Annotated in this window: 200 protein-coding genes and 36 pseudogenes (1 of these 236 running past the window's edge); 123 read left to right on the plus strand and 113 right to left on the minus strand. The window is 61.5% G+C overall.

Annotation, left to right across the window (positions count from 1 at the left end; translation table 11 throughout):
- Positions 1-1095: 1095 nt before the first annotated feature.
- On the plus strand, positions 1096-1386 hold the full coding sequence (locus ACFXS9_RS22475) for a hypothetical protein (RefSeq protein WP_392692140.1): 291 nt from the start codon (positions 1096-1098) through the stop codon (positions 1384-1386).
- Between the two features lie 350 nt (positions 1387-1736).
- On the opposite strand, the gene ACFXS9_RS22480 is transcribed toward ACFXS9_RS22475, so the two are convergent.
- Positions 1737-1898, minus strand: a complete 162-nt coding sequence (locus ACFXS9_RS22480) for a hypothetical protein (RefSeq protein WP_392692143.1) — start codon at positions 1896-1898, stop codon at positions 1737-1739.
- Positions 1899-3335: 1437 nt separating this feature from the next.
- On the opposite strand from ACFXS9_RS22480, the gene ACFXS9_RS22485 reads away from it, so the two are divergent.
- A complete protein-coding gene (locus tag ACFXS9_RS22485) occupies positions 3336-3647 on the plus strand; it encodes a hypothetical protein (RefSeq protein WP_392692146.1) in 312 nt (103 codons plus the stop codon).
- 347 nt (positions 3648-3994) lie between these two features.
- Positions 3995-4357 (plus strand): hypothetical protein, encoded by a 363-nt coding sequence (locus ACFXS9_RS22490; RefSeq protein ID WP_392692148.1) that lies wholly within the window; start codon positions 3995-3997, stop codon positions 4355-4357.
- Positions 4358-4723: 366 nt separating this feature from the next.
- On the opposite strand, the gene ACFXS9_RS22495 is transcribed toward ACFXS9_RS22490, so the two are convergent.
- From ACFXS9_RS22495 to ACFXS9_RS22505, 3 genes and pseudogenes are all read right to left on the minus strand, one after another.
- Positions 4724-6097 (minus strand): dicarboxylate/amino acid:cation symporter, encoded by a 1374-nt coding sequence (locus ACFXS9_RS22495; protein WP_392692150.1) that lies wholly within the window; start codon positions 6095-6097, stop codon positions 4724-4726.
- 350 nt (positions 6098-6447) lie between these two features.
- Positions 6448-6652: pseudogene (locus ACFXS9_RS22500) on the minus strand (beta-ACP synthase); the annotation flags it as partial.
- Positions 6653-6898 carry an acyl carrier protein gene (locus ACFXS9_RS22505; RefSeq protein ID WP_392692153.1) on the minus strand — a complete coding sequence of 82 codons (246 nt, stop codon included), beginning with the start codon at positions 6896-6898 and terminating at the stop codon, positions 6653-6655.
- A gap of 106 nt (positions 6899-7004) precedes the next feature.
- On the opposite strand from ACFXS9_RS22505, the gene ACFXS9_RS22510 reads away from it, so the two are divergent.
- Both ACFXS9_RS22510 and ACFXS9_RS22515 read left to right on the plus strand, forming a co-directional pair.
- On the plus strand, positions 7005-7286 hold the full coding sequence (locus tag ACFXS9_RS22510; protein WP_197427531.1) for a hypothetical protein: 282 nt from the start codon (positions 7005-7007) through the stop codon (positions 7284-7286).
- Between the two features lie 312 nt (positions 7287-7598).
- The gene (locus ACFXS9_RS22515; protein WP_392692156.1) at positions 7599-7967 is read left to right on the plus strand and encodes a site-specific integrase; all 369 of its coding nucleotides are present in this window, start codon (positions 7599-7601) and stop codon (positions 7965-7967) included.
- Positions 7968-7986: 19 nt separating this feature from the next.
- Here the strand turns inward: ACFXS9_RS22515 and ACFXS9_RS22520 are convergent, their stop codons facing one another.
- Complete coding sequence (locus ACFXS9_RS22520) at positions 7987-8199, minus strand: hypothetical protein (protein WP_392692158.1); 213 nt, start codon at positions 8197-8199, stop codon at positions 7987-7989.
- Between the two features lie 48 nt (positions 8200-8247).
- On the opposite strand from ACFXS9_RS22520, the gene ACFXS9_RS22525 reads away from it, so the two are divergent.
- From ACFXS9_RS22525 to ACFXS9_RS22555, 7 genes and pseudogenes are all read left to right on the plus strand, one after another.
- Entirely contained in the window at positions 8248-8601 is a 354-nt protein-coding gene (locus ACFXS9_RS22525; RefSeq protein ID WP_392692161.1) for a hypothetical protein, read from the plus strand.
- A gap of 31 nt (positions 8602-8632) precedes the next feature.
- Positions 8633-9838, plus strand: a complete 1206-nt coding sequence (locus ACFXS9_RS22530) for an MFS transporter (protein WP_392692164.1) — start codon at positions 8633-8635, stop codon at positions 9836-9838.
- Between the two features lie 1002 nt (positions 9839-10840).
- On the plus strand, positions 10841-11089 hold the full coding sequence (locus ACFXS9_RS22535) for a hypothetical protein (protein ID WP_392692167.1): 249 nt from the start codon (positions 10841-10843) through the stop codon (positions 11087-11089).
- Between the two features lie 165 nt (positions 11090-11254).
- Positions 11255-11461, plus strand: coding sequence for an IS3 family transposase (locus tag ACFXS9_RS22540; RefSeq protein ID WP_392699956.1), 207 nt, complete (start codon positions 11255-11257; stop codon positions 11459-11461).
- 234 nt (positions 11462-11695) lie between these two features.
- Positions 11696-12724 carry an IS110 family transposase gene (locus ACFXS9_RS22545; RefSeq protein ID WP_392692170.1) on the plus strand — a complete coding sequence of 343 codons (1029 nt, stop codon included), beginning with the start codon at positions 11696-11698 and terminating at the stop codon, positions 12722-12724.
- Between the two features lie 356 nt (positions 12725-13080).
- A pseudogene (locus tag ACFXS9_RS22550) lies at positions 13081-13366 on the plus strand (DUF736 domain-containing protein); the annotation flags it as partial.
- 166 nt (positions 13367-13532) lie between these two features.
- Complete coding sequence (locus ACFXS9_RS22555; protein WP_392692173.1) at positions 13533-13841, plus strand: type II toxin-antitoxin system RelE/ParE family toxin; 309 nt, start codon at positions 13533-13535, stop codon at positions 13839-13841.
- Between the two features lie 513 nt (positions 13842-14354).
- Here ACFXS9_RS22555 and speD read toward each other — a convergent pair.
- From speD to ACFXS9_RS22570, 3 genes and pseudogenes are all read right to left on the minus strand, one after another.
- Positions 14355-14747, minus strand: a complete 393-nt coding sequence (gene speD, locus ACFXS9_RS22560) for an adenosylmethionine decarboxylase (protein WP_057902803.1) — start codon at positions 14745-14747, stop codon at positions 14355-14357.
- 50 nt (positions 14748-14797) lie between these two features.
- Positions 14798-15375 (minus strand): annotated as a pseudogene (locus tag ACFXS9_RS22565) (transposase); the annotation flags it as partial.
- 138 nt (positions 15376-15513) lie between these two features.
- Entirely contained in the window at positions 15514-15861 is a 348-nt protein-coding gene (locus tag ACFXS9_RS22570) for a hypothetical protein (RefSeq protein WP_392700348.1), read from the minus strand.
- Between the two features lie 1443 nt (positions 15862-17304).
- Between ACFXS9_RS22570 and ACFXS9_RS22575 the strand changes: the two are divergent.
- Positions 17305-23682 (plus strand): annotated as a pseudogene (locus ACFXS9_RS22575) (amino acid adenylation domain-containing protein); the annotation flags it as partial.
- The gene (locus tag ACFXS9_RS22580) at positions 23678-25111 is read left to right on the plus strand and encodes an MATE family efflux transporter (RefSeq protein WP_392699958.1); all 1434 of its coding nucleotides are present in this window, start codon (positions 23678-23680) and stop codon (positions 25109-25111) included. The pseudogene ACFXS9_RS22575 and the gene ACFXS9_RS22580, both read left to right, overlap by 5 nt.
- Before the next feature lie 31 nt (positions 25112-25142).
- On the opposite strand, the pseudogene ACFXS9_RS22585 reads toward ACFXS9_RS22580, so the two are convergent.
- A pseudogene (locus ACFXS9_RS22585) lies at positions 25143-25666 on the minus strand (TauD/TfdA dioxygenase family protein); the annotation flags it as partial.
- Positions 25667-25761: 95 nt separating this feature from the next.
- On the opposite strand from ACFXS9_RS22585, the gene ACFXS9_RS22590 reads away from it, so the two are divergent.
- On the plus strand, positions 25762-27087 hold the full coding sequence (locus ACFXS9_RS22590; protein WP_392692176.1) for an MFS transporter: 1326 nt from the start codon (positions 25762-25764) through the stop codon (positions 27085-27087).
- Positions 27088-27675: 588 nt separating this feature from the next.
- On the opposite strand, the gene ACFXS9_RS22595 is transcribed toward ACFXS9_RS22590, so the two are convergent.
- Together ACFXS9_RS22595 and ACFXS9_RS22600 are read right to left on the minus strand one after the other, a co-directional pair.
- Positions 27676-27804, minus strand: a complete 129-nt coding sequence (locus tag ACFXS9_RS22595; RefSeq protein ID WP_082637901.1) for a DUF433 domain-containing protein — start codon at positions 27802-27804, stop codon at positions 27676-27678.
- Positions 27805-28270: 466 nt separating this feature from the next.
- Positions 28271-28643, minus strand: a pseudogene (locus ACFXS9_RS22600) (cation:dicarboxylate symporter family transporter); the annotation flags it as partial.
- A 585-nt stretch (positions 28644-29228) separates the two neighbouring features.
- Between ACFXS9_RS22600 and modB the strand changes: the two are divergent.
- From modB to ACFXS9_RS22625, 5 genes and pseudogenes are all read left to right on the plus strand, one after another.
- Complete coding sequence (modB, locus tag ACFXS9_RS22605) at positions 29229-29915, plus strand: molybdate ABC transporter permease subunit (RefSeq protein ID WP_057847946.1); 687 nt, start codon at positions 29229-29231, stop codon at positions 29913-29915.
- On the plus strand, positions 29912-31159 hold the full coding sequence (gene modC, locus ACFXS9_RS22610; protein WP_392692179.1) for a molybdenum ABC transporter ATP-binding protein: 1248 nt from the start codon (positions 29912-29914) through the stop codon (positions 31157-31159). The genes modB and modC overlap by 4 nt, the downstream gene beginning before the upstream one ends.
- A gap of 264 nt (positions 31160-31423) precedes the next feature.
- Positions 31424-31999: a molybdate ABC transporter substrate-binding protein gene (gene modA / locus ACFXS9_RS22615; RefSeq protein ID WP_392692182.1), complete on the plus strand. Its 576-nt coding sequence runs from the start codon at positions 31424-31426 to the stop codon at positions 31997-31999.
- Positions 32000-32323: 324 nt separating this feature from the next.
- Positions 32324-32810 (plus strand): annotated as a pseudogene (locus tag ACFXS9_RS22620) (DUF2478 domain-containing protein).
- Between the two features lie 175 nt (positions 32811-32985).
- On the plus strand, positions 32986-33384 hold the full coding sequence (locus ACFXS9_RS22625) for a hypothetical protein (RefSeq protein WP_392692185.1): 399 nt from the start codon (positions 32986-32988) through the stop codon (positions 33382-33384).
- A gap of 115 nt (positions 33385-33499) precedes the next feature.
- On the opposite strand, the gene ACFXS9_RS22630 is transcribed toward ACFXS9_RS22625, so the two are convergent.
- The gene (locus tag ACFXS9_RS22630; RefSeq protein ID WP_392692187.1) at positions 33500-33715 is read right to left on the minus strand and encodes a hypothetical protein; all 216 of its coding nucleotides are present in this window, start codon (positions 33713-33715) and stop codon (positions 33500-33502) included.
- A gap of 506 nt (positions 33716-34221) precedes the next feature.
- Here ACFXS9_RS22630 and ACFXS9_RS22635 point away from each other — a divergent pair.
- Together ACFXS9_RS22635 and ACFXS9_RS22640 are read left to right on the plus strand one after the other, a co-directional pair.
- The gene (locus ACFXS9_RS22635) at positions 34222-34776 is read left to right on the plus strand and encodes a peroxiredoxin (protein WP_057847949.1); all 555 of its coding nucleotides are present in this window, start codon (positions 34222-34224) and stop codon (positions 34774-34776) included.
- Positions 34777-34779: 3 nt separating this feature from the next.
- Positions 34780-35352, plus strand: a complete 573-nt coding sequence (locus ACFXS9_RS22640; protein WP_197427581.1) for a carboxymuconolactone decarboxylase family protein — start codon at positions 34780-34782, stop codon at positions 35350-35352.
- Between the two features lie 451 nt (positions 35353-35803).
- Here ACFXS9_RS22640 and ACFXS9_RS22645 read toward each other — a convergent pair whose 3' ends face one another.
- Positions 35804-36403 carry a ThiF family adenylyltransferase gene (locus ACFXS9_RS22645; protein WP_392692191.1) on the minus strand — a complete coding sequence of 200 codons (600 nt, stop codon included), beginning with the start codon at positions 36401-36403 and terminating at the stop codon, positions 35804-35806.
- A 230-nt stretch (positions 36404-36633) separates the two neighbouring features.
- Positions 36634-36972 (minus strand): annotated as a pseudogene (locus tag ACFXS9_RS22650) (E2 ligase fold family C protein); the annotation flags it as partial.
- Here ACFXS9_RS22650 and ACFXS9_RS22655 point away from each other — a divergent pair.
- Positions 36902-37165, plus strand: coding sequence for a hypothetical protein (locus tag ACFXS9_RS22655; protein WP_392700350.1), 264 nt, complete (start codon positions 36902-36904; stop codon positions 37163-37165). The pseudogene ACFXS9_RS22650 and the gene ACFXS9_RS22655 overlap by 71 nt on opposite strands.
- On the opposite strand, the gene ACFXS9_RS22660 is transcribed toward ACFXS9_RS22655, so the two are convergent.
- Genes ACFXS9_RS22660 through ACFXS9_RS22670 form a run of 3 tightly spaced genes read right to left on the minus strand, consistent with a single transcriptional unit; the run spans position 37092 to position 38462 of the window.
- A complete protein-coding gene (locus tag ACFXS9_RS22660) occupies positions 37092-37559 on the minus strand; it encodes a Mov34/MPN/PAD-1 family protein (protein ID WP_392692194.1) in 468 nt (155 codons plus the stop codon). The two genes, ACFXS9_RS22655 and ACFXS9_RS22660, sit on opposite strands and share 74 nt — an antisense overlap.
- Positions 37556-38179, minus strand: coding sequence for a putative metal-binding protein (locus tag ACFXS9_RS22665; RefSeq protein ID WP_392692197.1), 624 nt, complete (start codon positions 38177-38179; stop codon positions 37556-37558). Before ACFXS9_RS22665 ends, ACFXS9_RS22660 begins: the two co-directional genes overlap by 4 nt.
- Positions 38172-38462: a DUF2604 domain-containing protein gene (locus ACFXS9_RS22670; RefSeq protein ID WP_057847953.1), complete on the minus strand. Its 291-nt coding sequence runs from the start codon at positions 38460-38462 to the stop codon at positions 38172-38174. Before ACFXS9_RS22670 ends, ACFXS9_RS22665 begins: the two co-directional genes overlap by 8 nt.
- Positions 38463-38655: 193 nt before the next feature.
- On the opposite strand from ACFXS9_RS22670, the pseudogene ACFXS9_RS22675 reads away from it, so the two are divergent.
- A pseudogene (locus ACFXS9_RS22675) lies at positions 38656-38855 on the plus strand (SOS response-associated peptidase); the annotation flags it as partial.
- Between the two features lie 1161 nt (positions 38856-40016).
- On the opposite strand, the gene ACFXS9_RS22680 reads toward ACFXS9_RS22675, so the two are convergent.
- Complete coding sequence (locus ACFXS9_RS22680; RefSeq protein WP_392692200.1) at positions 40017-40358, minus strand: hypothetical protein; 342 nt, start codon at positions 40356-40358, stop codon at positions 40017-40019.
- Positions 40359-40440: 82 nt separating this feature from the next.
- Between ACFXS9_RS22680 and ACFXS9_RS22685 the strand changes: the two genes are divergently transcribed.
- Positions 40441-40926 carry a hypothetical protein gene (locus tag ACFXS9_RS22685; protein ID WP_392700351.1) on the plus strand — a complete coding sequence of 162 codons (486 nt, stop codon included), beginning with the start codon at positions 40441-40443 and terminating at the stop codon, positions 40924-40926.
- Positions 40820-41107, plus strand: coding sequence for a hypothetical protein (locus tag ACFXS9_RS22690; protein WP_392692203.1), 288 nt, complete (start codon positions 40820-40822; stop codon positions 41105-41107). The genes ACFXS9_RS22685 and ACFXS9_RS22690 overlap by 107 nt, the downstream gene beginning before the upstream one ends.
- A gap of 115 nt (positions 41108-41222) precedes the next feature.
- Here the strand turns inward: ACFXS9_RS22690 and ACFXS9_RS22695 are convergent, their stop codons facing one another.
- From ACFXS9_RS22695 to ACFXS9_RS22710, 4 genes and pseudogenes are all read right to left on the minus strand, one after another.
- The gene (locus tag ACFXS9_RS22695) at positions 41223-41732 is read right to left on the minus strand and encodes a hypothetical protein (RefSeq protein ID WP_156434172.1); all 510 of its coding nucleotides are present in this window, start codon (positions 41730-41732) and stop codon (positions 41223-41225) included.
- 69 nt (positions 41733-41801) lie between these two features.
- Entirely contained in the window at positions 41802-42440 is a 639-nt protein-coding gene (locus ACFXS9_RS22700; RefSeq protein ID WP_392692206.1) for an acyl-homoserine-lactone synthase, read from the minus strand.
- Positions 42441-42631: 191 nt separating this feature from the next.
- Entirely contained in the window at positions 42632-42877 is a 246-nt protein-coding gene (locus ACFXS9_RS22705) for a response regulator transcription factor (protein ID WP_392699960.1), read from the minus strand.
- Positions 42837-43473 (minus strand): annotated as a pseudogene (locus ACFXS9_RS22710) (zincin-like metallopeptidase domain-containing protein); the annotation flags it as partial. The pseudogene ACFXS9_RS22710 and the gene ACFXS9_RS22705, both read right to left, overlap by 41 nt.
- 299 nt (positions 43474-43772) lie before the next feature.
- On the opposite strand from ACFXS9_RS22710, the gene modA (ACFXS9_RS22715) reads away from it, so the two are divergent.
- Entirely contained in the window at positions 43773-44366 is a 594-nt protein-coding gene (gene modA, locus ACFXS9_RS22715; protein ID WP_392699962.1) for a molybdate ABC transporter substrate-binding protein, read from the plus strand.
- 841 nt (positions 44367-45207) lie between these two features.
- Here modA (ACFXS9_RS22715) and ACFXS9_RS22720 read toward each other — a convergent pair.
- Positions 45208-45379 (minus strand): annotated as a pseudogene (locus ACFXS9_RS22720) (IS3 family transposase); the annotation flags it as partial.
- 465 nt (positions 45380-45844) lie between these two features.
- Between ACFXS9_RS22720 and ACFXS9_RS22725 the strand changes: the two are divergent.
- From ACFXS9_RS22725 to ACFXS9_RS22735, 3 genes are all read left to right on the plus strand, one after another.
- On the plus strand, positions 45845-46018 hold the full coding sequence (locus ACFXS9_RS22725) for a hypothetical protein (protein ID WP_156434030.1): 174 nt from the start codon (positions 45845-45847) through the stop codon (positions 46016-46018).
- A gap of 336 nt (positions 46019-46354) precedes the next feature.
- Positions 46355-47707 (plus strand): oxygen-independent coproporphyrinogen III oxidase, encoded by a 1353-nt coding sequence (hemN, locus tag ACFXS9_RS22730; RefSeq protein ID WP_057846781.1) that lies wholly within the window; start codon positions 46355-46357, stop codon positions 47705-47707.
- Positions 47708-47775: 68 nt separating this feature from the next.
- On the plus strand, positions 47776-48144 hold the full coding sequence (locus tag ACFXS9_RS22735) for a DUF6544 family protein (protein WP_057846780.1): 369 nt from the start codon (positions 47776-47778) through the stop codon (positions 48142-48144).
- 399 nt (positions 48145-48543) lie between these two features.
- Here the strand turns inward: ACFXS9_RS22735 and ACFXS9_RS22740 are convergent, their stop codons facing one another.
- The gene (locus ACFXS9_RS22740; RefSeq protein WP_392692211.1) at positions 48544-50247 is read right to left on the minus strand and encodes a hypothetical protein; all 1704 of its coding nucleotides are present in this window, start codon (positions 50245-50247) and stop codon (positions 48544-48546) included.
- A gap of 29 nt (positions 50248-50276) precedes the next feature.
- On the opposite strand from ACFXS9_RS22740, the pseudogene ACFXS9_RS22745 reads away from it, so the two are divergent.
- The 3 genes and pseudogenes from ACFXS9_RS22745 to ACFXS9_RS22755 all read left to right on the plus strand — a co-directional run.
- Positions 50277-50417, plus strand: a pseudogene (locus tag ACFXS9_RS22745) (IS5/IS1182 family transposase); the annotation flags it as partial.
- Positions 50418-50517: 100 nt separating this feature from the next.
- On the plus strand, positions 50518-51531 hold the full coding sequence (locus ACFXS9_RS22750) for an IS110 family transposase (RefSeq protein WP_057846779.1): 1014 nt from the start codon (positions 50518-50520) through the stop codon (positions 51529-51531).
- Between the two features lie 292 nt (positions 51532-51823).
- Positions 51824-52302, plus strand: a pseudogene (locus ACFXS9_RS22755) (IS5/IS1182 family transposase); the annotation flags it as partial.
- Positions 52303-52548: 246 nt separating this feature from the next.
- On the opposite strand, the gene ACFXS9_RS22760 reads toward ACFXS9_RS22755, so the two are convergent.
- The 11 genes and pseudogenes from ACFXS9_RS22760 to nifH all read right to left on the minus strand — a co-directional run bounded on the left by ACFXS9_RS22760 (position 52549) and on the right by nifH (position 61947).
- On the minus strand, positions 52549-53307 hold the full coding sequence (locus ACFXS9_RS22760) for a glucose 1-dehydrogenase (protein WP_057846778.1): 759 nt from the start codon (positions 53305-53307) through the stop codon (positions 52549-52551).
- Positions 53308-54021: 714 nt separating this feature from the next.
- Positions 54022-54318, minus strand: a complete 297-nt coding sequence (locus ACFXS9_RS22765) for a ferredoxin family protein (RefSeq protein WP_057846777.1) — start codon at positions 54316-54318, stop codon at positions 54022-54024.
- Positions 54319-54350: 32 nt separating this feature from the next.
- Positions 54351-55658, minus strand: coding sequence for an FAD-dependent oxidoreductase (locus tag ACFXS9_RS22770; RefSeq protein WP_057846776.1), 1308 nt, complete (start codon positions 55656-55658; stop codon positions 54351-54353).
- Between the two features lie 11 nt (positions 55659-55669).
- Positions 55670-56779: an electron transfer flavoprotein subunit alpha/FixB family protein gene (locus ACFXS9_RS22775; RefSeq protein WP_057846775.1), complete on the minus strand. Its 1110-nt coding sequence runs from the start codon at positions 56777-56779 to the stop codon at positions 55670-55672.
- Positions 56776-57336, minus strand: a pseudogene (locus tag ACFXS9_RS22780) (hypothetical protein). Before ACFXS9_RS22780 ends, ACFXS9_RS22775 begins: the two are co-directional and overlap by 4 nt.
- A 30-nt stretch (positions 57337-57366) precedes the next feature.
- Positions 57367-57771, minus strand: coding sequence for a hypothetical protein (locus tag ACFXS9_RS22785; protein ID WP_156434028.1), 405 nt, complete (start codon positions 57769-57771; stop codon positions 57367-57369).
- 32 nt (positions 57772-57803) lie between these two features.
- Complete coding sequence (nifW, locus tag ACFXS9_RS22790) at positions 57804-58145, minus strand: nitrogenase stabilizing/protective protein NifW (protein ID WP_057846772.1); 342 nt, start codon at positions 58143-58145, stop codon at positions 57804-57806.
- Between the two features lie 191 nt (positions 58146-58336).
- Positions 58337-59525: pseudogene (gene nifV / locus ACFXS9_RS22795) on the minus strand (homocitrate synthase).
- A gap of 175 nt (positions 59526-59700) precedes the next feature.
- Complete coding sequence (irr, locus tag ACFXS9_RS22800) at positions 59701-60201, minus strand: Fur family transcriptional regulator Irr (RefSeq protein WP_245309455.1); 501 nt, start codon at positions 60199-60201, stop codon at positions 59701-59703.
- Positions 60202-60223: 22 nt separating this feature from the next.
- The gene (locus ACFXS9_RS22805) at positions 60224-60934 is read right to left on the minus strand and encodes a nitrogen fixation protein NifQ (protein ID WP_082637762.1); all 711 of its coding nucleotides are present in this window, start codon (positions 60932-60934) and stop codon (positions 60224-60226) included.
- A gap of 128 nt (positions 60935-61062) precedes the next feature.
- Positions 61063-61947: a nitrogenase iron protein gene (gene nifH / locus ACFXS9_RS22810; protein WP_392692219.1), complete on the minus strand. Its 885-nt coding sequence runs from the start codon at positions 61945-61947 to the stop codon at positions 61063-61065.
- A gap of 424 nt (positions 61948-62371) precedes the next feature.
- Here nifH and ACFXS9_RS22815 point away from each other — a divergent pair.
- The 3 genes and pseudogenes from ACFXS9_RS22815 to ACFXS9_RS22825 all read left to right on the plus strand — a co-directional run.
- Positions 62372-62804, plus strand: a pseudogene (locus tag ACFXS9_RS22815) (response regulator).
- A 9-nt stretch (positions 62805-62813) separates the two neighbouring features.
- On the plus strand, positions 62814-63227 hold the full coding sequence (locus ACFXS9_RS22820) for an ArsC/Spx/MgsR family protein (protein WP_057846771.1): 414 nt from the start codon (positions 62814-62816) through the stop codon (positions 63225-63227).
- A 391-nt stretch (positions 63228-63618) separates the two neighbouring features.
- Positions 63619-63821 (plus strand): annotated as a pseudogene (locus ACFXS9_RS22825) (IS5/IS1182 family transposase); the annotation flags it as partial.
- A 13-nt stretch (positions 63822-63834) separates the two neighbouring features.
- Here ACFXS9_RS22825 and ACFXS9_RS22830 read toward each other — a convergent pair.
- The 4 genes from ACFXS9_RS22830 to ACFXS9_RS22845 form a co-directional block, all read right to left on the minus strand.
- Entirely contained in the window at positions 63835-64191 is a 357-nt protein-coding gene (locus ACFXS9_RS22830) for a hypothetical protein (RefSeq protein ID WP_057846770.1), read from the minus strand.
- 95 nt (positions 64192-64286) lie between these two features.
- Positions 64287-64715, minus strand: a complete 429-nt coding sequence (locus ACFXS9_RS22835) for an Mpo1-like protein (RefSeq protein WP_392692222.1) — start codon at positions 64713-64715, stop codon at positions 64287-64289.
- Positions 64716-65578: 863 nt separating this feature from the next.
- Positions 65579-66076, minus strand: a complete 498-nt coding sequence (locus ACFXS9_RS22840; RefSeq protein ID WP_057846769.1) for an MFS transporter — start codon at positions 66074-66076, stop codon at positions 65579-65581.
- A gap of 386 nt (positions 66077-66462) precedes the next feature.
- Entirely contained in the window at positions 66463-66753 is a 291-nt protein-coding gene (locus ACFXS9_RS22845; protein WP_057846768.1) for a hypothetical protein, read from the minus strand.
- Positions 66754-67299: 546 nt separating this feature from the next.
- Here ACFXS9_RS22845 and ACFXS9_RS22850 point away from each other — a divergent pair.
- Positions 67300-67500, plus strand: a complete 201-nt coding sequence (locus tag ACFXS9_RS22850) for a hypothetical protein (protein WP_057846767.1) — start codon at positions 67300-67302, stop codon at positions 67498-67500.
- 139 nt (positions 67501-67639) lie between these two features.
- Here the strand turns inward: ACFXS9_RS22850 and ACFXS9_RS22855 are convergent.
- Positions 67640-67918: pseudogene (locus ACFXS9_RS22855) on the minus strand (site-specific integrase); the annotation flags it as partial.
- Between the two features lie 325 nt (positions 67919-68243).
- Here ACFXS9_RS22855 and ACFXS9_RS22860 point away from each other — a divergent pair.
- The 4 genes and pseudogenes from ACFXS9_RS22860 to ACFXS9_RS22875 all read left to right on the plus strand — a co-directional run.
- Positions 68244-68576, plus strand: a complete 333-nt coding sequence (locus ACFXS9_RS22860) for a hypothetical protein (RefSeq protein WP_057846766.1) — start codon at positions 68244-68246, stop codon at positions 68574-68576.
- 7 nt (positions 68577-68583) lie between these two features.
- Entirely contained in the window at positions 68584-68817 is a 234-nt protein-coding gene (locus ACFXS9_RS22865) for a hypothetical protein (RefSeq protein ID WP_057846765.1), read from the plus strand.
- Positions 68818-68911: 94 nt separating this feature from the next.
- Positions 68912-69142, plus strand: a pseudogene (locus ACFXS9_RS22870) (tyrosine-type recombinase/integrase); the annotation flags it as partial.
- Between the two features lie 113 nt (positions 69143-69255).
- Positions 69256-69400 (plus strand): annotated as a pseudogene (locus ACFXS9_RS22875) (transposase domain-containing protein); the annotation flags it as partial.
- Between the two features lie 104 nt (positions 69401-69504).
- Here ACFXS9_RS22875 and nolL read toward each other — a convergent pair.
- Complete coding sequence (nolL, locus tag ACFXS9_RS22880; RefSeq protein WP_197427509.1) at positions 69505-70617, minus strand: nodulation factor fucose acetyltransferase NolL; 1113 nt, start codon at positions 70615-70617, stop codon at positions 69505-69507.
- Positions 70618-71100: 483 nt separating this feature from the next.
- Between nolL and ACFXS9_RS22885 the strand changes: the two are divergent.
- A pseudogene (locus ACFXS9_RS22885) lies at positions 71101-72054 on the plus strand (IS630 family transposase); the annotation flags it as partial.
- Between the two features lie 4 nt (positions 72055-72058).
- Here the strand turns inward: ACFXS9_RS22885 and ACFXS9_RS22890 are convergent.
- The gene (locus ACFXS9_RS22890; protein ID WP_392692228.1) at positions 72059-72748 is read right to left on the minus strand and encodes an IS630 family transposase; all 690 of its coding nucleotides are present in this window, start codon (positions 72746-72748) and stop codon (positions 72059-72061) included.
- 15 nt (positions 72749-72763) lie between these two features.
- The gene (locus ACFXS9_RS22895) at positions 72764-73195 is read right to left on the minus strand and encodes a helix-turn-helix domain-containing protein (RefSeq protein ID WP_392692231.1); all 432 of its coding nucleotides are present in this window, start codon (positions 73193-73195) and stop codon (positions 72764-72766) included.
- Positions 73196-73233: 38 nt separating this feature from the next.
- Between ACFXS9_RS22895 and ACFXS9_RS22900 the strand changes: the two genes are divergently transcribed.
- Complete coding sequence (locus tag ACFXS9_RS22900; protein ID WP_392699964.1) at positions 73234-73515, plus strand: LexA family protein; 282 nt, start codon at positions 73234-73236, stop codon at positions 73513-73515.
- 955 nt (positions 73516-74470) lie between these two features.
- Here ACFXS9_RS22900 and ACFXS9_RS22905 read toward each other — a convergent pair.
- The gene (locus ACFXS9_RS22905) at positions 74471-74791 is read right to left on the minus strand and encodes an iron-sulfur cluster assembly accessory protein (RefSeq protein ID WP_057852082.1); all 321 of its coding nucleotides are present in this window, start codon (positions 74789-74791) and stop codon (positions 74471-74473) included.
- On the opposite strand from ACFXS9_RS22905, the gene ACFXS9_RS22910 reads away from it, so the two are divergent.
- From ACFXS9_RS22910 to ACFXS9_RS22920, 3 genes are all read left to right on the plus strand, one after another.
- Positions 74790-74987, plus strand: coding sequence for a hypothetical protein (locus tag ACFXS9_RS22910; RefSeq protein WP_392692234.1), 198 nt, complete (start codon positions 74790-74792; stop codon positions 74985-74987). The two genes, ACFXS9_RS22905 and ACFXS9_RS22910, sit on opposite strands and share 2 nt — an antisense overlap.
- A gap of 47 nt (positions 74988-75034) precedes the next feature.
- Entirely contained in the window at positions 75035-76747 is a 1713-nt protein-coding gene (locus ACFXS9_RS22915) for an ATP-dependent Clp protease adaptor ClpS (protein WP_392692236.1), read from the plus strand.
- A 495-nt stretch (positions 76748-77242) separates the two neighbouring features.
- Positions 77243-77833: a hypothetical protein gene (locus ACFXS9_RS22920; protein ID WP_057848156.1), complete on the plus strand. Its 591-nt coding sequence runs from the start codon at positions 77243-77245 to the stop codon at positions 77831-77833.
- Here the strand turns inward: ACFXS9_RS22920 and ACFXS9_RS22925 are convergent.
- Positions 77802-78245, minus strand: a pseudogene (locus ACFXS9_RS22925) (Rieske (2Fe-2S) protein). The gene ACFXS9_RS22920 and the pseudogene ACFXS9_RS22925 overlap by 32 nt on opposite strands.
- Positions 78246-78488: 243 nt before the next feature.
- Between ACFXS9_RS22925 and ACFXS9_RS22930 the strand changes: the two are divergent.
- From ACFXS9_RS22930 to ACFXS9_RS22940, 3 genes and pseudogenes are all read left to right on the plus strand, one after another.
- A pseudogene (locus ACFXS9_RS22930) lies at positions 78489-78966 on the plus strand (LuxR C-terminal-related transcriptional regulator); the annotation flags it as partial.
- Positions 78967-79067: 101 nt separating this feature from the next.
- On the plus strand, positions 79068-79439 hold the full coding sequence (locus ACFXS9_RS22935) for a response regulator (protein ID WP_392692240.1): 372 nt from the start codon (positions 79068-79070) through the stop codon (positions 79437-79439).
- 124 nt (positions 79440-79563) lie between these two features.
- Positions 79564-80247, plus strand: a complete 684-nt coding sequence (locus ACFXS9_RS22940; protein ID WP_057848154.1) for a helix-turn-helix domain-containing protein — start codon at positions 79564-79566, stop codon at positions 80245-80247.
- 60 nt (positions 80248-80307) lie between these two features.
- Here ACFXS9_RS22940 and ACFXS9_RS22945 read toward each other — a convergent pair.
- A pseudogene (locus ACFXS9_RS22945) lies at positions 80308-80547 on the minus strand (IS630 family transposase); the annotation flags it as partial.
- Between the two features lie 105 nt (positions 80548-80652).
- Positions 80653-81159: a HipA domain-containing protein gene (locus ACFXS9_RS22950; RefSeq protein ID WP_392699966.1), complete on the minus strand. Its 507-nt coding sequence runs from the start codon at positions 81157-81159 to the stop codon at positions 80653-80655.
- Between the two features lie 515 nt (positions 81160-81674).
- Here ACFXS9_RS22950 and ACFXS9_RS22955 point away from each other — a divergent pair.
- Positions 81675-82208, plus strand: coding sequence for a hypothetical protein (locus ACFXS9_RS22955; protein WP_392692244.1), 534 nt, complete (start codon positions 81675-81677; stop codon positions 82206-82208).
- Positions 82111-83460, plus strand: a complete 1350-nt coding sequence (locus tag ACFXS9_RS22960; RefSeq protein WP_057848150.1) for a tyrosine-type recombinase/integrase — start codon at positions 82111-82113, stop codon at positions 83458-83460. The genes ACFXS9_RS22955 and ACFXS9_RS22960 overlap by 98 nt, the downstream gene beginning before the upstream one ends.
- A gap of 29 nt (positions 83461-83489) precedes the next feature.
- Here ACFXS9_RS22960 and ACFXS9_RS22965 read toward each other — a convergent pair whose 3' ends face one another.
- From ACFXS9_RS22965 to ACFXS9_RS22975, 3 genes are all read right to left on the minus strand, one after another.
- Positions 83490-84182 (minus strand): response regulator transcription factor, encoded by a 693-nt coding sequence (locus ACFXS9_RS22965; RefSeq protein WP_392699968.1) that lies wholly within the window; start codon positions 84180-84182, stop codon positions 83490-83492.
- 292 nt (positions 84183-84474) lie between these two features.
- The gene (locus ACFXS9_RS22970; protein WP_392692247.1) at positions 84475-86067 is read right to left on the minus strand and encodes a Do family serine endopeptidase; all 1593 of its coding nucleotides are present in this window, start codon (positions 86065-86067) and stop codon (positions 84475-84477) included.
- Between the two features lie 172 nt (positions 86068-86239).
- Entirely contained in the window at positions 86240-87118 is an 879-nt protein-coding gene (locus tag ACFXS9_RS22975) for a LysR substrate-binding domain-containing protein (RefSeq protein ID WP_392692249.1), read from the minus strand.
- A 112-nt stretch (positions 87119-87230) separates the two neighbouring features.
- On the opposite strand from ACFXS9_RS22975, the gene ACFXS9_RS22980 reads away from it, so the two are divergent.
- From ACFXS9_RS22980 to ACFXS9_RS22990, 3 genes are all read left to right on the plus strand, one after another.
- Positions 87231-87968 (plus strand): TSUP family transporter, encoded by a 738-nt coding sequence (locus ACFXS9_RS22980; RefSeq protein WP_392692252.1) that lies wholly within the window; start codon positions 87231-87233, stop codon positions 87966-87968.
- Positions 87969-88047: 79 nt separating this feature from the next.
- On the plus strand, positions 88048-88488 hold the full coding sequence (locus ACFXS9_RS22985) for a hypothetical protein (RefSeq protein WP_392692254.1): 441 nt from the start codon (positions 88048-88050) through the stop codon (positions 88486-88488).
- A 65-nt stretch (positions 88489-88553) separates the two neighbouring features.
- A complete protein-coding gene (locus ACFXS9_RS22990; protein WP_392692257.1) occupies positions 88554-89015 on the plus strand; it encodes an MAPEG family protein in 462 nt (153 codons plus the stop codon).
- Positions 89016-89056: 41 nt separating this feature from the next.
- On the opposite strand, the pseudogene ACFXS9_RS22995 reads toward ACFXS9_RS22990, so the two are convergent.
- The 5 genes and pseudogenes from ACFXS9_RS22995 to ccmI all read right to left on the minus strand — a co-directional run bounded on the left by ACFXS9_RS22995 (position 89057) and on the right by ccmI (position 93768).
- Positions 89057-89577: pseudogene (locus ACFXS9_RS22995) on the minus strand (DUF1993 family protein).
- Between the two features lie 73 nt (positions 89578-89650).
- A complete protein-coding gene (locus ACFXS9_RS23000; RefSeq protein WP_392692260.1) occupies positions 89651-90148 on the minus strand; it encodes a cytochrome c-type biogenesis protein in 498 nt (165 codons plus the stop codon).
- A gap of 4 nt (positions 90149-90152) precedes the next feature.
- A complete protein-coding gene (locus ACFXS9_RS23005) occupies positions 90153-92135 on the minus strand; it encodes a heme lyase CcmF/NrfE family subunit (protein WP_392692263.1) in 1983 nt (660 codons plus the stop codon).
- On the minus strand, positions 92132-92623 hold the full coding sequence (ccmE, locus tag ACFXS9_RS23010; protein ID WP_392692266.1) for a cytochrome c maturation protein CcmE: 492 nt from the start codon (positions 92621-92623) through the stop codon (positions 92132-92134). The genes ACFXS9_RS23005 and ccmE overlap by 4 nt, the downstream gene beginning before the upstream one ends.
- A 41-nt stretch (positions 92624-92664) precedes the next feature.
- Positions 92665-93768, minus strand: coding sequence for a c-type cytochrome biogenesis protein CcmI (gene ccmI, locus ACFXS9_RS23015; protein ID WP_392692268.1), 1104 nt, complete (start codon positions 93766-93768; stop codon positions 92665-92667).
- 323 nt (positions 93769-94091) lie between these two features.
- On the opposite strand from ccmI, the gene exbB reads away from it, so the two are divergent.
- From exbB to ACFXS9_RS23030, 3 genes are read left to right on the plus strand one after another with little or no spacing between them, the layout of a single operon-like run.
- Positions 94092-94958: a tonB-system energizer ExbB gene (exbB, locus tag ACFXS9_RS23020; RefSeq protein WP_392692271.1), complete on the plus strand. Its 867-nt coding sequence runs from the start codon at positions 94092-94094 to the stop codon at positions 94956-94958.
- A 5-nt stretch (positions 94959-94963) separates the two neighbouring features.
- The gene (gene exbD, locus ACFXS9_RS23025) at positions 94964-95389 is read left to right on the plus strand and encodes a TonB system transport protein ExbD (protein ID WP_065748287.1); all 426 of its coding nucleotides are present in this window, start codon (positions 94964-94966) and stop codon (positions 95387-95389) included.
- The gene (locus ACFXS9_RS23030; protein WP_392692274.1) at positions 95386-96141 is read left to right on the plus strand and encodes an energy transducer TonB; all 756 of its coding nucleotides are present in this window, start codon (positions 95386-95388) and stop codon (positions 96139-96141) included. Before exbD ends, ACFXS9_RS23030 begins: the two co-directional genes overlap by 4 nt.
- Before the next feature lie 52 nt (positions 96142-96193).
- Here the strand turns inward: ACFXS9_RS23030 and ACFXS9_RS23035 are convergent, their stop codons facing one another.
- A complete protein-coding gene (locus tag ACFXS9_RS23035) occupies positions 96194-98749 on the minus strand; it encodes a TonB-dependent receptor domain-containing protein (RefSeq protein ID WP_392692277.1) in 2556 nt (851 codons plus the stop codon).
- Positions 98750-98803: 54 nt separating this feature from the next.
- Here ACFXS9_RS23035 and ACFXS9_RS23040 point away from each other — a divergent pair, with 54 nt between their 5' ends.
- Positions 98804-99088: a hypothetical protein gene (locus tag ACFXS9_RS23040; protein ID WP_392692279.1), complete on the plus strand. Its 285-nt coding sequence runs from the start codon at positions 98804-98806 to the stop codon at positions 99086-99088.
- A 494-nt stretch (positions 99089-99582) separates the two neighbouring features.
- Positions 99583-100071, plus strand: coding sequence for a manganese-binding transcriptional regulator MntR (gene mntR, locus ACFXS9_RS23045; protein WP_392699970.1), 489 nt, complete (start codon positions 99583-99585; stop codon positions 100069-100071).
- A gap of 21 nt (positions 100072-100092) precedes the next feature.
- Here mntR and ACFXS9_RS23050 read toward each other — a convergent pair whose 3' ends face one another.
- The 4 genes from ACFXS9_RS23050 to ACFXS9_RS23065 form a co-directional block, all read right to left on the minus strand.
- On the minus strand, positions 100093-101502 hold the full coding sequence (locus ACFXS9_RS23050; RefSeq protein WP_392692282.1) for a hypothetical protein: 1410 nt from the start codon (positions 101500-101502) through the stop codon (positions 100093-100095).
- A gap of 162 nt (positions 101503-101664) precedes the next feature.
- On the minus strand, positions 101665-103038 hold the full coding sequence (locus tag ACFXS9_RS23055) for an ATP-binding protein (RefSeq protein ID WP_392692285.1): 1374 nt from the start codon (positions 103036-103038) through the stop codon (positions 101665-101667).
- Between the two features lie 97 nt (positions 103039-103135).
- Positions 103136-103807: a response regulator transcription factor gene (locus ACFXS9_RS23060; protein ID WP_392692288.1), complete on the minus strand. Its 672-nt coding sequence runs from the start codon at positions 103805-103807 to the stop codon at positions 103136-103138.
- A 283-nt stretch (positions 103808-104090) separates the two neighbouring features.
- Positions 104091-104243, minus strand: coding sequence for a hypothetical protein (locus tag ACFXS9_RS23065; RefSeq protein ID WP_176722012.1), 153 nt, complete (start codon positions 104241-104243; stop codon positions 104091-104093).
- 264 nt (positions 104244-104507) lie between these two features.
- Between ACFXS9_RS23065 and ACFXS9_RS23070 the strand changes: the two genes are divergently transcribed.
- Both ACFXS9_RS23070 and ACFXS9_RS23075 read left to right on the plus strand, forming a co-directional pair.
- Positions 104508-105485 (plus strand): Ku protein, encoded by a 978-nt coding sequence (locus ACFXS9_RS23070; protein ID WP_392692291.1) that lies wholly within the window; start codon positions 104508-104510, stop codon positions 105483-105485.
- 40 nt (positions 105486-105525) lie between these two features.
- A complete protein-coding gene (locus ACFXS9_RS23075) occupies positions 105526-105762 on the plus strand; it encodes a hypothetical protein (protein WP_057848135.1) in 237 nt (78 codons plus the stop codon).
- 8 nt (positions 105763-105770) lie between these two features.
- On the opposite strand, the gene ACFXS9_RS23080 is transcribed toward ACFXS9_RS23075, so the two are convergent.
- Complete coding sequence (locus ACFXS9_RS23080; RefSeq protein WP_392692295.1) at positions 105771-105974, minus strand: hypothetical protein; 204 nt, start codon at positions 105972-105974, stop codon at positions 105771-105773.
- A gap of 22 nt (positions 105975-105996) precedes the next feature.
- Positions 105997-106161 (minus strand): Flp family type IVb pilin, encoded by a 165-nt coding sequence (locus ACFXS9_RS23085; protein ID WP_392692297.1) that lies wholly within the window; start codon positions 106159-106161, stop codon positions 105997-105999.
- A gap of 216 nt (positions 106162-106377) precedes the next feature.
- On the opposite strand from ACFXS9_RS23085, the gene ACFXS9_RS23090 reads away from it, so the two are divergent.
- Positions 106378-106545, plus strand: a complete 168-nt coding sequence (locus tag ACFXS9_RS23090) for a hypothetical protein (protein WP_392692300.1) — start codon at positions 106378-106380, stop codon at positions 106543-106545.
- Between the two features lie 62 nt (positions 106546-106607).
- Here ACFXS9_RS23090 and ACFXS9_RS23095 read toward each other — a convergent pair whose 3' ends face one another.
- Positions 106608-108200: a porin gene (locus ACFXS9_RS23095; RefSeq protein ID WP_392692302.1), complete on the minus strand. Its 1593-nt coding sequence runs from the start codon at positions 108198-108200 to the stop codon at positions 106608-106610.
- 451 nt (positions 108201-108651) lie between these two features.
- On the opposite strand from ACFXS9_RS23095, the pseudogene ACFXS9_RS23100 reads away from it, so the two are divergent.
- The 5 genes and pseudogenes from ACFXS9_RS23100 to ACFXS9_RS23120 form a co-directional block, all read left to right on the plus strand.
- Positions 108652-110226, plus strand: a pseudogene (locus tag ACFXS9_RS23100) (thiamine pyrophosphate-binding protein); the annotation flags it as partial.
- A 32-nt stretch (positions 110227-110258) separates the two neighbouring features.
- Positions 110259-110972, plus strand: coding sequence for a type 1 glutamine amidotransferase (locus tag ACFXS9_RS23105; protein WP_392692305.1), 714 nt, complete (start codon positions 110259-110261; stop codon positions 110970-110972).
- Between the two features lie 165 nt (positions 110973-111137).
- Entirely contained in the window at positions 111138-114809 is a 3672-nt protein-coding gene (locus ACFXS9_RS23110; RefSeq protein ID WP_392692307.1) for a GAF domain-containing protein, read from the plus strand.
- Positions 114806-115196 (plus strand): annotated as a pseudogene (locus ACFXS9_RS23115) (response regulator). Before ACFXS9_RS23110 ends, ACFXS9_RS23115 begins: the two are co-directional and overlap by 4 nt.
- Positions 115193-116440, plus strand: coding sequence for an adenylate/guanylate cyclase domain-containing protein (locus ACFXS9_RS23120; protein ID WP_392692310.1), 1248 nt, complete (start codon positions 115193-115195; stop codon positions 116438-116440). Before ACFXS9_RS23115 ends, ACFXS9_RS23120 begins: the two are co-directional and overlap by 4 nt.
- Before the next feature lie 5 nt (positions 116441-116445).
- Here the strand turns inward: ACFXS9_RS23120 and ACFXS9_RS23125 are convergent, their stop codons facing one another.
- On the minus strand, positions 116446-118020 hold the full coding sequence (locus tag ACFXS9_RS23125) for an MDR family MFS transporter (protein WP_392692313.1): 1575 nt from the start codon (positions 118018-118020) through the stop codon (positions 116446-116448).
- A gap of 161 nt (positions 118021-118181) precedes the next feature.
- Positions 118182-118697, minus strand: a complete 516-nt coding sequence (locus ACFXS9_RS23130; RefSeq protein WP_392692316.1) for a YcgN family cysteine cluster protein — start codon at positions 118695-118697, stop codon at positions 118182-118184.
- 275 nt (positions 118698-118972) lie between these two features.
- Here ACFXS9_RS23130 and ACFXS9_RS23135 point away from each other — a divergent pair, with 275 nt between their 5' ends.
- The 3 genes from ACFXS9_RS23135 to ACFXS9_RS23145 all read left to right on the plus strand — a co-directional run bounded on the left by ACFXS9_RS23135 (position 118973) and on the right by ACFXS9_RS23145 (position 122600).
- Positions 118973-121258, plus strand: coding sequence for a transglycosylase domain-containing protein (locus ACFXS9_RS23135; RefSeq protein ID WP_392692319.1), 2286 nt, complete (start codon positions 118973-118975; stop codon positions 121256-121258).
- Between the two features lie 152 nt (positions 121259-121410).
- Positions 121411-121989 carry a DUF1214 domain-containing protein gene (locus tag ACFXS9_RS23140; protein ID WP_028348906.1) on the plus strand — a complete coding sequence of 193 codons (579 nt, stop codon included), beginning with the start codon at positions 121411-121413 and terminating at the stop codon, positions 121987-121989.
- On the plus strand, positions 121986-122600 hold the full coding sequence (locus ACFXS9_RS23145; RefSeq protein WP_392692322.1) for a DUF1254 domain-containing protein: 615 nt from the start codon (positions 121986-121988) through the stop codon (positions 122598-122600). The genes ACFXS9_RS23140 and ACFXS9_RS23145 overlap by 4 nt, the downstream gene beginning before the upstream one ends.
- Positions 122601-122825: 225 nt before the next feature.
- On the opposite strand, the gene ACFXS9_RS23150 is transcribed toward ACFXS9_RS23145, so the two are convergent.
- Positions 122826-123683: an MBL fold metallo-hydrolase gene (locus ACFXS9_RS23150; protein WP_392692324.1), complete on the minus strand. Its 858-nt coding sequence runs from the start codon at positions 123681-123683 to the stop codon at positions 122826-122828.
- 93 nt (positions 123684-123776) lie between these two features.
- Here ACFXS9_RS23150 and ACFXS9_RS23155 point away from each other — a divergent pair, with 93 nt between their 5' ends.
- The 3 genes from ACFXS9_RS23155 to ACFXS9_RS23165 all read left to right on the plus strand — a co-directional run bounded on the left by ACFXS9_RS23155 (position 123777) and on the right by ACFXS9_RS23165 (position 127364).
- Complete coding sequence (locus ACFXS9_RS23155; protein ID WP_392692327.1) at positions 123777-124637, plus strand: LysR family transcriptional regulator; 861 nt, start codon at positions 123777-123779, stop codon at positions 124635-124637.
- 345 nt (positions 124638-124982) lie between these two features.
- On the plus strand, positions 124983-125231 hold the full coding sequence (locus ACFXS9_RS23160) for a DUF3551 domain-containing protein (RefSeq protein ID WP_392692330.1): 249 nt from the start codon (positions 124983-124985) through the stop codon (positions 125229-125231).
- Between the two features lie 6 nt (positions 125232-125237).
- Positions 125238-127364, plus strand: a complete 2127-nt coding sequence (locus tag ACFXS9_RS23165) for an MASE1 domain-containing protein (RefSeq protein WP_392692333.1) — start codon at positions 125238-125240, stop codon at positions 127362-127364.
- Here the strand turns inward: ACFXS9_RS23165 and ACFXS9_RS23170 are convergent.
- A complete protein-coding gene (locus ACFXS9_RS23170) occupies positions 127359-128021 on the minus strand; it encodes a response regulator (RefSeq protein WP_392692336.1) in 663 nt (220 codons plus the stop codon). The genes ACFXS9_RS23165 and ACFXS9_RS23170 overlap by 6 nt on opposite strands.
- A gap of 609 nt (positions 128022-128630) precedes the next feature.
- On the opposite strand from ACFXS9_RS23170, the pseudogene ACFXS9_RS23175 reads away from it, so the two are divergent.
- The 3 genes and pseudogenes from ACFXS9_RS23175 to ACFXS9_RS23185 all read left to right on the plus strand — a co-directional run.
- Positions 128631-129401 (plus strand): annotated as a pseudogene (locus tag ACFXS9_RS23175) (OpgC domain-containing protein); the annotation flags it as partial.
- Between the two features lie 118 nt (positions 129402-129519).
- Positions 129520-129999: an OpgC domain-containing protein gene (gene opgC / locus ACFXS9_RS23180; RefSeq protein ID WP_392692337.1), complete on the plus strand. Its 480-nt coding sequence runs from the start codon at positions 129520-129522 to the stop codon at positions 129997-129999.
- 53 nt (positions 130000-130052) lie between these two features.
- Complete coding sequence (locus ACFXS9_RS23185) at positions 130053-130271, plus strand: hypothetical protein (protein ID WP_392692340.1); 219 nt, start codon at positions 130053-130055, stop codon at positions 130269-130271.
- A 462-nt stretch (positions 130272-130733) separates the two neighbouring features.
- Here the strand turns inward: ACFXS9_RS23185 and ACFXS9_RS23190 are convergent, their stop codons facing one another.
- Positions 130734-131894 (minus strand): mandelate racemase/muconate lactonizing enzyme family protein, encoded by a 1161-nt coding sequence (locus ACFXS9_RS23190; protein ID WP_392692343.1) that lies wholly within the window; start codon positions 131892-131894, stop codon positions 130734-130736.
- Between the two features lie 39 nt (positions 131895-131933).
- Entirely contained in the window at positions 131934-132764 is an 831-nt protein-coding gene (locus tag ACFXS9_RS23195; RefSeq protein ID WP_392692346.1) for a tripartite tricarboxylate transporter substrate-binding protein, read from the minus strand.
- Between ACFXS9_RS23195 and ACFXS9_RS23200 the strand changes: the two genes are divergently transcribed.
- A complete protein-coding gene (locus ACFXS9_RS23200; RefSeq protein WP_392692349.1) occupies positions 132748-132936 on the plus strand; it encodes a hypothetical protein in 189 nt (62 codons plus the stop codon). The genes ACFXS9_RS23195 and ACFXS9_RS23200 overlap by 17 nt on opposite strands.
- A 95-nt stretch (positions 132937-133031) precedes the next feature.
- Entirely contained in the window at positions 133032-133952 is a 921-nt protein-coding gene (locus ACFXS9_RS23205) for a LysR family transcriptional regulator (protein WP_057851989.1), read from the plus strand.
- 174 nt (positions 133953-134126) lie between these two features.
- On the opposite strand, the gene ACFXS9_RS23210 is transcribed toward ACFXS9_RS23205, so the two are convergent.
- Positions 134127-134900, minus strand: coding sequence for a hypothetical protein (locus ACFXS9_RS23210; RefSeq protein WP_392692352.1), 774 nt, complete (start codon positions 134898-134900; stop codon positions 134127-134129).
- A 16-nt stretch (positions 134901-134916) separates the two neighbouring features.
- The gene (locus ACFXS9_RS23215; protein ID WP_028348914.1) at positions 134917-135117 is read right to left on the minus strand and encodes a hypothetical protein; all 201 of its coding nucleotides are present in this window, start codon (positions 135115-135117) and stop codon (positions 134917-134919) included.
- A gap of 243 nt (positions 135118-135360) precedes the next feature.
- Here ACFXS9_RS23215 and ACFXS9_RS23220 point away from each other — a divergent pair.
- Positions 135361-136334, plus strand: a pseudogene (locus ACFXS9_RS23220) (DUF2336 domain-containing protein).
- 13 nt (positions 136335-136347) lie between these two features.
- On the opposite strand, the gene ACFXS9_RS23225 reads toward ACFXS9_RS23220, so the two are convergent.
- From ACFXS9_RS23225 to ACFXS9_RS23235, 3 genes are read right to left on the minus strand one after another with little or no spacing between them, the layout of a single operon-like run.
- Positions 136348-136692, minus strand: coding sequence for a DUF1491 family protein (locus ACFXS9_RS23225; RefSeq protein ID WP_057835166.1), 345 nt, complete (start codon positions 136690-136692; stop codon positions 136348-136350).
- Positions 136693-136725: 33 nt separating this feature from the next.
- Positions 136726-137460 carry a peptidoglycan-binding domain-containing protein gene (locus ACFXS9_RS23230; protein ID WP_392692355.1) on the minus strand — a complete coding sequence of 245 codons (735 nt, stop codon included), beginning with the start codon at positions 137458-137460 and terminating at the stop codon, positions 136726-136728.
- A complete protein-coding gene (locus tag ACFXS9_RS23235; protein ID WP_392692358.1) occupies positions 137453-139264 on the minus strand; it encodes a PAS domain-containing sensor histidine kinase in 1812 nt (603 codons plus the stop codon). The genes ACFXS9_RS23230 and ACFXS9_RS23235 overlap by 8 nt, the downstream gene beginning before the upstream one ends.
- Positions 139265-139686: 422 nt before the next feature.
- Between ACFXS9_RS23235 and ACFXS9_RS23240 the strand changes: the two genes are divergently transcribed.
- Both ACFXS9_RS23240 and ACFXS9_RS23245 read left to right on the plus strand, forming a co-directional pair.
- Positions 139687-140118 carry a DUF5330 domain-containing protein gene (locus ACFXS9_RS23240; protein ID WP_392699972.1) on the plus strand — a complete coding sequence of 144 codons (432 nt, stop codon included), beginning with the start codon at positions 139687-139689 and terminating at the stop codon, positions 140116-140118.
- Positions 140119-140200: 82 nt separating this feature from the next.
- Positions 140201-140629: a SufE family protein gene (locus ACFXS9_RS23245; protein ID WP_028348922.1), complete on the plus strand. Its 429-nt coding sequence runs from the start codon at positions 140201-140203 to the stop codon at positions 140627-140629.
- Positions 140630-140652: 23 nt separating this feature from the next.
- Here the strand turns inward: ACFXS9_RS23245 and ACFXS9_RS23250 are convergent, their stop codons facing one another.
- Positions 140653-141066 (minus strand): MucR family transcriptional regulator, encoded by a 414-nt coding sequence (locus ACFXS9_RS23250; RefSeq protein ID WP_057848121.1) that lies wholly within the window; start codon positions 141064-141066, stop codon positions 140653-140655.
- 173 nt (positions 141067-141239) lie between these two features.
- The gene (locus tag ACFXS9_RS23255; RefSeq protein WP_392692362.1) at positions 141240-142130 is read right to left on the minus strand and encodes a DUF308 domain-containing protein; all 891 of its coding nucleotides are present in this window, start codon (positions 142128-142130) and stop codon (positions 141240-141242) included.
- 345 nt (positions 142131-142475) lie between these two features.
- On the opposite strand from ACFXS9_RS23255, the gene ACFXS9_RS23260 reads away from it, so the two are divergent.
- Together ACFXS9_RS23260 and ACFXS9_RS23265 are read left to right on the plus strand one after the other, a co-directional pair.
- A complete protein-coding gene (locus tag ACFXS9_RS23260) occupies positions 142476-144125 on the plus strand; it encodes a glycosyltransferase family 39 protein (protein WP_392692365.1) in 1650 nt (549 codons plus the stop codon).
- Positions 144126-144233: 108 nt separating this feature from the next.
- Positions 144234-145216: pseudogene (locus tag ACFXS9_RS23265) on the plus strand (NAD-dependent epimerase/dehydratase family protein).
- 211 nt (positions 145217-145427) lie between these two features.
- Here the strand turns inward: ACFXS9_RS23265 and ACFXS9_RS23270 are convergent.
- On the minus strand, positions 145428-146225 hold the full coding sequence (locus ACFXS9_RS23270; RefSeq protein WP_392692368.1) for a group II intron maturase-specific domain-containing protein: 798 nt from the start codon (positions 146223-146225) through the stop codon (positions 145428-145430).
- 538 nt (positions 146226-146763) lie between these two features.
- Between ACFXS9_RS23270 and ACFXS9_RS23275 the strand changes: the two genes are divergently transcribed.
- The 4 genes from ACFXS9_RS23275 (at position 146764) to ACFXS9_RS23290 (ending at position 152075) form a co-directional block, all read left to right on the plus strand.
- Positions 146764-148992, plus strand: a complete 2229-nt coding sequence (locus tag ACFXS9_RS23275) for a recombinase family protein (protein WP_392692076.1) — start codon at positions 146764-146766, stop codon at positions 148990-148992.
- A 239-nt stretch (positions 148993-149231) separates the two neighbouring features.
- Positions 149232-149498, plus strand: coding sequence for a DUF5372 family protein (locus ACFXS9_RS23280; protein ID WP_392690118.1), 267 nt, complete (start codon positions 149232-149234; stop codon positions 149496-149498).
- Positions 149499-149557: 59 nt separating this feature from the next.
- Positions 149558-149896: a DUF6788 family protein gene (locus ACFXS9_RS23285; RefSeq protein WP_376960332.1), complete on the plus strand. Its 339-nt coding sequence runs from the start codon at positions 149558-149560 to the stop codon at positions 149894-149896.
- Between the two features lie 115 nt (positions 149897-150011).
- Positions 150012-152075, plus strand: a complete 2064-nt coding sequence (locus ACFXS9_RS23290; protein WP_392691845.1) for a recombinase family protein — start codon at positions 150012-150014, stop codon at positions 152073-152075.
- A 6-nt stretch (positions 152076-152081) separates the two neighbouring features.
- Here the strand turns inward: ACFXS9_RS23290 and ACFXS9_RS23295 are convergent, their stop codons facing one another.
- The 4 genes from ACFXS9_RS23295 to ACFXS9_RS23310 form a co-directional block, all read right to left on the minus strand.
- Entirely contained in the window at positions 152082-152327 is a 246-nt protein-coding gene (locus ACFXS9_RS23295) for a hypothetical protein (RefSeq protein WP_392692371.1), read from the minus strand.
- Positions 152328-153007: 680 nt separating this feature from the next.
- Entirely contained in the window at positions 153008-154411 is a 1404-nt protein-coding gene (locus ACFXS9_RS23300; protein ID WP_392692374.1) for a M20/M25/M40 family metallo-hydrolase, read from the minus strand.
- A 6-nt stretch (positions 154412-154417) separates the two neighbouring features.
- The gene (locus ACFXS9_RS23305; RefSeq protein ID WP_392699973.1) at positions 154418-155737 is read right to left on the minus strand and encodes a glycosyltransferase family 87 protein; all 1320 of its coding nucleotides are present in this window, start codon (positions 155735-155737) and stop codon (positions 154418-154420) included.
- 78 nt (positions 155738-155815) lie between these two features.
- The gene (locus ACFXS9_RS23310) at positions 155816-157438 is read right to left on the minus strand and encodes a helicase HerA-like domain-containing protein (protein WP_392692376.1); all 1623 of its coding nucleotides are present in this window, start codon (positions 157436-157438) and stop codon (positions 155816-155818) included.
- Between the two features lie 327 nt (positions 157439-157765).
- Between ACFXS9_RS23310 and ACFXS9_RS23315 the strand changes: the two genes are divergently transcribed.
- The 9 genes from ACFXS9_RS23315 to ACFXS9_RS23355 all read left to right on the plus strand — a co-directional run bounded on the left by ACFXS9_RS23315 (position 157766) and on the right by ACFXS9_RS23355 (position 165849).
- On the plus strand, positions 157766-158131 hold the full coding sequence (locus ACFXS9_RS23315) for a hypothetical protein (RefSeq protein ID WP_065744201.1): 366 nt from the start codon (positions 157766-157768) through the stop codon (positions 158129-158131).
- Between the two features lie 52 nt (positions 158132-158183).
- Positions 158184-158591 carry a DUF4332 domain-containing protein gene (locus ACFXS9_RS23320; protein ID WP_392692379.1) on the plus strand — a complete coding sequence of 136 codons (408 nt, stop codon included), beginning with the start codon at positions 158184-158186 and terminating at the stop codon, positions 158589-158591.
- An 86-nt stretch (positions 158592-158677) separates the two neighbouring features.
- The gene (folP, locus tag ACFXS9_RS23325; RefSeq protein WP_392692382.1) at positions 158678-159535 is read left to right on the plus strand and encodes a dihydropteroate synthase; all 858 of its coding nucleotides are present in this window, start codon (positions 158678-158680) and stop codon (positions 159533-159535) included.
- Positions 159532-159903, plus strand: coding sequence for a dihydroneopterin aldolase (gene folB, locus ACFXS9_RS23330; RefSeq protein ID WP_392692384.1), 372 nt, complete (start codon positions 159532-159534; stop codon positions 159901-159903). The genes folP and folB overlap by 4 nt, the downstream gene beginning before the upstream one ends.
- 1 nt (position 159904) lies before the next feature.
- A complete protein-coding gene (folK, locus tag ACFXS9_RS23335; RefSeq protein ID WP_392692386.1) occupies positions 159905-160396 on the plus strand; it encodes a 2-amino-4-hydroxy-6-hydroxymethyldihydropteridine diphosphokinase in 492 nt (163 codons plus the stop codon).
- Positions 160397-160488: 92 nt separating this feature from the next.
- The gene (locus tag ACFXS9_RS23340) at positions 160489-162357 is read left to right on the plus strand and encodes a methylmalonyl-CoA mutase family protein (RefSeq protein ID WP_392692388.1); all 1869 of its coding nucleotides are present in this window, start codon (positions 160489-160491) and stop codon (positions 162355-162357) included.
- On the plus strand, positions 162354-162821 hold the full coding sequence (locus ACFXS9_RS23345) for a GFA family protein (RefSeq protein ID WP_392692391.1): 468 nt from the start codon (positions 162354-162356) through the stop codon (positions 162819-162821). Before ACFXS9_RS23340 ends, ACFXS9_RS23345 begins: the two co-directional genes overlap by 4 nt.
- A gap of 42 nt (positions 162822-162863) precedes the next feature.
- Positions 162864-165020: a methylmalonyl-CoA mutase gene (gene scpA, locus ACFXS9_RS23350; protein ID WP_392692393.1), complete on the plus strand. Its 2157-nt coding sequence runs from the start codon at positions 162864-162866 to the stop codon at positions 165018-165020.
- Between the two features lie 55 nt (positions 165021-165075).
- The gene (locus tag ACFXS9_RS23355) at positions 165076-165849 is read left to right on the plus strand and encodes a PdaC/SigV domain-containing protein (protein ID WP_392692396.1); all 774 of its coding nucleotides are present in this window, start codon (positions 165076-165078) and stop codon (positions 165847-165849) included.
- Between the two features lie 7 nt (positions 165850-165856).
- On the opposite strand, the gene ACFXS9_RS23360 is transcribed toward ACFXS9_RS23355, so the two are convergent.
- Entirely contained in the window at positions 165857-166327 is a 471-nt protein-coding gene (locus ACFXS9_RS23360; protein ID WP_392692399.1) for an SRPBCC family protein, read from the minus strand.
- Between the two features lie 221 nt (positions 166328-166548).
- Between ACFXS9_RS23360 and ACFXS9_RS23365 the strand changes: the two genes are divergently transcribed.
- The 6 genes from ACFXS9_RS23365 (at position 166549) to ACFXS9_RS23390 (ending at position 172912) form a co-directional block, all read left to right on the plus strand.
- A complete protein-coding gene (locus ACFXS9_RS23365; RefSeq protein ID WP_392692402.1) occupies positions 166549-167544 on the plus strand; it encodes a tripartite tricarboxylate transporter substrate binding protein in 996 nt (331 codons plus the stop codon).
- A 42-nt stretch (positions 167545-167586) separates the two neighbouring features.
- The gene (locus ACFXS9_RS23370; protein ID WP_334418541.1) at positions 167587-168072 is read left to right on the plus strand and encodes a tripartite tricarboxylate transporter TctB family protein; all 486 of its coding nucleotides are present in this window, start codon (positions 167587-167589) and stop codon (positions 168070-168072) included.
- A gap of 3 nt (positions 168073-168075) precedes the next feature.
- The gene (locus ACFXS9_RS23375) at positions 168076-169587 is read left to right on the plus strand and encodes a tripartite tricarboxylate transporter permease (protein ID WP_392692407.1); all 1512 of its coding nucleotides are present in this window, start codon (positions 168076-168078) and stop codon (positions 169585-169587) included.
- A 53-nt stretch (positions 169588-169640) separates the two neighbouring features.
- Positions 169641-170633, plus strand: coding sequence for a methylmalonyl Co-A mutase-associated GTPase MeaB (gene meaB / locus ACFXS9_RS23380; protein WP_392692409.1), 993 nt, complete (start codon positions 169641-169643; stop codon positions 170631-170633).
- Entirely contained in the window at positions 170630-171274 is a 645-nt protein-coding gene (locus tag ACFXS9_RS23385; protein WP_392692411.1) for a pyroglutamyl-peptidase I, read from the plus strand. The genes meaB and ACFXS9_RS23385 overlap by 4 nt, the downstream gene beginning before the upstream one ends.
- Before the next feature lie 267 nt (positions 171275-171541).
- Complete coding sequence (locus tag ACFXS9_RS23390; RefSeq protein WP_392692413.1) at positions 171542-172912, plus strand: TIGR03808 family TAT-translocated repetitive protein; 1371 nt, start codon at positions 171542-171544, stop codon at positions 172910-172912.
- Positions 172913-172930: 18 nt separating this feature from the next.
- On the opposite strand, the gene ACFXS9_RS23395 is transcribed toward ACFXS9_RS23390, so the two are convergent.
- The 4 genes and pseudogenes from ACFXS9_RS23395 to ACFXS9_RS23410 form a co-directional block, all read right to left on the minus strand.
- On the minus strand, positions 172931-173476 hold the full coding sequence (locus tag ACFXS9_RS23395) for a TIGR03809 family protein (protein ID WP_392692415.1): 546 nt from the start codon (positions 173474-173476) through the stop codon (positions 172931-172933).
- 538 nt (positions 173477-174014) lie between these two features.
- Positions 174015-175749, minus strand: a pseudogene (locus ACFXS9_RS23400) (S8 family serine peptidase).
- Positions 175750-175784: 35 nt separating this feature from the next.
- A complete protein-coding gene (locus ACFXS9_RS23405; RefSeq protein WP_392692418.1) occupies positions 175785-176495 on the minus strand; it encodes a hypothetical protein in 711 nt (236 codons plus the stop codon).
- On the minus strand, positions 176492-177061 hold the full coding sequence (locus tag ACFXS9_RS23410; protein ID WP_392692420.1) for a sigma-70 family RNA polymerase sigma factor: 570 nt from the start codon (positions 177059-177061) through the stop codon (positions 176492-176494). The genes ACFXS9_RS23405 and ACFXS9_RS23410 overlap by 4 nt, the downstream gene beginning before the upstream one ends.
- Positions 177062-177477: 416 nt before the next feature.
- Here ACFXS9_RS23410 and ACFXS9_RS23415 point away from each other — a divergent pair, with 416 nt between their 5' ends.
- Both ACFXS9_RS23415 and ACFXS9_RS23420 read left to right on the plus strand, forming a co-directional pair.
- Positions 177478-178626, plus strand: a complete 1149-nt coding sequence (locus ACFXS9_RS23415) for a GGDEF domain-containing protein (protein ID WP_392692422.1) — start codon at positions 177478-177480, stop codon at positions 178624-178626.
- A gap of 60 nt (positions 178627-178686) precedes the next feature.
- On the plus strand, positions 178687-179796 hold the full coding sequence (locus ACFXS9_RS23420; protein ID WP_392692425.1) for a DUF2336 domain-containing protein: 1110 nt from the start codon (positions 178687-178689) through the stop codon (positions 179794-179796).
- Between the two features lie 14 nt (positions 179797-179810).
- Here ACFXS9_RS23420 and ACFXS9_RS23425 read toward each other — a convergent pair whose 3' ends face one another.
- Positions 179811-180449, minus strand: coding sequence for an NrsF family protein (locus tag ACFXS9_RS23425; protein WP_392692426.1), 639 nt, complete (start codon positions 180447-180449; stop codon positions 179811-179813).
- A 2-nt stretch (positions 180450-180451) separates the two neighbouring features.
- On the minus strand, positions 180452-180997 hold the full coding sequence (locus ACFXS9_RS23430; protein WP_392692429.1) for a sigma-70 family RNA polymerase sigma factor: 546 nt from the start codon (positions 180995-180997) through the stop codon (positions 180452-180454).
- 349 nt (positions 180998-181346) lie between these two features.
- Here ACFXS9_RS23430 and ACFXS9_RS23435 point away from each other — a divergent pair, with 349 nt between their 5' ends.
- The 3 genes from ACFXS9_RS23435 (at position 181347) to ACFXS9_RS23445 (ending at position 182917) form a co-directional block, all read left to right on the plus strand.
- On the plus strand, positions 181347-181763 hold the full coding sequence (locus ACFXS9_RS23435; RefSeq protein WP_392692432.1) for a hypothetical protein: 417 nt from the start codon (positions 181347-181349) through the stop codon (positions 181761-181763).
- Positions 181747-182025 carry a hypothetical protein gene (locus tag ACFXS9_RS23440; RefSeq protein WP_392692434.1) on the plus strand — a complete coding sequence of 93 codons (279 nt, stop codon included), beginning with the start codon at positions 181747-181749 and terminating at the stop codon, positions 182023-182025. The genes ACFXS9_RS23435 and ACFXS9_RS23440 overlap by 17 nt, the downstream gene beginning before the upstream one ends.
- Before the next feature lie 112 nt (positions 182026-182137).
- Complete coding sequence (locus ACFXS9_RS23445) at positions 182138-182917, plus strand: enoyl-CoA hydratase (RefSeq protein ID WP_392692437.1); 780 nt, start codon at positions 182138-182140, stop codon at positions 182915-182917.
- Between the two features lie 144 nt (positions 182918-183061).
- Here the strand turns inward: ACFXS9_RS23445 and ACFXS9_RS23450 are convergent, their stop codons facing one another.
- The gene (locus tag ACFXS9_RS23450; RefSeq protein WP_392692439.1) at positions 183062-184915 is read right to left on the minus strand and encodes an acetyl-CoA hydrolase/transferase C-terminal domain-containing protein; all 1854 of its coding nucleotides are present in this window, start codon (positions 184913-184915) and stop codon (positions 183062-183064) included.
- Positions 184916-185254: 339 nt separating this feature from the next.
- Between ACFXS9_RS23450 and ACFXS9_RS23455 the strand changes: the two genes are divergently transcribed.
- The 5 genes from ACFXS9_RS23455 (at position 185255) to ACFXS9_RS23475 (ending at position 190173) form a co-directional block, all read left to right on the plus strand.
- Positions 185255-186670, plus strand: coding sequence for a TolC family outer membrane protein (locus ACFXS9_RS23455; RefSeq protein ID WP_392692442.1), 1416 nt, complete (start codon positions 185255-185257; stop codon positions 186668-186670).
- A gap of 334 nt (positions 186671-187004) precedes the next feature.
- Positions 187005-187424 (plus strand): hypothetical protein, encoded by a 420-nt coding sequence (locus tag ACFXS9_RS23460; RefSeq protein WP_392692445.1) that lies wholly within the window; start codon positions 187005-187007, stop codon positions 187422-187424.
- The gene (locus ACFXS9_RS23465; RefSeq protein WP_392692448.1) at positions 187417-188517 is read left to right on the plus strand and encodes a hypothetical protein; all 1101 of its coding nucleotides are present in this window, start codon (positions 187417-187419) and stop codon (positions 188515-188517) included. Before ACFXS9_RS23460 ends, ACFXS9_RS23465 begins: the two co-directional genes overlap by 8 nt.
- A complete protein-coding gene (locus ACFXS9_RS23470; RefSeq protein WP_392692451.1) occupies positions 188507-188851 on the plus strand; it encodes a hypothetical protein in 345 nt (114 codons plus the stop codon). The genes ACFXS9_RS23465 and ACFXS9_RS23470 overlap by 11 nt, the downstream gene beginning before the upstream one ends.
- 146 nt (positions 188852-188997) lie before the next feature.
- The gene (locus tag ACFXS9_RS23475) at positions 188998-190173 is read left to right on the plus strand and encodes a LysM peptidoglycan-binding domain-containing protein (protein WP_392692453.1); all 1176 of its coding nucleotides are present in this window, start codon (positions 188998-189000) and stop codon (positions 190171-190173) included.
- A 35-nt stretch (positions 190174-190208) separates the two neighbouring features.
- Here ACFXS9_RS23475 and ACFXS9_RS23480 read toward each other — a convergent pair whose 3' ends face one another.
- Both ACFXS9_RS23480 and ACFXS9_RS23485 read right to left on the minus strand, forming a co-directional pair.
- Entirely contained in the window at positions 190209-190505 is a 297-nt protein-coding gene (locus ACFXS9_RS23480) for a hypothetical protein (protein ID WP_392692456.1), read from the minus strand.
- Entirely contained in the window at positions 190502-192100 is a 1599-nt protein-coding gene (locus tag ACFXS9_RS23485; protein WP_392692458.1) for an FAD-dependent oxidoreductase, read from the minus strand. The genes ACFXS9_RS23480 and ACFXS9_RS23485 overlap by 4 nt, the downstream gene beginning before the upstream one ends.
- Positions 192101-192253: 153 nt before the next feature.
- Here ACFXS9_RS23485 and ACFXS9_RS23490 point away from each other — a divergent pair, with 153 nt between their 5' ends.
- Entirely contained in the window at positions 192254-193219 is a 966-nt protein-coding gene (locus ACFXS9_RS23490) for an amidohydrolase family protein (protein ID WP_392692461.1), read from the plus strand.
- Here ACFXS9_RS23490 and ACFXS9_RS23495 read toward each other — a convergent pair.
- The 3 genes from ACFXS9_RS23495 to ACFXS9_RS23505 form a co-directional block, all read right to left on the minus strand.
- A complete protein-coding gene (locus ACFXS9_RS23495) occupies positions 193207-194115 on the minus strand; it encodes a hypothetical protein (protein ID WP_392692464.1) in 909 nt (302 codons plus the stop codon). The two genes, ACFXS9_RS23490 and ACFXS9_RS23495, sit on opposite strands and share 13 nt — an antisense overlap.
- 15 nt (positions 194116-194130) lie before the next feature.
- Complete coding sequence (locus tag ACFXS9_RS23500; RefSeq protein WP_392699975.1) at positions 194131-195498, minus strand: hypothetical protein; 1368 nt, start codon at positions 195496-195498, stop codon at positions 194131-194133.
- A gap of 222 nt (positions 195499-195720) precedes the next feature.
- Positions 195721-197115 carry a CoA transferase gene (locus ACFXS9_RS23505; protein WP_392692466.1) on the minus strand — a complete coding sequence of 465 codons (1395 nt, stop codon included), beginning with the start codon at positions 197113-197115 and terminating at the stop codon, positions 195721-195723.
- A 56-nt stretch (positions 197116-197171) separates the two neighbouring features.
- Here ACFXS9_RS23505 and ACFXS9_RS23510 point away from each other — a divergent pair, with 56 nt between their 5' ends.
- From ACFXS9_RS23510 to ACFXS9_RS23530, 5 genes are all read left to right on the plus strand, one after another.
- Entirely contained in the window at positions 197172-197459 is a 288-nt protein-coding gene (locus ACFXS9_RS23510) for a hypothetical protein (RefSeq protein ID WP_392692469.1), read from the plus strand.
- Between the two features lie 130 nt (positions 197460-197589).
- Complete coding sequence (locus tag ACFXS9_RS23515; protein WP_392692470.1) at positions 197590-198360, plus strand: SDR family NAD(P)-dependent oxidoreductase; 771 nt, start codon at positions 197590-197592, stop codon at positions 198358-198360.
- Between the two features lie 192 nt (positions 198361-198552).
- Positions 198553-198834 carry a PilZ domain-containing protein gene (locus ACFXS9_RS23520; protein ID WP_392692473.1) on the plus strand — a complete coding sequence of 94 codons (282 nt, stop codon included), beginning with the start codon at positions 198553-198555 and terminating at the stop codon, positions 198832-198834.
- A gap of 316 nt (positions 198835-199150) precedes the next feature.
- The gene (locus tag ACFXS9_RS23525; RefSeq protein ID WP_392692475.1) at positions 199151-200068 is read left to right on the plus strand and encodes a hypothetical protein; all 918 of its coding nucleotides are present in this window, start codon (positions 199151-199153) and stop codon (positions 200066-200068) included.
- Positions 200069-200160: 92 nt separating this feature from the next.
- Positions 200161-200622 (plus strand): MgtC/SapB family protein, encoded by a 462-nt coding sequence (locus ACFXS9_RS23530; RefSeq protein ID WP_392692478.1) that lies wholly within the window; start codon positions 200161-200163, stop codon positions 200620-200622.
- A 721-nt stretch (positions 200623-201343) separates the two neighbouring features.
- On the opposite strand, the gene ACFXS9_RS23535 is transcribed toward ACFXS9_RS23530, so the two are convergent.
- From ACFXS9_RS23535 to ACFXS9_RS23555, 5 genes and pseudogenes are all read right to left on the minus strand, one after another.
- Entirely contained in the window at positions 201344-202159 is an 816-nt protein-coding gene (locus ACFXS9_RS23535; protein ID WP_392692481.1) for a slipin family protein, read from the minus strand.
- Positions 202160-202170: 11 nt separating this feature from the next.
- Positions 202171-203568 (minus strand): nodulation protein NfeD, encoded by a 1398-nt coding sequence (locus tag ACFXS9_RS23540; protein WP_392692483.1) that lies wholly within the window; start codon positions 203566-203568, stop codon positions 202171-202173.
- A gap of 279 nt (positions 203569-203847) precedes the next feature.
- Positions 203848-207479 (minus strand): annotated as a pseudogene (locus tag ACFXS9_RS23545) (error-prone DNA polymerase).
- Positions 207476-209191 (minus strand): Y-family DNA polymerase, encoded by a 1716-nt coding sequence (locus tag ACFXS9_RS23550; protein WP_392692485.1) that lies wholly within the window; start codon positions 209189-209191, stop codon positions 207476-207478. The pseudogene ACFXS9_RS23545 and the gene ACFXS9_RS23550 overlap by 4 nt, the downstream one beginning before the upstream one ends.
- A pseudogene (locus ACFXS9_RS23555) lies at positions 209082-209893 on the minus strand (ImuA family protein). Before ACFXS9_RS23555 ends, ACFXS9_RS23550 begins: the two are co-directional and overlap by 110 nt.
- Before the next feature lie 227 nt (positions 209894-210120).
- On the opposite strand from ACFXS9_RS23555, the gene ACFXS9_RS23560 reads away from it, so the two are divergent.
- On the plus strand, positions 210121-211509 hold the full coding sequence (locus tag ACFXS9_RS23560; protein ID WP_392692488.1) for a UdgX family uracil-DNA binding protein: 1389 nt from the start codon (positions 210121-210123) through the stop codon (positions 211507-211509).
- Between the two features lie 322 nt (positions 211510-211831).
- Here ACFXS9_RS23560 and ACFXS9_RS23565 read toward each other — a convergent pair whose 3' ends face one another.
- On the minus strand, positions 211832-212302 hold the full coding sequence (locus ACFXS9_RS23565) for a VOC family protein (protein WP_392692491.1): 471 nt from the start codon (positions 212300-212302) through the stop codon (positions 211832-211834).
- A gap of 494 nt (positions 212303-212796) precedes the next feature.
- Between ACFXS9_RS23565 and ppk2 the strand changes: the two genes are divergently transcribed.
- Positions 212797-213666, plus strand: a complete 870-nt coding sequence (gene ppk2, locus ACFXS9_RS23570; protein WP_392692494.1) for a polyphosphate kinase 2 — start codon at positions 212797-212799, stop codon at positions 213664-213666.
- Between the two features lie 128 nt (positions 213667-213794).
- Here ppk2 and ACFXS9_RS23575 read toward each other — a convergent pair whose 3' ends face one another.
- Positions 213795-214967, minus strand: a complete 1173-nt coding sequence (locus ACFXS9_RS23575; RefSeq protein WP_392692497.1) for a M20 aminoacylase family protein — start codon at positions 214965-214967, stop codon at positions 213795-213797.
- A 171-nt stretch (positions 214968-215138) separates the two neighbouring features.
- Here ACFXS9_RS23575 and ACFXS9_RS23580 point away from each other — a divergent pair.
- Positions 215139-216759, plus strand: a pseudogene (locus ACFXS9_RS23580) (GMC family oxidoreductase).
- Between the two features lie 56 nt (positions 216760-216815).
- Here the strand turns inward: ACFXS9_RS23580 and ACFXS9_RS23585 are convergent.
- Positions 216816-217064: a hypothetical protein gene (locus ACFXS9_RS23585; RefSeq protein WP_392692500.1), complete on the minus strand. Its 249-nt coding sequence runs from the start codon at positions 217062-217064 to the stop codon at positions 216816-216818.
- A 335-nt stretch (positions 217065-217399) separates the two neighbouring features.
- On the opposite strand from ACFXS9_RS23585, the gene ACFXS9_RS23590 reads away from it, so the two are divergent.
- Positions 217400-217714 (plus strand): EthD family reductase, encoded by a 315-nt coding sequence (locus ACFXS9_RS23590; protein WP_057848059.1) that lies wholly within the window; start codon positions 217400-217402, stop codon positions 217712-217714.
- A gap of 733 nt (positions 217715-218447) precedes the next feature.
- Here the strand turns inward: ACFXS9_RS23590 and ACFXS9_RS23595 are convergent.
- From ACFXS9_RS23595 to ACFXS9_RS23640, 10 genes and pseudogenes are all read right to left on the minus strand, one after another.
- Complete coding sequence (locus tag ACFXS9_RS23595) at positions 218448-218669, minus strand: hypothetical protein (RefSeq protein ID WP_392700353.1); 222 nt, start codon at positions 218667-218669, stop codon at positions 218448-218450.
- Between the two features lie 160 nt (positions 218670-218829).
- On the minus strand, positions 218830-220296 hold the full coding sequence (locus ACFXS9_RS23600; protein ID WP_392692504.1) for a flavin-containing monooxygenase: 1467 nt from the start codon (positions 220294-220296) through the stop codon (positions 218830-218832).
- Positions 220297-220493: 197 nt separating this feature from the next.
- Positions 220494-221927: an adenosylhomocysteinase gene (gene ahcY / locus ACFXS9_RS23605; protein ID WP_392692507.1), complete on the minus strand. Its 1434-nt coding sequence runs from the start codon at positions 221925-221927 to the stop codon at positions 220494-220496.
- A gap of 128 nt (positions 221928-222055) precedes the next feature.
- Entirely contained in the window at positions 222056-223249 is a 1194-nt protein-coding gene (gene metK / locus ACFXS9_RS23610; protein ID WP_392692510.1) for a methionine adenosyltransferase, read from the minus strand.
- A 60-nt stretch (positions 223250-223309) separates the two neighbouring features.
- A pseudogene (locus ACFXS9_RS23615) lies at positions 223310-224661 on the minus strand (hypothetical protein).
- A gap of 274 nt (positions 224662-224935) precedes the next feature.
- A complete protein-coding gene (locus tag ACFXS9_RS23620) occupies positions 224936-226054 on the minus strand; it encodes a cobalamin-independent methionine synthase II family protein (protein WP_392692513.1) in 1119 nt (372 codons plus the stop codon).
- 19 nt (positions 226055-226073) lie between these two features.
- The gene (locus ACFXS9_RS23625; protein WP_392692516.1) at positions 226074-226790 is read right to left on the minus strand and encodes an ABC transporter ATP-binding protein; all 717 of its coding nucleotides are present in this window, start codon (positions 226788-226790) and stop codon (positions 226074-226076) included.
- Positions 226783-227535: an ABC transporter ATP-binding protein gene (locus ACFXS9_RS23630; protein WP_392692519.1), complete on the minus strand. Its 753-nt coding sequence runs from the start codon at positions 227533-227535 to the stop codon at positions 226783-226785. The genes ACFXS9_RS23625 and ACFXS9_RS23630 overlap by 8 nt, the downstream gene beginning before the upstream one ends.
- Positions 227532-228563 (minus strand): branched-chain amino acid ABC transporter permease, encoded by a 1032-nt coding sequence (locus ACFXS9_RS23635; RefSeq protein WP_392692521.1) that lies wholly within the window; start codon positions 228561-228563, stop codon positions 227532-227534. The genes ACFXS9_RS23630 and ACFXS9_RS23635 overlap by 4 nt, the downstream gene beginning before the upstream one ends.
- 7 nt (positions 228564-228570) lie before the next feature.
- Positions 228571-229382 (minus strand): annotated as a pseudogene (locus tag ACFXS9_RS23640) (branched-chain amino acid ABC transporter permease).
- Between ACFXS9_RS23640 and ACFXS9_RS23645 the strand changes: the two are divergent.
- A complete protein-coding gene (locus ACFXS9_RS23645; protein WP_392700355.1) occupies positions 229323-229460 on the plus strand; it encodes a hypothetical protein in 138 nt (45 codons plus the stop codon). The pseudogene ACFXS9_RS23640 and the gene ACFXS9_RS23645 overlap by 60 nt on opposite strands.
- 119 nt (positions 229461-229579) lie before the next feature.
- Here ACFXS9_RS23645 and ACFXS9_RS23650 read toward each other — a convergent pair whose 3' ends face one another.
- On the minus strand, positions 229580-229680 hold the 3' end of the coding sequence (locus ACFXS9_RS23650) for an ABC transporter substrate-binding protein (protein ID WP_392692524.1). It continues 1072 nt past the right edge of the window; only the last 101 of its 1173 coding nucleotides appear in the window; its start codon lies off the right edge, out of view; its stop codon occupies positions 229580-229582.

The following is a 229680-nucleotide window of genomic DNA, read 5'->3' on the forward strand; positions in this document are numbered from 1 at the left end:
TGGCGCAATTCAAGGCGCCAGACGGGATCTTGAGCAATTCGCTGTTGCTCCACGCGCCCAGCCGACCGGTGTTCTGAACCTGACGGGCTTTGTGCCGCTGTCAGGTGTTGGACACGAATTGCGCGCTTCGCGTGGCCAGAAAAGCTGGTTTGTGAGTCACCGAACGGAACTTGCTAACCCCTCTCCCTGCCAGACAGGATTAGAGGCGAGCGATGCTGTAGATCGGAGTCGAAACAGCCGAAGCCGTGGACCGGCGACGCGTGTTCGTGTCGATGACGACGGAATCATTCGCGGGGCACTGCAGCGGGTGCTGCTTATCGGTGCGCCTTAAAACTGCCAGTGCTCGCCATCGCGCCAAGCGGTTCCTGCACCACAAACTGGTACTCCGATCAGTTTTGCTGTCCAGTCGCGGTCACGGGGGGTGCCTGACACCCCTATCCCGTTCTAAAATCGTTGCCTCCGTATCGAAAAATATATCGCCGCTCGCCTCGATGCGAGCTAAGACTTATGGGGGCATTCATCTCACAAGTTTCTGACCAGGAGGCCCGGCTGGCCCCACCCCGCTGGCCCCATGAACACTGTCGTCCTAGCGCAAGCCCTGCAGATCGCCATACCGCCGATCGTCGGGTTCATAGTGCAGATCGTCGAGAACATGTCGATTGCTCCGCCTATCGTTCGAGAATAAACGTCTTGATTGATCTTGCGCGCTGGATTGTCCGTAGCCAGGCGCGTTTCCTCTCTGTCAATCAAAGTCAGGCAACGGCATGCGTCAGCGGCTTCTCGCCGACTCCACTTCGCGGCGTGCGCCGAGGTAGAGCGCCTTGATTTCGTCTTGGTTGCGCAATTCGGTCGAAGCGCTGGATAGCACGCTCACAAGAACGGACCGCATGGTCGGAGCGTAGCGCGACCGTTCGACTACCGTCCAGCTACCAGGATCGAGAGGCCCTGTTGAGCAGATTCCGGACGATTCTGTCCTCAAAAACACCTATTATCGTGTTATTGACAAACCAAGTGCCTCGTCAGGGCTTTGAGCCGTGAGTTCAGTATTCTTTAGCGACCACTGTGTGGGGCAGTGTTGGCTTAGCGGAGTCGATCATGACCCCAACCCACCGCATTATCCAGGAGTCGTCCGGAATTCGATTTTCAAGGATCGTCAGTTTTCTCTATGGATCGGCCGCGGACATCGCTTTCTTCATCACAATTCTATCTGTTGTCTGTTTCGTAAGCGGCCAAGTCGTGCCGAAGACGATCGACACGGGCCGGCAGACATGCATCGCATCGCTTGCCGTAGAGGGGGCGGATGGCTCCGCTTGCCATCCAACACAGCGTCAGGACGCGCAAGCGCTTCAAAGACTCCTGGACACAATAAGTGCCGAAGCGCATTGAGCGAAGTACTTATCGCTGCGAGCCTTATGCTGCTAATCTGGTAGTGGCATCCGGCAGGCCGAGGAAGCTATGGCGCGGTGACGGCTGCGACAGTCTCATTCGTCGGCTGGATATTCGTGTTCACAAGCACGTTTCTGATCGATCAATTCGAATTGTTCGGACTATATCAAAGCACCTGATCTCGCGAGCCGCGCAAGCCAGCGCCGCAATTCGCACCCCGCTGCACCACAGATTTGTGCGGCATCTCATATATTCGGCTTTATCGTCGCGTCTGAGCCGCGCCCGTCACGACGATCAGGAATCTGTTACTTGCAGCCGTGATAACCGCTTACATCTTTGTCGGCATCTTCTCAATCATCAAACAGTCTTCTGCGGCCAACGCCGTCGTCGGCGTTAGTTACCAGTATGTCCAGCGTGGGATAGAGCCTCTCGCGAAAGGCTGCGCCGCCGAGAGAACCGCCATTCCACCAAACCGTGATGTGCGCCTGCCTGGTCTGTTTGAGCTCTGCCACCGCATCACCAGCCGGTTCGCTGCACGGCGTCCATTTGCACACATGGAAGAAACGACGCGCTTGTCAACCAGGCAATCAAGGCCAGGTCCGAGAGCTGCGCGAAGGTAGCCTAGATTGGCCTTTTCGGTCGAGACGAGTACAGGATGTTCGGCTCGCTGATCACGAGCATGGGAAGGGTGTTGTCAGGACGGAAGCGAAGGCCTGGTCCCACTCGTGGAGCTCAACTTCGAGGGGTTGCCGGGTCCGAGAAGACAGCGTCAAAGGCGTTCTTTTCCGAAATGATGCCGCTCGAAAACATAGCTTTATCCCAGAGGACGTGTCGTGATCTCACGAGGGTCTGCAGGCACTTGAGCGCGGTGAGTGAAGGACCAGTCAAGCCGCATTTCAAGCGGCAGGACGAAACGAGAAGGTTCTCAGCGAAGCGAATGACAACCTTGAAAGGTGCTTGGTCGATTTTGAAAAAATTGGCTGAGGCGGTTCAACTAGAAGCTAGACGGCACCTATATAGGCGACTTCCTGATCGGGTCTGATCTGAGCCTCACGCGGACTTGCGAGAAGGATACAATCCCCGAGCGCGATCAGATCCTCGGGTCAGTTCGCCGAATTCCGGATCACCTTCGGATCGCCGAAGTCGCCGCCGGACCTCCAGAGCGGCTGAGAGCGACGCCGCCGACATCGCTAGGCTTAAGGGAGATGGCCTCCGCACGCATAACGGCGGTCTGAGAACTCGATCGCTTCACCGGGCGCGATCCGTCGTCAGAACTGAGGCAGGCGCAGCACTGTTTGCATGAGCGGATCGTCCGTATCGAGCTTTGCTCTCACGAACCCGAGCGAAAAGCATCCATCGCGTGGGCCAATAGTATGCCGATGCTCAAAAGAAAAAGAATCCCGACAAGAGCCGAATACATATGCCACCTCCATCGCTCACTTCCTTTGAACTGCGCGACCGCTTACACGTCAAATTAATTCCTGTGCACGAATTGGGATCGCAGCCAACTGATGAGTCTAAGCCACACCGGCTAGCTGGCAACATGTGGAACGATCAAAGATAGACGCTGCAAAGCCCAGCTGTTCTGTTCGAACCGACGTGATAGGCGTAGCGCGGGTGACCGAAAAACTCGTGTGGTTAATGTGCAGCGGGTACTGGTTTCTGCGTGGCAATGTCCGAAACGAACGGTCCGGCCCTTGAGATGCCTGTAGCATCTGCGCGCAAGAATTGGGGCGTCCGGATGAACTTTTCAAGCTCGAAAGATGAGAGCTATTGTCTCTTTGGGAAAGTGTGCGGCGGCAAGTTGGCCGGTCGCACGAACGCCGGACGTTGCCGCTGTGTTGTTAACAATCTGCGCACCTATGCTGAATTGCTTCGTTCGGAAATGGACCAGAGCTGAACTACACCCCGATTAATTGGTCTGAATAGGTCGCTCCCACGGCATATTAATGAAAGACCTGCAGAAGCACTTGAAAAAGCTCCGCACTGATGCAGCCGAATGCAAATTGATCAGCGATCTGGCGACTGGCCTGGAAAAGCGAGAGCTGTTCGCAAGGCTTGCGGATCACTTGAGTGTTCTGGCGTCCGAGGTCGAGCACGCCATATCTGCGAAAGTCTCCAGCACGGAGACGAAGCAAAGGCGGTCGCACGACGCCCAAGGATCGGCTCTGGGTTCACGACAGCGGCACTTATGTGAAATTGACGAGGCGGGTAAGCTGACGCACGATTTTGCCTCTGTGGTTGCCGGGATTGTTGATTAGGGTGTCGCCGGGACGAAGCGTCGGAAGGAGGACCTTCTCGACTAGAGGCGGAAACTCTCGCGATCGTTCGGCCCCCTCGAGAAACCATGGAGCCTCGATCCGGGCAGGTGCAATGCGCCAGGAAGTCTTCCAGCGGCCGTGCGGAATCTTGCTTGGAATCCTCTCGTCACCGGGCGTCCACCCCCGCAAGGCCGCCATATCGGTCCTGTTCCAGATCTCGTCGCTGAAGACCAAGCGCTCAGGTTCGAAGGCGATCTTGATATTTGATCCACTGAGCTCGCCGTCTGGCGAGGTCCGGACGGTCGCGTTCGCCAGCCACCACCCTTTTTTCAAGCTGAGCTTCTCGGGTGGACGAACTCCCACTGAACGGTATCAGCCTTCAGCCCGCGATCAGCGAGCTCGGCGACCAAGCAGCGCAAGGTGAAGTCCCCTTGATTCGCCCTAAAACCCAGACACGGTGTTCGCCGGAAATCGCGTTCGGCCCGTGGCCGCCCATCCTACCGGGCGCCACGCTGCCGGTCTCCCGATGCCGTCGCACCCATCCAACGGCCGTGCTGACCGCAACACCGAGCTGTTTAGCCGCCTCGTTGCAGGACAATCCGCCGGGAACAACCTACAACGACCCGCTCCCGAAGATCCTCAGAGAAAAGACTTGCCCATCCATGCTGGCCTTCACGCCGAGGCCTCATGGTAAATCAGAATTCTCCTGATTTGGGAACCTCAAATCGATTTAAGCTAACCTCATCACGCTTTAGATTAGTCCGTCCGCGGCTTTGCTCCACGGCTTCTTCAGACCCCTTCGCGATGGCTCGTTGCACTTCGCTAATCCTTTGCCCTCATGCGGTTGGATAGAAGACTTCCACATTCAAGCAGCCGTTCATACTCGGCACTCCTGAGAAACCGCCCGGCAAACCGGGGGGTTCTTCCCCTTGTGTCACGGGCAGCCTTTTAGACGTTATTCCGGGGCGCTCACGAAGCGAGCGAACCGGCAATCCAGAGATCGCGGCGAGAGGTTTCCGGGTGCGCAATCCAAATCGGCTGCTGCCGACTTGCACCACTAAGACCCGCGAATCCGGTTACACCCGAGTTCGACTTGCCCTGGAATGACGGTTAGAAATGCAGCCGCCTACCCTGCCGTGTTCGAGGTCTCGCCGTCGGTGGGATCGATTTTTCTGGTTAAGCCGCGCATGCAGCGTGGCCTGGTCGAGTTCGCCTTCCCACCAGGCCACGAACACCGCGGCAATACCGTTGCCGATGATATTAGTAAGGGCGCGCACCTCGCTCATAAATTTGTCGATCGAGAACACGATTGCCATGCCCGGCACCAGCACCGGATTAACCACTGAAAGCGTCGCCGCGAGCGTGATGAAGCCGGCCCCGGTGATACCGCTTGCGCCTTTCGAAGTCAGCATCGCCACAACGAGAATGGTCAGCTGCTGGCCGAAGCTGAGATCGACCCCGAGCGCCTGCGCGATAAACAGCGTTGCCAAGGTCATGTAGATGTTGGTGCCATCGAGGTTGAAGGAGTAGCCGGTAGGCACCACGAGGCCGACCACCGGCTTGGAGCAGCCCAGCCGCTCGAGCTTCGTCATCAACTGCGGCAGCGCACTTTCCGAGGACGAGGTGCCGAGCACGAGCAAGAGCTCATCCTTGATATAGGCGATAAACTTGAAGATCGAAAACCCGACGAAGCGCGAGATCAGACCGAGCACGACCACCACGAACAGCGCGGCCGTAGCATAGAACAGCGCGACGAGACCGATCAGATTGCCGAGCGCCGATGGTCCGAACTTACCGATCGTGAAGGCCATGGCCCCGAACGCGCCGATCGGCGCTACCTTCATGACAATGGCGATGACGCCGAACACCGCGTGCGCCGCGTCGTCGATCATGCCACGCAACTTTGCGCCGCGCTCACCCAGCGCCATCAGCGAGAAGCCGAACAGAATCGCAAACAAGAGCACCTGCAGGATATCGCCGCGCGCCAGCGCGCCGACCACGGTGTCGGGAATGATATTGAGGATGAAATCGACGCTTTTCGAGGCTTCCGCCTGCTTCACGTAGTTGGCGACGGCTGCGGCATCGGGCTTGGCCGCAAGGCCGCGGCCGATCTGAAAAAGATTGCCCATCACGAGGCCGAGCACCAAGGCAAAGGTGGAGACGATCTCGAAATAGACAAGCGCCTTGAGGCCGACCCGGCCGACCTTTTTCGCATCCTGGATGTGCGCGATGCCCGAAACTACGGTGCAGAAGATGATCGGCGCGATCAGCATCTTGATTAGCTTAATGAAGCCGTCACCGAGCGCCTTGACCCAGTCGTTGGTCGCGAGCGACGGCCACAGCCAACCGACGAGGACGCCAATCAGAATCGCGATCAGCACCTGAACGTAGAGGATTTTGTACCAAGTTCGCGACGCCCGCGCGGGCGCCGCTGTTGCGATGGTGATCATGACGCTCCTTCCCATACGAACTCGAACACCGAGCCGTCGCGCGTTGAGAGGCGACGGCATCAGACGAGCCTTTCATGCCAGCCGTGTCCGATTGAAGACGACGATGTCGGAAACCCGACAGCCTGCAGCGTGATTCCAAAGGCAGGCTGGCTGTTACGTGTTTTTTCTCTCGATAAGCAAGACGCGCACCACGCGCGAAGCCATGCGGCCGTCAACCCGCCAGACGGTGAACCGACACTCTCCTGACTAGCTTGGCCGAACGCCGGAACCGTTCGTGCCGCCGAAGGCAGAGGCGTTGTTCAGCGCCACGCGCACCTTGCGCTGGCGCAGCACATTGGACGTGGCGTCGAGATCGACGAGCTGCTTGCAGTCGATGTCATGCTCCGATAGCGCTTTGAGGTCGGCGCCGATCCTGACCTTCAGCTCGTAAAGCTCGGAATCGACGATCGGGCCGATGGCGGTGCGGCCTTCGCGCATCTCTTTCACGATGGAGGCGGCGCAGGTGTCTAGGCCGCACAGCCCGCCCATTCCGGTAATGACGACGCTCCTCTCCATTCAGGCCTTCTTAGCGAGGAAGCCGTGGACAGCTTCAACCGTGTCGCCGATATGCTTGAGGTTCGACCAGGCATCATCCGTGTTCATCTCGATCTGCATGCCGTTGGACTGTTCCAGGTCGTAGATGAGGTCCGTCAACTCCGGCGACTGGATGCCACGGAAGGTAAGTTCCGTGGCGATCGTTGTCTCGCCGCCGCCCGCGGGTATTCCTTGGTTTTTGGCGATGTTCCTTCGCGAGTTTGCCATCCTGTTGCTTCCATCAGGCGCCTCGACGCGAACGCGACGCCGTTACTCAGCCGAGCCGCGTCGCCGATAGAAGCAGTGACGTGGTGGGCGTCAGGTGCTGTTGCCAATGCAACATTCCGCAACATTGGTAAAATTGATTTTTTGGATGGTATGCATCCACGCTGCGTATCAATTCCTCGCGCAGGACAAGAAAGTCGCACCCTGGCCGCCCTCTACAGCGGCCGGCCCCCTCGGGTGCGAGTCGACCGCCTCCGGTCTGTCGCCAGCCATCGAGGCCGCGATGGGCGCGGCCCGGGAAAGTGAAAACAAAGACACGATAATGGCGACGATCGGCACCTTCACCCCGAGCGGCAATGGCTTAGGTCACGTGCAAGAATGTGTCCTTTAACGCTGAGTTTGGCGGTCTTGCACGCAGACGTCCGAGTCAAACGTTCCCGCAGCGAAGCGAGGACAACGCTTGACGCGGCGGCGACACCACAAACTTTTCCATTGGGTGCAGGCGAAGTCCTGCACCCCTGCCACGTGGCGAACGGGGGAGCGCGAGGGGAACACCTCGCATCTAAAAGAAGACTCGCGCCGTAGGCGCTCCGCTTATGTTTTATTCAGGTTCTGTCATCTGTTGGTTTCATCGATCGGGTAAGCACTTGGACGTGGTGATGTCCTTTTGCGCCTCCGGGTGCGACGCCTCCGGAGGCGCGGGATGGTTTCGATCGTGCGGGCGACCGCCGGCGTCGACGGGATTCCAGGCTTTCCCATTTTGCTCGATGCGCAGATGTCGATCATCGAGCCGGCTTTCGGCTATTTGCTCGAGCTTTCCACAATCCCCGGCCGTTCGCATGCGACGGAGACGCTGCGGACCTACAGCGAGCACCTGCATGACTGGTTCGATAGCCTGGAGCAGAGCGGGCTCGACTGGCGGCTTGCCGACGAGGGAACGATTGTTGCCTACCGCAACAGGATGCTCTCGACTGCGAGCCCTCATACGGGCCGCCCTTACGCCCGTTCAACCGTGAACGATCGTGTCCGGACGGTTTGCCGCTTCTATTCGTGGGCGCATCGAGCGGTCTGATCGACACTCTGCCGTTCGATTATGTCGATGTGTCGCTCCGGTCGGCGCGCCAGGGCATGTTGGCACATACACGCTCGGCCCGGCGAGAAGCTGTCACCATCATGCGGCCCTCAAATATCTCGACTTCCAAGGGATCGAGCTGCGAGACATCATACTCGTTGACGAACTCGTCGCTGCGGCGGCGGAGGCCGCAGATCGCGGAGACAGCTATGTTCTCCAATGCAGCGCGCACCTGAATGTCCACCTCCTAACCGAGAAATTCCGCAATCGGCTGCAGGTCGTGGACACCTTCATACTGCCTACTCAAAGCATCGCGGTCGTCAAACGCAAGGATGTGAAGGAGCCTCGGACGCTGGGACTCCCCGAGCCAACGGTGGGGTATATCGACCCAAAAGCATGGAATAAGCTGATTTTCGAAACAACAAAGCCGGTTGTAGAGAAAAAACTCCTTGAAGGCCTGTATGATGCGGGGGTTGCTTACAGCAGATCGGCGCTCGAACATCCCGACGAGCTTGAGATCATACAGGAGATTGGCGAGGTGGTGACGACGTGGCTGCTATACGGCCCTCGTCCCCGCTATTCGGGCACGATTATCGCCAGCCCCTATCCTGAGTTGCATGACCTGCTGCCTTGAACACATCACAATAAGCTGAACGAGCACCGTCATGAGCTTATCCCCTCCCGATACGCGAACGAAACTGATTCTTGCCGCTCTGACGATCGCTGCGTTCGCGATTGGCCTAGATACGTTTGTCATCATCGGGGCACTCGAAGTGATTTCTCGTGACCTCAAGATTTCAACCGGCGCGGCGGGCTGGATCATCTCGATCTACGCACTCTGCTACGCCGTTTTCGCACCGCTGAATGCCTGGATGTTCAAGGCCGTAAGCCGCCGCAATGTCCAGATCCCATCCGTTTCAATCTTCATCGTCGGCAACCTGATCTGCGCAATCGCTCCGAACTTTCTAACCCTCGCTGCAGCTCGCGTCATTTCGGCCTACGGCGCAGCGATGTTCACCCCGGCGGCCACCGCACTGGCGGCCGAGCTCCTGCCGCCCGCTCGCAAAGGGTTGGCATTGTCCCTCATCTTCGGTGGCATGACCGTTTCACAGGTTGCGGGTGTTCCGGCGACCAGCTGGATCGCTGATGCCATCGGCTGGCGTTTCGCCTTCGGTTTCGTCGTCGTTACCGGGCTTCTCGCATTGCTGATCTTCGCCCCGATGATGTCCGGTGTCTCTGCCAAGGCGCCGGAGCGCGGAAACGGCCCGGCTTCGAAAGACTTCTCCAAGGTCGTCTACGGGATTCTTTCGGTTACGCTATTTGTGGTTGTCTCCGAGTTCATTGTTTACTCCTATGTGAGCGTCTTCATCACCGGTTCTCTGCTTACCGGAGTGCCGCTGCTCTCAGCCGCGCTCTTTGCGTACGGTTTTGGAGCTGTGACGGGAAACGCAGCGTGCGGCTTTCTGACCGACCGTTTCGGCCCCTACAAAGTCCTTATTGCGGCGGTCGGCGCACAACTAATCCTTCTCGTGGGTTTGGTTGCATTCGGGCACCATAGTGCCTTAACCGTGCTCATTGCTTTTCTTTGGGGCAACGTGAGCTATATGTATCTCGTCCCGATCCAGCACCGGCTTCTCGGTCTGGCCGGGGACAGGTCGAAGCTCGTTCTGGCAATGAACAGCTCGACCACCTTCGCAGGAATCGCCATCGGCGCTTTTCTCGGCGGCATCCTCGTCGAAATCAGCGGGGTCACATCCCTTGCTGTAGGGTCCATCCTGATTGGCCTCATCGGCGTCGGACTGGCTGTTGCCTTCATGCGCGATGTCGCACCTGCAGAAGCTGCGACTCCGGCATTCCTTAGGTTCGACTAGGGCACACGACCCTATGAGCCAATAGGCAACATTACTCAGCTTCGCCCCGATTCGCCGTGATGTCCTTCGGCAAGTGCAGAGTTTGGAATGGGTAAGTCGACGAATGGAGGCAATCCCCGCGGCGGCGACCACTTACGCTGAAGACCAAGAGGAAGTCTGACGCAGCGTAGTTTGAGCGGACGCCCGTGGTTTAACGGACCTTGGGGATGCTCCCTTCAAGCCGGCTGGGCGAGGCAGTCGACCGCCTGCCGGACCTGAAGACTACGCGTCGGCAAACGTCCGCAAGTGGGAAACGGAAGCTCGCTCCAGCGCCTTGGCGCTAGCGGGGTTTCTCCATGCCACTGGAAATCGAAAGGTGCTGGCGGCGCGATCCTTTGCGCAAACAATTCGCCTGAACCCAAAAATGTTTTCTTACGCGAATTCGCGGTTTATGCCACACGTTCTTTGTCCCAAATTCTAAGCACACCGTCTCGTATCGATCCTGGGTCGACAAGTGGCCGGCTTCAAACACTGTCCTGAGAGGCCCGCGGCAGTGCTGTGTTGGAACACGCCCACGGACGAGTTCGGCGCTACTCACGTGCTCAATGACTCTGGCCGTCGACAGTCACTTGACGGAGCGTTTTTTCGATGAAACTCCGACTTGGAGATAGATTGAACGATGACGAGCGAGAAAATTAGTGGCGTGGAGTGGGACGGAAACGTATTGGTCGGCTGGGTTTCGATCAACGGGTCTCCGATCAGGATTGCGGTCGACCAGGACACCGTTCACCGACATGGCCCAGCTACGACGACACGCTCACCTGGAAAATCAAACTTCACGGAGCCGAAATTCTTGAAAGGATGATCCCATTTTTGCGTACGACCAATGGATGATGCTCACTGCAACACGCGTCAAGCTTGAACCAGGGCTTTACGAGTTGAATGCGCAGTCCTGGAGATATCAGGCCGTTCCGCTCCCAAACTTGCCCCCTCATTGGAGTAGGCCCCTGGCGCCGGACAGGGTTGAATTTAAGATTTGACCGCTATGCCGGGCAAGGACGGAAGCCCATTGCCAAGCATCGAATTCACAGCCTGGAGTTCAAACGTCAGGTCGCGCAAGAGTTTCTCGCCGGCGAGACCTTGCACGGTCTGGCGAACCGCTACGATCTGTCGCGTAATCTGATCCGGATTTGGATCCAGAAGTCCGAGGCCGGCGCCCTCGATGAGGCCGCCGTCGCGGCCGACCTGGTCGGGCAGTACGAGCGCGGATAGCTGCCGCTATGAACAGCAGCCGCGGCTGAAAAGTGCGCCTACATCCGTGATTGTCGGCCCGTCGGGCCTTCCATCGCGGAAGGATGCCGGCTGATAGGGATTGCCCGCTCGACGTATTACGAGGCCTTGCCGGCGACGACCGATGACACCGCGATCGTCGCAGCGATGGCGGCGATTTGCGAGGAGTTCGAATGCTTCGGGTGGCGGTCCGTGCGCGCGGCCTTGCGGCAGCGGTGGATGATCGTCAACCGCAAGAAAATCAAGCACCTCATGCGCGAGCATGGTCTCCAGCCGAGGTCTGTCGCCACCATGTCGCAACGACCGATAGCGATCACGACCAGCCGATGTATCCCAATCGTGCGAAGGACATGACCGTTAATGGGCCCGACCAACTGCGGGTCGTCGACGTTACCTACGTCGCGAACGCAGTCGGCTTCGTCTATGTAGCCGTCATTCTCGACGCGTGGTTGCGCCGTGTGGTTGGTTATGCGATCAGCCGTTCTAGGGGTCAATATTGCAGACGATGACGTAATTGCGGTCGGCGCCCGCGGCTCGAAAGGTCCGCTATGTTCAAGCCTTCCGCAATCTCGCGAATCGGAGGGGACTATGAAGCAATATGTTGGGCTGGACGTCTCGCAAAAAGAAACGTCAGTATGCGTGGTCAACGAAGTGGGTCAGGTCTTGTTCGAGGGAAAGGCCAAGTCCGACCCGGGGGCGCTGACGGCACTGCTTCGCAGGCGAGCGCCACAGGCGGAGCGCATCGGATTCGAGACCGGGGCGATGGCGAGTTGGCTCTGGCATGAACTTCGTAGGGTTGATCTTCCGGTGGTCTGCATCGACGCGCGTCATGCCCACGCGGCTTTGTCCGTACGCATGAACAAGAGCGATCAGAATGATGCTCGAGGTTTGGCCGAACTGGTGCGGGTCGGCTGGTATCGAGAAGTCAAAGTCAAGAGCGAGGAAAGTCAGAAGATACGCGCGATACTCGTCGCGAGATCTCGGCTCGTGGCCATTCGTCGAGATATCGAGAACCAGGTCCGCAGTTTAATCAAAGAATACGGCCTGCTCTTCCCACGTGCGATCGGACGGCAGTTTCGCAATCAGGTCTGCGAGCTATTGGGCGAGGATCATCAGCTCCGCGGTGTGATCGCGCCGCTTCTGTCGATCCATGAACAGATCTGCAAGCAGCAAAGCAAGTTCGACGACGAAATCCGCCAATTGGCGAAGTCAGATGAGACGACGCGCCGCCTAATGACGGTTCCTGGTGTCGGCGTGGTGACCGCCTTGACCTTCCGCCATACGATCGACGACCCATCGCGCTTCCGATCGGCATCAAGTGTCGGCGCCTATCTGGGTCTTACGCCTCGACGCAACCAGTCTGGCGAAACTGACATCAATGGCAAGATATCACGATGGGGCGACCGTCTTCTTCGAACTTACCTGTACGAGGCGGCGACCGTCCTGCTTTATCGAACGAAGAAATGGTCCTCTCTCAAGGCTTGGGGCATGAAGCTCGCCAAGCGAATTGGCATGCGAAAGGCAAAGGTCGCCATCGCGTGCAAAATCGCCATCGTTCTTCACTGTATCTGGGTCGATGGCACATCCTTCGACTGGGGCCAGGCAAAGGAAGCCTGATCCGATTTTGTAAACTTCCTGGTCCGGTCTGCCGGACTGGCGATGTCCCGCTGGGACGGTGTTGTGGCGACCTCGTTCATTCGGCTGGTGGCGGCTTGACTGTACTCCGCTGCAGACGTTGAGGCGTCCGACCCGGACATCATCATGAGGCGCTGCGCGACCTCGGAAAGGACCATGACCCCAGCGAAGACATCAACAAGCGGGGCAATCTAATGCCATGGCCGGCAGGGCAAGTATCAGCCGCGCCCGCGCCGTCTCCGCAATCCGGACCAGCTCCGACGGCGCGAGCACTACCACCGTGCCGTGGGCGAGTTCAGAAATGTAAGCTTGACAACAAACTGCAATTAAAGGGCCGAATGACAACCACGTCCCAGATCGGTTCGTTCACCCGCAGCAACGATCCCCCTACACCGGCATCGCAAGACGCTTGCGATCAACGCCAAGGCGCGACTCGTCCCCAGCGATCCCGCCTCCGCCAGCGACAAGGCGCCAGACCTGCGCGTGATCGTCTCCGGGGTCGAGATCGGTGCCGCCTGGCGCCGGACCTCGAAGGACAACCGCACCTACCACTCGGTTAGGCTCGACGATCCGTCCCTCACCGCGCCCATCTACGCCAACCTCTTCGAAGGCGACGATGGCACGGTATCCGTGCGAAGGTGCGCCAGGCACTGGCGGATACCCGGCCCGATCTCGATGATTCCGAGGTCGAAGCACATTTCGCGCAACGCCGTACCGCTGCGCTTCGAAAAAAGTGGCGGAGCATGAACGGTGGAACTCGTCTGGTCGCGATTCGCGCTGTCCGATCGCGATGGGCATTTTCAGCTACATCGAAGCCGAGAATCCCCGTGCAGCGGTTCATGTTGATGAACAGATTGCCGATGCCGCGCGGCGCCTGCTCGACTTTCCTGACAGTGGCCGGCCCGGGGCACGTCGCTGGCACGCGCGAGTTGGTCATCCCGCGCACACTTATGTCGCGGCCTACCTGGTCGACGGTGATACTGTTCGCATCTATTGCGTGCTTCACGGTGCGCAGATGTGGCCCGACGAACTTACCAATGACGATTGGGGCCGGCTCCGTGCAGTATCCTGCGACCGGAGCTGGATCTCTTTTTCTTGAATTGGATGCCCAAGTCGCAGTCAGGCTACGACAACTTTCATTAATTTAAATCGGGAAGGCCTGCTCCAGTTTTAGGGTTCGATCGATCTGCGGGATGCCCCGCAACGTGCAACGAGTGAGACCTCGGCGCTATACGCCGCGGGCAAATCGCGCCAGCTTCGGACGGATTGGTTCCCTCAAAGCTTTGAGAAGCGACTGATGAGCTTTGGATCAGAAATCCGATCGATCAATCGCCGAAGGATCGTCAAATTTGTCGTTCACGCTGATGAACGTGATTCGATAATGCTTGGCCTTGATCGTCATGTTCTCCTCCGCGCTATCGACCCGTCGGATGCGAACCCATTAGCGAGGAGGAAAGCGGAGATTCATAGAGGTGAGTGTTCGGAGCTCGCGGTCAAGCTGTGATGCGAGATGTTAGCCCAAGATGTTTTTCGGCTGCGGCAGAGAGCTCGATACCCTCACCCGGGCGGCCGGAAACATGACCGGCTATACCAAGAAGATCGACCATCTGCTTCAACGCGTCGGCTTGATTGACACACCTCTCCGGAAGCTGCGAACGTCAGACTTTTCGGGCTGAAAGGCCTCAACTAGAACTGGCACGGCGCTCGCAGGATCGCTGTCGCCACATACGAAAATATCAGCGGCCGCGTAGGACCTCTCAGGCCAAGTATGTAAGGTAATGTGCGATTCAGCCAACAAGGCTATTGCGGAGACGCCGTGACCCGGACAAAACTTATGAACGTGAAGGTGGAGTAATGTCGCACTCGCCGCACGGATGGCTTTTCGGATTGCGTCTTCCGCAATGGCCGGATCGTCGAGGTTTTTCGCTCCCCATAGCTCGATGAGCATATGCGTCGCACCGGTGGACAGAGCCGGTGGGGCTTCCTTCTCATTATCAATAGTCATTAAGAAATCTCCATTGAATTATCGGCCCAATAAGCTGAGCTATTCGGGATTTAGGCGACGAGGTGATCAAGCGCTTGGTTTGCCGGCACTTGGATGCCCGCGATGCCGTCCTTGAAACTGACAACTGCGACGACCTTCGGCGACTGATTTGTGCCGTTGAGCCAAAGTCCTTGATGCGGCGATCACCAGCTTGAACACCATCGGCGTGGCGTTGGTTGGCGACAAGGAGCCCTTCGTCCGCACGGTCCTGTATCGCCGCGTGGCGAACACGCTCTCGATGAGATTGGTGGTGGTGCGCAAGTGATCCCAATGTTCGGCAAGAAAATCGTAGAATGCCAGCAGTGCGTCGCGGTCGTTGACCAGGCATTCGATCGCCCGGCCGTACTTGGCCCAACACTTCTCGGCGAAGACGTCAATCGCCGCTTCGGCGGACGCTCGGTTCGCGCCCAATAGACCTCGCGCAAATCCTTCTTCATGGTGGCCTGCACAGAGAGTGGATCTTGTCCAGGACGTTCACAGTCTTGTGCACCCAGCATCGCTGGTGGCGTGTGCCGGGAAAGACCTCGTCGAGCGCCTTGTAGAAGTCGAGCGCGCCGTCGCCGACATCGGCCAAACTCGTTGTTATTGATGCCGTCGCCTTGATTGTTTTGCCAAGCCACGCCTTTCTTGAGGTCGGCCAGCGTGTGGCCCTTCGCGCCAAAAGCGTAACCGAGGCGACCGGCCCCGGGGACAAAGACGTTTGGACTTGCCTTGCAGTTTGCGCTCATTACTGTGCCGGAGGCTGCGAGGCAGGTATCTGTGCCGTTGGAGACAGCACCGCTGGCATCGAGTTGAGGCCAAACACCCAGCTATTCTTCTGCCAGTTGTAGCCGATCTGGCCGCCTGCCAGGAACACAGGAGAATCGACGCCGCCGCCATAGACTGACGGACCGTAGGGATTACTAAAGGATTTTTGGCCGTAACCAACGCCTACGCGCCCGCCAATATATCCTCCGGACCAGCTCCACAGGGCCGATGGCAGTTGTACTGCTGGCTCAAGGTCCGCCGAATTGGCTGCACCGCTTGCCGCCAGCGCAATCGTTGTCGCTCCCCAAAAACGAACTCCAGATCGCATCAAACACTCCGCGGCGCTTTTCCGATCCACAACCGAGCGCCTTCAAGCTGGCATCGGTGATAGCACCGCGACTGAAGCAAGCAGCGTGCCGCTTGGAAATTGAGGGGTCTCCAGTTACTTCGTACCGGGTGCATGCGTCAGGTTGTGGACAATGGTCTTGAAGCTGACAATCTCGCTGTAGCGTCCGACAGTATGCTGCGCAGCAGGAAGCCGCCTCTTTTGCTGCAGCAGTAGAAGGAGACTTTTGTTCGCCTGGACAGAATTTCGATCTCACCTATCGAGGCTCATGCGAAACGGTGAACGCCAAGGGATATTACCGACGAGCGGAGCCGGCCTGGACGCTAGACCCGTCTACCCGCACAGGGATCGCACCTGCTATGCCGCGCGTTGTCGAAGTCCGCTCGTGGGAAAGTCGCCACGAGCGATCAATCACGCAACGCGACACGCGCAGGAAAGGCTCATCATCAGCGTCTTCCAGCTTTCCACGAATACCCGCGTGATAATAACAGTCCGGCTCCGGCTTCGCCGTAGTGCGCTAAGTGGCTTCGCCGCAACATTATTCGTATCGGCTCTGCTCTAGGAAAAGGAGTTGCCGAGCATGCGTCTCGTGGAGGCTAAGCGAAGGCGCCATCCGCAATTCAATTCCGGTTCGGAAACCGTATCGGTACGCCCTTTCGGGTAGACTGGACGTCACCTGCCGTTCACAGCAAACGTTTCTGAGCGCGTTTTCGTGTGCACCAAGGCAGACGACTGCGAACATCAGCAGACCAAGGACCTCGCGGTGGATGGTTCTGCACGCCCACGACTCGTTACGCCGCCCATAGCTATCTCGTTATAGCCAAGAGCGTCAACACGTTTGAGCGCTTAACGACTGCCCTTCGGCGGCTATACAAACAACGCCGGCCTCGTGGAAAACGGTAACACGCCTCTGTGTTGGTTCTTGCACATTCGATGTTACCGCTTGGTCGCCGCAGACGACCTGCAGCCCAGCGAGCGCCAAATCCGCTTTCATGAGGAGCGCACAAACCATTGTCCAGGCGCCTACAAATGCAAGAAATCACAAGCCGGAGCGGGTCTCTGGGCGCGTTTGGTTGCGGGCGCCATGCAGACTACCCGCGTGTCTACTACCAGATCCGGTAGATGCCAACGCCAACTTGAGGCCCTAGCGTCCGGCCGTGTTCTCCTGCCGATCATCGAGGAAACAGTAGTGAACGCAAAGGACGAGAAGCTAAGAAACGGACAAAACGGCACACCATGACTGGCAGCACCAGGGTGGTTACGCAATGGACACCCTCAACCCAGGATCCTCGGTGTTCTACTTTAAGTGCCGCAGAAGGCGACGAATGGCGGGACGCGTATGCCTACGGAAAATCGATCAGGCAAAAATCCGCTTGTAGAACGTCAACCCACCGACGCGATCTCGGCGATCGATCGCGTTGCGAGATCGGATCCGGAGAGGGTTGCGCTGAGGTACGGCGCAGACGAACTTACCTACAAAGCGCTGCGATTAAGATCGGAAGCCCTCGCAAGGACGTTCCGAGAGCGGGGCGCTGACCGCTTAGTCGTTGGCTATTGGGGTGAGCGGGACCTCGACTGGGCGACGGCGGTAGTCGCAATTTTGAGGGCTGGAGCAACGTACCTGCCGCTCGATCCATCGTTACCGGCTTCGCGCGCATCATTCATGATCGAGCAGAGTCGCTGCGCGCTGATTATTGGCCCAGACCAGCCGGATTCGCTCAGCCTATTTCAGGCGAGCAGCAAAGGCACCACGCAATTCATGGCGATAGAGGCGGCGCTGCGCGAGGGCCAGACTTCGTCAGTTGTGCCACCATCGAGCGAGGATGGACTCGCCTACATTCTGTTTACGTCGGGTTCGACGGGCCAGCCTAAGGGAGCAACGATCGAGCGCGCAGCCCTAAACAATCATTTGGTGGCAAAGATTGATGCCCTAACCCTCACTCGGACCGATTGCATCGCGCAGACGGCATCGCACTGCTTTGACATCTCGCTGTGGCAGCTTCTGGCAGGGCTTAGCGTCGGAGGCTGTATCGCGATCATTGATGATGCAACACTGAAATCGCCAGTATCCCTTCTCAAAGCAACTCAAGGATACGGCGTGACGGTTGTTCAATTCGTTCCGTCGATGCTTGCAATATTTGTTGAATATCTGCAGTCGCTTGCGGCGGCTGAGCGAGCTCTGGACAGTTTGCGGATTATTTCAACGGTCGGAGAACCTCTAACACCCGGACAGGCGCGCGCGTGGCTTGCCTTATATCCCCGGGTGCCCATTCTCAATCATTACGGGCCGACCGAGTGCGCGGACGGCGTTACGCATCATCTGGTTTCCGTAGCGCCTGCGCTGGCTGATTCTTATGTGCCGATCGGCAAACCGATTTCTAACCTTGAGGTTTATGTCGCCGACGGACCGCGGCTGTGCAACACGGGAGAGGTCGGCGAAATCTGTGTTAGCGGCGTTGGTGTCGCTGCTGGTTACGTCAATGACGATGCCCGCACCAACGATGCCTTTGGGCCAAACCCGTTCTCAAACGACCCGTCGTTCCAGCGCCTATACAGGACAGGTGATCTCGGGCGCATTCGTTCCGATGGCCTTTTGGAATGTCTCGGTCGACGGGACCGTCAGGTCAAAATCCGCGGGCACAGAATTGAGCTGGGAGAAATCGAGGCCCGCCTCTCCGCTCATCATTTGGTACGTGGCGCCGTCGCGGTCGCCTCCGTCTGCGCAGGCGTAAAGCTTATGGCGAGAGATATAACCAGGGCCGAGGAGGAAACTGGATCGAAACGACTCATCGCGTATGTGTCAACTCCGGCTGAAGTAACGGAAGGCGAGCTTCAGAATTTTCTTGCCGAAGCGCTTCCCACCTACATGCTCCCAGAAAGGATCATCCACCTCGCCAGTATTCCACTGACCAGAAACGGAAAGGTCGATTTTGCGGCATTGCCGGACCCGACCAGTGTTCGCCCTCCATTGTCGACTCCATTCGAGGAGCCGCAAACAGAGCTCGAAGCCCACCTGTGTCAAATTTGGGCCGGCGTTCTGCGTATTGAGAACATTGGCGTGAAGGACCAGTTCATAAGCCTCGGCGGAGACTCGCTCCGGGCAATGCTCATATTGGGCCAGTTGCAGACCCAGCTCGGAGTGAGAACGGATTTCAGGCTAGTCCTCAATGGAACGATCCGATCTCTTGCGGCTTCGATCTCGGCCGGGGTCGGCTCCAAACCGCGCACAGCCCCGACGCACGGAAAGCTTATGCGATCGCCTCTGACGCGAGTTCAGGAGCACCTATGGTTTCTCTCGCAGCTCGATCCGTCTGCCAGGAACTACATCATTCAAGGCGGCCTGCGGATAAGGGGCATGATCGATCTGGCGGCGTTCAATCGCGCCTGGACCGATGTCGTTCATTCCCATCAGGCACTTTCGGCACGCTTTATCGACGAGGATGGTCCGGTTCAGCTTTTTGATGCTCCTCAATACGCAAGTCTTGAATTGGCTGATGCATCTCATCTCACGGCGCAGGAAGCTGAGGAGCTGGTCGCAGAGTTACGGCGAACAGAGCTGAACGGCAGCTTTGATCTCAGCCAAGGCCATCTTTTCGCGCGCGCATGATCCGTTTTGGCCCTGACAACCATCTCATACTGATCACCGCTCACGAAATTATCATCGATGCCTGGTCGATTTCTGTTCTACTCAGGGACCTTCGACAAAGGTACGTAGATGCCGCGGCGTTTTTGCCAGAAAACCGCGCCTCACTCTCGACCTACGCGGTCTGGGAAACACAACACGCTACTTCAGAGGCGCTGGCCAACCAGCGTAGCTATTGGCGTCGTCAGATTGGCGATGATCCGCCGGTGCTTTCGCTTGGAACGGGACGAGCGCGGCCGCAGACAAATTCCTACCGCGGCGCCTCGCATGCGGTGCTGCTTGGCAGCGAGCTCTCCAATCAGGTACGGGAGTTTGCGCGCCGACATAGGTGCACCACGTCGACAACACTCCTCGCGTGCTTCAAGCTGCTGCTGCGGATGTATAGCGGCCAAGACGATATTATCGTGGGCATACCGCACGTCGTACGGGATCAACCTGGCAGCGCCGAAATTGTTGGCTTTTTCCTGAATATGCTGCCAATCCGCACCGCGATCGATGTCGACCAGTCCTTTGCGGTTCATGCCATGCGCATCCAGGGCCTGGTCGGCGATGCCATCGCAAATTCGGCATATCCGTTCGGCTGGATGGTAAGGGATACCCGGCTATATCGCGAAGCTGAACGATCACCGCTCTTCCAGGTCATGTTCAACATGTACTCCGAGGCCGCGGAGCCATTTGGCCAACATGAGTTGGATCTGACATTCCGCGAATATGAGACCGGCTATGTAAAATTCGATCTGACATTGTACGCACAAGATCACGGCGATGAAATTGCCCTCCAGCTCGCGTATGCGGAAGACATATTTTCCAGCGATCTGATTGTCCGCATGGCCGACAATCTGCGCTGTCTAATTGCAGCCTGCGTTGAGAAGCCGCTTGCGCCCATTAAAGATCTGAGCTGCCTCAGCGCGTCAGACGTCACTATGCTGGATTCACTGAATAGCTCGGCGCAGTCATATGAGACTGAATGTCCGCTTATCGAAGGTTTCGAGCAAATCAGCGTCTCTAATAGCAGCCAGGTGGCATATTTTGGTGATTTCGGTGAGATCACATTCGACCACCTGCGTGAGCGCGTAACAGCTATCAGGTTGTTACTGCAGGCTTCTGACGTGGGGGCTGGCGATATGGTCGCCATGCTGGTCGACCGGTCGCATGACGTGGCCGCTGTTATTCTTGCAGCACGAGCCTTGCAGTCCATTGTTGTCCCCATATCGCCGGATTATCCGCGTGATCGGATCGAACATATCCTGCGAGATAGTCAGGCAAAGCTTTTGGTTCACGCAAATACCTCTGATCTTGGTTTTGACGTGCCGTCGATTTGTCTATTGACCCTTGAAGGGTGCGGCGCGCCCGTGCACGATTTTGAGCGCAGCGACAAACCATCAGATCAGGGAATTGCGAGCCTCATATACACGTCGTCCTCAACCGGGAAGGCGAAGGGGGTGCTTATACCGGAATCGGCAATTCTCAATCGACTGAACTGGATGTGGCGACGCTTTCCCTTCGACAGTACCGACGTGATGGTTGTCCAGAAGTCCGCATCACTTGTTGCGTCGGCATGGGAGTACTTTGGGGGGCTTCTGAGAGGTGTGCCCGCGCTGATCTTGACCCAAGAGCAGTTGCTGGATCCAGATCTGTTGTTGTGCACGTTGGCGAGACGTCGCGTGACACACTTATTTGCCTCGCCGCCGCTCCTATCCGGCCTCATTGCTTCCCAAGAACGGCACCCGCGACCGACCGCCTTGCGGTTGGTCACGAGCAGCGCCGAACCGATGCCTTCCTCGCTCCCGGGTCGCTGGCACGCGTATTTCCCGGACGTGCCGTTGTGGAACTTCTATGGTGCTACGGAATGTGCATCCAATGCAGCAGTCTACGAAACATCGGATGCCTACGACGGCTCGTCGCTCATCCCTGTTGGGCGCCCAATCGATAACGTCAAACTCTACGTGCTCGATGCACAGTTGAAGAGAGTCCCTGTCGGAGTCGCCGGCGAACTCTGCATCGCGGGACGCTGCGTGAGCGCTGGGTACTGGCGGGATCAAGATCGGACTAACCGCTGTTTCGTGCCGAATCCGTATGATGACGGACAATACAGCGTTCTTTATCGAAGTGGCGATATCGCCCGTATCTCAACCAGCGGCCTTCTCGAGATTTGCGGCCGATCGGACAACCAGATCAAAGTACGGGGCTTTCGCATCGAGCTGGAGGAGGTCGAAACGGCCCTTGAGTCTCATCCCGCAATCGCAAAGGCCGCGGTCCTCGCAGAAGGCATGAATGACCATCGTCGCTTGACGGCTAGCGTGGTTCCGGCTCGCGACGGTCTAAGCTCTGGAGATATTGTCACCCACCTGCGCCACACATTGCCGTCCTACATGATTCCCGCCGCCTTCCGTTTGGTTGACACTATCCCGCTTACGGCGAGCGGAAAGATCGATCGTGCTCGCCTGTCGTCCGTTCCTTACCGCGAGGTCGGGCCTGTTCCATCTGCTGAGCCACGCACGAGGAAGGAGCGTATTCTTGCTGGGATCTGGCAGGATCTATTAGGCGCCAAGTGGGTCGGAATCGATCAGAGCTTTTTTGATATCGGCGGAGACTCTCTTCTGAGCGTGCGCTGCGTCACGCTGGCGCGCAAAGCCGGACTGAATCTCACTGTCGAGCAAGTCTATCGAACACCGACCATCAGGGAATTGGCGGCAGACGGAGCGGCGGTTACACTCCATACCTTCCCTTCCGCGGATGCCTCATTGCCAGTTATCCCGGCAATCTCATCTTGGAACCGTCTTGTCGGCTTCGATGAGCATTTCAACATCGGCGATCTGTTTTTCCTGCCCGGCGGCGTCCTGAATATCCGAATCCTGGAGCGCGCCCTTGCCCATGTCATGGATAGGCACGAAGGTCTCAGACTCCGTATTGCCCGAACTGACGATGGTCTACGTCTGACAATCGGACCTTCCGTGGCCGAGCGCCTCGTGGAGGAGATCGATCTGGTCGGAATGACCGACCTACAGCAGCGTAAGGCAATCGAGAGCGTCTCAGCAAGACGTCAACATACCTTTCGGTTTGACGGCCAGACGCCTCTTGTTAACGTCACGGTGTTCCGCACATCGCAAAGTGGCGATTACTACCTGCTGGTCCTGATGCATCATTTTGTAGCGGACGGGATAGGCTATCGACTGTTCCTGGAAGCATTGGATGGGGCGTACAACGCCCTTGCCTCAGGCCACGCCGTGAGTGGTCCCGAGAACATACAAATGCTCTCTCCATGGCTGAAGCGCCTTGAGCACTACGCCAACAGCGAAGCGCCAGCCGAACTCAAATACTGGGAGAGGATTGACTACCATCAGTTCAATTTGCACGTCAGCGACACTTCATCGAGCGGCGCGAGTTTTTCGAAAGTGACCGCGAGAGAGCTTCACCAAGCACGCCTTGAAGGTCGCATTGATGAAGCGAATTGCCGATCCCTTTGGGAAGATCAGGCCAAGTACCATCTCGAGATTGACAAAGAAGCGACAGCTGATCTCCTCAATATTGCAGCCAGATTGGCACATTGTCAGGACTTTGATGTGTTTCTTGCCGCCATATCTGGCGCCTTTGGACGCGTTTTCGGCAACTATTCGCTCTGGATTGATAGCCTTACCTCAATCCGAGGTCGGCTGTTTGACGATCTCGATCCATCTCAGATCATCGGCCATATCAGCGAGCTCGTTCCGCTTCCCTTGAGTCTCACCGGAACGGAGCCCCGTCCCGATCGTGCTCGTTCAATATACCGCCAGCGCAATGCCCTGCCGCGCAGGGGAATAGGCTTTCGGGCCATGAAATTCCTAAACCGAGATCCAGCCGTGCGGAGCCGGATCGATCGCCTGCCCTTACCCAGAATTGGATTGAATTATCGAGCGGGTTTGCAGCGCCATTTTCCACGACGTCTCTTAGCCAAGGAACCTTCTCCAATCTGGATCGGCGCAGACATGGATGAAGCGGCCGTGATTCACCTCTTCTGGTTCGATGTCGGATATCAAGCCGGCCATCTCCAGATCGAAACGACGTATAATCCAACCGAGGTCGGTTATGAGGTGACCCGCAATCTTTGCACGGTATTGCAACAGGAGCTGTTGCAGACGATCAGCGAATTCGGAAGAGCTCGCGACACTTTCATCCATGAATGAGCCGGATGCTGAATTCGCCGTCGAGGGCGATCGCGGTGTCTTGCCGAAGAAAAAGCAGCACATCGATCTATCGGACCCTAATCTCTCGAGCCTTATCCTGCGGCTCGCCATTCCGTCTGTTGTTGGCTTATCGATCAACGCGTTACAGCAGGTCGTCAATGCGATCTTTGTTGGCGCACTTGGCGCGCAGGCGATCGCAGCTGTCAGCATGACCTTGCCGATCGTGGTCCTGCTCGCGGCAGCCGGACACGGGATCGGTGTTGGAACAGCGTCGTTGATATCTCGTCATCTTGGCGCTGGTGAGCACCTGGAGGCGAGTCGAGGCGCGAGTACTGCACTTGCGCTCGCCGCTCCGATCGGTATCACCTTTACCGTCGCTCTGCTTCTAAATCTGCGAGGGATCTTCGTAACGCTCGGGGCCACTCCAACCATCATGCCCGTGGCGCTCGACTACGCGGAGACGCTTTTGTTCGGGTACACCCTGATGCTTCTAAACATCGTCAACGGCTTCATCGTCAGAGCCGAAGGCAACACACGATTCAGCATGTGGACGATGATTACCGCCTTCGTACTCAACGCTGTGCTTGATCCCGTCTTCATATTCTTACTGGACCTCGGTGTGCGAGGCGCAGCCCTCGCAACGCTGGTATCTCAGATCGCTGCTATTAGCCTGTATATCGCGTATTTTGCGAAGCTTCGCGGGATAGTCCTCGTCAGGATATCTCACATCTCATTGCGAGCAGATCGCATCAGACAGCTCGCGCTCATAGGGGCGCCGGCGACTATGACCAGTATTTTATCTGCTATTGCCGTTATGCTCTTGTACTGGACTGCTGCGCCGTTCGGCGACGATTCCATCGCGGCCGTGGGAATAGCTGTGCGAATCTTGACGATCGGCGCACTGCCTATCACCGGCTTCTGTATAGGCTCTCAAGCTGTCCTGGGTTTCGGTTGGGGCGCGCGCGACTTTGCTCGTGTATTGAAGGCTGCGAAGTTCATACTCTCCATGACTATCGCTCTTGCCGTTGCGTATTCTGCGGCTGTTGTGATTTTTGCCCGGCCCTTGGTCAGGCTGTTCAGCGATAGCGATAAGGTCACGGAAATTGCCGTCTCGACCTGCATCGTCTTCCATCTCTTTTTTGGACTTTTTGGTATTGAGAGTTTCGTGATGACGATGCTTCAGTCGTTCGGGAGAGCACGCCTCAGTGCGGTTGTGTCCTTGGCGAGGCAGGGCTTTCTCTTCATACCGGCCGTACTGTTATTCCCGGTCGTATGGGGTTTCAGCGGCCTGTTGGCCAGTCAAGCAATCGCTGAACTGGGCGCCGGAATGATCGCGCTGTTCGTCATGTTCCACCAGTTCGCTGAGCTCAGACGAGCGCTCCGGCACCGTAACTTCAAGAGCGATCGAGCTCGCGGGTTGACCTGACAACGGACATCATCGGGGCCCAATGCATTGTCACGGGATGCTCGGTCTCGAAGATGGTTTGGTGAAGACCTCGTCAAAATGCTTCTTGTCGACCTCGTGGACACGGGCCATTCCGGCGTAGTCGAAGACGTTGCTGTGAACCGCCCAGAGCTCGTCTGCAAGCCGTTGCAGCGGCGGCGGCAAGTCGAGATAAGCGGCCGCGGTGTTTGACCGGACCGTATCGTCGCCAAATGGTGGGACTACAACGGCTCCTCGCAGCACCAAAATCTTGTGATAGGCATCGGCAAAGGTTCCATCGACGTGCCCCATCGGCCTGGCCACCTCCGCGGGCGGAATCAAGCTCGAGGATCGAGGCCGTTCCCTTGGTGACACCGAGGTCGGGTGCGACACCAACTTTCCCAAACGGAAGCGAATCGCTCCTGCTAGGCGTCATCGAGATGACATTGGTCGCGGAAGAAGATGACCTTGTGCTCGAGTAGCACCCTTTTGATCGCAGGAAATCGTCGGGTCCGGCAAATCGCCCGAGAGATTGATATTCCTGATTTCAGCGCCGATGGTGAGTCGCGCGAACCCGCTTCTTGCTCATGAGAGCTCAAGGTGCTCCACATAGTTGGTCGAAATGTTCCAGGATTCGAGACGGATCAGCATGCATGGCTGAACAATTCACTCAGCGAAGCTCGAAGCCGCCCCTCCTTGCGGCAGATGAAGGCTTGACCAGCCATGCCGTGTTGGGCGCGACGATCGGCAATATGCTCGAATTCTACGATTTCGGGACCTATAGCTTTTTCGCCATCCAGATCGGTCACGCGTTCTTCCCGGCGCAGGATCAGTTCGCCAGCCTTATGCTGTCGCTCATGACCTTCGGAGCGGGTTTCGTCACCAGACCCATCGGGGCCATTGTGATCGGCTCATACTCGGATCGAGTTGGACGCCGGCCCGCAATGACCGCCAGTTTTGTCATGATGAGTGCCGCTATACTCGTGTTGGCTGTGACGCCTTCGTACGACACGATAGGGATCGCCGCTCCGTTATTGGTTATTCTCGCGCGTTTGGTGCAGGGCTTCGCCCTGGGAGGCGAAGTTGGTCCGACGACCGCCTATCTGATGGAAGTGGCCCCGGCCGGACGCCGGGGCCTTGCCGTCTCGTTTCAGCCTGCTAGCCAACAAATAGCAGCAACGGCCGGAGCGCTGGTCGGAGAAATACTCTCCCTCACCATGACAAGCGAGTCGCTGGATGCGTACGGATGGCGGATCGCGTTTCTGCTCGGTGCCTGTACGTTACCGGTCGGATTTTGGTTGCGCAGGGCCCTGCCCGAAACGCTGCACCGACCTGAAGCGCCGGCCCTCTCCGTCGAGCCCGCAAGGAAATTGCGTGCCAGCCGCCGCATGATGAGCTTGGGATTGATCATTTTGGCCAGCTGCACGATTATCACCTATGTCACGGAATATATGACGACTTATGCACTGAACACCCTGCAAGTTGCCGCGCCTCTCGCCTTTGCGACCACGGTCGTCAGCAATGCAGTAGGCATTGCTGCCGCACTCCTGGGCGGTTGGCTGGCAGATCGGGCCGGACGCCGGCCCATCATGATATGGCCGCAGATCGCCGCGCTGCTGATGACCTATCCGGTGTTCTTGTGGATCGTAGAGAGCCGCAGTCCCATGGCGCTTCTCGGAGGTCTCGGCGCGCTCACCCTCGTCGGAACGATTCCGTATAGCGCCTTCTATGTTGGTATGGTCGAAGGCATGCCCAAGAGCATCCGCGGCGGCGCCTTCGCGACGATCTACGCGGTTGCGATAGCGACCTTCGGAGGCACAGCTCAACTCGTTGTCGCTTGGCTGACCCACGTTACTGGGAACGCGCTGGCGCCGGCTTGGTACATGCTTGTCGCTACCGCGGCCTGGCTCTGCGCCATGCTGATGATGCCCGAGACGGCACCGTCGAAAATTCGAGCCGCGAACGCGCGGAGCCCGTAACAGCTTTGGACAATGCGATAACGGGTTACGGCTCCAGCCAGGTTCCCAATCTCATGATGCGTTGCATCGGCTTCCGCTCTTTGCGGAGCCGGCCTGCCAGACGAGGGCGACGGGACGATGCCGGAGGATGGGCGCCGCGCCTTTAGCGACGTAAGCTTGCGTCCAGCCGGAATCGATTGCTTTCACCTAGTTCGTCCGAAGTTGGTGCGCGCCGAGTTCGATCCAGAAGCGGCGAGAGAATTTATCTCCGCGGAACGTTCATTCATGCTCAATGGGACTAATTGCCCGATCAGGCCGTTTTGCTGCGAGCACTTCATTACAGCACAGCCGTATCAGACTAAGTCGGTCAACTGGTACTGGCGTGGCTGGATGCCGAAGCGTTTCGGAAAACTACTTCATATCGCCGTCCATTGCGATGAGGATGGAATTATTAAGCTAATGGCGTATCGCACACCACGTCATCCGCGCCATTTTCGTGTAAGAGATCGCGGTAGAAAATTGCTTCGTGACCATGCTCGATGGGTATGCTTCCTACGAAAAGCCGGAACTCCAGCATCCAAAAAGTCTCTCGGATATGGACGCCGACGCTCAAGCTGCAACGTCTTTGTGAGCGATCGCCGCGCGGATGGCGTTTTCAGTCACAGTCGGGTATTTTTTGCGGATATCCGCACCTGAAACTCCACCTTCTGCGAATGACTTGATGCTGCGAACAGGAATGCGCCTGCCGGCATCCCCGGCTGACCCAAATCAATGACTGCTCTGCGCACAGCGACTATCCTATTGCCAATTTCTCGCACAACGAAAGCTGCGGTAGGCAGGGCTAGTCCATGAGAACTGCGCTGAAATTGCTCATTCTTGCGACGCCTTAATGCTCGCGGGCCAGCCCTTCTTCGCGCAAAGCCTACGAACTGCCCAGCTTGAAATCGTCGATGTCTCGCCAGCCCGGCTCTCCCGAATTCGCTCGATGCTGAAAGAGGATGTCGACGCGGAGCGTATGCAAGGCGCCGTACCGCCTTGCCGCTTGGCCTCACGGTTACCGAGTGAAGCCGAACTGATTGGCTCGCCGCCAGCGGAAAGCCTTTTCTCGAGCCCAACACCGCGCCGCCAGTGCAGAGCCTACAGAATCGTCGGTGATTAGCACTACTTTGGCATGTTCGTCAGTTTGGTGAGCTTATCAGCGTTGAAATGGACGGTCGTTGGAGGCTTCCGCCTGCTTGACGTAATTGGCCATCGCCGCGCTGTCGGGCTTGGCGGCAAGCCCATGGCCGATCTGGAACTGCCCATGGTCGGGCCGAGAATGAGGGCAAAGGTGGAACGATCTCGAATTAGACCAGCGCCTTGACGCCGACCCAGCCGACCTTTTTCGCATGACGGATGCGAGCGATGCCGGAAACTACCTTACAGAAGATGATCGGCGCGATCACCATCTTGATCGGCTTGATCAAGCCGTCGCCGAGCGCCTTGACCCAGTTATTGGTCGGAAGAGACGGCGACAGCAGCGGACGAGGACACCGATCAGGATCGCGATCAGCGCCTGGACATAAAGGAGGTTTCATCAGGGTCGATGACGCCCGCGCGGCCGCCGCAGTTCCGATCTTGTCATGATTTTCCTGCCCCAATACGAACTCGAATATCTGGCCGCCGCGCGTTGAGAGGCGGCCGACATCACACGAGCGGCCAGCTTGTCCGCTCCAAGACGACGATGTCGGAAGTCCGACAATCGGCAACTTCATCCAAAAGCAGGCAGTTACGCGCTTTCTCTCTCGCCAAGTAAGGCGCTCACCAGAATCCTTCGAGCGGCACGGCGATTGCTGGGATCAGGCGCAAACCCGCCGCAACCAAAGCGCTGGCAGCGGCCCCGTCTCAGGAGTGCCCGATGAGCCGCGCTCGATTGATCCCGATTAAAGCACTGATGGCGCTTATGCTCAGTGAAGAACCGGCGGACATCAATGTCGCGGTTGCCGCCAAGTTCACCGAGCCGGCCGGGGACATCGCACCCCTCAAGCAGAAATCTTGGTGCGGTTGGAGAATGACGCCAATAACCGAGCGATGCGCGCCTTCCGTAAGGGGCCCGTTAGCCTACGCAATCATTGCGCGAGCATGACCATGTGCTCTGTGCTCGAACGCTTAAGTTGACGCACATGGATGGCTTTTCGCCAGAAATCTGGCAGTCGCTCGGGCTCACGATCGAGCTCGCGAGCGTGACGACCGTGATCCTGCTGATCGTTGGCACGCCGCTCGCGTGGTGGCTAGCACGCTCGAAGAGCCTTTGGACTGAGGCGGTGGCCACGATGATCGCGCTGCCGCTGGTGCTGCCGCCAACAGTACTCAGTTTTTATCTGCTCGCCCTGCTCGGCCCGAACGGCCCGGTCGGCCTTCTCGCCTCTCTGTGGGGCGGGCGCACGCTGGCCTTCACCTTTGCGGGGCTCGTGGTCGGATCGGTTTTGTCCGCGCTGCCTTTGGTGGTGCAGCCCATCCGCAACACCTTCGCTGCCATGGGTGACCGCCCGCTGGAGATCGCGGCCACTCTGCGCGCCTCACCGTTATATGCCTTCTTCACGGTCGCCCTGCCTCTGGCGCGACCGGGTCTTTTGACAGCCGCCGTGCTTGGCTTTGCGCATACGATCGGCACGTTCGGCGTCGTGCTGATGATCGGCGGCAACATTCCTGGCCGCACCAAGGTGCTGTCGGCCTTTCTCTTCGACTTTGTCCAAGAGTCGCGCTGGCGCGAAGCAAGCTGGCTTGCCGGCGCCATGCTGATGTTCGCCGTTGCGGTAGTCCTCGCCTTAACCTTGATCGACAAATATAGCAGAAGGAGGAGCACGTGAGGACAGCCACACCGGGCCGGATTGAAATTGCCTTGAGTGGCAGTATCGCTAGCTTTCCACTCGATACGCGATTCAGCGTACCGGCCAAAGGCGTGGCGGCGATTTTCGGCCCGCCAGGCTGCGGCAAGACTGCGGTGGCGCGCTGCATCGCCGGCCTCGAGCGTCTGCCGGCCGGCTTCTGCGCCATCGATGGCGAGGTATGGCAGGACAAGACGACCTTCCGCCCACCGCATCTGCGTCCCATCGGCTATGTGTCTCAGGAGGCGAGTCTCTTTCCCCATTTGTCGGTCAGGCGCAACTTGCTTTACGGTGCGCCCAAACCCAAACCGACGCCGATCGCGTTTGATGAGGTGCTCGAACTGCTCGACCTGGCGCCGCTGCTCGACCGCTCTCCCTCGCATCTCTCCGGCGGCGAGCGGCAGCGCGTCGCCATGGGTCGCGCGCTGTTGTCTCAGCCCAGACTGCTTGTGATGGACGAGCCGCTTGGCGCGCTCGACAGCTGCGCCAAACGTGAGATTCTGCCGTTCGTCGAGCGCCTGCCCGAGAAGCTCGCGCTGCCGATGATCTACATCGGCCGTGACATGGCGGAGATCGAACGCTTTGCCGATCATCTCGTTATGATGGAGCGCGGCATGGTAACCGCGGCTGGGCCGCTGCATGTCTTGCAGACCGATCCTGCGCTGCCGCTTGCGGCGAGCCGCGAAGCCGCCATCAGCCTTGATGCCGTGGTGAGCGGCTATGATGGGCGCTATGGGCTTCTTATTCTCCGCCTCAAAGGTGCGCGCCTGTTGGTGCCGGCGCCGCCGCTTGCACCCGGCGTGCACCAACGGCTGCGCATCGCTGCCTGCGACGTCAGCGTCGCGCGCGAAGCACCGCGCGCAGGCTCCATCCTCAATGTCTTTCCGGCGCGCATCAGAGCCTGTTTGCCGCTCGGCGCGGCTGAGATCACGCTGGTACTTGCGCTCGGCACCGGGGGCTCGGGCACGGAGATTTTGGCGCGCATAACGCGTTTCTCCTTTGATTCGCTAGGGCTCAAGGATGGAGTGGACGTATTCGCCCAGCTCAAGCACGTTTCGCTGCTCTCGGCCTCTGAACCGCCACTGCAAACCATACCAGCTTCCACGCCAACAGCAGATCCTGGGGACAGGCAAGCGACGCCGCGGCGTGTAACGAGAAGCTCGGCACGAGAGGCGAGCGGCATCTTCTTAAGCCTCCACTCTTGTCGTGCCACGCATGTAACTTGACGGCGATATCGGAAGCTGGCAAAGCGACCCAGCATTCCACGGGCACGCTGGCAGCTATGCGCGTTTCAGTGTCGTCAACCAAGGCGCGCACCACGTTCCCGAACGGCACGCCGATTGCTGGGATGAGAAGCAAAGAGCCGCCGCGGCCAGAGCCATCGCAGCGGCCCATCCCTGGAATGCCCAATGACGCTTACCCGACTGATCCTGATCAACTCAATTCTGACGCTGCTTATGTTCGGAAATGCGGAAGCGGCGGAGATCGATGTGGCGGTCGCCGCTAACTTCACCATACCGTCCAAGGAGATGCAGCGTCGTTTAAGCAGAAGACTGGGCGAGGCCCTGTTGAGCTTTGGCGCGAGCGGACAGTTTTACAGCCAGATCACGCAAGGGGCGCCATTTGAGGTGTTTCTCTCGGCCGACAACGCCCGCCCGAGCAAACTGCTCGAGAAACGGCTCGCGGTTCCGGAAAGCCGCTTCACCTATGCGATCGGCAACCTCGTGCTCTGGAGTTCGACTCAAAAGTTCGTGAACGACGCGGAGACTTTCGCAAAACGGTCGATCTACAATCCGGCCGCGGCGCTTTATGGCGCAGCCGCGGAGCACGCTATTAAAGCGCTCGGCGCCTATGAGTCGACGCAGCCGAAGCTGGTCGCGGGATTCTCGCCTCTCTCTGGGGCGGGCGCGCCCTCGCCTTCACCTTCGGGCTTGTGGTCGGATGGGTTTTGTACGCGCTCTCTTTCGTGGTGCAGCCGCTTCCCAACGCCTCCGTGGCCAAGCTGGCTTGCCATCGGCATGGTGATGCTCGGCCTTGCGGTAATCCTCGCCGCAACGTTGTTCTAGAAGTGCAGCGCAAGGAGAGCACGTGAGGACAGCCACACCAGAGCGAATCGAAATCGCCTTCAGCGGTAGGCTCGCTAGCTTTGCGATCGATGCGCAGTTCAGTGAACGGGCCAAAGGTGTGGCGGCGATCTCCAGCACAGCGCGCATGACGCGCCGCTGCCTATGCGCTAAGGCTCAACCATGGAATGGACGTGTTCGCCCTGGTCAGGGGTCGTCTCATTGGTTCACGACCTCTGAACGCTAGGGCATCGCGCCATCTACGCCAGCAGTAGATGCTGGACGGGCAAGCGCCGCGGTTTGAAACGAGCCAAGAGGATCAAGCCCATGATCGCCAACCACGCCGAGATCTATCCCAAGCGCGTCGCGGCAATCCTCTATAGGCCCGAACAAGACGCGGATACGCTGCTTGCCGACTTCACCCAGGATCTCGCGCGGCAAGGCGTGCGCGTCGGCGGCATCGTCCAGCGAAACTTCAAGGGCGCAAGCGGCACGAAAACCATGCTCGCGCGCGACGTTGCGACGGGGCGCGAGATTCCGAGCTGTCAGCCACTCGGCAGCGGCGCCATTTCCTGCAAGCTCGATGCTAATGGGCTTGCCGATGCCGCAGTTGTCGCGTTCCGCGCGATCAAGCGGCACGTCGATCTCCTCGTGATCAACAAATTCTCCAGGAAGGAGGCGTCCGGCCAGGGCCTGCGAGGAATTTGCTGATGCGATCATGGCTGGCGTGCCGCTCCTCACCGCTGTTCCCGAAAAATACCATGCCGCCTGGCGGACTTTCACCGGAGATGTCGGCACGACGCTGCTGTGCTAGCGACAGGTCGTGGAGGGACGGTGGCGCGACATCGCCCTGCGCCTCCGCGCAACCGGGCGCATTCCACCCCGTTATCGGCTATTTACTGATCATCAGATCCGACAGCTTGATCACGGCGGGAGGACATCCACAATTTTGACCCCGAGAACGTCCGCGGCGGCCTCGATCTTGGCGAATGCAGCGACGCGCCAAGGCCCGTGGCCGCGAATTCAACGCCGATGATGTAGTTAAAGAGTTGCTGATGGACGCTGTGTTGCAACAGTTTGGGGCACCGCCTTTGGCGACCCCGCCGGCGTACGTCTCTCCTACGGCATCGAAATTACCGTCGAACATTTCGGCCCGCGCATGCGTCGCAATAGCAGCGAGGCTTATTGTTCACATTCCCGCGGCCGAAATGTTTGCTGTCCTCGGGGAGAGCGCCGATAACTCAATTCCCCAAAGCCGTCCGGATCGCCGTTACATCGCCAATGACAGACGCGATGTTACAGGAGGGCTTGGCGCGCTTGACATCGACCTCTGTGCTCGCGTTGAACGTGAAGTTTCTTCTCACACGAGGGCCATGAGCGAGCCTTGACCTCCCAGAAAGCAAGCCGCTGATGCTGCGAAGCAATCCATCGTGCGGCAGAAGGAGAGAATAGATTAGTTCGTCGCTCCGCTCCTCGCAATGATGAAGAGAGAGCGCAGCCGCGCTACGGCCGCATGAACATGAAATCCATCGCTGGATCGCAATTATCGGCGACGAAGCGCAGCTCCGACTGAACGTCGTCGACCGGCCGGATCTCGAGATATTTCGTGACCACACAACTAAGCAGCGCGCGGCAAACGCTGTCAGTCCCAAGACCTGCGCCCTCCGCCTCCGCAATGGCGGCGGAAAAATGACGTGTCGCGATTTCAGTTGCTGACATCCGTGCCTCCCAATTCTTCCAGATCACTCCTTATGCCTAAAAGCGTCTACGCTGCCTTTGATCCTGGTCAACGAATCTGGCTCGAGCTCGCTCGGCTACTATCCCCGATTCGGCATCGATCAAAACAAGGTCAGTCCCAGCTCCCGCTCCAACATCAGCGGTCCTCGTGCGCGTCGTGAGGGCGACCAGTGGCTTGGCGGAACATCGCCGCGCGCGCTGAGTTCATCTTAATTAAGCGCATTCTTTTGGCATTATAGCACACCCGAACATTTGACTTGGGCTAGTCGTTCAAAGGCGCGCAACCGGTCGAGCACGGCAACATATTCAGTCGTTGAAGCAGGACGGCAGGACCATTCAATCGAAACCATGCTGCTAAGATGCCTCCACGGCGAGCGTCCGATTGTTGCATTTCCGCCAGTTGAATCGCGAGATCACCTGGCATATCGCTTGCTTCGCCTGAGGCTGGAATCATCGGTTTCCACGCGAAGCAATCTTGTGAGGACAATATGCTTGGAATTGGAAGTAAGTTACCGTCGTTCGAAATCACAGGCGTGAAGCCCGGTTTTCACCTGCACGAGGAGAACGGGCAGAGCGCGTTCGAGACGCTGACGGAGAACAGCTTCCCTGGGAAATGGAAAGTCATCTTCTTCTACCCCAAGGATTTCACCTTCGTCTGCCCAACCGAGATCGCGGAGTTTGCCCGCCTGTCGAAGGATTTTGCCGACCGCGATGCGGTCGTGCTAGGCGGATCGACCGACAACGAGTTCTGCAAGCTCGCTTGGCGGCGCTCGCACAAGGACCTGCACCATCTGCCGATCTGGCAGTTTGCCGACACGAAGGGCGGGCTGGTCGATGGCCTTGACGTGCGTTCGCCCGACGGCGTCGCCTATCGCTACACATTCGTCGTCGACCCCGACAATACGATCCAGCACGTCTACGCGACCAATCTCAATGTCGGCCGGAGCCCAAAGGACACGCTGCGCGTGCTGGATGCCCTGCAGACCGACGAGCTCTGCGCCTGTAACCGCGAAATAGGCGGCGAAACCCTGAAAGTTGCTTGAGGCATGATGTCGATTGAACAGCTAAAGGACCAAATTCCCGATTTCGCCAAGGACGTGAGACTCAACTTGGCGTCGATGATGTCGGATGAGACGCTATTACCGCAGAGCAAATACGGGCTGTTGCTCGCCACCGCGATTGCGACCCGCAATCCCGTGGTGATCGGCGCAATAGAATCTGCGGCGGCCGTCGTGATGACGCCGGCCGCGGTCGCGGCGGCGAAATCCGCGGCCTCCATGATGGCGATGAACAACGTCTACTACCGCTTCGTTCACCTCGCCTCCAATCCGGAATACAAGACGATGCCGGCGCGGCTGCGCATGAACGTGATCGGCAATCCCGGCGTGGACAGGACCGATTTCGAGCTGTGGTCGCTGGCGGTAAGTGCCATCAACGGCTGCGGCGCCTGCATGGACGCCCATGAGAAGGCGCTGCGGGAGGCCGGCGTCAGCTCGGCGGCCATCCAAACTGTGGTCCGCTTTGCCGCGATCGTGCAGTCGGTTGCGGTTGCGATCGAGGCGGCCGGCATGGGCGTGACCCAGGGGTGGAGTGATCCACCCCCTCCGCGCTCTTGTTGAGGGTGTTCTGGAATCCAAATGCGGTTGATAATCCAACAACTTCAAGGCGCATTTGGAAAAAGGCGCTCCCTCAGCAATTTCAATAGCTTGGCAGCCGTTCCAAGTGAAAAACAGCGCGTCCGGTTGGAGCGCACGTTCGCCGCGCCTACCGTGAGGCGAGGCGTTCCATAGTGATCAGATCGAAGTTAACGAGCTCTGCAGCTTGGGTACTTTCGTCGGTATGCGGCTAAGAAGTCTTCGTCGGCGCAGATGCACCGTCCCGACGTATCTTTCGCCTTGGGATCGTGAAGATGCGACGCGAGTGGACGAAGCAGGTTAATCCGTGTGCTTGTGGTCTGCAGGTTCAGAAGCCCGGAAGCGTGCTTCACGAGATCCGCCGCCAACATTATGCCAGCGAGAGCCGACTGAAATGACATCGGCACAACGGCTCTCACAGGCTGCGCTCCGTCCGTCAGGCGCATGACAATCCCCCGCAGATTGCCCGCTGGTGAAACGATCGGACGGACTGGCCGACAAACTCTTTAAGGGCTTCGGACGGGATGTCGAAGGCCTTGGCGACACGCTCGACGAAACCTACATCCACCGGCCTGTTCGTCTGAAGGAGATCCCGGATCTCTTGTTGGGCCTCCGGCATCTTCAGCTCCTCAGCCATCTTCTCGTCCTCGTCCTTGATCTTCCCGTGAGGCAAGTAAAGGCAGGCCAGACATGCCCGCCCGTCATCAAAGCCGTGGCGCGATACCCCGAGATCAAGCTCCTGTGTCCAAGCGTTTACGATCCATTTCGGCAACGCCCCCTGCACGGCAATGCGGTCCGGAGCGTTGTCCAATGCGACAGCGACTCTTTCGAACATCCAATCGTTCCGGTCGCTCACATAGACGTCCCATTTGGCACAATGCGCCGACACTTGCAGCACTGTGTCCGCGAGCGCGGCACGCGCCAGATCCACTTTTGGTGAACCAACATCACATTGACCGGCCAGCACGTAGCGCTGCAGATTCGAAAGATCGACCTCCTCATGGTCCACCAGACGGAGCGATCCCTTAAGGCCCACTGCTCGAGCCAAGGCCCATATAGCGCCATTGCCGATCGCGCCGAGCCCGACGAGGTGAGTCTCGCCGATATCCGTTCCCTCAAAGCCCGGACCGGGTCAGGGGTGCCCTTGGCGTAGGTCAGCATTGACAGGTCGATAAGTTCGTCAGCGTCGCCCTGATCCAGCTGGTCGGCAAATACCGTCCGAAAGACGTTGGCTGCGGCGAAGCATGACGCAGCTCCTGCGCCAAACGGATTCATCGACTCGCCGGAGCCAACCAGACCGCGGCTCGAAAGCTTGGCTCTCCATCCGTCCGAGCCGATGAAGAAGGTCGGACACTTAGTGCGCGACGGACTGCTTCCAACGACCACGGAAACCGTGACGGCCTTCCTGGTCTTGGCAAGCTCGATCTCAGGATTTATGGACTTCGCCAGGAACTCCAGGATTGGACCATGATCCTTCGCCTTTGCATCGAGCGGCCGCAGCGCGATCGTCGGATAAAGACGCGACAACAGCCTGATGATCAAATCCAGACTGGCCCTGCCTTCCGGCGACTGCACGGCTGCGCCGTCGAAAGACACTCCGATCACTTGCGCGGCAAGCCTGTCCTCGAACGCTGAGATCTTGAAATTGGTTAGCACCCGCGACGCCGCCGACGCCGCACGGTCCATGAAGTTGGCCATGGCCATCGTTCAATCCTTGATTAAAATCATCCGCGTAACCTGGCCAACCGACAAGGCCACACTCCAGCCGCGTCAAGCCGGTACGATGCGACGTTCCTGAGATCGAAGGGCACTCGCGCGAAGTTCGGCACGACCAAAGACAAGCACCCCACCGTCGTGGCGATCGCGTATTCGTCGTCCGTGCTGGAATGATAGGCTCGGCCGGGATGACTGTGTATCTGGGCAATGAGCGCAAGCTTCTCCCGGTACAGCCATACATTTATGCGATGCAGCTCTTCAGGTCCTGTTACGACGCACACCCCGTCGGCAGTACGTATGTGGCGTTGGGCGGGAATGAGAGTCCTATGTACCTGAAAATGGTGCCCCGTCTGACGGCCTACCCAAAGGCCGAGACCTTCATGCCCTTCACGCCCCACTTTCCGCAGATGGCCATGGAGTTCGTCCACGCAGCCCCGCGGTACCGAGAGGACCGTAACGTCCGCGATCTGATTCATTCCGGTACGGCCAGTAATGAGGGCAGCACGTTCAGCGCCGGAATCTGGACCTGGACCTGCACCTGGTAATGCTCGATCGGCTTTACCCCGTGCTGCCAGATCTTTTCGAGGATAAAAGCTAAGGATCCTTCGCCAGAGCTTCGATGCATCAGCCATGAATCACCGGTGTGAGCGGGATTGTCGTGGTATTCGCGAATGCCGGGAAGACAAATAAATGGCCGATCATCAGGGCTGTTGTACTGAATCATGTTTGTCACTTGCACCCCGCCCTGCTGGGCCAGCGCCTGAATGGTTTCGGGAGTTGCGCCGGGGATTGCCGCACGGCGAAGCATTTGCACCTGGAGCAATTTGGCGGGTATCGGTTCGCGCGTGAAGGGGTCCACGAACCTGACGGAGGGCGGCCGCAGATCGTAATCCGTAAAATTCAGCACGATGGCAGCGACGATCGGAGGCGGTCTCAGCTTAGTCGCCGCGAAAACCACGAAGATTTCCGGAAACTCTGCGTCAAGCAGGATCCAGCCCCTCTTGCGATAGGCCGATTCCATGCTCCGATAGTTGGCAAGCTCCCGCTCGAACTTTACGCGCGAGACCTCGGGATCGACAGTTTGGAGGTCAGCCACCGGCCACGCCAGCCTTGAGACTCAGGAACAGCGTCACTTCCTTGCCAAACTCAAACTCGCCTAGCTTCTTGTCCGGATCCAACCGCTCGCCCGCTTCGTTCTTGATCTCCCAATTCTCGGGCGGTTGAGCCAGGTTCTTTGTCTCCTCCAGCGCTTTTTGGCGGGCCACATGCAGCGGCTGCTGCTCTACGGCCTTAATGACGACAGGCTGACCGTTCACGACCATCGTGATTTCGACGAAATCCGTGCCCTGATCACTTCCTGGCTTCTTCTCATTCTTCATTTTTGGTCCTTTTGTGTGTGGGCGGCGCTTGGAATCGATGCTGCCGATCGTATGCAGGGGACGACGTGCAAAAAAAGGGAGCATGCCACAAGGCGCAATCGAAAAGCCCTCATTTGACGCGTGCGTACGCAGTTTTCAGGCGTTAGCGCTCTTTCGTCCACATCTCCGACCCGTTGCGGCTTGAGTCGCCTAGACCGGCGGCCCGCCAGTGAGCAACATCCGGAACACGTCGTCGCCACACTGGCGCGTGTGGCTCAAGCTGGACAACCGATGCCTCGTGCCCTTCAACGGCTTGCCGAATGCGCCCCGAAGCGAACCCCGAAACGGAGGGATGTCGTCTGGTTCGCGCTAAACGAGGATCGGCCGCTCTGTGCCTGCGCCGGCATCGGGACCCACAACATTCCTGTTTACCGAGATGGCGAACGCGCCGAACGTGGGGAGCTGACCTGAATCGGCAGGAAGTCGGTCATGCCGTGACGAATGGTCGCGCAGTATCACAAGATCCGCGGCAACGAAGCTTCGATTATCAATGACATAGCGAGATGTGCACCATGTCACCAACCCGATAGGGTCAACAACAACGGGCTCGGTGTGGACTCACAGTTCGGGCACGTAAATATCCGGCTTTCGAGCCCTGTGCCCTCTGGTTCGATGCGTTACGAGCGCGGTTCGAGTGCCGCACCGCTTACAAGCGGGACGTTTTATCGATTCCGGGAACATACGCATATCCAACCCCGAAGGGGGCTGGGAGCGACTCCGGTGAAAGCCCCCTTTCCCGCCACAACAATTAATCTGGTTTGTTTGTCGGGTCTGCAACATACCCGACATAATCGTTTCGGCATGGGCAGCAAACCGAGACGCCGCCCCGCCGGCTGTCAGGTCGCTCGGTTGACAAACGCAAATCCGAGTCACGCTTGGCCTCTTTTTGATTGGCCATTTGCATGACGTATCGGCGCCGAGGCCCTGGTTGGGTTGCCGCCATTTTCATCACCGCGGTGATGTGGCTCGCCGTCGTTTCAGCGTTCATGACCTTGTGGTCCTGTGACGCTGCCGCTCCGTAATTTCCCGGAGCAGAAATAGTGCCCGCTTCCTATTGCTGGTGCCAGCAGCCGAGGTGAAGCATTTCAGCACGGACAAGCATAATCTGACCGGTAAACCGCAGAGCAAGCTGCGGCCATTCCGTTTGTGGGTAGCGAGCGCTTCGCGCTGACAGAAGCTCCAGTCCGCGCCGGCCGCCCAGCGCGAGCGACCGGCGACGGAAGGAGGATGACCTGCCTTCGGGGCTTTGGGGGCATAGAGGCCAGGCCGCCTCGCATGCAGTCCAGCACGCCTGGGTCAATGTCGTCTACCCGCAAAGGTCCGCGTATTGACGGTCTGACGAGGAACGTTCGGCGAGGGCGGCGCGTTTCGGGCCATGGATATCATCTACTGGATCGCCGGTTTTGCCGCCCTGGTCGTACTTGCCGCGGGCGGCTTCGCTCTCATACGAGAGATGCGCTGAGTTTCCACCAGCGCTTCGCGCGATCTATTGTTCATCTGGCTTTGGCTTACCCGTTAGATCGAGCGGCTGCTCGCCGTGCATATGCGCCATACCTGGCCGAGGTCGCGCATGTCAACCAGGGCGCCGCAGACCGGGCAGTTGCCGAGATGCTCGATCTCCGGCCGGTTCGGATCATCCATGTCGACGCCGGTGTAGCGCGGCAACTGCTGAGAGCTTTCGACATCCGCCTGAAATCCCTCGGGAAGATCCGGCGCGGTGGACTCATCGGATTGATTGCAGACCGGGCATGCCGCTCCGGCAGCGCCGCAGGTACAGGCGCGCGCGCCTAACCACGGCTGGTCCGGATGCTCCTCGCACACCCAATGACAGTTGTTGCAGCGGGCACACCACTTCATTGCAGTTCCTCCCTCTGGGCACAGAAACCAGCGCGGGAAAGGTCCGGGAGGAGATTCCCGCAGGGGTCCTGGAATTGCTACCATGCCGGGGCTGCGCCCGGACAAGGTCCTGCGCCTCTACAAGGATCTTGGCATCACCTCGCTTGACGAACTGAAAGCAGCTACCAAGCAAGACCGGATCAAGAAGGCCAAGGGGCTCGGTGCGGCAGTGCAGACGAAGATCCTGCACAATCTCGAAACTGCAAAGGGCAGCGCGGGGCTGCTTCATCTGCATCGCGCCGCCGCCCTGCTCGAGCATTCGAAGAAAACTCTCGAGAAGACACAACCCGAACTGAAGCACGTGACTATAGCCGGCGACTTGAGACGGAGCTGCGAGCTCGTCGGAGAGCTCGCCCTGGTGGCAGAAACGCCGGTTTCGGAAAGAACCGACCATCCGGGATTTGTCGGGCCTGAAGGTTTACGTGGCCGACCGCAAGCACTTGGGCGCTCTGCTCCTCCAGGCCACCGGATCGGCCGATTATTTGGAAGGGCTCCGGTCTCTCGCCGACACGAAGGGCATGAGGCTTGAGGTGCACGGGCTCCACAAAGGCCGAACCGTGATCGCCGTCAAGGAGGAGGACATCTACCGAGCTCCTGGCCTTCCCTTCATCGAACCCGAATTACGCGATGGCCGCAGCGAAATCGAGCGCGCGCTAAGAGGCAAGCTGCCGAAACTGGTTTCGATCATCCCGATTGAAGGGACGTTCTGAGGGAGCCCCAGGTACATGTCTGCGTCAGGATCGACGCCGCAAGGCCGATGCCGCGCGGGCTCGCTTCACGCGAGCCTGCGTCCGGACGTCTCAAGGCGCCCCGGGGCAACCCAGATCACGATAGAAGCTGCTGAACTTTTTGCATCAAAAGCGGATCATGCATATACACCGCCCATTCCAGCAGGGTCTGCCGCACGGTAGTCCCCAATATGCCATGAAGCGCCAGCCGATCGAAAACGAGTGACCGGTCCGCCTCAACACGCGCCGCGATGACGTCTGATAGCAAGCGTACGTCATATCCGCGCTCGGCCGCCTGCAGTGCGGCAATGAATATCTCCTCTTCGAGCCAGCTTCCTCCGAAGAAAATGATACCGGTTTCGGGTGAAGCCAGATTGTCCGTAAACCGCCGGTCGTGCCAAATGGAAAGGGCGTCAACGTCCAGCTGCGTCATCGAGTGAACGACTTGCTGACTACCAGTAATCCCGAACGGCTGGCATTTCCCGATGAGGGTCGACGCGACGGTGAACATCTCCAGGCCTGTCTGCAGTAATGAGAAACTGACGTGCCGCGCGGCAAGATCGGCCGAAGCCGGCGTTTCGCCGCGCCTCAGATTGACCAAAACCACCCGACTATGTCGTGGGTCTGCAAGCATCTACGTGTCAAATGACCTTGGCTGGATACTGCTCACGAGGCATCAGGCGGCCGCACTAACAAGATCCGATGACACAAGCACGGGGCCGTTGACATCGGCTTGTTTGTACATCCTGTGGAGCGTTTGTTCGGACATGTCGAGAAAGCCGGCGACCGCCATGGTCGATCCGACCTGCTGCGGAGCCGCGATCCGTCTCAATGGCCAGCCCGCGCGCCGAAGAATGCGCTCCATACGTGTATCAGTGACTGTCACGATGCTGTCTGCGCGCGCGCCGCGTACTGCCTCCATCATGGCGGCGAAGAGGATAAACGTTGCGCGGTTGAGACTATTGGGCGCCTGCTCCGCGACAAGACTGGTGTCCACGCAAAAGCGTGAGCTTTCGAGAATTCTTTCGTCATGCGGCGCTGGCGACCCGCCGAGCAGAACAGGAAAGGTGTCGGCCAACATGGTTGGTCCGGTCGTCGGAAGCAGACGAACCGAACCAACCGGCTCTCCGGCGTCTGCCATGAGAATGAGATAAGTCGGCCCGAGAGTGTCATACACATCGAGCTCGAATTCACCCGAGACCGACACTGACCAGTCGAGCCGGTCCTTGAAGACACGGCGCCGCAGCCGATACATCGCCGCGAGCAACTCCAGATGACGACCAAATTGAGAGGTGTGAAGTGCGATGGCATGCATAGCGACCTCCTGAAATTATCGGGAGGCCTCAAAACCAGAAAGAGAGTTGCTAATCGCCTGTCAAATTTTACAGGTAACACTTATTCAGTTTGATTACGCTAGACCTTTTTGGACAGAACACAATACAACATGCCCGGCGCGACGAGCGCCAGGTCTCTTGTGCATCTCGCGAAATGGGAGGGTGTGGATGATTAGGACAACAAACCGCGCCGCAGCGCCTCGGCAACGCATTGGGCAATAGATGCTGCACCGAGCTTGCGGCGAGCGTTCTCAAGATGAAACAGGACAGTGCGCGGCGCCATCTGGACCAGTACCGCGATATCCGCGACTGTTTTTCCCTGCGCAGTCCATGCAAGGCATTGGCGCTCGCGCTGAGTGAGTTCACTTTCGGAGAGTTTAGACGCCATTGACGTTGTCGCCGACCTTGGCATCGACATGGTCAAGGCCGGTGCGAGCGGATATCCGCGCCAGCTCGCGCGCCTCGAGCATGTTCCGCGCGAAACGCACCTGTCCGCCTTCCTCTCGCGCCAGCCCCTGCTCGATCAGCCATTGCCGTCTCGTTCGGAGCGCCGTCTCGACTTCCGCGCCAAAGCCGGTCGACGCGAACTCATCGGGCTCCTTCCCAACGAGCCTGCGATCGAGCCAGATTGCCCCCAACGCCTGCGGCAGATCTTCAAGCCTTTGCCATGACAGCACCGCGAGCCATGAGCAAACGTAATCGGCATGACGCACGGTCGGCACGATGCCGAGCGAGGCACAGCAAAATGCCGAGGCTATCTCGGCGATGATCTCCTCGAAGCGTATTTCTTCGTACCGAAAGCACCTGACAGATCGCGGTTGAGACGGGTAGAATGGCCGCTGGCATGCGCCAATTCGTGAAGCGCTGTCCGATGCCATTTGATCAGTTCGAAATAGGCAGCCGGTTGCGGCACCTGAACGTAGTCCTCGGAAGGACAGTAAAAGGCTTATTACCGCCAATCCGGAAATCGATGCCGCTCGCAGCGATCCGCGCTTCGACCTGCGGCTCTATCACGCGGCAAATTGCCGGCACGGAGGCGACCTGAGTCATTTACCTTCTATGTTGTCGTACCAGTCGTGTCCGGTTGAAGACGTCGATGTGGGAAACCCGACTACAGCAGCTAAGTCATTCCGCGGCTGCTGCGGCAAACACGTGGTTTTTCTCTCTTCAAGCGACGCCCGCAGGCCTTCGGCACGCCGATTGCTGAGATGAAAACCGCCGCACAAAAAAAGTGGCGAGCTGGCCCCAGGAGTTCACAATGAGACTTGCTTCATTGACCCTGATCAATGCGGCGTTGAAGCCCGACCAACGAGATAGTCGCGGGCATCAAGCGGACTCCTGGTCGTCAAGCGGCGTTAAGCTTCGGCGCGAATGGCCAATGTCATAGCCAAATTATGCAAGGCGCGTCATTCCAGATCTTTCTCTCGGCCGAGGATGCGCAACCAAAGGAGCTGGTCGTGGATGGGATCGCCGTACCGGAAAGCCGCCTCATCTGCAATACCGGAAAGCTCGTGCTTTGGAAGAAGCCTGCGGTTTTCGTGAATGGCGCGGAGATGTCCAAGTCGGTGGCCTTCGCAGAACTGTCGATCTGCAATCCCGCCACGACGCTTTATGACGTAGTCGCAGTGGAGGCGGTGAGTTCGCCCGGCGTTTATGAGACCATACATCCGAAGGGCGTCGAGGGCGAGAATATCACGCGTGCCGATCAATACGAGGCGGGCTATGACGAGCTCGCCTTTGTTGACAATGAGGCCGCCTCGCGCTGGCTGATGCGGCAGGAGCTCGATAGACCCATTCGGCGAGGTGCCGCGCCATTGAAGAGCGGCGCCGACAGCAAAGCGGCGCAGGGCTTCATTGACTTTCCGAAAGGGCCGGAGGCTCACGCGATCATCGAGCGCTACGGTTAGATGCCCGAGAACCAGAGTTGGACCGCATGAACATCGTCTCGGCTGGCATCTGCCCGTCGGCTAGGCTGACGGTCAGGCTCGCCAGCCTCACGACCGTGGCCCTACCGCATTTGCACGCCGTTCTCTTGGCTTGGTGATCTTCGATTTTTCTCTGATCCTAGCCATGGCTCTGATCGATAGCGCAGCGCAGGGATAGGGTACGGATGACCCACTGGAGCAAACCAAAACCACGCGTGATTGAAGGCGGTAAAGCCAATCGCCATTGCGTCCTGATGCTTCGCAGCCGCGGACAGCGTGGAATTTTTGGCCGCTTGCGGCGATCCTCCTCAACGCGCTCCTCTGGGCCGGTATCCGCTGGGTCGTCGGGGCGTTCTTATGAGCGAGATGGCGTGACCGAAGCAGCAAAAGCTAGCGCCACATGGTTGGCGCGTTGGCAAACGCCCTCTGGCCTACACCCCTCTCGTCGACTGACGCTTCTCCGAACGAGGCCCACGATGCAGCGTATGCAAGTTAACGAACGCCACACACGCACGCCCGGCGGTTGTTGACCACGCTGTTCCAGAACCACAAAGCGCGCTTTTGATCTGGACGCGCCGGCAGTTCACAGTGTCCCACTTCGCGCACCGCTTTCGCCGGGTCCAACGGTGAAGCTCACGTCCCGCAAAGCCCAAAATTCTCGGTAGTAGCGACGCGGGGTGAAGCTCTTGCCGGTGATGCGGGCGAGCGGAGCGGCTGCCCGCTGCAAGCGGAGCACTATCGATTGCTTAAGGCGATCGGGCGCAGATTCGAAAATATGATAGCATTTGCTCAGCCGTTCGACTGCCACGAGAGCGTCAGAGGACATCGGCGAATCCTTTCCGTGTCTTCTGAAACGATCCGTATTCTCCTCGCCCCGCAGTCTTTCCAGCGCGATGCGGATCTTCTCCTCCGCCGAATACTGTCGGCGTCTGGCGCCGAATGTCCTTTAGCACTCGTTCTGCCGGCGCTTTGGCCGGCCCGGATTTCTGTTTCATCTTCGCTCCTGTGGCTACGATGAACCAGAATCCTCCCTCCGCAATTGGCGAGAGTCTCCTAGGCTCCGCCTGACGCCTCATCACTGATTTGGCTAAAAAGCAACTCCCATTTCTGGGAGCGCTTCGGCGCGCTTCGCGCCTATTGCTCGGCGGTTGCGGATGATAGGGCCTGTGCCGCTCAGGGTTGATGGTCTGGAAGTCGGAATCGACGGCTGCAGTGAAACTGAAGCGCCTACTTTGGATCGTCAATCCTAAGAGCCTCATGGAGGCCGAGGTACCCATTCTAAGGTCCCTCGGTTGGGGCGTTTTCATTCCGAAGGTTCTGCGGGCCGATAGCGGCTTCCGCAGCGGCCGCGTCAGGCCGAATACGTGCCAGCCTTGGCATCGCCCGGAAGCCGACCTCTCCGTCCTAGACTAGAATCGTTTTCCCTCAGGCATGCGGTCCAGTATTTCTGGAGTTTAATCATGGCACTTTGTGACGATGCTAACGTCAATGCTCTCCGTCCTGCTTCCGGCCATGAATACAAGAAAGCGATGCCATGGCTTCACCGCGAAACGCAATTTGCCTGCGAAGGCTTGGGTGATCTCGTTACGCTTGAGAAGGCAAAGCTGCGGGACGATATCAAAGGCCCCCGATAAGGCTTGGAGTGACTAGCTCAAGCGCTTCAAGAAGTAAGGCAAAGTCGCGCATAGCCCCTGAGTGAAGGGAACAGATTTCCGATCTCGAACCGAACTGCTCGATGGCGCGCGATCTCGCGGGGCCCCGTCGGTGCGTCGGAGGTGGCGGGAGGGTGCCACTAACGACGGCTAGTCTCTTTTTTGTCTAGGCTGCAGGATGCCCCACAGTGCGGAGAAGCGAACTAACTCCATCTCGCGAGGGTCGGCCATCCCCCATCGCTCTCGGAGTTGAGATAGCGCAAAGTTCTGCCCGGCAAGCGTTGCTATCCAGCTCCGGTCCACGCGAAGGATGAGAATATGCGGACGGAACTTGCGACGTGCTACGGTCAGGAACGCCTCCCGCGTTACACCAGCTATCCCACCGCCCCGCATTTCTCGGCGACTGTCAACGAAAATACCTACCGCAGCTGGCTTGAATCCGTCGGCCCCCACGGATCCCTCTCGCTCTATCTGCACGTCCCGTTCTGTCGTTCCATGTGTTGGTACTGTGGCTGCCACACATCCGTCACCCGACGGAACGAGCCGATCGCGGTGTACGCGGCGGCGCTTCGCTGCGAAGCTCAGTTGGTGGCGGATGCCCTTCGGCATCGCGCGCGTGTGACGCATATTCACTTCGGCGGCGGAACTCCGACGATCATGTCGCCTGAACTCTTCGTGGATCTAATCGGCGCGCTACGGCATTGCTACTTCGTCGTCCCGGAGGCAGAAATCGCCGTCGAGATCGATCCCCGGACCCTGAGCGAGCCGATGACACAGGCATTGGGCTATTGCGGCGTCACTCGCGCCAGTCTCGGCGTTCAGAGCTTCGATCCGAAGGTGCAACGCGCCATCAATCGCATTCAAAGCTTCGAACAGACGGCGACCGCTGCGCGCCGGCTCCGCCAGGTCGGGGTACGCGGTATCAATTTCGATCTGATCTACGGACTTCCGCATCAGACGGTTGAATCTTGTCTGTCGACCGTGGCCCGCTGCGTCGAGTTGCGCCCCGATCGCTTCTCCGTCTTCGGATATGCTCACGTCCCCTCGTTCAAGAAGCATCAGCGCAAGATCGACGAGGCCGTCCTTCCCGACAGCCTGGAGCGTCATCTTCAGTCCGAAGCCATCGCCGATGCGCTCGAATCCGCCGGCTATGTCCGCATAGGATTGGATCACTTCGCCTTGCCGACCGACAACATGGTCCTTGCGCAGCGCGAGGGACGGCTGAAAAGGAATTTTCAGGGCTACACCGACGATGGCGGCGACGTCCTCATCGGCCTCGGCGCCAGCGCGATAGGAAGTCTGCCGCAGGGCTTCGTCCAGAACGCCGTCTCGACGCGCGACTATCTGCAACGCATGGCGGAAGGTCGCTTGGCCACGACGAAGGGTTACTCGTTTACCGAGGACGACAGATTTCGCGCCGACATTATCGAGCGGATCATGTGCGATTTCGCCGTCGACCTTCGTCGTGTCTCGCGCAGCCACGGCCGACATCCGGAAGCTGCCGTGGTTGACCGAGATCGGTTCGGGCGACTGCTGGATGACGGCGTGGTTAGCATGGAGAGCGACGTTCTGAGGGTAAACCAGGAGACAAGGTTTCTGGTGCGCAGCGTGGCGTCGACCTTCGACGCACACCTGGCTCGCACCGCCGGCGCGCACAGTCGAGCCGTTTGAGGCCCGAGCTTTTTGCACACAAGCCGACCGCCAGACGCCTTGACGCACCCGGTTCAGGGGAGCCGAGCGTGAAGACCAACCTTGGAGATGTCTGGGACATGAAGGCATCCATTTCGGATACGAACCTCCCGGCGGAGGTCGCCACCCTTGCAAATCGGCTCGGCGCCGACGGCAAGCCCGACAGGGTGCACCTCACCCAATATGGGACGATGACGGAGGGGCCGGGCAAGCCCTGGATGCGGTTCTCGGCCACCGATACCATTGAGCTTGCGACCACCGCGTTCGACTGGCGCGCACGGACGGGCCCACTGTCGTGTCTAACGGTTGTCGACCAACTGTCCCCGCGCGGCACCCGCTCGGAGCTTCGGCTATTCGGAATATTTCCGCTTGCCCCTAGAGCGTCACCAGTTTTACGGGCGAAACAAATGGTCCGATGATGTTGCCGAGATCATCAACCGGCACTTCGAGGTGGCCATTATCCACTTTTCGGGATTTCCACCGAAACAACCTTGGAGGCCGCCAACAAAGTTTCGAGGGCGCGTCTTCCGGCGAGGCGTTTGGCCGTGAGGCGCCGCAGTCCTACAGCGGGCGCGCGATCATCATTCCGGCCAGCGCGACCTGATGGAGCGCATCCGTGCTCTCGGCGCTCGTCTGGTGTTCGCCCAATGCTACGACCCGATCGTCAGTGGGAGAACGAGTCCCAGATGCCGCGCGCCAAGACGATCTTGATTCCTCTGCCAGGAACGATCTTCAAGCAAGCCAACACATGGAATGGAAGCGGCGGCTGATCGAGCGCCGCTTTCATACGTCCTTTTTGCCGCACGGCAATCCGGTGTTCATGTTGGGCGCAGAAAAACCTGATCCTCACGGCCTGCCGGCCCTAATGTGGCCGCGTAGTTCACGCCGTTGAGAGGAAACTTTGTCTCCGGCTGAGACGCACTCGGCAGCAGGTTATGCAAGCGCATTCCTTGCATGAAGTCTTCCGACGCCCAATGGGGGCCGTGCTGGAAGTCCACGGGGAGGTACATTGATAGATTCGGCAGCGGACCCGGCTCGCAAGCCGACTGATCTGCCGGGCCTGAACTAGATGCCACTCCCAACGGCGCGGGTTCATCAGCATTCAGTAGCCGCCAAAGCTCCTTCGGAGAGAACTGCTCTGGATTTAGAGCGAAGTACTCTGGACCGGCGGGGACTGGCGACGGGATGGATCGATTATCCAGCATTCGCTGAAGCTCGCCTGGAGAGAACTGCTCTGGATTGAAAGTAAACTCTTCTGGATCGACGGAGAGCGACTGGGCAGCGTGATCGTCCTGTCTTCCGCGAAGCTCGTCATGCAAGTCCCTTTCCAGTCGCTCAAGCTCCGCTGAAGGGACTGAGACTGGGGATGGGATGGATTGATCATTCAGATGATCCAGCACTCGCCGAAGCTCCTCCGGAGCAATCTGCTCTGGATAGAACGCGACGTTCTCTTGGACGAAAGCCGACGGGGCGGATTGATTATCCCGCCGTCCCTGAAGCTCCTCTCGTCGAGTGTCAGCTTTCTGCGACGCGCTGTGCTGCGCAGCGGTGGCGCCGACGCGCCTCGGCTCCATCACTACCGCCTCTTCGGGATTGATGAGGGCCACGTTCGGGGCGTAAGGATTCCGCGTGGCGCGGCGTATGATCGGCACGGCTCCTGACCGCAAGGTCCGGAGATGGTCTAATGCCCTAATGAGCCTCTGATTACCGTTTCCGATGTACTCATGCACGTCACTGCCATTGCTGTTCAGCGAATTACTGTCGAGCCGAGCAACAATGCTCGGTTTCTTTTTTGCGAAGAGCCAGCGGCTAAAGCCAAGAAGAGAACTTACATACTGCTGGGCAGTGCCTTTGGCGGTCCCGCCCTTGATGAGGGCCTCCCCAAGCCCCAAAATCGCGGGAGCATCCTCGGAATAAAGAGGCTGCCTGTCGTGCCGTATCACAACCCCCGTTGACTGAGCCGGGCGCAGCGCCGAGGCTGGCGGCATTGCTCCACCACCTTCACCTGAATTGGCGATCTCGCTCAGCTGCCGCTCAATGGCAACGTCTTGCGGATTATTTGTGGTCCTCGGCCTCTTCGCTGCTCTCAACCCAGCTGTATCGCGCTCATCGTTGATGAGGACCTCCTCGCTTGGCAGGATGTTGCTCCTGGCAATTGCACCCATCAGCCCGTTGGGGGACTGCTGGCCGTCGCTAGACACATTGGGACGGAGGCCACCGCGCGGCCCCCGATCGGGCATCGCGGCACCGGCTGGGCGCGCCTGGTGCAATTGCTGCTCAAAGGCCCCTTGGCCGACGTAGCTCGCTTCAGGCTCGTGCGAGACGGGGGGCTCTACCTGCGGCCAACCTCTTACATTGAATGAGTCAAAATTGTGCGGGTCCATCCCAGCCTCACGTTTACAAATCACCTGAGCAACCTTACTCGGGCAAGCTTTCGAAAACCTGACGAGGCCGTCGCTCGTGAAGTAATGCATCGCCACATTCGCAAAAAACGAGACTGCCCCGCGGCTCTCAATGGTCAATCATGGTGTCGAAGGATAACGGCGCGCTCGAAGCGGCGTTCGCAAAGCTGCTGGCGCTGGCGCGGCGCGTGCGCGAGCAGAAGCAGCATCAGCGCGGACCGAAGGTCTATTCCCTGCACGCGCCGGAGGTCGAATGCATCGGCAAAGGCAAGGCCCATCGGCCTTACGAGTTAATGGCATGGACCACGCCCGCTCTCAGAGGCAACGTGCTACCCCGCGGGCAGCAGCAGGAGCGCAAGCCATGTCGAATACGAACATTATCACAATCGTATCGATCTCGGGAAGAACACATTCCATGTCGTTGGTCTCGATGCCACCGGCGCAATCACGTTACGCAAGAAGCGATCTAGAAATCAGCTTGACCAGTCGCTGAGCAATGTTCCGCGTTGCCTAATCGGAATGGAGGCGTGTGCAGGAGCACATCATCTGGGGCGCAAGCTCGAGAAATTAGGCCATCAAGTACGGCTCTTGCCGGCACAGTACGTCAAACCATACCTCAAGGGTCACAAGAATGACTTTCGGGATGCTGAAGCGATCGCCGAGGCTGCTCAGCGGCCGACAATGCGGTTCGTCCCAGTGAAGTCGGCCGAACAACTTGATTTACAGGCACTCCACAGAGTTCGCAGTCGATTGGTGACACAGAGAACAGCGGTCATCAATCAAATTCGGGGCTTTTTGCTTGAGCAAGGCCTACCAGTGCGGCAGGGAGCGGCAGCACTCCGATTGGCACTCCCCCAAATCCTCTCGATGCCTTCGGAAAGCCTATCACCTCAGGTGGTTCGGCTCATCCAGGACTTGGCCGAGGACTGGCGCTATCTCGACCGTCGCGTCGCGTTAGTCACCAAGGAGATCAATGAGATCGCGGAGCAAGATGCGCATTGTCGCCGCCTGATGAGTGCGCCGGGCGTCGGGCCAATCATCTCAAGCGCGATGATCGCCGCGATCGGAACTGGTGATGCGTTCCAGAAGGGCCGCGACTTTGCGGCATGGCTTGGCCTCGTACCAAAACAAATCTCGACCGGTGATCGAACCATTCTCGGTCGCATATCAAGACGCGGCAACCGTTATCTACGAACACTGTTCATTCAGGGAGCCAGAGCCGTATTACTGAGGCGCCAAACCTGGGCCAGGCACGGCTTCGGAGCCTGGCTGGAGGCAGCATCGAAGCGGCTCCACTCGAATGTACTGGTTGTTGCCTTGGCCGCAAAACTCGCGCGGATGGCCTGGAGCATGCTCGCAAAAGGCCGTGACTACGAAGCGAGTTTCCTGGGCCACGCTGCATAGCACGCCCGACCCGGGAAGGAAGGAAGATCCAAGATCCGATCGGAATAGCACACTATCCCGCCGAGGTTTGCGAGACGGAAAGAACGAATGGAGAAACGGTTCCACCGACACTTCTGAAGCCTGGTTCGACTCCATGGCCCTCCTTGAGGCCGGCGAGTTATTGAGGACAGAAGTGGCGCGGATATCCATAATGGCTCGGGGCGACAGCCTCAAATCGAAGCCGGATAGATTGGCGCAAACCACTTCATCCCTTTGTCGATCCCTCTTGCAACGCGGGCGTGGTCCATAGATCGGCGTCAAAGTCTCCGTCGCCACCACGATCGGCCACGCCAAGGGCGGCCAGTTCGTCACCCATGTGAAGGCGTTGCCCGGCAATCCCTATGACGGCCACACGCTGGCCACCGTGATCCCGGACATGGAGGCGCTGATCGGCAACATCATCGCGCGCCTCCTCGCCGACAAGGGATATCGCGGCCACAACGCGCCACCCGATTACAAGTCCAGGGTCTTCCTCTCCGGCCAGAAGCGAGGGGTGACGCCGAGGATCAAGCGCGAACTGCGCCGTAGGGCCGCCGTCGAGCCCGTCATCGGCCATCTCAAGGCCGAGCACCGCATGGGCCGCAACTATCTCTGGTTCCGCCAGGGCGACGCCGCCAACGCCGTCCTCGCTGCCGCCGGCTACAACTTCCCCGCCTCATCCGCTGGCTCAGCCTTTTGCTGCGCCTGTTCCTGACCGCACTCTTCCCCGGCCCGCTGAATAATCCGGCGTGAAATCGGTCTTCTTCACGGACGACAAGTTATTGAGGGCTAAAACGGCGAAAGAGGCCCCCTATTCGTTCACGGCAAAGTCGCAGACTGCGAGCCGACAAAACTTGCCTTTTCGGTCGAAGCCGAGAAGAGGCACCGCACTTGGGTGGTCTAATTTCAAACTGAGACACCACCTCCGAAGATCCCGAGAGCTGACACGACGAACCGCGCCGTCTTGTTGTCCTGGCGTGGACGATCAGTTGGTGCTCATCAAAAGAAATACTCGGGCGCCAGCCATTTGTGTGGGACGCCGGTCGTCAGACCGCCATCGATGACGATCTCGGAACCGGTAAGATAACTGGACTCGTCGCTGAGCAGGAACAAGACTGCCTGCGACACTTCCTGCGGCCGGCCTGCCCGTCCCAGCGGAATGGGGAAAGTGGAGGGATCGAAGCTCTCGGTCATCGGCGTGGTGATGAAGCCGGGATGGATCGAGTTGACGCGGACGCCCGAGGCCGCGGCCTCCAGCGCAGCAGACTTGGTTATGCCCCGCACGCCGAAATTGGAAGCAACATAGGCATGAAGCCCGGCAGTGCCCCGCAGCCCCTCGACGGACGAGATGTTGACAATCGAACCTCCGCCCCCGCGCCGGATTGCCGGCAGGGCCGCCTGCATTCCAAGGAACGCACCGGTTAAATTGACGGCAATAACCTTGTTCCACTGATCGAGCGGGAACTGCTCGATCGGGGCCATGCTGGCGATTCCAGCATTGTTAACCAGCCCATGCAGCGCGCCGAAGCTGCTCTCGGCGGTCGCGACCGCCCTAGCCCACTCCTCCGGCTGGGTGACGTCCTGACGCACATAGACGGCGGAAGTGCCCAGTTCAGCCGCGAGAGCCTCTCCTTCTGTATGAAGAATATCAGTGATTACGACCTTGGCGCCTTCAGCGACAAGCAGGCGCGCATGAGCTGCACCCATGCCACGAGCTCCGCCGGTTACCAGAATGACCTTTTCGTTCACACGTCCCATGACATGTTCCTTGCTTCGCTCCGTTGATCAGTGGCGGTGCAGCGGGGCGATCAGCTCGAGCCCATCTTTCTCGCGTAGACCGAAACTGGACACCTTGACGATCTCGCCGCCCGAAAGCTGGCGCGCCTTATCATTTCAGAAGAACTCTTCATGGTCCTCCATCAGTTCTTCCTACGCCGACTTGGCCGGATGCCTGCTCTAGCGAAATGGAGGTCAGCAGTTCGTAGGTGCAAGTGGAATTCTCCTCGAACATGCGCCCCGCCGCGCATGACCTAGCCATCCTTCGCCATGGGCATGGCTGCCGTCACCGAACTGCTCCGTCTTCTCGAAGGGACGACATTCTCGCCCGATAGTCCCGCCCTCCTTGATGAGATAGGCTGCTGCCGCGTACCGGCGCCGGCTCCCACCAAACAGGCGTTCGCGGCGCCGCCTGCTGCGTTGGATCAGGCTTTGGCGAGAGCAACGCACATGAGGTTCTGCCGCGTGCAGCGGCGGGAAGATCCAGGTCTTTCTCATCAGCGCGCCAATGATGGCGCGCAGAAAAGCTAGGAAATCTGATGCAAGGCAAAGCTCCCGCGACCGTTCCGTACGCCGGGCACGTCACCAGCTACCGCCATCGATTCGGCCTCTCTCACAAGCGGGGCGCGGAGACATGGATCTGCCGTGAGATCGTCTCAACAAAAGGGCGATCACACTACGCCTGCCGTGCAGCTCTCATCCGAACTTGAACAACACACCGTATCCGCCGCGCGGATAGCTCCATTCGATGTCGCCGGTGGGCTCGCCGATGACCCGGCAGGTGCCGCACTCGATGCAGCCGTCGACGGTGACCTCGACCTGCCCCTTGTCGTTGAGCTCATAGCAGCGCGCCGGGCAGACCTTTAAAAGTGCAAGCAGCTGCGGGGATGGCTGCGTGTGTGCGCGCACTTTGATGTGGGGACGACCGACGTCGACGAGATAGCGGTTGTAGAACAGCTTGTCCTCGACGCGCACTGATGTCTCAACATTCATATTTCAGCTTCCTTGGCTTCGATTTTGGCTGGTTAGCGCCAGGCACGGGCGAGGCGGAATGCATCGCCAAATAGACCGGTCCAGGACCGCGCATTGACAAAGGATTTCAATGTCACCTTCTCTTTCTCAGCCTTCGGCGTACCGTCGACGCGTACATAGTTCTGCATCGCCCTGGAGACGAGCTGCGGATAGGTGAGAAAGAAGTTTTGCGAGTTGGTATGCATCAGCATCGGCATATCCTTGTGCTTCTTGAGATCCTTAATCACGAAGGAGTCGTCCAGCATCTTCTTGTAGACTGACAGATTTGCCGCGGTCATGGGATGGCTGCGCGATTTCACCTGGACGATCGCTTCCGCCGCGATGCGGCCCGAAGTCATCGCGAGGTTAGAGCCCTCGCGATGAATGGCGTTGTTGAGCTGCGCCGCATCGCCCACCACTACCCAGCCATCGCCATAGAGCTGCGGGATCGCCTTGTAGCCGCCTTCAGGAATGAGGTGCGCGGAGTATTCCTTGACCTCCGAGCCCTCGATCAGGGGCGCCACGGACGGGTGACGCTTGAAGCGGTCGAGCAGCCCATATGGCGTCTCTCCGGTGCGCTGAAAGTCGGCGACGATACAGCCGATGCCGATCGAGATGCACTCCTTATTGGCATAGATGAAGCCCATTCCGGTCATGCCACTGGAAATGGTGCCGGCCGCTTCGACAACGACGCCTTCGTCGCCCTTGAGATTGAAGTGGGCCTCGATGGTCTCACGCGGCAAAAAGTGCATTTCCTTAACCGCGAGTGCCACCTTGTCGGGCTTGGGCCGCTCGCGCAGGCGCGCACGCGTACCGAGAAGGCCATTCACGCCTTCGGCCAGCACCACGACATCTGCGTGGATTTCGCCGTCGCGGCGATCCGTACGAACACCGATGACTTTCCCATGGGCGTCCCGCGCGAGCTCAGTGACGGTGGTCTCGCACAGCACGGTCGCGCCGGCCTCGCGCACTTTCGAGGAGAACCATTTGTCGAACTGCGCGCGGATGATCGTGTAGCGGTTCGGCCGCTCCTCGTTGAAGTCTTCGGAGCGGTAGTGCACGCCGAGATGGGAGCGATCGTCCATTATCCAGAACCGTTGCTCGACGAGATGACGTTCGAGCGGCGCGTCATCGCGGAAGTCCGGGATCAGCGTTTCGAGCATGTCGGCATAGAGGATTGCGCCCTGAACATTCTTCGATCCGGCATATTCACCGCGCTCGAGCTGCAGCACCTTCATGCCGCGTTGAGCCATGGCCAGAGCCGCCGCGTTGCCCGACATGCCGGCGCCGACCACGATTGCATCGAACTTCTCCTCGATCACAACAACCTCCTCTAGCTCGCGATCCGGTCGCGCGAATGCGGTGAAAGCCGTGTACGAAATGCGGCCGTCAGCGCTGGTAACAGGTGCATAGCGTCGTTGACGACGCCGATATGGGCAAAGTCAAAGATTGGCGCGTTCTTATCGGTATTGATGGCGACGATTAGATCGGCGCCCTCCACGCCGACCCGATGCTGGATCGCGCCGGAAATGCCTGCGGCGATATAGAGCTTTGGCCGGATGGTCTTGCCTGTCTGGCCGATCTGCCGGTCCGAGGTGACCCAGCCCTTTTGTACCAGCGGGCGCGAACAGCCATATTCGGCGCCGAGCACGGCGGCGAGCTGCCGTATCAGCTGGAAACTCTCAGGCGAGCCCAACCCCAGCCCGCCGGCGACGACAACGTCGGCATAGGCGAGATTGGATTTGGCCGAATCACGGTCCGGCACAAAGGACAGCACCTTGGTGACGATGTCTTCTTCGAGCAGGCGGAGCGGATGCATGATAATGCGGGCGGCATCGCGCGCGACACGCTCTGGCATCGGCATCACGCGCGGGCGGACGGTTGCCATCTGCGGCCGGTAATTCAAGGTGTAGATCGTGCAAAGCAGCGATCCGCCAAAGGTCGGACGCGTGGCCGCAAGCGAACCATCCGCGTCGACGTCGAGCTCCGTGCAGTCGGCGGTGAGACCCGTCAGTAGCGTAGTAGCTACCGAGCCCGCAAGATCGCGACCGAGCGTGGTGGCGCCCAACAGCAGGATCTCTGGCTTGTAGGTGTTGACGAGATCGGTCAGCGCCTTGGTGTAGGACTCGTTACGATACTCCGACAGCACATTCTCGGTCACGAGATAGGTTAGGTCTGCGCCGTAGCAGAAGGATTCGAGCGCGGCGTTGCGCGTGGTCTCGGCCTCCGGGCCGATGACGACCGCGGCGAGATCAACCTTCAGCTTGTCGGCAAGCTTGCGGCCCGCACCCATGAGTTCCCAGGAGACGGGATGCACCTGGCCGCGCTCCTGCTCGACGAAGACCCAGATGTGCTTGTAGGCCTTAAAGTGCTCGGGCAATTCTTTTTTGATTCCTGCGCGGCCGCCCCCGGCCGGCGTAGGAGCTTTGGTGATGTTGCTCATAGCGTTGAATTCCCCTCAGAACCTGCGCGCCGCGCCACAAGATCGGTCTCTAGCTTGGGTTGATCCTTCAAGATGGCTTTCATCAGCACCTCCGTCGGCTGCTTGGCGGCTTCCACCAGCCCGGCCCTCTCGGCGCGTGGCGACGGCGCAAAGGCGCGCTTGACGATGGTCGGCGAGCCGGGCACGACGCATTTCGAGACTCCTCGACGCCGGCCTCCTGCGCGCTCCATTTTACAACCGGCCCTAGCGCCTCGCGCAGGGCGGCGGTCATCACGGCGCTGCAGATCTGGCTGGTTGCTTCCCCATGGCTGACCAGGCAGGGCAGCTTTGTGCGCAACATCTGCACGCCGCGTTCGGCGCGGCGCTCCGCGTCCACCGTGGTGAGCGCGGCGATCTCGCCGCCGAACTTGTCACGCGATTGGAGCGCGGCCTCGAGCGCGAACAAGGCGTATCGGTTGATGATGCTCGCCCCCTGACGCACGATGGCGTTGGTCACGGGATAGACCGCGAATCTGCACGGCATCGTGAACCTGCTTGGTGCAAACGATACTGTGCATGCCTTCTCCAAAAGTAGCGTGGAACGCGAGTTATCCATTGGCGGCCATCTCACGGTCAATCCCAGCCTCAATGGCGTCAAAGACAACTTCGAACGGCATTAACGCGAGCGTGACCCATAAGATGATGCCGGCGCGAGCGGCGAGCAGTAACGGCAACATGATTGGTCTTGCTCCATATCTCATCTCGGAGGGCAACAATTCTGTGTAGTCGGCACCAGTGACGGACTTGGCCAGAGAACAGCAAGTGCCGTACCAGTTAGGGCCATCAAAAATTAGACGTCCATTCAATGACTTGAGAAAATAAAGACTGGCCGTTAGCATCGCCGACAGTACAATTCCGACATACGTCGCGAATGCGACAGCGCCGCTTCGCGCATAGCTGTACAGAGTTGATCTGCATGAAGAGGAAGATGGCACAACGCGCCGCGCCGACATGGCTTGAGGCAGATCTGAACTGATGTATGAGGCTATTTCAGCGAGCTCAACGGCACGAAGGCCGCCGGTTTTTTGGGCTCCGCGACCGCATCCTTCAAGACCTTGAACACCCGCTGGTCGATCGGCGAGGACGCCACGAAGTCGGCATAAGCCTGCTCCAGCACCGCCTTGCACCGCGCCGTGACCTCGGCCTCCGCGCCACCTTCGAATACTTCCTTGGCGAGATATTGTCCCATGCGCTTTAAGATGTGCAGGCGCGCGACATTGACGATCTTGGGGTCGTAATCGACGCCAAGCAGCGCAAAAAAATCTTCGGCCGAGGAGGCCTTGTTGAGCCGATCCAGGATGCCAACTGCCGCCTGTGTGTTGCTCATCGAAAAATCTCCTTTGGGTTAGGTCGACCGGCCTGTGGTCGGGACCCGGCTCCGGCTGGTCATCTCCTTGCGACGCTGCTTCGCGTAGGCGGCGCTGCATATGGCCTCCATGGCCTATGTCTTCGCGGATCAGCGAGGGCTTGCGCGGCACGCCGGCGGTTTCGGCGGTAATGATGCCGACCATGGCCGCCTCACGCACCATTGGTCAACGAGCGCTCGCTGACGGCGCGCCAGATCGCCACCACCGTCTCGCACGCTACCGGCCGCTTGTGCTCGATGGCATGTTTCCGCACCCGCGACAGGATCTGTCTTGCGTCCTCGGCGCTGGCGGCGAGCTGCAATTCGTCAAGTAGGGTAGTGATCGACGACAGCCCGGAATGCTTGCCGATCACAATACGGTTGGATCGACCGAGCAAATTGGGGTCGAGCGACTGATACGTGCGTTGATCCTTCATTAGGCCATCGACATGAATGCCGGATTCGTGGGTGAATACATGCTCATCGACGATCGCCTTGTTCAGAGGAATCGTGCGTGCAGCCGCGGCTGCCACCAACGCGGCGACATTCTCGAGTTCCGGGAGCACGATGCCGGTGTCACGCCCGTAGAGCTGTTTGAGCGCGACCGCGACTTCTTCCAGCGGCGCATTGCCCGCCCGCTCGCCGAGCCCGATGACGGTCACCGAGGCGTGGCTCGCGCCACCCTTGATGGCGGCGAGCGTATTGGCGGTCGCAAGCCCGAGATCGTCATGGCCGTGAAATTCGAGCTCGAGATCGGTGGTCGCGCGCAAACGAGCCATCAGCGCATAGGTGGAGTCCGGATCGAGCACACTGAGCGTATCGGCAATACGAAAGCGCCGTGCGCCGGCGGCTTTTGCGGTGGCGATCAGCTTGATGAGAAAATCGACGTCAGCGCGGGAGGAGTCCTCGCCGCCGACGGCAACCTCAAGCCTACGCTCGCGCGCATAACTGACCACCCGCCTCACCTGCTCCAGCGCCAGCTCGCGGTTATCGCCAAGCTTGGCGGCAATCTGCACGCCAGAAGCCGGAATCGAGACATTGACCATCGGCACCTTGGCCTCGATTGCCGCATCGACATCGGCTTCACGCATCTGGCACCAGCCGATGGTGGTGAGCGGGAGACCAGCAATCAACGATGGCGCGGCTGGCGGCGATCTCCTCACTGCCCATCGCGGGCGTTCCCGCTTCGATCTCGGTGACTCCGGCCCGCGCCAGCGCCTGCGCGATCGCCACCTTTTCGTCGGTGGTGAAGGCAACGCCAGGCGCTTGTTCGCCGTCGCGCAGCGTCGTGTCGTTGAGCACGATCGGACTTCCCCATGCCGTCTCGGACCATGACTGTTTGGCAGAGGCGGCGGCGATCATGGGAGGCTCCTTGTTGGCTTTGGCAAAGCAAGGCTTGAGCAATGCGCATGCCACGCCGGCACCCGCCACAAGCCGTTGAACAAGCGCGCAGTTTTCGGCACAGCCGGATTGTCGCAAACGCGACAGCCTCGCAAAGTCGATGCGTCCGCTTACGTCACGGCGCGATGGGATGGCATCAACTCCGCTTGCGGCTCAGATGGATGATCAGATCGACGCAGGAGACTTCGTGGTCTGGCAGCGGCTCGGGCACATTCACAAGCAGGAGATCCGCATCGGGAATATCGAGCAGGATATCCTCGCCGTGCAGATAATAATGCGGATGCGGCGAGGTGTTGGTGTCGTACAACGATCGCGACCCATCAAGACAAATCCGGCGCAACAGGCCGGCTTGGGTGAACTGGTTCAAAGTGTTGTAGACGGTAGACGATGAGATCGGAAACCCGGTCTCGCGCGCCTCGGCAAATAGCATCTCTGCGGTGACATGCTGGGCGCCTCTGGCAAACAACAGCTCGCTTAAGATCAGGCGCCGGCGCGTCGGTCGCAGCCCGGCCTTGAGCAACACATCCTTCCAGCCGGCGTCGGGACATCGCCCGCTGAGATGGGAAGAGGCCGGTCCCACCTGCACCTCGTCGAAGCCCGCGCGATCCCCGGCGTCACCGGTCGGAAGTCTGGCCAACGGACGATCCATCCGAAGTCGCTCACATTGGCCAGGTGCCGGCCGCAACCGGGACAGCCGCCTGCAGCAGAACCTCGCGCCGGCGCTCGGCCATGCGGCTCTCGCCGCTTTCATCGCCGAAGCAGAGGTTGAAGTCGTTGCATTGCGTGCACACCGGCGTCGTGCACATGACAAGGCCGTCGTCCTCGCACAGCGTGCGATAAAAGAAGCGCTTCCAGCGCATATTATTGGTATTGCGCGCGGCCAGCGGCGCGAAATGGCGGCCTAGCAGCCGGGATAGTTCGCCACGACCGCGCAATCCGAGATCTTCCCACAAGTGATTTGGCTCGATTGCGCGACGCGCGATCATCCCAGCTAGCCAGTTGCCGATGTCCCCTTCGGTCGAGCGTTGTGCGAGCAGGAGATCACGCAACATTGCCGCCTCGTCGCTCTCATTGCGCTTGACACGCAAGAGCAACTCCTCGCGGTTTATCCGGATCGACGGGAAGTACTGCTCCAGCAACGCGGCTAGCTCATGGCTGGTCAGACCGACCTTCTCGGAAACCAGACCACCATCCATCGTGGCGGCTACCAGAATGGACGCCAGCACGTGGCGATCGAAATTGCTGTCACTGGTTATGTCGGCGGGGTCTGCCCCAGTGAGCAGGCGGTAGGTCGCAATTCCCCTATGCCGCTCACCGTTCGCTTCAGTCGCTCTGGCAGCCATAAGCGGAAACAATTGCGCTTCGAACATGGGTTGCCGATCTTTCCACAGTGATCAAGTATGCTCGGCTGCATCGTGATGCTGGTCACGACATCTTTCGCCGGAACGCCGACCTTCTTATTGAGCATTGGGAAGGCCGGCCTCCGTCGGTGTGTCCTTTACTCGGCTGCGAGTTCGGCTGCGGTCTTGCCGATGATGTCCTCGTCAACCGACTTCATGATGCCGTGCTCCATCAGCATGTCCTCGAGCTCATCCATGGAGATCGGGGTCGGGATGATGCCCTTGCCGCCATTGTTGTGGATCTTGGTCGCGAGATTGCGATAGTGATCGGCCTGCTGGGATTCTGGCGCATACTCCAGCACGGTCATGCGGCGCAGCTCCGCATGCTGCACGACGTTATCGCGCGGCACGAAATAGATCAGCTGGGTGCCGAGCTTCTTGGCCATCGCCTCCGCCAGTTCCAGTTCCTTGTCGGTCTGCCGCTCGTTACAGATCAGGCCGCCGAGCCGCACGCCGCCAGAGTTGGCATATTTCAGAATGCCCTTGGAAATGTTGTTGGCGGCATACATTGCCATCATCTCGCCAGACATAACGATGTAGATCTCCTGCGCCTTATTCTCGCGGATCGGCATCGCAAAACCGCCGCAGACGACGTCGCCGAGCACATCGTAGGAGACGTAGTCGATCTTCTCATAGGCGCCGTTCTCTTCCAGGAAGTTGATCGAGGTGATGACGCCGCGGCCGGCGCAGCCGACGCCCGGCTCCGGACCACCCGACTCGACGCATCGGATGTCCTGATAGCCGATCTTCATCACGTCCTCGAGTTCCAGGTCCTCGACGCTGCCGGCATTCGCCGCCAAGCTCAAAATCGTGTCCTGCGCCTTGGCGTGCAGGATCAGGCGGGTCGAGTCCGCCTTGGGATCGCAGCCCACGATTAGGATCTTGTGGCCCATCTCGGCCAGCGCCGCCAGCGTGTTCTGCGAGGTGGTGGACTTGCCGATGCCGCCCTTGCCGTAGAACGCGATTTGTCTCAGTGAAGCCATGTTGCTCTCCATCAACCAATTTGCCAAAGATTGCGCGCTGGCTCGCGCGCGAGCTTGTTTCTCTCTCAGAAACGAGGCACACGGGGGTTCAAGGGAAGGAGAGCAGCGCTCGTCTTGCGCGTCTGCGTGCACTCAGCCCTCAGTCAGTGTTGCTGCATCCTGATAGCAACCGCCGTGCCAACCCTGTCCACGCTCTTTAAGTTTCTGATTACACTTTGAAAACTTCGGGAGCCGGTGGATGAAACCAGGTGTTTTGAACGTGACAGGATTCGTGCCGCTGTCAGAAGCCGGACAAGGATCGCTAGCATCAAAACGGGAAAACGCCGGCTTAGCGCGAGCCAGTTCAATGCATTCATGCACGGAACAGAAATTGCTAACGCTCTTGCAAGCCGCTTTGTCGGAGCGGATTTTCAGGAGAGCAACAGTGCAGATTGGTGTCGAAACGTCGAAAGCAATGGACCTGCGAGGGGGGTTCGTGGTCGACGATAACGAGATCACCCGCGCGGCATTGCAATTCATGCTGCATGATGAGATCGAGACGCATGAGCTTGCAACGCCAGAAGAGGCCTTTGCCAGGGGCATCGATTGGTTAAAACCGTATGTGGTGTTGCTCGGAGCCTCTTATTTTAAGCAAGAGGGGCCGGCGTGATCGGCGAATTGGCGGCCCATTTTCCCGACGCTCAGATCCTGATCATCGCGACAAATCCGACGAGGCCGACGCGGTCGAAGCCGTCAAGGCCGGCGCACACGGCGTTCTGGTCAAGCCGCCGACCTTGGAAACCATTCGCAAGAAGGCCGATACCATTCTCGAACGCGGCGGCGTCACGCCGGTCGTGCAGCTCAGTGTGCTCAAATAGGCCCGCGCCATGACGACGATCATTTTCTATCACAAACCCGGCTGCGCCACCAACGCGCGCCAGATGCAGGCGCTGAAGGCCGCGGGCCACCACGTGATTGCCAAGGATATCTTGAAGGAGCCGTGGCGTGCGGAGGAACTGCGCCGCTTCTTCGGCAATACGCCGGTCGCATCCTGGTTCAACCGCGCCGCGCGGCGTATTAAGTCAGGCGAAATTAATCCCGAAACAAGCGACGCGGCGAGCGCACTCGCGCTGATGCTCAGTGATCCGCTCCTGATAAGGCGCCCGCTGATCAACGCCGATGGCGCAAGATGCGCCGGATTCGATCATGGGCCCGTGCTGTCGCTGGTTGGGCGGAGCATGCAAGGTGATGTCGAGCGATGCTCGCGCGAGGAAACCGGGGGACACTGCTCGAGCGGGTGAGCTGCAGAGCGCGTAGTTCCACCGAGAGGGAAAGGAGCGAAGTTTCCTCCGCTCCCCATTCTTGACGGGCGCGAAGAGCAAAGCTCGCTGAAGGCGGTCGGGGCTCTACACGCGCCTACATTTGGAATATTCAACGGCACTTCAGCGTCCCACTTTCGGTCCACCAGATGGTCTTGCCCCTGGAACGAGCGGGTCTCATAACGCGGCAGCCCGGCTCACCGCGCAGCAACGAAATGCTGGTCGCTCCTGAGCAGCTATCCCTCTTGGAAATGCCAAACCGACCAGTCAAGACTTCTGTGTTGAGGTACCAGTCTAGCAGGCTTTGAAAAAGGCGCTCGCCGCCTACCGGCGAGCGGGATTCATGGCCTCCGATGAGATACCGAGATCGTGCGTGCGCGGCGGCGACAATCAACTGGCGAGCTGTTCAGCTACGTTGACCTGGAGGCGCGGGTGCGGCGTGATCACGCGCTGCGATCATCCATCGGGAGGGAGGCGCTGTCGGCGCTATAGCGCGAGCTTGCGTCGCTCTATTCGCCGATTGGGCGGTCGTTGATCCCGCCGGAGAAGCTGCTGCGGGCGATGCTGTTGCAGGCGTCTGATAGGTGTCCTATTCCCCTCTGCGAGGTGTCCCAACTAGCACAGCACAGCACTCTGCGGTGGAGAAATGCGCGCATCGGCCTGCGCCTTTCTGCTCGATAGCCTCCGCACGCAATGTGATACGAACGCCTTCGGCCTTATCGGAATGCGATCGGCGCGTCACGTGATCGGCGATAAATTCCAGCACTGCAGCACCAATCTCGGCAACTCGGCCGGCCACCTCAAACCGCCGAGCGCGGCGGCCTCTGATCGCCGCCATGAGTTCGAGAATCTGTTTCAGCGGGATCGCTTCGCCACCGAGCATGAAGCGATGTCCAGCCCGTCCGCGCCCCACGGCAACGATGAGACCTTCGGCAACGTCGCGCATATCGGTTCACGACGAACTCAAAGGGCCTTACGGACGCTCGTCGATGATGACGGCCAGATCGCGCCGAAATCCGAGCACGATAAACAATTTCGCTATTACAAACATCGGTCCGAGCAACAGATGGATCGATTGTCGACCAGTGCCGGTCGGCGACGTTCGAACACCTGGTGCCCAATAACCTGCGATGCACTGCCAATCACAACCAGGATAGCGGTAAGCGACCACATTCCGAAAGTATTTGCCTGACCCACGAAAATGGCGGCGGCTGAAAGCAATACGATCGCAGCCCCAAGGATCGCGGCTCCAAGCGCGAAGTCAAGCAGGAACCAATAGATGAGCACCGGTATGGTAGCGATGGCCGCCACACTGGTTTGGATCCCGAACGCGGCGATGGACCATTGGCTGAGCGGAAGAACGGCAGCCAGGAACAGGAACACGATGCCGAAGACATGCATGGCGCAATTCCAAGGGGCGCGATGATACTCAACATAGTCGGCAAGCTGCCGCCGAAAAAATGAACTCATTTGGCGCTCGGTTCGCCTGTTGTATCGGCAGGCGTGGCAAAGCTCATCAAGCGCATCTGCTAGTCTCCGTCGGAAACGTCACGGTCTCATTCAAAGCGCGGCCACGTGAATGTTCGCTGCCCGTCGAGCGCGCGACGCCGCCGCCAGCATCGAAGTCGTTGCGCCTAATTCAGCGACTAACAGACTACAAGGCTGCATCATGAAACAGGTATCCGAAATGACCGCGCGATGCACCGCATTTTTCTCGCAGGTGTTACCATTCAGCCTCATCGTTGAGACCGCAGTTGATCCCGCCGGTCATTGAAATCTCCGCGTTTTGCATTGTGGTCCGCGGCCACACGCGAGCAGCGCCGCAGTTGGAAAATCGCGACGGACAGCGAAATCGATCATCAAATCTATCCTTGATCGTTCGGCGATTCTTGCTTCTACTCGTGCGCTGCGGTCGGTCGCATTGACATGCATCAACCGACGGTCATTATTCCATGGAGACGCTTCGCAAGCACTCGCACCTGCGCGCCGTGTACGTGACTCCAAAGTTACTCGGTCGTTAGCGAGAGAACCCCAGAATTTGTGACACGCTCTTCTATGGCGGATTAGAGCCAAACTCGGAATCCGGCTATGCGCGCCGCGAAGCGATTCAGCTGGCGCCGTCTCAAACCAGGAGCGCGAGCCAGATGAAAGCTCGATATGCGGGCGCCCAGAACTGGGGTCAGCGACGACCGCAGTGTCGTGACCAGGCTTCCGTTATCGCCTACCTGCGGGAATGGGCCGATGCGGCATGACGAACAGCGATCCCTGCTGCGCGCTTGGCGGCAGTCGCGGCCAGGTCAGCGCCGTCGCGATCGCCACGATGGCCGAGCACATTAGGGTTGATGAAAAAGCTCCAACGTGCAGCCAGCCAATGCGGTCATTGCGTCGAAGCCCGCAAAATCGCCGATGCTGAATTGCGCGTGAAAGCCGGACATCAGCGGACGCTTCGCTGCACGTTCCAGTTCGACCGCATTGACATTCGCAGCGACATCGAGCGAGCCGAGCGAGGCGCCGAAGGCAACCAGCGCGGCCCCGAGCTCCAGAGGCGTACTGGCAACCGCGAGCCACGGCAGGATGAGCGCAATTCCGAAGCCGCCGATCAGGATGATCGGTTTGCTGCCGTAGCGCGCGCACAACAAATCGCTCAACATCATCGAGACGACCAAGCCGACGCCCAGGCAGAGCAGCAGAAAACCGAGAACTCCATCATCGACCGCCAGCCGCTCCTTCGCGAACGGCACCAGCGGCACCCAGGCCGCAATGCCGAAGCCGGCGACAAAAAATGCAAGGCGCGTCGCGAGCCGGGTGGCCAGGCGATCGACGGACATCATCGGTGAACCCCGGAGGAAAAGTTGGTGGCTTCGTGTTCGGACACGCTAAGGACATCACGGCGGAGCGTGAGCGGCTGCGACCGCAGTTGCAGCCGCCCGAACATGCTGTTTCATGTCGCCTCACAGCAAATTGGCGGGGCGGCCGGGACGCCACGGAGGAAGTGCCGAGTCCGCCCTTACAGCACCGCCCCGCCTCCGACCGGTGATGGTGCCCCGAACGAAGCAAGCGGCGTGCCGATTTTGAAAGTTGGAGGTTCTACAGTCGCTTCGTACTGGGTGTGTGTTGCGTCAAGTCGCGGACATTGGTCTCAAAGCTGAAGAACGGGCGCTTTCGTTCAGTGCGCCCGAAGGCTCTGCCAAACCGTATCACTATCGTCGGTGTGTGATCACGTCACGGTTGTCGACCACCATGTCGAGCAGCGTGTCCTCGACCATGCGGCAATCCACGCCATTGATCCGGACGCGCGAGCATCGCCGGACCGGAATACAACCCAATTGCCGACGTTGACGTCATAGCCGTGAAAATAGGTGCCGGTCTCCGGCTCATCGTTGAAGGCGGTCTTGCGCTTCTTGAGCACCAGGCCGACGGTGCCCTGCCAGACTGATTCCTTGATCGCGCCGGTCGACAGGATGAGCCCGCCCTTGGTCTTCTCCGGCTCGATGTAGATGCCGACCAAGACCTTTGTTGTTCAGCAGCTCGATGCTGCACAGATCGCCAATGAGCTTCATAAGCTCGGTCTTCTGGTCCTCCGACTCCGAGCGCATTTCCCGTGTCGAAACGCATACCATCCCTTCCCTCTCCTCCTACTCTTTCAGGATGTCTTCCATCGTCTCAGCGAGCACCGTGCGCGCGTCGGCGGGCGCCTTGCGGCACCACCTTGCGCTGATACCGGCCCCAATCTTTGAGATTATCCGACGTGATGGCATCGATCACCTATCCAGCTCATCAAGCTTGGCCTGAAGACGTTCGGCCAGCTTGATGGCGATGGTGACGCTCATTTACAGCCCGGCCACTTGTTTCCGAGCCAGTTGTGGAAGCGCCATGCGAGTCAGCGGGCATCTGACAAGGAAAAGGCCGCCTGCGTTGCCACAAGCGGCCGAAGTCTAGGGAGGAAACGCCCAAGGAGGGCAGGATGCAGCCTAGGATGAAAGCCATCAGCAGCTCAATTGAACGCAGGTAATCGTCGAGCATCCAAAGGTGCGACGGAACGATACGAAGGTTTATGTCGAGATCGGCAAGGGCAACGCCAAAATCGCCGCTCGCCGCCGGCACCGGCCACCAGATGCCGCACCAGGATCATTTCCGCGGGTTGGCCTTGTCGCCGTACTTTGTCTTCTCGAGAAGGCCCTCGCCGCTGCCGGCGCCATACTACATCTTCGGGTATGCCTTCACGCGGCCGCCGTTGGCAAAGCCGGCCTTGTAGCTCATTTGGCGCTTTCCGCGGAGCGGCGGGCGGCATCACCCGCGTACTTGAGCTGTCGCGTACTTCGGTCCTTTCGTTGCGGGGGTGTATGCCCGGGGCTTCTGCATCGTGCGGGAGAGCGGTACCGACCCGCGCGGCTCTGCGGCTTTTTTGGAAGCGGGATGTCTTCTCCAAAGGTCCAGTCCTTCTTGAGCGTAATCCTGTAAAGGAACCGAAGCGCCGCGACAGCCGTATGGATTGAATTGGGGGCCAATTTCTTCTCGTTCGTGAGGTAGATTTGATAATTCCCGGATGTGCTCGGGGGTCAGCGGAAGTAACGTGCAAACAGCGATACCTGTTGGAGATACGATGCCTGTGTATGCGGCGACAGATTCCGCACCTGCATGTCCTCAGTCATCCGTTGTCGAAGAACCGTCATGGGAAGCTCCTTAAGCGATGCAAGCAGCGCCTCCAGCATCTCGCAATCGAACTTCGTCGGGAATGCAGGAAGATCAGATGGTGGTACCGAAGCTTGCCACGAGTCGCCTACCGCGAGGCGGTGATGCGCCGGAGAGGGGCGGACTGCGTTGTATTAGCGAGGAAGCGGGGTAATGCCCGTGAGGTCGTCGCTATTGGATCGGGTCAACCAGCAATGGGAGGAAGGCGAGTTGTGCGACGGATAGCGAATATGGCTCTGTTGAGCCATATTCGCTATCATCCCTGATCGTCGGCTCTCTGATTCGCCCGTAAAAGATGGACGACCTATGCTCGACAATCCGGAGAAGACCACCCGGCTGCTCGCCGCACTCAAGGTAGCTGCGCCATTTGACGTTGAACTGGCACCATCGTTGATCGAATATCTGCAAGCCGAGAATGTTGCCGATGCTGATCGGATGCACCACGTCGTCTGGGATTTGTCATACGCCGGTGACGAGGGCGGTATCATCTGCCATTTGTCTCGCTCGGAAGAAACAGGCAGAGCGCTTGTCGTCTCCCTCACACATGTGCGCGTGCCGCGCTCGATGCCACTTGCAGCGGCCGTTCTGGATTATCAGAAGCACCGAGTGAAGAAGCTCAAGAAGCAGGGCCGGAGGTAGCATAGAAATGGCGCACGCGATTATCCGAGGAAAGAATGGTCGTCGATATGAAGTGGAGTTTGAAGACGCGCCGCTACGCGTCGAAGTTCATGCCAGTGAGGAGACCGTCGAGATTTTTGTGGAGGCAGATTTTGAAACCCACCCGGAAGAACGGCGACGTTTTGCGATAATCAACATCCCCCGCCACCTGTTCAGCGAGGCCACGGGTCGGACGGCGCGACGCACAGCGAAGGATCGTTAATGCCGCTGCCGCGCACTCTGTGCCGCTTCCTTCTTCAGGCCGCCGCCATCGCTGCCTACCGCGGAGCGGTTTAGTCCAGTGCCTGCTATATCGACCAAGACATAGGAGGCACAGCGCTGCGATGGAACCGCTGCAAGCTGGCGTCGACTGTTCCGTGATCGCGCCGTGGCTCGGTCATGAATCGGTCGAGACGACGCAGACGTACCTGCACGCCCACCTCGCCCTCAAGGAAGCTGCCCTGGCGAAGCTCAAGCCGTACGAGCGCGGCAAGCGAACCCGCTTCCAGCCGAACGACCGCCTGCTCGCCTTTCTGGAAGCGCTCTGAACGACCAGACTATGCCGAATGGAATGGGGCTGCCGTGCACGCGATCGACGGTGCCAGCGTGACAACGGCGTGCCATACCATACCCGTTCGGCATAGTTCGGCGGGCGGCATAAACGGCAAGAATTAACGGCGTTGATTCGCAAGCCTGGCTGGCCGATGTCCTTTGCCCGCATCGCCGCCCATCCGGCTCATCGGCTGGACGAGCTCCTGCCCTGGAATTGGACGCCAGCATCAGCGATCTCCGCTCCAGCGGCATGACGACGCACGTCAACAAGGTCCATCACGTCACCCCAACCAATGGCAGAAGCTGCGAGGAGACCAACCAGGAGCCGGGCTCTCCAGGATTCAGATCTCGGCTGCAGCTAATTATCTGCGGGCTGATACTTTAGACAAGCCGAGCGTGGTGGCGCTCCAAGAACGAGCTGAGATAGATAGGGAATGTCGCGCACGATCCAGCGCACCATTAGCGCGACGGCAACAATCGCTCCCCCAAGAATTCCCGCGACGGCCAACCTGGTCGTGAGATCCCAAAGTTCCCCGTATTGTATCGAATCCATGAGACGAAAGACCGTACTTTGTATCAAGTATAGCAGCAGCGTGCTCTGTCCCAGTTCCACGGTGATAAAGCGGGTGACTCGATTTGAGCGGCCAACTTTCCAGCATTGGAGGACGAGCACGATCACGATCGCTGAGGCCGCTGCGGAGCCAAGAAGCATCAGAAGTACGTTTTTTGCCGACTGCATATCGTGCACTAGGGCGAGATTGTTGTAGATGTAAGTGTCTTTGCGCCAGGCTAGAAAGCACACCAAAGCCGCTATGGAGAGAAACGTGATTAAGAGCGGCTTGTGAGATCGCGTTATGCTCGTCCACCATTCTCTCGACTGAGCAAAAGAGACTCCTAGGCAGAAAAACGGGAAAGTATACCTTATGAGAGGTGATATGGAAAATGTCACAGGTGCAAGTGCGACTAGTATGACTGATACGAATAGGATCCAGGGCGACCGACGATTGAAAATCGAAAGAATTTTGACTAGAAGGAAAGAAACAAAAGCAGCCCAGATGAACCAATATGTGCCCGCGGAATCGTTTAGACACTGCAAAACGCTGCCTGGTTCGCTTGCAGACGAGCTAAATGCGGCCAACTTGGCTGTCTCTAGGAGAGCGTACCAAAACAGCATGGGCAACAAGAGCTGCATCGCACGATCACCGATGGCTTGAGTGAATGACTTTCGCAAGAGCGCTCGCCAAGAAAGATATCCGCTTATCGCCATAAAGAGTGGCATGTGGAACATGTAGATCCATTTGAAACATGGCGACTCCCAGAAGCCTTCATCTCGGTAGACGACATATTGGATCAGGTGACCGACGATCACCAAAGTGATGAGCACTCCTTTCGCGAAATCTAAACCTAGATCTCGATCGTTTGCCTCCGGCGTGCGCGCCCCGGGCACAGTCGATCCAGTTATTTTTGGCAATGTATCAAACCGAGCTGCCGAACATAGGTATAAGCTGCCGGTCACCTATTATGAAAGGCACTTCGCTGCTCCAGCTTTGCATCGCGCAATCAATCCATTCGGCGATAGCGGAGGCATTTTCCATCAACATTCTACGGCTCCCGAAAGCTGACGGAGGTCGATGACATGTTCAATTGTACGGAGGTGGGCGATCGGTATAGAAAAGAGGGGACCTGCTATACGAAGGTTTACCGATGGAAGCTCTACCCCAATTCGATCGGCTTGCCTGATCGAGCGGGCGCGTTGCAGCGTGTGCAACCGGAAGAGGTGTTTGCAACGCACTGCCAGGAGTCGCCATAGCGGCGTACCAACTCGAGCATGAGAGCCTGAACATATGCAGCGCAGCTTGCGCAGCAGCTCCTCCCACTGGGTGCATTCGGCGTTGCCATCACGAGCAGCTAGTACCCACCCTCCTTAGAGGGTGAGTCGTGATTCAAGATCGGGATGATACCCGAGGCAAGAGAAGTTCACCTTTCGAAAGGATCGCAAGGTCCTGGAGGCGCGTTGTCGTTCGCCGGCGACATTGCAGCGCGATTTGAAGCGGGCGCGGATAGTTTTGTTGGCGGCGGCCGGGCGCAGCACGCGGTCGATAGCCAAGGAAGTCGGGGTCCAGCCTCGGATTGTCAACCTGTGGCGGCATCGCTATGCCGACCTTGGCCTTGCAGGGCTGCAGGAGAGGCGGCGGCCTGGCAAGCAGCCGATCTATACGAAGGCCACCGACAAGCGGATTCTGCGGCTGTTGGACAAGCAGCCACCGAAAGGGTTTGCGCGCTGGACCGGGCCCCTGCTGGCCGAGGCGCTGGGCGATGTTAACGTCCAATATGTCTGGCGGTTCTGCGCAACCACAAGATCGACCTCGTGGCTCGCAAGTCCTGGTGCGAGAGCAACGACCCGAACTTCACGGCCAAAGCCGCCGATGTTGTCGGCCTCTACGTCGCCCCGCCCGAGAAGGCTATCGTGCTATGCGTGGACGAAAAGCCTTCAATCCAGGCTTTGGAGCGAGCGCAAGGTTATCTGAAGTTGCCCAATGGTCGCGCCTTGACCGGTCAGAGCCACGAGTACAAGCGGCATGGCACGACAACGCTGTTTGCGGCGCTCGAGGTTGCGACCGGAAAGATCATCGTGACGCATTCAAAACGGCGGCGCCGTGTCGAGTTCCTCGACTTCATGGACAGCGTCACCTCAGCTTTTCCGGACCGCCAGCTTCACGTCATCCTCGACGACCTCAAGATCCACAAGAAGAACGAGCACTGGCTAAAGGCACACCCCAATGTGAAATTTCATTTCACGCCGACAAGCGCATCCTGGCTCAATCAGGTCGAGGTTTGGTTTTCGATCCTGCAGGGGCAGTCGCGCAGCGGCGCTTCCTTCACCAGCCTTAAGCAACTCCAGGAGCATAGTGCTAGTGGTTCATCACAGTGATTTTGACTCTTTGGCGGAGGTTGGATATGCGCGGCCGAGTTTGGCGCGGGCTTTGTCGGTTGTGAACATCCATTTGATGCGGTCTCGTGCTTTGTTTCACTGCCGTTGCCATGCTGCGATCTCTTTTTCGGAGCCGTTTGGGGTCGTCGATGCGGCGGCCGAGACACTGGCGCTGCAGCACGCTGATCTCGCACTCGACCATGTTGAGCCAACTGGCGTGTTTCGGGGTGTAGTGGAATTCGAGGCGACGCAGGATGCGACGGGCCTCGGCGGGCGCAAATGCTTGATACAGCGCGCCGGCGGTGTGGATCGACAGATTGTCCTGCACGACACGGATACAGGCGGCATCGGGATAATGGACGTCGACGAGTTCACGCATGCAGTGGGCGTAGTCCACGGCGGCGCGGCGGTCTGTTATCTTGACGTTGCGCCAGCCGCGATGCGGATCGAAGGTGACGAAGAGATTGACGGTGCCGTTGCGGCGGTACTCATAATCGTAGCGCTCGCGCTGTCCTGGCCGGGATCGGCTGACGCACCTCGCCGATGAGCTGGACGGGGTCTCGTCGAAGCAGACCAGCGGCCGCTCGGGATCCGGCGCCTCGGAATAGAGATCGAGCACGTCCTCCATGCGGGCGACGTATTCGCCGTCGACATGGGGAATGCACCACATGTCCCTGCGTCATGGCTAGAGGTCGTTCTCGGCCAGCCGGCGACGCACGGTCTCGCCCGACAGGCTGTCGTGATCGGTGAGCTTGACCATCGTGTCGGCCAGCAGCGTCAGCGTCCAGCGTTTGCGGCCGGCGGGCGGCTTGGCGCATGCGGTCGCGACCAGCAGGGCCTCTTTCTTGCCCGTCAGCTTGCGTTCCGCGCCCGGACGCGGCTCCTCGCTCAAGGCCCGCTCCAGATTGCCTTCCACGAAGCGGCGCTTGGTCCGGCCGACGGTGGAGAGGCTGACACTCACGGTCCGGGCAATCTCCTCGTCGCGGCGGCCCCGATCGGCCGCCAGCAAAATCTGCGCCCGCTTGAGCTTGCGGGCGGCGTGTTTGCCGCCGCCGAGCATCGCCGTCAGTTCACCGCGCTCGGCTTGGCTCAATTCGACCCGATAACGTACATTCATGCTTTGCCTCCTTGTCGGAGGCCGGGACGAATCCAACGATGAGGCAAAAATCAGGCGCGCGTTTCACCGAGAAGCAGGGGCACTACCTCGCTTTTATCCATACCTATTTGTACATGTTCGGGCAGCCGCCCGCCGAAGCCGACATCCAGCGCCATTTCCGCGTCAGCCCGCCGACTGTCCACCAGATGATCGTCACCCTCGAACGGAACGGCTTCATCCGACGTCAACCCGGCGTCCCCAGAAGCATCGAGATTCTCTTGCCACCGGAAAACTTGCCCATCCTCGAATGGCTCGGTATCAAAACGTCAAAATCACTATGATGAACCACTAGACATCACCGTCCATGCCTCATCGGAGATGCCAAGGCTAAAGAAGCAAGCGCCGTGCCGCAACAAAGAAGATTGAGTCTGCACGCAGTATCTGCATGCGTCGCATTGTCGACATTTGGTTCGGAGCCGACAATCTTCCTGATACCAGACGCCTGTGGCGCGTACGCCGTTTCACTCTCGTGTGAGGGCACCCACCGGAAGGCATTGACGCAGACATCCTCAGATGGTGTGCCGGGGATATCAAGATGCTCAGAAAGTCGGGAAGAGAAAATTGACTGGCGTCACGAATGAAGATGTCCATAGCATCGAGGTGATCCCTAGCAATATAGTTCTCTCGCCTTGCTTTCCGCCAATGGCATCGAACACAAAACGTATCGAGTCAACCACGGCGGCGTCTCGGGCTGTCGCTGTCCTCCTTGGACGTTTCCTCCCTAGACTTGGGCCGCTTGTCAGTTAAGCGTCCTTTTTGCTTGCCCATCAATCCGAGCATTTAGCGCGGGTATGCGAGACTCAGGATTCGCGTTGATGCGGAAGGATACAGACCGCGATCAACGACTTGGACGCCAGGGTCGCCTGAGTTGGCATGCTCTGCGAGCGCCTCCTGTGCCTTGTGCTGGGGATTATGTTTTGGGCATGGACCTTTTGGATCCCGTAAGGATTCGTTCCAGTGCTCATGGACACGCCACTCGTCTGGGACACTGGAATTGGTGCCCGTCAGCAGCACGGAAAGCACGACCGAACTCCTCGCCCAACTCACTTCGAAGATCATCCGGCGGGAGCGATCCAGGCAGGTTTCTGCCGCCGACAGCAAGGACCCAGGCAGCGTTGCGGATTGGGCCGGATCTCCTCGATCACGGCGCGAATGAGTTGCTCCCGACCGGTCTCAATGCTCGGCGGTTGCTTCAATTGTTCCGGTTCGACCGGCATGCTTCGATTTCTCTTGTCATCAGCTGAAGGATTTGCCGCAAGAGCAGCTCGATTTGGCGTTCGGGTTGTCGAAGGTGAAGCCCGAGCCCTCCAGCGCCACCACGAAATCGATGGTCGTGCCGGCGAGGTGGTCATGGCTCTTGTTGTCTACGAACACCTTGACGCCGTCGCGCTCGATCACGGTGTCGTCAGGCTTAGCCTCGTCGGCCAGGCTCAACCGGTATTTGAACCCGGCGCAGCCACTGGCCTCGACCATGATGCGCAGGCCGCTCGCCGGCTGCGCCGATGCTGAAATCGTGCTCTTGACCGCATTCACTGCGCTATCCGTCAGATTGATCATGGCTATCCTTTTTGCCTGGGTCGTTTGCATGGGAATTGGCAAGTCGCATGCCAGCGCGCCCGAGCTTGACATTGCTCACCTTTTCGAAATCGCGCCTGTTGGCTTTGCGACGCGTGTAGGGTTGCTGACAAAGGTCTTTGAGGGATTGCGGCGGCTTTGCGTGTCTTTCTTTATGGATTCCGCCGATGAAGCGTAAGGAACGCGGCGGCAAGCAATTTGCATTGCGTGTCTAAGCCGGCCGAAGTGTCCGGTGATGAGCTTAGATCGGAGACCACTTTCATGACGAACACTGCGGAACAACTAGAACACGCACCGGGGGTCTTTGTGGACAAGATCTGCGCAGGCGGTCCGCCCATTCAGCTTGTTTTGCACAATGACGACAAGACGACTCTCGGTTTCGTGGTACGCCTGCTGCGCGAGGTATTCGACAAACAGGAGCGGGATGCCATTAGGCTCGCCAAACTCGTCTTGCAGCATGGCAAGGCCGTCTGCGGACGCTATCCTCCCTCAGTCGCAAAGGCGCTCCTCGAGGCGGCGCAAGAGCGTATCCGAGCTGAAGGATGTCACCTGCTGATCACGGGCGAAGCCGCGGGCGAAGCGGACGGCCCCGACCTGTCCGACGTGCAATTCGAATATGCCTTCGAAGCGCTTGAGTGGCACTTCACCAATATACCGCCGAGCGAACTCGTCACTACTGTGCGGCAATTCCCGGGCCACATGCAGGCCGATGTTCAGGTCGCGATCGATAAGCTATTCGCCGATCCGGTCCGCTTCTTCGGCGCCTATGAAGAACATAGGTACGAGACGCTTTCATTCGCTCGGATGAAACAGCGTGGAAAGCATGCGGTTTCGCTGGTGCCGCCGCAATATCACCAGGTTGATACTGGCGAGACGGCGCCGGTCAAATGCCTGTACAATGGACTGTGGCTTTGCCGGGCGAGCGAATTTTTCTATGCCGTCGTGCTCTCTACTGAGTTCGAGTTCAAGCAAGAGTCGAGGATCCGGATTGAAATCGCTGCCCCTGCGGGGTCTGGCGGCGAAGCCTTTGTTCAGCGCAGCTTTGACGAACTGGAACGGGCGGTGCACGCGGCACGTTCTTATCGCGGCAAGATCCTCTCATTCGAGAAAGGTGCGGATTACAGCGGCCGCTCAAGAGGCATCATGGTGCATCGATTGGCACCAGTGAGGCGCGAGGACGTGATCCTGCGGGAACAGGCTATCAAATTGCTCGATCGCAACGTGTTGAGTTTTGTCGCCACGCGCGGCGCACTCCGCCGATTCGGCCAGTCGACCCGCAAGGGCATCCTGCTCTATGGCCCGCCCGGCACCGGTAAGACCCACACCATCCGCTATCTCGCCACCAACCTACCGGGACACACCACGCTAATCATCACCGCCGAAGAGGTCGGTGAGCTGAGCGCCTATATGGCGCTCGCGCGCCTGCTGCAGCCTACCATGGTGGTGATCGAGGATGTCGATCTGATCGCCAGCAAGCGCGACGACTTGACATCATGTGAGGAGGCCGCGCTGAACAAGCTCCTAAATGAAATGGACGGCTTGAAGGAAGACGCTGACATCCTCTTCGTGCTCACCACCAACCGCCCCGAGCAACTCGAGGGCGCCCTGGCCGGTCGCCCCGGCCGCATCGACCAGGCGATCGAGATGCCGCTGCCTGATACGACCGGCCGCGACAAGCTGATCCGGCTTTACGGCATGGGCCTGCCGCTTGAGGCGAAGATCGTAGCCGAGACGGTGCGCCGCACTGAGGGCGTCAGCGCCGCTTTCATTAAGGAGCTGATGCGGCGCATTGCGCAATCATGCATCGCTCGTGACGGCGGAAACTCAGTGACCACAGCTGACATCGAGGAAGCGCTCGACGACATGCTGTTCACCGGCGGCCGCCTCAACGTGAAGCTCTTGGGTGGGGCCGGAGCGATGGCTGCGGGGTCTGAATGAAGGCGAAGGGAGGAAGATCACCCGCCAAGGGCTGCGCCAACTCCCGCATGCGCCGGGTGTCGACGACGCGTCTATGATTGATGAGCAGCGAGGCGGTCCGTGAACGCGAACCGCCGCGACGAGGCCGAAGCAACAATGACTGCCCGCTCGCCGGCTGCGCCGACGTTGAGATCGCGGTCTTGACTGCATCCATTACGCTATCCGTCAGGTTGCTTGTGGCTCACCCTTCCTTTGCATCAGTCGATTGCTTGCGAATTCGCAAGCTGCATGCCAGCGCGCGCTTGATAGTTCCCGTCTTTTTCGAATCGCGCAGAGTGGCTTTGCGACCCGTGTCGGGTTCCTGACGAGGCTCTTCGAGGGATCGCGGCGCGCTTGCGTGTTTTCTTTAAGTGTTACGCGGATGAACCATTCCAGTCGCGGCGGCAAACAATTTGCATTGCACGTGTTGCGCCGGCCGAGGTGTCCGGTGATGAGCTTAGATCGAGGACGATTTTCATGACTGCAATCGAGAACACCGCGCTAGGCCGGCTGGACAAGGAGGGGCGCCTGCTCAATGCCATATTCAAGGGCGGGACCACCAAGCAGGGCCGGTTCGGCTTTCGCGGCGATATCGCACTAAAATTCCAGACCCAGGTCGCGGACGAGAAGCGGCCGCCCCACTATTCGATCGAGCAGGTGCTGATGGTCGCGCAGGAAGGCGAAAGCAACATTCCGGTGCTGGCCGGCTATCTGCACTGCTTCGCTTATCTTGCTGATATCGCAAACGTTCTTGACGGCGCGCTAAGCCCTGGTGGCAGCTACTTCATGTTTTGCAACAACATAGACCTGTTGGCGAAATACCGAACCAAACTCGGTGATATCACCTTCCACGTGCTGCCGTGCGATGAATCCACTGTCTGGAAGGAGATGATGGACCTGGTCGGGGTCAACAAGAACGACATCAAGGAGCTCGATGCGGGCGGCAGGCTCGATTACTTGCTCGACGCGGCCAGGAATGTCGATGCATCCTATGACGAGATCTCCTACGAAGACGGGCTGAAGAGGATGGGGCCCGTCAAAAACCGCAACGAGAACCGGCCGGTCTGAGCGCTGGTTCAGCTCTCGCCGGTGGGATCCGTTCTCGTCCTACAACAAGCCGCACGCCGGTGACGCAGATGTCGCCGTCCAGCACCGTCAACGCGACCGGCGTGAGCCCGCTGCCCTTGCACCGGCCATCAACGCAGCGGCCGGTGCCGAGCTCGAAGGTCGAGCCGTGCTTACTGCGCATCAGCCGGATGCCCTTGGGATCGAGGAACTAGTTACGTTCCAAGTCCAGGTTGACCCGGTTATGCGGGCATTTATTGAGATAGCCAAACACCCGCTTGCCCCAGCGCACCACAACAATGGACCACGGCCTATGGCTTCCGTCCTCGTCGATGATCATGAGATGGAAGCCCATGGCTTGCTGGTTTGGGATGTCGTAGAAGCCGCAGATCGCATAGGCGGTATTCGGCTGCATCCATTGCTCATTCATGACAAGATGCCTTTCATTAATCACCCTGCGATCAGCCCTGCAAGAATCGCGCAGGGTGCCGGATCACCTCACCTTCTGGGGAATTCGACGCGCAGCGTCGCAAGCGCGACCACCACTAGGTGCGACCCGTGCACGATCGACGGGTTCGCGCGAGCACTGTCGCTTTACGGGGCTCACGACGCGCATCTCCGCGGCTGCTACAAAAAATTGATCTCTTCGCGTCCGACTTTGCCCACAATCCAATTCGGTTGCGTGGCCTCGGATATCCGTATGCCGGGTATCGACGGAATCGAGCTGTTGAAGCGCGTCAAGGCGAGCCGTGCCACCTTGCCCATCATCATCATTGCCGGCCATGGCGATGTCCCCCTGGCTGTCGAGGCGATGAAGTTCGGCGCCGTCGATTTCCTGGAAAAGCCGTTCGAGGATGACCGCCTGGTCGCGATGATCGACGCCGCGCTCCGGCAGGCTGAGGCCGGCGCCCGCGACGAGGGGATGACGCAGGCGCGGGTCTCTTCGCTGAGCGCGCGAGCGGCAGGTGATGGACGGATTGGTGGCCGGCCTCTCCAACAAGATGATCGCTCGCGACTACAATATCAGTCCGCGCACCATCGAGGTCTACCGGGCCAAGTTGATGACCAAGATGCAGGCGTCCAGCCTTTCCGAACTCGTCGGCCTCGCCATGCGGGCGGGAGTGCTGAAAAATTGAGCTGAATCAACTGACTCCATTCGGAGGACCTTATAAATGCGCGATGGACCAGATGCCCGGTCAGAAAGCCCATAGAGCGTGTGATGCCCTCATCTCCCAGAATGCCACTCGTTTACGTCGTCGATGATGACACCGACGTGCTCAGATCGCTCCAATTTCTCCTGGAAACCGACGGCTTCTGTGTCGGCACGTTCCGCAGCGCCGAAGCGCTCTTGAACGCCATGACCGTGGGCGGTGCCGATTGTTTGGTGATCGACTACAAGATGCCGGGCATGAGCGGTATTGACCTTGCTGGCCTCTTGCGCCGGCGCGAAGCCGACACGCCGATCATTCTCATCACCGGTTACCCCGACGCGTCTATTCCGGCCAAGGCAGCCACCGCCGGCATCCGTCACGTCCTCATCAAGCCCCATATTGAGGACAGCCTTTCCTCCCGCATCTGGGACGCGATCAACGGTGATCCCCAGCTCTGAGCGCCGTAAAAATCCCATCGCTCCGGGACTCTACGTAGGGCATCACCCTTAAGGCATGGAGCGGTATTTTCGGGCTCGGTTGGTCGGTTTACCAACGCGCCATTCGCCGCAAAGGAGATGGCTTATGCTCACCCCATCCGCCCCTTCCCTCAACATCAACAGGCCCGCTCCTAGCGCGTTTGCGCCTTCCAAACCGTTCTGCGGCCTCTCGAGCCACGCCGGCCTGATCGCCACTGAGTTCACCTACCGCAATGACGAAGAAATCTATGGCAAGGATGAGCCCGCCGAATATGTCTACCAGGTGATCCGCGGCGCCGTGCGCACCTACAAGCTGTTGTCCGACGGCAGCCGGCAGATCGGTGCGTTCCATTTGTCCGGTGACGTGTTCGGGCTGGTATCCGGCACCAAGCACCGCTTGGCCGCCGAAGCCATCATCGACACCACCGTGCGCCTGGTAAGGCGCCGCAGCCTCGAACAGGTCGCCGGCACTAACGTCCAGGTCGCCCACAAGCTTTGGACCATGACGGCGGGCGATCTCAAGCACGCCGAGGAAATGCTGCTGCTCAGTCGCAAGAGCGCGATGGAGCGGGTCGCCAACTTCCTCCTGGAGATGGATCGTCGCCTTGCAGTCGCCGGCATGATGGCGCTGCCGATGTGCCGCCGCGACATCGGCGACTATCTTGGGCTCACGTTGGAGACGGTCTCGCGCGCACTGTCGCAGTTGAACGACGAAGGCGTGCTGGGCTTTTCCGGCGCCCGGCAGATCGTGCTGCGCAATCGTCAGCGCCTGCGCAACATGGACATCTGATCTGCCTCATATGGCGAAGCCAAGTGGAGCGAATTCAGCTTGGCCGACGTCGATTGGGTCGATCCGGTCATGGCGTAAGGCGGCCAGGAAGGTCATGGTCTTCCAGCGGCCGTGTGGAACCTTGGCGAGAAGCCTGCGACCACGCGGTGCCCATTCCCGTAATGCGGCCATATCGGTTCTGGTCCAAGTCTCGTCGATGAAAACCAGGCGCTCAGGCTCGATGCGATCTTGATATTTGATCCACTGGGCTCGCCGCCTTGCGACGTCGGGACGATCGCGTTCGCCAGCCACTACGCTTTTTGGAAGATTCGCGCGCTCACGCTCACGTCGGACATCTTCGATTAGCTGGCGAAAGGCGTCCTCTCGTAACGGAGCGAAACCTGTTTACGCGTATTGCGCGTTCACTCAGCGCGAAAAACCTTCATAGACGAAAGCGCCCCGAATGGTTTCCGCGTCCTTTTCTGTGACGCCCTTGGCTTGGACAGTATCGTACCAGGTCGCGCGCACTTTTTCGGTCATGTCCGCGACGATCGCTTTCGCTTCTTCCTCTTCCTGGAGAAATCGCGCGCGTTGCGACAGAAGATTTTTCGCGTTCGCGAACCGCCCCTGGTCGCCCGCATCCATCGCAAGATCGCGCCGCTCCTGCGCGATGACAGGAGACGGTGCGAGATCATAGGCCGGCGAAAGCTTCCAGTGGCGGTCCTTCGCGATAATCGCGTGGTTGCGTGGGTGGTCGTCGATATTCGAGATCAGCGCATTGAAAAGCATGCGGCGAAAAAGCTCCGGCGCGTCGCGCTTTGGCTCTTCCACGACCGGGCGCAATTCTTCCGCGAGCAACACGTAGGACCAGCGGTCACGCATCTCCGCCGCCTCTTCCGCTCGAAGCAGCGTCAGACCGCTTATCGCCGCGATCGCTGCAGCACTCGTACGACCGCGATCTCCTTTGTGATGCTTTCGCTATCCTGCTCACGAAGAGCTTCGCTTGCACGGATAGCCGAACAATTGGGACGACGGTTCGCACTGCGCAGATCATGCTCTCGTGGCCATGTGGATCGCTCCGGACAGCGGCGCGCTCGTCCGACGGTAGTCGCGGGCAATGGTGTCGCTCCGGCGAAGGTCGCCTTGTGTAGCTCCGTTCGAACGCCGATCACCCCACATTCATGGGCTAATTTGATCAGCTCCAGTCAAAGAAAGGCAATGAGATCAAGCTACAAACGTATTTGTCGCCACTAACCAAACGCGACGCCCTGTCAGAATCTGGGGTGTCGCTATTGAAGTGGTTCGCGGTCCTGTCACCCCAGTGAGCTGCCGTCAACAAAACATGATCACTGTCTCCTCATTCGATTTTGCTGGCGGATGATGGCCTTGCGGATCTTTCAGCTATCCGAAGCCGCTCCAATCTTTCTCTGCCTTCAGTGGAGACACGGTTGGCGCTGTGCTTGAATGAGTCGTTCAAAAGACTTTGTTTTCGACTTGCAGTTACAGGTTGGATGTCGAGAACCAGATTCACCAAAGCTGATGTCAAACGCGCGGCAAGAGGTGTCCTCGACGGTGAAGGTAAAGTCGCGCGCGAGGATCCACGCGCCGGGAAACCTCGTCAGAGGGTTCGCCGCCACGGCCTCTTCATGCTTGATGTGGAGATCATCGAAGAGCTGGGTCTGCCCGAAAAACTTGGCCGTAACGTATTGCGGCAATTAGACAAACCTCTCCCCGGCCGGCGGAGGTTTCCACAACCCGTCTCGCTTTGTGGAGATCGGCGCTTTTGGCCCGCCGTTTACAGGTATTTCATGGAGGAGTTTGGCGGATTACCGTCGTCGAACATCACCCCCATAGCCCCAGCGATCACCTGGGAGGAGAACTTCGATGAAACCCCTCAAGCCCGAAGGCCTGGAAACACCCGGCCTCGTCTGGCAGCGGCGAAGCAAGCGCCGCGGCAGGAAGACGATAAAGCAACCAACTGACCCATACGTCGGGTACTGGGTATGTCGTCCCGATATCCTGGAGAAGGGTTATACGCTTAAGACGCAGCGGCTCTGGCCGCCAGCCGGGCAACCGTATTCGTTGCCAAGCGACGATGATTGGAAGGACATAGCGGCGAGCTGTCAAAAGCTGCAGAGCGAAATGCTGGCTTTCTCCAATGGCCTCATCATGTCGCCGGACGAGTTCGACGCCAAGAAGACTTTTGATGGGACGGTAGGCTCGCTCGTCGATATCTATTTGGCCGATCCGGATAGCCCTTTTCACAAGCTTCGATATGATACACGCAAAACTTATCGATCGCGCGTCCTCTATCTAAAGAAGATGGTCGGTCAAGCGCGCATCACGCCAGAAGCGCCAGAGGGTCGGAAACTCACATTCCGGGACTTCAATCGTTGGGCAGAAAATTGGGCCAAACCAAAAGTGGAAGGCGGTCCGCGTCGGGTTGCTCGAGCCCATGGCTATATGTCCTTTGTGAGGATCCTGTTCACGTTCGGAGCAATGTCAGAGCTGCCGCGCTGTGAGGAGCTTCACAAGGTTCTGTCCAAAATGGAGATTGAGAACCCGAGGCGCCGCAAGCAAAAGCTTACCCTGGAGCAGGCGGTTCTAATCATCAAAGAGGCGCACCGCCGCGGCGACCACTCGATAGCGTTGGCGCAAGCGTTGATGACTTCGTTCATGATTCGACAAAAGGACGTTGTTGGAGAATGGATACCAATATCAGAGCCGGGCTTGTCCGCCGTCACGCACAAGAGCAAGAAGTGGATACATGGCCTCATATGGGAAGAGGTCAATGCTGGTGTGCTGGATCACCGGCTAAGCAAGTCGCTACGAGGTAAGTTCGCGACCACAAATCCCGACGCCGGCAAAGGCGTGAGGGGAACGCTTGCGCTGTTTCCACTCGTCGTGGCGGAGATTGAGCGAATACCGATCGAGAAGCGCAGCGGTCCGATGGTCATTGCTGAGCACACGGGGCGGCCGTGGATTCAAAAGGTCTTTGCCGAACACTGGCGCGAGATCGCGAGAGCTGTTGGCGTTCCTGATGACGTGCAGAACCGTGACAGTCGCGCGGGTGCTGCGAGCCACGCAGAGAAGCAAGGCGCGAAGCCTGAGCAGATACGGCCGGCGCTTGGGCATGAGAAAATAGAAACGACGATGATCTACCTCCGCAACCAGGACGAAGGGCCGGACAATATCGCCCGTATAAGGTTTGGGGATGGATCACGAACGAAGTAACTAACGCACTCTAACGACGTGTAGTGTTTTCAATTACTTGGGCCTTTAATTCCGTCACGGATCATGTATCCGGCGCCGCGGATCGTGTGCAGCAAGGGCCGATCAAAGCCCTTGTCGATCTTGGAGCGCAGCCGCGAAATGTGCACGTCGATGACATTGGTCTGCGGATCGAAATGATAATCCCAGACGTTTTCCAGAAGCATGGTGCGGGTCACCACCTGGCCGGCATGCTTCATCAGATATTCGAGCAGGCGAAACTCGCGCGGCTGCAGCGTGAGTTCATCCTTGCCGCGCGCGACACGATGAGAAAGACGGTCGAGCTCGAGATCACCGACGCGGTAGGTGGTCTCCTCGGCCGGGCCGACATTACGGCGCGACAGCACTTCGACGCGCGCCTGCAATTCGGCGAATGAATAGGGTTTTGGCAGATAGTCGTCGCCGCCGGCGCGCAGGCCCTTGATGCGGTCGTCGACCTGGCCGAGCGCGGAGAGGATCAGAACCGGCGTGCGATTGCCCTTCTCGCGCAAGCTTCCGATCACGGACAGGCCGTCGCGCTTGGGCAGCATACGGTCGACCACCAGCACGTCGTAGTCGCCGCTCTCGGCCATCGATAGCCCCTCATCGCCATCGCTGGCGAGATCGGCGACATAGCCGACTTCACGGAACGCCTTGACCAGATAGTCGGCGGACTCGCGGTCGTCTTCGATGATCAACAGGCGCATCTGGGTGACGGGCGTAGGGATTGCTGCGGGGGCGCTCACAGGATTTGGTTCCTCTTCACCATGGCGCGGCCGCCCTGCACATGCAAGGCGACGGCGCGGTATCGCGATCAAGTGAAAAGAGCGGGCGATGAGGCTGGGGGACCTCACCGCCCTTAGGCCCTTCCGACGGAGGGGGGCGTATTCCGAAGGAAGGTTGCCAGAGGGAGCGAGTTTTGGACCCGCTCCCCGGAAGGAGACGTCGGCGGGGGCGACGAATGCCGGCGTAACCCTCCATCTGGTATCTAGTCCTCGTTTAGCCCTTCGCCAGCGGCACCGCGACGAAGCGCGACGAACCGCCGCTCTTCACGCGCATGAGAACGCTGTTCTTGTTCTCGGTCCGCGCGGCGTCGATTGCCTCACGGACTTCGCTCGGGCTGCCGACGGTCTTGCCGGCGACCTCAAGAATGACGTCGCCTTCCTTGAAGCCGCGCTCGGCCGCCGCACTCTTCGGGTCCACCTCGGTGACGACGACGCCTTCCCTGCCGGCGCCGGCCACGCTGTTGGCGGGGGCGACCGTCAAGCCGAGCTTCGGCACGTCGGTTCCCTTGGTCGCGCCGCCCTTGTCTTCCTTGCCGATGTCGGCCTTGGTCTCGATCGTGTTCGGCAACTGGCCGAGCGTGAGGTTGACGACCTTGTCCTGGCCCTTTTGCAGCACGTTGAGCTTGACCGCGGTGCCGGGTGCGAGACCGCCGATGGTGCGGGCGAGTTCCCTGGCATCCTTGACCGGCTCGCCATTGACGGCGGTGATAACGTCACCGGACTGGATGCCGGCCTTGGCCGCCGGACCATTCTGCTGCGGTTCCGCCACCAACGCGCCTTGGGCCTTCTTCATGCCGAGACTGTCGGCGATTTCGGAGGTCACCGGCTGGATCTGGACGCCGATCCACCCGCGGCTGACCGAGCCCTTGTCCTTGAGCTGGGCGACTACCGACTGCACCGTCGAGGCAGGGATCGAGAACGCGATGCCGACGCTGCCGCCGGACGGCGAGTAGATCGCGGTGTTGACGCCCATCACCTCACCATTGGTGTCGAACGCCGGACCGCCGGAGTTACCCTTGTTCACGGGCGCATCGATCTGGATGAAGTCATCATACGGACCGTTGCCGATGTCGCGGCCGGAGGCCGAGACGATGCCGGCGGTCACAGTGCCGCCGAGGCCGAACGGGTTACCGACCGCGAGCACCCAGTCGCCGATCCGCGGCTTGGAATCCGAAAGCTTGGCGAACGGGAAATCCGTGCGGCCCTCGACCTTGATCAGCGCGAGGTCGGTGCGCTGATCGGTACCGATCACTTTCGCGGTGTAGGTCTTGCCGTCTTCCATCGTGATTTCGACCTTGTCGGCGCCGTCGACCACGTGGTTGTTGGTCACGGCATAGCCGTCAGGCGAGATGAAGAAGCCGGAACCCTGACCCGTTACCGGGCCACGGGGGCCACGCGGTCCGCCACGCAGGCCCGGGGGCAAGCCATCCGGACCGCCGAAGCGACGGAAGAAACGCTCCATCGGCGAGCCCGGCGGGAACGGCGAGTCCTCGTCCTTGTTGGCGCTGTCGTCCTTGGAACTCTTGTCGGCGATGTTGATCTTGACCGAAATCACCGACGGCTTCACGCGCTCGACGATGTCGGCGAATCCGATCGGCCGCTCGACCTTGCGAACCTCGGTATTGACCTGCGCGTGCGCCGCGCTGGCAAAGACATCCGGGCCCTGCTGCGGCGAGAGACCATACACGGCGGCGCCGAGGCCGGCGACGACGGAAGCCATCAGCGCGAATTTGCGGGCGGAGAACAGCGAGCGGCGGGCTGCGCCGTGCGACTGTAGCGAGGAAAGATCGATGGGACGTTCGGTCATGTTTCTAAAATCTCCAGAGCGTGAATTCTTCATTCTTCTACGGTGCGGGGGGTGGCCACCTGTCAGGGCTGAAGATGGGGCCTGCCGCCTTACCGCGCGCTGGCTAGGGAATTAAAGTTTTGTAATGGAAGCGGTTGTGGATGCGGCAGTTTAGCGCAGGTAAATCAACCGTTTAAGACGACGCCTGGAAGCTTCTTCGCAACCAGTCACGAAAGGCGATTAGGCCCGGATCGGTTTCGCGGAACGGACGATACACCAAGTACCAGGCCCGCCCTTTGGGAACAGAAATCGGAAATGGCGCAACCAGGCGCCGCATCGCGATGTCGTCTTCCACATAGGGACCCAACCCGATGGCAATCCCGACGCCATCAAGCGCGGCCTGCAAGGCCATTCCGTAATTGGCAAAGCTTGGGCCGAGCGCCTTGCGGCGCGGTTTCACACCGGCTGCGGCCAACCACAATGGCCAGTCCTCCGGCGAATGCACGACCTGCAGCAAGCTCTCGTTGGCCAGATCCGACGGCTTGCCAAGCCGCTGCGCAATCGCGGCGGTGCATACGGGAAACAGGTCGGCCGAAAACAACGGCTCGGCTGCCAGTCCGGGCCAATCGCCATTGCCGAGCAGGATGCCGCAGGTCCAGTCGTCCTTGAAGGGGTTGATCGCGCCGCCAGTCGCGAGCCGCACCTCGATCTCGGGATGCGCGTCGTAAAAGCTCGCAAGGCGCGGGATCATCCAACGCATCGCGAAGGAAGGTCCGACGCCGATCGTCAAAACCGGCGCGGTCCGCATCGCCACGACCTGCTCGACGCTGGAAGCGATCAGATCAAACGCCGCCGTAAGGCTCGGCTGCAACGCCTTGGCTTGCGCGGTGAGCGCGAGACCGTTGGGGAGCCGCTCGAACAGCTCAATGCCGAGCCGGGCTTCGAGCAGCCGCACCATGCGGCTCACCGCCGCCTGGGTGACGTTCAGCTCCTGGCTCGCACCGACGAAGCTGCCGTGACGCGCCGCGGCCTCGAACGCGCGCAAACCATTGAGCGACGGCAGACGGCGCATGGGATAGCCCTGTTAGACTAACTTTTCCTTGGCCTATGGCTGAACTAAACGCGTTTGCGAAGCGCGTGTCAAACGCGCATTGAGCGGCATCGGATTTAACCGGACGACACCCATGCTCAGCCTCCCACTCGCAGCCGGATTCGCCGCCGCCATCGTATCGACCTCCTTCATCTCGGGTATCTTCGGGATGGCAGGTGGCATGATTCTGATGGGTATTCTGCTGATATTTATGCCTCTAGCGCCGGCCATGGTTCTACACGGCCTCGTGCAGATAGCCTCGAACGGCTGGCGGGCCTGGCAGTGGCGCTCGCATATCGATTCGCGGATCGTCGCCCATTATGCCGCCGGCGCCGTCGTCACAGCGGCCGCGGTCGGCGCCATGGCATTTGAGGCGAGCAAGGCGATAGCCCTAATTATCGTTGGCGTAAGTCCTTTCCTGGGACTTCTGCTTCCCGGCCGGCTCGCGCCCGATATTGGAAAGCCCAGCCACGGCAATCTCTGCGGCACCCTATGCACCGTGCTGCAGCTCTTGGCCGGTGTTAGCGGCCCCATCCTCGACGTGTTCTTCGTGCGCTCGCAGCTCGACAGCCGGCAACTGGTCGCCACCAAGGCCGCCGTGCAAGTGCTCGGGCACTTCCTGAAGGCAGCCTATTTCGGTCACCTGCTCGCCGGCGGCGAGACTGTGTCGCTGCTCGCCGTCCTCGTGGCAATTCCGCTCGCGATCGCCGGAACGCACCTCTCGCGGTTCGTGCTCGAGAGCATCAGCGAAACGCGATTCAGCATCTGGTCGCGGTACGTGATCGGCGCGGTGTCCGCCGTCTATCTGATTCAAGGCGTGGTGCTACTGTGATCCGCGCCGTGCCCATCGAAGGAAACCGGCGTCCCTCAGGTCTTCATCTTCATACGCACCGTCACAATGGAGGTCTCCAATGACCATCGCCATGCGACACGTCATCCTGCGCACCAATGCAACGTTCCTCCTCGCAGCATCCGCCGGCGGCATTGCAAGCGACGTGCGCGGCATCTTCTTCGGCCTTGGGCCGGTCGCGCGTGTCGTGGCCGAGGCGCCCTATGCGGGACTTGGCTTCATCGAGGCGCACGGGCTGGCATTCATCCTGGGCATACTGATGTGGCGCGCTCAGCCAGCGCGCGGCTGGCACCTCGCGGCTGCGGCTATTCATGCCCTGCTGGGGACCGCCAATCTGGTATTCTGGCAGCTCTTCATTGTCTCCGACATGCTGCTGGTCGGTTACGTTACCACGGCATTGCATGGTCTGTTTCTCGTGCTGCAGATGTCCGCCGCGATATTGGCCCGGATGCAGGACAGCCTCGCGGTTCACGCCGGTGCGTTTTCGTCCGGCCAACGATAGCTGAGACGCCCCATGACCCATGAACAGAAAACCGTTGCGATCGGCGCCGCCAGCGCGCGCTGACCATGGTGGCCGCAATCGCCGGCATCTCGCTGATCTGGGCGGATACCTTGGCCCTGACCGATGTCGCCGGCCGGCTTGCCTATACCCTGAAGGCAAACGTCCTTGCCGCGATCCCGCTGATGGTCGGCACCATTACCGTCGCCAACAACCGCTTCCTCAGCGAAGCGATCGATCCGACGCTGCACAAGGAGGATCAGGCAACGTTGATCAACGGACGTGTGCTCGACAACACGCTGCAGCAATATGTGCTGTTCGTGATCGGCACATTGGCCCTGAGCGTCAGTCTTGCGCCGGCCCAGATGAAAGTCATCGCCGCGGCAACCATCGTGTTCATCGTCGCCCGATTTGCGTTCTGGATCGGCTACCGGATCCATCCGCTCTATCGGGCATTCGGCATGGCGGCCACGATGTATCTCAATATCGGCATTCTCGCCTGGGCGAGCTGGAACATCCTGCGGGGCTGAATTGCATCAACTGAATTTTCCGCAGCCGGCGGGTGCCGCGCTCACGTCTTCATCTTCAGCCGGCCCATGAAGTCCCTTTTGCCGAGCGGCACCCCGTTGGTGCGCAGGATGTCGTAGGCGGTGGTGGCGTGGAAATAGAAATTCGGCAGCGAGAACGACATCAGGAAGCCCTCCGCGGTGAAGGGCAGCTTGTGATCACCGATGTGAAAGACGACGTCGTGCCCGGCGAGCGCATTGACTGCCTCCGGGTCCAGCCCTCCAGAGCCTCGCGGGTTTGCGCGACCAATCCCTGCAATCCCGCATAATCGTACGGCGTGTTGGACGCGGGCGGACGAAACTCTCCGCTTTGCACGCCCTCGATAGCGCCGCGCGAATGCTGGGCGACGGAGATGATCTGGAAACGCAGCGGCAGCATGTCGGGCGCCAGACGCGCCTCGACCATGGTCTCCGGATCGATGTTGTTGTCGCGGAAATGAACGAGGCCGCGCTCGAGGAAGCCGCTGACCGCGCCAAGGGTCTGCAGATAGTTCGCCACGCTGGCGTCGTAGAGTGAAAAGGCCATGTCCGGTCTCTCCTAGTTATGCTTGTTTTGACAGGGGAGTCATAGCTGACGCCTGCCCTCTTGCAATGGCGAGCTAGGACTTCTTGTCCGGCGCATCGGCTGCGAGCAAGCGCTCCAGCCTCGTCTGTTCCTCCTCCGTCAGATGCAACAGCGAAGGATCGGTCGCGCTGCCGGTATTCGAACGGCGGCGGCTGTGGAACCAGAGTGCCAGCCCGCCTCCGGCCAACGCGAGCGGCGGCAGCAGCCACAGCAGCAGCGTATGCGGCGTGAAGCGCGGCTTCAGCAGCACGAACTCGCCATAGCGCGCGACCAGAAAGTCGATCACCTGGCTGTCGCTGTCGCCGGACGCGATCCGCTCGCGCACCAACAGCCGCAGGTCGCGCGCCAGCGGGGCGTCGGAATCGTCGATCGACTGGTTCTGGCACACCATGCAGCGCAGCTCGCGTGACAGGTCGCGGGCTCGCGCCTCCTTTGCCGGATCGGCCATGATCTCGTCGGGCTGCACGGCGTGAGCCGGCCCGCAGAGCGTCGCGGCGACAACCAACACACATGCTGCAATGAGGCGTTTCAAGGCACTACTCCGCCGGCTGCAGCGCGCGGGCGGCCTTGGCCGGCTTGGGCGCGCCGACGCGCAGGCGGCGATCCGAGAGCGACAGCAGGCCGCCGAACGCCATCAGGACAGGGCCCCACCAGATCAGAAGCACCAGCGGCTTGTGAAAGATGCGCACTGCGATGGCGCCTTCCGCATTGGTGTCGCCGAGCGAAACGTAGAGCTGGCTGGCGCCACGGGTCAGCAGCGCGGCCTCGGTCGTCGACGAGTCCCGCGTGGTGAAGTTGCGCTTCGACGGCATCATCACCTGGAGCGTTTCGCCGTCGAGCGCAACCGTGAACTGCGCTATCATTTCACGGAAGTTCGGTCCCTGCCGTTGCGTGATCTCGTCGAGCTTCAACTGATAGCCGGCGACGCTTGCGACATCGCGCGGCTTCATCGTGCCGATATACTCGCTATTCCAGGTGGTCTCGCAGACGATGCCGATCAGCGCGACGCCAATGCCGGCATGCGCGAACGCCGTGCCCCAGGTCGCGCGCGGTAGCCCACGCGCACGGGCCATCGCGGTGGCCAAGGGAACGCGGAACAGCGCCGTGCGTTCGGCGAGATCAGTCAAGGCGCCGCCAATCACGAATATCGCAAGCCCGATCGCCAGCGGGGCGAGCGTGGCTCCGCCATGGGTCCATGCAAACAGCACCGCAATTGCGACCAGCGCCGCGATGCCGGCCGCGGTCAGCCGCTGCGCCGCGCCGAGGAGATCGCCACGCTTCCAGGCCAGCAGCGGCGCAAACGGCATGGCGACCAGGAGCGGCACGAACAGCGGCCCAAAGGTCAGGTTGAAAAAGGGTGCGCCGACCGAAATCTTGTCGCCGGTCAGCACTTCCAGCGCCAACGGATACAGCGTTCCGATGAACACGGTGGCGCAGGCGGAGGTGAGAAAGAGATTGTTGAGCACCAGCGCGCCCTCGCGCGAGACCGGCGCGAACAGCCCGCCCTGCTTCAGCGCCGAGGCGCGCCAGGCATACAGCGTAAGACTGCCGCCGATGAACAGGCACAGGATCAGCAGGATGAACACGCCCCGCGAAGGATCGGTCGCGAACGCGTGCACAGAGGTCAGCACGCCCGAGCGCACCAGGAAGGTGCCAAGCAGCGACAGCGAAAACGCCAGGATCGCCAGCAGGATCGTCCAGACCTTCAGCGCGTTCCGCTTTTCCATCACGACGGCGGAATGCAGCAGCGCGGTGCCGGCGAGCCAGGGCATCAGGGAAGCATTCTCGACCGGATCCCAGAACCACCAGCCGCCCCAGCCGAGTTCGTAATAGGCCCAGTACGAACCCATGGCGATGCCGAGCGTGAGGAAAATCCACGCCACGAGCGTCCACGGCCGCACCCAGCGCGCCCAGGCCGCGTCGATCCGGCCTTCGATCAAGGCGGCGATCGCGAACGAGAACGAGATCGAAAACCCGACATAGCCGAGATAGAGCATCGGCGGATGCACGGCCAGCCCAATGTCCTGCAGCACCGGATTGAGGTCACGGCCCTCGATCGGCGGGCTCGCAATGCGCAGAAACGGGTTCGACGTGACCAGGATGAACAGATAGAACGCAGCCGCGATCCAGCCCTGCACGGCCAGCACATGGGCGCGCAGCGACAGCGGCAAATTGTTGCCGAAGGCGGCAACCAGGCCGCCGAACAGCGCCAGGATCGACACCCACAGCAGCATCGATCCTTCGTGATTGCCCCACACGCCGGTGATCTTGTAGAGCAACGGCTTCATCGAGTGCGAATTCTCGAACACGTTGACGACGGAGAAATCCGAGGCGACGTACAGCATCGTCAGCGCCGTGAACGAGGCCGCCACGAACAGCAATTGCGCCAGCGCCGTGGAGCGAGCGACATTCATCAGTGCAGGATCGCCCCAGCGCGCGCCCAACATCGGAACCGTGGACTGGATCAGCGCCAGCGCGAGCGCCAGCACCAGCGCATAATGCCCGGCTTCCGCGATCACTTCGAAGTCCCCCGGACCGGCGCAGACGCCGCTGTGGCGCCCGGCTTGGCGCCGTAATCATCCTTCCAGTGCCCCTGCTTCTTCAGGGCGTCGGCGACATCCTTGGGCATATAGGTCTCGTCATGTTTGGCGAGCACCGTGTCGGCCTTGAACACGCCGGACGCATCCAGTGCGCCTTCGGCGACGACGCCCTGCCCTTCGCGGAACAGGTCCGGCAAAATTCCCTTGTAGGTCACCGGAAGCGTGGCGCTGCCGTCGGCGACGCTGAAATTGACCGCGAGATTGTCGCCGCGCACCAGCGAGCCCGGCTGCACCAGGCCGCCGAGGCGGAACCGCTTGCCGGGCGGGATATGCTTTTCCGCCGCCATGCTCGGCGTGGAAAAGAACACAATGGAGTCGCGCATCGCGTTCAGCACCAGCGCCGCCGCAACCGCAAGCACCGCGAGCGAGCCGCCGATCATGGTCAAACGCCGCTGCTTGCGCGTCATCAATATCCCCTGCCTTCGTCTTTGGGTTCCGCCATCCGGCCCTATCCATCAAGCCCGAGATTTTTCAGGCCTTCATTGAGCTGGCGCAAGCGTTCGGCATCGCCCGCGACCGCCTGGCGCGCTTCGGTGCGCGCGCTCGTCGCCTTGTCGCGTTCGCCCATCACCATATAGGCCCGCACCAGCCGCAGCCAACCCTCGACATCGCTGCCGTCCTGCTTCAGCCGCGCCGCCAGCCGATCGACCATGCCACGGACCATCGTCCCGCGGTCCGCCTCGTTCATGTCCCTGGCCGCGGCCATTGCATCATCGGAGAGCGCCGGCGCGACGGGGGCGCCGACCCGGGTCAGCGCCGCCTCGATCAGCGGCCGCCACGGCGCGTCGGCCGGCGCCTTTGACAGCATCGCCCGCCAGATCGCCGCAGCGTCGGCCTTCCGGCCATCCTGCTCTGCAGCGAGCCCGAGGAAATAGCTGGCCCTGGGATCGTCGGCGTTTTGCGCCACCGCGCGCTCGAATTCGGCCTTGGCCTCCGCCGTGACGACGCCGCCCGCCCTGGCAACCAGCGCCTCACCGAGATCGGAGCGGCGCTCGGCGCTGTCGCCGGCATGTTGAATCACGTTGCGGTAGGCTCGGACGGCGTCATCCCACCGACCGAGCCGCGCCAGCACCGGCGCCAGCACCGTCCAGCCGCGGCCGTCGGTCGGATTCTTCTCCAGATGCGCTTCGACTTGCGCCACCATGTTTTCGAGCGGCTGGCTGGCGTCCGCCATACGGGTGCGCGAGGCGAGCGGGAAATCACCGAGACGCGGCGATCCAAGCGCGAGGTAGAACGTCACTGCCGCGATCGGCAACCCCACCAGTGCTACGACAGCCGAGGCACGGCGCAGGCCAAGGTTGGCGCGCGCCGGCTGGTTGCGCTCGCCGTCCGCGGCGGCGAGCAGGCGGCGGCCGATTTCGACACGCGCGGCTTCGGCTTCGGACAAGCCGATCAGCCCGGCTGCGACATCGCGGTCGATCTCGGCGAGCTGATCCTTGTAGACGACCGCCTCGCTGCCGCCGGCCTGCGCAGACGAGCCGCGGCTCAATGGCCAGAGCACGGCAAAAATCGCCGCGACCGTCATCAGCGCGAACACAAACCACAGCGTCATCAAGTAGTTCCCGGGGGCGGAACGGCGCTTCCCAAGCCAGCGCCGATGCGCCGCTTTACACCACCGGGGGCAAGTCCGGCAATTGACAATTGCGGCAGAAAAACCGGAAGGGCGGCCAACCGTCGCCGGCGATCCGGAGTTCCTCAGCGCAGTTAGGCCAGGCCTCTCCGCCGGATCGCGGCTTGCAAATCCATTAACCCTAAATTGCAGCGGACCCTGCATGCACCGTCGAGCCTGGTGCGTTGGCCTATAGCGTTTGCACCAAGACGTAGGCGATGCTACACAATGGGGCTGAGGCATTAATTGCGTGCAGAGGCAGATCGATGCGATCCTGGAAGGCATTTCGACGTGGCGCTGTTCCGTCCAACCCCGTCAAAACTCCATTTGGCCTGAAACTCCGCCGCAGCGTTCCGCTTCTGTCACTTCCGCTGCTGTTGCTGTCATTTCCGGCAGCCGCCCAGGATGCAACGGAAAGGACAGTGATCGCGGCGGCAGCGCTACCCCGCGATCTCAGCCCCTGGGGCATGTTCATGCAGGCCGACGTCGTCGTCAAAGCGGTGATGATCGGCCTGGCCTTTGCGACCGCGGTCACCTGGACGGTGTGGCTCGCAAAGACGATCGAGCTGATCAAGGCGCGACGGAATGCCCGACACGCCCTGCGCGAGCTCGCCGACGTCCGGAACGTGGAAGACGCCGCGCGGCAGGTCCCCGAGGGCGCAGTTGCCCAGTTGCTCGAGGGTGCCCTGGCAGAATTGAGATTGAGCACCGATCGAATGGACAAGGAGGGGATCAAGGCAAGGATCGCCTCCCGGCTGCAGCAGATCGAGGCGGCGGCAAGCCGGCGCATCGGACTGGGCACCGGCGTGCTTGCGACCATCGGATCGACCGGTCCCTTCGTCGGACTGTTCGGCACGGTCTGGGGAATCATGAACAGCTTCATCGGAATATCGAAGTCGCAAACCACCAACCTCGCCGTGGTCGCGCCTGGAATTGCCGAGGCGCTGCTGGCGACGGCGCTCGGGCTGGTGGCGGCGATTCCCGCCGTCATGATCTACAATCTCTTTGCACGTCAGATCGCCTCCTACCGGGCGCTGCTCGGGGACGGATCCGCAGAGATCACGCGACTGGTCGGCCGCGACCTCGATAGCGGCACCGTGCTGGTGCGGCGGCACCTCACAGCGGCGGAGTAGCAGCCATGGCCGCCAGTCTGAACCAAGGCAACGGCGATCTCGCCGAAGTCCATGAGATCAACGTGACACCGTTCATCGACGTCATCCTCGTTCTGCTCATCATCTTCATGGTTGCCGCGCCGCTTGCGACCGTCGATATCGCCGTCGATCTTCCGGCGTCGAACGCGCAGCCGCAGCCGCGGCCGGACAAGCCGGTCTATCTGACGGTGAAGCCGGACCTGTCGCTTTCCGTCGGGAACGAAACCGTGGGGCGTAGCGCACTGCCCGGCGCGCTCGATGCAAGCACCAGCGGCCAGAAGGATACCCGCATTTTCCTGCGTGCCGACAAGCTCGTCCCCTATGGCGAGGTGATGCAGGTCATGAACATGTTGCGGGCCGCCGGCTACCTCAAGGTCGCCCTGGTCGGAATGGAGCAAGCCTCATCGCCATGATGCAGCTTGCGGCCGAAGATCGTTCCGACCTTCAACGATGGATGTTCAGCAGCTTCGCGGTGCTGTGCGTCTACGCCGGATTGACCGCCACGCTCGCCACCTGGCGCGACGCGGACGACACCGTGGCCGCCGATCCTTCGGGCGCGATCGTGGTCGAGCTGGCACCGTTGGCCGCAGCACCAGCGACGACGCCGACCGACATTGCGCCCGGTCCGGAGCAGGTGATGTCGGAGGCGCAGCCGGTGGCGAAGCCCGAGGAGACGCCACCCGATGAAACGCCCGAGTTGCCGCCCGCTCCCAATCCGGACGCGGCTGTGGCTTTGCAGAGCAAGCCGCAGCCTGACGTGACGACGCAGCAGCAGGCGGCGGCCACCACGACATCGGCACCGCCCGCGATCAACGAACGGATCGCACTGGTCGCCGTGGCACCGACCCAGGGTGTGCCGAATGACAAGAATTCGGAGGCCGTCGTGACATGGCGAACCCAGGTCCTCGCTTTGGTTGAAAAGAACAAGCGATATCCGGAAGCCGCGCGGTCGCGGCGCGAGCAAGGGACGGCGCAGGTGTCGTTTACGCTGGATCGCAAGGGAATGGTTGTCAGCGCGCGTTTAACTCAAAGTTCGGGATCCGGCGCCCTTGACGAGGAAGCGCTCGCGCTCCTCAAGCGCGCGCAGCCCTTCCCTGCGCCGCCCGCAATGTTTCCCGGCGAATTTGTTGTCGTGAGGCAGCCGATCCGCTTCACGGTCAAATAGGGCAGATAGCAGGCGGCATTCGACCGTCTGGTCACAGCATCAGTTCGATGCGTTAATGCACGACGGTCGCGCCGCCACCGAATCTGTAGTTCATCCCGATCCTGACACCATCACTGGTCACCCGCGTGTTGGCGTCAAACGCAACCGCCGTATTGACCGCCACAGGCGGCGTCGAACGCACCGAGCCGAAATCCATGTGGAGATATTCGAGCTTTGCGGTCCAGTTGCCTGTAAGCTGCTTCTCGAAACCGGCGCCGACAGCCCAGCCGAACCGATACAAGTGCCGATCCAGAGACGCCGTGGTTGCGATACCCGCATTGTCGAAACCTGCAACCGCCGTTGACGTCGTTATCTTGCCGAACGGAACGCCCGCGGTGGCGTAGGCAAGCAGGTCCGGCGTCACAAGCGTTCCGACGCGGCCGCGAACCGAGGCCACCCACCCCAAGCGATAGTCCAGGCTCGCCGTCACGGTGGCATCGAGCGGAGCGAGCGCCGGGTTGCAGATGTTGCCCGGGCAAGCGGTGGTGCTGCTTCCGCGCTGATTGCGATATTCAAGATCGCCTTCAATGCCTGCCAGCATCCGGCCCGACGTCCAGTTATAGCCGGCCTGTCCGCCAATACTGGCGGTATCGTGCGTGGACGACAGGCGGGCTCCGGCGAGCGAGGCACCGCTTGCAACGTCGTTGAACGCAGCGTTGGTAACGCCCTCGCCCCTCAAATATCCGACATTGCCGCCGGCATAGATGCCCGCCCAGTTCCAGGCCGCCGCTTCGGGCGCGGGGCTCTTGTAGTAGCCGTTGCCGGCCGGCCGTCTCGCCGTGCCGATCCAGGTGCCGGGCGGGCCGCTTGGCCGGTCGACACCGTATTTGACGTTGAGAAACAGCTTGAAGCCACGACCCGGCTGCAGGATCTCGTCCTTGTGGAATTGAACGGAGTTGCGAATGTTGGCGTTGAGCAGATTGTCGCCAACTACCCCGGTCGCGACCTCAACCGCGCCCCACGGCGAATCCTTCCAGAATTTCCGGTGCTCGAGTTGTACCTTCACCAAATCATATCCGGCGGTCGGCGTGTCGAATTGCGGAATGTCGTTCTGCGCAAACGCGTGCAACACGCCGACGCGCGCGAACCAATTGTCGTTGCGCCAGTAGACGCCGCCGCCAAGGCGCATCGGAGGAATGCGCGGCACGTTGCTGCCGTCGGTGAAGGTCGCCCGCACGACATCATATTGGCCATCGAGGCCAAGGGTGCCCTTGCCAAGTTGCGCGGCGTCCCACTGCCACGCCAGTTCGCCGCCGCGGAAAGTCGCGTCACGCTGATCGTAGTTGACCTGGATGTAGTCGGTGCCGGCGCCGCATGAAGCAAACGTTTCCTGACAAAAGATGCCGGTGGCGCGCGAGAAAATGAACTTGTCGTACGACGTGTAGTAGGCATTCGCGGCGAACCTGAAATCGCCATCCGTACGTTTCAAGCCGATTTCCGCGGTCTGCGCGGTTTCGATTCCGAGGTTAGGGTTGCCGATCTTGAACGTCTTCTCCGAACCGTCGGGACCCTGGGCGAACAGTTCGAGAGCGCGCGGCGCACGTTCGATCCGTTGCAGCGTCAGGCTGGCTTCCAGCGAGGATGGAAGATCCTTGATGATGCCGAAGCTGATGCTCTTCGGCATGAAGTCGAGCTTGGCGGCGGCCCTGCCCGGCTCATCCGGCGGTGGGAGAAAGTTCGGCGGGAAAGTGAATGCCGTTCCCGCGACATTGACTCCCTCGATGCGGCCCGCCAATTGCGTGCGCAGCGTGTCCGTGTGCCTGACTTCATTGAGGAAGTACGCTGCCGCCGTTCTGGTCTGGGCCGGAAGCAGGATCGCCTGCCCTGCCGTATCCAGTTGCTGGTAAGCACCTTGCGCACCGAAAATGCTGGTCAGAGGACCGATCGGCGTGGCGAGCGGCGCGAGTTCGAACTCGAGCTTGCCCTCGGTCTGCTTGCTCTTGAAGGTTGCGGTAATCTCCTGGAAGCCGGTGGTGGCGAGCACCGTCTCGTCGTGCCGGTACTCCGAATATCCGGTCCAGTACCTGATCGCGGCAAGTACGCTTGCGTCCGGGCGATACTCGCCCTTGGAACTGATCTTGGTTTGCTCGAGGTCGTTATGCTGACGGGCATCCGCGGTCGCAATACCGGGGACATAATAGTCGCTGGTGAAGCGGGAGACGGCGATGCCGGCATAACCGCCGTCGAAAAGCCAGGAGCCGCCGATCGCAGCGCCTGCGCTTTGCGAAGCGGAATTCGGCTGCTTGCCGTTGAAGGCAGGCGCCGGGATTGGCGGGACCAGATATGGGTAACTCGGGACGCTGTAATCGCTGGACGAGCGCCCGTAGATGTCGGCATGAACGGCGGCGTTGCGGCCGCCGGCATCCAGCAACAGGCCGCTCTCCCATCCCTTGTTGACGCTTGTCACGCCCGACCTCAGTTCTGCAGCCATCCCCCCGAGCGGCGCAGCGGTCGGAATCCGGTTGTTGTTGACGTCGACGACGCCGCCGACGGCTTGCGAGCCGAAGCGGAGCGCACCCGGTCCGCGAATGACGTCGACCTTCTGGATGGCGAGAGGGTCGATCGGCACCGCGTGGTCCTGCGCGATGTCGACACGTCGACCGCACCGACGCCGTTCTCCTGAATGCGGACCTTTGCGTCCGACAGGCCACGCAAGATCGGGCGCGACGATTCCGTGGCAAGGCCTGCCGAAGTTGCGCCGGGCATATTGGTGAACAGGCTGCCGAATCCACCGTTGCTGCTGCCGGTCTGGATCTGGTTGCTCCCGATCGTCGACAGCGGCGCGAATGGCGGATTGAAGGGCGACGTTGGCGCGGGCGCGGGCGTTGGGCCCGGCAGCGGTGCCGCCACGGTCGTCGAACGCCGACCGGGCTCGCTGCGCGCGGCCCGCCGCGCGGGTTTAGGCTGACGCCCCTCGACGGTCACTTGCGGCATGTCGATTTCCGCCGGCGCGCTCGGCGTGGCTTGCGGTCCGGCCGCCGGGGCCGGCGCGGTCTGCGACGGAGCCGGCTCCGCCGGGGCTTGCCCCGCTGCCGGCGGCGCCGGAGCGGCTGATTCGGCAGACGGCGCGGCCTGGGGCGTCGGTAGCGCGGGCGCTGCGGTTTGCGCGAGCGCCGCAGCGTGACTCAACCAGACCACGGCCAGTGCCGATGTGCCCGCAAGGGCCATTCGCGTCGCGCGCATATTCATCCCCAACCGATCGCGCTTCAGCAACAGCCACTTGATAAGCCGCAACACCAAAACGTAGGTAAGGCTACATGTTAATGCTGGACCGTTAACTGTCAAGATGCTGCGAACGAGTCGCAATTCCAGGCGCCTCGCCTGTTGCAGACCGGGACAAGCCGCCAACTTGCAATGTGGTCGGCAGCACGCCATGGTCGCGCCTCGTCTGGATGGATTCGCCTGGAAGGTGCAGTGGTGCGTAAGCCCTCGACAAATCGGGCCAAACCGATGCAGCCGCTGCCCGCGGAACAAACGCAGGCGCGCCGCTTCGGAAAGGCACGATCGGCGCGATCGACCGCGGTTCTGGAAGACTATGTCGAATTGATCTCCGATCTGCTCGGCACGACCGGCGAGGCGCGCCCGACCGACATCGCCCGCAGGCTGGGCGTATCGCACCCGACGGCGATCGACACCATTGCGCGGTTGAAGCGCGAAGACCTGGTTACGGCCCGCCCTTACCGCGGGGTGTTCCTGACCGAAAAGGGTGAGACCCTCGCCAAGCGCGTCCGCGCCCGTCACCGTCTGGTGGTCGACGTCTTGTTGGCGCTCGGCGTTCCGCAGGAAGCCGCGGAGGCCGACGCCGAGGGCATCGAACATCATGTTTCCGATGTGTCGCTGAAGGCCTTCGCCGAATTTCTTCGCGGCGCCAAGGATCGACGCAAGTCATGACGCGGTAGATCAGAGGCGGCGCTAGCCGGCTTTGGTCGCTTTACGCTCGCCGGTCACGGCATTTTCGGCCGCCCGGCTCATCAGCGACGCGTAGTCATGGCCGAACAGGATTTCGCAGAAGCGGATCGCCGCCTTGGCCTGCATCTGCCGGTAGGCACGCGCCCTGGTGTCGGCGCCGCGCAGCGCCTGCACCAGGCTCTCGGTGGAATGCTCGACGTAATGCTGCAGATCGGAATAGGTCCGCAGGGTGACTTCGTTGATGGCGAGTTCGCTGGCATAGGTGCGGCACACCGCCACGAAGTCGATCAGGGCGGCGATCTCTTCGACCTCCGCGGCGTCGATCTTCGGCGCCGAAGCGATATCCTTGTCGGCGCGCTGACGCAGGATGCGGCGGACCCGGCCGGGCACGCTCTCGATCTCCGACTGCAGCGAATTGGAAATATCGGCCCGGATCGACGTGAGCTGGCGGCCCCACGCGGAATCGTTGCGCAGATCGAGCTCGGTGCGCAAGCCCCGCACGCCATCGTGCAGGATTTTCAGTTGGTCGCCAACATTGTCGAAATGGCCACGCCTGATGTCCGTGCGCAGGCAGGCCGTGAGAAACGAGAGATCGTGCAGCGCGATCGTGACGGCGATGCAGTAGGGCGTGGCCGCCACGCGGATCTCGTCGTCGGAGGCCGCCATCTTGACCGCGAGACGGATGATCTGCCACGGCGCCGCCAATCGCTGCATGATCAGCGACAGCGCGAACGGCAGCAATTGCGGCGTCTGCAACGACGGCACGTTGAGCGCCGACGTCACCGTCTCGAGCTGGGAGGGCGTCAGCACCCGAATCTGGCCGGGAAGCCGGCTGCCGAGCGTCTCCATCGCCTCACGGGCCCGCAGCACCGCGCCGATCGACAGCAAATCCTCGACTACATTCGGCGAGCCAATGCGCGAGAGCGCACGATGCCTGTCCTCGCCCTGCACCGGAGTGGCGATCTTGACGATCGCCTCGGCTGCGGCGAGCTGGAATTTACGAGTCGCGGCTCCGAGACCTGCGGTGGAGCCGCTCAGCCTGATTTCGCTGAGTGTCGTTTCGAATGCGCGCACGGCCTCGGGCGCGCCATCGCGGCCAAGCCATTGCCAGACCGGCAGCAACGACGCGCGCCGGACCTGCCCGGCGCGCACCGGAAAATTGCCCTCGACAAGAAATGGCTCGAGCGGACCGTACAGCAGCCGCGCCGGATCGTCGGTGCGCGGACGCGCCTCGTCGTCGTCTTCCTCGGTCCCGCGCACGACCTTGCGCAATTGCTCGAGCACGAAATTGGCGACGGCGAGGTCTTCCCCACGGTCGATGGCGCGCTCGAACTCCCGCATCAGCAGCGCCTGCGATTGAGGCGGGAGCTGGGCGAGATAGTCCCTCAGCCGCTCTGTCGATGTCTGGCTCATTCGCCTGGTGTGGATATGTTTGTGTCACGCGGACGGCAAAGCGCGTCCACCGCCGATTTTAGAAGTGTGCGCGTTAAGAAGCCGTTTAGGAATAACGAAATCGCCCCGGGCAGTGCCGGATGGCGCCCCTTCAATCCCAGGCAATTCAGCCCGATAAGGCGTTCATACCCCCGGCAACACCAGCTCTGCCCGCAGCCCGCCGATCGGGGCGTCGCCCAGGACAAGGCTACCGCCATAGAGACCGGCGAGATCGACCACGATCGAAAGCCCAAGCCCGGAGCCCGGCTTGGATTCGTCCAGGCGCTGGCCGCGCCGGGATACCTGCGCGCGCTCGGCAGCGGATAATCCGCGGCCATCGTCATCGACGATGAGCCGCAGCCGCGGCCCGGTGCCGGGCTCGGCCGGCGCTTCCGCGCGCACCTCGATGAATACCTGCGAGGCCGCCCACTTGCAGGCATTGTCGACCAGATTGCCGGCCATCTCCTCAAGATCCTGGCGCTCGCCGCGGAACTTTGCCTGCGGGTCCGCCTTGACTGCGATCTTGACGCCACGATCCCGGTGGATCTTTTCCATGGTCCGCCGCAGCGCCTCGATGGCGGGCGCGACCTCGGTGACGGTGCCGACGATGGTGACGCGCGCGGCGATGCGTGCGCGCTCGAGGTGATGCGCGACCTGATCCCGCATCACAAAAGCCTGCTCCAAAACCTTGTTCGCAAAGGGATCCACCGTGTGGGCGGAGGCCTCGTTGACGATCACCGACAGCGGCGTCTTGATTGCATGGGCAAGGTTGCCGACGTGGGTGCGGGCGCGCTCGACGATCTCGCGGTTGGCGTCGATCAGCGCGTTGGTCTCGCGCGCCAGCGGCGCGATCTCGACCGGAAATTGGCCCTCAAGCCGTTCGGCGCGTCCGGAACGGATGTCGGCGATCGATTCCGAAATGCGTTTGAGCGGCGCCAGCCCGAAGCGGACCTGGAAGATCGTGGTCAGGAGCAGCACGATGCCGAGCGCTGCGAAGGTGCCGCCGAGGTAATAATCGAAGGCGCGGATTTCGTCGAAAATCTCGGATGCGTCGCCGGCCACGCTGACCAGAAACTTGCCGTCGGCGCCGAGGTCGACCGGCCGCTCGACCACCCTCAGATCCTGGCCCTCCGGACCGTCGACGTAACCGAGACGGATCCCGGCCGGCGTCAACTCCGCGCCGATATCCTCGAGCTTCGGCAGCTTCTTGTCCCATAGCGAGCGCGAGGCCTTTGTTTCGGCCTTTTCGTCGGTCCGGACGATCTGCCAGTACCAGCCGGACAAGGGCAGTTCGAACAGCGGTTCGCCGAGCGACTGGAACTGTTGGTCAGGCGGCTCGTCCGGCGTTGCGACTTCGGCGATCAGGGTGCGGAGGTAGAGGTTGAGGCGGCGGTCGAAGGCGCGCTCGGTCGCGTTCCGGTAGACCGATGACAGGATCACGCCGGTGATGACCAGGATCACGACCACCCACGCGGTCGCCGACAGGAACAACCGCGTGGCGAGCGAACTTCCGCGCATCAGAACAAGATCCCGAAAAGCGTACCCCAGGCTCCAATCCTGCGGATGGAGACGGGCCTTCGGATAAGATCATGCTCGAATAAAAGAGCAAGGCTCATCAGGCGCCCGATGAGGGCGGCGTCAAGAGATAGCCGAGCCCACGCACGGTCTGGATGATGTCGACGTCGAGCTTCTTGCGGATGCGGCCGACGAACACCTCGATGGTGTTGGAGTCGCGGTCGAAGTCCTGGTCATAGAGATGCTCGACTAGTTCGGTGCGCGACACCACGCGCCCGGTGTGATGCATCAGATAGGCCAGCAGCCGGTATTCGTGCGAGGTCATCTTGACCGGATTGCCTGAGACGCTGACCCGCCCGGTGCGGGTATCCAGCGAGACCGGGCCGCAGGTCAGTTCCGACTGGGCGTGGCCGGTGGAGCGGCGCAGCAGCGCGCGAATGCGCGCCAGCACTTCTTCGAGGTGAAACGGCTTTGCGACATAGTCGTCGGCGCCGGCATCAAACCCCTGCACCTTGTCGCTCCAGCGGTCGCGCGCGGTGAGGATCAGGACCGGCATGGCGCGGCCGTTGCGGCGCCACGCCTCCAGGACCGAGATGCCGTCCATCTTCGGCAGCCCAATGTCGAGCACGACGGCGTCATAGGGCTCGCTGTCGCCCAGATAGTGCCCCTCCTCGCCGTCGAACGCGCGATCAACCACATAACCGGCATCCGTCAAAGCCGTCGTAAGCTGACGGTTGAGATCCGGATCGTCCTCAACAACAAGCAGGCGCAAGCTGGCCTCCAATAGTGAGCCCTACAATATCAGTTCTCATGATGAGGCTCAGCGGGGTGAACGGGCCATGAACGAGGCACACCGGGCAGTGCGACTTTTTCGTCATGACGCTTTTCCGCGGGCCCGGGCGCGCCCGCAAACCGTAGGCCCCAACGCCTAACATGCCCGATCGGATGCCCCAAGGGGGCTCGGCAGGTTGCTTATGGCAACGGCTCCCGAAAAGCAGGGCCCACGGCCCAGCCGCGCGGATAAACACCCTGGTCGCGCAGCCTCGCTCAATCCCTTACGTGCGGAAGAATATGAACCAGACGATGCCAAGGATCAGAATCGCGAGCCCGGTCGATACCGTCAGGAGTGCAAGCACGGACGGACCGGGCTCGGCTTGGCGCGCCTCGGTCGGGGTTTCGACGATCTGGCCATGTCGTTTCGTTGCCATGGGGACCTCTTCAAGTAAGTGCCTGTAATGTCAGCGAATGCTCCGACATCGCCTGCGAAAGCAACGCATGATCGAAAGTGATGTTCCGGGTATTGGGCCGTGCCGCGCGGCCGCCATGTTCAAAAGGTCGCAGGCCCGCCGCCGCAGAACGGCCCCCTCGAAGGTTAACGCCGTTCCGAGATTCCGTAGCCCGGCGTGTTTGAGACGGGGTGATCCGGTGGTATCCTTCCCGTTCGTCTGTTGCGTATTTTTTCGGAGTAGCCCATGGCCCCCCGCGCCAATTGGAAGGGTTTTCTGCGCCTGTCGCTCGTGACCTGTCCTGTCGCCCTCTATCCGGCGACCTCGGACACCGAGAAGGTCTCGTTCAACCAGATCAACCGGAAGACCGGCCACCGCATCAAATACGCCAAGGTCGACGCCGAGACCGGCGAGGAAGTCGCCAGCGAAGACATCATGAAGGGCTACAAGATCGATACCGACACCTACATCGAAGTGTCGAAGGACGAGCTTGACGACATCGCGCTGGAATCGACCCGCACCATCGAGATCGACGAATTCGTTCCGAAATCCGATATCGACGGCCGCTATCTGATCCGCCCCTATTATCTCGTGCCGGACGGCAAGGTCGGCCACGATGCGTTTGCGGTGATCCGTGAAACAATCCGCAGCATGGACAAGGTCGCGATCGGCCGCGTGGTGCTGACCAACCGCGAGCACATCATCGCGCTGGAGCCGCTTGAGAAGGGGCTGATGGGAACGCTGCTGCGTTACCCCTATGAAGTGCGCAACGAGCAGGAATATTTCGACGATATCCAGGACGTGAAGATCACCAAGGATATGCTTGATCTGGCAAAGCATATCGTCGAGCAGAAATCCGCCTCATTCGAGCCCGAGCAGTTCGAGGACCGCTACGAGCAGGCGCTGATCGATCTGATCAACCAGAAGCGCAACGGCCTGAGCACGAAGGCCAAGGCGGCGCCGAAGACCAGCGGCAACGTCATCAACCTGATGGACGCGCTGAAGCGCAGCATCGCCAGCGAGAAAGACGGCACCCCTGCCGCCGCCAAGGCCAAGGGCAAGAAGCCGAAGAAGGCCGCCGCGGGCCAGCGCGAGATGCTGTTGCCGATCAGCGGTAGCGGAAAGCGCGCCGCCAAGGAAACGGCGAAGGAAACGGCGAAGGAAGCGCCGAAGAAGGCGGAAAAGCCGGTGCGTACCGCCGCCCGGACCAAGAAGGCCGGATAATCGGGCAAGGAGCGCGATAGATAGAACCATCTAGCGCGCGATGCCGTGGTCGACCCCGTTCGATGATCCCATACCGCTTCGCGGCGGCCGTAAGCTCGCTACGCTGCAGCAGGCCGCCGACTATGTCATGGCATTGCCGGAGGAAGTGCAGCACGAGGCGCACTGGCAGGTCGCGGTGGAGAATCTGATCAACGCGGCCGAGACCGGCGGCGGCTGGCTGATGTTCGCGCGGATCGCGATGCTGCGGGCCCTCAATGCGGACCCAAAAGACAAGTAGCGCCGGTTTCAATCCCCGCCGCCGTCCCCGTCCCCGCTGCCAAAGTCCAACCCGCCATCGCAACCACCAGACGACCGGTCGTTGACCATCCAATCGATCAACAAGGCTGCGACCAATATCACGAAGAACACGCGCCACGGATTTTGCTGGCCATAGGCCAGAATTGTTGGCCACCAGGACACCAACAGCGGCCCAAATAGCAGTTCCGGCATGTGTGTCCGTGCGGCCTTGCCGCTATTTGAGCGAGGTGCTGACGTCGCTGAATTTCGTGCTGAGCGTGGTGCCGATGCCGTTGACGGCGCTGACGATCACGATGCTGATGCCGGCCGCAATCAGGCAATACTCGATGGCGGTAGCGCCGCGTTCATCGCCGACAAATCGTTCCAGTATTCGACGCATGGACAAACTCCTGTCGACGCTCCCCGAAATTCTCCCGCGCCATACTGCCTAAACTCTAGGTCGGAACGGTTGAAGAGGCCTTGCGGAACAGAATGAACGATCGATTAAGGGCGACGAGGAATTCCGTCCCGGAATCCTACGGTACGGAAAATTTACCATCGATTGTGTGCCGGCCAGTCACCCTCGCCCGATCGGCGTCTTGCGGAGTGAGCGCACATGATTGCGCAGAAGCGCGAAGCGGAAGGGAATTACATCGGTCTCTTGCACGACGAGACCGAGGAGCAGCGCGCCGCCGACATCTCGGCGGCCGCGAATTACCCTATCCTGGATCAGGTACTCGACCTGATTGCAGCGATGCTCAGCCGCCGCAGCAAAGCGAGATAGTCACCCCGCCCGCCACGGCGTTGAACAAGGGACCGGGCAAGAGCCCGGCCCATGGATCGTTCTCAGAAGTTGCGCTGGGCGCGGAACTGGAGCAGGACGGTGTCCTGATCCTTGAACTCGTAGAGCGCGTTCGGCTTCGGAGCGGTCGCCGTGAACACCGAGGAGCCCGACATCTTCTGGTCGAGATGGAACCACTGGACTTCGCCCGAGAAGGTCAGGTTCTTGACCGGGGTCCAGCGGGTGACGACGCCGAGCTGCGAGACGTTGAAGTCGGGGTTGCAACTGTAGGTGCCAGCCGCGGAGGCAACACCGGTCTGCCCCCCATGGCTGGCGGCAAAGGCGTTGCAATAAGCGCCCTTGGCCGTCGTGGTCCCCGCACCCAGCAGGTTGTCGTCGGCTCCGCCATCATACCTGACGGAAGAGTAGCTGCCGAACAAGCTGGTCGACCAGTACGGATTCCAGTTGTGATTGAACGCGCCGCGAACGCCCCAGGCCGTCGTCAAAGCGATACCGCCGGTACCGGCCGCACCCGGGAAGTAGACGCCATCGGTGGTCGCGCCGAAGCCCACGCTCTGGTAGCCGAAGCCGCTATCGCCGAACATCGCAAAGTTGGGCGAGGTGCCGCTGGTGGCGATGACGTACTTGGTGGCGCCCTTGGCGTAGGATACGTCGAGCTTGATATCGTCGCCTGCACCGGTCGGAATGTTCTTGATCTGCAACGCCGCCATCACCGCGCCGCCCCACTTGCTCTCGGGGTGGCCGCTGATTTCGGAAAACGCGGTCGGGACGGCGCCCGCGCCGAGCGTGTTGTACGAACCGCTCACTTCATGCGCGGCCGCCGACAACTGGAACAGACCCCAGGCCTGGTCCACCCGGATTCTGCCGACGATGTCCGGAGCGTGCGTGCCGGCATAGGCATTCGATCCGGTGCCGTTGGCGCCGATCGCGCTGGGGATGCTCAGATTGTAGACGGCGGTGCGATTCCATACGGTCGGGTCGTCGAGACCGATCGAGCCCGATACGCCGTTGCCGAACTCGGCGGTGTACTGGATGTTGTTGACGCCGGTGTCGGTGTTCTGACCGCCGAGCAAGGAGGAGTTAATATTCCCCGGGAAACCCTGCCACGGCGTGGCATAGGCTGATGCGGACTTACCGAAGGTGAAGCCGGCGAACTGGATGAAGAGATATTCAACCGCGACGTAGCCGCCGCCAGGGATGGACAGCGCGTTCGCCGCTCCGCCCGGAAACGCCGAGAGCGTGGTCGGATTGGAGCTGCCGAAATTGTTGAACTGGAAGTCGCCCTGGCCGAAGGTGCGGACCACGCCGTACTCGGTCGCGGTGCGGGTATCGATCGTCAGCGCCATACGGGAGCGGGCGACGAAGTAATCGCGGTAGCGGTTTTGCTGGCCAAGGTCGCTGCTCCAGGCCGGAGCGCCGTGCGCGCCGCCGTTGAAGGTGACGTCCGCACGCAGATAGCCGCCGATCTTGATGCAGGTGTCGGTGCCTGGGATATAGAAGAAGCCGGCGCCGTAAAGCGAACAGACCCTGACATATTCGACTGCCTTGGCCTTGACCGGAAGGTCGGCCGCCTGTGCGCCGCCCAGGGCGACCAGCCCCGCCGCCGAGCTTAGAATTAAAGTTCGCGCTGTTTTCATTGTTATATCTCCTGCTCGCGATGCCCCGCGACCTATGCAAATTGTGTCCCGCGATGCCCCGCGCTTCATGCAAATGCATGCGCACACACCTAGTGCAAAAATCTCCAGCGAGAATGACAAGGCCGTGAAGCCGCTTCAGTTGGCCGGCGGCTGTGACGTTTTCGCAACGCAGCAGCGTCGAGCCGGGTAAAAGCGATCCGCTTTCACCTGCAGCTCAGGCGCTCATAGCAAGAATATTCTCCCGCGGTTGGCGTCCCTTTTGGCTTGAGCGGCAAAACGCATATCAGCACTTCCGAACGCACGCGCCGTCCGCGCTTTACCGGGTCGGAAAATCCTGTCCAACTGTCGCAAATCGGCTGGACCGAACCGGCCCGTATCGAGGGGAGAAGACCGTCATGAAGCTCGGCGCCGCCATCGCAGAAATCATGAAGCGCGAGGGAATCGAAATCCTCTGCGGCTATCCGGTCAATCATCTCATCGAATATGCTGCCAATGCCGATATCCGCCCGGTGATGGTGCGGCAGGAACGCATCGGCGTTCACATGGCGGATGCGATCTCGCGCGTCACCTCGGGCCGTTCGATCGGCGCGTTCTGCATGCAGCACGGGCCCGGCGCCGAGAACGCGATGGGCGGCGTGGCGCAATGCTACGGCGAATCCGTCCCCGTGCTGGTGCTGCCGATGGGCTACGCGCGAAGACTCGCCAATATCGATCCGAACTTCAATTCCAGCCAGGCGATGAAGGCGTTCTCGAAGTCGTCCGAGCCGATCAACATCGCGGCGGAAGTCTGCAACATCTTCCGGAGAGCGTTCACCAAACTGAAGAACGGCCGCGGGGGACCGGTCATTGTTGAAATCCCGGCCGACATGTGGAACGAGGAAGTGCCGGAGCCTCTCAACTACACACCGGTGCTGCGCACCCGTTACGGCGCGGATCCCCTGCATGTAAAGGAAGCGGCGGCCCTGCTCGTCGCAGCGAAGCGTCCGGTGATCTATGCCGGTCAGGGCGTGCATTACGCAAAGGCCTGGCCGCAGCTCAGACGGCTGGCCGAGCGCCTCGCCATTCCCGTCACGACCAGCCTCGGCGGCAAGTCGTCGTTTCCGGAGACGCATCCGCTATCGCTGGGCTCGGGCGGCCTCGCCGTGCCGCGCGCGGTGCCAAAATTTTGGGCGACGCCGACGTGATCTTCGGCATCGGCTGCTCGTTCACCGAGACGTCATTCGGCATCGCCATGCCGAAGGGCAAGACCATCATTCATTCCACGCTCGATCCGAACCATCTCAACAAGGATGTCGAGGCCAAAATCGGCCTGGTCGGCGATGCTGCCCTGGTGCTCGATGCCTTGCTGGAAGAGATCGGCAAGACCGTTACGTCCGATCGGGACGCAACCGGGGTCGCCGCCGAGATCGCCGCCTCTCACAAGGAATGGCTGGCGAAATGGATGCCGAAGCTGACGCATAACGAGGCGCCCCTGAGCCCCTATCGCGTATTGTGGGACCTGCAGCACACCGTCGACATCAACAACACCATCATCACTCACGACGCCGGCAGCCCGCGCGACCAGCTTTCGCCGTTCTGGAAATCGGTCGAGCCTTTGTCCTATATCGGCTGGGGCAAGACCACGCAGCTCGGCTACGGCCTTGGCCTTGCGATGGGCGCCAAGCTGGCAAAACCCGACAAGCTCTGCATCAACGTCTGGGGCGATGCCGCGATCGGCTTCACCGGCATGGATTTCGAGACCGCGGTGCGCGAACGCATCCCGATCATGTCGATCCTCTTGAACAATTTTTCCATGGCGATCGAATTGAAGGTGATGCCGATCTCGACCGAGAAATACCGCTCCACCGACATTTCCGGCGACTACGCCGCGATGGCGCGCGCGTTCGGCGGCTATGGCGAGCGGGTGACGAAACCGGAAGACATCATCCCCGCCATCAAGCGCGGTATCCAGAAGACGCAGGAAGGCGTCCCGGTGCTGTTGGAATTCATCACCAGCAAGGAGACCGAGGTTTCGAGGCCCGGGACCTGAGGCCGAAGCAACCGACCAGGCAGTCACCGATGCCGCGCATTACCATCATTGAAATCGGGCTCGTCAGCCCCAAAAATCGCGAACTCCACGGATCGTATCCGCAGATGTTCGAGCGGATGATCGGCGCCGCCGACGCTACCGTCATTTTCAATACCGTCTCCATTTCCGCCGGCGAGCCGCTGCCGGATATCGAAGAACTGGAGGCGATTCTCATCACCGGTTCCTCGGCCGGCGTCTATGACCCCTTCGACTGGATCACCCCGCTCGAGGAATTCGTGCGCATGGCCCACGACAAGCAGGTGCCGATGGTCGGCGTCTGCTTCGGCCATCAATTGATCGCGCAAGCGTTGGGCGGCACGGTACGCAAGTCGGAGAAAGGCTGGGGCATCGGGCGGCATGTCTACGACGTCGCACCAAGCAATGGCCTGATCGAGGGCCAGCGTATCGCGCTCGCCTGCTCGCACCAGGATCAGGTCGTCACGCCACCGGCCGGCACCAAAACCATCCTGTCTTCGGATTTCACGCCGCATGCCGGGCTGCTCTATGCCGGCGGCACCACGCTCTCGGTACAGCCGCATCCGGAATTCTCCGTCGGCTTCGCGCTGGCCTGCTGCGAAATGGCGCGCAAGGGCGATGCGCCTGACAGCCTTGTCGCAGCCGCAAAGCGCTCGCTCGCCGAGCCGCTGGAAAGCGCAAGGCTCGGTAGCGCAATCACGCGCTTCCTCACGCCCCGGGTGACGTGAGCGGGGCGATCCGCGGACACCCTGCCGCTCGGCTTTCAACGCAGAAAGGTTGCCTGAAGACGGCCGGCGGCGCTGGCTCTAACGCCTCCGGGATGAAATAATCCGATGGAACCAGGGCAAGAGGCCTATTTGGCCCTGCCCGCGCTCTGAGCGTGGATTGTTGGAATGGCGACGCTTCCCGAAGACATGTCGGTCGCGATCGATGAGTTGGAAACAGCCATCGTCGATATGGAGTCGCGCCTCGAATCTACCCGCGCTGAGCGCGACGAGGCAAAGGCGCGCCAGCTCGAGCTCGAAATCGAGAATGCAGATCTGCGACGCGAGTTGGGTTCGACCCGGGAGCGGCAGACTGCGACCTCCGACATCCTCAAGGTGATCGCTAGCTCACCGTCGGACGTGCAGCCGGTGTTCGAGGCGATCGCGTCGAGCGCCAAGACACTGCTCGACGCCTTCTCGACGACGGTGCTGCGCTTCATCGGCGACGAACTGCATCTTGTGGCCTACACGCCGACGGATCCAAAAGCCGACGAAGCGCTGCAATCGTCATTCCCGCGGCGTCTGGCCGAATTCCCCATATTTGCGCTGGTCCGCAACGGGGAAACGATCCAGTTCCCGGACACCGAGGCCGATGACGTGCCCCCCGCTAACAAGGAGTTGGCGCGGCTGCGCGGCTTTCGCAGTGTGCTGTTCACCCCTCTGATGAACCAGGGCACGCCGGTTGGCATCATCAGCGTCACCCGCGCCGAGCCCGGCGCCTTCGCGCCTCATCACGTCCAGTTGCTGCAGACGTTCGCCGACCAGGCCGTGATCGCGATCGAGAATACACGGCTGTTCAACGAGACAAAGGAAGCGCTGGAGCGGCAGACCGTCACCGCCGATATCTTGAAGGTGATCGCCTCCTCGCCCTCCGACGTGCAGCCGGTGTTCGATGCGATCGCGCACAGTGCCAACCACCTGATCGGCGGCTTCTCGGCGGCTGTGTTCCGCTACAGCGACGGAAGGATTCATCTGGCTGCCTTCACGCCGACCGACGCGCAGGGCGATGCTGTGCTGCAATCCTCGTTCCCGGTCCCGCTCGCCGAGTTTCCGCCCTACCAGCTCACGCGCGAGGGCGCGCCGGTGGAACTGCCCGATACCGATCTCGAACCGGCGGCGCGCGACATCGCGCGCGCCCGCGGCTATCGCAGCATGCTTTTCACACCACTGATGAATGACGGCGCGGCGATCGGTATCATCACCGTGACCCGCGTCACGCCCGGCCCGTTCGGCGAACAACATACTCGCTTGCTGCAGATGTTCGCCGACCAGGCGGTAATCGCGATCAAGAATGTTGGGCTGTTCAACGAGGTGCAGCAGCGGACCAATGATCTTAGCGAGTCCTTGCGGCAGCAGACGGCGGTCGGCGACGTGCTCAAGACCATCAGCCGCTCCACCTTCGACCTGCAGCCGGTGCTCGACACGCTGGTGAATTCAGCCGCGCAGCTCTGCGATGCGGATATGGCCTTCATCATGCGCCGCGTAGGCGACGAATATCGGGCGGGAGCCGCCGTCGGTTACACTGAGGCCTATATCGACTTCCTCACGAATCATCCGCTGGCCGTCGACCGCGGCACGGTTACCGGCCGCGCCGTGCTCGAGAGGCGTCCAGTTCAGATCGAGGATGTCGTGGCTGATCCCGAATACACACTGCATCAAACGACCACGCTGGCCGGCCAGCGGACGACGCTCGGCGTGCCGTTGTTACGCGAGAACGAACCGATCGGGGTGATCGTACTGGCCCGCAGGCGGGTCGAGCCGTTCACGCAGCAGCAAATCGATCTCGTCGCCACCTTCGCCGACCAGGCCGTGATCGCGATCGAGAATGTGCGTTTGTTCAACGAGGTCCAGCAGCGCACCCGCGATCTCTCGGAAGCCCTCACCTACCAGACCGGCGGCGCCAATATCCTGCGCGTCATCGCCTCCTCGCCAACCGACGTCGGGCCGGTGCTCGATGCCATTGTCGAGAGTGCCTGCGAGCTTTGCGACGCCAATGATGCTATCGTTTATCTGAAAGAAGGCGATCACCTGGGTTACAAAGCACATCATGGCCCAATACCGGTCATTTTTGGCGAGAAGCGCGCGATTAACCGTGACTATGTCGCCGGACGCTCGGTTGTGGACAAGATGCCGATACACGTGAGCGACGTGTTTTCGGAGGACGGCGCCGAGTTTCCGGAAGCGCGAGAGCTGTCGCGAAGCGTAGGCATTCGCAGCATTTTGAGCGCGCCGCTGCTGCGCGAGAACGAAAGCATCGGCGCGATCCTGCTCAGGCGTACGGAGGTGCACCCATTTACCGACAAACAGATCAGCCTGCTGCAGACCTTCGCCGACCAAGCCGTGATCGCCATCGGCAATGTTCGGCTATTTGAGGAGGTGCAGCAGCGTACGCGGGAGCTGTCCGAATCCCTGGAGCAGCAGACGGCGACGTCCGAAGTGCTTGGTGTCATCAGTCGATCAGCAGGCGATCTGGAACCGGTATTCCAAAGTATGTTGGAGAATGCGACCCGCATTTGCGGTGCGCAGTTCGGGCTCATGAATCTCCGCGAGAATGACAATTTTCGTACCGTCGCTTTCCACAATGTCCCGCCGGAATTCCTGTCGGCGAGGAAAGATAGCTTCCGCGTACGGCCTGATGGTATCCTCGGGCAAATCGTGCGGACCAAGCAGGTCGCACATACACCTGATCTCAGTGCTTCCGCGCTGTATGCCGAGGGTGACCCGCCGACCCGGCACCTTGTCGATCTTGCAGGTGCACGAACCATTCTCGTTGTTCCGATGCTCAAGGACAGCGAACTGGTCGGCACGATCGGAATCTACCGCCGGGAAGTCATGCCGTTCAATGAGAAACAGATCGCACTGCTGACCGGTTTTGCCAACCAGGCGGTCATTGCGATCGAAAACACGCGGCTGCTCAAGGAGCTGCGGCAGCGAACCGACGATCTCTCGCAATCGCTCCACGAGTTGCGTGCCGCGCAGGACCGCTTGGTGCAAACCGAAAAACTCGCTTCGCTCGGCCAGCTCACTGCGGGAATCGCCCACGAGATCAAGAACCCGCTCAACTTCGTCAACAATTTCGCCGCCCTCTCAGCCGAATTGACCGAGGAGCTGAATGATGTCCTCAAGCCGACCGAGATCGCCGAAAAAGTCCGCGCGGAAGTCGATGAGCTGACGGGGCTTCTGAAGGACAATCTGGAAAGGGTGGTGCTGCACGGCAAACGTGCGGACTCGATCGTCAAAAACATGCTGCTGCATTCGCGCGAGGGCGGCGGCGAGCACAGGCCGTCCGACATCAATGCGCTGATCGACGAGAGCCTCAACCTCGCCTATCACGGCGCCCGCGCCGAGAAGCCCGGCTTCAATGTGACGCTGGAGCGCGACTTCGATGCAGCCGCGGGCCAGATCGACGTGTTTCCGCAGGAGATTACGCGGGTGTTCCTCAACCTGGTCTCCAACGGATTCTACGCCGTAACCAAGCGCCGGAAGGAAGGCGGCGAGCCTGGCTTTGAACCGACGCTGCGGGCCAGCACCAGAAACCTCGGCGATGCCGTCGAAATCCGCATCCGCGACAACGGCACGGGCATTCCGCCCGAGGTGAAGGAGAAGATGTTCAACCCCTTCTTCACCACCAAGCCGGCCGGTGAAGGGACCGGGTTGGGACTATCGATGAGCCACGAAATCATCGTGAAACAACATGGCGGCACAATTGACGTGGATACTGAACAAGGTCATTTCACCGAATTCCGCATCGTGTTGCCGCGAACAAGTAATTTTGCAGAAGAATCTAGAGGACGGCCGTGAGTGTTCTGGTTCTGGTTGTGGATGATGAGCCCGACGTGGAAGCGTTGTTCCGCCAGCAATTCCGCCGCGATCTGCGCGCGCAGCGATCTCGTCATGGACTTCGCCAATTCCGCGCCGGATGCGCTGGCGCGCGTCGGCTCGACCATCGAGCATTCGCTAATCCTGGTCCTGTCCGACATCAACATGCCCGGCATGACGGGGCTGGAAATGCTGCCGAAGATCAAGGAAATGCGGCCCGAGGTACCGGTCATCATGATCACAGCCTATGGCGATGCCGACACCAGGCGCAAGGCGCTCGAGAACGGCGCAACTGACCTTCTGACCAAACCGATCGACTTCGTGACGCTGCGTCAGAAGATCGATGCCAGGCTCGAGCAAGCCGCATGACCGCAACAATCCTCGTGGTCGATGATGAGCCGGATCTGGAGGCGCTGGTCCTTCAGAAATTCCGACGGCAGGTTCGCGAGGGTTTGGTCAGCTTCATGTTTGCGCGTGACGGGCTCGAGGCGTTGCAGTCGCTAGAAGAGCATCCGCACGTCGACTTGGTGGTCGCCGACATCAACATGCCACGAATGGACGGCTTGTCGCTGCTCGCCAAGCTGCAAGAATCCGAGGACAAGAAATCTACCATTATCGTGTCGGCTTACGGCGACATGAGCAACATCCGCACCGCGATGAATCGCGGCGCATTCGATTTCCTGACCAAGCCAATCGATTTCGCCGATCTCGAAGCGACGATCGACAAGACCCTGCGGCACATCGAAGTGCTGCGCGAGGCACGTCGCCGTCAGGCGGAAGCCGAGCGCGCCCATGCTTCGCTCTCCCGCTATTTCTCGCCCGAGCTCGCCAAGCGGCTTGCGTCTAGCGTGGGCGACAGCACAGAGGTGACCTGGCGCGACGTTGCGGTCATCTTCACCGACATAACCGGCTTCACCTCGCTCGTGGAGACTGCCGCGCCCGAACTCCTTGGGGAACTGCTCAACGAATATGTGGCCGGAATGACCGACGTCGTCTTCGCGCATGAGGGGACCGTGGCAAAGGTGATCGGCGACGCGATCGAGGTACTGTTCAATGCGCCCAGCGACCAGCCCGACTATGCGACGCGCGCAGTCGCCTGCGCGCGGGAGCTCGACGCATGGGGGGAGGCGTTTCGCGAACGGTGGAAGGCGAGAGGCGTGAATTTCGGCGCCACCCGCATCGGCGTTCACGCCGGTCCCGCACTGGTCGGCAATTTCGGGGGCGGCCGCTTCTTTGATTACACTGCTTACGGCGACGCCATCAACACGGCGGCGAGGCTTGAAGCAGCGAACAAGTTTCTCGGCACCCGGATCTGCGTCAGCGCGACCATTGCAAACGCGGTGGAGAATTTCAGGGGCCGACCGGTCGGCGATCTCATGCTGCGTGGGCGCAGCGAACCATTGCGCGCTTACGAACCCTTGTCGGCAGCGAGTTTCGGGGCGCCGGCAACATCGCAGTATGGCGAAGCTTTCGCCAAGCTTGAGGCCGGTGATGGCAATGCAATGCCGGCCTTTGCTGCACTTGTCGGCTCGCACGCCGAGGATCCTCTGGCCAACTTTCACCTAAAGCGGCTGCTCAACGGCGCGAAGGGCGTCCGCATGCAACTGGAATAGACGCCCTACTCCGCCATCTCCGCCGGCGTCGAGGGGCCGGCCAGCGGCCGCTCCTCCATCGCGATGATGCAAAGCGCGGCGCAGGCCAAGAGCGCGGCGGCGGCGCCGAACACATAGCGGAACGCGGTGATCATGTCGGCGACGGGGATCGCGTTCGCCGGTCCGCGGTGTTCGCCGAGGGAGATGCCGGCGCCGAGCGCCATCAAGAGGATCGCGCTGAAGGCAGCGACCGTGAACGACGACATCAGCGCGCGGAAGAAATTCATCGCACCTGTGACGGTGCCGATCTGCGGGCGCGCCACCGAGTTCTGCAGCGAGACCACGCTGACCGGGAACGTCGTGCCGAGCCCGAGCGCGAACAGCGACAGGACGATCAGCAAAGCCCACAGCGGCAGCGTCGCCACGGTAAGCACCATACCGAAGATCGCCGCCGCCGAAGTGCCCACGATGGCCACGCGCTTGTAGTGCTTGGCGCGCGCCATTGTCCGTCCGGCGATCGCGGCACCACAGGTGGAGATCGCGGCCAGCGGGATCAGCGCAAGCCCCGCTTCGCTCGCGGTCAGATGATAGACGACCTCGTAATACAGCGGCAGATGCACGGTCAGCCCGGTGATGGCGCCGAGCGCGCAGGCGCCGGCCACCATGGCGTATGGCGCCACTGTTCCGCCGAGTAGCGGCAGCGGCAGGAACGGCTCTTCGGCATTGCGCGCGTGCCAGACAAAGGCGAGCGCCAGCGCCGCCGAGGCGCCGATCATCGCCATGATCGCGGGCGACAGCCAGGCATAACGATTGCCACCCCAGGTGAGCACCAGCATGACCACGACGGCAGACGCCATCAGCAGCACGCCACCGAGCCAGTCGACCTTGCGGCGGCGGTGGAACACCGGGATCTTGCCCATCTTCGGCAGCAGCAGAAACATCGCGCCGACCGCAAGCGGCACGTTGATCCAGAAGATCATCGACCAGTGCAGATGCTCGGCGAACACGCCGCCGAGCACCGGGCCCATCAGCCCAGCCGCCATCCAGACGCCGCTGAAATAGGCCTGATACTTGCCGCGCTCGCGTGGACTCACGACGTCGGAGATCACGGTCTGCACGACCGGCATGATGCCGCCGCCGCCAAGCCCCTGCAGGCCGCGCGCAACGATCAATACCGGCATGTTGGGCGCCACCGCGCAAAGAATCGAGCCGACCGTGAACAGGGCAAGCGAAACCGTGATCATGACGCGGCGGCCGTAGATGTCGCTCAGCGTGCCGAACACGGGTGCAACCGCGGTCGAGGCCAGGAGATAGGCGGTGATGACCCAGGACAGATTGCTGACGTCGTTGAACTGGCGGCCGATGGTCGGCAGCGCCGTCGCCACGATGGTCTGGTCGAGCGCTGCCAGGAACATCGTCAGCAGCAGGCTCATCAGGATGGTGCGGACCTCATCCGGGGTCAGCGGCGCGGGCGGCGCGATCGGTGGCGCATCGCTGACCTCAATGACCTCTGTCGTGATGCGCGAGAGCTCGTCGCCGATATCGTCGGGCAATGTCGTCTGGTCGGCAGGTTCACGGCCCTGCCGCTGGTGCTGGTTCATGTCGGACGTAATATTGTTCTGCGCGACCAAAGCCGCCGAGATGGATTCGCCATATAGCCAGCACCTTAGAGGGCAAATTGCTCTCGGGGCAGCGCCTCGCGCGCATGGGTGCATCCCGCGAGAATATCGTCGCGTTTCCGTGATCGATCAGGACGGGCGATTCAGGCTTTGGGCCGCTTCTTGAGCCGCGCCCGCTTCGGCAACAAGGCCGGCCATTGCACGATGTGGTCCTCGAGGTCTTCGTCGGGGATCTCATCCTCGGTGCCCTGGACCCGCCCGCGCACCGAAACGCCGGCTTCATGCACGGTATTGGGATCGCCCGAGATCAGCGGATGCCACCAATAGAGATCGCGTCCCTCGGCGACCAGCTTGTAGCCGCAGCTCGGCGGTAGCCAGCTCAGGGTGCGGACGTTCTCGGGCGTCAGGCGGACACAATCCGGAACCTTGTCGGAACGGTTCTGGTAATCCTTGCAGGTGCACAGGCCGGAATCGAGCAGTTTGCAGGAAACATGGGTAAAGTAGATTTTGCCGGTATCCTCGTCTTCGAGCTTTTCCAGGCAGCAGCGCGCGCAACCGTCGCACAGGCTTTCCCATTCGACGCTGGACATCTCCTCCAACGTCTTGGTTTTCCAGAAGAAACCCTCCTGGCCGGAAGGCGATTTGCGCGGCGCGGTCATGCAATCAATCGTTTTCTCGGGTCGGTCGGCTGCGGCCCATCTAGGAGGTCCGGCGACGGGGGCGCAAGCAGGGCTCACTACGGAGCCAAAAGCCAACGGCAGCGTTAGGGCTGACCGTCAAAATGGTGAGCGAGAGCATTGGTTTATAGCCCCCGCTCGGATAGAACAATGGCGAGTCCCCGAGGACGTAAAAGCGCCTTGGGTTTGCCGCAACATCCAAGCAAGACGTCTCGACCGGCTCCGCCGGGCGCGACTAGAACAGATCAAGGGTCCCGGTGCGCCAGATCGTACCTCCAGACTTGCAGCAGAAGATCCGGAACTTCCTTCTGGATCTGGATGCGCGTATCGACTCGACGCTGTTCTCGTCGGGCAAGGGCCTGCGCGAGCTGTACGAGCGCTACTCCACCTTCATGGACCGCTTCTATGTCGGCCGCTGGAAGCGCTGGGTGTTTATCGAACCGTTTTCGGAAGCCGCCACGATCGGCCTTGGCGGGCTGATCGTGATGCTGGCGCTGGCGATCCCTGCGTTTCGTGAAACCTCCGATGACGACTGGCTGAAGAAATCCGATCTCGCGGTGCAGTTCCTCGACCGCTACGGCAATCCGATCGGCAACCGAGGCATCAAACATAACGACTCGATCCCTCTGGAAGATTTTCCGGACAATCTGATCAAGGCGACGCTGGCGACCGAAGACCGCCGCTTCTATGACCATTTCGGCATCGACATCCCCGGCACCGCGCGCGCGCTCGTGACCAACGCGCAGGCCGGCGGTGTGCGCCAGGGCGGTTCTTCGATCACGCAGCAATTGGCGAAGAACCTGTTCCTCAGCAACGAGCGCACCATCGAGCGCAAGGTGAAGGAAGCTTTCCTTGCGATTTGGCTCGAGACGCGGCTGACCAAGAACGAAATCCTGAAGCTATATCTGGACCGCGCCTATATGGGCGGCGGCACGTTCGGCGTCGACGGCGCGGCGCATTTCTACTTCAACAAGTCGGCGCGCGACGTCACTCTGGCGGAATCGGCGATGCTGGCCGGGCTGTTCAAGGCGCCGACCAAATACGCCCCGCACATCAACCTGCCCGCCGCCCGCGCCCGCGCCAACATCGTGCTCGACAACCTCGTCGATGCCGGCTTCATGACCGAAGGCCAGGTGTTCGGCGCCCGGCGCAACCCGGCCTTCGCCGTCGATCGCCGCGACGAGAACTCGCCGAACTACTATCTCGACTACGCCTTTGAGGAAATGCGCAGGCTGGTCGATACCTTCCCGAAGTCCTACACCGAGCGCGTCTTCGTGGTCCGTACCTCGATCGACATGAACGTGCAGCGCGCCGCCGAGGAAACGGTCGAAAATCAGCTCCGCCAGTTCGGCCGCGACTACCATGCGACGCAGGCATCCGTCGTGGTTGCCGACCTCGACGGCGGCGTCCGCGCCATGGTGGGCGGACGCGATTATGGCGCGAGCCAATTCAACCGCGCGACCGACGCCTACCGGCAGCCGGGCTCATCATTCAAGCCCTATGTCTATGCCACGGCGCTCATGAACGGCTATAAGCCGACCTCGATCGTGGTCGACGGCCCGGTCTGCATCGGAAACTGGTGCCCGCAGAACTATGGCCACAACTATTCCGGCTCGGTGACGCTGACCCAGGCGATCACCCGCTCGATCAACGTCGTGCCGGTGAAGCTGTCGATTGCGCTCGGCGGCAAGGTGCAGAACCCGGCCAAGGCCGGGCGCGCCAAGATTACCGAGGTGGCACGCCGGTTCGGCCTCACGGCGCCCCTGCCCGATACGCCCTCGATGCCGATCGGCTCCGATGAGGTCACCGTGCTCGAACACGCGGTCGCCTATGCGACCTTCCCGAACAAGGGCAAGGCGGTGAAACCTCATGCGGTGCTGGAAGTACGCACCGGCGCCGGCGACCCGGTCTGGCGCTTCGACCGCGACGGCAGGAAGCCGGTGCAAGCCATTCCCGCCTCCGTCGCCGCCGACATGTCGGAAATGATGAGCCATGTCGTCAGCGAAGGCACCGCCCGCCGCGCCGCGATCGACGGCATCCCGACCGCGGGCAAGACCGGCACCACCAACGCCTATCGCGACGCCTGGTTCGTCGGTTTCACTGGCAATTTCACCTGCGCGGTCTGGTACGGCAACGACGACTACTCGCCCACCAACCGCATGACCGGCGGCTCGCTTCCCGCGCAAACCTGGCACGACATCATGGTCGTCGCGCATCAGGGCGTCGAGGTGAAGGAAATCCCAGGCTTCGGCATGGGCACGAAGCAACCCCAGCCCGCCCAATCCGCCAGCGCCGCGGCCAACGGCGCGGCACGGGCGCCGGAGACCAAGCCGGGGCCGCCGCCGGTATTGACCAAGCGCGGCGCGGATATTCTGGTCCGCGTCGAGAAACTGCTCGACGAGGCCGGCAGGACCGCGGGCAAGACCTCGTCCAACGACCAGAAGCAGCCCTCCAAGCCGGTCACGTCGGGCGCGCTGGCGTTTCCAGAGAACTATGTCGCAGCCGCTGGCGAGCGGGCCGCGCCGGCGGAGCGGAAGAATTAAAAGGCATGATCCGGCAGAATCTTAACCGGCGTTCCTCGGAACAGATGCGAAGCGTCCGACCCGACATGTTCGAAACAAGAGAAGCGCTTCAGGTTTCGGATGAAGCCGGTTCAAGCGGAATCTGATGCCGTGAGATTTCGGAGCACTGGCCTGTGCGGCTGATCTTCATCACCTTGCTGGCATTGGCGCTTGCCACGGCCGTGGGTCTCGGCTCGACCTACCTGACGGCGACGCGCGGCACCGATCTCGGCACGCTCACGATCGGCGCCTGGACCGCACGGCCCAAGGCCGGCAGTTCCGAAATCGATCCCTATTCGCGCGCCTCGATCGCCCGCAGCGGCGAATTACCCGTTGGCACCGGCGACGGCATCGCCTTCACGGCCACCACCGACGACAAGAATAAGCCGCTCGACGGGCGCTGCGACGTAATCGTCAGCGGGGTGACGCCGGCGGCCCGGTTCTGGACGCTGACGCTGTTCGACCGCAAGGGGCATCTGGTCGCCAATTCGCTGCAACGCTACGGCTTCACCAGCCAGGAAATCGTCCGCGGCTCCGACGGCGGGTTCGAGATCCGGGTGGCGGCGCGCTCGCGGGCCGGCAACTGGCTGCCGACTGGCGGCATCGAGCGCTACGCGCTGATGCTGCGGCTTTACGATACGCCGGTCGGCGTTGCGACGCGTACGCAGCGCGACGCGCCGATGCCCGCCATCACCACGGTGAACTGCCCATGATCCGGCTGGCATTCACCATCATCGCAGGCGTGCTGCTGGGCGGCGTGGTGCATCTCGTCAGCGTCCTGGCACTGCCGCGCATCGCGACGCAAGACGCCTATTCGCGGCTGACGCCGATGACCAAAGAGAACGCCGTCACGGCGCTGCCGCTCGCCGAACCGAACAACGCGCCGATGCCGTTCATGGACCCGGCCTTCGCGGTCGCGATCTGCCGCTACGACCTCTCCGGGGGACCGCTCAAGCTGACGGTGCCGGTCAGTCAGGCCTATACGTCGGTGTCGTTCTATACCCGCAACGAGGTCGCCTACTACGCCATCAACGACCGCTCGGCCGGCCGCAAGGTGATCGAGCTCGATCTGATGACGGAGGAGCAACACGGCGAATTGCCGGAGGATGAGGAAATCACCGCCGCCGACCGGCTGATCATCGACTCTCCCACCACGACAGGCCTGATCGTGCTCAAGGCCCTGGCGCCGGAGCCCGGCCTGATGCCGCAGGCGCAAGCCGCGCTCGCGGCGTCGCGTTGCACCACGGAGGTCGAGCCTCCACCGGCCAAGCAACCCGAACCAGCGCCGCCCGCGCCTGCCCCTGCGCCACGGTCCAAGCGCTGATCACGGCCTCTAGCGGGATGGGTTGGAGTCGAGATCGCCATTCGCGCGAAGCTAACGATCTCGTGTCCCGGACGCAGTGCAGATGCTCTTCGGCGGTACACGCAGGGCCCAGACACAAAATCGCGAAAACAACCCCATGCAAAGTAGAATGGGCCCCGGCTCGCAGCACTCACGCCGCTTGCGTCCGGGGCACGAGACGGTCCGTTGTCACGGCCCAACCTAATCTCATCCTGCTCCAGCGTGAGCCGGCACTTCCTGGTGTTGCCCGCAACGGCAATTTTCGTAATCCACGGGATCGTGGCTGTTGAAGATCGTCACGGCATCGCCGTGGTTTGCCTTGAGCGTTCGTAGCCGTTCCTGGTTTTCGATCCGCATGGCGCGGTCCATGTCGCCGCGGCGCTGAAACATGCCGAGCACCAGCGGGACCCGAGGCGAAGCCTGAATCTGGCCATAGAAGAAATAGGCATCGCCGGCGTGCAGAAGCCACTTATCCCCGCTCCGCACGGCGATGCCGCAATGACCGAGCGTGTGACCTGGCAGCGGGATCATCAGGATATCGGGTTCACGGTCGCCGAGCGCGCGCACGCTCTTGAAGCCGAACCAATCCTCGCCTCCCTCGCCGTAAAACGCCCATTTCGGACCGTGCTTCCACTGATCGGTGACGTAGCGGCCCTTCGGCGCCGGCGTCCGGCGCGTCACCGCCATGTCGTGCTCGCGGCGATGGACGTGCACCTTCGCATTCGGAAAATCCGGAATGCCGCCGGCATGATCGCGATCGAGATGCGTCAGCAACAGATGCTGCACGTCGCCCTTGGAATAGCCGAGCGCCTCGATCTGCCGCACAGCCGTCTCGGCCGGATCGAGCCGCGGCGTCGTCTGCCGAACCCATTTGGGACCGAGCCGCGGCGGGTTCGCAATGTCGTCCAGTCCGATGCCGGTATCGACCAGCGCCAGCCCCTCATTGGTCTCGATCAGCAGGCAATGGCACACCAACCGCGCGCGCTGGAAAATGCTGCCGGTGCCGTTCACGAGGCCCCGGCTGATCGGGCACATGGTGCCGGTGTTGAGATGGTGGACGCGCATGACGATGACTCCTTCTGAAATCAGGCACCTGCTTGCCATCCGAATCATCATAGGTAGAATATCTATATCTGATAGTATCAATAGGATGAACCTATGGATATCCGCGAGCTCCGCTACTTCGCCGCCGTGTTCAGGGAGCGCAACCTGACAGCAGCCGCCAAGCGCTGCTTCATCTCGCAGCCCTCGATCTCGGCCGCCATCACCAATCTGGAAGCCGAGCTCGGCACGGCGCTGTTCATCCGGCACAAGAAGGGCGTGGCGCCGACGGAAGCGGCCGAACAATTCCATGCCGTGGCCCGCCGCATCATCGACGAGGCGGACGCCGCGAAAAACCTGTTCCGAAAACCTGCAACGCGAAACGCGCTGACGCTCGGCCTGATGCGCACGCTCGACCGCCCGCGAACCATTGCGCTATTGAAGCCGCTGACCGGGACTTCCGACATCGCGCTCCGGCTCGTCGGCGTCGCTGATGCAGCGGATGCGCGGATCATCTCCAAGAATTTGCTGCGCGCTGATGAGCATTTCGTTCCGCTCTGGGTCGAGCGCTACGTCGCGGCCCTGCCGCCGTCGCATCCGCTGACGCTGAAGGAGCGGCTGCGCACCGCGGACCTCGCCGGCGTCGCCATGGTCGATCGCTGTCATTGCGAGCAGAGCGAGTTCTTCGGTCGCGTCGCATCGTCGCGGCGCCAGCCCGCGGCGATCGCGGAGTCGGAGGATTGGGCGATGGCGCTGGTTGCGGCCGGCGTTGGCATTGCCATCGTTCCCGAAGGCGTGGCGCGCGCCAATTCCGATGTCGCCGTGCGCGAGATCGACGTCCAAGTAAAGCGCGAGGTCGGCCTCGCCTACCGCGCGTCGCGGCCGCCGTCAGAAGCCTTGCAGAACTTTATCGCGAAACTGCAGCGGCAGCGACCCAAAGCGAACCGCGTCAAATCGGCGGGCAAGACCGGGCGCTAGGCGTGCACTCATGAAACGAGACTCTGCTTTTGAGGCAAAAGCAGACATGGGCTGGTCACTCCGGAATTTCGCCTTTTGACCCCATCTCCGATATCACCCCGCCCCGCAGTCTCCTCGCTGATAATAACGAGGGTGAGTCTCTGCGATGCGAGGGCTGGCGCCACATCCAAGGCACTTACTGCCGAATGCATTGTAACGATTGACCCAACTCGAGCTTGACAGGCTTCCTTACCAATCTGCGCGGTCGATCTCAAGAATTTGCATCCGCGGATGTGAGCCGGTTCACATCGGCGCCGCACGGTTGGTCCCAGCGTCAACCGGGGCACCTCAATGTGGGAGAGAAAAATGCGTACCCTCTTTCTTGCCCTCGCGACGTCTGCGACCATCTTCGCAACCAGCGTCGCCCCGGTCGTAGCTAGCGAGTACCGGTATTGCCTGCAAGGCGACGACTATGCTGGCGCGGGCGATTGTGGATTCACTAGCTACCAGCAATGTCAGGCCTCCGCATCGGGCCGCACGGCCTACTGCGGGGTCAATCCTTATCTTGCGAACGCCGCCATCCTGACAATTCCTGCCAGGCCGCGTCATCGGTGACGCCGCGTGCCTCACGAGCAAATCAGATGGCTTGGTCCGGGGATATATTTCCGCCGAGGCATTAGCTATGCCGGCGGCCTGGTCGCAATTGGAGTCATCTATTTCGCCCTGGCAAAAGCCGGCCTTGCTCTCGCCTCTCTTCATCCCAGTGCAACGCCAATTTGGCCACCGACGGGTGTCGCGCTGGCGGCGGTGCTGTTGTGGGGATATCGGACTTGGCCCGCAATTTTCGCGGCGGCGGTGATCGCGAATGTGATGACCGCCGGCTCGGTTGCCACCGCAATTGCGATTGCGACCGGTAACTCTCTTGAAGCGGTTGTTGGCGCTTACCTGATCAATCGATGGTCGAGCGGATGTAATACGTTTTCGACGCCAAATTCTGTCGCGAAGTTTGCTCTGATTTGTTTCGTGATCGCGACACCGATCAGCGCCAGCATTGGACTGACCAGCCTGGCAACCGCCGGGTACATCGAACGGACGAATTTCGCGAACGCCTGGGTCACATGGTGGCTGGGAGATGTGACCGGCGCGCTGGTCATCGCCCCCGTTATCGTGCTTTGGGCATCAAGCCATTACCATGCTTTCAACCGCAATGAATTTTTGGAGACGGTCGGCGTCCTCGCAACAGCGGCGGCTATTGGACTCATTGCTTTCAGCCCCCTGATCGAGCAAACGCCGAGTCGAGATCCACTGGGTTTTCTTGCGATCCTGCCAATGTTGTGGGCGGCGCTGCGCTGCGGTCCACGTGACACCGCAACGGTTGCGCTGGTGCTCGCGGGCATCACGATTTGGGGGACGCTCACAGGCGGCGGTCCCTTCACGACCGCGGATCTCAACGTTTCATTCCTGCTGGTGCTGATGTTCTTGATCAGTATTACCGTTCCAAGCTTGTTACTGAGCGCCGACGTCGAGGTGCGCAAGAAAGGGGAGGAAAGTCTGCGCCGCGCGCAGATCGAACTCGAACGGAAGGTCGCAGAGCGTACGCAAGAGCTGGAGCTCGCCAATGCAGCAAAATCGCGCTTTCTTGCCATGGCAAGCCATGATTTGCGGCAGCCATTACACGCACTAGGCCTGTTCGTTGCACAGCTGCGCACGCCGCTCAAATCGGGGGAAAGGACAAAGACGATCGAGCAGGTCGATGCAACGCGCAAAGAAATGGATGAAATGGTCAATTCGCTCCTGGATATTTCCAGGCTCGACGCTGGGGTCCTTACACCCAAAATTACCGAATTCCCGATCGCGCGCCTGTTGCAAAAAATTGAGACGACGTTTGATCAGGCAACGCGAGAAAAAGGCTTGCGTCTACGCATTAGGCGAAGTGACGCCTGGGTGCGGAGTGACGTCATGCTGCTCGAACGCATACTGCTCAATCTGGTATCCAATGCTGTGCGCTTTACATTGCGGGGCGGGATCATCGTCGGATGTCGTCGGCGCGGTGAAATGTTGCGTATCGAAGTATGGGATAGCGGTTGCGGCATTCCTGAGGATCAGAAGCAGAATATCTTTGGCGAGTTTTTTCAACTTCCTGCCCCAGAACTGAGCCGGTACGGCGGCCTGGGGCTCGGCCTGGCTATTGTCGACAGGCTTCGCCTACTTCTCAACCATCAAATCGACTTGGCTTCGACCGTGGGCCGAGGTTCGCGATTCGCAATTCTGGTTCCGATGGCCGATGAATGCGTCACGTCCACCGAGCCCGTCGACTCACCTCGCCCCGCAGCCTTTGCGGTCGAAGGCAAGGTAATTTTTGTTATTGCCGATGCTCCAATTGTGTTGGAGGAAACGGGCGGATTGCTTGGCAAATGGGGATACTCTGTCCTTACCGCCGAATCCGACGAAGCTGCACTTATCCGACTTGCTGAGCGTCAACAACGCCCCGATCTTATAATCTCGGATTATCATCTTGCGAGCGGAAAGACCGGGATCCGAGCAATTGAACAAATTAATGCGGCGTTTGGTTCATCGATTCCAGCTATTCTCATCAGCGGCGATACGGCACCTGAACCATTACGTGACGCTAAGGATAGAGGATACATTTTGCTGCACAAGCCTGTCGACCCAATGCGGCTCCGCGCTGTCATGCACGAGCTCTTTATGGATCATGACGATAAGAGAGATACCGGGCCGGCTTTATGACTCAGATTTCGGCGACGATTCCCAGCCCATTTTTCCTACTTTTATTACTGCCTCGGTGCGGCTCGTTACGCCGAGCGCCTTGAGAACGACCGTGATATGGTTCTTCACTGTCGGCACTGCCATATTGAGGGTCTTGGCAATGACCTTGTTGCTTTTTCCCTTCATCAGGAGCGCAAGCACTTCAATCTGCCGATCGGTCAACCCGAGATCCTTAAGAGAGTCGCGCGTCGCTAGCTTATTCGTAAGCCGCGGAGACGTTGTTTCCTCCAGAATTTCCGAGGGAATGTAAATACCGCCGGAGAACACTAACTTGATGGCGTTGAGCATGACCTCTCGTTCGGTAGTTTTCGGGATGAAACCCAGAGCGCCAAGTTTGAAAGCGCGCTTGACTGTGTCTTGATCATCCGAAGACGAAAGAATGATGATAGCAATGGTCGGATAGCGGTCTCGCAGTTCACGGAGGACAGAGAAGCCATCTCGATCAGGCAAATTGATATCAAGTAAAATGAGGCTGATGTCGGGATGTTCCTCGACTATGTGCATTGCCTGACGGCTGTTCGAAGCTTCAAATATAACGGCTTCTCGCTTCAGTTGTTTCAGGACAGCGTGCAACGCCTCGCGAATCAATGCATGGTCGTCGACAATAAGAACTTTCATGAAAAGCTCTCCGTCATCCCATTGCACGGAGATCCAAATAAAAGAAAATCATACACCCACCTTCGGGCCTTTGGCGAGGAAGAGGCTGGCGGAAGACTGGCTCCCGAAACCGTCCATCCTCCATTCGTGGCCCAACCAGCGGTTCGCCGTCAGCCACTCAAGGTAGGAGCCGAATGCCGTTGTGTGCTGCAATTGTAATCGCCTCACGGTAGGACACCGAAAAAGCGAGTGCGGACCACGAGACTCGCGGGACTCAGAGTCTCCTTCGCCCTTGCGTAATGGTGAACGTCCATGATGCGTCTGACGGATGTCAATTGATGCCGAGATCTGTACGGTACCTTGATCATAGGACCTAGGAACCTCTCTGTGTGGACCTCCGGCTGATTGACGCGCTGTGCCGTTGAACGATGATCGTCAACGGATCGCCTCACGCGCTAGGATGTTCTTCCAAGCGCCGCCATATGATCGTCATCGCAGCTTTCGTCGCCGGGTTCGGCGTGAAGCAGCTCTAGACTGCGGCGTTGGTACGATCCGGCAGTGCGGCGGCGATGTTTGTTTGTCAAATTCGGTCCCTCTTGAAGCGTGCTCGCACGCCGGACGGGCAACCAGATGCATGATCGAACTGCCACCCCGAAGCCGTTGGCAGGCGCGCTGCCAGAGCAGAACGGCTACGGCCGCGATCTGCGCATTGATGCCTGCCGCGGCATCGCGCTCTGGTGCATCTTTCTTGACCATGTCCCCAACAACATCGGAAGCTGGCTGACGCTGCGTAACTACGGCTTCAGCGATGCCGCGGAAGTGTTCATGTTCGTCTCGGGTGTGACCTGCGCGCTGGCCTACGGCAAGGCACGGCGGTGCGGGGGCTGGACCGGCGTGATCGGCCGAACGCTGTGGCGAAGCTGGGATATTTATGTCGCTTTTCTGTTGCTCACGCTCGCCTGCGCCATCATGGTTCACCTCGCAGGCGGCGGCCATCTTGCCGACGAGAGCAATACGCGCATTCTGTTGGAACAGCCGGGCGTGACGCTCGCGCACGCGGCGATCCTGCAATACCGCCCCGTCAACACCGACGTCTTGCCGCTGTTCGTGCTTTATCACCTTTTGTTCGCGCCGCTGCTGTGGCTGCTGCTGCGAGCACCGAACGCAACGCTCGGCGCGTCGCTGTTGCTTTACGCACTGGTGCACGTCTTCGGCTGGACCATCCCGGCATGGCCGAACAACCACTGGTTCTTCAATCCGCTGGCCTGGCAGCTGCCGTTTGTGCTTGGCGCGTGGTGGATCATCGAGGGCAGGAGATTCCGGCCGTCGGTGACCTCACGCACGGCGCTTGTGGCTGCCGTTCTCTATCTGGTGTTCAGCCTCATCATCGCATTGAGCTGGAGCATCAAACCGCTGGAAGCGCCGGTCCCGCAGGCGCTGCTGACGCTGCTTTACCCGATGGACAAATCGAGATCTCGATCCATTGCGACTGCTGCATTTTTTGGCCCTTGCGGTTTTGGTGATATGGATCGTGCCTCGCGATTGGCGAGGGCTGACGACGGCGGTGATGCGCGGCGCCATTCTCTGTGGCCAGAACTCGCTGCCAATCTACTGCCTCGGCGTTCTGCTGACGTTCGCCAGCCACCTTGCGCTGCTCGACATCTCGGAGGGGCTGACGATGCAGATCGCGCTCAGTGTTGGCGGCGTCCTGGCAATGATCGTGGCGGCGATGCTGCTGAACTTGATCAAGATCAAACCCAGGCAGCAGCCGCACGCGAAGCCCGTCGAGCAGCCAACCAAGCTTGAGCTGGTCATCAATCTCAAGACAGCCAACGCGCTCGGCGTTTCCGCCCACGCTGCTCGCCCGTGCCGACGAGGTGATCGAATAAAGATGCTGTTTGCTCCGGAGCGCGAGTCCGGCTGCGGCGCTGATCCAGTGCCAGCAATCGCGCACGCCTTCGGGCCACCAGCGAAAAATGTGGCTCAGGACGTGAATTAGAGACTGTGGGGCTTGCCCCTTATTCTTCCGACCACCGTACAGGAGCCAAGGCCATGATTTCCCACCCAAGCACCCACAAGGGAGCGGTGCTGATCGCGGCGTGGATGGTGTTTGCCTGCGTAGCGGCATTACTGTCGGTCAACCTGACATCACCCACCAGCGCCGCGCTCGGCGCTGGCTGGCAGTGCAGCAGGTTTGCGCTCGTAGTCACGACCTGCACCCCGGTGCGTGCACACGAGACCGTTTCCACTGGCGTGCGCAAGCGGACCTAGTACACGACAAACCGGACACCATGCTGCGAATGTCGGCTGAAATCAGCGGACACACTCTGCGAGGGCTCCTTTCCCAATTTGAGTCGGGCTGCCGATACGCTCGGCCAACTCCAACAGCTGCTCGGTCTGGCGCTCGGTTGGAAACTTCGGCGGATGATATTCCATCTTGGTCAGGAATTCCTGGAACCAACGATCCCATACGTGGCCGCACCGCTCATGAGAACGCATCTTTGGCGCGCTGCATGGCCGTCCACTTCGGGCCTCACCTTGATCCAACGTGGTGATCAGCCAGCCCGATAAGGTCGATCCCGGTGCTTGGAGACCAAGTTCAATGCCTGCTACTGCTCAGGTCTTGCTATCGTTTTGGCTGTACCGCCCGCCGCAGCACCCTACCGCGCGAGCGGTTTAGTCCAATGGCACAAAGCGGACCAAGGGCGCGGGCTACATATTTCGCGGGGCTCCTTACGACGCTAGGCTTCGCATTTCAGTAATCAGGTCGGACTTGCCTTCGAAGCCGATGCCAGGAAGCTCCCGCATGTTGATATGCCCGGCTTCCACCCGTACCCCATCGGGGAATCCCCCATACGGTTGGAACAGATCGGGATATGATTCATTACCGCCGAGCCCGAGCCCCGCTGCGATGTTGAGCGACATTTGGTGTCCGCCGTGTGGAATGCAGCGGCTCCACGACCAGCCGTAGCTCTTCAACATTTCCAGCGTGCGCAAATACTCGACCAGCCCGTAGCTCAGCGCGCAGTCGAACTGCAGCCAGTCCCGATCTGGCCGCATGCCGCCGTAGCGGATCAGGTTGCGGGCATCCTGCATCGAGAACAGGTTTTCGCCGGTGGCCATCGGGCCGGGATAGTGCTCGGCCAGCTTCGCTTGCAACTCATAATCCAGCGGATCGCCAGCTTCCTCGTACCAAAACAGATCGTATTGGCGCAGCGCCTTCGCATAAGCCACCGCAGTATCGAGATCGAAGCGGCCGTTGGCGTCGACGGCGAGCTTGCAGCCCGCAGGTAACATTTTCAAAACGGTTTCGATGCGCTTGCAGTCGTCAGCCAGCGGCGCACCGCCGATCTTCATCTTCACGACCGTGTAGCCGCGGTCGAGATACCCTTGCATCTCCGCTGCCAGGCCTTCGAGGCCCTTGCCTGGATAGTAGTAACCGCCGGCCGCATAGACGAAGACACGCGGGTTGGCCTGCACTTTGGCGCGTTCCGCCAAGAGTCGAAACAGGGGCTTGCTCGCAATCTTGGCGACGGCGTCCCACACCGCCATATCGATCGTGCCGATGGCGACCGAACGCTCGCCATGTCCGCCCGGCTTCTCGTTAGTGAACATGGCCGCCCAGATTTTGCCGGGATCCAGAAGGCCACCTTCGTCAAGCAGGCTGTCCGGCGCAGCCGTCAGCACGCGCGGCGCGAAACGCTCGCGGATCAACCCTCCCTGCCCGTAGCGACCGTTCGAGTTGAAACCGTAGCCGATGACTGGCCGGCCATCGCGGATGACGTCGGTGACTACGGCAACCAGACTCAGCGTCATCTTCGAAAAGTCGATGAAGGCGTTGGCGATGGGAGAAGATATCGGAGCGGTACGCTCCCGGATGTCGACAATGCGCATGAGAAGGATGTCCGTGTCGGAGGATGGAGGGGCGGAAGCTTAATCGGCGTATTGGCCGACTGCGGTGATCATCGGACGCCAGCGGTCAATCTCGCTCTTCAGCGTTTCACGAAGGATTTGCGGCGTTGCCTTGTCCGGCGTCGGATCGGTCGCGATATCCGCGAACCTGCTGGCCAGCGCCGGATTTTTGAGCGCCTCGGCCAAGGCTTTGGTTAGCACCTGCACGATAGGATCGGGCGTTTTCGCCGGCACATAGATACCGTGCCAAACGCTGATCTCCATGCCAGGCAGGCCGGCCTCGGCCGAGGTGGGCACGTTAGGCATCGATGGCAGCCGCTTGGCGCTGGTGACGGCGTAAGACTTCACGCTGTTGGCCTGGACCAGCGGCGCGGCGGTCGTGGCTTGTTCGCACCCAAGATCTATCTGCTTCCCCATCAGCGCCTGAAGAACCGGGCCGCCTCCGCGGAATGGAACGACGTTCATCTGCTTCTGAACAGCCGCCATGAATAGCATACCGCAAAGCTGCGACGCCGCACCCAGGCCCGAATGCGCGAAGGTGACGTGATCGCCTCGGGCCTTGATGTCTGCAATGACTTCGGCCAGCGTATTCGGGGCGTAGTCCGGGCGCGCAATGATTGCCATGTTGGCATCGGACACGACGCCGACGGGTTTCAGGTCGGTGGTCGGATCGAACGGAAGCTTCCGATACAGCGTGACGGCTGTGGCCAGTCCGAGATGATGAAGTAGAAGCGTATAGCCGTCGGGCTCAGCACGGACGACCCGATTGCTGCCCAGAGTGCCGCCCGCGCCGGCGACGTTCTCGACAATCACCTGCTGTCCGAGCAGACGGCCCATGTTCTCGGCCGTCACGCGCGCCACGGTGTCGGTAGGGCCTCCGGCGGCAAAAGGCACGATCATGGTGATGGGCCGCTTGGGGAAATCCTGGGCGATCGCCGCAGACGCCGTCAAGAACAGCAAAGAAGCACACACAACCGCACGCATGAATATCTCCCAGGATCATTTTTTGATCCACGCAATGTAGATGAAACTGCCGACTTGTCAGCCATCTCAGAAATGGTAGATTTTCACCTCAGCCATTCTCATCTAAGATGTCTGAATCTGACGGCAGGACAGATCATGCGAAATTTCGATCCCGTTTCGTTGCGGCTGTTCATCGCGGTCTGCGAGGAACGCAACATCGCCACAGCCGCCCGGCGCGAGGCGATCGTGCCGTCCGCGGTGAGCAAGCGCATCAGCCAGATGGAGGAAGCCGCAGGCGTCACCTTGCTCGAACGCGGCAGGCGCGGCGTTGCGGTGACGGCGGCGGGGGAGGTGCTGTGCCGCTATGCGCGGGAATCGCTGCAATTGCTCGACCGGATGCAGGCAGAACTGGGAGCGTTTGCCGAGGGAGTGCAAGGTCACGTGCGTGTCTTCGGCAGTAAATCGGCGGTGGCGCAATTCCTGCCGGAAGATATCAGCCTGTTCGCGCAACGCTATCTCGACGTACGCGTCAGCCTGGAGGAACGCGAAATCTGGGAAGTGGTGCGCGGCGTTGAGGAAGGGCGCGCCGATATCGGAGTGTGTTGGGACGCCGTCGACATGCGCGGCCTGCGGACCTTGCCATATCACCGCGACCATCTTGCGGTAGTCGTCCATCCCGCCCATCCATTGGCGAGAAAACGTTCTGTCTCCTTCGTCGACACGATTGACTACGAGCATGTCGACATCGTCGCTCGCAGCATCATGCAGACGACCCAGCGCAGTGCTGCGGCCGCCGCCGGCAAGCAGATGCGCTACCGCATCCAGGTCTCGACCGTGGACGCCGCTTACCGGATCGTGGCGGCCCAATTGGCAGTGGCGATTGTACCCGCTGAGGAAGCGAGCGCGATTCAGCAGGCGCTAGGGCTCAAGGTGATCCCCCTCAGCGATAAATGGGCCAAGCGCCAGTTCGTCGTTTTAGTGCGTGAGAAAGGCCTGAGCCTACCGGCGCAATTGTTGGTTCAGAGTCTGTCTTCTTCCGAAGGCATTCAACCGCGTCGGTCGGGTCGCTCTAAATAGTCTCGTATCGCGCACGCCGTTCGGAGCACATTCCAACGGGTAAAGCAGCGGTCCAGCGTCCGCTATTGGCCCAAAGCAGACTCGCTGAAGGCCAGCCCAGATGTCCGCTTCTGGGCGTAATCCGGACATCGCCAAGTAAATGGCTCCTTTCAGACTTATAAGTAACGCCCTGGTCTACCCCTTCACCGTCACCGCACGCCCGATCACAGGCTGCGCGGCGACCGGCGGATTGGCTGTTTGCGCCGCGAGCTCGCCGATCAGGCGGTCGGCATCGGCGGCGATACCGTCCGGCGTGTGGATCACCAGCCGCTCCAGCGCCCAGCGATACGACGAGATACGCCGCTCCAGGCATTGCTGGACCCATTGCACGATCAGCGTGTTCTCTTCCATGCGCGCGATCGCATCCGCCTGCTCGCGCGGCGACAATTCCGACACCATCTTCAGGCTGGCGCTGCGCTTGCGGTCGAGTTCTATGACGCGGATGGCGGAGGCAAAGAACGGCTCGAACCTCGTGATGTCGTTGCGAACGTCCTCGATCAACTGCTGATAACGCGAGGTGTGCGAGCGGTGCGGCTCGTCGATCAGCGCGCGTCCATAGGTGGTGCGATCGAACACCACCTTCTGCCGCCATGGCGAGGGCAGCGGCTGGTAATCACCGAACACGCTCTTCCAGGCGGGCCGCGAATGCGGCGGTTCGATCAGGGGATAGGCGAGATCGCGAAGCTGGCGTTCGCTTTCGGTAAGTTGGAAATGCGAAGGTTTTAGGCCGACGCTGGCCGTGGCCTCGGCGCCGAGCCAGCGGTGCATGTCGTCGTTGCGCATGTCGGCGCGGGTGCGGCCGAAATCGCCGCCGCTGCAACCGCCGAGCGCTGCGCTTACAACAAGCAGCATGAGAGCCGGGAGTGACCGAAGCCCGGTGGTCCGGATCGGGAGGCACTTTTCCGGCATTGCAAACGTCCGTCGTTCAGGGGCGCCGACGGCGACGGCGACCGGGCGCCGTCCCCTCTTCCGGCCCGCGCCCATCACCGGTTCCGCCGGCTTCGCGTTCGATGCGGACAACGGGAAGGATCAGCACAGTTCCCAGGCCATCGCGTGGAGCGCCATCCATGGTTGAGCCCGGCCGTCGCGAAGCCGCATCCGCCGGAAATTCAATGATGGTGCCCATATTCCGTTCTCTCTGGTTGCCGCGGTCACGATTTTGACCGGCGACATGCCATTATTCAGAACAGAACGTGGTTAACGGCATCTTAATTTGTGCAGTCGGTACAGTTACGGGTTCCGCGGCTCACGCCGCCCGCCGAAAGCTCGCATTTTATCGGATTTCTTCAGGGGCTGTTTTCCTTAACCAACTCTTAAAACGCCCTGCGTAGGCTGACGCGAAGGATTATCGAAGTCGCGTACACCTGACATGACTGCAGCTCCATTGTTTCCGGGATTCGACGGGCTGATGACGCTCTCGCGCCGCGGGGCGTCGATATCCGCCCGACCTTGCTGCGCGTGCTGACCGACCTTTATGTCCAGGCCAGCGCCCATTCCGCCGACGAGGAGCGGCAGTTCGTCGAACTGACGTCCCGCCTGATCGACCAGGTCGACGACGCCACCCGCGCGGCGGTGCGGGCGCGGCTCGCGATCTATCCGGCGACACCGGCCGAGATCATGGACAGGCTCGGCCTGCGGCGTGCGCACCCCGACCAGCCCCTGCCGCTCGCGGCTGCAATCACCGCTCCCCCGACCGACGCGCCGACGGTGAAGGCGCCGACCGAGGCGCAGTTGCGGATGGCGTCCAACCTGGCAATGCGGCCCAACGATGCTGCCGAAATCAGCGATATGTTCTTCACGGCCGGTCCCAGCGAGCGCGCGCTGATCCTGCACAATCTCGCCGATACGCCGCTGAAGGCCTCGGCGCGAATTCCCGCAGCCCGCGCCGCCCGCGCGCTTCATATCCTGGAAATGGCCGCGTTCGCCGAGGACGCCGAAAACTTCGCGCTCGAACTCGGCGACGCCCTGATCCTGCCATCGCGGATCGCAACGCAAGTTGTCAATGATCCCGGCGGCGAGCCGCTGGCATGCGCAGCGAAGGCGCTCGACATGCCGAGCGCAATCTTCCAGCGCGTGCTGCTGTTCCTGAATCCGGAATTCGGCTCATCCGTACACAACGTCTATCGCTTGTCGCGACTTTACGACCGTTTGAGCGAACGATCCGCGCTCGTCATGCTGGCCGCATGGCGCGGCTCGACCATGGCAGTCAGCCGCGCCAAATATCGCGCCGCGCTGTACGACGAAGAACGGCACCGCGCGCGTGCGGCGGGTTCGCACACACGTCCCGCGGTGCAGCCTGGAACCGCGCCGGTACGCACCGGCACCGACGGCTCGAAGCGCTAGGCGTTCGGCGCTTCTAGGCTTTGGCCAAATCGAGAAAGTGCCGCCCTGCCCGATCTTCGGTCTCGACGATCCAGGCGTCGGGATCGAAACGGAGTTCCTTGGCGAGACGCTCCTCCACCGATTGCTCGGGCACCGGCTGCGGCGAGGCCGGCGCGAACAGCCGCTCGGCTGGGCGGCTCTCGTCATAGACGGTTTGCGGCGCAGGCGCATACAGCATGGCGTTGCCGTCGAGCAGCGCCACCTTGATGAACACCGCCCCCGCCTCCTCTGCCCCGCGCTTGCGCACGGCGCCAAAAATTCCCTCGTTCTGGCAGCGGCGCAGGTATGCGGCCACCCAGATGCTTGATTTCAATCGCATGAGATCGACGATAGGCCGACGAGCGGACAGATGCTAGTCGATCGGGTGCCCGATCATCGTCGTGAGCTCCTTCACCAGGCGATCGGACATCTGGCCGGTCACCGGCAGCTTGCGGTCGCGCTCGAATTTCGAGATCGCGGCCTGGGTGTCCGCACCGACCGCGCCGGTCGGCTTCAACTGGCCGTAGCCATATTGCGTCAGTGCGCGCTGCACCGCCGCGACGCGGCGCGCGCCGGCGCTTTGCCCATTCGTCGGAATCGGCGCCGGCGGTCGCACCACGTTGGAAGGGGCCGCGGCGGGCGCGCCGGTCGACTTGACCACCAGATTGGTCATCGGATCGGCGTTCTTGGAATCGTTGTTCCTGGAATCGTTGTTCTTGGGCTCGGCGCTCTTGATCTCGACGTGTTTGGGCTCAGCCCCCCTCACCTCGACCGGCCTGATTTCCGGCGGATCAGAATCGACCGGCCTCGTTATTTCGACCGGGCGCGGGCGCGGCAGCGGACTAACGACGGCAGCTTGCGGCGCCGACAGCGTCACGACCGAGCCGAACATCGGCGAGGGATGGCGGCCGGCCTGCAGGAACAGCGCATTGGCGACAATAGCGCAGATTGCGGCAGCCGCGAGCAGGCCCGCGATCATGTCTTTCGGACTGTGCAGGAGAATGCGCATCACGAGGCCGCGCCCTTCCTCCGCTTCGATCGCAACCGCTTTCGCACCGCGACGGCGGCGGCGCGGCATCTCGTTATCGTCGTCAATACGCCTAGGCACGTTTCTTCACCTGATCGACTTCATCCTGAGATTCGGGTCGCAGCGCCGGCTTCAGCGTCGCGACGTTGTTCGAAGTGGTCAGCGAAGGCGCAAAGTCAAGTGGCAAGGTAACAGCCACCGTGGTGCCCTCGCCGACCCTGCTCTGCACATTCATCTCGCCGTTGTGCAATCCAACCAGACCCTTCACGATCGACAAGCCGAGGCCGGTGCCTTCGTGCTTGCGCTGATAGGTCTTGCCGGCCTGGAAGAACGGATCGCCGATCCGCGCGAGATCCTCGGCCGCGATACCGACCCCGGTATCGGTGACACTCAGCATCAGCCGCGGTCCCTCGACCGCGGCGGAAACCGTCACACTGCCGCCGCGCTCGGTGAACTTGATGGCGTTGGTGATGAGGTTCAGCGCGATCTGCTTGAACGCGCGGGGATCGCCGTTCATCACGGGCAAGTCCTCTGCTGCCCGGGTGATCAGGTCGACGCCGTTGTCGCGCGCCTTCAGTGCCAGCAAATTGCAGCAGTGCAACAGTGCCGCGCGCGGCGCGAACGGCTCCGGCGAAATTTCGAAATTGCCGGTTTCCATCTTGGACATGTCGAGGATGCCGTTGACGACCGACAACAGATGCTGGCCGGAATCGTTGATCAACTGCGCATATTCCCTGCGGCGCGCGGCGTCGATCATCATCGCCTCTTCGTGCACGATCATCTCGGAGAAGCCGATGATGGCGTTCAGCGGCGTGCGCAGTTCGTGGCTCATGGTAGCCAGGAACCGCGTCTTGGAGGCATCCGCCTGCTCGGCGGCGGTGCGCGCCGTTTCAAGGGCCTGCTCCTGGATCTTGCGGTCGGTGACGTCGCGCATCACGGCGACGACCTCGGCCTCGGGCGAAACCTGCTCGAGCGGTCGGCAACGCATCTCGACCCAGATAAAATCGGCGGAAGCGTTCTGGCCGCGGCCCGCGTCGCGGCGCAGGCGGAATTCGACGCTCCGCTGCTCGCTGCCGCGCGCTGCATCCGACAGGGCCGTGAGATAGGCCGGACGATCGGCAACATGGACGCGGTCGAACAGCCCATGGCCGGTCAGCCGGGCGCCGGGCGTACCGAGCATGGCCTCCGCCGCCGGCGAAATGAACTCCACGGCGCCGCTGCGGTTGTGACGCGAAATAACGTCGCTCATGTTTCGCGCAAGCAGACGGTAGCGGTCTTCCTCGAGATAGAGCAGCGACACGGAAGTACGCGCCAGCGATTCCGCGCTAACGGCCAATCCCGCCGCATAAAGCGTCGCCGAAGCAACGCCGGCACCCATCAGGAGACCGTGCAGCGCCGCGTTCGGCTCCGCCATCGGCAGCAGGTGAAAATGCCCGAGCGCGATCAGCGAAGCGGCGCATGACAGCGCAAGCGCAGAGGCAAACACGACCACGCGGCGCGAGGCCGACAGCGCCGCTTCCAGGGGAAGAACGATGAGCCAGACCGCGGCGAACGATTCGATACCGCCGGTGGTCACGGCAATCATCATGACAAGGCCCGCCAGCGCCAGCGCGGACAGGATATGCGCGCCCTCGTAGCGGCCGGTGCGCGACAGGAACCAGGACAACAGGATGGGTGCGATCTGCCAGGCGAAGGCAGTGACCTCGAGCGCCGTTGGCGCCCCGCGCATCGCCAGATAGACCGGAAAGGCCGCAAGCGCCACCAGGCTGCCGAGCAGCCGCGGCGCCATGAAAGCGCGATGACGCGCACTCGTCAGCGCATCATATCGTGCCGAGGGATGCAGCAGCGCATCGAGAAAATCGCGGATGATACTCAAAACAATCACGGCTCTCGCGCTTCGGCTTGTTCGTCAGACAGACGCGCCGGAACGCCCCCTTATCTTTGCGCCACCGTGTCAGAGTGAGCTTAAGCGAACGCTAAGGCCCGGCGCATGGCCGACCAACAACGCGCATCCGCAGAGGTTTGACGTCTCACGCGACGGTCATTCGACCCGGATGGTGAACGACAGGTTTCCAGCGCGATCGATCTATGGTTTCGAAATGGTGGATGCGCGAGCGGCGCGGAGTTTCGCGCGGCGGTGGTCGTCAATCGAAAGTTTACGCCGAATCAGATCGTTACGGTTTTCAGAAAATTTTCGGCGATTTTACCTCAATGCAAACACTTGCGATTTATCGAGGGCTGTTAGTCAGAAACAAAGCTAGCGGACTTAACCGCAACACAACCATAAGAGACGACCGGGGTCGCGAGATGTTTTTTCTGCTTCGCATGGCATTCTGGCTCGGGCTCGTGCTCGTGCTGCTGCCCAGAGAAAAGACGCCTGAATCGGACAAGGTGCCGCAGATCGGCGCGTCCGAGGCCGTATCGGCTGCGACCGCCGCCGTCTCCGACATGGGCCAGTTCTGCAAGCGCCAGCCGGCGGCCTGCGAAGTCGGTGGCCAGGCCGCCACCGCGATCGGCCAGCGCGCCCAGGACGGCGCCCGCCAATTGTACAAGATCATCACCGACAAGAAGCCCGAGCCGCCCTCCGTTCCCGACAAGAAGCCCGACCATACCAGCTCCATCGACACCGCCGGCGACGCCGAGGCCGTCATCGCGGCCACCTCGCCCACTGATGCGCTGACGGGGGACGATATGGCGATCGAATGGCGGATGCCGCGGACGCCGTTGGCTTCAAAATAAGGCCGCGGAACCGGCCCCGTTTCCGTCGCTTTCGTGCGGTCCGCATCCTATATAAGGCGTACTGAAACGGACGTGGGCCAAGATGACGATCGACGAAATCAGGGACAATTTCGAACTGCTTGACGAGTGGGACGACCGCTACCGGTACGTCATCGAACTCGGACGCACGCTCGACCCGATGCCGGAGGCCGAGCATTCCGCCGAGAACAAAGTCAATGGCTGCGTCAGCCAGGTCTGGCTTTCCAGGCAGATCGACCGCAGCGGCAACGGCGAACCGAGGCTGAAATATCTGGGCGACAGCGACGCTCACATCGTGCGCGGCCTGATCGCGATCCTGCTCACGCTCTATTCCGGCCGCACGCCGCAGCACATCCTTTCAACCGATGCGCTCGCGGTATTCGACGAATTCGGATTCCGCGAGCACCTGACGCCGCAGCGTTCCAACGGCCTACGCTCCATGGTCGAACGCATCCGCTCCGACGCGCGCGAGGCGCTTGCCGCGGCGTCGTAGACGCCGTCGCATTGACCGGGGGCTTACTTCCGCTTCCGCGCCTGCTGGCCAAGTCCCATCTTCTTGGCGAGTTGCGAACGCGCCACCGCGTAGTTCGGCGCCACCATGGGATAATCCGGCGGCAGCCCCCATTTGTCGCGATACTGCTCCGGCGTCATGTTGTACTGCGTGCGCAGATGGCGCTTCAGCGACTTGAAGCGCTTGCCGTCCTCCAGACAGACCAGATATTCCGGCGTCATCGACTTCTTGACCGATACGGCCGGCTTGGCTGGCTCGAGCGGGGCCTCGGGCCGGCCGCTCGACACTCGCATCAGCGCGGCATGAACCTGGCTGATCAGGTTCGGGATTTCCGAGGCCTGGGTCGGATTGTTGCTGAGATAGGCCGATACGATATTGGCGGTCAGTTCGACGGGCGTCTTGCCTGCGGGATCGGTCATGGCTCAACCTTCTGGGATTACGATGCATCTGTGCGGTTCGGACAGTATCCAACCGCGCCTATACATCGGCGGCATCCTATACAACTTGGCGTATATGAACGAAGTGCCGGGAAACTGACAAGAACAGCGGCGCTTTATTTTCAACAACCGCTCTCGCGGCAAGTATTGCCGGGTCAGGACCGCTGATCGAGATGCGCGCGCAGTTCGTCGATCGAGGCGAAGCGCATCATCCCCTCCGGCATCTGGGCCTCGATCGAACCGTCGGAGTAGAGGGAATAGGCCATGCCATCGACGACGCCGGACTTCAGCACTGTCACCGCCGGCTGATCCTCCGTGCGCGGCGGTCCACCATTGGCTTCCGCGGACGCCGGGGCAGTGCGGCCGCCGCGGCGCTGCAGCGGGGTTTCGCCGGATTTTGCGCGCTCCGCTTTCGGCCAGGCATTCTCGAACGACGCCCGTGGCGGTTCGGCCGGCTCGGCCGGCGGCACGGCGGGTGGATTGGAACGAAGGTCCGATGACAAAAGGTCCGGCGGCAGCGGCTCGCTGGCACGCCCCTGCGCGCGCTCGCGCTCTCTTCGCGACGTCGAGGAAAACAGCAAATTGCGTTTCGGTTTCGCAGCCGATGGTGGCGGTTCGGGGTGGGTCGGCTCCGGAATCGGGTGATCCCGCAGGACAGCCTCGTTCTGCCAAGGCGGCGGCGCCGCTGGCGAGAAAGGCGGCGGTGCGGTTGGCGAGAATGGTCCGGGACCAGTGGGCTGTTCGGCGGCCGGGAAACCGCCGCCGAAGGGACCAGAATCCCGCGTCGCGGCAGCAGGAAGCACCGGCCGCACCGCGGCCTCGCCGGGCGCTTCAGCCATACTGGCGCCGAGCCGCCGCGCAACGTTCTTCAGCTCCCGGACCGCTATCCAGAGCGCGAGCATGATCGCACCGGCGCAGACGCCGATCACGCCGGCGATGATGAGCGTGTTGCCGGTGCTGAATTCCTTGATCGGGATCCCGAAGCCGATCGCCAGCAGCCCCGCCAAAACGAGGCCGATCCCGGCGACCAACATAACAACCATCATTGAACTAACCCTCAGCCGCGCCCGAAACGCTCGCAAGCCGCCCAACGCCACGATACCGTCAGATTGTGCGCATCGCCACCCGCCAATTGCACACTGGGTTCCGCATGGCGTTGTTCGGTTGCAGGAATCTCGGTCGCAGGTGTTTCATGCTATTCAGGTGCCGTTCACTCCGGCGCCCGTAATTTTACCCACCTACCAATTACTGCCCTTTTGTTGCATTGCATCAGGGATTTAGGCCACAATTCCCAATTACTTGGTAATGGAACTGAGCTATATGGGTACCCGGGGAATGAGGCTCAAGAATATCCAAGCTGGGCCATAGGGGACGCTGGGTTACCAATCGCCATGTCATCCATTACGACCTCTGCTCTCGATACGCCTGCGCGGCGCTCGATGGAGCGGACCTGTGACGACCTCGCCATCTTCGCGTTGGCCGTTGTCACCCTCGTTGCTGGCCTGACCTTCCGAGACTATGGACTGGGCTGGGACGACTACACGCACGCCGAATATGCCGATCTGCTGCTGCGGATGTACGGTTCCGGCTTCAAGGATACCGGCGCGCTGTCGTTCGCCAATCTCTACATGTATGGCGGCGGCTTCGACATGGCGGCGGCCTTGCTGCACAAGGTCATTCCGCTCGAATTGTTCGAAACGCGCCGCCTGCTCGGTGCCGTCGTCGGGCTGGTCGGCCTCGCCGTGACCTGGCGGCTGGCGCGGCGCGTCGGCGGCCCGCTTGCCGGGCTCGCGACGCTGCTGCTGCTGGCGCTGTGCCCGACCTTCTACGGGCACATGTTCATGAACCCGAAGGACGCGCCGTTTGCCGTCTCGATGGTGATCCTGATCCTGGGTCTGGTGCGCCTCGCCGAGGAGTATCCCGCGCCCTCACCGCGTACGATCCTGATCATAGGCCTCGGCGCCGGTCTTTCGATCGGCTGCCGGATTCTCGGCGGGCTGGCGGTGGTCTATGCAATGGTGGGCTTCGTCCCGCTGTTGATCGAGGACGTTCGCACGCAAGGCTCGCGCGAGGCGATCCGCCGCTTCGCCCATGTCGTGTACGTCCTGGTCCCGGGGCTCGTGTTCGGATACCTGCTCATGGGCCTGGTGTGGCCGTGGTCGATCATGGAGCCCGGCCATCCGTTCCAGGCGCTGACCTATTTCTCGCATTTCTTCGAAAAGCCCTGGAAGGAAATGTTCGACGGCGCGCTGGTCTCAGTGCCCGACATGCCGTGGTCGTATCTGCCGACGCTGTTCGCGCTGCAGCTTCCCGAGATATTGCTCGCGCTTCTGTTCGCTGGCGTCGTCGGCACCTTCATGTCGCTGTCGCGCGTGGACGTGACAGCGCGCCGCAAGACCATCTTCCTGATGCTGACGCTGGCGGCCAGCCTGCCGCTGGTGATCGCGATGGTGAAGCGGCCGGCGCTCTACAACGGCATCCGGCATTTCGTTTTCGTGATCCCGCCGATGGCCGTGCTGGCCGGCGCATCGTTCGCCTGGGGTATGAACTGGCTGAAGAACAATCACCGCCGCTGGCAACCGGCCGCACTGGCGGTGTTCACGTTCGGCCTGCTGCTGCCACTCAGCGAGATGATCCGACTGCACCCTTATGAATACACCCATTTCAATCACATTGCCGGCACGGTTCGCGGCGCCGACAAGATGTTTATGCTGGATTACTGGGGGCTGGCGCTGAAGCAGGCTTCCGACGGCCTGCGCGAGGAGCTGGTCGAACGGCAGGAATTTCCTCCACTGGGACGCAAGTGGAAGGTCGCGGTGTGCGGCCCGCAGCGCCCGGCGCAGGTAGCGCTCGGCCCGGACTTCACGATCGGCTGGGACAGCCAGTCCGCCGATTTCGCGATGACGCTGGGCGAGTTCTACTGCAAGGGTCTCACCGCGCCGGTCATGGTGGAAATCAAGCGCGACGACGTCGTGTTCGCGCGCGTCTACGACATCCGCGGCCGCGCCATCTCGACGCTGTTGGCGATTCCGGCGCCCTGATCCCGCATAACAGCCGCGCCCGGCCCGCGCCTTGCTGCTGAACTGGCGCAGGGCTACGCTCGCTTTCGAAAATCAACAATTCTCGAACGCGCGAAAGGTTATGGCGGCGTGACCGTACTGGTGACCGGCAGTTCCGGCCATCTCGGCGAGGCGCTGATGCGTACGCTGCAGGCGCAGGGGCGCGAGGCCATCGGCATCGACGTTCTGCCCGGCGTGTTTACGCATCACGTAGGCTCGATCACTGACCGCGCTTTCGTGCGCCGTTGCATGAAGGGCGTGACGACCGTGCTGCACGCCGCGACGCTGCACAAGCCGCATGTGGCGACCCACAGCCGCCAGGAATTTATCGACGTCAACATGTCAGGCACGCTCAGTTTGCTGGAAGAAGCCACCGCAGCCGGCGTCACGGCGTTCGTCTACACCAGCACCACAAGCGTCTTCGGCGAGGCGCTGGTGCCACCGCCGGGCGAGCCAGCGGCGTGGATCACCGAAGACGTCGCGGCCGTGCCGAAAAATATCTATGGCGTCACCAAGGCTGCCGCAGAGGATCTGTGCCAGCTCTTTGCGCGCAATCACGCGCTTCGCACCGTCGTGCTGCGCACCTCGCGTTTCTTCCTGAAGAGGATGACAATCGCGCGACACGCGAGGCCTACACCGACGCCAACATCAAGACCAACGAGTTCCTCTATCGCCGCGTCGATATCGAAGACGTGGTCAGCGCGCATCTGATGGCGGCCGACCGCGCGCCATCAGCCGGTTTCGCCAAATACATCATCAGCGCCACCACGCCATTCTCACGAAACGACACGGCGGAACTGCGCAACGACGCGCCGCGCGTGGTCGGCCGTTACGTGCCGGAGTTTGAGGCTGAATTTGCGCGGCGCGGCTGGACGATGATTCCAGGCATCGATCGCGTCTACGTCAACGACCGCGCACGTGCCGAACTCGGCTGGCAACCGCGCCATGATTTCCGCACGCTGATTGCGCGGCTGCGGGCTGGCGATGATATCCGCAGTCCACTCGCGCGGGAGATTGGCAGCAAGGGCTATCACGACCGCGTCTTTCGCGAGGGACCCTACCCGGTAGAGTGAGCGGCGAGAGTATCCGGTGGACAAGCCGCGCGGATGCGCTAAACTGTCGGCCACATACCTCTACACGTCCGGAATCAAAACGCCGCCCAATCCCGGGCGGCGTTTTTGTTTGGGCGTATCGTAGGGTGGGCAAATCGGGATAGGGGAGTCTCGCGACTCCTCCCCTCCCACACCACCGTACGTACGGGTCCGTATACGGCGGTTCGATGGATTATGCGGACCTCGACGCCGCGACGGAAGTGAGACCGAGTGAACCGAGGAAGTGAGTTGGCAATGCGATGGTGAGCGCGGGACTCGCTGCCAGCCGCCAAGGGCCATGTGGGCTGCCGGCGGTTTGAGCCGCCCGATCCCGGCCGACGCCGCAGCGTCGCAGCTCTGCAAAGCGAGCGGGTCCACGCTTCCACTGCTTCCAGGCGATGGCGCGCAACCGCCGCCTGATCCATTCGTCAAGTGCGCGCAATACCGACGGGGTTTGGCAGAAGCCGAAGTAGCCACGCCAGCCGACAAGGTAAACGGATAATTCCTTGGCGACTTGCGCGAGGCTTCGTCCGCCTGTGCGCCGCGTCAATTCCCGAACTCTGGCCTTGAAGCGGGCGATCGCCTGCGGTGCGATGCGCCGTCGTGGCCCCGGCCCGCTTGTAAAGCTAAAGCCCAGGAACTTGCGGACGCTCGGTTTGGCGACCGCGCTCTTGGCCTTGTTGACCTTGAGCTTGAGGCGCTTTTCCAGGAACTTCTCGATGCCCGCCAGCACCCGTTCACCCGCCTTTTGACTGCGCACATAGATGTTGCAGTCGTCGGCGTAGCGCACGAAGCGGTGACCGCGCTTCTCAAGCTTCTTGTCCAGCACATCTAGCATCAGGTTCGACAACAACGGCGAGAGCGGGCCGCCCTGCGGCGTGCCCTCTTCTGTCGGACTGACCAACCCGCCCTCCATCACACCCGCATTCAGGAAGGCGCGGGTGAGCTTCAGAACGCGCTTGTCAGCAACCCGCTTGGCGACGAGCCCCATTAGGATGTCGTGGTTGACCCGGTCGAAAGACTACTCGACAGACTACCCACCACCGCGCTCATCATCTCGACGACTATCCCGATCAGGTAACCATCGTTCGGTCGCGCCATCCCTTTGAGGGATCTGCGCTTAATGTGCTTGGCTGGTGTCATCGACGCGGCGAACTTCATCTGACGCTTGTACTGCCCGATGGTACCCGTGCCCTTGTACCGGCCGCGTGGACAGATCTGCCTATCGCACAACATTTACCGCGTGCAAGCCCGCAATGCGCTCGAGCGGCATTCCTGGCTTCCCACGCCGAGCTGCTGCACGCCCGGACGATCGTCGACGCTTTGCTGCGGCAATTGGATGGCGCGCATACTGTCCTGCCACCGGAATCGGAGGACAGCCATGCAGCAGCTAAGCTTTCTCGACCCACCACCTCAGCGCGGGGCCGTACCTGTATGGGAGGCCCTCGATAGAGAGCAGCGCGCACATCTCGTGCTGCGACTCGCCCGACTAATCGCCCGAGCAATCGCCACTGCCGGAGATCACAACGATGAACGAACTGAGCAAGATTACCGCTGAGCACCTACGCCGATGCGCAATCGTCTACGTGCGTCAGTCCAGTACGACGCAGGTCGAGCATAATCGCGAGTCCACTGCCCGTCAGTACGAGTTAGCCGAACGCGCCGCGCGGCTTGGTTGGCGACGCGATCAGGTGAAGGTCATCGATGAGGACCTCGGTATTTCCGGTTCCGGCCTTTCCGAGCGCACCGGTTTCGCGCGTATGACCGCGGAGGTCGGCCTCGGCCAGGTGGGCATCGTGCTCGGCTTGGAAGTCTCGCGACTGGCGCGCAATAATGCTGATTGGTACCGTCTGCTCGATCTATGTGGCCTGACCCACACGCTCATCGGTGATGGAGATGGGATTTATCATCCGGGCTTGTTCAATGACCGCCTGGTGCTCGGGCTCAAAGGTACGATGTCAGAGGCAGAGCTGCATGTGCTGCGTGCGCGGCTGCTCGGTGGCATCCGCAACAAGGCCGCACGCGGAGAACTGCACCGCGGGCTGCCGGTGGGTCTGGTACGGGGCGACGCCGACGGGGAGGTGCTGTTGCATCCTGACGAGTCGGTGCAAGCCGCGATCCATGCTGTCTTCGACCGCTTTGCCGAATTCGGCTCGGCACGACGCGTGTGGCTGTGGTTCCGCTCGCAAGGCCTGCGCTTTCCGCTGCACTCCAACAGCCTTGTCGATCTCCGCTGGGTCGCCCCCACTTACACAAAGATCCACCAGGTCCTCACCAACCCGTTCTATGCCGGCGTTTATGTGTATGGCCGCACCCAGCAGACATGCTATCTCGATGCGGGCGGTCGAATCCGAAAGCGCATCAGACAACGCGACCGCGAGCAGTGGCCGGTGTTCATTCGTGACCATCATGCCGGATACATCGATTGGAATACCTTCGAGGCGAACCAGAAGCGCCTGGCGCAGAACATCCGTCCTCGACCGCACCAGAGCGGGGGTGCCGTGAGAGAAGGCGCAGCACTCCTGCAAGGCCTCGCCGTATGCGGACACTGCGGTCGGCGCCTGGCCGTACACTACAGCGGCCGGTTCTCGGCGCCCGGATATCACTGCGCCGGCAAGAACATCGTCAACGGCCGGGGCGAGTACTGCCTCAACATCGGCGGTGTGCAGATCGATGCGGCTGTCGCCGAAGCGTTCCTTGCGGCTCTCGCGCCCGCAGGCCTGGAAGCCTCGCTCCAGGCGATCGAGCAATTCGACGCCGATCGCGAGACGACTCTCGCGCAGTTCCGTCGCGACGTCGAGCGTGCGCGCTACAACGCGCAGCGCGCCGAGCGACGCTATCGCGCAGTGGACCCGGAGAATAGACTCGTCGCGCGTGGACTCGAAGCAGAATGGGAAAGCGCTCTGCTGGAATTGAAGACTGCCGAATCCGAACTCTCGGACCGCGAACATGCCCGACCGCGCTCGCTTACGCACGAAGAACGCGACGCTATCCTTGCACTCGGTAAAGACCTCAAGCGTATCTGGTTCGCTCCCACGACGAGCGATCGCGATCGCAAGGAGTTGCTCCGCACGCTGCTCGACGATGTCACCTTGAGAGTCGAGCGCGATAAATACAACGCTCACCTGACGCTGCGTTGGCGCGGCGGTCTCTTCAGTGAAGTTAATGTCCCATTGCCGCACTCGCATCCATCGCCGATCCGCACCGCCGACGATACGATCGATCTGCTGCGGCGACTGGCTGCACATTATCCCGACACCAAGATCGCCGGCATCCTCAATCGCCAAGGCCGTACAACGGCCACAGGACTGTCGTTTACGGCAAATCGTGTGTCGAGCCTGCGGACGCACTGGGAGATCCCGTGCTTCCAGCCGAAACAGCAAGTGCAGGACGGCGAGTGCATGACGATCGAGAAAGCAGCACGCGCTCTCGGGATCGCACCCTCTACTTTGCATCGCTGCCTCAACGATGGCTTCATTGCCGGAGAGCAGATCACACCTGGCGCGCCTTGGCGCATCCGTATCAATGACGAGTTGCGGTCGCGCTTTGTGGAGAGCGCGCCCGAAGGTTACGTGAAGATGTTCAAGGCCATGAATCTACTCGGCGTCTCGCGGCAAACCATCTTGCAACGTGTAAAGCGCGGCGAGCTTAAGGCCGTTCACGTCTATCGCGGACGGGCAAAAGGCATACGAATTCAGGTACCTGCAGTTGCTCCGGACCTCTTCGACCCTCTCAAAAAAACTGAAGGTGTAGTATGACGCAACATCCAAGAACTTCTCCAGGTCGATGTCCACGACGACGGCGTGCCCTGACGCGATATACGCCTGCGCCCGTTCCACCGCCTGATGCGCCGAGCGACCCGGCCGGAAGCCGAAGCTCGCATCGGAGAACGTTCCGTCCCAGTCCGCCTGCAGCACCTGCATCACCGCCTGCTGGATGAAGCGGTCGAGCACCGTGGGCACGGTTGCGTCGAACTGCACTTCAGCCCCGTCAGGATTTGGGTTCGGCTGAGATAACCCATCCCTTCCATGTACTTCGTGGTCAGCGATTTGCTGTCCTCAAGGTCAGAGAGGTCTCTGGCGTAGAGACTTTGAGCCTGCGCCACGCCGAGATCGGATCGCTTGCTGTCCCACGCGACTGGACGGACTGGGCGCTTCCAGGTGCTCGGAGCGAGCCTATCAATGGCCAGCAGCCGTTGCTCATTGACGCCCTTGGTCTGCTTGCGCTTGCCGAATTCGCCTCTTCGTTGAAGCACAAGAAATGAGGCTTGACCAATGACTCAGCTTCTGAATCACTCGGACATCAATTCGATTCGGTCCGCAAATGAAGAAGCCTTCTTCCGCGGCCCTGCGAAAGCGCCGCCATCAGCTCTTGCGTGCCCTGCCGCCGATCGAGCAGATTGTGCGCGGGTCGCTCATCGAGACCTACAAGCGCTGCGGCCGACCCAGCTGCCACTGCGTCGACGGACCGGGACACGGCCCCAAGCGTTACCTGTCCACAATCGCTCGAACCGGCGAACGCCCGCGGCTCGGCTATGTGCCGAATGGCGCGTATCCTCAGGTGGCCGAGTTTCTCGCCAACTACCGCAAGCTCCAGGAGATGCTCAACGAGATTTGCGCGATCAATGCCGAGCTTCTGCGTCGCCGCGAAAGTCTCGATTAGATGGATCCGGCGGTCGCAGCCCTCGACTTTGCCGAGGCGGGCGCCATCATCGCCAACATGATCGACTCCTATCTCGCTGCAGGCGCTCCGCCGCCCGATGTGGAAGGACCCGATCATGATCAATCCCAAGATTGCCGATCATCATCTCGCGCGGCAGGCCTGCATCTACATCCGTCAGTCGACGATGGGGCAAGTCCGCTTCAATCAAGAGAGCACAGAGCGCCAGTACAACTTGGCGGACCAAGCGAGGTCGCTCGGGTGGACTCCGGAGCAGATCCGGATCCTCGACCGGGATCTCGGTCACTCCGGCGAGCAGGCGACCAATCGCGACGACTTCAAGACGCTGGTCAGCGATGTGGCAATGGGCCAAGTCGGCGCGATCTTCTCTCTGGAAGCCTCGCGCCTGGCCCGCTCGAACAAGGATTGGCATCGCTTGCTGGAGCTGTGCGCGGTGACACGCACATTGGTGTTCGACGGCGATGGCTGCTACGATCCGGCGGACTTCAACGACAGCCTTGTGCTTGGCATGAAGGGTACGTTTGCTCAGGCAGAGCTGCACATCATTCGCGCGCGCCTCCACGGAGGCAAACTCAACAAGGCGCAGAAAGGTGAATTGCACTTCCCTCTGCCGGTCGGTTTGGTATTCGACGGCGATAGGATCACCCTCGACCCCGATCAGGAAGTGCAAGGCGCGGTTCGAACAGTCTTCGAACTATTTGAACAAGAGAGCAGCGCCTACGGCGTAGTTAAACGGTTCAATGAACTCGGCCTTGTCTTTCCACGCCGAGCCTATGGCGGCGTCTGGGACGGCAAGCTGATCTGGGGACGACTTACGCATTCACGCGTGCTCGGTGTCCTTGCCAATCCATCTTACGCCGGCACTTACGTGTTTGGCCGATATCAATCTTGCAAGCAGGTTGGCCCTACCGGTGAGATTCAAACTCAGTTGCGCCGCATGCCACAAGATGAGTGGCGTGTTGTCATTCCCGATCACCATGCTGGTTATATTACCTGGGATCGATTCCTTACCAACCGCGAACACTTGGCGGCGAACAGGACCAATAGCGAAGTTATCGCCGGACCCGCTCGAGAGGGACTTTGTTTGCTGCAAGGTTTATTGCTTTGTGGCGCTTGCGGACGGCGTCTAAATGTGCGCTACGCCGGCAATGGCGGTCTTTACCCGATCTATGAATGCAATTGGAGGCGTCGGGAGGCACTGGCGCCGCAGCACTGCATGTCTCTGCCATCAAAACCGCTTGATCACGCCATTGCAGAGCGCCTGTTGACCGCCGTCACGCCACTGACGGTTGAACTGGCGTTGCAAGCGCTGACAAGCTTGGAGGAGCGCGATAGGTCAATTGCTGCGCAATGGCAACGAAGGATAGACCGGGCCCGTTATGATTGCGACTTGGCAGAACGGCGCTATGAAGAAGCAGACCCCAGCAATCGGTTGGTTGCCAGTACGCTCGAGAAGCGCTGGAACGATGCAATGGAACGGCTTCTCGAGCTCGAGACTGAATTGGCCAATTTTGAGCGCCAGAACCTGCGTAGCATCACAACCGAACAGAGGCAGCAAATACTGCAGCTTGGCAGGGACTTCCCCCGACTGTGGAAGGCTTCAAGCACTTCAGCTCGTGACCGCAAGCGCATGCTCCGCCTGTTGATACGCGACATCACCGTAGCTAAGGGTCCAGAACCCAAACTGCTGCGATTGCAAATTCGCTGGCAAGGTGGGGCTACTGAGACAATTGAGGTCCGGCAGCGGCCGAACCGCCCCGAAGCAGTTCGTTATCCCGATGAGTTCGTTGCCAAAATCCGCGCGCTGGCGGAACTACATGATGATCATGAAATCGTCGCGCAACTCAAAAGCAATGGCCAGACAAGCTCGACCGGCAGGCCGTTCACCGTCAGCATGATTCGATGGATCCGCTACAAGCATCGTATCACTGGCCCATCTCTTCCCGCCGGAACGTTGAACGTCAGCCAGGTTTGTGAGAGATTTGGCGTCAGCCTGTGGGTCGTCCATTACTGGATCGAACGTGGTATAGTCTCGGCGCTGCAACGCAAGCCGAATGCGCCATATGCAATCACCATCGACGATTACGTCGACCGGCGTCTCCGAAAATGGGTTGCGACTTCAAGCCATCTTGACCCACCATCCCCAACGCAAACTGTATGAGGTGTATTATGCCCGGCGCGTCGGGATGCCGAGCAGCCTAACGCCACCCGATGCCTTTGGTATCTCGACCCGCCGCACCGGTTGCGGCTGGTAGGTGCCGTCAAGCAGCTTGGCTCGGATCGTGGGCCAGTGCTCCTTCAGGTAGGCCGGCAGATCGTCGACGGTCATCCCGTCAATGCCCGCCGCACCCTTGTTGCGCTTCACTTGCGCCAACGCTTTCCTCAAGTTCTCACGCTCGATCACTGCTTCCATCGACGGTCCCGCGACCGCCGGGCGTTCGAGGCTGGCTCTCGCCGTGCTGGTTTCAATCCCTTGGGAGGGGCGCTTCGGGCTTCACCCGTCGCGTCGCGGCCCAAGTCCAGTGTTTGCTGTGGCTTCTGCTGCATGGCCTGCACGAGATTGCCGCTCTACTGACCTCTTCCACCGTTCGGGCCTTCAGCGGCGCGCTGCCGCCCACTACGCCCTCTGCTGACTTCTGCGCTGCGCTCAGATCGCCTTGCGACGACCTCAGTCCCGTTGCCGGGACACAACGCAGACCTCCCGAGGTAAGACCGACCGCCTTCGCCGCACGCCCGCCGGATCTACCACCCCGACCCTTGATGACTGAGGACTTCGCGATTGGCTGCTCGCTCGTCCGGCCGGGCAGGCCTCATTATCCGGTATTTTGTCCATCGAGCCGCGGCTTTGCTCCACGCTTTCTTCGGACCCCCACCTCGCGGTGATGCCCTTGCGTTTCGCTAATCCTTCGCCGTCATCAGGCTGGATAGAGGACTTCCACCTCCAAGCTGTCGTTCATACTCGGCACACAGCCAACGGGTCGCGCGAATGCGCGCCCGATGACAGGCTCCGCGTGCCCACCATTCAAACCAATTCCGCGGAAAGAATGGTGGGCACGGCGCAAGAGCGCCTTTGCCCACCCTACCGCTCCCGCGCTACTTTGCTCCCTCCGCGAACGCGGCCAGGATCCGCGCCCAGGAGCGGATGCCCTTGTGATAGCTCTTCAGGTCGTACTTCTCGTTCGGCGAATGGATGTTGTCGTCGTCGAGGCCGAAGCCGACCAGCACGGTGTCGAGGCCGAGCGTGCGCTTGAAATCGGCGACGATCGGGATCGAGGCGCCGGAGCCGATCAGGAGCGCTTCCTTGCCCCACTCGTCCGTCAGCGCGCGCTTGGCGGCCGCCAGCGGCTTCATGTTCCAGTCGAGCGCAATCGCCGGCGCGTTGGAATGGTCGGTGAACTCGGCCTTGCAGTCGGCAGGCACGCGCGCGCGGACATAGTCGCGGAAGGCTTTTCGGATTCTCTCGGGGTCTTGTCCCTCTACCAGCCGGAACGAAACTTTCGCGGAAGCTTCCGCCGGGATCACGGTCTTGGAGCCCTCCCCCGTGTAGCCGCCGATGATGCCGTTGATGTCGCAGGTCGGGCGCGAGGAAACCTGCTCGATCAGCAGGCGATCCTTCTCACCGGCCGGAATGGAAAGGCCGATCGGCTTCAGGAACGACTCCGGCGTGAGGTTCAGGTTCTTCCACTGCGCTAGGATGTTGGGCGGCAGGTCTTTTACGCCATCGTAGAATCCGGGAATGGTGATGTGGCCGTTCTCGTCATGCAGGCCGCCGAGAATGTTGGTCAGCACCCGGATCGGGTTGCGCGCACCGCCGCCGAAAATGCCGGAATGCAGGTCGCGATTGGCCGCCTTGATCTTGACCTCGTCATAGACGAGCCCGCGCAGCGAAGTCGTGATCGCCGGCGTGTTCTGATCCCACATGCCGGTGTCGCAGACCAGCGCGAAGTCGGCCTTCAGGTCGGCCTTGTTCGCTTCCAGGAACGGCACGAAGTTTTTCGATCCGATTTCCTCCTCGCCCTCGATGATGATGGTGATGTCGACCGGCAGCTCCCCCGTGACCTTCTTCCAGGCGCGGCAGGCCTCGACGAAAGTCATCAACTGGCCCTTGTCGTCCTCCGCGCCACGCGCGACGATGATCTTGCGGCCGTCAGCATGGTCGGTAACAACTGGCTCGAACGGCGGCCGGTGCCACAGATTGAGCGGATCGACGGGCTGCACATCGTAATGTCCGTAGAACAGAACGTGCGGCCGGCCGTCGCTGCTGCCATTGAGCTTGGCAACGATCGCGGGGTGCCCCGCCGTCGGCCTCACCTCGGCCTTGAAGCCGAGTGTCGCGATATCCTTCGCCAGATGATCGGCGGCCGCCTTGCAATCGCCGGCAAAAGCCGGATCGGCCGAGATCGACTTGATCCGCAACAGCGCGAACAGCCGCTCGAGACTGTTGTCGAAATCGGCGTCGATGTGATCTAGGACCGGCTGGATCTTGGCGTTGGACATGGCTTGTTATCCCTGGCTGTGAGCCTTGTTGTTAGCGTCAAGTTGTAGCTTGCCCGTGGCCTGAGGCAAGGCAACGTCTTCGGCAGGCGGACGCAATATGTGCCAGACCAGCCCCGCCGCGAGCAGGATGGTGGCGGCGAGATTGTTGCCATAGGCCTGCAGATCAACCGGAAACAGCGGCAGCGACAGGCACAGCAAGCCGCCCGCAATGGCAAGTAATATCCATGTCCCGGTTTTGACCGCCGGGCGCGGATCGTAAGCGGCGCGGTGGACCAAAACAGTGATCGGGAAGAACAGCCACAGGAAGTAGTATTGCCGGGCCAGCGGCGAAGCGATCGTGATCAGGCAAAACAGGATGCCGATCTCTTCGGCATCCGACCGTTCCGTGCGGCGCGAGGCCGGCGGCATGATAGCAAGATAGCCGAGCCCGATCGCGAGCGAGATCGCCACTACGATCCAGTTCGCCGTCCTGAAATCGACGTCGATGATGTTCATCGTGCGCACGGGTTTGGCCGGATTGTCCTGGTTGTAGTTGACCGGCCGCGTCAGCCGGTGCGTCACCGCGATGATCGACTGGTTGACCCACGACCAGTTCTGCGCGTCGCGCTGCCCGAACCCCTTCTCCGAACTCGAACCCACCATGCCCTGGTACCAGGTCCTTAGTTCCGTGAAATTGTGCTGGAAGCCGCGAAACGGCGCCGGCAGCACGAACAGAAACAGGCCGATGAAAACCAGCATGCTGACGGCCGCCGCCCACTGTCTTCGCCACACCAGATAAGGCAACACCGCGACCGGAAACACCTTGATCGCGGTAGCGAGCGCAAACATGCTTCCCGCCATCCAGCCGCGGTGATCGCGCAGCAGCCAGAACCCGTAGAGCATCAGCGCCAGCAGCACGAGATTGGGCTGGCCGAGGTCGAACATGTCGAACACGAAGGTGACGGTGACGAAGCCGGGCAGTGCTTCCAGCCATGGCCCGGGCTTCTTCCCCGATCCCGCCATCGCGTGCGACAACTGCGCCGTTATCCACCATGCGACGATGTTGAGAAACGACAGGATGAGATAAAGCGGGATCTTGCCGAAAAAGCTCGGGATCGCCAGCAGCACCGCCGATAGCGGCGGATAGATGAATTCGAAATAGGCGGCGGGGTCGTCAGGATAGAGATTCTTGCCCTGCAGCACCTGTTGCCCCGCCCAGAACCAGAGCGGATAGTCCTTGGTCTTGCCGTTGCCCCAGATTTCCGGGACCAGCACGTCGGCCGTCAGCGCGACGCAACATACGAGAAACAGCAGATCGAGCGGCCTTCGCAGCGACGGATATCTCAGCACACGCTCGTTCCGGATTCAGAGGAGATTACGTCGCAGTTCTTCACGCGAATCGACTACCACCTTCGCTCAAAACTCCTAGCGCCGCAGCAAGCCGCCGAGCGCGCCGCGCACCAGCGCGCGACCAACTGACCCGCCGAGCGATCCACCAACCGATTTGCCGAGATCGGCGACGATGCCGCCGACCACCTTGTTGGTGACGGACCGCGTGACGTCTCGTGCAATCACCTGCCCAGTCGACAGCCTGCCGCGCCTGACGTTGGTGCCGAAGATCGTGCCGACGATCGAGCCGATCTGGCCGAGAATGCCGCCGCCAGCGCCACCATCCTGCCCTTCCGCAGGCGCCGCCGTCGTAGCCACCCGCTTCTGCAGCATCTCGTAGGCGGATTCGGCGTCGACCGCGGTGTCGTATTTGCCTTTGACCGGGCTCTTGCCCATGATCGCCTTGCGCTCTTCCGGCGTGATCGGCCCGATCCGCGCCGTCGGTGGCCGGATCATGACGCGCTCGACCATGGTCGGCGTGCCGCCGCCTTCAAGGAACGACACCAGCGCCTCGCCCTTGCCGAGTTCCATGATGACGCGAGCGGTGTCGAGCTTGGGGTTCGGCCGGAAGGTCTGCGCCGCCGCGTTCACCGCCTTCTGGTCACGCGGCGTGAAGGCGCGCAACGCGTGCTGCACGCGGTTGCCTAACTGGGCCAGCACCTTGTCCGGCACGTCGATCGGATTTTGCGTAACGAAATAGACGCCGACGCCCTTGGAGCGGATCAGCCGGACCACCTGCTCGATCTTGTCGAGCAATGCCTTCGGCGCATCGTTGAACAACAGATGCGCCTCATCGAAGAAGAAGACCAGTTTCGGCTTCGGCAGGTCTCCGGCTTCCGGCAGCTCTTCGAACAGTTCCGATAGCATCCACAGCAGAAACGTTGCGTAGAGCCTCGGGTTCTGCATCAGCTTGTCGGCGACCAGAATGTTGACCATTCCCCGGCCGTCGCTGTCGGTCTTCATGAAGTCTTTCAGCAAAAGCGCCGGCTCGCCGAAGAATTTCGTGCCGCCCTGGTTTTCCAGCACCAGAAGCTGGCGCTGAATGGTCCCGATCGTCGCCTTGCTGACATTGCCGAAGCTCTGCGCGGCCTTTCGGATTTCGGCGAGTTCATCCTCCTCGGCATCCGGCCCCTTTTTACCGCCGGCGGGCGCGATCGCATCCAGCAGCGACCGCAGATCCTTCATGTCGATCAGCGTCAGGCCGTTTTCATCCGCCACACGGAATGCGACGTTGAGGACGCCTTCCTGCACGTCGTTCAGGTCGAGCATTCGCGATAGCAAAAGCGGCCCCATTTCCGTGACCGTGGCGCGCACCGGGTGGCCCTGCTCGCCGAACACGTCCCAAAATACGGTCGAGAACTGGTCGGGCTGGAAATTGAGGCCCATCTCGCCGGCGCGCTTGAGGATGAAGTCCTTGGCCTCGCCGATCTCGGAAATTCCGGACAGATCGCCCTTGATATCGGCCGCGAACACGGGAACACCGGCGCGGGCAAAGCCCTCCGCCATCACCTGCAGCGACACGGTCTTGCCGGTGCCGGTCGCTCCGGTGACGAGGCCATGCCGATTGGCAAGCGCCAACGTCAGCCAAGCCGTCTGTTCGCCCTTTCCGACGAAGATCTTCTCTTCGGTATCGGCCGTCTTGTTATCGGAAGTCACCATCGCATCGCCTCTTCGCGCGCCGGGGGATTTGGTGGGCGATCATATCGCATCCTGCCCGCCGATTGAAACCGTCGGCGGTAAATACGTGAGCATTCGCCCGCCTCTTCGTTCATGCTTCTCATACTTTTTTCCAACCTTCGGCAGAAAAATCGAGAGCGCAGCGCAGCAAGTCAGCGTGGATCCGGCCTTCACTCTTGCATTGATGCAACACTCGCGACTCGATCTAGGCCTTCGCACGTGCGGATCGCTTGTATTTCAGATCGCAGGCGCTCAAGATAAATTTTGCAAGTAGACGACCCGGTAAAGCCGGTTTGGGGACGGGGCAATATGGACGAACTGGTAGGGCGACTGGCCTCCAAGGCCGGTATCGATCGCGCTGTCGCTGAAAAAACCATCGGCATCGTTCTGGGTTTTCTCCGCAACGAGGGCCCCTCTGACAAGGTTCAGGCTCTGATCGACCAAATTCCGGGCGCCGAAGCTGCGATTGCGGCTTCCAGCAGCAATGGCGGCTTCGCGAAGCTGATGGGCGGAGGCTTGATGGCGGTTGGCACCAGGCTGATGGCGCTCGGTCTGGGCATGAGTGAAATTCAAAGCGTGGCGCGTGAACTTTTCAGGTTCGGTCGCGACAAAATCGGAGCGGATCAAATGGGCGAAATCATTTCGGGGACGCCGGGTCTCAGCCAGTTCGCATAGTCGTGTTGGTGAGCAGATTCGGCCCGGGCACCTTCTTTTTTCATCTGGTATCATGACTTATCCCCTTTCCGAGATCGACGGCTTGACCGCCTACTCTGCCTCGAAACTGAAATCGTTGGGCATTCGCACGACCGATGCGCTGCTGGAAGCCGCTCGCACCGTGAAAGGGCGCAAGTCGCTCGCAGCGAAGACCGGCATCAGCGAGCAGCAACTGCTAGAATGGGCCAATTTTTCCGACTACATGCGCATTCCCGGGGTGGGCAAGGCCAAGGTGGGCCTGATGCGGGCCGCGGGCGTCACCACGGTACGCGAACTCGCCCATCGCAATCCGGCGCGACTCGCCCAGAACATGAAAGACGTAAACACGAAGTGCAAACTCGTCCGGGTTTTGCCCTCCGAACGATCGGTCGAGCAACTGATCGAGCAAGCGCGCAAGCTGCCGCCCAAAATCAGCTATTGAACATCCGCGACTGAAGCGCCAGACCGGTCGCGCGGTGACGGCCCTCACGCCTTGACTCGACGGCGCGGACCGCGCAAAGCGACCGCATGATGGCAGCCAAGCCCAAACCTCCCGCCGCGTCCGGTCCGGCCGGTCAATCGGTGCTGCCTGCGCTGCTGTCCAGGCCCTATCCGGCGGTGATGGGTGTGCTGAATTTGACGCCGGATTCATTCTCGGACGGCGGTCAATTTGTCACCCCGGAGCGGGCGCTGGCCCAAGCCCGGCGGATGATCGCCGAGGGCGCCGACATCATCGACATCGGCGCGGAATCCACCCGGCCCTACGGATCGGAACCGATCTCGGCGGAAGAGGAGATGAAGCGCCTGCAGCCGGTACTGTCTGATGTCGTCGCGCTCGGCATTCCCGTGTCGATCGACAGCATGAAATCGGCCGTCGTCGCCTGGGCGCTCGATCAGGGCGCCGCCATCGCCAACGATGTCTGGGGCCTGCAGCGCGATTCCGGCATGGCCGGACTGGTCGCCGAGCGTGGTGCGCCCGTCATCGTCATGCATAACCGCGAGCGTGCCGATCCTGCGATCGATATCATGCAGGATATCGCCGCTTTCTTTGCGCGTTCGCTGGATATCGCAGCAAAAGCCGGAATTTCATCCGACAAGATCGTGCTCGACCCCGGCATCGGCTTCGGCAAGACGCCCGAGCAGAGCATGACCGCGCTGGCGCGGCTCGGCGAGTTGCAGTCGCTCGGCCTTCCAGTATTGGTCGGCGCCTCGCGCAAGCGCTTCATCAGCACGGTGACGCCGTCGGAACCGCATCAGCGCCTCGGCGGCTCGATTGCCGCCCATCTGCTGGCGGCCCAAAACGGGGCGCGGATCATCCGGGCACATGACGTCGCCGAAACCGTACAGGCGTTGCGCGTGGCTGCGGCAATCAGGGAACGGCAGTGAGCGATACGATTTTCATCACCGGCGTCGTCATCCATGCCCGCCACGGCGTGATGGAGCACGAGACCAAAGTCGGGCAACGGTTCGTGATCGATATCGAACTCTCCGTCGACCTGTCGGAATCCTCGCACTCTGATCGCCTGTCCGACACCGTGTCTTATGCCAGCGCGGTCGAGACCGCGACCGCCGCGTTCACGAACACCAACTACAAGCTTTTGGAGCGTGCGGCCGGCGCCGTTTCCGACGCGATCTTCGCGGCGTTCCCACGCGTCCATGCGGTCAAGGTCACGGTCCACAAGCCGCATGCGCCGATCGCCGAGATCTTCGAGGATGTCGGCGTGGTGCTCATGCGCAAACGGCAATCGCCCTGATATGGCCAGTGTGCTGATTGCGCTCGGCGGCAATGTCGGCGATGTCCGTGCGACGTTCAAAAAGGCCATCTCCAATATTTGCGGCATGACGCAGGCTGCGCTGCTCGCGCGTTCCTCTGACTACATCACCCCGCCCTGGGGCGAGGAACACCAGGCGCCCTTCATCAACGCCTGCATCGAGATCGAAACCAGCCTCGATCCGCATGCGCTGCTGTTCACGCTGCACAAGATCGAGAAAAAGTTCGGCCGCGACCGCGCTCATGAGACACGCTGGGGTCCGCGGACCCTCGACCTCGACCTGATCGCCTATGATGACGTCAGCCTCGACAAGCCGGAACTGACGCTGCCGCACCCGCGGGCTTTCGAGCGCGCCTTTGTGCTGGTGCCGCTGGCCGAGATCGTTCCCGACCGTGTCATTGCGGGACGCCGCGTGCGGGATGCGCTGGCACAATTGTCGACCGAGGGAATTGAGCGGTTACCCGACCTCGATTGAGCCCAAAAGACCCAAAACAACCGTTTGGCTTGGCGGCCGCCCCGTGGCAATTTCCCGCCAAATCAAGAGACGACCAGGGAATAATGGGCCGGATGACCGATAACGATGAGCTGACATTGGCCGCGGAGTTTCCGGCGGCGACCTACGAGGACTGGCGCAAGCTGGTCGACGGGGTGCTGAAGGGCGCGCCGTTCGAGAAACTGGTCAGCAAAACGTCCGACGGGTTGAAAATCGATCCGATCTATCGCCGCGCGAAAGGCGCCACGCCGGTCGCTGGCCGTGCCGCCGGCGCGCCCTGGCAGGTCATGCAGCGGATCGATCATCCCGACGCCAAGGCGGCCAACGCGCAGGCACTGCACGATCTCGAAAACGGCGCCCCCGGCCTGACACTGGTGTTCGCTGGCGCCAATGGCGCCCACGGGTTTGGATTGGACCCTTCGGCCGACGCCGTCGAAGCGGTTCTCGACGGCATTTATCTCGACGCCGGCATCGGTATCGAGCTGCAGATCGGCCCGCAGTCGCGCATGGCGGCCATTCACGTCGCCGAATACATCAAACGCAAAGGACTTGATCCCGCGGCCTGCGATATCCGTTTCGGTCTCAACCCGCTGGGATCCTGTGCGGTGTCGGGCTCCAGTCCCTATAGCTGGAACGAAATCGTGCCCGCGGTTACCAGTGCGATCCAGGGCCTCACCGCCATGGGCTTTAAGGGTCCGTTCGCAGCGGCCGATGGACGGGTGATCCACGATGCCGGAGGATCGGAAGCGCAGGAACTGGCATTCGTGCTCGCCTCTGGCGTCGCTTACCTGCGCGCGATCGAACAGGCCGGGATTGCGCTCGAAGATGCGCAGGGCATGGTTTATGCACGGCTTGCCGCCGATGCCGATCAGTTTCTGACGCTGGCAAAATTCCGCGCGCTGCGGCTGTTGTGGGCGCGGATCGAGCAGGCCTGTGGCCTGACGCCCAAACCGCTGTTCATCGCCGCCGATACCGCCTGGCGCATGCTGACGCAGCGCGACCCTTACGTGAACATGCTGCGCGCGACGATGGCGACCTTCTCCGCCGGCCTCGGCGGCGCCAACGCCATCACCGTATTGCCGCACACGCTGGCGCTTGGGCTACCTGATCCGTTCGCACGACGCGTGGCGCGCAACACGCAACTGGTGCTTTTGGAAGAATCCAATCTCGCCAAGGTGAGCGATCCGGCAGCCGGCTCCGGCGGCATCGAAACGCTGACGCGGCAACTCTGCGAGGCCGCATGGTCGCTGTTCCAGGAAATCGAGAAGGCCGGCGGCACGTTCTCCGCGCTTGAGCAGAACCTGATCCAGCGCAAGGTGGCGGCGACGCGGGCCGCGCGCGAGGCCAATATTGCCAAGCGACGCGACGTGCTGACCGGCGCGAGCGTATTCCCGAACCTGCACGAGGACGATATCGCGGTGCTCGATGCCAAGCACATCGTGCTGCCGCCGTATGGCGAGGCGAAGTACAAGTTCGATCCGCTCACGCCGATACGGCTGGCCGCGCCGTTTGAGGCGCTGCGAGACAAATCGGATGAAAAGCTCAAGGCATCGGGCGCGCGGCCGAAAATCTTTCTCGCCAACCTCGGCACACCCGCCGATTTCACCGCGCGCGCCACCTTTGCCAAGAGTTTCTTCGAGACCGGCGGCATCGAGGCGCTCGATAGCCAAGGATTTGCCGATCCTGCAGCACTCGCTGCCGCATTCACGGCGTCCGGCGCGGCAATCGCCTGTCTTTGCTCATCCGACAAGGGCTATACGGAACACGCGGCGCCCGCCGCCAAGGCCCTTCAAGCGGCCGGCGCCAGACATATCTATCTCGCAGGGCGGCCCGGCGAACAGGAGGCCGCGCTGCGCTCGGCCGGTGTCGCCGATTTCATCTTTGCCGGTGGCGATGCGCTGGCGATGCTGCAAGCGGCCTGGCAGCGGATGGAGCGAGCATGACGGAAAGTAACCACAAGACGGTCCTGACCGGCGGCTGCCAGTGCGGCGCCATCCGCTTTGCGGTCTCGAAAGTGCCGCCCAAGGTCAGCATCTGCCATTGCCGGATGTGCCAGAAGGCATCGGGCGCGCCCTTCGCCTCGCTGGCCGATATCGAGCACGAGCATTTCACCTGGACCCGCGGCAAGCCGGCCTCGTTCCAGTCCTCCTCCATCGCGGAGCGCGATTTCTGCTCCTCCTGCGGCACGCCGCTGACCTACCGGCTGATCGGGGGCCCCCGGATCGAGATCATGACCGGCGCGTTCGACCGCCCAGACCTGGTCGTGCCAACCCGGCAATATGGCACCGAATCCCGGCTCGGCTGGGTGGTCGGCATCGCCAACCTGCCGAGCCAGACAACGCAGCAGAACTACGGACCGGAGAAGATGGCGACCATCGTCAGCCACCAGCATCCGGACCATGATTAGGGGTGGCGATCTCGGCCGGCCACATATGGTATAATGGGTAACATGAGCCGCATACCGAACTTTGCGAATATCGCCTTTGAACCCACCGCGCCCGCGCAGCCCGCCGGCAGCGCCGAGCCGTGGCTGACGCCGGAGGGCATCCCCGTAAAGCCCACCTACAGCGAGGCCGATCTCGAAGGCATCGATTTCCTGGAGACCTGGCCGGGCAGCGCGCCCTATCTGCGCGGCCCCTACCCGACCATGTATGTCAACCAGCCCTGGACCATCAGGCAGTATGCCGGCTTCTCGACGGCGGAGGATTCCAACGCCTTCTATCGCCGCAACCTCGCCGCCGGGCAGAAGGGTCTTTCGGTCGCGTTCGACCTTGCTACCCACCGCGGCTACGATTCCGATCATCCGCGCGTATCCGGCGACGTGGGTATGGCCGGTGTGGCGATCGATTCCATCTACGACATGCGCACGCTGTTTGCGGGCATTCCGCTCGACCAGATGAGCGTGTCGATGACCATGAATGGCGCGGTGCTGCCGATCCTCGCGCTGTTCGTGGCGGCTGCCGAGGAACAGGGCGTTCCGCCGGAAAAACTGTCGGGCACCATTCAGAACGACATTCTGAAAGAGTTCATGGTGCGCAACACCTACATCTATCCGCCGGCGCCTTCGATGCGGATCATCTCCGACATCTTTGCCTACACCTCGCAGCGGATGCCGAGGTACAATTCGATCTCGATCTCCGGCTATCACATGCAGGAAGCCGGAGCTACGCAGGATCTTGAACTCGCCTACACGCTGGCCGACGGCGTTGAATATTTGCGCGCCGGGCTTGCGGCGGGCCTCGACGTCGACCGCTTCGCGCCGCGGCTGTCGTTCTTCTGGGCGATCGGCATGAACTTCTTCATGGAAGTCGCCAAGATGCGCGCGGCGCGGTTGCTCTGGGCAAAACTGTTGAAGCAGTTCAACCCGAAGGACCCGCGCTCGCTGTCGCTGCGCACGCATTGCCAGACTTCCGGCTGGTCGCTGACCGCGCAGGACGTCTTCAACAACGTGATGCGCACCACCATCGAGGCGATGGCGGCGACCCAAGGCCACACGCAGTCGCTGCACACCAATGCGCTCGACGAGGCGCTGGCGCTGCCGACGGATTTTTCGGCCCGCATCGCCCGCAACACGCAATTGTTCCTGCAGCAGGAGAGTGGCACCAACCGCATCATCGATCCCTGGGGCGGCTCCTATTACGTCGAGCGGCTGACGCGGGATCTCGCGGCAAAGGCCTGGGGCCATATCCAGGAAGTCGAAGCGCTCGGCGGCATGGCGAAGGCGATCGAGGCCGGCGTGCCCAAGCTGCGGATCGAAGAAGCTTCCGCCAAGACGCAGGCCCGGATCGACGCCGGCAAGCAGGCCGTGATCGGCGTCAACAAATACAAGCCGGTCAACGAGGCGCCGATCGACGTGCTCAAGGTGGAAAACTCCACCGTGCGGCGGCTGCAGATCGACAAGCTGAAGCGGCTGCGCACCGAGCGTGACCAGAAGGAAGTCGATCAGGCGTTGGCCGCGCTGACGCGCAGCGCCGGCGAAGGCAACGGCAATTTGCTGGCGCTCGCGATCGACGCGGCGCGGGCGAAAGCCACCGTCGGCGAAATTTCGGACGCGATGGAAAAGGTGTTCGGGCGTCACCGCGCCGAGATCAAGTCCATCACCGGCGTCTACAAGCGGGAGGCGTCCGCCATGTCCAACCGGGTCGAAAAAGTGCAGGCGCTGATCGATGCGTTCGAGACTGCCGAGGGCCGCCGGCCTCGCATCCTCGTCGCCAAGATCGGTCAGGACGGCCACGACCGCGGCCAGAAGGTGATCGCATCCGCCTTCGCCGATGTCGGTTTCGACGTCGATATCGGGCCGCTATTCGCTACCGCCGACGAAGCCGCGCGGCAAGCCGTGGAGAACGACGTGCACATTCTCGGCGTCTCCTCGCTGGCGGCAGCGCATCTCACCGCCGTACCGGAGCTCAAGGCCGCGCTGAAAAAGCATGGCCGCGAGGACATCATGATCATCATCGGCGGCGTCGTCCCGCCGCAGGATTATGACGCGCTCTATGCGGCCGGCGCCGAAGCGATCTTCCCGCCCGGCACTGTGATCTCGGACGCCGCCGAAGAGCTGATTCACAAGCTCAACGCCCGGCTCGGCCATAGCGAGGCGGCGGAGTAGCTCTCCGCCGGGTATCTGCTCGATAGGATTTCCCTTGCGCCATTCTGCCTCTGTCATGTTGGCCCGCAGAGCGACCCTTGCGGGCGCGCTTGCATGCCTCGCATCGCTCTGTGCCCTCGCAGCCGAGCCCAAGCCGGACTTTTCCATCAAGACCAAATGGGTCGAGGCCGGCGTCACTCTCGACGCGACGATCAAGGCCGATCCGGCGCTGGCGGCGAACTGCCTGGCGGAGGGAAAAGCGTGGGCGCAGAAGAACCGCGCCGATGCCGACAAGGAACGCAAGCAGGATCCGGACCTGTTCCGCAACGCGTGGTCGTATGAACGGAAATACGAGACGCGCTCGGTGGTCGATGGCCGCTACGTCAGCATCATCAGGGCCGATTACGAGTATACTGGCGGCGCGCACCCCAACAGCTCGTCCGACACGATCCTGTGGGACAAGTCAGCGGGCAAGCGCATCAGCATCCGTCCGTTCTTCACCGAAACGGCTGACAACGGCCCGACGATGAAAGCGATGCGGCAAGGCGTCATTGCCTCTCTCACGGCCGAGAAAAAGAAACGCGGCGCGGACGGCACGGACGCCAGCGCCATCGAGGGCATCGAACCAAAGCTTCTCAAGATCGGCCCCGTCGCGCTGGCGCCATCGACCGAGGAAGGCAAGAGCTCCGGCCTGAACTTTTACTACGCACCTTACGCGGTCGGCTCCTATGCCGAAGGCGAGTATGTCGCCTTCGTGCCCTGGGAGACGTTGAAGCCATATCTCACGCCGGAGGGCGCCAGAATTTTCGGTGGCGCGGGACCGAAGGAAGACGAAGACCGGCCGCATTGACGGCGGATCAAGCAGCGAGCCGGCCGAGCGACCGTTTGAGCGAATGCGTCCAATCCGGAATCCATGACTCGAACAGCGTCCGCCAGCGATCGGCATCCTGCGGTGCGGTGTCGAGTTGCACGAACCATTCGATGAAGGTCCGGTTGCCCTCGACGACCGGAAGCAGATGCATCGTTCCCTCATAGCGCGTCGGCGCCGGCGCATCCGATAACAGATCGGGCGGAAACGGCAGCGGCTCGATGCCGGCATAAGTCAGCAAGTGCCCCTCATCGGAGTGGCCGGCGAGTCGCTGCCTGATCCAGTTGCCGAGATAGCAGAAGCGCCTGACCGCGCCGACTTCGTCGCCGCCCTTGTCATCCTCGATCACGCTCTCACTGACCCCTTCGATATAGGCTGGATAATTGTTGAAATCGCGGATCAGGGCCCACACGGTTTCCAGGGGATGGTCCAGCACGGTGCTGTAATAGGCTGTTGTCATGGCTCTCTCTTCGCAAGCGATCACGGCTCGATGACTGGGCCGCACATGGATACCTATTTTGGATGGCCCGATCGCCGCCACCCGATTTCCGGATGTGGCGAGATGCCACCCGGCGGCGATCCCCATCATTCGCCAACGCCTTGCGACCCCAACGCAAAGCCGCCTAGAATGCCTCATCACAAGAGCGCCCGGCATCACGGACGCCGCAGGGAGGACCATCAATGTCCAAAAAGATCACGCGCCGCGCCTTCGCGGCTTCATCCGCTGCTGCCGCGGCTGTCGCAGGCTTTGGTTTCAAGCCGGCTTTGGCGCAGGCCTATCCGGCCCGGCCGGTGACCGTGATCGTGCCCTGGGGTGCCGGCGGCGGCACCGACGCGACCGCGCGCATTGTCGCGGCACTGTTGGAAAAGGATCTCGGCCAGCCATTCAACGTCGTCAACCGCACCGGCGGCTCCGGCGTGGTCGGCCATTCCGCGATCGCGACCGCACAGCCCGACGGCTACACCATCGGCATGCTGACGGTGGAAATCTCGATGATGCACTGGCAGGGGCTCACCGAACTGGCGCCCAAGAGCTACACGCCGCTGGCGCTGATGAACGAGGATCCGCCCGGCATCCAGGTCAGTTCCACCTCGCCCTACAAGACCGTGAAGGAACTGGCGGATGCGATCAAGGCCGCCCCCGCCGGCAAGTTCAAGGCCTCCGGCACTGGCCAGGGCGGCATTTGGCACCTCGCACTGGTCGGCTGGATGCAGGCGATGGGACTTGCCCCCAATCACGTGGCCTGGGTGCCGTCGAACGGCGCCGCGCCCGCGATGCAGGATCTGGCTGCCGGCGGTCTCGACCTCACAACCTGCTCGGTGCCGGAAGCCCGCGCGATCATCGAGGCCGGCAAGGCGCGCAGCCTCGCCGTCATGGCTACGGCCCGTAATCCCGCATTCCCGGACGTCCCGACGCTGAAGGAGGCGATGGGCATCGACTATTCGACCGGCGCCTGGCGCGGCATTGCCGGCCCCAAGGGCCTGCCAGCCGACGTCGCGACGAAACTCACCGCGTCGCTGAAGAAGGTCTACGACTCCAAGGAGTTCAAGGACTTCATGAGCAATCGCGGCTTTGGAACGGTGTGGGGCGATGCGGCCCAATTCGCCGCATTCATGGAGAAAGGCGACGCCCAGATGGGCGTGGCGATGAAGGCCGCCGGTCTCTCCAAGGCCTGATCTTGATCGGCTGACGTCGCCCGATATCCGCGGAGCCAGTTCATGCGTCTACCCGATCGCGTCACGGGATTGTTTCTCGTTGGCCTCGGCGCGGCTGCCGCCTATGGCGGCTGGCAGTTGCCGCCGGTGCCCGGCCAGCCAGTCGGGCCCAACGTCTTTCCGCTGGTAATCGGAACGGGCTTGGCGCTTTGCGGGCTCGCGATTGCATTCGGGATCGGCCGTAGCTTCGAGGAAGAAGAACATCTTATTCCGGTCGAGGGCGGCCAACCGACTCCCCCGAGCGGAAAGCTCTATGGCCTGCGCGCTTTGCTCCCGCCGGCGCTATTGCTGTTCTACGTGGCGATCGCCGACCGGCTCGGCTTCATTCTCACGGCGGCGATGATCGTCTACGTGACCTCGACCGCGCTCGGCGCCCGCTGGAAGGTTGCACTGCCGCTCGCGCTGCTGGCGCCGATCGGCATCCACCTGATTTTCTCAAAATTGCTGCGCGTGCCGCTGCCGCCCGGCGTTTTGCCGATGCCCTGGTGATCGATGCTCAACACCCTGACGCAAGCCTTCGCGCTCATCACCACCTGGGAAGTCATCGTCGCGATGCTCGCGGCATCGGTCTATGGCCTCGTCATCGGATCGCTGCCCGGGCTATCAGCGACGATGGCGACCGCGTTGCTGGTCCCCGTCACCTTCTATCTGTCACCGATCGCCGCGATCGCCACCATCGTCGCCGCATCCACGATGGCGATCTTCGCCGGTGACATCCCCGGCGCGCTGCTGCGGATTCCCGGCACGCCCGCCTCGGCGGCTTACGCCGACGAAGCCTATGCAATGACGCGCAAGGGCGAAGCTGAACTTGCGCTCGGCGCCGGCGTCTGGTTCTCCGCCGTCGGCGGCATCGCCGGCACGCTGTCGCTGATGATCCTCGCGCCGCCGCTGGCCGAAATCGCGCTGTCGTTCTCGACGTTCGAATATTTCTGGCTCGCTTTCCTCGGCCTGATGTGCGCCACGCTGGTCGCGCGGTCTTCCCCGGTGAAGGCGATCGCCAGCATGTTCATCGGTTTGCTCGTCGCCTGCATCGGTATCGAAAACCCCGGCGGCGTGCCGCGCTTCACGTTTGGGATGACCAATCTCTTCGGCGGCATCGAACCGATCCCGGCGCTGGTCGGCGTATTCGCGGTGGCGCAGGTCATGCGGGCAATGCTGACACCGGAGCCGCCACCGATCCCGCGGCGTAAATTTGGAAGCATCATGGCGGGCCAATGGAAGCTCACCAAGAAGTACAACTGGCAGATGACGCGCGGGAACATCATCGGCATCATCATCGGCGTGCTGCCGGGCGCCGGCGCCGACATGGCAGCCTGGGTCAGCTACGCCATGTCCAAGCGCTTTTCGAAGGAGCCGGAGAAATTCGGAACCGGCCACGTCGAGGGCCTGGTCGAGGCCGGCGCCAGCAACAACGCCAGCATCGCCTCAGGCTGGGTGCCTTCGCTGCTGTTCGGCATTCCCGGCGACACCATCGCGGCCATCGCGATCGGCGTTCTCTACATGAAGGGCCTCAATCCCGGCCCGACGCTGTTCACCGAAAAAGCGTCGAGCATGTATGCGATCTACCTCATGTTCATCATCGCCAACATCATCATGATCCCGCTCGGCATCATCATGATCCGGCTCGCAAGCCTCGTGCTGCGCGCGCCGCGCTCAACGGTGATGCCGGTGATCATGCTGTGCTGCGCCGTCGGCTCGTTCGCCATCGGCAACAACATATTCGGCGTCGTTATCGTCGCAACCTTTGGCGTCATCGGCTATGTCATGGAAGAAAACGGCTATCCGGTCGCTGCGATGGTGCTCGGCATCGTCATGGGCACTATGATCGAGCAGAGTTTTGTGACCTCGCTGATCAAGTCTGACGGCAGCGTGTTGCCGTTCTTCGAGCGGCCGATCGCCGCGATCCTCGCCACCATGGCCATCGGCGCGCTGATCTGGCCGGTGCTGGTCTGGGTATGGCGGAAGCTCAAACGCGCTCCCGTCCCCGCCACGTCGGCGCATTGAAGGACTGCGCAGGGCCCCCTCGCCTGCATGGCGCGGGCGTTGTAAACGAAGCCATGACCCTGCCGAAGAATCCTTCCCCCGATGTCGGGAAACTCGCCAAAGAACTCCGCGCTGGCCAACGCGCGGCGCTGGCGCGCGCGATAACCCTGATCGAAAGCAGGCGTTCCGATCATCAGGCAGCGGCGCGTGATCTGGTGCAGAACCTATTGCCGGACACCGGCAAGGCGGTCCGCGTCGGTATCACCGGTTCGCCTGGGGTCGGCAAATCCACCACCATCGATGCGCTTGGCATGTTCCTGATCGAGCGCGGCCACAAGGTTGCCGTGCTGGCGGTTGACCCCTCCTCGGCGCGCACTGGCGGTTCGATCCTCGGCGACAAGACACGGATGGCGCGGTTGGCCAATTCTGAAGCCGCCTTCGTCCGGCCCTCGCCCGCGGCTGGTACGCTCGGCGGCGTCGCCGCAAAAACCCGCGAGGCAATGCTGCTCTGCGAGGCGGCCGGCTTCGACGTGGTGCTGGTCGAGACCGTCGGTATCGGCCAGTCCGAAACCGCAGTCTGCGACATGACCGATTTCTTTCTCGCCCTGATGCTGCCCGGCGCCGGCGACGAATTGCAGGGCATCAAGAAGGGGCTGGTGGAACTCGCCGACATGATCGCGATCAACAAGGCCGACGGTGATAACGTCAAGCGCGCCAATCTGGCGGCGTCCGAGTATCGCAGCGCGTTGCATATTCTCAGTCCCCGCTCGGAGCATTGGCATCCACCCGTCGTGACCTATTCGGCGCTGACCGGTATCGGCATGGACACGCTGTGGCAGAAGATTTTGGATCACCGCACCGCCATGAACGCCTCGGGCGAGTTCGCGGGCCGGCGGCGCGAGCAGCAGGTGAAATGGATGTGGTCGATGCTGGAGCAGCGGATGATGGCGCGGCTCCGCTCGGATGCCGCGATCCGCGCCAAGGTAAAGAAGACCGAGGCCGAGGTCGCCGACGGCCGCATCACGCCAGCGGTCGCCGCCGAGCAGATCGCGGAGTGGCTGCGGTGAGCGACAAGCTTCGCATTCTCATCACCGGCTTCGGTCCGTTCCCCGGCGCGCCCTACAACCCGACGCAAACGCTGGTGGCGCGGCTGACGCGGCTGCGTCGTCCGGCCTTCACGGACGTCGAACTATCCAGCCACATCTTTCCCGTGACCTACCAGGCGGTCGACTGCGAATTGCCGCTGGCATTGAAGAAGCACCAGCCGCACGCGCTATTGATGTTCGGCCTCGCTGGCCGCACCAAGTTTGTGCGTATCGAGACCCGCGCCCGCAATGCCGTCACCATGCTCTGGCCCGACGCGGCGCAAACCCGCGCGCGCAAGGGTTCGATCGCCGACGGCGCCGATGCGCAAAGGTTCGGCCCGCACACGGCCAAACTACTGCATGCGGCCAAGACCACTGGCCTCGATGCCCGCGCCTCGCGCGACGCCGGAAGCTATCTCTGCAATTACCTGAGCTGGCGCGCGGTTGAGGCCGTCAATGCCGACAACGGCCCCCGCCTCGCCGCCTTCATTCACATCCCGCCGCTGGCGCGCAGCGGCGCGGTCAGACGCAAAGGTTCTCCGCGCATCACGCTGGAAGAGCTGGTCGATGCCGGCGAAGCGATGCTCATGGAAATGGTGCGGCTGGCGCGGAGAGCTGCTTAACTCCGTCGTCGTCCCTGCGAACGCAGTGACCCATAACCACCGCTGCCAGTCGTGAGAAAAGCCGTCTGCTCTCGTGCCCTTTCCAAGGGCCGCGGCGTATGGGTCCCTGCGTTCGCAGGGACGACGAGAATGGATTATCGCACCCTACATTAACCCTACCCCTAACAATCGCCACTTCCCGTCTCCGTGTTCACCATGCCTAGCCGCCCTTCGCGATACCTATGAAACGCGAATGCCACGACCTGCATCGCGCTAGGGCCATTCACCATGGACATGAACCGCCGCCATCTCATTGGAGCGTCCGCCGCCGGTGCAGCCGGTGCGCTGGCGATGTCGCCTGACGCTGCGCGCGCAGCGCCCCTCACCTCCACGCTCGGCCGCGACGTCACGCAGTATGGCGTCCGCCCCGGCAGCCCCGACGATCAGACCGTGAAACTGCAGCGCGCGATCGACGAGGCGGCACGCGCGCAGGTGCCGCTGGCGCTGCCACCGGGGATCTATCGCACCGGCATGCTGCGCCTTTCGAACGGCACGCAACTGGTCGGCGTCCGCGGCGCGACCAAGCTGGTGTTCACCGGCGGCGCCTCGATGCTGCAGAGCGAAGGCGCCAGCAGCGTCGGTCTGACGGGCATCACCTTCGACGGCGGTCGCATTCCGCTGCCGACGCGCCGCGGCTTGGTGCACTGCCTTGGCGGTCGCGACGTCCGGATCGCCGACTGCGAAATATCAGGCAGCGGCGGCAACGGCATCTGGCTCGAACAGGTCTCGGGCGACATTTCCGGTAACATCTTCACGAAAATCGCGACCACCGCCGTCGTATCCTTCGACGCGCTCGGCCTGATCGTTTCGCGCAACACCATCACCGATACCAATGACAACGGCATCGAAATCCTGCGCACCGCGATTGGCGACGACGGCACCCTCGTCCTCGACAACCGCATCGAGGACATCAAGGCTGGCCCCGGCGGCTCCGGGCAGCATGGCAACGCCATCAACGCCTTCCGCGCCGGCAATGTGATCGTGCGCGGCAACCGCATCAGGAATTGCGACTACTCCGCGGTGCGCGGCAATTCGGCGTCGAATATTCACATCACGGACAACAGCGTCAGCAATGTCCGCGAGGTCGCGCTCTATTCGGAATTTGCGTTCGAAGGCGCTGTGATCGCCAACAACACGGTGGATGGCGCCGCCGTCGGCGTCTCCGTGTGCAATTTCAACGAGAGCGGACGGATTGCCGTCGTGCAGGGCAACATCATCCGCAATCTCTTGCCGAAGCGGCCGATCGGCACCGCGCCCGACGACGACGCCGGGATCGGCATCTATGTCGAGGCGGACTCCACAGTCACAGGCAATGTGATCGAGAACGCGCCGTCGTTCGGCATCATCGCCGGCTGGGGCAAATATCTCCGCGACGTCGCGATATCAGGCAACGTGATCCGCAACGCCTTCGTCGGCATCGGCGTGTCGGTGTTGCCGGGCGCCGGCACGGCGCTGGTTAACAACAACATGATCTCGGAAACCCCGCGCGGCGCCGTGGTCGGGCTCGATCACGCCCGCACGATTACGACCGATCTGTCAGCCGAAGGCGCGCAGCGTTACGCGCAGGTCATGGTCGGAGGCAACGCGGTGCGGCGGTAGTTCGCCCTTCTCGCCCGCCTACAGCGCGTTGCGCAACGCCGGATATCGTTCCTTCATCGCGTCGAAATCGATCGCCGGGAATGGCATTTCCTCCAGCGCCAGTACATCCGGCACGGGCGGCGCCTCTTCCGCAGCGACAAGCTGGCTTTCCACCGCGACCAGAACATCAGCGGGAACGTCGCGCGGCGGCGTGGCCGCGATCGGCGGCGGCGCGGCGACAATCGGTGGCGACTGCAGTTCCGGCTGAAGCTGCACAACCGGCGGGCGATAGCCCTCGTCGCGCGGCAGCGGCGTCAGCAGCAGCGGCGTCGTTCGACGGCGGCCAAGCCAGGCCATGTCGATCTGAGTGTTGTCGAGCGCGGCCTCCCGGCTCAACAGGTCACGCCAGGTTTCGACGGCGGCCTTGGCTTCCTGGATGTTTTCGAGAAATTCGCGTTCGGTGTGATAGCGGCGCCAGCGCCCGGTCTCGAACAGTTCAGTGAGGTATTCCAACCGTTGCTCGGCAAGGCTGCACCAGCGCGCAACGATGTTGCGGCCACGTGCCACGTCTGCAGGATGTGCCATAAATCAGCCTGTAAGGGAGAGACCGACGCAGACGCAACCGGAGACGAATCAGTTTGATGTGATGGGTATATTCTGTGGAAAACTTTTTCGTTGTCCAGTGCGTGAAGCCACGGGAGTACGCAGCAATCGAAGAAACCCGCACAAATACGGGTTAATCCGCTCTATTCGCAGTCAAGCCGCACAGCAGCATGGTCGCGCGCCTCGATCATTTCATTTGGGAATGATGCACGGGGAAATTGCGCATCGTGCAGATGAGTCGAAAAACTTGCAGTTGCAAGCCGTCACGGTGCCGCACGAAACGCAGCTTCGTCCAAAAACCTGAGCTGAAAATGAAAGACCCGTCCGGGGGACAACCGGACGGGTCAAGCTATATGGGCGCTTGGGGTGGATGGGCGCTCGCGCCGAATACAGCCTATGGGGAGGGAATACCGCTCCCACGTAGATAAGTCGCGACACCCTCCCAGGACGTTCAAAACGCCGGACGATTTTTTAACCTTAGGTTCGGGGACGGTCGCGGGACAATCGCTGCGTAGCAGGGCTATTTTGCAGCGTTTGCGGCCGATTTTTCCGATGCAATCGACGGCGAGGGATCATTCAGCGCCCGGCTCACGGAAGTGTTATCCTTAGACGGGTCAACCGCTGGCGTTTTTTCTGCCGCCGGCTTGCCGGAAACTGAGGCAAGCGGAACCGCCGATGCGGCGGCCGCGGCCGTGACGGCAGCAAAGGCATCGGCCCCACCTGCCCCAAACTGATCGTCGCGGCCGGGAGTGCCGAGATCGCGGGCGGTCCTGGTCAGAATTGCGCGAACATCGCCCGGCTTCAACGAAGGATTGCGCTCCATCATCAGCGCCGCGACGCCGCTGATATAGGCGGCGGAGAACGAGGTGCCCGACGTGATCTGGTATTTTTCATCGGGCGCCGGCAGGAAGATGTCCGCGCCCGGTGCTGCAACCGCGATGTGGTTGCCCCGGTTCGATGCCGCAAACAGTCTTTCCTGCGAGATCCGTGCCACTCACCGCGATGACATTGGGATTGGCGGCCGGATAAAGCGGCGGCGATTTCGCACCGGCGTTTCCGGCCGCAGCCACCATCAGGATGCCACGGGCCGCCGTCGCGGCGATGCCTCGCTCGATCAGCGGATCCTTCGGACCGGCAAAGCTCATGTTGATGATCTGCGCGCCGTGCTCGGCCGCGTAGTCCAATCCCCGGAGGATTACATAGGACGTGCTCTCCGCGCCCTTCGATCCTGCGCCGAACGCGCGGATCGCGATCAACCTCGCCTCCGGTGCGCTACCCATCAGCTTGGCATGCGCCACGATCGCGCCGGCAATGCCCGTGCCATGGACATGCGGACCTTCCTTGCTTCCGAGCGCATCGAAGCTGTCGGCAATCGAATTGGCGAGTTCGGGATGCTTGGCGTCGACGCCTGAATCGATCACCGCAACGGTGACGTTCATGCCGCGGACGAGCGCGTGCGCCTGCGGCAGCCGAAGCTGGGCGACGGCGTACTGCGCGGCATCGCCCGCGGTCGAAGCCTTCTTCTGATCCTGCAGGAAGTAGCGGAAATTGAGCTGCACCGAACGCACGCTGGCGTCGGCCGCGAGTTCGCGGCGCACGGTGTCCACCGGCCGGTTATTGACGATGCGGAACAGACCGATGGTGCCACCGAGCAGCGGGAAGTTCTGCGACGCGATGCGCTCCAGGCCGTGACGCCGCGCCAGTTCGTCGGCTTCGGCGGTGGATAACGCGCCGTCGATTTCGGCGACGAGTTCGTTCTTGACCGCGCGCAGATTGACCGCTGCCTGTGCGTTGTTGTTGCCCGATCCGCCCTTGCCCTTCTTGGCGGAGGTACCGTTGCCGCCGCCGGCCGACATCACCGGACGATCGAAGCACTCGCCGTCGGGACCGCGAAGCGCATATCCGCAAGCTGGATAGAGGTTGGGCGAAAACCGCGCATGGGGAAGCGTCGATCGCACACCGGCCACCGGACGGACTCGCAGGGTCGAACTCATGGTGCCGATCCGGGACGGCGGCGTCCGTGCGACGGTATCGGCGCGCACGGCCGGCCGCGCCGCGACAGTCGGACTGATCCGCGGCGTTACCGTCGGACTGATGGTGGGCATCCGCGAGCCAACGTTCAGACCGGGGGTGCGCATGATGCTTTGCGCATGCACCGCCGAGGGTCCGAAAGCGATTAGCGGCAACAGCGCGGCCGACAACACCCATGCCGCACGCTGGGTCCTTGTCCACCAACTCACGCCATCATGAACCATGGGACCTCAGCTTGCCCGGCCCGCGCCAGGCGGCCTTATGGCGTTGCCACCGCTAGGCTGACGATTTTCTCGCGTTGCAGCCTGCTCAGCAGGCCAGCAACTTCGTCCTTGCTCATCGCCTTGTTACCGAACTGCAGCCGGAACATGCCGCCCTTGGCGCCGTCGATCGAGGCCTGGTAGTTGTCGAGCAGCGCCGTGATGTCGGCGATGCGCGCTTCAGGCGCGAACCGCACCAGCGCGCGCGGCGGCGCGAGGCTGCCTCCGAGATCGCGCGTAATCGGCGCCGATGACCGCTCGTTCAGGCTCAGCGACGCCGTCTCGAACAACGCGGTCTGGCTTTTCATCAGTACGGCGCCGATCACGCCGGCCTGCAGCACGAGCGCCACGGCGCCAAGGCTCGCCGACCAGGCGAGCGTACGCGGCGACAGGCTTGCGAAAAATTCCGACACCCGCGTGGACAGGCTCACCGAGCGCGAGGGCTCACGCACAGGCTCCGCGTCGATTGCGGCAAACAGCTTCTGCATGGAGCGCGTGGACGGTGCACCCAGGCTCTCGTTGAGGCTGATCGTCTCGGCGTATTCTTCGCGTATGACGGCATACTGCCGGGCAAGCTCGGGATCCCCGGCAAGCGCTTCCTCGACGCGGCGTGCATCGCGCACGCTCAGGGTGCCGGCCGCGTGGAAGGGCAACAGCATCTCGATTTCGCTGGGCTCGTGATCCAGCATTTTCTTGCTCGCTGCCATCATGGCCAACCTCGCTCTATGCCTGCTGCTTTGAGCAACTCGGCCAATTTCTTGCGCGCATAAAACAGGCGCGTCTTGACGGTGTTCTCCGGGATACCGACGATTTCGGCCACCTCTTCCACGGACTTCTCGTGGTAGTAGATGAGATCGACGATCTCCCGATGCTCTGCCGAAAGTGCCGTCAGGCACTTGCGCAGCGCTTCACCCGTATCCTTCTTCTGCACCACCACTTCCGGATCGTCGGACGTATCCTCGATCGCGTTCGCGGTTTCCTCGTCCAGCCCAACATCCTTGCGGCGCCTAAGTGCCGAAAGAGCCTTGAACCGCGTAATCGCCAAGAGCCAGGTGGTAACGGCGGATCGGCCTTCGAATTTGCCAGCCTGACGCCACACATCGAGAAAAACCTCGCTGATGAGGTCTTCCGCGACCCGTTCGTCCCTTACGAGCCGAAGCCCGAAACGGAACACCCTGACATGGTGCCTTCCGTAAAGCACCTGCATGGCGAGCCGGTCGCCTTGAGCGATCCGAGCGATCAGAATTTCGTCTGAAGCCGCCTGTGTCGCGCTCAATGGCCGTCTCGCAAGGTTGGTCTGACGGGGGTGGCCGGCGGTTCGATGTGAAGAGTGAGATTCTTCACATTACGGCAATGCCCGGATTGCATGTGTGATCTACCCCACAGATGGCCATTGCCAGGCCATTTTGCCGCCAGAAAGGAGCTAAACCCCAGAATTGGTACCATATTACGGAAACACTTTCCTGAAACGCGAGCCCCAACCTTAGCAAGGCTTCGCCGGCAGGGCAGCATCCGCGTGATGCCCCAGGGTCCCCGCACGGGCAGGTTCCGCACTATCGGAATTCGGCAGATTTCCGTTGCGAAATCAGTGCAATGGCAGGGTTTTAACGGAGCCGATCGACCGCAAAAGATACCAAACCTAAAGGCTTTATTCCCTAAAGTTTCGTCCGGCATCACCAACAGCGGCGGGACATGAGCAGCGCGGCATCATTGCTTCAGGAGCAAGGCTCCCACAATGCGACCGCGCGCGACACCCGCCTGCCGCTGGAAGTATTGAAGCGCCGGGCCGGCCAGCGCCGCCAGATGCTGGCCGTGCAAGGCGTCAGCTATTTGCTCATCACCTCGGTCCTGCTGGTCTATTGCTACGCCGGCACCGTCCCGATCATCATTCCGTCGACCTATTTCCTATCCGGCATCGGATTGGTGTCGGTCTTTGTCGTGTTGTCGGAAGCCCACTTCAACGACCGGTTCGAGGACCATTATCTCACGATCTTCCAGGTCGCCGGCCACGTCGCGCTTCAGCTCTGTTTTCTGCTGGCCGCGCCACAGATCGGATTTGCCTTCCTGAGCGTCGTATTCCTGATCTTTGGATTCGGCGCGCTGCGAATGACGTCCCGGCAGGCGATCATCACCTGGACCCTCACCATCGTCGGCCTGGCGCCGATCTTCCTGTTTGCCAGCACTCCGATCGGCCTGCCGATTACCACCCAGACCGAACGCGTCGCGGCCATGCTTTCCTTTGTCCTCACGATCGGACAATGCGCCTTCGTGGGGCTGTACGGCAGCACCATGCGCAAGATGCTCTACGACCGCAGCTTCGAACTGAAGGCGGCATATAAGCGGATCGAGGAGCTTGCCGAACTCGACGAACTGACCGGGTCGTCCAACCGCCGCAGCATCATGCGGATGCTGGAGGAGGAGATTGCCCGCGCGAGCCGCGGCGGATCGCCCTGCTCGATCGCGCTGATCGACCTCGACTGGTTCAAGCGCATCAACGACGCCTACGGTCACCCGACCGGCGACGAGGTGCTGCGGACATTCTCGATCACCATGTTTGCCAACATCCGCAGCATCGACCGGTTCGGCCGATATGGCGGCGAGGAATTCCTGCTGGTGCTGCCCGACATGGACGTCGACCAAGCCATGCACGCGCTCGACCGGTTGCGCGCCATTATTGCCGATCTCGACTGGAGCGCATTCTCGCCCGGCATGAAGGTGACGATGTCGGCAGGCGTTGCAACGCTGAACCCGAACGAAACATCAGACACATTTCTCGCGCGCGCCGATAGCGCGCTTTATGCAGCCAAGGCGCAGGGACGTAACCGGATTACCAGCGCCTGATCCGACATATTTCAGCTCCGGCGGCGAAGAAACCCGCCGTTTTTGCTCCAGGACAGAGTCATGATTTTGAAGACCGCTACCTCCCCTTCTCCCGGAAACCTGCTCGACGAACTGCAGTCCACGCTTGCGCACGGAACGGTCGCTCGCCGGGTAGAGACACTGCGCCGGGTGACCGATCTCTTCATCAACGGCGCGGTGGATTATTCGGACGAGCAGGTCGGGCTATTCGACGACGTCTTCCAGTGCCTGATCGACCACATCGAAACCTCGGCCAAGATGCTGCTGGCCAACCGTCTCGCCCCGATCGACACTGCCCCGCCGCTCACCATCCGCGCGCTTGCATTCGACGACGTCATCGAGGTGGCGGGTCCTGTGCTGTCGCAATCGATGCGGCTCGACGACAAGACCCTGATCGAGAATGCGCGCAGCAAGAGCCAGGCGCATTTGATGGCGATCTCGACCCGCAAGACGCTGAGCGGCGCGGTTACCGAGGTGCTGGTCCAGCGCGGCAACGATCAGGTAATCCAGTCGACCGTCAACAATCCCGGCGCGGAATTCACCGAGCGCGGCTTTACCCGCCTCGTCAGCCGCGCCGAAGGCGACGACGATCTCACCGCCTGCATCGGCATGCGTCCGTCCGTGCCGCGGCATCTCTACCTGAAACTGCTCGCCAAGGCCTCCGACACGGTACGACAGCGGCTGGAGGCCGCCAATCCCCAGCAGGCGGCCGAGGTGCCGAACGTGGTCAAGGAGGCAACGCGGCGCGCGCGCTCCGCGACTTCTGATATCACCAAGGACACTGAGATTGCGCACGCGCTGGTCAAGTCCCTGTACGAGGACGGCCGGCTCGACGAATCCGAAGTGGCGTCGTTTGCCGATGCCGGGAAATTCGACGAGGCCAACGCCTCGATTGCGGCGCTCGCCAACGTGCCGGTAGCAATCGCCGAGAACATGATGATCGAAAGCCGGGCCGAAGGCGTGATGATTTTGGCGAAGGTCGCAGGGCTGTCATGGTCGACGGTCAAGACCATCATCAGGATGCGCGACGAACTGTCCGGCGCGGAGCCGACGGATCTTGCCGCCTGCAAGGACACCTATGAGCGGTTGCGGCCTTCGACCGCGCAGCAGGTGCTGCGCTTTCACCGCATGCAGCAGAACGTGCCGGCGTAGGTTCGTAGCCTGCTTCAGTATTTCAGCAGCTTCGCTCCGGCGAGCGCGCCGATCGCGGCCACCAGCGCGGTCGCGATCGTGTACCAGGTCGCGACGAACAGCGGTGAATCATCCGTGCAATGCGAGGCATAGAGCGTCGCCGCCAATCCCGCCGACAACAGTCCGGCGATGGCGCCCGCCAATGCAGGCCTCGACGGGGCTCCGTGACGCAATCCGAGCAGCGCGCCGGCCAGGATCGGCAACGACAGCAGCGGGATCGCCGTCAGACAGACCCACGAATTCTTGCCGACCAGCCGCGTCATCATCGGCAACCGTTGCGGCATCATCATTTCGCCGCCGATCCCGGCGGTCAAAATTCCCACCGGCGCCAGCAGCAGCCAACCAAATCCGCGCAGCGATGCTTCGGGTCGCGACAGATGCAGGCTGACGGCAATAGCCGAGATCGCGAGCGCCAGCGTCACCGCGAATTTCAGGTCGAAGAACGGACTGCGCATCGCAGCCATCACGTCGGGCCTGACGCCGAGTTCGGTGAAGAACATCAACAGCGAAACCGGCGCCGCGGCCAAGAGCGCCAGCATCAGCGCGAAGCCAACCGGGCGCCCGCGGTGCGCGCTGTCGGCCGCCAACGTTCGAATGAGCTGATCGGTATCCATGCTCAACTTTCCCGCAACTTCGCCGTCAAGCTGGCCAGCCCCCGGTGCAGCGCCACCCGCACCGCGCCCTCGCTCATCGAAAATTTCGCGGCCGTATCCTTGATCGAGGCGCTGTCGACCGCGATCGACTGCAGCACCTCGCGCTGCCGCGCCGGCAGCGTCTCGAGCTGGGCGGCGACCTCGCTTGGCGAAGCCGTTTCGGCCGGCGCTTCGCCCGGCAGCGTCTCGGCGAAATCGTCAATATCGACGAAAATGCGCCGGCCGCGGCGGCGCAGCGCATCGATCAGCTTGTTGCGGGCGATCGCGAACAGCCATGGGGCAAATGGGGCGGTGACATCCCAGGTATGCCGCTTCAGATGGACCGCCAGCAAAATGTCCTGCACGATGTCCTCGGATTGATCGACCGGTTGCCCTGCCCGCGCCAGACCGCGGCGCGCCGCAGCCCGGAGCACCGGCGTGACGGCCTTGAGCAGGCGATGATACGCCGCGCTGTCGCCTGCAATGGCCGACCGCATCAGGCCGGTCCATTCGTCATCCCGTTCGCGCACCCGCGCTCCTACCCTGCAATTCGGTCGATCTTTCAATTTGTTACATCAGGACGACTCGATCACGGACTCGTGATCGAAGGTCCCGTCGGCAGCTTGGGCTGGCTCCCCTATCCGGGGAATCGGGGGACAACCGGCTGCGCGATGGCAGGCTCATAACATCGATTGCGCGGGCTCGCATCCGGCGCAGCTCGCTAAGTCCGCGTCGGCAAAATGCCCCCCGGCACGTCGGCTGGCTAACATTGCCCAGCTTTTGCCCGGTGTTGCCCGAAGATTCCCATTTTCCGCCGTGCTGTGGACACCTGGGCGGTCTCATTTCGCCGCTGGGCGGCGGCCAATGGGGAGATTCCACATGACGATCCGAGCCAGCGCGGGGTCGGCCTTCATGCTTGCGGCAGGGCTTTTGTTGGGTTTCGCAGGACCACCGCCGGCGATGGCCGCCGGCGCGGATGACGCCGCGGTGTCGAAATCGGAGAGCGCGACGCCCGAAAAGTCCGTCAAGCAGGGTTCGCGTCACCTGAAGAAGCGCTCTGCCGATCGCAAATCCACGCGTGCGGCATCGAAACCCGTCGAGAACAATGAGCCTGAGGAAAAGCAGGTCGCCGATGCGAGTGGCGGCACCCCGCCCGGAATGCCCGAATGGCTCGCCAACGCCAACGCGCAAATGACCGCAGCCGACGCACCGGCCGACAGCGCCAAGGGGATGTCGGCGGCGATGTCTCGAGAAGGCCAACACCGTCCTGCAATCGGCGGTGGACAAGCCGGCTGACGCCGAGGCGCCGGCCGATGCTACCGTAGTTGCCTCCGACCAGCTCAACGATGTCGATCGTGCGCTGCAGGCGACCCTGCCCGAGGACTCCGCCACGCAGACGGTCGCGATGGCCTCGACCAAACCTGCATCGGAAGCCTCCGATCAGGCCGTCAGCAACGAGAGTTCCACCCTGGACAAGACCTCGCTGATCGGAAAGATCTTCATCGCCTTCGGTGCGCTACTGACGGTGGCCTCGGCCGCGCGGATGTTCATGGCGTAGCTATCGGAATACCGGACGCGGCATCCGCGCATCCCGGATCCGTTCCAGCCCACTTGAAGCCCACCCCGGCAGCGGGCACATTGCCCGCGAAAAGGACTACCCGGGGTGGATCATGTCAACGTTCGAAAACATCATTGTCGAGAGCAAGGGCGCGGTCGGCATCATTACGCTGAACCGGCCGAAGATGCTCAACGCGCTGTCGTTCGGCGTGTTTCGTGAAATCGCCGCCGCGGTCGACGACCTCGAGGCCGACGACAAGATCGGCTGCATCCTGCTCACCGGCAGCGAAAAGGCGTTCGCCGCCGGCGCCGACATCAAGGAAATGCAGCCGAAAAGCTTCATCGACATGTTCTCCAGCGATTTCACCGCCATCGGCGGCGATCGCGTCGCCACCTGCCGGAAACCGACGATCGCGGCCGTCAGCGGCTATGCGCTCGGCGGCGGCTGCGAGCTCGCCATGATGTGCGACATCATCATCGCCGCCGACACCGCCAAATTCGGCCAGCCCGAAATCACGCTCGGCACCATCCCCGGTATCGGCGGCACCCAGCGGCTGACGCGTGCGATCGGCAAGTCCAAGGCGATGGATCTCTGCCTCACTGGACGCATGATGGATGCGGCCGAAGCGGAGCGTTCCGGCCTCGTCAGCCGCGTCGTGCCGGCCGACAAATTGATGGAAGAAGCGCTCTCGGCCGCGGAAAAGATCGCCTCGATGTCGCGGCCCGCGGCCGCGATGGCCAAGGAAGCCATCAACCGCGCGTTCGAGACGCCGCTGTCGGAGGGCATGAATGTCGAGCGCAACCTGTTCCACTCGACCTTCGCGCTGGAAGACCGCGCCGAAGGCATGGCGGCGTTCATCGAGAAGCGCAAGCCGGTGAACAAGAACAGGTAACGCCGAGCTCTCTCTGCACGTCGTCCCTGCGAACGCAGGGACCCATACGCCGCAGCCGTCGGGTTGAAGCGACGATGGGAAGACATCCTCTCTAAGCAACTACGCCCTGTGGTTATGGGTCCCTGCGTTCGCAGGGACGACGGATTATCGCTTGCCGCTTCTCGCCAGCGCCGCGTTGACCAGCGCGCGATAGGCACGTTCGGCAAACGTCGTCGGGCGATCGAGGCCTAGCCGCGCCAGGCATTCGCGGTGCGAGGCAGCCGGCGGCTGGGTCATGCCCTGCCACAGCAACCCGGGCAAAAGCAGCGGCATCCGCTGCGCTTCTCGCAGCAACTGCAAGGCCGGTATCAGCCGCTGCTCGACCTCGGTAAAATCGCTACCGAATGGAAACGGCGGCAGCAGTCCGTCCTCGCGCGCAGGCTTCAAGGCATCCGCGATCCGCTCCGGAAAATTCTCGCGATGCGGGCGCGGAATTTCATGCTCCTTCGGCAGCTTGCCGGCATCCTTGGCGATCTTCACCAGTTCATCCTGGAAGCGGGAATCCGTGACCGCGAGCATCGCCGCGATGGTCTCGGCGTCCGATTTGCCCCTGACATCGGCAACGCCGTATTCGGTGACGAACACGTCGCGCAGATGCCGCGGGATGGTCTCGTGAGCGTAGTTCCAGCGGATGTTGGAGTGCGTCCTCCTGCCCGCCTGCCGCGTCGCTTCCAGCGTGAGGACCGAGCGTGCGCCTTGAAGGGCGAACGCCTGCGCGACGAAATTGTACTGACCGCCGACACCGCTGACGACCTGGCCATTGTCGAGACCGTCGGAGACCGCCGCCCCCATCAGCGTCGCCATCATCGCGTTGTTGACGAAACGGGCATCGATGCGCGCATGGCGCTTGGCATCCTCGTCGCCATAGAGCTCGTTGGTGAACGATACCGGCGTCATCTGGATGCGCGCGAGCTGGTCGGGCGGCATCTCGCGCAACGCGCGATAGAACGATTTCGGCCCGAGGAAAAATGCGCCGTGCAGCACGACGCCGTCGACCTCGCGCTTGAGAATATCGGCCTCGATCAGGTTGAGAAACGCCTCGATCAGCATTTCGCTGACCCCATACAGCCCCTTCGCGAACGGCGCGCTCTCCACCGGCTCCACGCCGGGCGCGAGCCGCTTCATGATGGCGCGGAACTGCCCACTGTCCCGATGACGGACGATCAGCCCCTGCGCCAGCGCATCACCGACTTGCCCGATGCCGATCTGCAGCGTGCCGCCATCAGGTACGAGACTCGCAGCGTGAAGCCCGATCGCGTATTTGGTGTCGTTGACCGGCTCGGCCGGCGGGGCGAACAGCGGGAACTCCGTCGCGGGGCTGTCGAGCACGGCGGAAAATTCTTCCCCCGGCAGATCGCCCGCACCCGGCATGAACGGCAGTTCTGAATTGACTTGCGCGAACACTTTGAACGAAGCGCGCCCCTCGGCGCGGGCGCGCAGCAGATCAAGCGCTGTGTCGGTGTTGCAGCTCAGGCTGTAACGCGTCGCGCCATCGACGACGCGCTTGGCCACCAATGGCGTGACGACATTGAGCCCGCGCGCCAGCAAATACGACGCAGCATGGGTATAGTTCGCGGAGATGTAATGCTGCTGCGCGAACGGCACGTGCAGCCATTTGCCGGCCAGGAAGAAAAACTCGATCACCTTGACGTTGGGCGGCAGTTCTCCGGCATGCAGTGCATTTGCATAGGCGAGGTCCGGATAACCACCAAACAGGCGATCGATCACCGGGCTGATGAAACGTTGTTCGAGCAGGCTCGAGGGCCGCGGCTTTTCCAGCGTCAGTGCCGAAAAAAACGTCAGCTTGAGCGAACGGTCGACCAGTGCGCGTGCGTACAGAGCGTTGACGACGTGGTTGGCCTTGCCAAGCCCGAGCGGCAATCCAACCACGAGATTGGTTCCGATATCGCGGATGATATCCTCCGCGATCGCTTCGGGATCGGAAAACAGCTTTGGCATCGAATGCGAACCTGGGGCGTAGCAGGCAGCCGCCCTGGAATCGGACGCCAGCCACGAGAGCTATAGCCTATCTTCACCCAGGATTCGTCTGTGACGAACCGGCAACAGCCAAGCACGGACTTTCACCGAATTAATGTACTGATGTCGCGCGGCAGTTTGCCTGTGGCCATGGCGCCCCCTAAACAGGTAGACGAACCGAGGATGTCGGCGGGGGCGGACGGACAGTGCATGATTCGAAAATGACGGGTAACCGGCATTCCGGATCATGCTCAAACAAGAAGATAGAACGGGATGACTCGAAGCAGGGTTATCACGTTCTTGTGTTGACTACGGAATCAAATGACCAGGCGCGCCGCAAGGGTTGGCTACGTTGAAAGACGGTTGCTTCGATCGGGCATTTGCCTTGCTGTGGCTTGCTTCGCGCTTGCCGCGCCAGCCGCGCATGGTGAAAGCCTCCCCGAGGCGCTGGCCAAGGCCTACCAGACCAATCCCGCGCTCAATGCCGAACGCGCCCGCCAGCGCGCCACCGACGAGAACGTGCCGCAAGCGCTTTCGGGTTATCGGCCGCAGATCGTCGCTACTCTCTCCGCCGGCTTTCAGGCGGTGCGCAACCTGCTGCCCGACAACACCGTCCAGTCGGCGAACCTGAAGCCCTGGACCATCGGCGTGACAGTGTCACAGACGTTGTTCAACGGCTTCAGGACCGCCAACAGTGTACGCGTGGCGGAATTGCAGGTGCAGGCGGGTCGCGAGGCGCTGCGCAATGTCGGTCAGGGCGTGCTGCTGGATGCGGTCACGGTCTACACGAACGTTCTCGCCAACCAATCGCTGGTCGAAGCCCAGCGCGCCAACGTGGCGTTTCTGCAGGAAACGCTCGGCATCACCCAGAAGCGTCTGAATGCCGGCGACGTCACGCCCACCGACGCTGCGCAGGCCGAGGCGCGTCTGAGCCGGGGTCGCGCCGATTTGAATGCCGCTGAGGTCAATCTGGCCGTCAGCCAAGCGACTTATCTTCAGGTCATCGGCAATGCGCCGAACCTGCTCCGCCCCGCTGACACCGTCGACCGCCTGCTGCCGCGCAGCCGCGATGACGCCACCGGGCAGGCCTTCCGCGGGCATCCCGCCGTGATGGCGGCCAGCTTCGATTTCGACGTCGCCACGACTTCCATCCGCGTCGCCGAAGGCAGCCTGATGCCGACGATCACGCTGCAAGGCAGCGCCAGCCGCAGCAAGCAGTCGGACCCCACGCTCGGCACCCTCGGGACCGACCAGGCTTCCGTGACCGGCCAGCTCACGCAGCCGATCTATGATGGCGGCATGGCCGCCTCACAGACGCGACAAGCCAAGGAAATTGCAACCCAAAGCCGGCAGGTGCTGGACCAGGTCCGCAATCAGGCCCGCACCGCCGCGGTCGGCGCCTGGGTCGCCAATGAAGGCGCCAAGATTGCGGTCACGGCATCCGAAGCTGAAGTGCGCGCTGCCACCGTCGCGCTGCAGGGCGTGCAGCGAGAGGCGGCGGGCGGCCAGCGAACCACGGTCGATGTGCTGAACGCGCAGCAGGATCTGATCTTGGCAAAGGCGCGGCTGATCGGCGCGCAGCGCGACCGCGTCATCGCCTCCTATACGCTGCTCAGCGCAATCGGCCGGCTCGACGTCAAGAATCTCGGCCTCAACACGCCGGACTACCTGCCCGAAGTGCACTACCACCAGGTGCGCGACGCCTGGCATGGCCTGCGGACGCCATCCGGGCAGTAGTTGTATTCCCCGTAGCTTACCCTCCCCTGGAGGGGGAGGGTCGACGCTCATGAAATGAGCGGCGGGGTGGGGTGACGGTCTCTCCACATTCAACAGTGCCCGAGTGGAGAGATCACCCCACCCCGTCTCGCGTTTCGCTGCGCTCAATGCGAGCCGACCCTCCCCTTCCAGGGGAGGGTAAACAAGACCGCGTACGAGAAATGCGGTGGCTACCTCTCCCATCGGTCCTGCCAGATCATTCCGCAAATCGAGGACCCCGGCCGTTCAATGACGCCCTGCTCAAGACAATTGGAAAACTCTAGACTGGCCCGAGATTGAATCGGCCGGAGACATCATGGACGTCATTAGATTGTGCGCCTGGGGCTACGCCGCCCTGCTCGGCTTCGTGATCCTCACCGGCTACATCCCGGCCTTCATCGACGCCAATGACATGATCTTCGGCCTGTTTCGCCGCACCTGGTATGCCGACGGCCTGCATCTGGTGTCAGCGCTATGGGCCGCAATTGCGGCGATGACCTCGCGCCGCGCCTCGGAATTGTTTTTTCAATTGTTCGGCGTGTTTTATTTTGCCGACGGCGTGCTCGGCCTGCTCACCGGCAGCGGTTATCTCGACTTCGGCATCCTGATCAACGGCGTCCTCAACCTGCCGCTCTCGACGCGGTTTTTCGCCAACGCGCCGCATCTCAGCCTCGGCGGCGTGGCCATCCTGATCGGCTATCTCGCGCCGCGGACGCGGGCCGCCGTTCATGCTTAAGTGGCTGCGGCGCATCCTGGCTGTCGTCGCGATCCTGATTGCGCTGACGGTGCTTTTGCCACTGGCCTATATCGAGGGCACGTGCCGGCCCGCGGCCAGCACATCGACCTCGATTGCGCCGGCCGTCATCCTGCCCGCGGTCGATGAGCCGGGCTACCGGCGCAAACTGAACAACACGTTCTTCACGTTCCCTGAATGGTACATCGTTTATTCGTTCGAGGATTTCGGTCGCTTCCTCGACCGCTCAAGCGAAAGCCATTTCAACTATCTCGGCCACATCTTCGGCTTCTGGCGCAGCTTCTGCACCATCAACCGCGCCGTGCCCGCAACGGGAGAATCGCTGGCCGAAGTGAAGACGATGATTTACGTGATCGGCATCAGCTATTCCGTGGAATATGCCGTCAAAGGATTCTACGAGAATACCATCGGCCGCGTGTTCGAATGGATCAGGGGCGAGAAGCGCACCCCGCAGGATGAATTCGGCCGCGCCGTGCTGCAGGACTATGCCGCGTTCCTCTACACCGTCCCCTGGTACAAATACCCATTCAGCGAGAAGCTCGACGGCCTGATGGCAATCTCGGCGCCGACGCCGAACGGCTTGCGTAGCCGGGAGCGCGACTTCGCGCTCGGCGCGGAATACTTCGTCAAGATCGGTTACGCCGCGCTGATTCAGAAGGCGCTAGACGCCAGCAATGACAACGAGCCGCGCGACATCATGTTTGCCGTCGCGACGCTGCCGCCGGAGGTACTGGCAAAAGAACCGCGCATCAAGCCGATCCGCGCGCTCAACGCACAATGGCAGCTCGTGCAGACGCCGCGCTACAAGGCTTTCACCGACATCCTGCAGCGGCTGCTGGATCAGGGTTATGGGGTTGGAGAGATCGCGGGCAATCACGACATCCTTATCACCGTGATCGCGCCCGACGCCGCCAAGCTCGATATCAAGGGTACGACGGAGCTGTTTTCACTGGAGCTCGACGCGAAGCCCGGCTTCCGCCGGGCGGGCCTGAAGGCAAGGATCGATCGTCTCGTCGATATCAACCGCGAGTTCAAGGCCAGGGGCGCAAGCATTGAGCACTTCTATGACTACTGACGGACGTCAGCGCGGCGATGGGCGTTGGGGCCGGATTGCCGGCGCGATCGCCCTCGTCGTGTGCGGCTGGCTTGCCGTTGTCACCGCGTTGACCTTCGGCTCAGCCCCCGGCAAGTCAATGGCGGTCATTGGCCCGCCGTCCCAGGCGCTGGCCGCGATCGCCAAGGCCAACGGCCGCATTCTAGCGTCGAACAACTACGTCACCATTGCGCGTTCCGACGACGCCGATTTCGTCGGCCGTCTCTACGCGGCCGGCGCGCTGCTGGTGCTCGACGCCGAACAGGCGGGCGGCTGCAGCGGCCTGCCGCCGAATCGGTTCACCGCGCAGCTTTGAGGACCAGAGTTCCAGCCTGGGCGGCCTGCCCTAGACGGCTTAATCCTTCTGTGCCTGCGGGTTATCTCTCGGCTTGAGTACCCATTTCGGCCGAGATACCTGTATAATGGTGGCGGGCCGACCTTCCGGCCGACGGGCTGAAGACCATGATCAAGACATCAATGAACCGGTTGGTCGTGCCCCTGATAGGGCTTGTTGCGGCGAGTGGCATCGGAACGATCGTCGCCATGCAGTACATTGGGCGCGAGCCGACTGCTGACAAGGCTGCAAGCGTCGCGCCAGAACCGGCGACTGACGGGCGCATTAAGGGGCCGGCACTCGCAAGCGTGCAGGCGGAGGCAAACGCGGTGGCGGCCGCACTGGCCGGATCGACCGCCACGCCCGAGACCGGCGACGGCGAGCCGGCGTTCGATGTCGCCCGCATCGAGCCGAACGGCGAAGCCGTGATCGCGGGACGCGCGGCGCCCGGCGTCACCGTGGAACTGCTACGCAATGGCGAACTGCATGATCGCGTCGTCGCGGATCAATCCGGACAATTCGCGATGATCCCGCGCCCGCTTCCGCCAGGCACTTATGACCTGACATTGCGCGCCAAGCAGCCCAACGGCAGAGAGACCGTATCCAGGCAGAGTGTGACGGTGGCGCTTGAGCCGAACCTGAAGGAACGGCCGGTCGTGGCCCTGATGACGCCAAACAAACCCACCGTCGTGATGTCACAGCCATCTCAGGCGAAGCCGGATACCGCTGCGGTGGTTGTGGAGGCGGTAGAGATCGAGGCCGGCGGCAAATTCCATGTGAGCGGCCGCGCGCGCTCAGGCGCTCCGGTGAGGCTCTATCTCAACGACAGCTTCATTGCGTCGGTAACGGCGGCGGCGGACGGACGCTTTGCCGTCACGATCAATGAGGGAATCGGGCCCGGGAATTATCGCGTTAGGCTTGACGAGGTGGATTCGAAGTCCGGCGTGGTGCGTGGACGCGCCGAGGTGCCGTTCAACGCGCCCGACCCGGTGGCTACCGCGTCGGTACCGCCGCGCACCTCACCTTCCAAACCGGACTCCGCCGCCCTGCCGAAGTCCCAGGTGGCGGATGCGTCGGCCGGCGCCCTGCCGGACGTCACGAACTCCTCCAGCGTCGTGGTGCCGAAGATCACGACCACCACGGTATCGCGCGGTGACAGCCTGTGGCGCATCAGCCAGGCCACCCTCGGCGCGGGCACACGCTACGCCACGATTTACAAGGCCAACCGAGAGCAAATCCGCAATCCTAACCTGATCTATCCCGGCCAAACCTTTGTCATTCCCAACCGGGAAGCCAACCCTTAAGGAGTGCTCAAACGGACTTTCAGGCTCCTGCCGTTCTAAAAAAATGGCCTTCGAAAAACAGCGAACGCGTCAAAGACGCTGTCTGGTCGATCCCGTACTCGGTCCTTGATGGCACCTTGGACGAATGCATCACCAAGTTTCTGGAGCAACCGCTCAGCCAACGTCATCTCTACGAGATTCATACCGCCCCACAGGGCGATTTGATCCCCAAAACAATCTCCGCCGAACTCGTCGTTGAACTTGCGAGGCTGCGCGATTTCTTGTGATGTCCATGATTGCCATCTCGCTTTGCTGAGCGATGCACGATGCTCGGGATGGCAGACAGGCATCACGACGCGTACTTCTGGTAAAACGTATTGGTGAACAACTCGCCCGGATCATACTTCCGTTTCGCTGCGAAGAAATCGCTGATCTCCGGGTATGAGCGCTGCAACTGGTCGCGCGAATAATAGAGCTGGTAGGGCAGGAAAAACCGGCCTTTGTGCGCAATCGTAAGGTCGATCAGTTCTTCCGTCGCCTTCTTCATTCGCCGGTTGCCCTCCTCATCGGTGGTCTGGTTGATGTAGAGCACCAGCGAGAACGCCGGCTCCGGCGAATAAGTCAGGAAATTGTTCTCTTGGTGCACGACGCGTACCGACGCGTTCAGCAGATTGGTCTTGTTGTCGGTCAGCACCTTGCGCATGCCATCGACGAACGAGACGAACTGGCTGCGCGGGATGAAATATTCGTGCAGGATATCGGTATCGTCAGGCAGCGAATTGCGCAAATAAGGCACGGAATCGTGCATGGGGTCATTGCGGTTGACGAGACAGGCCTCCGCCGATCCGATCGCTTGCGCGCGCGTCACCGTGCAGTTTTCCATCCGATGCTCGATGTGCTTTTCCGACAACCACTTTATTTCCTGAAACAGCGGCCGTTGCTTGGACAGGTTGATGGTCAGCCGCCGCAGTTTGGTGCCGCTGACCTCGCCGAGCGGCTGGCGCCTGAAATCGGTGCCGTCGATCTTGGTGTAGGTATAGAGCAGCAACTCCTTCAGGAACGTGCTCGGCGCGGTTGAGAGATGGCCGTACATCAGGCCGATATTGGTGTCCTTTTCGATCTCGCCGGCAAACAGCGCCGGAAATTCCTTGTAGTCCATCACGCGACGGCCGGTCTGGTAGACGAGGTTGTCGGCAATATCGAGCTCGGCCTCGACGATCACGCCGAACAGGCCGTATCCGCCGACCACGAGGTTGAACAGATCCGCATTCTCGGCCGACGATACCGTGCGCAGCGAGCCGTCCGCCAGCATCACCTTCATCGACTTGATCGATTTCGCAAGCGCGCCGGCCTGATGGTCCATGCCATGGGCATTGACCGAGATCGAGCCGCCGACGGTGAAGATATCGGTCGACTGCATGGCGCGCACCGCAAAGCGCGGATGCAAGACGTTCTGAATATCGTGCCAGGTCGCGCCCGGCTGCACCGTGACCGATCGCGAACTCTCGTTGAGCACGATCTTGTTGAAGCTGCGCATGTCGAGCACAATGCCGCCCTTGCGGAAGGCGTGCCCGCCCATGCTGTGGCGGACGCCGGCGGTGGTAACGGAGAGCTTGTTGTCGCGCGCAAAGGCCAGCGTTTTCGCAATATCCTCGACGCTGCGCACCGCGACCACGCCGTAGATTTCGGTCTTGTTGAGACAGCTCGCATCATTGATGCTGCCGCCAAGCTGCGACCATTTCACATCCTTGAGCGGCGCAATCGCCTTGATCCGCTCCAGATCGATTTTCGCCTGCTCGCCGCCGCCGACCGCCGGGCCGCAATCCTTTTCCCCGGTAGGATCGGCCGCCAGCGCCTGAAGCTTGCGATAGCTGTAAACCCCGAGCAGCACGACGACCACGGCGGCCACGGAGACGCCGGTTTTGAATTTTTGCGAAAATTTCTGCATGAATTGATTCCAGGGGATTGGGAGATATTCCGGGCGGGCGGATCTTTTAGTCAAATTTGGGCGGCTTCTGGTTCGATAGACCGGTTGCGTTACCGAAGCGATAAGCCGGAGCGGACAATTGCAGAGCTGCCGCATACATGTGAGAGAACAGCAATGCTGACGCGACGCAGTATGATGTTCGCCTCCATCGCAGCCGGAGTGACCATGAACAATAGAACCGCCTCTGCCAAAGCGGCGGAGCCGGCGACGCCGGTGAATTTCGATGTGCCCGCGGGCGCCTGCGACTGCCACACCCACATCCACCCCGATCCCGAAAAATTCCCGTTGTTCTCCGGCCGTGTCTATACGCCCGAACTGGCCTCGCCCGAGGAAATGACCGCCCTGCACGAGGCGCTGCACATGGAGCGCGTGGTGATCGTCACGCCCTCGATCTACGGCACCGACAACTCGGCCACGCTGTTCGGCATGGCGGCACGGGGGCCGACCGCGCGCGGGGTTGCCGTGATCGACGACAAGACGTCGGAGAGCGATCTCGATGTCATGGGCAAGGCCGGCATTCGCGGTGTCCGCCTCAATCTCGCGACCGGCGGCGTCAACGATCCGAGCGTCGCCCGGCCACGCTTCACGGCCGCCGTCGAGCACATGAAAGCGCGCGGCTGGCACGTGCAGATTTACACCAACCCGGCGATGATCGCCGCGATCAAGGATCTTGTGATGGCCTCCCCGGTGCCGGTCGTGTTCGATCATTTCGGCGGCGCCAAGGCCGCGCTTGGCGTCGAGCAGCCGGGCTTTGCCGACCTCGTGGATCTTGTCAAATCGGGCAAGGCTTATGTGAAGATTTCCGGCGCCTATCGCGCCTCCAAACTCGCGCCCGATTACACCGATTGCATCCCGCTCGCCAAGGCGCTGATATCAGCCAATCCCGACCGCATCGTCTGGGGCACCGACTGGCCGCACCCGAACTCGGTCATGCCTGCCGACAGGAAGATCACCGACGTCACGCCGCTGTTTCAGATCGACGACGGGCGGCTCTTGAATCAGCTTCCGGTGTGGGCGCCGGATACGGCGATCCGCAACAAGATTTTGGTCGACAACCCCGCCCAGCTCTACGGGTTCTGAAGCCCGGCACTCGACATCGCGGCCCGCTGCTGTCCGAACAGATCGCGGTCGTAATTGCGCAGCCAGTCACCGGCCTTGCGCAGGCCGCCGAACGGGAACAGGTGGAATCCGGCGATCGGTACGGTCGCCGCCGCAGGCGCCGCTCGCAATCCCCTGACGACGTCGTCAGGTCCGGTGTCCGTCAGCAGGCGGCCGAACCGGCCGATCTGGGCCCGCAGCGCGCGCATGGAATTGCCGATGCCGCAGCGGAGCGCGAATTTTGTCAATGTCGCCGGCGTTGCCGGGCCGGCTAGGCCGACGATGACAGGCAGATCGATATTCGCGCGATCGAGGGCGCCGATCCATTCCAGGATTGGCGTGCTCTCGAAGCAAAATTGTGTGACGACATCGACCCGCGTTCCCGTCCGCCGCCGCCAGTCGCGCCACGCCTTGAGGCCGTTCAGCGCGTCCGGCAGATCGAGATAGGGGTGCCCCTCGGGATGACCGGCAACGCTGACAGATGCAATCGCATGCGCCTCGAGCAAGCCGCTGGCGGCAACATCGCGCGTCGATTTGAACGGGCCTCGCGCAGCGGCGATATCACCGGCGATCAGAAGGATGCGCGACACATCGGCTTCGCCGCGCGCCCTCGCCAGGAAATCGTTAAATGCTTCCCGCGAGGCCATTTCGCGCGCCGCGATATGGGGCACCGGATTGTAGCCGGCGCGGCGCAGCGCGGCAGCCGTCTCAATGTTGTGCCGATAATTATCGCCGGGCAGGAACGTGATCGTCACGTCGGTGCCTCCAGCGAAATAATCGCTCAGTTCCGCAATCTGATGCCCGCGCGAGGAAATTTCGACGGAGGCCCTCGACAGTAGCACGGCTAATCTGGCGGATGCTTGATCAGAGACGGTCAACGGCGCCTCCCTTTGTCATGCCGGCGCGCGGCGGCGCGAGATCACATAGGTTTCGTCGTTGAACCAGAGGCCGCCATGTTTCTTCAGCACGTGGTCGGTGGCTTCGAGATAGCGGCCATCGCGAACCACTTCCGACAACCTGTTGTCCTCGATCTGCGCCACATAGATCGCGGCGTTCCAGGCGGCGAACAGCGTCGAGGTGCCGATCGGGCCGCTGACCTCGTCCGGCAGCGTGTGCATCTGATAGCGGAAGATCGAGCGTGCATCCGAGGACGCATTGAAATTGTAGTGGCGTGCGGCCGCGCCAAGCTCGTGCTTGACCTGGCGCAGGATCGCGTAGCGGTCGGTCTTGAAGGGATCGTCGCCCGGCCAGACCTGATCGATAATCTCGATGCCGGGATCCTTGCCATGCGAATGGATACCGATCAGCCGCCCACCCGGGCGCAGCGCCTTGACCAGCGGTGTCACGACTTTCGAGGCCTTGAACTCGACGCTCGCCCGCGCCCGATAAGGTTGCGAGGCGATCACCAGATCGTAATCGGCCATCACGCGGCCGGGCCGCGGCATGATCGGATCGAGCAGGAAGGAATGATCCTCGCGCCGCAGCGTCAGGATCACCGGGCGCTGGTAGACCGGATTGCCCGTGATCGGGCTGATGCCTGCGCGCCAGTTCTCGGCCAGGAAGCTTTCGAGCTCGCCGATCTGCTCGGCGAAACCGTGCGCGGTGTTGCCTGATAGCGTGACGTCTTTCCAGATCAGGCCTTGCGCTGACGTGACCGAGCGTGGTGTCAGCCACGGCGCCTCGGCATAATAGAGGTTGGTGACGACCAGCACGGTGGCGGGATGCTCGAACAGGCGGTCCGCCATTTTCTCCAGCATCAGGCGGACGTCTTCGTAACTGATCTCCTTCGCCACGACATAGAGCGGCATGGTGGGGAAGCGCGCATGTACCGCGCGCATCACCCGCGACAGCACGGTGCCGTCGCCGACGCCGGCATCGAAGATACGAAGCGCCGGCGGTGCCGGCTGCAGATTGCCGAGCTCGAGCGAGATGCGGTTGCCGACCTCGGTCTTCTCGCTGCAGGTCGAAACGAACAGCAGGTACTTTTGGCGGTTGTCGAAAAATCGGAAGCCCGGCGGCGCGACGGCATGGGCGGCGGCCGCGTCGTTCAGTGGTTTGGCCGAGAGCGAACTGGCCGGCGCGCCGTCCGATTCCGGCCGGTGCTCCGCGAGATACGCGCGGACCTTGTCGAGCGTGCCGGTCGTGATCCGGGCGCCATCGCGTAAGCGCGACACCAGCTTGCCGTCATTGACCACCAGCCGCCCGAAGGTCGATTCGGCCGTGCGCGTCTGGCGGCAATAGTCGCGGATTTCTCCGAGTATCTGCTCGGCCGTGGGCGCCGATTTCGCCGGCGGCGCGTGGCCGTTTTGTTGGCCCGCAGATCCTTGGGTAGATCCTTGGCTTTCCTCGATCCGCACGGCTTGCTCCTGCGGTTGTCCCTGCCAGCATCAAGGGACGGCCGCCGGAGCGCGTCAACCACAAACCGAGTGGGCAGGAAACATGGGCAAGTGCCCACACAACGTCAGCGCGCGCCGCCAAAATCCCTACTCGTGCTCCCGCCATTGCGGCAGATGGCTGCCGAGCGGCATGGCCGGGCGGGCCCAGAACGCCGGGGTTTTCGACAAAAGCGCCGAGTGCCTCACCGATCGCAGCGGCCCGAAGCCCGAGCTCATCTCCTCGATGAAGGGCCTCACCGCCTCCGCGTTGAGATCCTTCACCGCAAAACCGTCGCTGACCCGGCCGAGATTCCGCAGCCAGCGTCCGGTTTGCGCCAGCGAAACCTCGACGTGCCAACTACCGCCTTCGCGCGCCTGGCGCACCTTGGCCATCATGGCGCCGAACGCCATGAAATAACCGGTGGCGTGGTCGAGCATCTGCGCCGGCAATTCCTTCGGTCCGTCGACACCGGCGGCCTGCCCTTCGGCATGGTTGAATCCGGTCGCCGTCTGCACCAGCGAGTCGAAGCCGCGACGTTCCGCCCACGGCCCGGCATGACCATAGGCCGACAACGTGACGTAAATGATGCCGGGATTGATGCGTGCGGCATCCTCCGGCGAGAAGCCGAGGCCGGCGATCGCACGCGGCCGATAGCCTTGCGAAAAAATATCCGCCTGCGCCAGCACATCGCGCAGCACGCCACGACCGTGCTCGCTCTTCAGTTCGACAAAGCTCGTCAGCTTGCCCCTCCCGGTGTCGATGACAAGCCAGGGGATCGCCGGCAAATCGGGCCCGGAGATCAACAGCACGTCGGCGCCATGCGCGGCGAGCGTTCGCCCCGCAACAGGACCTGCGATGACCCGCGACAGATCAAGCACACGGATACCTGCGAGCGGCCGCTCGCCCTTGGGCCACGGCTTTGGCGGAGCCTCGCCGATCTTCGTGATTGAGATCAGCGGCAATCCGTCGAGCGCCTTGGCCTGTGGTGTCGTCAGCCATTCGTCATGCGAGCGCATGAAGGCGACGACGCCACCGCTCGTATAGGCCGCGGTCTCGAACGCCTCGCCGTCCCATTGCAACAGCGCGGCCTGCACTGCGTCACGCGCCGGCTTGCAGTTCAGCACCTTGCAGACGGCGTCGCGGTGATGGGGAAAATTGGTGTGCAGGCGCACGAAGCCGTCGCGGATCTTGTAGATGCCGGCGATGGCGTCCCAGGCCGGCGGTGGCGGCTTGCCGTCGACGCGCAAATAACGTTCGCTCCGGCATTCGACCACGGCATGGCGCATATCCACCGCGACCTCCTGCCCCTCGCCGCTGCGCATTTTCCAGATCTCGGCCGCTGCAAGTCCGGCTGCGGCGATGCTGACCTGCGCCGCCGCGGCGACGCGAAACGACGACGGCAATTGCGGTTCGTCGCCGGTCAGCGTGATCGCGTCAAGCGCCGACGGATCGCCGCCGATGGAGGTCCAGATATCGGAGAGGATTTCTCTGGGGCTTTGCATCGGCGTGTCTCTTCCCTAGTTTTCTCAAGCTCTGCCCGACTACCCGAGGAGTTGCAATGGCTGCCATCGATCCCCTGACGGCGGGAGCCGTTCTGCTTGCGACCGCCGCAACGGATGCGGTCTACGTCATGTTCACCTCGGCGGTGGTGGCGCGCAAGCGTGTGCCGGCGGCGACCTGGAGCAGCGTCTGGTATCTGCTCTCATCGTTCGCCGTCATCAGCTACACCGAGAACTGGGTTTACGTCGCCTTCGCCGCACTCGGTTCGTGGCTCGGTGCCTACGCGACGATCACCTTCCTGCACCGTCCGTCCGGCGGTCCGCCGGTGGGCGCGGCGCCAGAGTAGTGCGCACATCCGGCTACGAGTTCATTGAGAACGCCGGAATGACGGAAAGGAAGAGGCTTTCTCGGTTTGAGCTTTCGCCGTAACCGCCGCCGCCGCTACAATGCTGCGGAATCAACTAAGGAAAAACAAAATGGATTTGGGTTTGAAAGGCAGAAACGCCGTCGTGCTCGGCGGCACACGCGGCATCGGACGGGCGATTGCGGACACGCTGGCGGGCGAAGGCTCGGGCGTCGCCGTTTGCGCCCGCAATGCGGATCAGGTCGCGGCCACCGTTGCCGAGCTGAAAGGGCTTGGCGTGCGCGCCACCGGCGCGCCGGTTGACGTCACCGACGCGGCCGCGCTGAAATCATGGGTGTCGGATGCGGCCGCCGAGCTGGGCGGCATCGACATGCTGTTTTCCAATGCCGGCGCCATGGCGCAAGGCGGCGATCCTGCCTCATGGGAGCAGAATTTCCGGCTCGATGTGCTCGGCGCCGTCAACGCATTCGAGGCCGCGCGGCCGTTGCTCGAAGCGGGCGCGCAGAAGACCGGCGACGCGGCCTTCATCATCATATCGTCGATCTCGGCGGCGCAGGCGGATAGCGCCAGCTCCTACGGCCCGATCAAGGCGGCGCTGATCCACATGGCCAAGGGACTGGCGCGGCAATACGCGGACAAGAAAATCCGCGTCAACGTGGTGTCGCCGGGCACGGTCTATTTCAAGGGTGGCATCTGGAACATGGTCGAGCAGAACATGCCGAAACGGTACCAAGATGCGCTGGCGCGTAATCCGACCGGCCGCATGGCAACGCCGCAGGAAATCGCCAACGCAGCCGTGTTCCTGGCAAGCCCGGCCTCCTCGTTCACGACCGGCTCGAACCTCGTCGTCGACGGCGCGATTTCGAACCGCGTGAATTTTTGAGGAAGTCCTGATTGCCGGGGTACCGCTGCAACCGTATTGCGGAGGCCTTAACGTGCCGAAAGGTTGTGAGAGCTCGGCTTACAACTTGCAAACCAAACCGGTCAATTTGAATCGATAAGCTAACTGAACTTTACGAACTTACCCTCACTGTGACGCCTGCTTCGATGACCCAGCCACTGGGTCCAACGACGGATGGCCACGATGATTGTCGACGAGCAAAGGACAAAAGTGCAGCGCGAACCGCGACGCGAGCTCCGCAAGCGGCCGACATGGATGACGACCGACAACGGGATGACGAGGATTGAATGCTTTGTCCTGGACGTCTCACCGGGTGGCGCCAAGATCGTGACCGATGTCGCGTTCGACGTCAGGGATAGCTTTCAACTGGCGCTGGTACCCGACCATGCGACGCGCCAGTCATGCGAGGTGGTCTGGCGCCGTGGCAAGACCTACGGCGTGAAATTCCTGTCTTGAGGAGCGGCGTCTCCGCCGCGGAGCCTCATGGTTCTCCCGGCGATGCGAAGCATCGTCCGGAGACGGTGCGGAGCCTGTCATCGGGCCGCGCTGCGCGCGGACCCGTTGGTGCCTCCTCACCCCCATGAGGGAGATGGAATTTCGCAGCCGCCTGTTAATCTTGCCCCAACACCAGCATAGAACCTCAGCCTGAGCGCGGCAGCTTTGCTGCGTCTCGGAGTGCCATTCCGCCTCGCCCTGCTCTCGTCGCCATTGGCTTCGATATGTGACTGTATTACTACAGTCAGATGTCAATTCGATTACGGCGGAGCGGCGAATGAGCTTGGAATGGCAGGCGCGGTCAGGTTCCCTGGCCTGGTCGAATCCCGTGTCCTGGTGGTGGGGCCTGCTGACGCTGGTGAGCGGCGTCAATATCGCCATCTGGTTCGCGCTATATCGCGAGCTTCCCGTCCAGCCGACCGGCGCCGCCGGTGGCTCGTCCGGCATCGGAATGATGCTGCTGTTCTGCGCGGCCTATGTGTTCGGCTGCGCCTTCAGGTCGTTTCTGCCGCGCGCCGATGTGCAGCGGATCTGCCTGGTCGATACCTGGCTGTCGAGCGTCATGGTCGGACGCTCCGTGGCAACCGTGGCCGAGATCTGCTTCGTGGCGCAATGGGCGATTATCCTGCACCAACTCGGCACCATGACCGGCGCGGAAACGACCGTAAATGTCGCGTGGGTGATCGTGCCGCTGATCCTGATCGCGGAATGCCTTTCATGGTATGCGGTGCTGACCAGGAATTATCTCGGCAACGCCATCGAAAATTCGCTGTGGGCGGTTGCCTTCTTCGCCGTCGGCGTCGGTCTTTGCCGCCTGCTTCCGGAATTCAATGGTACGGTTCGCGTAGGCCTCGTCGTCGCCATCGCGGGCATTGTGGGCTTCCTGGCGTTTCTGATGACGATCGACGTCCCGATGTACCTGAAGCGCTGGCGGACCGGAGACGCCGATGGCGACAAGCGCCTGACGCCGCGCGAGGGCCTGCGCGACGTCAGCACGCGCTGGGTTGTGACGCACGACCTAGCCGAGTGGAAGGACGAGATTGCCTGGATGTCGCTTTATTTCAGCCTGGCCGTCTGGTCGAGCCTTGCGCTGTGCGTCTTCTATTCGCTCGAACATCATTTGCCGCAGTACCGAACCGAAGCAGCGATCACGAGCGCAGCGCCGAGCACGACTGTCGTCGGCAGCACCCGGTGACACGACAGCCGCCGCGCTGAAACTTGCGCCGCTTTGCGGCGTTACACGCCTGCGTCGCGAGTAGCGCGGCTTTGTTTTCAGAAGGGCGTGTTTTGGACCGGTTTCAGGTAGGTATCCATTTTCTGACGCTGGCCGCAGCTTTCGCGCTCGCCATTCCGATCGGTTGGGATCGTGAAAAGCGTGCGCGGAGCGCAGGCCTACGCACCTTTCCGCTGGTCGCCCTGGCAAGCTGCGGCTTCGTGCAGGCCAGCGAACAGTGGATGGTGAATTCCCCCGATGGTATGTCGAAGGTGATCGAAGGCGTGATCACCGGCATCGGCTTCATCGGCGGCGGCGCGATCCTCAAGCAGGGCGCCACGGTGCAGGGCACGGCGACGGCGGCAAGCCTGTGGGCCACCGGCGCGATCGGGGTTTCCGTCGGCCTCGGCAGCTACGACGTCGCGGTGACGATCGCTGTGCTTACGTTCCTGACGCTGAGGCTGCTCACGCTGGTGAAGGAAGAGCGCGATCTCCAGATCGGCCCGGATGGCAGGGAGGAAGAGAAGAAGGATTGAGTTCCCCGCCCGGGTGAGCCAAAGGTTCGATTTTACCGGAACTGGCCGCGAGGGCCGCAGAACCAATCCGGCCTCTACAATGCATAGCAGTCACCGCACCGTGAGGCTGTTTCGTCGCCCGCGGACACCTGAAATATCCGCGCCTCGCGCGAAGCCATTTTCTCAGCCGAGGAAAAAGTCCGGAAACAACATGATGTTAAGTTACCGCGATGATCAAACCTGGAGTTCGATCATGTGGAACCTCATCAACATATTATATCGGGAATATTGCCTGGCCCGGTTGGAGGAGATGCGCAGGGTTCACCTCTCGCAGTGAATAACGGTGGCGCGTGCAATTCGTCGCAGCCAACATCTAGCCAACATCTAAAGCGTGTGATTTGCGGTGAACCCGCATTGGGAGAATTCAGTCGGGATCAAGACCGAGGGAGGAGGATGGATATGCAGCCATCGACAGACGACCTGCTGATACGCCAAATCAGTGCCCTGATATCAGCCACCGCTGCTGCGACGTCCAGCAACAGAGAACACGCCCCATTCGTGGAGGCACGGATATACGAAAAGCTTGCTGCACATTGCGCCGAGAAGCAGATACTTGCAGCAGCATTTGCGAAAAGCGGCGTCGGGGCGACACGGAGCGGATTGATCTACTGGTAACGGGACGTGTCCAGACGAAAGAGGCGGCCAAGTTTCGGCTTCCGATCTCGGGCGAACCGAAAGAGCATCACGCCTGGGCAGCTTCTGATCCCCGTCGGCGACTTGCCGTCTCCCGCTGTATTGTCGCCGGCGCTGCCAGGGCTTGAAGAAACTCCACGGGCACCGGGAACACGATCGTCGAATTCTTTTCACCCGCAATGTCCTGCAGCGTCGACAGGTAACGCAATTGCATGGACTCCGGCCTCCTTGCGAGCATCTCGCCTGCTTCCACCAGTTTCTCGGCGGCCTGCTGCTCTGCTTCGGCACCTATGATTCGTGCGCGGCGGTACCGCTCGGCCTCGGCTTGACGAGCAATGGCACGGATCATGCTCTCGTTGATATCGACGTGCTTGATTTCGACATTCGCGACCTTGATGCCCCACGCATCGGTTTGGCTGTCGAGAATTTCCTGAATATCGCGATTGAGCTTGTCCCGCTCTGCCAGCATTTCATCCAGCTCGTGCTTGCCAAGCACGGATCGAAGCGTGGTCTGTGCTAGCTGGCTGGTGGCCGCCATGAAGTTTTCCACCTGGATAACAGACTTGTCCGCATCTACCACGCGGAAGTAGATAACCGCATTGACCTTTACCGAGACATTGTCGCGAGAAATCACGTCCTGGCTGGGAACGTCGAGCACGAGCGTACGAAGATCTACCCGAACGAATTGCTGGACGATCGGCACCAATATGATGAGCCCGGGACCTTTCACGCCGGAAAAGCGCCCCAATGTGAAGACTACCGCACGCTCGTATTCCCGCATGATGTGAATAGCCGACAGGAACACCGCAATGATCACGGCTCCGATCACGATATACGGAAGCGTTTCTGTTACGAAGGTTGGCATGGTTTCACTCCTCATGATTTCGGTGGGGCGTCGGGATCTGGCTCGACGAGCAGCTTCAGGTTTTGACGTTCGAGAACACGCACGCGGTCGCCCCGGGTGAACTCGCTTTCCGATTTCGCCGCCCAGCGTTCTCCTCCGACCAGGACCTCGCCTTTGCCGTCGGCCCACCACAGCACCTGCCCCGCGCTGCGAAGCAGAGCCGCTTCGCCCGTGACCACGTCGCGCCGATGCGCCCGCCAGACGGCTGCAAGTGCAATCACCAGGAATCCCGCGCTGGCAATGGTGGCCGTGGCGACCACCGCCCATGAGAGATGGAATCCCGGCACGTCGCCGCGAAACAGGAACAGCGAGCCAACGGCGAACGAGATGACGCCGCCAATTCCGAGCACGCCAAACGAGGGCAGAAACGCTTCTGCAATCATCATCGCGATGCCTAGCAGCAGCAGGCCGGCACCGGCGTAGCTGATCGGCAGGAGATTCAAGGCGTAGAGGCCGACCAGGAGGGCGATTCCGCCGATCACTCCGGGGAGAACAGCGCCTGGACTGATGAACTCGAATAGAAGTCCGTAGAGCCCGATCAGCAGGAGTATGTAAGCGATGTTCGGATTGGTAATCGTGGCCAGAATGCGGTTGCGCCAATTGGCTTCGATTGCCGTAAGGCTCAGGCTCCGGGTATGCAGCGTGACCTGCTGATCATTGATCGTTACGGTTCGGCCCTCGGCTTGGGACAACAGATCGGGTAAATCCTTCGCAACAATCTCGACGACACGCTGCGACTGGGCCTCGCTCACGGTGAGAGTGGCAGCTTCCCGGACGGCTTTCTCTGCCCAGGAAACATTTCGTCCCCGAAGCTCTGCCAGTCCCCTGATATAGGCAACCGCATCGTTGATCGCCTTCGCCTCGCCTGCACTGGTCGGCGACGAGGCTCCTTTCTTGTCACCCTCTTTCTTGTCACCGTCTTTCTTGTCATCATCTTTCTTATCATCGGTGCGCCAGCCGGAGCCACCGCCAAGCTGAACGGGCGTGGCGGCACCGAGATGCGTGCTCGGCGCCATCGCGGCGAGGTGGGTCGCATAAACAATGTAGGTGCCGGCGCTGGCGGCTCGCGCACCGCTCGGGCTCACGTAGGAGACCACAGGAATGGGAGACCTGAGTATTTCTCCTACGATCTCGCGCATTGAGGGGTCGAGACCACCAGGCGTATTCAGTCTCAGCACGACGAGCTTCGCCTGTCGCCGACGCGACTCCTCAAATCCATCGCGGATATATTCAGAGGTCGCTGGCCCAATCGCTCCATCCACATCTAGCAGAATGGCGACGTTCGCCGGCTCGCTACTTTGTCCAAGTGCTGCTCCGGGGCCAAGTACGAGCAACGCTACGGTAATAAGCCTGTAAAGAAAGTGCACCATGGTAAGTCGCTCAAAAGCTTGCGCGACGAAACAGCCACAACCAGGCGGCCCATTCGCAGGTGAACCTGACTGTTACGGCTGGAGCGCAGGATCCGGTGCCGGGCGGGCGTGACATATCTGAAGCCCTGATGCGCAAAGCGCGCTCCGCAAGTCATATGAAGCGAACGCACATCCGAAATCCCGGTTCCCCAAACATACCCTTCCGGGACGGATTTCATCTCGGTGAGCCGGCAACACCTGGATGATGCACGGCGATCACCGCCGCCCGAAGAGGGCGGCTCAATGAAAATCGCGGGACGGCGGCAGGATGCGGACGTCGCGGGGGTGACGGATTTTCTGCGCGGGCGCGTCAGGGTGATCGCGGCGGTCGTCGTTGAGCGGTTCGACCAGCGCGGGCCCTGCGGGCACCGGGTGCTTGCGGCTCAGCGCATCATTGGCGAGACCGATCAAATCGTGGGAGCGGTCGAACATCCGCTGCGCCACCAGATGCGTCACCTGCTCCGGGCTACTCTGGATGTAGCCTTCGACCAGGATCAGGCGGGCGCCCATCACCTCTTTGCGGTACTGCTCCATCACCTTGGGCCACACCACGATATTGGCGATGCCGGTCTCGTCCTCCAGCGTCATGAAGACGACGCCCTTGGCGCTGCCCGGCCGTTGCCGCACCAGCACCACGCCGGCGCAGCGGATACGGCGGCGGTCGTTGGCGTAATTGACGTCCTTGCAGGCCACGACGCGTTCTTTCGTGAACATCTCGCGCAGAAATTCCATCGGGTGGCCCTTCAGCGACAGCCGAACGGTCTGATAATCGGCGACCACCTGCTCCGGCAGCGGCATCTCGGGCAGCGGCTTGGCGTTCTCGTCGGGCTGCTCGCGGGCGATAGCGGCCTGAAACAGCGGCAGCGGCACGTCGTCGGGCAGCCGCCGCACCGCCCACAGCGCCGCGCGGCGATCGAGCCCGATCGAGCGGAAGGCATCGGCGTCGGCAAGCAGGATCAGCGCGCGTTTCGGCAGGCCAGTATCGCGGGCGAATTCCTCCAGCGAGGTAAAGGGCCGGCGTTGACGGGCGGCGACGATGCGGTCGGCCCAGTCGGTTGCTTCCACAGCGGCTGGTCCGCGGGCACGCTTCACCTCTCCCGCTTGCGGGGAGGTCGGATCGCATCGCGAGATGCGATCCGGGTGGGGGAAGCTCTCTCCATACGGGCAGTGTGACTCGCGGCGGCACCCCCACCCCAACCCTCCCCCGCAAGCGGGAGAGGGAGCACAGTCCCTCTGCGGCTGACTGAGCCTTTGTCATTCCGGGATGGTCCGTTAGGACCAGACCCGGAATCTCGAGGTTCCGGGTCTGGTGCTAACGCACCATCCCGGAACGACGACTGCATTCGCTTCAGCCGCTCCTCGTCTTCATCGAGCCAGTGAAAACCGTCGATCTGGCGGAAGCCGAGACGAACGGCGCAAAACTTCCCACTCCCCTCCTCCAGCGTGTTCTGTGCAAAACTGTAGGACACGTCGATCTCGCGCACCTCGACGCCGTTCTTGCGGGCGTCGCCGACGATCTGGGCGGGGGCGTAAAACCCCATCGGCTGCGAATTGAGCAGGCCGCAGCAGAACGCATCCGGATGATAATGCTTCAGCCATGACGAGACGTAGACGAGTTGCGCAAAACTTGCGGCGTGGCTTTCCGGAAAGCCGTAAGAGCCAAACCCCTTGATCTGGTCAAAACAGCTCTTGGCGAATTCCGGGTCGTAGCCGCGCGCGATCATGTTGTTGATCAGCTTGGCCTCGAATTTGCCGATGGTGCCGACGTTACGAAACGTCGCCATCGCACGGCGCAGGCCGTTGGCTTCCTCGGGCGTGAATTTTGCGGCCTCGATCGCAATCCGCATCGCCTGTTCCTGGAACAGCGGCACGCCGAGCGTCTTGTGCAGCACGCGGTACAATTCGTCCGAAGGGCCATGCTCGGGCGCCGGCGAGGGATAGCTCACCTGCTCGATCTTGTTTCGCCGGCGCAAGTAAGGATGCACCATGTCGCCCTGGATCGGGCCCGGTCGCACGATCGCGACTTCGATGACGAGGTCGTAGAAGGTGCGCGGCTTCAGGCGCGGCAGCATGTTCATCTGCGCGCGGCTCTCGACCTGGAACACGCCGAGGGATTCGCCTCGCTGCAGCATTTGATAAACTTCGTCGTCGTCCTGCGACTTGATGTCGGCCAGCTCGTAACGCCGACCCTTGTGGTCGGCGATCAGATCAAAGCTCTTGCGGATGCAGGTCAGCATGCCCAGCGCCAGCACGTCGACCTTCATCATGCTGAGCGCGTCGACGTCGTCCTTGTCCCATTCGATGAAGGTGCGGTCGTCCATCGCGGCGTTGCCGATCGGCACATAGGTGTCGAGCCTATCCTGCGTCAGCACGTAGCCGCCGACATGCTGCGACAGATGGCGAGGGAATTCGATCAGCTCGGAGGCGAGCGCTACCGCGAGTTCGACCATCGCATTCGCAGGATCCAGCCCGGCCTGGCGGACCTGCATCTCGTTGAGGCCCTTGCCCCAGCTTCCCCACACGGTATCGGCAAGCGCTGCGGTAACGTCCTCGGTCAGCCCCAGCGCCTTGCCGACGTCGCGGATCGCGCTGCGCGGGCGATAATGGATGACGGTCGCAATGATCGCGGCGCGGTGACGGCCGTAGCGGCGGTAGACATATTGCATCACCTCCTCGCGCCGCGAATGCTCGAAATCGACGTCGATGTCGGGCGGCTCCAGCCGTTCCTTGGAAATGAAACGCTCGAACAGCAGATCGACCTTGGTCGGATCGACCGAGGTGATGCCGAGCACGTAGCAGACGGCGGAGTTGGCCGCCGATCCCCGGCCCTGGCACAGGATGTTCTGGCTGCGCGCGTAGCGGACGATATCGTGCACGGTAAGAAAATAATGCGCGTATTTCAGCTCGGCGATCAGATCGAGCTCTTTGCGCAAGGTGGCGCGCAGCTTGTCGTCGATTACGCCACCGAAATATTTGTCGACGCCGGCCCAGGTCAGGTCCTCGAGGTGCTGTTGCGCGGTCTTGCCCGGCGGCACTGGTTCGTCCGGATACTGGTATTTGAGCTGATCGAGCGAAAACGAAATGCGTTTCGCAAAGCGCATGGTTTCCGCAATCGCCTCGGGCAGATCGCGAAACAGCCGTGCCATTTCATTGACAGGCTTGAGATAGCGTTCGGCATTGGCCTCGAGCCGCCTGCCGATCGCGTCGATCGTGGTTTTTTCCCGGATACAGGTCAGTACGTCCTGCAGCGGGCGGCGGGCGGGATGGTGGTACAGCACCTCGTTGGTCGCCAGCAGCGACACCTTTGCCGCGAGCGCCAATCGATGCAGCCGCGCCAGCCGGCGCCTGTCGTCACCACGGTAAAGCAGGCTCGCGGCGAGCCACACGCCATCGGCATCGGCGTTCTTCAGGCGCTCCAGCGTTGCCTGCGCGCTCGCCACGTCAAAGCGATGCGGCAGCGCCAGCACCAGAAGCTGGCCCTCGGCGAAATCGAGGAGGTCGTCGAATTTCAGGTGGCATTCGCCCTTTTCGATCCGCGTGATGTCGTCGCCGCGTTTGCCGCGGGTGAGTAACTGGCAGAGCCGGCCGTAAGCCGCGCGGTCGCGCGGATAGACCAGAATGTCAGGCGTGCCGTCGATGAAGACGAGCCGCGCGCCGATCAGAAGCTTTGGCTTATGCGTGACGGCAGGGTTGTCGAGCTCGCTCCAGGCGCGCACCACGCCGGCCAGCGTATTATGGTCGGCGATGCCGATCACGGGAATACCAAGCTCGCTCGCCTGATGCACATAGGCGCGCGGGTCCGAGCCGCCGCGCAGGAACGAGAAATTGGTGGTGATGCCGATTTCGGCATAGTCGGGCACAGGGCTTTTCATGCGAACAATCCATGCACGAACCACCTGATAGAAGCGGGCTCGCCCTCCGCATCCGCCGGTTCACTTTCATAGAGGCCGTCGCGAAAGATCCAGAAACGCAGGCCCGCTTCATCCTCGATGCGGAAATAATCCCGCGTTGGGCCACCGCCGTTTGGCTTCCACCATTCCATCGCGATGCGTTCGGGCCCCTCCACCCGCACCACCGCGTGCGTGACGCGCCGCCAGGTGAATTGATGCGGCGGGCCGTCGGGCACGGTTGCGAACGGCACTTTTATCGGCTCCGGTTTTTCGAACAGGCGCAACGGGCGCAGCGGCGGCTCGCCCTCGATACGTTCGGGCCATGCCGCCTGCGCTGCGGCCGCCAGATGATGCTGCGCTGGCACCGACAGCACCGCGCGTTCGGGAATGTGGGTATCCTCCGGCAGATGCACGACGACGCGTTTTCCGCCGATGCGCGCGGCGATGCGGTCGATCAGCGCGGACAGTTCGTCATTGTCATGGACATTGGCGTCGAGATCGCGCTGCTGCTGCACCACGATCTCGGTGCGGCTGGCGGAGAGACGAATGAGATCGAAACCGAAGCCGGGGTCGAGCGGATCGTTGAGCGTATCGAGCCGCTCGCGGAACAGGCGGTCGATCACTTCAGCTTTTGTCACCGGACGCCCGGTATCGACCGAGATCGTGCGCACCGCGCCGTCGGTGCGGAAAAAGCTCGCCTCCAGCCGCCGCGCGCCCTTGCCCTGCTTGTCCATCGCCGTGATCAGCATGCCGGCGAGCGCGGACAGGTTCATCGCGATCACGGCGTCGGTGGCGACCGGTTCGGGAAAGCGTTTCTCAACGATATAATCCGGCGGCGGTTTGCGCGGGCTGATCGGCGCATCGCCCTGCCCCAGCGCCTGCTGCAACAGCGTCGTGAAGGGCGCACCGAACCGCGCGGTGATTTCGTGCGGCGCGCGCGAGGCGACGTCGCCGATGGTCTTTAGCCCAGCCCGGCGCAGGCCGGCGGTGATGGCATCACCGGCGCCGAGCGCAGATACCGGCAGCGGACTGACGGCCTCCGCCTCCTCGCCCTCGGCAACGATCTTTCCGGAAGTCTGGCGCGTCAGCGTGCGGGCGCAGATCGAGGTGCTCGCGATCGCGGCGCTGACGGCAAAGCCGCGGCGGCTCAGCGCGCCGGTCACGATCTGCAGCAACGCACGCTCGCCTCCGAACAGATGGGCGCAGCCGGTGATGTCGAGGAACAAGCCGTACGGCGGATCGAGCGCCACCAGCGGGGTGAAGCGATCGCACCAGTCGGCGATGTCTTCGAGCGTTTTGCGATCGGCGACTTCATCCGCGTCGAACACCGTCAGCTCGGGGCAGATCGCGCGCGCATTGGCGAGCGGCAGGCCGATCGAGAGACCGGCCTGGACAGCGGCCTCGTCGAGCGAGTGGATCAGGATGGCATTGTGCTGCTTGGCGACGACGACGGAGGGGTAGACGTACTTCACCTCTAAAGTGCGACTCGCGGCGAGCCCCCCACCCCAACCCTCCCCCGCAAGCGGGAGAGGGAGCGCACCGGTCGTGTCGCAGACAGCGTTGCTCGAAACCGCTTGGCAATTTTCAGCTTGCGCGACGATGGCCGGCGAAAGCTTGCGCTTGATGCGGTCGATGGGCAGGCGTGGCAGCCAGAGGCTGAGGATACGCCGACGGTTCTCTGAATAGGCACTCATCACAATTCCATTCCATGATCCAGCGGCCGACCGGGCCATGACGGTTACGAACGAGCTGCGCGTCGAATACCGGCGCGCCCCAGGCGCTCCAAAGCGCCGCAGGCTTCAGAGGCGTGCCCGGCGGCGAATGCGCCGCGCGCACGATCCATCTTGTCTCCGCGGTCGAGGGCGCGGCTCCGCCGCCACCCGCAATAGCAATGCGGTGACGCCGGAGGCTGCTGCGGCCAGCGTGAGCTTGCGGCTGGCGACGAGATCGAGCTGACGCGCCTGCCCCCAGACTTCCAGCACGACGACGCCAAGCGCGTCGCAGGCCAGCGCATCGGCGGCGGTCCGCAGCGCGGCGTCGGTGTCGGTCGCGCGCACGGTGACGAGCAATCGCGGATCGAGCCCGAGTTCGGCGAGCCCGCTCATCGACAGCGCGCCCGATTCAATTTCCGAAAAATCCTGCCGTACCCAGACCAGCGGCCGGCGCGGCGATACCCTTCCCGCCAGCCCTGCGATGAAGCCGGTTGCGGTCGCGCTCTGGTGTCCCTCGGCGAACACTTCATGCACCGCCGCGAGCGCAAGCCCGCCGTGCAGCACAGCATCCGCCGCCTTATGGCCAAGCGTAATCTTGTTGAGGTCCTGCGCATCGCCATGCGCCTCCAGGCGCTCGATGCTTCCGCGCAAACTCGCAAGCGTGCTTGTGCGTGCGGTGCTCATCCGCCGTCCCTTCAGAAAATTGGCCTTTGCCGCTTTTTCCCTAAGTGAACGCGCGGCTGGCTCATTTGTTCATGATATGTTCTAATATAAAGCTAACAGCGCCGGCAGAGTCAATCGAGATCGACGCTTTGGCGATTCATGAGTGGAATCAAAGGGATTCGCGGGCCCCTCCAGACGACGGCAAAGCCGTTGCGCGGGGATGCGGACAGAGAGTGTGGAGTAAGCACATGCACCACATCATCCTAGATAGCCAAACTGATTTCGATGGCTGGCGTAAAGCGGCCCGCGCGCTGGCGCTGAATGACGTGAAACCGTCCGACGTGAGCTGGCGCGTGGCTGATGATGCGCCCGAACTGTTCGCGTCGATCGCGCCGCCGCTCGAGCCGCCACAGGGCACCTTCAACGTACCGGCCAGATTCGTCGAACTGGCGGAGATTGCGATCCTGCACCGCAACCCCGAGCGCTTCGCCCTGCTCTATCGCCTGCTATGGCGGTTGCGAACGCATCACGATCTGCTTGAACTCGCTGCAGATCCTGACGTGGCTGAGATCACCGCGATGGCCAAGGCCGTGCGCCGCGACGAGCACAGGATGCATGTCCTTGTCCGCTTCCGCGAAATAGGCCGCGAGCAGAAATCGCACTTCGTCGCCTGGTTCGAGCCGGAGCACCACATCGTCGAACTGGCCGCCCCGTTCTTCGCGCGCCGTTTCGCCGACATGCCCTGGTCGATCCTGACGCCAGATCTCTGCGCGCATTGGGACGGCTATGTCATCTCGTTCACGCCGGGCGTCAGCAGAAGCGAAGCCCCCAGCGCGGGCCGGCTGGAGGAAACCTGGCGGCGCTATTACGCCAGCATTTTCAATCCAGCGCGGCCGACAGTGAAGACCATGCAAAAGGAGATGCCCCGGAATTACGGGTGGAACCTGCCGGAGGCTTCATCGATTAAACCCCTGATCGAAAGCGCCGGACGCAAGGCCAGCGACAAGGCAAGCGAAATGCCCCGCAAACACGCCGATGATCTCGAGACGCTGCGCGAAGAAGCCGCCGATTGCCGCGCCTGTCATCTTTACAAGAATGCCACCCAGACCGTGTTCGGCGAAGGCCGGCAAACCGCGCGGATCATGCTGGTCGGCGAGCAGCCCGGCGACAAGGAAGACCTCGCCGGCAAACCGTTCGTCGGGCCCGCGGGGCAAATGCTCGACCGGGCACTGGACGAAGCCGGCATCGACCGCCGCACGGTCTACGTCACCAATGCGGTGAAGCATTTCAAGTTCGTGCCGCGCGGAAAAATCCGCCTGCACCAGAAGCCGAACACCCCGGAGATCAAGGCCTGCCGGCAGTGGTACGAGCGCGAGCTGGCCGCGATCAAACCCGATCTGGTGGTGGCAATGGGCGCAACCGCAGCGCAAAGCGTGTTCGGGAAAATTACGCCGATCAACAAGAATCGCGGCCGTGCGATTGATCTCGACGACGGCACCAGGGCGCTGGTGACGGTGCACCCGTCCTATCTGCTGCGATTGCCGGACGCCGACGCCAAGGCGCGCGAATACCGGCGCTTCGTCCAGGACCTCAAAATCGCCGCCGACGTGCTGCGAAAATCGGCACATGCGGCCTGAATTCCGCCAATCCGATAGTCGCAATCTCTGGTGAAATATAACGGGAAAAATTGACAATCCCGCTTGCAACTATTAATTGATAGAAGACACAATCGCATTCTCAAGGGAATGTGGCAAGGGAATGTGGGACGTCTGCTCACGCTATGATGCTCCCACATGGTCGACGCGCTGCGCGGTTCCCTACCTCCAGCCCCGGCGCCGTGCAGCGCGCGACCCTCTTGCCATAGCGTTTTCCAGCGAAGTGGACACCGGTTCGCGTGAAGAAAACGCGTCAAAATAGAATCTAGAGCCCGGTTCTGATTCAATCAGAACCGAAAAGGCTCTAGCCTCTCGCCACGGCCTCCAGTTCAGCAATATCGAACTTGACCATCTTCAGCATGGCCTCGGCAACGCGCTTGGCTTTCGCGGGATCGGGATCATTCATCAATTCGCCAAGCCGTCTGGGAGCGATCTGCCAGGAGAGGCCCCAGCGGTCCTGCAGCCAGCCGCATTGCTCGATCTTGCCGCCTTCCCTCAAGGCATCCCACAAATGGTCGATCTCGGCCTGCGTGTCGCATTCGACCATGATCGAAAAACTGTGGTTGAACGGGTCGAGGGGCCCCGCCTCGATCGCCATGTAGCGCTGGTCGCCCAGGGTAAAGGCCGCGATCTTGACGCTGCCGGGCGGGCCGCTCGGGCTCTCGGCAGCCAGCGACGAGACCCACTGGACTGACGAGCCGCGGATCAGCGAGGTGTAGAAGCCGATCGCGGCCTCCATATCCTTTTCGAACCAGAGATGCTGTGTGACCTTCATCGACGCTCCTGTCAGATAGGCGGGCCACGGGGTGGCCGCTTCTGCACCAAGGACGGATGGAGGGGCGGCGTTCCGACAGCGGCAACTAAAAATACTGTGGAATTTCCTTGAACCACCTGTGGCCCGGACAGCGCGCATCCCTGGCCATACGCGGCCGGGATAGCCCAACTGTCACTAACGGTTCGCAATCTCCTGATGGCGTGCTGCGCTGCCGGCCGCGATCTGCCTGTCGGCGAGCCTCTACGTAGCTCTACGTACTGTTCTCGAACCTGTTCTGACGCCATCGGCGATACGCTGCCGTGGCAGGCCTCGACGGATAGCGGGAGACCGGAACCAAACTGCGGCCTTCTGCTTTCCGCAGAGTAGCTGACGGAGGATGATAGGACACCGACATTCATACATCACGCGAACCCAACAGCTCTGCAGCCGGAGCCCGCCATGACCAAAAAACCCCGAATGGCACCAAGCTGATCCACGACCCGATTCGGGAAGAAATGCTGGACAGTTTCGATGAGGAACTGGAACTTGAGATCGACGACGATCGCCTCGATGCGCTGACCAATGAATTTGCCGACCATACGGCAGAAGAGACGATCGATCGGCGCGTGTACTTCAAGGAATTATTCCGTCTGCAGGGTGAACTGGTAAAATTGCAGACTTGGGTGCAGCACCACCAGCTCAAGGTGGTGGTGATTTTCGAGGGGCGCGATTCCGCCGGCAAGGGCGGCGTCATCAAGCGCATCACCCAGAGGCTCAATCCGCGGGTCTGCCGCGTCGCGGCGCTGCCGGCGCCGAATGAGCGTGAGCGCACCCAATGGTACTTCCAGCGTTACGTTTCGCATTTGCCGGCCGGCGGTGAGATCGTGCTGTTCGACCGTAGCTGGTACAACCGCGCCGGCGTCGAGCGCGTGATGGGCTTCTGCACCGAAGATGACGTCGAAGAATTCTTCCGGTCGGTGCCGGAATTCGAGCGTATGCTGGTGCGCTCCGGAATCACCCTCATCAAATACTGGTTTTCCATCACCGACGAAGAGCAGTATTTGCGCTTCATGATGCGGATCCATGATCCACTCAAGCAGTGGAAGCTCAGCCCGATGGATGTGGAATCGCGCAGCCGCTGGGAACAATACACCAAGGCCAAGGAAGCGATGCTGGAGCGTACCCACATTCCGGAAGCTCCCTGGTACCTCGTCGAAGCCGATGACAAGAAGAAGGCACGACTGAACTGCATCGCGCATCTGCTCGAGCAAATTCCCTACCAGGAAATCAAGCGCGAACCGGTTGTGCTGCCGCCGCGGGTTCGCAATCCGGAATATAGCCGCGGACCGATTCCACCCGAAATGTACGTACCGTCGCGCTATTGAGCGCCGCGCGCCGGCACTTCAAGTCGCGGCTGAGCGGGAAAATAAAGAAGGCCCGCACTGGGGATACAGGCCTTCCTTGATGTGACCTCGCACTTCAAGTGCGATCGAAGTTGAAGTGACGCACGCCCTTACGACGCCGCCAGCTTGTTCTCGACCAGCTTGATCCAGTACGAGGTGCCGTACACGATAGCCTCGTCGTTGAAATCGTAGGCGGGGTGATGAAGCCCTGCGCTGTCGCCGTTGCCGCAGAAGATGAACGCGCCGGGACGCGCCTCCAGCATGTAGGAAAAATCTTCCGCGCCCATGAGCGGCGGCATCTCGTGGACGTTCTGGGTACCGGCCACCTCCTTGGCCACTTGCGTGGCGAACTCGGTCTGCTCGGCGTGGTTCTTGGTCACGGGATAGCCGCGCTCATAGACGAGGTCGATCTTGGCCCCGGTCATCCTGGCTACGCCTTCACACACCTCGCGCACCCGCTTCTCGACGGTCTCGCGGACTTCCGGCGTTAGCGTCCGCACGGTGCCCCGGAGTTCCGCGGTGTGCGGGATCACGTTGCGGGCGTTGCCGGCGTGGAACTCGCAGATCGAGATCACCGCCGACTCCAGCGGATCAATGGTCCGCGAGACGATCGACTGCAGGGCGGTAATGAGCTGTGAGCCGACGAAGACGGAATCGATGCATTTGTTGGGACGCGCAGCGTGCCCGCCGAGCCCCTCGATCTTGATGTCGATCGAGTCGGTTGCCGCCATCACCGGGCCGGAGCGGATGGCGAAGGAGCCGACCGGAATGCCCGGACCGTTGTGCATACCGTAGACCTGCTCGATGCCGAACCGGTCCATCAGCCCGTCCTGGATCATGGCGGCGGCGCCCGCGCCGCCCTCCTCGGCCGGCTGGAAAATCACGACCGCGTCGCCGGCGAAATTGCGGGTTTCGGCGAGGTACCGCGCTGCACCCAAAAGCATCGCGGTGTGACCGTCATGGCCGCAGGCGTGCATCAGGCCAGGCGTCCTGGACGCATGAGGAAGGTTGGTCGCCTCCTCGATCGGCAGCGCGTCCATGTCGGCGCGAAGCCCGATCACCTTGATCTCGCCCTTGCCGGGCTGCTTGCCCTTGATGACGCCAACAACGCCGGTACGGCCAAGGCCGGTGGCGACCTCATCGCAGCCGAATTCGCGCAGCCGATCGGCCACGAATGCTGCAGTGCGGTGCACGTCGTACAGCAACTCGGGATTTTGATGGATAACGCGGCGCCAGGCCTGGATATCGGGTTGCAGATCGGCGACGCGGTTGACGATGGGCATGGGAATTCTCGAACCTCAGGTTGGAACGTTAGACCTCTGTAGCATGCAAGCGGCGGTCCACCCAACAGCCTGGAGACGCCGCCCATTCCCAGGCGTCATGGCCGGGACTTGTCCGAGCCATCAACGTCTGACTATTAGGCATAAGGGGCGCGTGATGGGCGGAAACTGAGCATGCCGAAAAGGCTTGAAGGCGATTTCGATTATATCGTGGTGGGCGCGGGCACCGCCGGCTGCATCATGGCCAACCGGCTGTCGGCCGATCCCAAAAACCGCGTGCTGATCCTGGAGGCCGGCGGCAACGACAACTGGATCTGGTTTCACATCCCCGTCGGCTACCTCTTTGCGATCGGCAATCCCCGCTCAGACTGGATGTTCAAAACCGAGCCGGAGCCCGGGCTCAATGGGCGGTCGCTCGCCTATCCCCGCGGCAAGGTAATCGGCGGCTGCTCCGCCATCAATGCGATGATCTCGATGCGGGGCCAATCCGCCGATTACGATCACTGGCGCCAGCTCGGCCTCACCGGCTGGGGCTATGACGACGTAAAGCCGCTGTTCAAGCGGCTGGAGGATCATTTCCTCGGTGAGCGAACATCACGGCATTGGCGGCGGCTGGCGCATCGAGGCGCCGCGGCTGTCCTGGGAGGTGCTCGACGCGGTCGGCGACGCCGCCGAGGAGATGGGCATCAAGCGCATTGCGGATTTCAACACCGGCGACAATGAAGGCGTCAGCTATTTCCATGTCAATCAGAAGCGCGGCCGGCGCTGGTCGTCCGCGCGCGGCTTTCTCAAGCCGGTACTGAACCGCGCCAATCTGCGGCTGGAAAAGCACGTGCTGGTCGACCGGCTCATCATCGAGAACGGCCGTGCCGTCGGCGTGCGCTTCATCCAGGGCAATGAAATGATCGAGGCCCGCACCAAAGGCGAAGTGATATTGTGCGCGGGATCGATCGGCTCGACGCAGGTGCTGCACCGCTCCGGCATCGGACCGGCCGACTGGCTGTCACCGCTCGGCATCGATGTTGTGCTCGACAGACCGGGTGTGGGGCGCAATCTGCAGGACCATCTGCAGCAGCGCGCGATCTACAAGGTCGAGGGCGTCCGCACGCTGAACGAGACCTACTGGTCGCTGGTCCGGCGCGGGATGATGGGGCTCGACTATGCCTTCCGCCGCCGCGGGCCGCTGACGATGGCGCCGTCGCAGCTCGGCATCTTCACGCGCTCCGACCCGCGCCGCGCCCGCGCCAACATCCAGTTTCACGTGCAGCCGCTGTCGCTCGACAAGTTCGGCGATCCGCTGCACCGCTTCCCCGCCATCACCGTGAGCGCCTGCAATCTGCAGCCGACCTCGCGCGGTACCGTGCGCATCCGCTCGGCGAAGCCCGATGAAGCGCCGTCGATCGCGCCGAACTATCTCTCGACCGACGACGACCGCCAGGTCGCGGCCGATGCTATCCGCACCACGCGCCGACTGATGAAGCAGAAAAGGCTGGAGCGATATCGGCCGCAGGAGTACCTGCCCGGCCCGACTGTCGGCGACGACGATGCATCGCTGGCAAAGGCTGCCGGCGATATCGGCACCACGATCTTCCATCCCGTCGGCACCGCGAAGATGGGCACCGCAAGCGATCCGATGGCCGTGGTCGACGAGCGGTTGCGGTTCTTTGGGCTCGCCGCCTTGCGCATCGCCGATGCGTCGGTAATGCCGACGATCACGTCGGGCAACACCAACACGCCGACGGCGATGATCGCGGAGAAGGGTGCGACGTTGATCCTGGAGGATGGGCGCAAATAGCTGCGTAACGAAGCAGCGCAGATGGCCCAACGGATCATCCAGGCTGCACGCTCACGCTACTGCGCCCTGCGATGATTCCTCGGCGTGACGGACCTCTGCCGCATTCGCGGCGCGGGCGCGGCCTCGTTGTAATAGGCATTGGATTGATCGAACGACCGGTATGCCGGCCGGCCACCGAGCACATCGGCATTGGGATGGTAGAAGGAATAAGCACCGGGCTCCTGGATTGCGGCTTGCGCGAACACGGGCGTTGCGATCGCGGTCATCAGAAACGCGGCGGCGAGTGTTGGGATAGACTTGGTCATGGGTGATATCCTCTTTTATCGTGAAATCACTCCATCCAATTGGGTATCGCAGCGCAGAAGCGGATAGCCATGCGACGGCTCTCACCGCGATTTGAAAAGCCGTGCTTGAAAGCGCGCGATGGCGTGAACGCGCGGAATATGCCCGCCAGCAAGTCGGCAGAATGTTTGCCTACAAATGAAACGATCGGCCGGCCTGCCCGCGCTGAATATCGCGCAGACATGCGGCAGCGGCAGGATGAGATGTGCCGCTTCCGGTTGCAAGATCCGCAAAACTGACACAGATTTCGGGCATTGCTGGAGAATAGCGGCGAACGCGAGAATCGGAGGGCACGTCCATGATCAAGGTAAGCGTAATGTATCCCAATACGCCCGGCGGGCGCTTCGATCACGACTACTACCGCGACAAGCATATGCCGCTCGTGAAAGCGCGCATGGGCGACGCCTGCAAGTCCTACACGGTCGACAAGGGCCTGGCCGGCGGCGCGCCCGGCGCTCCCGCCACCTATGTCGGCATGTGCCACATCTTCTGCGACTCGATCGAAGCCTTCCAGACCGGCTTCGGACCGCATGCCAAAGAGATCATGGCAGACATCCCGAACTATACCGACCAGTCTCCGGTGATCCAGATCAGCGAAGTCGTCGTAGGCTGATGGCGTATCCGCGGCTCGCAACTCTGTAGGGTGGGCAAATTTGCCCACCCTACAGACTGACGAACTGCGAACTGATTTGCCGCGCGCACAAACAAAAATTTCGATGCGCGGCTGCGACCGAATTGGCACGACGGGCAAATCACCAAAAGTCTGTCCAGCCCTTCCAGCAAAAATATTCCACTTAACGCGAGAGGCAAATCAGCCGCATATTTCCGCCCGTCTCACCCGATGGAGGGGCGGCTCGCGATCGTCACGAACGTGCGGTGAGATGCGATGGACGCGGAATGCGCAAGACGTAGGCGCAGGAAGCGTACGGCGAAGTCGTGTGGTTCGGGCGCCGCGGTGCTGGCGCTAAGCTGCGTGAAACTATTTGCGCAGCGACGGAGGCAATAAAGCCGTTCTCCGGGAAGAGCACGAAGTAAGCCGTAAGGCCATTGCGCAGGGAAGGCCGGGATGCTCCCGCTGTACCTGTATGCTCGTGTGCGTGTTCTTAGTGCGCAAATTGCACACGAGACCGCGGGTGCGGCGCGCACCCGGTCTTCCCTGCGCCCTCTAATTGGAGAGGGCGGGAATTTGAGAGCAAACCTCGGGCGATCAGCGTCGCGAGATCGCGAACGGTTGGCTCTTGAGAATTGAATTACATCCATCCCGTCGTCCCGGACAAGCGAAGCGCGATCCGGGACCCATACGCCGCGGCGGATGTTGTCTTGGAAGGATGGTCGACGGCTTTGCGTCAACAACGAATATCGGTGGTTATGGGTCCCTGCGTTCGCAGGGACGACGGGATGAGGGTGTCGTTTACATCACCCCGCAGCGCCTGGAGTCCCTTGAACGTGAGCCGCTTGGGGTCGCGGACGCCGGCCAGATAGAATTTGCGGATGAAGGCGATGGCCGCATCACGGTCGCAATCGGTCAGCGCCACAAGGGCATCGACGGCAATTCGCTGGGCGTCCATGGGCTTCCTCGTGCTGTCAGGTGCCGCAAGTCACGCAGCGTATCGGTGCGCCGGTTAATCCGGCGTTAACCGTGAGGGCACCTTGGACGATTCGCCTTCACCTACGTATACGCGAAATGACGCATGGGGCCTTCGGGACGCAGCCACCGCCGATGCGAGTTCACGAATACTGCATCACGCCGTCGTCGACCTTGCCGTAGCGGAGCGTGACGATGTCGAGCGCGTAGTTCTGGTACAGCCGCCACGGCCGCTTCGAGCCCTGCTTGGGCAGTTTGGCGATCGAGCGCTGCACATAGCCGGAGGAGAAATCCAGCGACGGCAGTTCGGTGACGTCAGGATCGACATTGTGCGGCATGCACTGCTTGTAGCCGTTGCGGTCCATGTAGTTGATGAGCCGGCAGACATATTCGCAGGTCAGATCGCATTTCAGCGTCCACGACGCGTTGGTGTAGCCGAACGCGGACGCCAGGTTCGGAATGTCCGAATACATCATGCCCTTGTAGTTCAGCGTTCGCGCGAAATCGACCGTGCGGCCGTCAACGCTGACTTCGAGCCCGCCGAGCACCTGCAGAACCAGCCCGGTCGCGGTGACAATGATATCGGCCTCAAGCTCGCTGCCGTCCTTCAGCTTGATGCCGTTCCTGGTAAAAGTGTCGATCTCGTTGGTGGCGACGGAGGCGCGCTTGTCGCGGATCGACTTGAACAGATCGCCGTCCGGCACCAGGCAGAGCCGCTGCTCCCACGGATTGTAGCGCGGCGTAAAGTGCTTAGCCACGTCGTATTCCGGCCCCAGCGCCATCTTGACGCCGCCGAGGATCAACTGCTTGGCGCGCTCGGGCTTGCGGCGGCAGAGCTGAAAGAAATACATGCCGAACAGCACGTTGCGCCAGCGGATCAGGTGATAGGCGAGCTTGGCGGAGAGCTTTTGGCGCAGCTTGTTGGCGAGCGCATCCTCCGCCGGCCGCGCCACCACGTAGGTCGGCGAACGCTGCAGCATGGTGACGTGCGCAGCGGTCTTGGCCATCTCCGGCACCAGCGTCACGGCGGTCGCGCCCGAGCCGATCACCACCACGCGTTTTCCCGCATAGTCGAGGTCTTCGGGCCATTTCTGCGGATGCACGATCTGGCCGGCGAAGTCCGCCGTGCCCGAAAAATCCGGCGTATAGCCTTCCTCGTATTTGTAATAGCCCGAGCACATGAACAGGAAATTGCAGGTAAAGCGCACGGTCTCCGCCGCGCCCTCTCCCGCGTAGCGTTCGGCCTCCACCGTCCAGCGCGAATCCGGCGACGACCACGAGGCGCGTTTGACGCGGTGGTGGAAGCGGACGTGCTTGTCGATGCCGTTGTCGGCAGCGGTCTCGCGAACGTAGTTCAGGATCCGCGGCCCGTCGGCGATCGCCTTCGGCTCGGTCCACGGACGGAACGAATAGCCGAGCGTGTACATGTCCGAGTCGGAGCGGATGCCGGGATAGCGGAAGAGATCCCAGGTGCCGCCGATGCAGTCGCGCCCCTCGAGAATGACGTAGCTCTTGCCGGGACACTTCTCCTGCAAATGATAGCCCGCGCCGATGCCGGACAGTCCCGCGCCGACAATGAGGACGTCGAAATGCTCTGCCGCATCGGTCATGGCGATCTCCCTGCTTTCAGATGTAATGGCCAGCAGGCAGAAATTGCAACTCGCATTGTCAGGTTGCTGCGACGATACAGGCTGTATCGGAATTGCCGTTGAATTTCAACCGTCGCAGGTTGTGCGACCGATCAGCAAAAAGCCCCGGATCGCTCCGGGGCTTGGTAGTGCTTCAGGGCGTCGCCCGCGACGTGAAGTCAGTAGCGGTAATGATCCGACTTGAACGGGCCTTCCGGCTTGACGCCGATATAGTCGGCCTGATCCTTGCGCAGTTCGGTCAGCTTGACGCCGATCTTGGCGAGGTGCAGCCGCGCCACCTTCTCGTCGAGCGTCTTCGGCAGCACGTAGACCTTCTTCTCGTACTTGCCGTCCTTGTTGTTGGCGAACAGTTCTATCTGCGCCAGCGTCTGGTTGGTGAAGGACGCCGACATCACGAACGACGGATGGCCCATGGCGTTGCCGAGGTTTACGAGGCGCCCTTCCGACAACAGGATGATGCGGTGCTTGTCGGGGAATTCGATCTCGTCGACCTGCGGCTTGATGTTGGTCCACTTCAGGTTACGAAGGCCTGCGATCTGGATCTCGTTATCGAAGTGACCGATGTTGCAGACGATGGCGCGATCCTTCATCGCGCGCATGTGGTCGATGGTGATGATGTCCTTGTTGCCGGTCGCGGTGACGAAGATGTCGGCGCGGGGCGCTGCGTCTTCCATCGTCGTGACTTCATAGCCTTCCATCGCCGCCTGCAGCGCGCAGATCGGATCGACTTCGGAGACCATGACGCGGCAGCCGGCCTGGCGCAGGGAAGCGGCCGAGCCCTTGCCGACGTCGCCGAAGCCCGCCACCATCGCGGTCTTGCCGGACATCATGACGTCGGTGCCGCGGCGGATGCCGTCGACGAGCGACTCGCGACAACCATAGAGATTGTCGAATTTCGATTTCGTCACGCTGTCGTTGACGTTGATGGCGGGGAACAACAGCGTACCCTTGTTCGCCATATCGTAGAGGCGGTGCACGCCCGTGGTGGTCTCCTCCGAGACGCCCTTGATGTTCTTGGCGATCTCGGCGAAGTAGCCCTTCGGCTTCTCCTTCAGGAGGCGCTTGACGAGCGCATAGAAGATTTCCTCTTCCTCCGAAGTCGGCTTGTCGAGGAAGGCGGTATCGCCCTGCTCGGCGCGGTAGCCGGCATGCACCAGCATGGTGGCATCGCCGCCGTCGTCGAGGATCATGTTGGGCGTGCCGCCGCCGTGCCAGTCGAACAGCTTTGCGGTGTAGTCCCAGTATTCGGCGAGCGTCTCGCCCTTCACCGCAAACACCGGAATGCCGGCGGCGGCGATCGCGGCGGCCGCATGGTCCTGCGTCGAATAGATGTTGCACGACACCCAGCGGATGTCGGCGCCGAGTGCGGCCAGCGTTTCGATCAAGACCGCGGTCTGGATCGTCATGTGCAGGGAGCCGGCGATGCGGGCGCCCTTCAGCGGCTGCTTCGGACCGTATTCCTCGCGCGTCGCCATCAGGCCCGGCATCTCGGTCTCGGCCAGCGAGATTTCCTTGCGGCCAAATTCGGCGAGCGAAATGTCCTTGACGATGTAGTCGGTGAAGGCGGGCTTCTTGGCGGCGGCGGTGGTCATGGGTTGTTTCCCTCTGTTGAGCTCGTCATTCCGGGGCGCGCGTGAGCCACGAACCCGGAATCTCGAAATCATGGAAAAAGATTCCGGGTTCACCGCTATCGCGGTGCCCCGGAATGATGCTGTTGAAACTAAACCGCGCGCTTGAGCGGTTCGACCAAATCGGTCTTCTCCCAGGAGAAGCCGCCTTCATTGTCGGGCGTGCGACCGAAATGGCCGTAGGCTGCGGTACGCGCGTAGATCGGGCGATTGAGATCGAGATGGGTGCGGATGCCGCGCGGCGTCAAATCCATAGCCTTCGCGGCTGCCTGCTCGAGCCGGTCTTCCGGCACCTTTCCAGTGCCGTGGGTATCGATATAGATCGACAGCGGACGCGCCACACCGATCGCGTAAGCAAGCTGCAGGGTGCAGCGGTCGGCGAGACCGGCGGCGACGATGTTCTTGGCGACATAGCGCGCGGCATAGGCGGCCGAACGGTCGACCTTGGTCGGGTCCTTGCCGGAGAAGGCGCCGCCGCCATGCGGGGCTGCGCCGCCATACGTATCGACGATGATCTTTCGACCGGTGAGACCGGAATCGCCGTCGGGGCCGCCGATGTAGAATTTTCCGGTCGGGTTGATGTGCCAGATGGTCTTGCCGTTGATCCATTCCTTCGGCAGCGCCTCGCGGACATAGGGTTCGACGATGTCACGAATCTGATTGGAGGTGAGGTCCTCGACCAGATGCTGGTGCGAGACCACGATCTCGCGCACGCCGACAGGCTTGCCGTTCTCGTATTGCACGGTGACCTGGCTCTTGGAGTCCGGACCGAGCACCTTCTCGCGGCCGGAGTGGCGCGCTTCGGAAATCAACCGAAGGATCTTGTGGGCGTAGAAGATCGGCGCCGGCATCAGGTCAGGCGTCTCGTTGGTGGCATAGCCGAACATGATGCCCTGGTCGCCCGCGCCCTCTTCCTGGTTGCTGGGCTGCTTGGCATCGACGCCCTGCGCGATATCGGCCGACTGCGGATGCAGCAGAATCTCGATGTCGGCTTTCTGCCAATGGAAGCCTTCCTGCTCGTAGCCGATATCCTTGATTGCCTCGCGAACAACGCTCTCGATCTGATCATTGGTCACGGAGCTCGGACCGCGCGTTTCGCCAGCGATGACGACCTTGTTGGTGGTGGCAAGCGTTTCGCAGGCCGCGCGGATCTGCCAGGGGTCGATGCCCGCCTTCGGGCCTTCCCGGTAGAACAGGTCGACGATCTCGTCCGAGATTCGATCGCAAACCTTGTCCGGATGACCCTCGGAAACCGACTCGCTGGTGAAGAGATAGGAGGCGCGCATCAACAAACCCCTTGTTCCCGCCGGACCCCGGCGGCTGTCTGTGTTGTGTATCCTGGAATGTCAGTCGCGACGCCGCGAAATGACGTAGGATTCGTCGTAAAACCAAAGCCCGTTATGCTTGCGCAGAACCTCTCTGGTGGCATCGAGCGTCCGGCTGTTTTCAGTCATTTCGGTCAACCGGTCGTCTTCGATCTGGGCGACATACACCGCCGCATTCCACGCTGCAAAGGCCGTCGAGGTTCCGATCGAGCCGGTGACCTCGTTGGGCAGCGCTTCCATATCATAACGGAAGATGGAACGGTTATCGGCGTAGGCGTTAAAATTAAGGTCCCGCCCGGCCGACCCCAGCTCGTATTTCACCGCGCGCAATAGCTCATGACGGCTCACGGCGAAAGGATTTTCTCCCGGCCAGACCGACTGGATGATTTCCAGGCCTGGATCCTGTCCGTGGGAGTGAATTCCAATCAATCGGCCCCCTGCCCGGAGCGACCGGGCCAGCGGTGCAATGATCCGCTTGGCGCGGAAATTCACAGAGGATTTTGCCCGATAGGGCTGGGAAGCGATCACAAGGTCGAAATTGGCCTCGGTCCGACCGGCCCGTGGGATGATCAGATCAAGCAGGAACCGGTGGTCCTCGCGGTACAGCACCAGCGCCACCGGCCGTTCATAGATCGGCATGCCCGATTTGGGGCTGATATTGGCGCGCCAGTTTTGTTCCAGAAACGGCCCCAGTTCGGCAATTTGCGTCTCAAACTCCCCCGACGAGGCCCCCCGCAGGGCCACGTCATGCCAGATCATGCCCGCGGCTGCCGCAGGCGACGCCGGCGTCAGCCAGGGCGCCTCCGCATAATGCATGTTGGTCAGGACGATGACGGTCGCCGGGTGCTCGAACAGCCGGTCCGGCACCTTGTCGAGCGTCAGCCGGACGTCCTCCAGGCTCAACTCCTTGCCGGCGATATAGAACGGCATATGGGGAAAACGGCCGTGCATCGAGCGCATCACCCGCGCCAGCACCGTGCCGTCTCCGACTCCGCGTCGAATACCCTGAGCGCCGGCGGCCGCGGATGCAGGCTGGACAATTCCAGCGCCACCCGCTCGGCAATCACCCGCTTTTCGCTGCAGGTATGGACGAACAGCAGGTATTTCTGCCGGTTCTCGAAGAAGCGGAAATTGCCCCGGGGATCACGCTTTTCGGGCGGCACTTCAAGGCCGCGCGGCGGCGGCAGCGCGCCGGTGGAAGCCGCGATGTAGGCCTGGATGCGGTCCAGCGTATCGATGGTGATGCGCTTGCCCTCGCGCAGCCGCTGCACCAGCTTGCCGTCGTTGACCGCCCGGCGTCCGAACGTCGTCTCCGCCATGTCGGCCTGGCGGCAGAACTCGGTGATCTGGCTGAGGATCTGGTCGTTTTTCATCAGGCCAGGGAGGCTGGGGTTTTGGGAAGCGCCGGTGGGCAGCATGGAATGACGGAAGCTTCCTACCATCATCTGCCCAACGAGTATACGTCCCAAAAGGCGTGCAGCGTCATTGGAACCCGCCGCACCTACCAATATGCAATGTTATACAATGCGGCTTTGGGTTGTCGCGCGAATGCGCCCGATGACAGGCTCCGCGAAACAATCCACCTCTCCGCACGGGGATAGATGGATTGCTTCGTCGCTATCGCTCCTGGCAATGACGCTGGAGGACCTATTTCCCCCACACCTCGTTCGCCACTTCCACCGCGAGGCTCAACTTCGCCCACTGCTCTTCCTCGGAGAGGATGTTGCCTTCCTCGGTCGAGGCAAAGCCGCATTGCGGCGATACTGCGAGTTGGTCGAGCGGGGCGAACTTGGCGGCCTCATCGAGGCGGCGCTTGATGTCGTCCTTCTTCTCGAGCTCGCCGAACTTCGAGGTGATGACGCCGACCACGACCACCTTGTTGCCCTTCGGCAGGTAGCGCAGCGGCTCGAAACCGCCGGCCCGGTCGGAATCATATTCGAGGAAATAGCCGTCGTAGTTGGTGCCGGCCAGCATGGTCTCGGCCACCGGCTCGTAGCCGCCGGACGAAATCCAGGTCGAGCGGAAATTGCCGCGACAGACGTGGGTCGTGATCACCATGTCGGCCGGCCGCTCGGCCAAAGCGTAGTTGATGACGCGCGCGTAGATTTCCTGCAGGCCGTCGGGGTTGTCGCCGCGATCGCGCGCCTTCTGCAGTTCGTCCTGCGAGCAGAGATAGGCCCATACCGTGTCGTCGAATTGCAGGTAACGGCAGCCGGCGTCATAGAACGCCTTCACCGCCTTGCGATAGGTCTTGCCGAGGTCGAGGAAGAATTCCTCCAGATCAGGATAGACCTCCTTCGAGATCGACTTGCGGCCGCCGCGGAAATGCAGCACGGCCGGCGACGGGATCGTCATCTTCGGCGTGACGTGGGCCGTGTCGGCATGCTTCTTCAGGAAGCGGAAGTGATCCAGCATCGGATGGTTGTCCGGGAAGTCTAGCTTGCCGATCACGCGGACGGCGTCGTGCCTCGTTTCCACGCCGGCGAACTGGATGCCCGTGTCGGGGTGGAACAGCTCGCAGCCGGTGAGCTTGGCGAGAAAGTCGAAATGCCACCAGGAGCGGCGGAACTCGCCATCGGTCGCGAGCTTCAGGCCGATCGAGGCCTGCTTGTGCACGACCTTTTCGATCTCGAGGTCCTCGGCCTTGCGCAGGTCCTCGGCCGTGATCTCACCCTTCTCCAGCTTGGCGCGCGCTTCCTTGATGCGCGGCGGCCGCAACAGACTGCCGACCTCGTCGGCGCGGAACGGGGGCTTTGTTCTCTGCATGGTCTCAACTCCCATAAATCTAGTGGGCGGCCGCGCCGGCGACGCCGAGATAGCGTTCGAGCACGGCGGGATCGGCCTTCAACGCGCTGCTGGCCGCATCATGCACGATTGCGCCGCGTTCCAATATCACAACCCGATCGGCCAGCCCCAGAATCTTTTGCGCATTCTGCTCGACAATGATCGAACAGATGCCCCCTGCCCGGGTGATCGTGCCGAGTGCCCTTAATAATTCTTCAACGATGATCGGCGCCAGTCCCTCGGTCGGCTCGTCCAGCAGCAGCACCTTGGGATTGAGGGTCAGCGCGCGGCCGATCGCCAGCATCTGCTGCTCGCCGCCGGAAAGCTGGTTGCCGAAATTGTTGCGGCGCTCCTTCAGCCGCGGAAACATCCGGTAGACCTTTTCCACAGTCCATGGGCCGGGCTGGGCCACCGCGGTCATGTTCTCCTCGACCGTCAGCGAGCGAAAGATGTTGCGTTCCTGCGGTACCCAGCCGATCCCGGCCCGCGCCCGCTGGTCCGGGCGCATCGCGGTGATGTCGAGCCCGCCGAGCGCAATCGTGCCGCCGAAACGGCGGGTGATGCCGACGATCGAATTGATCAGCGTAGTCTTGCCGGTGCCGTTGCGTCCCAGCAGCGCCAGCACCTGGCCCTCGCCCAGCGACAGCGACATCGAAGGCAACACCACGGCTTCGCCATAGCCGGCGCGCAAGGCATCGATGGCGAGAAGCTCAGGCATGGACCGCCTCGCCCAGATAGACCGCCTTCACTTGCGGATCGCGCGCCACTTCGTCCGGCGGACCTTCCACCAGCATGGCGCCGTTGACCAGCACCGAGATACGGTCAGCGAAGGAAAACACCAGATCCATATCGTGCTCGATCAGCAATACCGTCACATCGCGCGGCAGGGCAGCGACCGCCGCCAGAATATCGTGACGCTCGCTCTCGGGCACACCGGCGGCGGGCTCGTCGAGCAGCAGCACGCGCGGTTTGGTCGCGATCGCGACCGCGATCTCAAGCAGGCGCTGTTTGCCATAGGGAAGCGTCGCTGTGCGCTCGTTCATCACGTCGAGCAAATGAAACCGTCCCAGCGTCTCCGCGACCTCGCGGTTAACGTCGTCGCGCGTACCCATCCGCCGCCACCAGTCTCCGCCACGGCCGAGACGTTCGGAGACGGCGAGCCCGACCGTTTCGAGCGGGGTCAGGTCGGCATAGAGCTGATTGATCTGGAAGGTGCGCGACAGCCCACGCAGCACCCGCTTGTGCACCGGCACATCGGTGATGTCGTTGCCCTCGAGCAGGATCTGTCCCGCATTGGGCTTGAGCACGCCGGTCAGCAGATTGATGACGGTGGTCTTGCCGGCGCCGTTGGGCCCGATCAGGGCATGGCGGGCGCCCTGCTCCACCTTCAGCGACAGCTCGCGCGTGACCCGCAAGCCGCCGAAGGATTTTTCCAGCCCCCTGGTTTCGAGCGCGATCGTCATGGCGCATCACTTTCGGGAACGGCGACGACGGCCTTGCGTCCGAAGAGCTGGCGGATCACGAGGTTCGGCGCCCAAAGCACCCAGCGATGGATGCGTTCGCGGCCGATCAGCACCATCACGACCAGCACGAGACCGATCCAGAACAGCCAGTACTGCGGCGTGATGGTCTGAAACAGTTCCTGCAGCATCTTGAACACGACGGCGCCGATCAGTCCGCCATAGAGATAGCCGGTGCCGCCGATCACCAGCACCAGCATCAGATCGGCCGAGCGTTCGAACGCGAACACGTCGAGCGAGGCCAGCGCCGTGGTCTGGGTGAACAGCGCCCCGGCAATGCCGGCGTAAAGCGCGGCGATCGTATAGATCGCGATCAGGCGCCGGTTGACCGGCACGCCGATGGCCGACGCTCGCAGCGGATTGTTCTTGATCGCGCGCAGCGACAGGCCGAACGGCGAATTCACGATCCGCCGCGCCAACAGAAACAGCAGGAACAGCACGATCAGCGAATAGAAGAAACCGGTCTTGCCGAACATGTCGAACGCGAACAGGCCGAGGATCGGCTGCATCTCGATGCCCTGCAGCCCGTCGGTGCCGCCGGTGATATTGGAGAACCGTTCCGCCAGCGCTTCGAGCAGCAGCGCAATGCCGAGCGTCACCATCAGCCGTGTGAGGTCGACGCCGCGGATGACGAGGAAGCTGGTCAGGAATCCGAGCACCATGGCGACGAGGCCGGCGACGACCAGCGCGATCACCGGCTCGTTGATGATGCCATGCAAGGCGAGCAGCCCGGCCGAATAGGCGCCAACGCCAAAGAATGCGGCGTGCCCCAACGAGACAATGCCGGCGTAGCCGAGGATCAGATCGAGCGACAGCGTGAACAGTGCCAGCCGCAGGATATCGGTCATGATCAGATAACGGGACGGAAACAGGAACGCGCAGGACAGCGCAAGAATCCAGAACGCGATCTCGGCCGGACGCCAGCGGGCGCGGGCGATGGCATGGGATGAGACGTCGGAAACTGCGGTCATCGCGGACTCATCGCGCGGCGACGCGGCCGAACAGACCGTTCGGACGCCAGATCAGGATAACGATCATGATGGTGTAGATGACGAAGGGCCCCATCTTCGGCACGTAATATTTGCCGGCGACGTCGCCGATGCCGAGCAGCAGCGACGCCAGGAACGGCCCGGTGATACTGGAGGAGCCGCCTACGGTGACCACGATCAAAAAGTAGATCATGAATTTTAGCGGAAAATACGGATCGAGCCCGAGGATCTCGGCGCTCAGCGCGCCGCCGAGGCCGGCAAGGCCGCAGCCGAAGGCGAAGGTGAAGGCAAACACCTGGGGCACGTTGATGCCGAGACCGCTGGCGGCGCGTGGATCGTCCACTGCGGCACGCAGGCGGCTGCCGAAACGGGTTTTCGCCAAAATCAATTGCAGCGCCACCGTGAGCAGGCCGCAGATCACGATGATCATCAGCCGATAGCGGCCGATGCCTACGCCGAAGAAGTCGAACTGTCCCTCGAGCGCCGCCGGCAGTTTGATGAAAATCCGCGACGATCCCATGATGTAATCGACCGCCGCCACCGACATGAAGGTGAGGCCGATCGTGAACAGCACCTGGTCGAGATGGCTTCTCGTATAGAGATGGCGATAGAGCGTGCGCTCCAGCGCGACGCCAACCAGCGCGGCCGTAACGAAGGCCAGCGGCAGCGCGGAAAGAACGGCCAGCCCTGGTTGTTGACCAGTACCGCGCAGATATAGCCGCCGGTCATGGCGAAGGCGCCATGGGCGAGGTTGACGAAATTCATCAACCCCAGCGTCACCGCCAGCCCGCAGGCGAGCACGAACAGCAGCATGCCGTAGGCGACACCGTCGAACAGGATGGTGAACAGCGTGGTCATGAGAAGGGGCTGAGCCTCTAAATGGAGCCCGTCATTCCGGGATGGTCCGAAGGACCAGACCCGGATCTCGAGATTCTCGGATGTGCAATTGCACATCATAATTCGCATCTTCGATGCGCCCCGGAATGACGACTTCGTCGTCACTTCTTCGTCTTGCCCGAATCCTTCACCGCCTCGAAGGTCGCGAACTCGATGTTGTAGAGCTCGCCGTCGACCTTCTCGACCTTGCGGATGTAGATGT

The sequence above is a fragment of the Bradyrhizobium sp. RDI18 genome (genome assembly GCF_043203335.1).
Taxonomy (GTDB): Bacteria; Pseudomonadota; Alphaproteobacteria; order Rhizobiales; family Xanthobacteraceae; genus Bradyrhizobium; species Bradyrhizobium retamae.

What these genes read in the sequence shown, in the direction of transcription:
- ACFXS9_RS23090 (WP_392692300.1), top strand. Translation starts at nt 106,378, where the DNA reads ATGATTGCGCAGAAGCGCGAAGCGGAAGGGAATTACATCGGTCTCTTG.
- ACFXS9_RS23120 (WP_392692310.1), top strand. Translation starts at nt 115,193, where the DNA reads ATGACCGCAACAATCCTCGTGGTCGATGATGAGCCGGATCTGGAGGCG.
- ACFXS9_RS22570 (WP_392700348.1), bottom strand. Translation starts at nt 15,861, where the DNA reads ATGCGATCTGGAGTTCGTTTTTGGGGAGCGACAACGATTGCGCTGGCG.
- ACFXS9_RS23245 (WP_028348922.1), top strand. Translation starts at nt 140,201, where the DNA reads ATGACGATCGACGAAATCAGGGACAATTTCGAACTGCTTGACGAGTGG.
- ACFXS9_RS22555 (WP_392692173.1), top strand. Translation starts at nt 13,533, where the DNA reads ATGGGCATTTTCAGCTACATCGAAGCCGAGAATCCCCGTGCAGCGGTT.
- ACFXS9_RS22670 (WP_057847953.1), bottom strand. Translation starts at nt 38,462, where the DNA reads ATGAAGAATGAGAAGAAGCCAGGAAGTGATCAGGGCACGGATTTCGTC.
- ACFXS9_RS22965 (WP_392699968.1), bottom strand. Translation starts at nt 84,182, where the DNA reads ATGCGCCTGTTGATCATCGAAGACGACCGCGAGTCCGCCGACTATCTG.
- ACFXS9_RS23300 (WP_392692374.1), bottom strand. Translation starts at nt 154,411, where the DNA reads ATGTCCAACGCCAAGATCCAGCCGGTCCTAGATCACATCGACGCCGAT.
- ACFXS9_RS23285 (WP_376960332.1), top strand. Translation starts at nt 149,558, where the DNA reads ATGAAGAAGCCTTCTTCCGCGGCCCTGCGAAAGCGCCGCCATCAGCTC.
- meaB (WP_392692409.1), top strand. Translation starts at nt 169,641, where the DNA reads ATGACCCTGCCGAAGAATCCTTCCCCCGATGTCGGGAAACTCGCCAAA.
- ACFXS9_RS22725 (WP_156434030.1), top strand. Translation starts at nt 45,845, where the DNA reads ATGGCACTTTGTGACGATGCTAACGTCAATGCTCTCCGTCCTGCTTCC.
- ACFXS9_RS22510 (WP_197427531.1), top strand. Translation starts at nt 7,005, where the DNA reads ATGCAACATTCCGCAACATTGGTAAAATTGATTTTTTGGATGGTATGC.
- ACFXS9_RS23585 (WP_392692500.1), bottom strand. Translation starts at nt 217,064, where the DNA reads ATGACCAAGTCTATCCCAACACTCGCCGCCGCGTTTCTGATGACCGCG.
- ACFXS9_RS22660 (WP_392692194.1), bottom strand. Translation starts at nt 37,559, where the DNA reads ATGAATCAGATCGCGGACGTTACGGTCCTCTCGGTACCGCGGGGCTGC.
- modB (WP_057847946.1), top strand. Translation starts at nt 29,229, where the DNA reads ATGGATGGCTTTTCGCCAGAAATCTGGCAGTCGCTCGGGCTCACGATC.
- ACFXS9_RS22700 (WP_392692206.1), bottom strand. Translation starts at nt 42,440, where the DNA reads ATGCATGCCATCGCACTTCACACCTCTCAATTTGGTCGTCATCTGGAG.
- ACFXS9_RS23040 (WP_392692279.1), top strand. Translation starts at nt 98,804, where the DNA reads ATGCGGACCTTTGCGTCCGACAGGCCACGCAAGATCGGGCGCGACGAT.
- ACFXS9_RS23185 (WP_392692340.1), top strand. Translation starts at nt 130,053, where the DNA reads ATGATTTCCCACCCAAGCACCCACAAGGGAGCGGTGCTGATCGCGGCG.
- ACFXS9_RS23645 (WP_392700355.1), top strand. Translation starts at nt 229,323, where the DNA reads ATGGGCGAGGTTGACGAAATTCATCAACCCCAGCGTCACCGCCAGCCC.
- ACFXS9_RS22990 (WP_392692257.1), top strand. Translation starts at nt 88,554, where the DNA reads ATGGTGGCCGCAATCGCCGGCATCTCGCTGATCTGGGCGGATACCTTG.
- ACFXS9_RS23065 (WP_176722012.1), bottom strand. Translation starts at nt 104,243, where the DNA reads ATGGCAACGAAACGACATGGCCAGATCGTCGAAACCCCGACCGAGGCG.
- ACFXS9_RS23460 (WP_392692445.1), top strand. Translation starts at nt 187,005, where the DNA reads ATGGACGTCATTAGATTGTGCGCCTGGGGCTACGCCGCCCTGCTCGGC.
- ACFXS9_RS23620 (WP_392692513.1), bottom strand. Translation starts at nt 226,054, where the DNA reads ATGCAGAGAACAAAGCCCCCGTTCCGCGCCGACGAGGTCGGCAGTCTG.
- ACFXS9_RS23250 (WP_057848121.1), bottom strand. Translation starts at nt 141,066, where the DNA reads ATGACCGATCCCGCAGGCAAGACGCCCGTCGAACTGACCGCCAATATC.
- ACFXS9_RS23370 (WP_334418541.1), top strand. Translation starts at nt 167,587, where the DNA reads ATGCGTCTACCCGATCGCGTCACGGGATTGTTTCTCGTTGGCCTCGGC.
- ACFXS9_RS23520 (WP_392692473.1), top strand. Translation starts at nt 198,553, where the DNA reads ATGGCCACGATGATTGTCGACGAGCAAAGGACAAAAGTGCAGCGCGAA.
- ccmI (WP_392692268.1), bottom strand. Translation starts at nt 93,768, where the DNA reads ATGACGCTGTGGTTTGTGTTCGCGCTGATGACGGTCGCGGCGATTTTT.
- ACFXS9_RS23070 (WP_392692291.1), top strand. Translation starts at nt 104,508, where the DNA reads ATGGCCCCCCGCGCCAATTGGAAGGGTTTTCTGCGCCTGTCGCTCGTG.
- ACFXS9_RS22860 (WP_057846766.1), top strand. Translation starts at nt 68,244, where the DNA reads ATGCTCGACAATCCGGAGAAGACCACCCGGCTGCTCGCCGCACTCAAG.
- ACFXS9_RS22900 (WP_392699964.1), top strand. Translation starts at nt 73,234, where the DNA reads ATGAGGCAAAAATCAGGCGCGCGTTTCACCGAGAAGCAGGGGCACTAC.
- ACFXS9_RS23590 (WP_057848059.1), top strand. Translation starts at nt 217,400, where the DNA reads ATGATCAAGGTAAGCGTAATGTATCCCAATACGCCCGGCGGGCGCTTC.
- ACFXS9_RS22975 (WP_392692249.1), bottom strand. Translation starts at nt 87,118, where the DNA reads ATGCGCCGTCTGCCGTCGCTCAATGGTTTGCGCGCGTTCGAGGCCGCG.
- ACFXS9_RS23260 (WP_392692365.1), top strand. Translation starts at nt 142,476, where the DNA reads ATGTCATCCATTACGACCTCTGCTCTCGATACGCCTGCGCGGCGCTCG.
- ACFXS9_RS22685 (WP_392700351.1), top strand. Translation starts at nt 40,441, where the DNA reads ATGCCGGGGCTGCGCCCGGACAAGGTCCTGCGCCTCTACAAGGATCTT.
- ACFXS9_RS23445 (WP_392692437.1), top strand. Translation starts at nt 182,138, where the DNA reads ATGTCAACGTTCGAAAACATCATTGTCGAGAGCAAGGGCGCGGTCGGC.
- ccmE (WP_392692266.1), bottom strand. Translation starts at nt 92,623, where the DNA reads ATGACGCGCAAGCAGCGGCGTTTGACCATGATCGGCGGCTCGCTCGCG.
- ACFXS9_RS22980 (WP_392692252.1), top strand. Translation starts at nt 87,231, where the DNA reads ATGCTCAGCCTCCCACTCGCAGCCGGATTCGCCGCCGCCATCGTATCG.
- ACFXS9_RS22830 (WP_057846770.1), bottom strand. Translation starts at nt 64,191, where the DNA reads ATGCGCGACGTTGCCGAAGGTCTCATCGTTGCCGTGGGGCGCGGACGG.
- ACFXS9_RS22805 (WP_082637762.1), bottom strand. Translation starts at nt 60,934, where the DNA reads ATGTTCGAAGCGCAATTGTTTCCGCTTATGGCTGCCAGAGCGACTGAA.
- ACFXS9_RS23255 (WP_392692362.1), bottom strand. Translation starts at nt 142,130, where the DNA reads ATGATGGTTGTTATGTTGGTCGCCGGGATCGGCCTCGTTTTGGCGGGG.
- ACFXS9_RS23575 (WP_392692497.1), bottom strand. Translation starts at nt 214,967, where the DNA reads ATGCCCATCGTCAACCGCGTCGCCGATCTGCAACCCGATATCCAGGCC.
- ACFXS9_RS23170 (WP_392692336.1), bottom strand. Translation starts at nt 128,021, where the DNA reads ATGAAAGTTCTTATTGTCGACGACCATGCATTGATTCGCGAGGCGTTG.
- ACFXS9_RS23465 (WP_392692448.1), top strand. Translation starts at nt 187,417, where the DNA reads ATGCTTAAGTGGCTGCGGCGCATCCTGGCTGTCGTCGCGATCCTGATT.
- ACFXS9_RS23360 (WP_392692399.1), bottom strand. Translation starts at nt 166,327, where the DNA reads ATGACAACAGCCTATTACAGCACCGTGCTGGACCATCCCCTGGAAACC.
- ACFXS9_RS23075 (WP_057848135.1), top strand. Translation starts at nt 105,526, where the DNA reads ATGCCGTGGTCGACCCCGTTCGATGATCCCATACCGCTTCGCGGCGGC.
- ACFXS9_RS23315 (WP_065744201.1), top strand. Translation starts at nt 157,766, where the DNA reads ATGGACGAACTGGTAGGGCGACTGGCCTCCAAGGCCGGTATCGATCGC.
- ACFXS9_RS23470 (WP_392692451.1), top strand. Translation starts at nt 188,507, where the DNA reads ATGACTACTGACGGACGTCAGCGCGGCGATGGGCGTTGGGGCCGGATT.
- ACFXS9_RS22940 (WP_057848154.1), top strand. Translation starts at nt 79,564, where the DNA reads ATGCTCACCCCATCCGCCCCTTCCCTCAACATCAACAGGCCCGCTCCT.
- ACFXS9_RS22920 (WP_057848156.1), top strand. Translation starts at nt 77,243, where the DNA reads ATGACTGCAATCGAGAACACCGCGCTAGGCCGGCTGGACAAGGAGGGG.
- metK (WP_392692510.1), bottom strand. Translation starts at nt 223,249, where the DNA reads ATGCGCGCCTCCTATCTCTTCACCAGCGAGTCGGTTTCCGAGGGTCAT.
- exbB (WP_392692271.1), top strand. Translation starts at nt 94,092, where the DNA reads ATGCGATCCTGGAAGGCATTTCGACGTGGCGCTGTTCCGTCCAACCCC.
- ACFXS9_RS23080 (WP_392692295.1), bottom strand. Translation starts at nt 105,974, where the DNA reads ATGCCGGAACTGCTATTTGGGCCGCTGTTGGTGTCCTGGTGGCCAACA.
- ACFXS9_RS22530 (WP_392692164.1), top strand. Translation starts at nt 8,633, where the DNA reads ATGAGCTTATCCCCTCCCGATACGCGAACGAAACTGATTCTTGCCGCT.
- ACFXS9_RS23240 (WP_392699972.1), top strand. Translation starts at nt 139,687, where the DNA reads ATGTTTTTTCTGCTTCGCATGGCATTCTGGCTCGGGCTCGTGCTCGTG.
- ACFXS9_RS22850 (WP_057846767.1), top strand. Translation starts at nt 67,300, where the DNA reads ATGTCGAGATCGGCAAGGGCAACGCCAAAATCGCCGCTCGCCGCCGGC.
- ACFXS9_RS23215 (WP_028348914.1), bottom strand. Translation starts at nt 135,117, where the DNA reads ATGGGCACCATCATTGAATTTCCGGCGGATGCGGCTTCGCGACGGCCG.
- scpA (WP_392692393.1), top strand. Translation starts at nt 162,864, where the DNA reads ATGAGCCGCATACCGAACTTTGCGAATATCGCCTTTGAACCCACCGCG.
- ACFXS9_RS22905 (WP_057852082.1), bottom strand. Translation starts at nt 74,791, where the DNA reads ATGATCAATCTGACGGATAGCGCAGTGAATGCGGTCAAGAGCACGATT.
- ACFXS9_RS23505 (WP_392692466.1), bottom strand. Translation starts at nt 197,115, where the DNA reads ATGCAAAGCCCCAGAGAAATCCTCTCCGATATCTGGACCTCCATCGGC.
- ACFXS9_RS23320 (WP_392692379.1), top strand. Translation starts at nt 158,184, where the DNA reads ATGACTTATCCCCTTTCCGAGATCGACGGCTTGACCGCCTACTCTGCC.
- ACFXS9_RS23600 (WP_392692504.1), bottom strand. Translation starts at nt 220,296, where the DNA reads ATGACCGATGCGGCAGAGCATTTCGACGTCCTCATTGTCGGCGCGGGA.
- ACFXS9_RS22680 (WP_392692200.1), bottom strand. Translation starts at nt 40,358, where the DNA reads ATGAAGTGGTGTGCCCGCTGCAACAACTGTCATTGGGTGTGCGAGGAG.
- ACFXS9_RS23420 (WP_392692425.1), top strand. Translation starts at nt 178,687, where the DNA reads ATGATTTTGAAGACCGCTACCTCCCCTTCTCCCGGAAACCTGCTCGAC.
- ACFXS9_RS22890 (WP_392692228.1), bottom strand. Translation starts at nt 72,748, where the DNA reads ATGTGGTGCATTCCCCATGTCGACGGCGAATACGTCGCCCGCATGGAG.
- ACFXS9_RS23425 (WP_392692426.1), bottom strand. Translation starts at nt 180,449, where the DNA reads ATGGATACCGATCAGCTCATTCGAACGTTGGCGGCCGACAGCGCGCAC.
- ACFXS9_RS22540 (WP_392699956.1), top strand. Translation starts at nt 11,255, where the DNA reads ATGGCGGCGATTTGCGAGGAGTTCGAATGCTTCGGGTGGCGGTCCGTG.
- ACFXS9_RS23225 (WP_057835166.1), bottom strand. Translation starts at nt 136,692, where the DNA reads ATGCGATTGAAATCAAGCATCTGGGTGGCCGCATACCTGCGCCGCTGC.
- ACFXS9_RS23515 (WP_392692470.1), top strand. Translation starts at nt 197,590, where the DNA reads ATGGATTTGGGTTTGAAAGGCAGAAACGCCGTCGTGCTCGGCGGCACA.
- ACFXS9_RS22865 (WP_057846765.1), top strand. Translation starts at nt 68,584, where the DNA reads ATGGCGCACGCGATTATCCGAGGAAAGAATGGTCGTCGATATGAAGTG.
- ACFXS9_RS22635 (WP_057847949.1), top strand. Translation starts at nt 34,222, where the DNA reads ATGCTTGGAATTGGAAGTAAGTTACCGTCGTTCGAAATCACAGGCGTG.
- ACFXS9_RS22495 (WP_392692150.1), bottom strand. Translation starts at nt 6,097, where the DNA reads ATGATCACCATCGCAACAGCGGCGCCCGCGCGGGCGTCGCGAACTTGG.
- ACFXS9_RS22580 (WP_392699958.1), top strand. Translation starts at nt 23,678, where the DNA reads ATGAATGAGCCGGATGCTGAATTCGCCGTCGAGGGCGATCGCGGTGTC.
- ACFXS9_RS23405 (WP_392692418.1), bottom strand. Translation starts at nt 176,495, where the DNA reads ATGATGGCAGCGAGCAAGAAAATGCTGGATCACGAGCCCAGCGAAATC.
- ACFXS9_RS23625 (WP_392692516.1), bottom strand. Translation starts at nt 226,790, where the DNA reads ATGCCTGAGCTTCTCGCCATCGATGCCTTGCGCGCCGGCTATGGCGAA.
- ACFXS9_RS22655 (WP_392700350.1), top strand. Translation starts at nt 36,902, where the DNA reads ATGATCAAATCCAGACTGGCCCTGCCTTCCGGCGACTGCACGGCTGCG.
- ACFXS9_RS22485 (WP_392692146.1), top strand. Translation starts at nt 3,336, where the DNA reads ATGAAAGACCTGCAGAAGCACTTGAAAAAGCTCCGCACTGATGCAGCC.
- ACFXS9_RS23345 (WP_392692391.1), top strand. Translation starts at nt 162,354, where the DNA reads ATGACGGAAAGTAACCACAAGACGGTCCTGACCGGCGGCTGCCAGTGC.
- ACFXS9_RS23485 (WP_392692458.1), bottom strand. Translation starts at nt 192,100, where the DNA reads ATGCAGAAATTTTCGCAAAAATTCAAAACCGGCGTCTCCGTGGCCGCC.
- ACFXS9_RS23395 (WP_392692415.1), bottom strand. Translation starts at nt 173,476, where the DNA reads ATGGCACATCCTGCAGACGTGGCACGTGGCCGCAACATCGTTGCGCGC.
- ACFXS9_RS23210 (WP_392692352.1), bottom strand. Translation starts at nt 134,900, where the DNA reads ATGCCGGAAAAGTGCCTCCCGATCCGGACCACCGGGCTTCGGTCACTC.
- nifH (WP_392692219.1), bottom strand. Translation starts at nt 61,947, where the DNA reads ATGGCTTCACTGAGACAAATCGCGTTCTACGGCAAGGGCGGCATCGGC.
- ACFXS9_RS23450 (WP_392692439.1), bottom strand. Translation starts at nt 184,915, where the DNA reads ATGCCAAAGCTGTTTTCCGATCCCGAAGCGATCGCGGAGGATATCATC.
- ACFXS9_RS23200 (WP_392692349.1), top strand. Translation starts at nt 132,748, where the DNA reads ATGTTCTCGGCCGTCACGCGCGCCACGGTGTCGGTAGGGCCTCCGGCG.
- ACFXS9_RS23540 (WP_392692483.1), bottom strand. Translation starts at nt 203,568, where the DNA reads ATGGTGCACTTTCTTTACAGGCTTATTACCGTAGCGTTGCTCGTACTT.
- ACFXS9_RS23595 (WP_392700353.1), bottom strand. Translation starts at nt 218,669, where the DNA reads ATGGACGCCCAGCGAATTGCCGTCGATGCCCTTGTGGCGCTGACCGAT.
- ACFXS9_RS23145 (WP_392692322.1), top strand. Translation starts at nt 121,986, where the DNA reads ATGATCCGGCTGGCATTCACCATCATCGCAGGCGTGCTGCTGGGCGGC.
- ACFXS9_RS23050 (WP_392692282.1), bottom strand. Translation starts at nt 101,502, where the DNA reads ATGAGCCAGACATCGACAGAGCGGCTGAGGGACTATCTCGCCCAGCTC.
- ACFXS9_RS22545 (WP_392692170.1), top strand. Translation starts at nt 11,696, where the DNA reads ATGAAGCAATATGTTGGGCTGGACGTCTCGCAAAAAGAAACGTCAGTA.
- ACFXS9_RS23150 (WP_392692324.1), bottom strand. Translation starts at nt 123,683, where the DNA reads ATGCGCGTCCACCATCTCAACACCGGCACCATGTGCCCGATCAGCCGG.
- ppk2 (WP_392692494.1), top strand. Translation starts at nt 212,797, where the DNA reads ATGCTGGACAGTTTCGATGAGGAACTGGAACTTGAGATCGACGACGAT.
- ACFXS9_RS23510 (WP_392692469.1), top strand. Translation starts at nt 197,172, where the DNA reads ATGGCTGCCATCGATCCCCTGACGGCGGGAGCCGTTCTGCTTGCGACC.
- ACFXS9_RS23365 (WP_392692402.1), top strand. Translation starts at nt 166,549, where the DNA reads ATGTCCAAAAAGATCACGCGCCGCGCCTTCGCGGCTTCATCCGCTGCT.
- ACFXS9_RS22765 (WP_057846777.1), bottom strand. Translation starts at nt 54,318, where the DNA reads ATGAATGTTGAGACATCAGTGCGCGTCGAGGACAAGCTGTTCTACAAC.
- speD (WP_057902803.1), bottom strand. Translation starts at nt 14,747, where the DNA reads ATGACTATTGATAATGAGAAGGAAGCCCCACCGGCTCTGTCCACCGGT.
- ACFXS9_RS22910 (WP_392692234.1), top strand. Translation starts at nt 74,790, where the DNA reads ATGGCTATCCTTTTTGCCTGGGTCGTTTGCATGGGAATTGGCAAGTCG.
- ahcY (WP_392692507.1), bottom strand. Translation starts at nt 221,927, where the DNA reads ATGACCACCGCCGCCGCCAAGAAGCCCGCCTTCACCGACTACATCGTC.
- ACFXS9_RS22835 (WP_392692222.1), bottom strand. Translation starts at nt 64,715, where the DNA reads ATGAGTTCATTTTTTCGGCGGCAGCTTGCCGACTATGTTGAGTATCAT.
- folK (WP_392692386.1), top strand. Translation starts at nt 159,905, where the DNA reads ATGGCCAGTGTGCTGATTGCGCTCGGCGGCAATGTCGGCGATGTCCGT.
- ACFXS9_RS23110 (WP_392692307.1), top strand. Translation starts at nt 111,138, where the DNA reads ATGGCGACGCTTCCCGAAGACATGTCGGTCGCGATCGATGAGTTGGAA.
- ACFXS9_RS23435 (WP_392692432.1), top strand. Translation starts at nt 181,347, where the DNA reads ATGACGATCCGAGCCAGCGCGGGGTCGGCCTTCATGCTTGCGGCAGGG.
- ACFXS9_RS22970 (WP_392692247.1), bottom strand. Translation starts at nt 86,067, where the DNA reads ATGACCGAACGTCCCATCGATCTTTCCTCGCTACAGTCGCACGGCGCA.
- ACFXS9_RS23055 (WP_392692285.1), bottom strand. Translation starts at nt 103,038, where the DNA reads ATGCGCGGAAGTTCGCTCGCCACGCGGTTGTTCCTGTCGGCGACCGCG.
- ACFXS9_RS22505 (WP_392692153.1), bottom strand. Translation starts at nt 6,898, where the DNA reads ATGGCAAACTCGCGAAGGAACATCGCCAAAAACCAAGGAATACCCGCG.
- ACFXS9_RS23275 (WP_392692076.1), top strand. Translation starts at nt 146,764, where the DNA reads ATGAACGAACTGAGCAAGATTACCGCTGAGCACCTACGCCGATGCGCA.
- ACFXS9_RS22515 (WP_392692156.1), top strand. Translation starts at nt 7,599, where the DNA reads ATGGTTTCGATCGTGCGGGCGACCGCCGGCGTCGACGGGATTCCAGGC.
- ACFXS9_RS23125 (WP_392692313.1), bottom strand. Translation starts at nt 118,020, where the DNA reads ATGAACCAGCACCAGCGGCAGGGCCGTGAACCTGCCGACCAGACGACA.
- ACFXS9_RS22640 (WP_197427581.1), top strand. Translation starts at nt 34,780, where the DNA reads ATGATGTCGATTGAACAGCTAAAGGACCAAATTCCCGATTTCGCCAAG.
- ACFXS9_RS23155 (WP_392692327.1), top strand. Translation starts at nt 123,777, where the DNA reads ATGGATATCCGCGAGCTCCGCTACTTCGCCGCCGTGTTCAGGGAGCGC.
- ACFXS9_RS23415 (WP_392692422.1), top strand. Translation starts at nt 177,478, where the DNA reads ATGAGCAGCGCGGCATCATTGCTTCAGGAGCAAGGCTCCCACAATGCG.
- ACFXS9_RS23130 (WP_392692316.1), bottom strand. Translation starts at nt 118,697, where the DNA reads ATGACCGCGCCGCGCAAATCGCCTTCCGGCCAGGAGGGTTTCTTCTGG.
- ACFXS9_RS22960 (WP_057848150.1), top strand. Translation starts at nt 82,111, where the DNA reads ATGAAACCCCTCAAGCCCGAAGGCCTGGAAACACCCGGCCTCGTCTGG.
- ACFXS9_RS22935 (WP_392692240.1), top strand. Translation starts at nt 79,068, where the DNA reads ATGCCACTCGTTTACGTCGTCGATGATGACACCGACGTGCTCAGATCG.
- ACFXS9_RS22760 (WP_057846778.1), bottom strand. Translation starts at nt 53,307, where the DNA reads ATGGGACGTGTGAACGAAAAGGTCATTCTGGTAACCGGCGGAGCTCGT.
- ACFXS9_RS23630 (WP_392692519.1), bottom strand. Translation starts at nt 227,535, where the DNA reads ATGACGATCGCGCTCGAAACCAGGGGGCTGGAAAAATCCTTCGGCGGC.
- folP (WP_392692382.1), top strand. Translation starts at nt 158,678, where the DNA reads ATGATGGCAGCCAAGCCCAAACCTCCCGCCGCGTCCGGTCCGGCCGGT.
- ACFXS9_RS23525 (WP_392692475.1), top strand. Translation starts at nt 199,151, where the DNA reads ATGAGCTTGGAATGGCAGGCGCGGTCAGGTTCCCTGGCCTGGTCGAAT.
- ACFXS9_RS23310 (WP_392692376.1), bottom strand. Translation starts at nt 157,438, where the DNA reads ATGGTGACTTCCGATAACAAGACGGCCGATACCGAAGAGAAGATCTTC.
- ACFXS9_RS23295 (WP_392692371.1), bottom strand. Translation starts at nt 152,327, where the DNA reads ATGGAAGCAGTGATCGAGCGTGAGAACTTGAGGAAAGCGTTGGCGCAA.
- ACFXS9_RS23455 (WP_392692442.1), top strand. Translation starts at nt 185,255, where the DNA reads ATGACCAGGCGCGCCGCAAGGGTTGGCTACGTTGAAAGACGGTTGCTT.
- ACFXS9_RS23390 (WP_392692413.1), top strand. Translation starts at nt 171,542, where the DNA reads ATGGACATGAACCGCCGCCATCTCATTGGAGCGTCCGCCGCCGGTGCA.
- ACFXS9_RS23190 (WP_392692343.1), bottom strand. Translation starts at nt 131,894, where the DNA reads ATGCGCATTGTCGACATCCGGGAGCGTACCGCTCCGATATCTTCTCCC.
- ACFXS9_RS22475 (WP_392692140.1), top strand. Translation starts at nt 1,096, where the DNA reads ATGACCCCAACCCACCGCATTATCCAGGAGTCGTCCGGAATTCGATTT.
- ACFXS9_RS22820 (WP_057846771.1), top strand. Translation starts at nt 62,814, where the DNA reads ATGACGACGATCATTTTCTATCACAAACCCGGCTGCGCCACCAACGCG.
- ACFXS9_RS22775 (WP_057846775.1), bottom strand. Translation starts at nt 56,779, where the DNA reads ATGAGCAACATCACCAAAGCTCCTACGCCGGCCGGGGGCGGCCGCGCA.
- ACFXS9_RS23375 (WP_392692407.1), top strand. Translation starts at nt 168,076, where the DNA reads ATGCTCAACACCCTGACGCAAGCCTTCGCGCTCATCACCACCTGGGAA.
- ACFXS9_RS23205 (WP_057851989.1), top strand. Translation starts at nt 133,032, where the DNA reads ATGCGAAATTTCGATCCCGTTTCGTTGCGGCTGTTCATCGCGGTCTGC.
- ACFXS9_RS22840 (WP_057846769.1), bottom strand. Translation starts at nt 66,076, where the DNA reads ATGATGTCCGTCGATCGCCTGGCCACCCGGCTCGCGACGCGCCTTGCA.
- ACFXS9_RS23635 (WP_392692521.1), bottom strand. Translation starts at nt 228,563, where the DNA reads ATGACCGCAGTTTCCGACGTCTCATCCCATGCCATCGCCCGCGCCCGC.
- ACFXS9_RS23565 (WP_392692491.1), bottom strand. Translation starts at nt 212,302, where the DNA reads ATGAAGGTCACACAGCATCTCTGGTTCGAAAAGGATATGGAGGCCGCG.
- ACFXS9_RS23550 (WP_392692485.1), bottom strand. Translation starts at nt 209,191, where the DNA reads ATGAGTGCCTATTCAGAGAACCGTCGGCGTATCCTCAGCCTCTGGCTG.
- ACFXS9_RS23475 (WP_392692453.1), top strand. Translation starts at nt 188,998, where the DNA reads ATGATCAAGACATCAATGAACCGGTTGGTCGTGCCCCTGATAGGGCTT.
- ACFXS9_RS22705 (WP_392699960.1), bottom strand. Translation starts at nt 42,877, where the DNA reads ATGTCGATGCCAAGGTCGGCGACAACGTCAATGGCGTCTAAACTCTCC.
- ACFXS9_RS22590 (WP_392692176.1), top strand. Translation starts at nt 25,762, where the DNA reads ATGGCTGAACAATTCACTCAGCGAAGCTCGAAGCCGCCCCTCCTTGCG.
- ACFXS9_RS23355 (WP_392692396.1), top strand. Translation starts at nt 165,076, where the DNA reads ATGTTGGCCCGCAGAGCGACCCTTGCGGGCGCGCTTGCATGCCTCGCA.
- ACFXS9_RS23160 (WP_392692330.1), top strand. Translation starts at nt 124,983, where the DNA reads ATGCGTACCCTCTTTCTTGCCCTCGCGACGTCTGCGACCATCTTCGCA.
- ACFXS9_RS23290 (WP_392691845.1), top strand. Translation starts at nt 150,012, where the DNA reads ATGATCAATCCCAAGATTGCCGATCATCATCTCGCGCGGCAGGCCTGC.
- ACFXS9_RS23340 (WP_392692388.1), top strand. Translation starts at nt 160,489, where the DNA reads ATGACCGATAACGATGAGCTGACATTGGCCGCGGAGTTTCCGGCGGCG.
- hemN (WP_057846781.1), top strand. Translation starts at nt 46,355, where the DNA reads ATGCGGACGGAACTTGCGACGTGCTACGGTCAGGAACGCCTCCCGCGT.
- ACFXS9_RS22895 (WP_392692231.1), bottom strand. Translation starts at nt 73,195, where the DNA reads ATGAATGTACGTTATCGGGTCGAATTGAGCCAAGCCGAGCGCGGTGAA.
- ACFXS9_RS22785 (WP_156434028.1), bottom strand. Translation starts at nt 57,771, where the DNA reads ATGTCGGCGCGGCGCGTTGTGCCATCTTCCTCTTCATGCAGATCAACT.
- ACFXS9_RS22625 (WP_392692185.1), top strand. Translation starts at nt 32,986, where the DNA reads ATGCAGCGACGCGCCAAGGCCCGTGGCCGCGAATTCAACGCCGATGAT.
- ACFXS9_RS23105 (WP_392692305.1), top strand. Translation starts at nt 110,259, where the DNA reads ATGCCGCGCATTACCATCATTGAAATCGGGCTCGTCAGCCCCAAAAAT.
- nifW (WP_057846772.1), bottom strand. Translation starts at nt 58,145, where the DNA reads ATGAGCAACACACAGGCGGCAGTTGGCATCCTGGATCGGCTCAACAAG.
- ACFXS9_RS23085 (WP_392692297.1), bottom strand. Translation starts at nt 106,161, where the DNA reads ATGCGTCGAATACTGGAACGATTTGTCGGCGATGAACGCGGCGCTACC.
- ACFXS9_RS22985 (WP_392692254.1), top strand. Translation starts at nt 88,048, where the DNA reads ATGACCATCGCCATGCGACACGTCATCCTGCGCACCAATGCAACGTTC.
- ACFXS9_RS23560 (WP_392692488.1), top strand. Translation starts at nt 210,121, where the DNA reads ATGCACCACATCATCCTAGATAGCCAAACTGATTTCGATGGCTGGCGT.
- ACFXS9_RS23270 (WP_392692368.1), bottom strand. Translation starts at nt 146,225, where the DNA reads ATGGGGCTCGTCGCCAAGCGGGTTGCTGACAAGCGCGTTCTGAAGCTC.
- exbD (WP_065748287.1), top strand. Translation starts at nt 94,964, where the DNA reads ATGGCCGCCAGTCTGAACCAAGGCAACGGCGATCTCGCCGAAGTCCAT.
- ACFXS9_RS23535 (WP_392692481.1), bottom strand. Translation starts at nt 202,159, where the DNA reads ATGCCAACCTTCGTAACAGAAACGCTTCCGTATATCGTGATCGGAGCC.
- ACFXS9_RS23095 (WP_392692302.1), bottom strand. Translation starts at nt 108,200, where the DNA reads ATGAAAACAGCGCGAACTTTAATTCTAAGCTCGGCGGCGGGGCTGGTC.
- ACFXS9_RS23490 (WP_392692461.1), top strand. Translation starts at nt 192,254, where the DNA reads ATGCTGACGCGACGCAGTATGATGTTCGCCTCCATCGCAGCCGGAGTG.
- ACFXS9_RS22630 (WP_392692187.1), bottom strand. Translation starts at nt 33,715, where the DNA reads ATGTCAGCAACTGAAATCGCGACACGTCATTTTTCCGCCGCCATTGCG.
- ACFXS9_RS23030 (WP_392692274.1), top strand. Translation starts at nt 95,386, where the DNA reads ATGATGCAGCTTGCGGCCGAAGATCGTTCCGACCTTCAACGATGGATG.